Below are 230686 nucleotides of genomic sequence, written 5' to 3'. Positions count from 1 at the left end.
CGGCGAAGTACGGCGTCCAGGCCACCGCCATCTGCCACATGGAGGCGACGGCGGCGATCCCGGCCACCGGGACCCCGTCCGCCAGGGCGATCCGGAAGTGTTCGCCGAGCTTGGCGCCGCGCCAGCGCCAGCCGAGGACGGCTGCGTAGAAGTCCTGGGTGGTCTGGAGATCGCGGCTGGTCAGGCTCACCCAGCACGGTGCGCCGTAGACGGAGTGTGTGGAGACGACTTCTTTTCTGCGGGTCTCGCCGCCGGTGCGGGTGTCGTGGTTCATGGCAGTCGCGTCCTGCTCTCGGGGCCGGGCGGCCACCGGTCTGACACCAGTGTCCGACCGGAAGCGGGTGGGCTGCCTGTCGAGTACCCCGGGTGGCGGCGGTGCAGGCCCCTGCGCAGGATGGAGGGATGGGAGACATCGAGCCGGACCGGATCGCCGCGCTGCAGGCGGAGGTCGACCAGCTGAAGGAGGCCATGACCTCCCACGCGGTGATCGACCAGGCGATCGGGATGGTCGTGGCCCTCGGCCGGGTGACCCCGGACCAGGGGTGGCAGGTGCTGAAGGAGGTCTCCCAGCACACCAACATCAAGCTGCGCAACATCGCGGAGCTGATCCTGATCTGGGGGCGGCGCGGCGACATCCCGGCCCAGATCAGGGCCGCGCTGGAGGACGCGCTGGACCGGTACGGCCCCACCCAGGTGCCGGGGTCCGAGGGACAGTAGGCCCCCGGGGCCGGGGGAGGAGCCGCGGGGGGCGGGGGACCGGGGGATCAGCGGGCGCGGACCTCCGCCAGCAGTTCGTCGCGCAGCCGGTCGAAGCAGCCGCTGAGCAGCCGCGAGACGTGCATCTGCGAGATGCCCAGCTGCTGGGCGATCCGGCTCTGGGTCATACCGCCGAAGAACCGCAGGTAGAGGATGGTGCGTTCGCGTTCGGGCAGCGCCTCCAGACACGGCTTGACCGCGGCCCGGTCCACGACGAGGTCGAACCCCGGGTCAGGACCGCCCAGGGAGTCGCCCAGGGCGTAGCCGTCCGTGCCGGCCACCTCGGCGTCCAGGGACAGGGCGGAGAAGCACTCCAGCGCCTCCATCCCGGTGCGCACCTCGTCCTCGCCGAGCCGTGTGAACGCGGCGATCTCGGCGACGGTGGGGGCCCGGCCCGGTGTGGTCTGCGCCAGCTCCTTGGTGGCGGCGCGGACCCGGTTGCGCAGGTCCTGCACCCGGCGCGGCACGTGCAGGGTCCACATGTGGTCGCGGAAGTGGCGCTTGATCTCCCCGGTGATGGTCGGCACCGCGTACGCCTCGAAGGCCCGGCCGCGGTCGGGATCGTAGTGGTCGACGGCCTTGACCAGGCCCAGCGCGGCCACCTGGTACAGGTCCTCCAGGGCCTCGCCACGGCCGCGGAACCGCACGGCGATCCGCTCGGCCATGGGCAGCCACAACCGGACGAGCTCGTCCCGCAGCGCCTGGCGCTCGGGACCGTCGGGGAGGCCGGCGAGCCGCTCGAAAGCGCCGCCGGTGTCCGGGGCGTCGTCGTGCGGATGGGGTTTCGTGCTGCCAGTGACACGCATCGCGCGCACCTCTCTCAGCAGGTGCTGGATGACAGACACCGTGGGAGGTGCGCTCGGACCATGGATAGGACACCGGGGCGTGCGGCACAAGGCCGGCTCCCACGGACGTGCCTCCTGTCCGAAGCACTGCTCATCCCTTTCCCGCTGACGGGCATCTCAAAACAAACCCGTACATATCGGGGAAGTCGGGCGCGGTGTCTTGACCGGCCCTTGGGAGGCGATACCTCTGTAACAGAGGTAATCTCCGAAGCGTGAACGCCGACGCCTTCCCGGAGGAACTGGCCGACGCGCTGGTGCGCATCCAGCGGCTGATCCGGCGCCGGCTGCGCGGCGGGCTCACCGGGCCCCGGCTGCGCGGCGCCGAGGTCGAACTGCTGCGGCTGGTCGAGTCCCGGCCCGGCATCGGCGTCTCGGACGCGGCGCGACGGCTGCACCTGGCCGGCAACTCCGTGTCGACCCTGGTCAACCAGCTGGTCCGGGACGGCTACCTGGTCCGCGAGACCGACCCGGCCGACCGGCGTGCCGCCCGGCTGCTGCTGACCGGGGCCGCCGAGCAGCGGCTCGCGGACTGGCGGCGCCGCCGGGCCGAACTGGTCGGCCGGCACGTCTCCCGGCTCGGCGAGGCCGACCGCGAGGCCCTGCGCGGGGCCCTCCCGGCCCTGCGCAGACTGGCCGTCATGCTGCACGAGGAGGCCGAGGAAACATGACGAGCGACATGCCCGACGTATCCGGGACGGCGGGTGCCGGCGAGGCCGCGGCGGCCCCCGGTGACCCCGGTGCTCCCTCCGCGGCCACGGCCCGGGGCGGCGTCGAAGCCGTCTCCTGCACCGGGCTCGCCCACGCCTTCGGCGAGACCCGCGCCGTCGACGGGCTCGACCTGGCCGTCCGGGAGGGCGAGGTGTTCGGGCTGCTGGGGCCCAACGGGGCCGGCAAGACCACCGCCATCCGGTGCATCACCACCCTGCTGCCCGTCCCCGCCGGCATGGTCCGCGTCTTCGGGCACGACGCCGCCAAAGAGCCGATGGCGGTGCGCCGGCTGCTCGGGTACGTCCCGCAGCAATTGTCCGCCGACAGCGGACTCACCGGCCGGGAGAACACCGCCCTGTTCGCCCGGGTCTTCGACGTGCCGCGCCGCGAGCGCGCCGCGCGCGTCGACCAGGCCCTCGCCGCCGTCGGCCTCGCCGACGCCGCGGACCGGCTGGCCGGCACCTACTCCGGCGGCATGGTCCGCCGCCTGGAACTCGCCCAGGCCCTGGTCAGCGCGCCCCGGCTGCTCATCCTGGACGAGCCCACGATCGGCCTGGACCCGATCGCCCGTACCGGCGTCTGGGAGCACATCAACGCCGTACGCGCCGTCACCGGCATGACCGTCCTGGTCACCACCCACTACATGGACGAGGCGGACCAGTACTGCGACCGGGTCGGCCTCATGCACCGCGGCCGGGTCCGCGCCCTCGGCACCCCCGCGGCCCTGCGCCGCGGCCTCGCCGAGCGGCAGGGCGCCGACCGCCTGCCCACACTGGAGGACGTCTTCCGCGACGTCGCCGGCAGTGGCCTCGAAGACCACCCCGCAGGAGGTTTCCGCGATGTCCGAAGCACCCGCCGCACCGCGCACCGCGTCGGCTGACGGCACCGCCCTGCTGCTCACCCCGCCCGTGCCGCGCGCGGGCTGGCGCGTCCTGCCCGCGCGGGTGGCCGCCATGTGCGCCGTCGAGCTCCAGAAGCTGCGCCACGACCGGACCGAGCTGTACACCCGCGCGGTCCAGCCCGCCCTGTGGCTGCTGATCTTCGGCCAGACCTTCACCCGGATCCGGGCGATACCCACCGGCGGGGTCCCGTACATCGACTATCTGGCGCCCGGCATCATCGCCCAGTCGGCGATGTTCATCGCGATCTTCTACGGCATCCAGATCATCTGGGAGCGGGACGCGGGCATCCTGAACAAGCTGCTCGTCACCCCCACCCCGCGCTCGGCCCTGATCACCGGAAAGGCCTTCGCGGCCGGGGTGAAGTCCCTGGTCCAGGCGGTCGTCGTGATCGTGATCGCCGCACTGCTCGGCGTCGCCCTCACCTGGAACCCGCTCCGGCTGCTCGGCGTCGCCCTCGCGGTGGTCCTCGCCTCGGTGTTCTTCTCCTGCCTGTCGATGACCATCGCGGGGATCGTGCTCAGCCGCGACCGGCTGATGGGCTTCGGACAGGCGATCACCATGCCGCTGTTCTTCGGCTCCAACGCCCTGTATCCCGTGTCGGTGATGCCGGGCTGGCTCCAGGCCGTCAGCAAGGTCAACCCGCTGAGCTATCAAGTGGACGCCCTGCGGGGCCTGCTGCTCGGCACGCCCGCGCATCTCGCCGCCGACTTCGGGGTGCTGGCGGTGGCCGCGGCGGCGGGCATCACCGCGGCCTCCGCGCTGCTCGGCCGGCTGGCCCGCTGATCTTGCAGCGGACGTGATGTGCGGCACGCGCGCGTACCCGGCCGCGAGGGGCCGGACCCGGATTCTTCCTGCGCAGCGCTTGATCGCCGATCAAAGCGGGTGAATCCCCTGGCCACGCCGCATTCCGCATATTTGACAGTGCGCTGAGCGCACAGATAGACAGCAGCTCTCGAAGGTCGAGAGGGGCACTGTGTACGAGCCGAACGTGGTCGGGGACTGGCACGAGTACGACGAGCATGCCGGTCTGCGGGTCCGCGTCCACCGTCTGGAGCCGGCCGAGCCGCCGCGCGGACGGGATGACGCCGCCGCCGGGCTGACGTACTTCAGCGTCCGGGTGACCGTGGAGAACCGCGGCGCACGGCACTACGGCATCCATCTGGAGGACGGTCAGATCGACGTCCGCGTCGGCCCGGACGGCGAGGGTGCCTTCATCGACTGGCGCAACTCCCAGTTCATCGAGGGCTTCGACGTCTACCCGCTGCGCCGGGCCACCGCCGTCGTCTACGCCGCCGCACCCGAGGCCGCCCTCACCCACGTGGACGTACAGGTCCAGCTGCGGGTGGAGGACGAGTGGACCGAGCGCCGGCTGTGGGCGGGCGGCATCGGCATCGTGGAACCGGCCGCGCCCGCCGCGCCCGCCGGCACCGGCCAGGGCAGCCTGGCCCACCAGGTCAGCGCGTTCCTGAAGGACCAGAGCGAGCCCGGTTCCGCCTGACGGGCGCCCGCACGGGGTGCCGTACGACGCTCAGTGCGGAATGCCGTCGATGATCTCGCGCGCGCCCTGCCGCAGCAGCGCCACCGCGACCGAGGTGCCGAGCGTGGCCGGATCCAGCCGGCCCGCCCACTCGTGGGCGTTCAGCCGGGTCTTGCCGTCCGGCGTGAAGACACAGGCCCGCAGGGAGAGTTCGCCGCTGCGGTCCACTCGCGCGTAGCCGGCGATGGGGCTGTTGCAGTGTCCCTGCAGCACGTGCAGGAACATCCGCTCCGCCGTCGCCTCCCGGTGGGTGTCCGGGTCGCTGAGCCCGCTGACCGCGTCGATCAGCTCGGTGTCGTCCTCCCGGCACTGCAACGCGAGGATGCCCGCGCCGATCGGCGGCATCATCGCCTCCGGGGAGAGCACCTCGCTGATCACGTCCGTCCGGCCGATGCGCTCCAGGCCGGACACCGCCAGCAGCAGCGCGTCCGCCTCGCCGGCGGCCAGCTTCTCCAGCCTGCGGTTGGCGTTGCCCCGGAAGGGCACGCACTCCAGGTGCGGATGGGTGGCGGCCAGTTGGGCGATGCGGCGCACCGCGGAGGTGCCGATCCGGGTGCCGGCCGGAAGCTCGTCCAGGGTGAGGCCGTCCGGGTGCACCAGCGCGTCCCGGATGTCGTCCCGCTTCAGGAACGCGGCGAACACCGTCCCGGCCGGCAGCGGCCGGTCGGCGGGCACGTCCTTGACGCAGTGCACGGCGAGATCCGCCTCCCCGGCCAGCAGGGCGGCGTCCACCTCCTTGGTGAACGCGCCCTTGCCCTCGACCTGGGAGAGATCGCCGAGCCACTTGTCGCCGGTGGTCTTCACCGGTACGACCGTGGTGCGCACGCCCGGGTGCAGCGCCGCCAACCCGGCGCGGACCCGGTCGACTTGGGCCAGGGCCATGGGCGAGTCGCGGGAGACGATTCGGATCAGTTCGGGAACCGGCATGCGGGACACGATAGACCCACCGGCCTCAGCCGGGCTCCCCGGGCAGGTCCGCCGCCGACTCCTCCGGGGTGAGATCCGGGCGCAGCCGCAGCCAGGAGGGCTGGCGCAGCATCCCGTGCCGGGTGCGGTTGCTGTAGCTGACCTCGCCCACCAGCCGGGGCAGCACCCAGCGGGCGCCGGGGACACGCGGCACGGGGTCGAAGGGGCACCGGTCGCTCGCCGTGTCCCGCAGCAGGTCCGCCAGCCGGGCGCGCTCGGCCCCGCTCCAGCCGGTGCCCACCCCGCCGACGTACCGCAGCCGGCCCGCCGGGTCGCGCTGGCCGGCCAGCACCGCTCCGGGCAGTCCGGTCAGCCGGCCCTTTCCGGGCAGCCAGCCGCCGACGATCACGTCCTCGGCCCGCATGTTCCGGATCTTGATCCAGGCGCGGGAGCGCACACCGGGCTCGTACACCGAGTCCAGCCGCTTGCACACCAGGCCCTCCAGGCCGTGTTCCCGGGTCGCCGCCAGTGCCTCGGCGCCGTGCCCGGTCACCGCCCCGGGTGTCGACCAGTACGGCCCCGCGAGCCCCAGCTCCTCCAGCCGCGCCCGCCGCCGGCGGTACGGCAGCCGTACCAGGGGCTCCTCCAGATAGGGCACGTCGAACAGCACCAGGTGCACCGGGACCTGGGCGGCCCGGCGCGCCGCCCGCGCGGGGGCGTGCGCGAGGCCCATCCGGCTCTGCAGCAGCTGGAAGTCGGCGCGGCCCCGCTCGTCCAGGGCCAGCACCTCGCCGTCCAGCACGGCGGGGACGGTGCCCAGCGCCCCGCCGAGCGGCCGGAGCTCGGGGTAGGCGCCGGTGATGTCCTCGCCCGAGCGGGCGCGCAGCAGCACACTGCCGTCGCCGGGCAGGTACGCCATCACCCGCTGGCCGTCCTGCTTGGTCTCGTACGCCCACCGCGCGTCCTGCGCGGCGGGCGGCAGGCTGCCGGGCGTCGCGAGCATGGGCGGAATCAGCGGCAGGGTCACGGCGGTCACGGCAGAGATCTCGACCACCTCCGGTCCGGTCACGCACCTTTCCCGCCGGGTTCCCCTGAACGGTCCCGCGCCGTCACGAGGCGCGGTGGCCGGGTGGGGCCCGGTGCGGGGCGGGGGCGTGGCGGCCGGACGCGTTGTGCGGGGCCCGGTGCCGGCCGGGCGGGGGCGGTTACGGGGTGCCGGGCGGGCGTGGTGCCGGCTGCCGGTGCCGCCCGGCGCGTGGACGCCGGGCCGGTCCGCGGAGGGTCTGGCGGCGAGGGCGGGCCGGCTCGGCGAGGCGGGCCGGCGGGCCGTGCCGCTCGGCCGGGCGACCGGCGGCTGACCGGCGCCGCCGGGCCGTCAGGCGACCGGCCGCGGTCCGCCGCCCGCGGCCGGGTCGAGCCGGTGTGCCGTGCCGGGCCCGGATGACACGGGCCCGTGGGACGGGTGGGCCGGTACGGCACCGGGCCGGCCGACCCGCCGGGAGGAGCCGCCGGGGCCGTCCCGGACGGGGGCGACCGCACGGGACGACGAGCCCCGCCCAGCCGACCTGTTCCGGCGGCGGGGTTACTCCGGCCGGCTTCCGCCGACCCCCTCGCCGGTGCACGGCACCCGGCGCGCCCGACGGGCCCGCACGAGCGTGTCCGTTCAGGTCACCCGTTCGGTCGCCGGTTCCGGGACCGGGGTCGCACCCGGGGTGCCGGGGCGGTGGCGGGGGAGGAAGGAGGCGAGGACGAAGGCGAGGGCCGCCGCGCCCGCGCCGAGTGCCATGACCGCCTTGAAGCCGTTCTCGGACGGCAGCGCGTGGCCGCCGAGGCTGATCGTCAGCTGGGCGAGGATCACGCCCGCGACCGCGCTGGCCACCGACGTGCCGATGGACCGCATCAGCGTGTTGAGGCTGTTTGCGGCGGCGGTCTCCGACGGCGGTACCGCGCTCATGATCAGTGCGGGCATGGCGCCGTAGGCGAAGCCGACGCCCGCGCCGATGACGCAGGAGACCAGGACCAGGTGCCAGACCTCGCTCATCAGCACGATGTTCAGCGCGTACCCGGCGGCGACGATGACCGCTCCGGTCATGAGCGTGATCTTCGGGCCCCGGGACTTGGTGATCATGGCGGAGACCGGTGCCATGGCCATCATCACCAGGCCCTGCGGCGCCATCACCAGGCCGACGGTGAGCATCGACCTGCCGAGGCCGTACCCGGTCCGGGCCGGCAGCTGGAGGAGCTGTGGCAACACCAGGGACATCGCGAACATCGAGAAGCCGAACGCGATGGAGGCCAGATTGGTGAACAGCACCTGACGGCGGGCGGTGGTGCGCAGGTCCACCAGCGGCTGCGCGGTGCGCAGCTCGAACACGCCCCAGCCCAGCAGGACGACGACGGCGAGCGCGAACAGACCCAGGGTGGTGCCGCTGGTCCAGCCCCAGTCGGCGCCCTTGGAGACGGCCAGCAGCAGCGAGACCAGGCCGACGGCCATGCCCAGCGCGCCGGCCACGTCGAAGCGCCCGCCCGTGCGCACGCTGGACTCCGGCACCAGGCTCAGCACGCACACGAACGCGACGACGCCGAGGCTCCCGGAGGTCCAGAACAGCACGTGCCAGTCGAAGTGGTCGGCGATGAAGGCCGCGGCGGGCAGCCCGAGCGCGCCGCCGACACCCAGCGAGGCGCTCATCAGCGCGGTCGAGCCGGCCAGCTTCTCCGGCGGCAGCTCGTCGCGCATGATGCTGATGCCCAGCGGGACCACGGCGGCGGCGAGCCCCTGGAGCGTACGGCCGACGATCATCGGGACGAGCGCGTCGCTGAGCGCGCACACCACCGAGCCGGCCACCAGCAGCACGAGGCTGACCACCAGCAGGCGCCGCTTGCCGAACATGTCGCCGAGCCGGCCGGCCACCGGGGTGGCGACGGCGGCGGCCAGCAGCGTGGCCGTGACCGCCCAGGCGGCGTCGGACGCCGAGGCGTGCAGATAGCCGGGCAGCTCCGGGACGATCGGGATCACCAGGGTCTGCATCAGCGACACGGTGATGCCGGCCAGGGCCAGCACCGCGACCACGGCGCCCGGCCGGGCCGGAGCGGAGCGGCCGGCCTCGGCGGGCCGGGCGGGGGCGTCGGACATGGGAGAACCTTCCGGGACTGGGGAGGGCACGGGAGCCGGCGGGTGACCGGCGACTTTTAAGTCAACTGCTTGACTTACTGTAGCGGTACGGGACGGTGGCACGCGGGGGCCTGTCCCCGCCGGCGCGGGCGGGACCGTAGGCTGCCCTGGCTGGACCTCGCCGCCCCGGTTGAGGACCTGGGACGGAGCGCGGGACGGGCCGGCCCAGGGCGGTCGGCAGTCCCGGAGCGGTGGTGAGCATGGCGCGCAGGACGGCGCGGGCCGAGCAGGTGAGCGCGACCCGGGAGGCGATCCTGACCGCGGCGGAGCGGCTGTTCGCCGAGCACGGCGTGTACGCCGTCTCCAACCGCCAGGTCAGCGAGGCCGCGGGGCAGGGCAACAACGCCGCGGTCGGTTACCACTTCGGTACCAAGGCCGACCTGGTCCGCGCGGTCGCCCGGCGGCACGCCGAGCACATCGAGACCCTGCGGGAGCGGGCGCTGGCGGCGGCCGGTGACTCCACGGACGTACGCGACTGGGTCGACTGCCTGATCCGGCCGGTGACCGGGCACCTGGCGAGCCTCGGCAGCCCCACCTGGTATGCCCGCTTCTGCGCCCAGGCCATGACCGACCCGGCCCTGCACGAGATCATGGTCGAGGAGTCCCTGGCCTCACCGGCGCTGCGCGAGGCGGTCGAGGGCCTGAACCGCACCCTGCCGGAACTGCCGCCCGAGGTGCGCGCCGAACGCGGCCAGATGGTCCGGCTCCTGATCCTGCACACCTGCGCCGAGCGGGAGCGGGCCCTGGCGGAGGGCACCCCGACCCCGCGCGCCACCTGGGACGAGGTGGCCACGGGCCTCGCGGACGCGATCGTGGGCCTGTGGCTGGCCCCCGTGGGCACCGTCCGCCGGACCGCGAGCGGCTGAACCGGGCGGCGGGCCGGGGCCACCGCCCAGGTGTCAGGAGGACCGCGGCGGCCCGACCCAGCCCAGCGAGCGTTCGACGGCCCGCTGCCAGTTGTCGTACTCCGCCTCCCGCCGCCCGGGGTCCATGGCGGGCAGCCACTGGCCGGCCTTGTGCCAGTTGCGGCGCAGCACCTCGAGGTCGGACCAGTAACCGGCGGCGAGCCCGGCCGCGTAGGCGGCGCCGAGGGAGACCGTCTCGGCGACCATCGGCCGGACCACCGGCACGTCGAGCACGTCGGCCACGAACTGCATGAGCAGGTTGTCCGAGGTCATGCCCCCGTCCACCTTCAGCTGCCGCAGGGCGACCGAGGAGTCGGCGTTCATGGCGTCGACGACCTCCCGGGTCTGCCACCCGGTGGCCTCCAGGACGGCCCGCGCCAGATGCCCCTTGGTGATGTACGAGGTGAGCCCGACGATGACCCCGCGCGCGTCGCTGCGCCAGCGCGGCGCGAACAGGCCCGAGAAGGCGGGGACGATGTAGCAGCCGCCGTTGTCCTCGACCGTCCGGGCGAGGGTCTCGATCTCCGGCGCGCTGCTGATCAGCCCCAGGCGGTCACGGAACCACTGGACGAGCGCGCCGGTGACGGCGATCGACCCTTCCAGGGCGTAGGCCGGCTGCTGCTCCCCGATCTTGTAGGCGACCGTCGTGAGGAGCCCGTGCCGGGACCGCACCAGGTCGGTCCCGGTGTTGAGCAGCAGGAAGCTGCCCGTTCCGTAGGTGCACTTGGCCTCGCCCGGGGAGAAGCAGGTCTGGCCGAACAGGGCGGCCTGCTGGTCGCCGAGCGCGGCGGTGATGGAGACGCCCGGCAGCAGCGAGCGGGCCTCGCCGTACGGTTCCGCGGACGACCTGATCTCGGGGAGCATCGAGCGGGGCACCCCGAAGAAGGCCAGCAGTTCGTCGTCCCAGGCGAGCTTGCGGATGTTCATCAGCATCGTGCGGCTGGCGTTGGTGGCGTCCGTGATGTGCAGACCGCCGTCGGGTCCGCCGGTGAGGTTCCAGACCAGCCAGCTCTCCATCGTGCCGAACAGCACCTCGCCGTCCCGGGCGCGCTGTTCGACCCCCTTGACGTGGTCGAACAGCCACCGGATGCGCAGTGCGGAGAAGTAGGTCGACGGCGGCAGGCCGCACCGTTCGAGGAAGAACCCCTCCCCGGGGTCTTCCGCGAGGGCGTCGACGAGCGGCGCCGTGCGGGTGTCCTGCCAGACGATCGCCCGGCCGAGCGGCGCGCCGGTCCGCCGGTCCCAGAGCACCGTCGTCTCCCGCTGGTTGGCCAGGCCGATCGCCGCGATCTGCCCCTCGCCCACACCGGCGTCCGCCAGGGCCTCGGGCACCACGCGCCGCAGGTTCTGCCAGATCTCGACGGCGTCGTGCTCGACCCATCCGGGCTTCGGGAAGTGCTGCTGGTGCTCCTTCTGCGCGACCGAGACCAGCCGCCCACGGTGGTCGAACAGGATGCATCGGGTCGAGTTGGTGCCCTGATCGACGGACATCACGTACCGTTCAGCCATGATCGGGTCTGCCTTCCGACGGATCGAGGGGCGGCTGTCCTGGCCTACCAGCGGGCGGCTCCGAGGTCCCTGGAGACCGCCCGCGCGGCTTCCCGGAGCAGACTGACCAGATGCGGGCGGGGCCGGCCCTGGCCGTCACAGATCCGCTCGAGGGGCCCGGACAGCCCGATGGCGCCGACGACGAGCCCGCCGTGCCCCCGGATCGGCGCCGAGATCCCCGCCTCACCCATGCTCATCTCCTGGATCTCGGCGGCCCAACCGAGCTCCCTGACCTCGGCGAGCGCCCGGGCGAGCCGCTCGGGGTCGACCAGCGTGTGCCGGGTGTACGCCTCCAGCCCCGGCGGCCGGACCGGCTCGACGGTCGCCGTCCCGAAGGCCAGCAGGACCTTGCCGAGCGAGGAGGCGTGCAGGGGCAGCAGCGCGCCCACGTCCAGGGTCTGGAAGGTGTCGTCCGGCCGGAACACGTGGTGGACGATGAGGACGCTGCCCTCCAGCGGGGTCCCGAGGCGCACCGCCTCCCCGCTGCGGGCGGCCAGGGCGTCGGCCCAGTTCAGCGAGCGGGAGCGCAGTTCGTTGACGTCCAGGTAGCTGGTGCCGAGGTGCAGCAGGGCGGCTCCCAGCTGGTACTTCCCGGTGGTCGCGTCCTGCTCCACGAAGTCCACGTGCTGGAGCGTGCGCAGGATGCCGTGGGCGGTGCCCTTCGCCAGCCCGAGCGACGCGGCCACCTCGCCGAGACCGAGTCGGCGGGGGCCACCGGCGAGCAGGCGCAGGATCGCCGCCGCCCTTTCGATCGACTGGACTGGGCCGGCCATGAGGCGAGCCTATTACCGCTGCGGACGCTTCGCCGCGCGGACGAGACGCGGCGCCGGGGACCGCTCGTTCGGTAATGCCGACCGCCGTTCATTGACCAGTCCGGTTTGTCTCCTTAGGTTTCATTGAAGCCCGGAAAGGCGCCGACTCACGCGCCCGGCCGGCACACACCATCGGGAGAGAACATGGCGGCACAGCTCAACACGCTGCTACGGGCGGCGGCACGCGAACACGTGTGTCCGGTGCCGCCCGTCCCCGACGCCGTCTCGGCCGTGCGCCGGGGTGCGGCGGCGGCGCTCACCGACTGGGACGTGTCCGCGCAGATCGCCGAGGACGCGCTGCTCGTGGTGTCGGAGCTCGTCACCAACGCGATCCTCCACGCCCGGCCCCCGGCCGAGCTGCGGCTGACCTGGGAGGCGGGCGAGGGCGGCGGCACGCTGCGCGTGGAGGTCACCGACGCGGGACCCGTGCGTGCGGCGGGGCAGCCGATCGGCTGGCTCGATCCGGACGAACACGGCCGGGGCGAGGCGATCGTCCACGCCCTGGCGACACGTCACGGCATACGGGTCCGTCGTGGCGGGGTCACCCGCTGGGCGGAGCTAGTCTGAGGCGTCCGCGGCGCCGTCCGAGGTCCCGCCGGCGCGGAGTCCGGCTCCCGCGCGGCCGTCCTGCGCAGCAGCAGGAGGGCCGCGTCGTCGTGCAGCCGCCCGCCCACGTGCGCCAGCAGTTCGCCGTGCAGCCCGGTGAGCGTGCGGGCCGGCTCGTCGGACAGATGCCGGGCCACGCCCTCGGCCAGCGGATAGAACGCGCCCGCGTCGTCGCGGGCCTCGGTGACCCCGTCGGTGTAGAGCAGCAGCTGGTCGCCCGCGGTGAAGGGCAGCCGCTGGAGGCGGGGCTCCTCGCCCGAGAGGGCGCGCAGCCCCAGGGGTGGCGCGGGGTGGGCGGGCTCGACCGCCCCCGCGCCTGCGGCGGCCGGTATCAGCAGGGGAGGCGCGTGTCCGCAGTTCACGACCTCCAGGTGTCCCGCCGAGGGGCAGCCGACGACCACGGCGGTGACGAAGTCGTCCGGGCCGAGGTTGCGCGCCAGGCTCCGCTCGATCCGGCTCACGACGGCGAGCAGGTCGGGCTCGTCGTGGGCGGCCTCGCGGAACACCCCGAGCACCAGTGCGGCGGTTCCCACGGCGGGCAGCCCCTTGCCGCGCACGTCGCCGACGATCAGCCGGACACCGTGCGGGGTGGACACCACGGCGTAGAGGTCCCCGCCGATCCGGGCCTCCGCCGCGGCGGCGCTGTACCGGACGGCCACCTCGAACGGGCCCACGGTCCCGGGCACGGGCTGGAGCACCGCCCGCTGGGTGGCCTCGGCGACCGAGCGCACGTCCGCGAGGACCCTCTCCCGGTGGCCGCTGAGCGCACCGGTCAGGCCGCTCGCCGCGGTGACGGCCACCAGTGCGCACAGGACGGCCGCGAGCTCGTGTCCGGGAGTGCCGTGCGCCAGGGCCAGCGCCGTGCCCGTCGCCGCGGCGAGGAGACCGGCGCAGAGCACGCCGTGCAGGCCGCTGACGGTGGCGGCCAGGGCCGGTCCGGCGGCCAGCAGCGGCAGCCACGTCGTGCCGGTGCCCCCGGCGACGCCGACGAGCATGACGAGCGCGGCGACCAGGACCGGCAGCGCGTGCACGAGCACGGCCGGCAGTCCGCCGGCATGCCGGCGGACCCCTCTGCGGCCACCGGCCGTCCGGTTCTCGCACAGCCGGTATGGGACCTGGCGCATGTCTCGTCCGCAGTCCTCGCCTGTAGGGGGTGCACACCCGGAATGTCCGTTCCATCCAGCAAACGAGGTGGAAGGGGGCGGACGCAAGGAGCGGATTTTCAGATAGTGAGCGAGAGGCCTCTGGTCACCCGGACGGCGGTCGTGAGGAGCCGGGCCCGGATCTCCCGGAGCCGGTCCTGCCGCTCCACGGGCAGGGAGACGCCGAGTGAGCCGGGGGTGGCGCCGCGATAGACGGCCACGGCGACGCAGACGGTGCCGAGCGCGTACTCCTCCAGGTCCGTCGAGGCCGGTGCCATGGGGGGCGACTCGATCCTGCGGAGCAGCTCCGGGAGGCTCGTGACCGTGCGGGGCGTGAGGTCGGCGAGCTGGTGCCTGGACAGGTAGTCCCGGCGGGCCTCCGCGTCCAGCTCACGCAGCACGGACTTGCCCAGCGCCGTGGCGTGTCCGGCGTCCTCGAACCCCACCCAGAGGTCCACCCGGGGCGTACGGGGACCGTCGACGATGTCGGCCACCCTGATCTCGCCGTCCTCGTAGAACGTGAGGTAGGCGGGCGTGGACAGCTCGTCCCGCAGGGCCGCCAGCGCCGGGCGCACCCGGCTGAGCAGCGACTGGGCGCCGGCCGCCGCGTGCAGCGAGTCCAGCCGGTCGCCGAGGACGAAGCCGCCGTCGTCCAGTTTCCGCACGTATCCGTCGTGCAGCAGGGTGCGCAGCAGGTGGTAGGCGGTGGCCAGGGGCAGCCCCGTCTCGCGCGCCAGCTGTTTCGCCGGCGCACCGTTCTCGTGCGCGCTCACCGCCTCCAGCAGCCGGAAGGCCCGCTGTACGGAGCCGATCAGGGTGGGACCGTCCTGGGCGCCCATAGCTACCAGGCTGCCCCGGGCGCCTGATCCGGGCAAGGCCGGGATCAAGAGGGGTGGCCGCTCCTCCTGCGGGAGAAGTAGTCGAGTCCGCCCGCCGGGAACGGCCGCCCCGGGCGCCTACCGTCGAGTAATATCCGGCGGCAGGACACCGAAGGAGGTACCGTGCCCCGGTCCCCACGCTCACCCCTGCTGCTCGCCGGTCTGCTGGCGGCCGCCGGAGTGGCCCATTTCGCCGTTCCGCGGCAGTTCGACGCGACCGTGCCCCGTGCGCTGCCGGGCCCGCCCAGGGCCTGGACCTACGGGAGCGGGGTCGTCGAGCTGGCCCTCGCGGCCGGGGTCGCGGCGCCCCGCACCCGCACGCTCGCCGCGAAGGCGGCGGCCGCCTTCTTCGTCGGCGTGTTCCCGGCCAACGTCCAGATGGCCGTCGACTGGCGTGGCCGGCCCGCGCCGCTCAGGGTGGCGGCCCTCGCCCGGCTGCCCCTCCAGGTGCCGCTGGTGCTGTGGGCGCGCGGGGTCGCCCGGAACGGCAAGGGGCGCTCATGACCGGGCGCGTCGGGATCGGGGCCAAGGCCGAGGACTTCGCCCTGCCGGACGAGACCGGCACCACCCGCCGGCTCACCGAGCTGCTGGCGGCCGGACCGGTCGTCCTCTTCTTCTACCCCGCCGCCCTCACCCCCGCCTGCACCGCCGAGGCCTGCCACTTCCGCGACCTCGCCGCCGAGTTCGCCGCCGTCGGCGCCCGGCCCGTCGGGATCAGCGGGGACACCGTCGACAAGCAGCGGGAGTTCACCGGCCGGCACCGTCTCGGCATGCCGCTCCTCTCCGACGCCGACGGCACGGTCCGCGAGCGGTTCGGCGTCAGACGCGGCTTCTCCCTGGCGCCGACCAAACGGGTCACCTTCGTGATCGCCGAGGACCGTACCGTCCTCGAGATCGTCCGCAGCGAACTGCGCATGAACACCCACGCCGACCGGGCCCTCGCCGCCCTCCGGGCCCACCGGGGCTGAAGCGGACACCGAGGGCGGAGCGGACACCCCGCCGCTTGATGGACCGGGACAATCGGATCATCCTGGGGCGTATGACAGATGTCGCCGCCATGGCGGTCATCGACGCGCACGGCACGGTGACCGGGTGGACCGAGGGCGCGCGGCTGCTCACCGGCCATCCGGCCGACGAGGTCGTGGGCCGGCAGGCCACGGACCTGCTGGCCGAGGACCTCCCCGGCGTCATCCTCACCGCCCGCGCCGGCCCGGTCGCCGTGCGCCACCGCGACGGCCACCGCTTGGTGCTGCCCCTCACCGTCTGCCCGCTCGCCGGCGCCGCCGGCCGGCCCGCCGGCTACGTCGTCACGGCCCTGCCCCCCGGCGCCAGCCTGGCCGCGCAGGCCTTCGAGCAGGCGTCCATGTCGATGTCGGTCTTCGACCTCCGCCAGCGCTACCTGAGGGTCAACGCCGCCGCCTGCCACGCCATGGGTGTCCCCGAGGAAGCACTGCTCGGCCGGTCCTTCCCGGACACCGTCGCGGACACCGAGCACAGCCGCGGCTTCCTGGCCCGTCTGCGCGAGGTCGCCGAGACCGGCCGCCCGGTCCGCTACGAGAGCTACAGCGGCGCCCCCGCCCTCGACCAGGAACGGGCCTGGAGCATCGAGATGTGGCCGCTGCGCGACGCCTCCGGCGAACCGGCCGCGGTCGCGCTCGCCGCGTCCGACAGCAGCGAGCAGTACTGGGCCCGGCGCCGCCTGGCCCTGCTGAACGAGGCCGCGACCTGCGTCGGCACCACCCTGGACGTGATCGGCACCGCAGAGGAGATGGTCGCACTGCTGGTCCCGCAGTACGCGGACTTCGCCAGCGTCGACCTGCTCGACTGGGTGCTCGGCCCCGACGAACCGCCGACGCCGCCGGACGGCGGGGTCGTCCTGCGCCGCGTCGCCCACGGCTCCACCCGCCCCGGCAACCCCGCGGCGGCTCTGCACCTCGGGGAGACCGACGTCTACCAGCCGGCCTCCCCGCCCGCCCGCGCGCTGCTCCGGGGCCGCGCGGTGCTCAGCCAGGCGGGCGAGCCCGGGTTCGTCCACTGGCTGGCCGAACGCAACGCGCGCTCCCCCGGGGGCCGCCCGTTCCGGCAGGGCGCCCACTCCATGATCGCGGTCCCGCTGCGGGCCCGCGGCACCACCCTGGGCGTCGCGGTCTTCGTCCGCATGCGCCACCCCGACGACTACGGCCCCGACGACGCCGTCTTCGCCGAGGAGCTCGCCAGCCGCGCCGCCGTCTGCATCGACAACGCCCGCCGCTTCACCCGCGAACGCGCCACGGCCCTCACCCTCCAGCACAGCCTGCTCCCGCGCGGCCTGCCCGGACAGGCCGCGGTCGACGTCGCCCACCGCTACCTGCCGAGCGGATCCCTGGCCGGCATCGGCGGCGACTGGTTCGACGTCATCCCGCTCTCCGGCGGACGGGTCGGGCTGGTCGTGGGCGACGTGGTCGGCCACGGCATCCAGTCCTCCGCCACCATGGGCCGGCTCCGCACGGCCGTGCGGACACTCGCCGACGTAGACCTGCCGCCCGACGAACTCCTCACCCACCTCGACGACCTGGTCACCCACCTCGCCGCCGACGGCAGCGGGGAGGAGGTCGCCGAACTCGGCGCGACCTGCCTGTACGCCGTCTACGACCCGGTCTCCCGCTGTCTCTCCCTGGCCGCCGCCGGCCACCCCGCCCCGGCCGTCGTCCTGCCCGGCGGCACCGCGCAGTTCCTCCCCGTCGCCGCCGGGCCACCGCTCGGCGTCGGCGGACTGCCGTTCGAGGCGACGGAACGGGAACTGCCCGAGGGCTCGGTCGTCGCCCTCTACACCGACGGCCTGATCGAGGACCGCGACCGGGACCTGGACGGCGCCACCGAGGAACTGCGCCGCGCCCTCACCGCACCCGCCGCCTCCCTCGAAGCCCTCGCCGACGACGTCCTGAAAGCCGTCCTGCCCGATCAGCCCGGCGACGACGTCGCCCTGCTCCTCGTGCGCACCCGGGCCCTGGGCGCCGACCGGGTCGCCACCTGGGACGTGCCGCCCGACCCCGCCCAGGTCGCCGTCGTGCGGCAGGCCGCGACCGAGCAACTGACCGCCTGGGGACTCGCGGAGAGCGCCTTCGTCACCGAACTCGTCGTCAGCGAACTCGTCACCAACGCCATCCGCTACGGCGAACCGCCCATCCGTCTCCGCCTGATCCGTGACCGCGCCCTCATCTGCGAGGTCTCCGACGGCAGTTCCACCTCCCCGCACCTGCGCCGGGCGCACGCCTACGACGAGGGCGGCCGGGGACTGCTGCTCGTCGCCCAGCTCACCCAGCGCTGGGGCAGCCGGCAGACCGTCGCGGGCAAGACCATCTGGGCCGAACAGCCGCTGCCCGGGGACTGATCACTGGAACGCGCAGCCCGGGTTCGGCGCGTCCTCGGAGAACGGGGAGCCGTGCGGCAGCACGTACAGCACCTCCAGGACGAGCGGCGTGTCCCCCAGGTTGCGGCCGATGTGGACGTGGTCGCTCCCGGACGGCTCCCGGATCGTCGCGCCCGTCCGGTACACGCCGTCCGAGCCGCACGTGGCGTCGAAGTGGCTGAGCGTGCCCTGCTCGACGACGCCGTACAGCGGACCGTCGTGGTAGTGCCAGCCGGTGCTCTGGCCGGGCGGGACCGTGATCTCCCGCAGGGTGTAGTCGGTGCCGCCGACGGTGGTCTGCGCGAGGATCCGGGCCGTCACACCGGGACCGGCCGGGGTCGCCCCGGCGGGGCCGCAGAGGGTGAGGGCGGCGGCGGTCACCACGCCGACGACGGCGGTACGGAGTGCGGTGCGCATGCGGGGCCTCCAGGGGCGCGAGCGGACACCGCCCGAACATAGAGGCCGTGGAGGCGGGCTGGGGCCGGAACCCGGTGATCCGGATTCCGGCGCCCGCGAGCCGCACCGCCACCGTCACTCCGGACGGCGCGGCTCCGCCGGGGTCACTCCCGGCCGGCGGCTACCTGGGCCAGGGTGCGCCCGCTGCGCACCGAGCGGGCCCGCCGGGGATGGGGGGTGCCGTGCCCGTCCGGCCGCGCCGGCCCCTTGCGCACCAGCAGCCAGGCCTCCTCCCCGTCCGTGCCCCCGCGGAAGCGGGTGAGGGCGTACTCGCCGCGCAGCTTCGCGCCGTGCAGCCGGAAGGTGGCGTGCCCGCGCTCCAGGGACTCGGCGAAGTCCACCGGGCGCCCCCGCCGGTCGTGGCTGAGCGGCTCGTACGTCCCGCGGTCCCACACGATCACGGTGCCGCCGCCGTACTCGCCCTTCGGGATGACGCCCTCGAAGTCCTCGTACTCCAGCGGATGGTCCTCGGTCGGCACCGCCAGCCGCTTGTCCCCGGGGTCGGTGGACGGGCCCTTGGGCACGGACCAGGACCTCAGGATGCCGTCGACCTGGAGCCGGAAGTCGAAGTGCATCCGCCGCGCGTCGTGGATCTGCACCACGAACCGGGGCTCCTCGCCCCGCGTCCGCTCCGCCTGCCCCGACGGCTCGCGGGTCCGCCCGAAGTCACGCTTGCCGCGGTACGTCCGCAACCGGTCCTGTGCCGCCACCTCCGGCTCCTTCCCACGACGCCCGCCTCCGCCCCACGCGCCCCGGGTACCCCGCCCCCGCGCGGTCAGCCCGCGATGCCGTCCAGCTCGGCCATCGCGTCGTCCGGCAGCACCAGGCCCGCCGCGGCGATGTTCTCCCGCAGGTGATCGGGGGAGGAGGTGCCGGGGATGAGTGCGATGTTCGGCGAGCGGCGCAGCAGCCAGGCCAGCGCCACCTGCTGCGGCGACGCCTCCAGCCGGGCGGCCACCTTCGCGAGCGCGTCCGACTGCAGCGGGGTGAACCCGCCGAGCGGGAAGTACGGGACGAAGGCGATGTTCTCCGCCGCCGTGCGCTCCAGCAGCGCGTCGTCCTGCCGGTTGGCCAGGTTGTACAGGTTCTGCACGCTCACCACCGGCGCGATCGTCCGGGCCTCGTCCAGCTGGGCGAGCGACGCGGCGCTCAGCCCCAGGTGCCGGATCAGCCCGCGCTCGCGCAGTTCGGCCAGGGCGCCGAACTGGTCGGCGACCGGGTCCTCGTTCGGGGTGTCCATGTCGCCGAGCCGCAGATTGACCACGTCCAGCGAGTCCACGCCGAGGTTCCGCAGGTTGTCGTACACCTGCGCCTTCAGGTCCTCGGGGTGCCGGGACATGATCCAGCTGCCGTCGGCTCCCCGCCGGGCCCCGACCTTGGTGACGATGCGCAGACCGTCCGGGTAGGGGTACAGGGCCTCCCTGATGATCTGGTTGACGACGACGGGCCCGTAGAAGTCGGCCGTGTCGATGTGGGTGATGCCCGCCTCCACCACCGCGCGCAGTACCGCCACCGCCCGGTCACGGTCCCGCGGCGGGCCGAAGACGTGCGGTCCGGCCAGCTGCATGGCGCCGTACCCGACGCGGGTCAGGGTCAGGCCGTCGGCCGGGGTGACGGTGCCACCGAGCTGTGCAGTCATGTCATACCTCTCCAGGTGTGCCGGCCACCGGACGTTCCCGGCGGCCTCGCGATCCACCCTCCGCCCGATCCGCGCGGCACGGCAGTGTCCCCGCGATCCTGGGAGTGACAGGGACAGTCACCGCCGCCCGGACGGCCGTACGGTGGGGGCGTGGACGGATCGAACGCGCTCGGTGAGTTCCTGCGCGCCCGCCGGGCGCTGGTACGGCCCCAGGACGTTGGGCTGCCCGGTGGCGGCCTGCGCCGGGTGCCCGGGCTGCGCCGCGAGGAGGTCGCGATGCTGGCCGGCATCAGCTCCGACTACTACCTGCGGCTGGAGCAGGGCCGCGACCGCAACCCCTCCGTGCAGGTGCTGGAGGCCATCGCCCGGGTGCTGCGGCTGGACACGGACGCCACCGCCCACCTCGTCGGGCTCGCCCAGGAGCGGCCGGGGCCCGGCCCGCGCCCCGGGCGGCGGGCGCAGCAGGTCCCGGCGAGCCTGCTCCAGCTCATCGACGGCTGGCCGCGCAACCCCGCCTACCTCCAGAACCGCTACACCGACTGCCTGGCCGCCAACGCGCTGGCCACCGCGCTCACCCCGAACTACGCGCCCGGCGTCAACCTGCTGAGGGCCGTGTTCCTCGACCCCGCCGAGCGCGCCCTGCGCCGGGACTGGACGGACCTCACCGCCGAAGGCGTGGCCGCCCTGCGGTCCGAGGCCGGGACCGACCCCGACGACCCCCGGCTGCGCGACCTGGTCGGCGAGCTGTCCCTGCGCAGTGAACGCTTCCGCACCCTGTGGGCCCGCCACGAGGTCCGTCCCCGGCGCGGCCGGGTCAGCCACCTCAGCCATCCCCAGGTCGGCGACCTCGACCTGCACTCCCACAAGCTGTCCGTGGACGGCACCGACGGACTCACCCTGGTCGTCTTCCACGCCGAACCCGGCAGCCGCAGCGCCGAACTGCTGGACATCCTCGGCAGCCTCGCCGCCCCGGGGCGGCCGAGCGCGCCCGGGGCGGAACGCAGGGAGGAGCAGACCGAGGAGCCGTAACCCCGGACTCCCCGTGGGCTCAGAACTCCTCGTGCGTCTCCGGGTCCCCGCCGAGCCGGCGCCTGGAGCGGCGGGCGACGGCCGCCATCTGGTCCTCGTCCAGCTCGAAGCCGAACACGTCCAGGTTGGCGCGCTGCCGTGCCGGGTCCGCCGACTTCGGGACCGGCAGCGCGCCCAGCTGTACGTGCCAGCGCAGCAGCACCTGCGCGGGCGTGACCCCGTGCGCCCGCGCGACCCCGACGACCGCCGGATCGTCCAGCAGATCGCTGCCCCGGCCCAGCGGGCTCCAGCTCTCGGTGGCGATCCCCTTCTCCGCGTGGAAGGCGCGCAGCTCCTCCTGGGGGAACAGCGGGTGCAGCTCGATCTGGTTCACCGACGGCAGCACCCCCGTCTCCTTCTCCAGCCGGGTGATGTGCTCCGGCGTGAAGTTGGAGACGCCGATCGAGCGGACCAGCCCGTCCTCGCGCAGCCGGATCATCGCCCTCCACGCCTCGACGTACTTGTCCACCCGCGGGTTCGGCCAGTGGATGAGATACAGGTCCACGTACTCCAGGCCCAGCCGCCGCCGGGACTCCTCGAAGGACGCGAGGGTCTCCTCGTACCCGTGGTGCCGGCCCGGCAGCTTGGTCGTCACCACCAGCTCCTCGCGGGGCACCCCGCTGCCCGCCACGCCCCGGCCGACACCGGTCTCGTTGCGGTAGTTCGTCGCGGTGTCGACCAGCCGGTAGCCCCCCTCCAGCGCCGTGCGCACGGCCCGCTCTGCCTGCGCGTCGTCCAGGGGCCAGGTGCCGAGGCCGACGGCGGGGACCGTCGTACCGTCGTTGAGCGTGTACAGCGGAACACCGTTCACGATGAGACCTTCCCTCGATCGTCTGCTCTGTGTCTGTCCCCAGCCTCACGGATAGGGTGAGCGGTGATCAACCGGGCGGGCGGGAAGAGGGCGGCGGACGGCATGGGCGGCGGCGCGGACAGGAACGGCGTGGGCGGCGGGCGGCCCACCTCACGGGACGTCGCCCGGCTCGCCGGCGTCTCGCACACCGCCGTCTCCTTCGTCTTCAACGGCCGTGCCGAGGGCAACCTCTCACCCGCCACCCAGGAACGCATCCGGCAGGCCGCCGCCCGGCTCGGCTACCGGCCCGACCCGGTCGCCCGCGGTCTGCGCCGCCGCCGTACCGCCGTCATCGGACTGGTCACCGACGAGATCGCCACGTCCCCGTTCGCCGGGCGGCTGCTGCGCGGTGCCATGGAGACCGCCTGGGACAGCGACCACCTCGTCCTCACCGTGGACTCCGGCGGCGACCCCGCCAAGGAGGACGCGGCCGTCGCCGAACTCCTCGACCGGCGCGTGGACGGCATCATCTACGCCGCGATGTCCCTGCGCCGGGTCCGGGTCCCCGAGGGCCTGCACCGCACCCACTCCGTGCTCGCCAACTGCCTGCCCGAGGACGACTCGCTGCCCGCCGTCATCCCCGCCGAACGGGCCGGCGGCCGGACCGCCGCCCGTCTGCTGCTGGAGGCCGGTCACCGCAGGGTGGCCCTGGTCGGCGGGCAGGACGACATCGCCTCGGTGGAACGGCTGCGCGGCTTCCGGGACGCGCTGCGCGCCGAGGGCATCACCGTGCCCAGGGAGTGGGTCGTGCGCACCGGCGGCGAGATCACCAGCGGCCACGAGGGAGCCACCCGGCTGCTCGCGGACACCGCCGCGCACCACCGGCCCACCGGGATCTTCTGCTACAACGACCGGGTCGCGGCGGGCGTGCTGCACGCCGCGACCCGGCTCGGGATCGCCGTGCCCGGCGAGCTGTCGGTGGTCGGCTACGACGACCAGGAGCACATGGCCGCCTTCCTCACCCCGGCCCTCACCACCGTCGCACTGCCGCACCGGGCGATGGGCGAGGCGGCGGCCCGGCTGCTGCTCGACGCCATCGGCACCGGCCGGACCCCGCCCGCCACCGTGCGGCGGCTGGCCTGTCCCGTCGTCAGGCGTGCCTCGGTGGGACCTGCTCCCACGCGCTGACCACGGCGTCGCCCTCGACCAGCAGTTCGGCGGCGTCGCCCGGCCGGCGGTAGACCCGTTCGGTCACCGTCGCCCGGTCCGCCACGAACAGTTCGAGCAGCGAGCCGTCGGCGAGGACGCGCACGGAGAGGTCCGGCCCCGGCGGCACCGGCACCGTCACCGGTTCCGATCCCCCGACGCCCTCGCGGGGCCACCCGGAGCGGTCCAGGACGACGGTGCCCGCCTCCGGGTCCAGCCGGAGCGTCAGCGCCCGGTCCGCCGACCGCAGCAGGGTGACGGTGGTGACGGCGTGCGCCGTCACCGTCAGGTCGTACGCCGGCGGAAGCGGCACCGCCCGGCCCGGTCCGGTCGCGAACGGCGCGCCGGCGCGCAGGAGGTCCAGCTCCGGGGCCGGTGCGACCCGCAGGGTGCCGTCGGGACCGGCGTCGACGACCCGGGGCGCGGTGAGCGTGCCCGCCCAGCCGGCCGCCAGCACCGCCGCCTCCTCCCGCGCCTCCCAGGACCAGCCCCACATCAGGGCCCGGCCCGGCTCCTGGAGGACGGCCGGGGCGTAGAAGTCCCGTCCGTGGTCGAGCCGGCCGCCGGCGCGGGGCACGAACCGGGGCCGCGCGCCCGGTGCCAGCCGCCCCGTCAGATAGCCGGTGGTCCGAGGGTTGCCGTCCCACAGGGACACCACCAGGACGTGGTCGCCGCCGGACGTCCCGAACAGCTGCGGGCACTCCCAGCCGACCGCCTTGTCACCGAACGCGCCGGCCGTGACGGGGTCGTGGCCGTCCAGCAGGACACCCGCGAACCGCCATTCGGTCAGCTCGTCGCACGCGTACAGCAGCACCGACGGGGTGCCGTCGGCGTGGCCGGCTCCGACCAGGGCCCAGCGGTGGCCGGCGTGCCGGAAGACGAACGGGTCGCGGAACATCACCACGTCGAGCCCCGGGGGCGGCCCCGGGACCACCGGGACGGGCAGGGGCCGCCAGGCCAGCAGCCGGTCGTCGGCCGGGTCGGCCGCACGGGCCAGGCAGATGGTGCCGAGCCCGGTGTGGGCGTGGTCGACGCCGGTGTACACCGCCGTGGGCACACCGCCGTCGTCCACCACGCAGCCCGACCAGCAGCCGGCCTCGTCGGGGCCGCCCGGGGTCGGGGCGAGGGCGATCGGATGGTGTTCCCAGCGGACCAGGTCCGGACTGGAGACATGGCCCCAGTGGACGTCGGCGTGCACCGGGGCGGCCGGGTTGTGCTGGTAGAAGAGGTGGTGGCGGCCACGCCAGCGGAAGGGGCCGTTGGGGTCGTTGATCCAGTGGGCGGGCGGGCGGACCCGGAAGCGGGGGGCGTCCGGGTCCGGGGCGGCAGCGGCGGGGCTCAACGGTTGACTCCTGCGGAGGTGATGCCCTCGCGGAGAGGGCGCTGGCCGACGACGAACACGGCGACGGCGGGGAGCATGGAGAGGACGACACCCGCGAGGACCACCGAGACGGAACCAGTGCCGAGGTTGCCCTGGAGGGAGACCAGCCCCAGCGGCAGGGTGTAGTTCCGGCCGGAGGTCTCCAGGATCAGCGGGCGGAAGAACTCGTTCCAGTGGTAGTTGAAGGCGAGCACACCGACGATGGCGAGGCCCGGCCGGGCCAGCGGGGCGTACACGGACCGGAAGATCCGCCAGGGCCCGGCGCCGTCCAGCATGGCCGCCTCGCCCAGGTCCTTCGGCATGCCGAGGAAGTACTGGCGCATCAGGAAGGTGCCGAACGCGGTCGGGAACGCCGGGACGATCAGACCGAGCAGGGTGTCGGTCAGGCCCATGGACTTCAGCACCAGGAACACCGGGACGATCGTGACCTGCAGGGGGACCATCATGGTCGCCAGGACCAGAGCGAACAGCGGTTTCTTGAAGCGGAAGTCGAGCCGGGCGAACGCGTAACCGGCGAGGCCCGCGGTGACCATCTGGCCGGCCGCGATCAACGCCGTCACGAGGGTCGAGTTCAGCGCGAGCAGCCACACGTCGATCTGCTCGAACACACCGTGGTAGGCGGCGGTACCGGGATGCGTGGGAACGATCTGCGGCGGCAGGTCGAACGACTCCGCCGGAGTGCGCAGCGAGGTGGACACGGTCCAGGCGACCGGACCGAGGGTCAGCAGCGCGCACACCGTCAGCCCGGCGGTCCGCGCCCACGGTCCGAGCGCGTACCGGGCACGGCTGAGGGTCGGGGTTGCTTGGGTCATGGGACTCACCCGGCTCACTGGTAGTGGACGAAACGCCGGCTGAGCCGGAACTGGAGGGCGGTGACCGCCATGATCAGCACGAACAGCAGCACGCCCACCGCGGACGCCTCGCCGAACCGCAGCTGCTCGAAGGCCTTCTCGTAGATGACCATCACGACCGTGCGGGTGGAGTCGCCGGGGCCGCCGTCGGTGAGGACGTACGGCTGCTCGAAGACCTGGAGCGCGTTGATGATGCCGACCACCGAGGCCACCAGCAGGGTGGGGGAGAGCAGCGGCAGCGTGATGGCGAGGTGCTTGCGCGGACCGGTCGCGCCGTCGAGGGCGGCGGCCTCGTGGATCTCCTTGGGGATGTTGTTCAGCCCGCCCACGAACAGCAGGAACGAGAACCCGAACTGCTGCCACACGTAGACGATGACCACCGTGGCCATCGCGCCGTGCTCGGAGGTCAGCCAGGGCACGGGGGCGATGCCGAACAGGCCGATCAGCCAGTTGACCACGCCGAAGTCCTGGTTGAACAGGTACTTCATCACCACCGAGATGGACGCGGCGGACAGCACGAGCGGGAAGAAGAACGCCGACCGGAACACCGACCGCAGCCAGGCGGGCATCCGGCCGTTCAGCGTGAGGGCGAGCGCCAGGGCGATCAGGAGCTGCGCGGCGACCGCGAACACCATGAAGACCAGGGTGTTGCGGAAGGACACCAGGACGGTGGAATCGCCGAACGCCTCCCGGTAGTTGGCCGCACCGGCGAAACCGGGCGGATCGATCACGTTCCAGTGGAAGAGGCTGAGCACGACCGAACCCACGATCGGTACGACCGTGAAGACCACGATCCCGACCACGGTCGGCGCCAGGAACACCGCCGCCAGCAGCCGCGTCCCCCGCTCACGCGGTCCCGGGCGGACGGCGCGCGCGGCCGGGCTCGCGGTCCGTGGCCGCGCGGGGGAGATCCGGGTGTCCGTCATACGTCACGCTCCATGGCCTTCTCCAGGTCGTCCTGCATCCGGCGCAGCGCCGGTCCGACGGAACCCGGGCTCGACAGCGCCGTCCCGGTGTGCTTCAGCAGCACCTGGGTCACCTCGGCGACCTGCGGCGGGGCCGGGATGGGCCCGGTGTCGGGGAACCGGTCGAGGGTGTCGTAGAAGACCCGCCAGTGCGCGGGCCCGGTCTCCCGGTAGCGGTCCTCGGTCAGCATCGAACGGCGGGCCGGGGTCGTCTGGTTGGTGGTGAAGAGCTTGCTCAGGGTGTCGCGGCGGGCCGAGTACTTGATGAACTCCCAGGCCGCGTCCTGCTTCTTCGAGGTGCGCAGCAGCGCGTAGCCGGCCGCGCCGAACTGGTGGCGCTGGGTGTGCCGGCGCGGGAAGTACTGCACGTCGAAGCCGTCGGCGCGCATCCCGGCCAGGTGCAGACCGCCCGCCCAGAAGCCGCCGGCCGGGGTGACCCCGACCCGGCCGGTGGAGAACACCCCGATGAGGTTCTGGCCGTTGCCGCCCTCGGGCCGGGTGCACAGTCCGTCGCGGACCAAGGCGGCGAGGTAGTCGTACGCCTCCACCACCAGGTCGTCGGTGGCCTGCGGTGTCGTCCAGCGGAAGCCGCCCCCGCGGCCTTGCCGCCGGTCCGCCGGGTAGAAGGCGTCCCACAGCCAGGAGCCGCCCGGCGCCTTGGACTCGGCGAGCAGGTTGGTGCCGTTCGCGAACAGCCAGGGAACCACCCCGCCCCACAGCCGGTTGGTCCAGAAGTACGGCGTGAAGTGCGAGTCGCTCGCCTTCTTCATCCGGCGCAGCAGCGCGGTGAAGTCGTCCCGTGTCCAGTCCCCGGCCGGGAAATCGGCGCCCGCGCGCCGCAGCACCCGGGTGTTGAGGTACATGTCGGCGGCGTTGAACTCGATCGGGAGCTGGTACAGGCTGCCTTCGTACATCATCGACTCCACCAGTGAGGGGTGGACGTCGGCGAAGTACTCCCGCAGTTCGGCCGCGTCCCGCCGCACCCAGCGGTCCAGGGGCACCCCCAGGTGGCGGGCGAACAGCTGCACCCCCTCGGTGGCCACGTAGACCAGGTCGGGGGCGGTGCCCGCAGCGATCTGCGTGAGGATCTTGGCGAAGAAGTCCGACCAGTCCACGGCCTGCACCGCGTTGATCCGGACCTTGATGCCGGGGTGCAGCCGGCGGAAGCCGTCGACCAGGGCGCGGACCCCGGCCGGGGCGAACGCGGACCCCAGGGTGGCGACGACCAGCGAGCCGTCGTCGCGGCCCGGGATGTCGGCTCCGGTGAGCCGGTCCCAGCTCGCGGCGGTGCCGGCGAGCGCGGCGGCCCCCGCGCCGTAGGCGCCGTAGCGCAGCAGGGCGCGGCGGGAGTAGAGCGAGTCGGTCATCCAAACGTGCCTAACTCGTGTTAGTCGAGGGGTGATGCCCCCGATGATGAAAAGCGCGTCACATCGGTGTCAAGGCGTGGGAACACTTGACCTTTAACGAGTTAGGTCTACAGTCCCTTGAGCCGATGACCCGTCAGGAAGGGGACACCGAACGATGCGTGGTCTGAGCAGAAGGGCCCTGTTCGCCTCCACGGCCGCGGGAGCCGGCGCGGCGCTGCTGCCCGCGGCGCCCGCCGGGGCGAGGCCGCGGCCCGGGGCGGCGGCCGGATGCGCGAGGTACCGCGCCGACTACCACTTCACCGTGCCCGACCAGTGGAAGAACGACCCGCAGCGCCCGGTCTGGATCGACGGCGAGTACCACTGCTACTACCTCTACAACGCCGACTACCTGGACGGCCGCGAGGGCACCGCGTGGCGGCTGGCCATCAGCACCGACCTCGTCTCGTTCACCGACCGGGGCATCGCCGTCCCCAAGGACACGACCGTCAACGGCGACGTGTGGTCGGGATCGGCCGTGGTCGACACCACCGGCACGGCCGGTTTCGGCGCGGGCGCGGTCGTCGCCGTCGTCACCATGTCACCCGGCGGCGGCACCGACCACCAGGAGCAGTTCCTGTACTACTCGACGGACGGCGGCCGCACGTTCACCAACCACGGCACCGATCCCGTGCTCGCCAACCCGGGCGTCCCCGACTTCCGCGACCCCAAGGTGATCCGCGACGACGACCACGACCGCTGGGTGATGGCGCTCGCCGAACGGAACAAGGTCGGCTTCTACCACTCGGCGGACCTCAGGTCCTGGACGTACGCCGGCGGCTTCGTCAAGGACGGCCTCGGTGTCCTCGAATGCCCCGACCTGTTCCGCATCACCGCCGACGACGGCGCCGTGAAGTGGGTGCTGGGCGTGAGCGCGGACGGCACCGGCTCCGGACAGCCCGCCACCTACGCCTACTGGACCGGTACGTTCGACGGCACGGCGTTCACCGCCGACTCCGCCGGCCCGCAGTGGCTCGACCACGGCTGGGACTGGTACGCCGCCGTCACCTTCGAGAAGCGGAACCCGGACGGCACGGTCGACCCGGCCACCCGCCACGCCCTCGCCTGGCTGAACAACTGGGCCTACGCGCACACCACCCCCACCATCGACGGCGACGGCTTCAACGGCACCGACTCGATCGTCCGCGAGATCACCCTGAAGAGGAGCGCCTCCGGCGGCTACCACCTCGCCTCCCGCCCGGTCCCCGCGCTCGACGCCTACGTCTCCCGTACCGTGCGCCTCGGCGACCTGACGGTCGACGGCACCCGCACCCTCGACCACGCCGGCATCTCCTACGAGCTGAGCACCGAGATCACCTGGTCCGAACTGACGGGCGCGGGCGTGCAGTTGCGCCGTTCCCCGGACGGCGTACGGCACATCGACGCCGGGGTGTACGGCGACTATGCCTTCCTCAACCGGCGCGGCACGGTCAACCCCGACACCGGCGGCACCCGGCAGGAGAGCCGCACCCCGTTCGACCGGTCCGCCGGCCGGGTACGGCTGCGGATCCTCGTGGACCGCACGTCCGTCGAGATGTTCGTGGACGACGGCCGGTACGTGCACTCCGCCGAGGTGTTCCCCTATCTGGTCGACGACCGCCTGGCCCTGTTCAGCGCCGGCGGCACGGCCGTGTTCCGGAACACGGTGATACGGGAGTTCGCCGTGCCGGGGCAGAGGGTGTCACGATCTCCCCGGTAGCGGACACGGACGAGCACCGGAGGGCGCATGACGACGGACAGGGCGAGCGAGGACGGAACGGGGCACGTCACGGGCGTGCGGGTGCGGCCGGTCGCCGGGCACATCGGCGCCGAGATCACCGGAGTCGACCTCGCCGGGCCACTGGACGCCGCGGTGACCGCGCTCATCAGGGACGCGGTGCTGCGCTGGAAGGTGGTGTTCTTCCGCGGCCAGCGGCTGGACCACGCCGGCCACATCGCCTTCGCGCGACGCTTCGGCGAACCGGTGGTGCTCCCGCGCCGCGGACCGCACTCGCCGCCCGGCTTCCCCGAGATCGAGACCACCGCCGACCGGCTGGAACTGGGCGGACGGTACGGCATGGACCACGACGAGTGGCTGAGCCGACGCCGGCACACCCTGCTGCGCGGCTGGCACTGCGACCACGGGGCCCGCGTCGACCCGCCGGCCGCGACCATCCTGCGCGCCGAGACCGTCCCGCCCTACGGCGGGGACACCACGTGGGCCAACCTGGCAGCCGCCTACGCCGGACTGTCCGCGCCGGTCCGCGCCTTCGTCGACGGGCTGCGCGCCGAACACCGGCTCGGCGTCGGCTACCAGCCCCGGCCCGGCGACGACGCCTACCTCCGCCACCTGCTGGACCACCAGGTCGCCTCCGTGCACCCGCTGGTCCGGGTGCACCCGGAGACCGGGGAGCGGGTGCTGTTCGTGAACGGCTACTACGTCGAGCAGATCGTGGACGTCTCCCGGCCGGAGAGCGCGGCACTGCTTCAGATGCTGCTGGAACAGGCCGTGCGCCCCGAGTACACGGTCCGCTTCCGCTGGGAGCCCGGCAGTGTCGCCTTCTGGGACAACCGAGCGACGATGCACCTGGCGCCGAGCGATCACGCGCAGGTGGGTTCGCCGCGGGTGATGCACCGGGTGATGCTCCGCGGTGAGGTGCCGGTCGGGGTGGACGGGCGGTGTTCCGAGCCGGTGACGGGCACGGAGGCGGGCCGCTGGTGACTCGGTGGGCGGGGCGCCTGGCCAGCGGTCCGCCTCGGCTGGGTGCCCGGCAGTGTCGCTTCCTGGGACAACCGGGCGACGATGCACCTGGCGCCGAGCGATCACGCGCAGGTGGGTTCGCCGCGGGTGATGCACCGGGTGATGCTCCGCGGTGAGGTGCCGGTCGGGGTGGACGGGCGGTGTTCCGAGCCGGTGACGGGCACGGAGGCGGGCCGCTGGTGACTCGGTGGGCGGGGCGCCTGGCCAGCGGTCCGCCTCGGCTGGGTGCCCGGCAGTGTCGCTTCCTGGGACAACCGGGCGACGATGCACCTGGCGCCGAGCGATCACGCGCAGGTGGGTTCGCCGCGGGTGATGCACCGGGTGATGCTCCGCGGTGAGGTGCCGGTCGGCGTGGACGGGCGGCCCTCCGCACCGGTCACCGGCACCGAGGCGGGCCGCTGGTGACTCAGCCGCCGGGCCGCCACCCCAGCGCCGGGCCCAGCCGCGTCGCCATGTCGGTCAGGATCTGCACGTAGTCCTCGTGCTCGAACGTGAACGGCAGCGCGAACGCCACCTCGTCGACCTCGCGGAACGCGGCGTGCGCGTGCAGCCGTTCGGCGAGCTCCGCGGAGGTGCCGACCAGGTCCGGTGCGAACAGCAGCCGCGCCGGGCCCTGCGGAGAGGTCGTCCGGGGCAGGCGCCCGGCGGCGTAGGCCTCGTACTTGGCGCGCTGCTCCGGTGTCGCCGAGTCGGTGGGGACGACCACCAGCCCCTGGGAGACCCTCGCCGCCTCCCCGTCCGGGTGATGGGCGCGGAACGCGCGGATGTGGGACAGCTGGATCTCCGCGAAGTCCAGGGGCGCCCCGGGGTCCTCCGCCTTGACGACGCTGCTCGTCAGGAGGTTCATGCCGTGCTCGCCGGCCCAGCGCGCCGAGCCGAGGCTGCCGCCGCCGTACCACAGCCGCCGGCCGAGCCCGGGAGAGTGCGGCTGGACGACATCGCTGAAGACCTCGATGCCCTCCACTCCGCTGAAGTCGGTGGCGGGCTCGCCGCGCACCAGGTCCAGCAGCCGCCGCACGCGCTCGTAGGAGAAGTCCTCCACGTCGGCCGTGTCCGGGTAGAGGGCGTCCCTGACCTGGTCGTAGTGCAGGGGCGGGCCCACGCTGACGCCCGGGTTCAGCCGGCCGCCGGACAATACGTCCACCGTCGCCAGGTCCTCGGCGAGCCGCAGCGGGTTCTCCCAGCCGAGCGGTGTCACCGCGGTGCCCAGCTCGATCCGGCGGGTCCGCTGCGAGGCGGCGGCCAGCACGGCGACCGGGGACGATATGCCGTACTGGAGGTGCCGGTGGCGGACCCAGGCGCTGTCGAAGCCGAGCCGCTCGCCCAGCTCGATGATCTCCAGGGTGGACTCGTGACCCCGGCCCGGGTCCGCGGGGTCGAACAGGCCGATGGTGAGGAAGCCCAGCTTGCGCAGCGGGCGACGGGTGGACGGCACGGGCTCCTCCAGCGGTGGTACGTCGGCTCCGCACCGATTCTCGCAGGCGAGTGTGACAACCGTGTGATCAGTTCGGCCGGCCCCGCGATCACGCGGTCCCGGGCAGCGGGATGACGACCTCGTCCTCCACCGGCGGGTCGAGTTCCTGCGCGCGGTTGCCGGTCGCGGCGAAGCAGCGCAGCCGGACGGCGTCCGGACCGACGTCCAGCCGGAGGAAGCACTTGAAGAAGGGCGGGCTGTAGGTGGCGGAGGACGGTGAGAACAGCTGGGTGTAGAGCTTGCGGACGGGCAGCCGGAACCGGGCGGTCCGGCCTGGGCGGCGGCCGGCCCCGAGGAGGCCCGCGACCAGGCGGGCACGGCGGGTGACCCGGACGTCCGGGCCGGGCGCGCGGGCCGGCTCGATGCCGAGCCGTTCGGCGATCACGGCCGTCGCCTCCGCCTCGGTGAGGGTGAAGAGGCGGCGCAGCCGGAGCCTGCGGCCGTACAGGCGGCTGTAGAAGGCGAGCGAGTCGCCGCGCAGCGGGTAGCAGCGGAACGCGCCCTCGGTGACCCCGCCGACCGCGACCGGCGGGATGGTGTGCGTGGCGTGCATGAACGCCCCGCCGCCGCCCGCGACGACGTACTGGATCGTGCGGCCGTCCACGTCGACCGGGTAGCGCTGGTAGTTGTGGATGTCGCCGCCGATCGCGGCCACGTAGTGGTGCTCGGGAGCCCGGACGATCTCGTCCACCGTGCCGCCGCCCTCGATGGGGCAGGGGTGGTGCTCCCCGTCGACGTACAGCGGCGAGCCGGTGACGAGGATCTTCGGCCGGGGCCCTTTCGATATCTCCCGCAGCCAGGCGCCCTGTTCGGCGTCGACCGTGCCCAGCAGGCCGGTGTCGATGCCGACGATCCGCACCGGCCCCGCGTCGATCGCCCAGTACGGGCCCGGCTGTGCCGCCTGCTGGCCCGGCGCCGAACGCAACTCCCTTGCCGCGGAGAGCCGTTCCTCGTCGGCGGGGTGCGCCCGGTGCCACAGCAGGGAGCGCCACCAGGCGCGGGTGAGCGGGCGGGGCCGGGGCTCCGGAGCGGGCGGCGGGGGGTCGGCGCAGAAGACGCGCATGAAAGCGCCGAGGTCCTCGTACCAGTCGTGGTTGCCGGGGACCGCGTAGATCGGCGCGGGATAGTCCCGGTACGGCCTGAAGAACTTGTCGCCGTAGTCGTCGGCGCTGCCGACGGGATAGATCACGTCGCTGGCGATGACCGCGAAGTCGGTGTCCCGGCCCACCTTGAGGAACCCGGGCACGACCGCGTACTGGGAGGCGTCCCCCTCACCCGTGTCCCCGATGACCATGAAGGAGAACCGTTCCGGTACGTCCCGGCGGATCACCTTGTCCGCGGGCGCTCCCGCTGCCGCCCGGGACGCCACCCAGCGGCTGCGGGTACGGCCTGTCGGGTCGCCGAACCAGGACGCCAGCACGCCGTTGCGGGCGGCCCACAGGACGCGCGGGTTCAGCCACGACAGCTTCTCGACGTGGTCCGGCATCAGCCGGACGTAGGTGCCGGGTTCGGCCGCGCCCCAGCCGGCGCCCTGTGCGGTATCGCGTGAGGAGTCAGACACGCGGTGCACGGTAACAACGCGCCGGTCAGCGGCGGTACGCCGGGGCCCCGCCCAACGTCCCGACGCGCTGGGCGGGTTCGGGGGCACGCTACGCTCTGCGCGACGGCGCGCACCCTCCTTCCGAACGGGAACGGATCGCATGGAACTCTCCTTCGCCGGCCGGGTCGTCGAGTGGCGGGGACCGGCGCCGTACTACTTCGTCGCCGTGCCCGGCCAGGAGTCCGCGGACATCGGCGAGGTGGCCGCCCAGGCCACCTACGGCTGGGGCGCGGTCCCCGTCACGGCCCGGATCGGCAAAACCGGCTTCACCACGTCCCTCTTCCCGAAGGACGGCGCGTACCTGCTGCCGCTGAAGAAGGCGGTGCGCACGCCGGAAGGGCTGGCGGTGGGCGACACGGTGGCCGTGGAGCTGACCGTGCGGCTGTGAACGCGTCGATGCCGGGCGGTCACCGCTTGCGCGCGGGACCCCCGTGCTCCGCGACGTCCTTCGGGGCGGGTGGGCCGGGCTCCGGGCACCACCGGTGGGCCGGTAGGACGCCGGGGCCGACGAGGTGCGGGACGTCGAAGATGGAGGTGGTCTCCTCCACCGTGCGCGGGTTGTACGGGACGGCGCCGCTGTCGTCGTAGGCCTCCTGGGCCCGTTCGGAGACCGGATCGACGCCCCGCGCCCCGTCGTTGACGCACAGACGGCTGCCCGGCGCCAGGGCGGACATCAGCCGGCCCGCGATCGGGCCGTGGCGTCGGCGTCGGCGAGGCCGTCGCCCCCTCCGGGGGGGCCGGGCGTGTGCCAGGACGCCCGGACCGGTCAGGGGTCGTGCCCCTCTCCTCGGCCGAGGCGTGGTTCCGCCGCCGCAACCCACGCCCCGGGGCGCCCTTTTCGCCCCTCGGTCCACGCGTGCGGGGCGATAGGGAAAACCCTCGATTGACCCGCCGTGAGGTGACATGGCTCGGTCAATGCTGTCATCCTCCCTCAGCACGCTGATCCACCCCACCCGTTCACGGATCACGGCCCGCACAGCTCAGCTCACCCCGGGCAGCAGACCCGTCTGCCCGTCTGTCACCGGCCGCCGACCGGCGGCCGCAGCAGGAGGAGTACGAGTGAGACCCCACAGACCCCTTCCCCACAAGAGGGCCACGGTAGGAGCCGCCCTGCTCTCCACCGCGGCCTTCCTCGCCGTCGGCCTCCAGGCGGTCCCGGCCACCGCCGCACCGGCCGCCCCCCACCCCGGCCCGCTGCGCACCGGCGGCCTGGAGGCCAGGCTCAGCCCGGCCCAGCACCAGGCGCTGATCAAGAGCGCCCGGCAGCAGACCTCCACGACCGCCCGCACCCTCGGCCTCGGTGCCCAGGAGAAGCTGGTCGTCAAGGACGTCGTCAAGGACAACGACGGCACCCTGCACACGCGGTACGAGCGCACGTACGCCGGACTGCCCGTCCTCGGCGGCGACCTCGTCGTGCACACCCCGCCCGCCTCGCTGGCCAAGGGCACGGTGAGCGCCACCTTCAACAACAAGCGCACCATCAAGGTGCGTTCCACCACCGCGACCGTCAGCAAGGCCGCCGCCGCGACCACGGCCCTGAAGGCCGCCAAGACCCTGCGCGCCGAGAAGCCCACCACCGACAGCGCCCGCAAGGTGATCTGGGCCGGCGACGGCACCCCGAAGCTCGCGTGGGAGACGGTGGTCGGCGGCTTCCAGGACGACGGCACGCCCAGCCAGCTGCACGTCGTCACCGACGCCACCACCGGCAAGGAGCTGTACCGGTACCAGGCGGTCAAGACCGGCACCGGCAACACCCAGTACAGCGGCGCCGTAACCCTGAACACCACGCTGTCCGGTTCGACGTACCAGCTCAACGACACCACGCGCGGCGGCCACAAGACGTACAACCTCAACCGGGGCACCTCCGGCACCGGCACCCTGATGACCGACGCCGACGACGTCTGGGGCGACGGGACCGGCTCCAACACCCAGACCGCGGGCGCCGACGCCGCCTACGGCGCGCAGGAGACCTGGGACTTCTACAAGAACACCTTCGGGCGCAGCGGCATCCGCAACGACGGCGTCGCCGCCTACAGCCGCGTCCACTACAGCAGCGGCTACGTCAACGCGTTCTGGGACGACAGCTGCTTCTGCATGACCTACGGCGACGGCTCGGGCAACACCCACGCCCTGACCTCGCTGGACGTGGCCGGCCACGAGATGAGCCACGGCGTCACCTCCAACACCGCCGGCCTGGAGTACAGCGGTGAGTCGGGCGGCCTGAACGAGGCGACCTCCGACATCTTCGGCACCGGCGTGGAGTTCTACGCGAACAACTCCAAGGACGTCGGCGACTACCTCATCGGCGAGAAGATCGACATCAACGGCGACGGCTCGCCGCTGCGGTACATGGACAAGCCGAGCAAGGACGGCGGTTCGGCGGACAGCTGGTACTCCGGCGTCGGCAACCTGGACGTGCACTACTCCTCCGGCCCCGCCAACCACATGTTCTACCTGCTGTCCGAGGGCAGCGGCAGCAAGGTCATCAACGGCGTGACCTACAACAGCCCGACCTCCGACGGCGTCGCCGTCACCGGCATCGGCCGCGACGCCGCGCTGAAGATCTGGTACAAGGCGCTGACGACGTACATGACGTCCAGCACCAACTACGCCGGCGCCCGCACCGCCGCCCTCAACGCCGCCGCCGCGCTGTACGGCACCAACTCCACGCAGTACGCGGGGGTGGGCAACGCGTTCGCCGGCATCAACGTCGGCGGCCACATCAACCCGCCGAGCAGCGGGGTGACGGTCACCAACCCGGGCAGCCAGTCCGCCACCGTCGGCACCGCGGTGAGCCTGCAGATCCAGGCGAGCAGCACCAACGGCGGTGCCCTGACGTACAGCGCCTCCGGTCTGCCGGCCGGCCTGTCGATCAACAGCTCGACCGGTCTGATCTCGGGTACGCCCACCACGGCGGGCTCCTCCAGCACCACCGTCACGGTGAAGGACTCCACCGGCGCGACCGGCACGGCCACCTTCGGCTGGACGGTCAGCGCGACCGGCGGCGGCTGCACCTCCACCCAGCTGCTGAGCAACCCCGGATTCGAGTCGGGCAGCACCGGCTGGACCGCGAGCAGCGGCGTCATCACCACGGACAGCGGTGAGGCGGCCCACAGCGGCTCCTACAAGGCCTGGCTGGACGGGTACGGCTCCTCGCACACCGACAGCGTCTCCCAGTCGGTGACGATCCCGGCGGGCTGCAAGGCGACCCTGACCTTCTACCTGCACATCGACACCGCGGAGACCGGCAGCACCGCCTACGACAAGCTGACGGTGACCGCCGGTTCGAAGACCCTGGCGACGTACTCGAACGTCAACGCGGCCTCCGGCTACAGCCAGAAGTCCTTCGACCTGTCCTCGCTGGCGGGCTCGACGGTCACGCTGAAGTTCAACGGCGTGGAGGACTCCTCGCTGCAGACCAGCTTCGTCGTGGACGACACGGCCCTGACGACCGGCTGATCCGGCACCGACGACAGCGGTCCCGCACCCGGCCGTCCGGGTGCGGGACCGTTCGCGTGTCAGCTCAGCGGATCGAGCGTCAGATACGCCTGCTGCGGATTGCCGTCGTGCACCAGCGACTCCTGGTTGCCGACGTCGTCGAAGGCGAACGCGTACGCCTTCCCGTCGGCCGTCTGCGCGTGGATCGCGCGCGCGTAGTGGTTGGTCACCGCGTCCCGGTAGAAGTTCGCCGTCGTGGTGTCCGGCTGGCTGGGGTTCACCAGCAGCGTCGACCGGTTGAAACCGGCGCACAGCGTGCGCGAGATGGGCCCGCGGACGTTGTCGTTGGGCGCGTCCAGCAGCTTGTGGCAGCCGAAGACGCTGGCCGCGTCGGGCTTCTGGAAGCTGGTGACGACCGCGCCGGAGGAGTTGGTGAAGTTCATGACGTTCCCGGAGACACGGCCGTAGTACTTGGTGCCCGGCTGGTCCGCGAACGGCGTGACGGTCAGCGTCGAGGTCGTGTACTTCTGCCAGACCCGGCCGATGTAGTCGTCCATCACGTTCGCCGGCAGAGCACCGGTCTCCACCCCGTACAGCGGGGACAGCGCGCGCAGCACGGTGCCGTCGGGGCGGGTCTGGATCAGGCCCGCCCAGCCGCCCGGCTGCGCGCGGAGCGTGCTGAAGAAGCCGTTCCAGCCGCCGGACTTCAGGTGCCCGGTGGTGGCGACGCTGCCGTCGGCCCGCTGCACCCCGACCGCGTACGGCGCCGAGAACATGTCCACCTGGGTGCTGTTGAGCCACAGCCCGGAGTCGTTGAGCGTGTACTCCGACCAGTTGAAGAGGATGTTCCGGTTGGGGTCGGACGGGTTCTGGACGGCCGGCTGCACCAGTCCGCCGGTAGTGAGCCTGAAGTCGAGCTTCTGGCCGTACGAGAAGTAGATGCGGCCGGAGAACTTGGGGATGCGGATGGTCGTGGACTGCCCGGCGGCCGGGCCGGGTATCGCCGCGTCCGGTGCGGGGGTCGGCGGATTGCCGCCCGCCGGCCAGGCGTGGAAGGCGCCGCTCGCGTCGGCCCAGCCCTGCCGTCCCGAGGACAGCTGGGTGCCGAGGTCGTAGATGTACACCGGCTCGGAACGACCCGAGTTGTTCGTGATCTTCAGTGGGATGGTGTCGGGGACGGCGGCGTCGGCGCGCTGGGGTGCGCCGAGGCCGAGCAGTCCGCCGAGCAGCGCCGCGGCGGCGGCCAGGGGGAGCGCGCGCCGGGGAAGCGCGCGACGGGTGGGCCTGTGGAGCACTCTCCACCTCCGTGTGGGGTCGGGGTCGTACGGAACTGGTCCGTACCTGCTTGAGAGCGCTCTCACATTCATGCTGAGACGAGTGCATGTCAAGAACATGGACAAGATCCGCCCGGCGCCCGCCGTCGGGAGGGCGCCGGGCCCGGCGTCAGAAAGTGGTCGGAACGGGGTCAGAAGGTGCGCTTGAGCAGCCCGAGCAGCGCCGCCCAGTGCCGCTCGTCGGCCTCCCGGTCGTAGGCCGGGGTGTCCGCCTGGGTGTAGCCGTGGTGGGCACCGGTGTACACCTCGCAGGTGTGCCGCACCCCGGCGGCGGTCAACGCCTCCTCGAAGCGCGCCACCTGCTCCGGGGGCAGCGACGGGTCCTCGTCGGCGTGCCCGAAGTAGAGCTCGGCGGTGATGGCCGGAGCCTGCAGGTGCGGGCTGTCCGGGTCGTCGGCGGCGAGGCGCCCGCCGTGGAAGCCGGCTCCCGCAGCGATCCGGTCCGGGTGGGCGCCCGCTGTCCACAGCACGAGCCGGGCGCCCATGCAGTACCCGGTCAGCGCGACCGGGCCGTCGGCCGCGACCGGGCTGTCGGCCAGCCACCGCAGGTAGGCGTCCGCGTCCCGCCTGACCTGGTCCGGCGTCAGTCCGGCCACGATCGGGCCCAGCCGCTCCCAGAGGGTCGGGTCGGCGTCCGGGTCGATGAACTCGGGCAGCTGGAGGACCGGTGCCCGGCCCAGGCGGTAGAACACGTTCGGCACCAGCACCGTGTAGCCGGCGCCGGCGAGCCGGTCGGCCATCGACCGCAGGTACGGCCGCAGACCGTAGGCGTCCTGGTAGAAGAGGACGGCCGGACGGGGCCGGCCGTCGGCCGGATGGACGAGGTAGGCGTCGGCGACGCCGTCCTCGGTGGGGATGTCGACGGCGGTCGCCTGGACATCGGTCATGGTGAGAAGGCCCTCCCTCGGGAATGGGCGCGGGCGGCGGATGCCTGCCCGGCGCCGCGGCTACCGTCATGCTGCCACGCAAGATCCGCTCCGGCGCACCCGGTGCCCCGGCGCTCACGCGCGGGGCGGTGCGGCGCGGCCGGCATGGCGCCGGGGCCGGTGCGCGCGATGTCCGCAGGCATCGAGGGGGCGGGCGCACGCGGGGTCCGGCCGCCGGCGGCGGTGACCCTCGGACGGCCCGCCTGGTGCCGGTGGCGCTGCGTGCGCGGCCGGCCTCGTGAGGTCTCCCCGGAAGTTCGCGTCCAGCGGGCCGGGGCGTTCGCCTGGTGTCCCGGCGCCGGTCCACCGCGGCAGGGGCTCGCCCGGCGGGCCGGTCGCCCCGGGTGTTCACGTGCCACGTGCGGCCGCCGAGACGCCCGCCCGGTGGGAACCAGTGTCCCCGGCGCTCACTCGAAGCGGCTGGTGTCGCCGGCGCCCCGCCGGACGATCACCGCCTCGCCGCTGGAGAAGTCGACCACCGTCGTCGGTTCGGTGCCGCATTCGCCCGAGTCGACCACGGCGTCCACCACGTGGTCGAGCCGGTCCTTGATCTCCCAGCCCTGGGTCAGCGGCTCCTCCTCGTCCGGCAGCAGCAGCGTGCTGGACAGCAGCGGCTCGCCCAGCTCCGCCAGCAGCGCCTGGGTGACCACGTGGTCGGGGATGCGCACGCCCACGGTCTTCTTCTTCGGGTGCTGGAGCATGCGCGGCACCTCGCGGGTGGCCGGCAGGATGAACGTGTAGCTGCCCGGTGTCGACGCCTTCACGGCCCGGAACACGTCGTTGTCGACCCGGACGAACTGGCCGAGCTGCGCGAAGTCCCGGCACATCAGGGTGAAGTGGTGCCGGTGGTCCAGCCGGCGGATGGAGCGGATCCGGTCCGTCCCGTCCCGGCTGCCCAGCCGGCAGCCGAGCGCGTAACAGGAGTCGGTCGGGTATGCGATGAGCGCCCCCGAGCGGACCGCGTCGGCGACCTGGCCGATGCTGCGCGGCTGCGGGTTCTCGGGGTGCACGTCGAAGTACTTCGCCATCTGCCGAGCTTATGCCGTCCCGGGGCGCGCAACAGATACCTATGACTTCATACCTGTTTGACATGGGTATGAAGTCATACCTATCGTTGCGGTCGTGTCCTCCCTGCCCGGATCCAGCGCCCGTCAGCGGGACGTCGACAGCGTCGCCCCGGCGCTCGCCGACGCCCTGCCCGCGCTGCACCGGGCCCTGGACCGGCTGGTCGCCCGTGACTACGCCCTCCCCAAGCCGCCCGAGGGCCACCTCAACCTGCTCCGCCACGTCGCCGAGCACGAGGGCGCCACGGTCCGCGAGGCAGCCGACGCCCTGCTGATGAAGCCCAACAACGTCAGCGCGCTGGTCTCCCAGCTCACCGAGCAGGGACTGCTGGAGCGCCGGCAGGACAGCGCCGACAAGCGCGTCGTCCGTCTGCATCCGACGGCTGTGGCCCGGCGGCGCCTCGGCGAGGTGCGCGCCCTGCAGGTCTCGCACCTCACGGAGGCCCTGCTGACGCTCACCGAGGGCGAGATGGACGCCCTCGGCTCGGCCCTCGGCGCCCTGCAGTCGCTGACGCGCGGGCTCCGCTCCGCCGCCCGCTGAGCCCTCGGAGTCTTTCGTTCCGATCACGCCGGGCTGATCCAGCCTGATCCGGACGGAAGACCCCAGCCCCCTGTCCGGCCGGCGCCCGTGCGTGCCGTCGCCGGCCGGGAGCGCGGGCCGGCGCGGACGTTCCCGTCCGTCACACATCCCTTTCCGCATCCCCGTACCAGACGAGGCTCCTCCATGCCGTCCACCTCCGTGGATCACTCCGCCGTGCCCGCGTCGCCGGCGTCCTCCGGATCGCCCACGGCGCCGGTCACCGCCGCCGCCCGGCGGCGCGCCAACCCCTGGCTCACCCTCTGCGCGGTCGCGTTCGGCCTGTTCATGGTCCAGCTCGACGGATCCGTCGTCGCGATCGCCAACCCCGAGATCGGCCGCGAACTGCACGCGTCCACCGCCCAGTTGCAGTGGGTCACCAACGCCTACCTGCTCGCCCTCGCCGCCACCCTCATCCTCGGCGGCAAGCTCGGCGACCGTTTCGGCCGGCGCACCTTCTACCTCGCCGGCGTCGCCGGATTCGCGCTCTCCTCCGTCGCCATCGGCCTGTCCGGCTCCATCACCGGGGTCGTCGCCTTCCGCGCGCTCCAGGGAGTCTTCGGCGGTCTGCTCATGCCCAACACCCTCGGCCTGCTGCGCGCGGTGTTCCCGCCGCGCAGGTTCGGTATGGCGGTGGGCATCTGGGCGATGGTCTCGGCCGTCTCCACGGCGCTCGGCCCGATCGTGGGCGGCCTGCTGGTGGAGCACGTCAGCTGGGAGTCCGTGTTCTACATCAACCTGCCCATCGGCGTACTCGCCTGCGCCTTCAGCGCGTTCGTGCTGCCGCAGTCGAGGAACACGACCGGCCACCACCGCTTCGACGTCACCGGGGTCGTCCTGCTCGCGCTCGGCCTGCTGAGCGTCGTCTTCGGTGTCGTCAAGGGCGAGACCTGGGGCTGGGCGTCCGCGGGGACATGGGGCGCGATCCTCGCGGGCCTGCTCCTCCTCGTCCTCTTCGGCCGCCACGAGACCCGTGTCGAGCACCCGCTGCTGCCGATGCGGCTCTTCCGCAGCCGCGACCTGACCGTCGGTACGGTCATCACCGCCCTGAACTTCTTCGTCATGCTGGGCGTGATCTTCTTCGTCATGCTCTACCTGCAGAACGTGCGCGGCCTGACGCCGGTCCAGGCAGGGGTCCGCACCCTGCCGCTGAGCCTCGCCTCGCTTATCGCCTCCCCGCTCGGCGCCGCCCTGACCGAGCGCTTCGGAGCCCGCTTGTGCATGCCGCTCGGCATGCTGCTCCAGGCGGCGGCCTGCTTCACCATGCTGAGCTGGTCCGGCGACTCCCCGTACGCCACCATGTGGCCGCCGTTCGTCGCGCTCGGCCTCGGCGTCGGCATGGTGCTGTCCGCCTCCTCCGACGCGATCGTCGGCAACGCGCCCGTTCGGGACGGCGGTGTGGCCGGCGGACTCCAGGCCACCACCCTGCAGATCGGCGGTGCGCTCGGCACGTCCGTGCTGGTGTCCGTCATCAGCGCCCGCGTCGGCGCCACGCTGCGGACCGAGCTGGCCGGCGCGGGCGTGCCGCGGGCCCTGGCCGGGAGGCTGGCCGAGGCCAAGGACGCGGTGGCGATGGGAGTGGCCCCCGTCTCCGGCACCATGCCGAAGCCCCTCCGGGCGGCCGTGACCGAGGGCAGCGGACAGGCTTTCATGAACGGCCTGCACACCGCCGCGGCGCTCACCGGCACCCTCTGCGTCCTGGGCGCACTCCTGGGAGCGGCCGCGATGAGCCGCGGGAGGACCACCGTGGCGGAGTGAGGGACGGTACGGCGACGAAGGGGCCCGGACGCGACGGCCCGCGGCGCCCACCCGCCGCGCCCGCGGGACCGGCGGCCCCACCCCCGCCTTGTCCCACCGGCCTCACGGGCCCGCCGGCCTCACGGGCCCACCGGCCTCACGGGCCCGCCGGGCTCGACCGGGCCTGCCGAGTTTCAACGGCCTGACAGGCCTGACCGGTTTGCCCGACTCGACCGGCCTGCCCGGCCTGCCGAGTCCGACCGGCTCGACCAGCCTGTGCCGAGTCCCAACGGCCCCGTGCCCCCCGTTGCGGGTCCCCGGTGGGGAATGAGCCGGGACTCGCGCGCGTACTTCCCGGATTCCAGGGCATCCGACTGCTGAGTCGCCCAGGGCCTTCCCCCCGCCCGGGGCGCGGCGTCTCCGCCGGCGGCCACCCCCCCCAGGCCGCCGGCGGAGCCATGTCCGCGGGCGGCCTGCCCGCAGACCGTCACCCCTTCAGGCGCCTCGGGTCCGGATGCCCACGGTCACCCCCAGCACGTTCGCCTCGCGCGTGATCCGGCGCGTCTGGGCGGGGGAGAGGGCGCGGACGTCCGGCTCCGAGTCCGACGGGCTCGGTGGGCCGGGCCGGCCGGGCGGGGCGGTGACGGACGGGGCGGTGCAGCGGCCGGTGCGGGCCCTTCCGTGAGCGGCGCGCACAGCACTCCGGTACTCCCGACGGTGCGGCGACCACGGCTCCCCGGCGGCAGACGCACGGACGTGGGCGGCGGGGGCCGACTCCCGGCACGTGAGAGGCGACCGTGCGCGGGGCGGGCGTCGGAGCCCGGACCGGCCCAGCCGAGCAGCGACGACGCGCGCCGGGCGCGGCACGCTCCCCCCGGCCCCGGCCCCGGCCCCGGCCCCGGCCCGGGAAACTCCCGGCCGACGTAATGCTTGTCCGACGGGCGGAAGGCCTCGTTCGGGCGATGGAGTCACCCGACCCGGTGAGCGCGCGGCCCGGGGCGTACCGGTGGCGGGTCCCGGGCGTTGCCCCGGCATGAACCGCTTGGACTGGATGGACCGGATGGAGCGCATGGACCGGATCCGCCGGCTGCGCCAGATGGACCGTACGGGGGAGCCGATCTACGCCGGGCTCGTCGCGGAGTGGCGGGCGCAGGGGCGGACCGTCCCCGCCGAGCCGGACGCGCTGTGGGCCGCCCTCTCCGGCCGCACCCGCGGCGCCCGGCGCGAGGCCAGGCACCTGTGAACCGTCACCGGTGCGGCGCGCACAGCGGGGTGAGTACCGCCAGCGTGCCGTTGGCCTGTTGCAGCGCTTCCTCCAGGGCACCGGGCGCGTGCAGCGCTCCGGTGCCGTCGGGTGGCACGAGCCACTCCAGGGAGCGCGCGGGCCGGTAGGGCGGTGGCACGGTGACCCAGGAGCCCCTGGTCGCGTAGCGCAGTCCGGCGCCGATCCAGCCGTCGGACGGCTGCGGCGGCAGGAAGAACCCCACCCTGCCCGCCGCCGTGTCCACCAGCGTCGGCCCCGGCACCGGCAGGCCGGGCCGCCACAGCAGGTCCAGGGTGAGCAGTCCCAGCCGGTCGGGGACGCTCAGCACGTCCCAGAAGCGGCCGGCCTCCAGCAGTGCGACGCCCTCGCCGTGGTCCCATTCCCATTTGCAGGCGCGCGGGTCGGCCGACGCCGCCGCCAGCCACTCCACGCCCCGCATCCACATCGTGTTCGTCATGCACGCTCCGGATGTCCTCGCTCGCCTGCCCGGGCGCAGGGAACGGCTGTGTCCGGGCACTCCGTGCGTCCGCACGCCAGCCCGGCATATGCATCGTTGTAGATATTTCTATGTGGCGGAAGGGGTGGCGCGCCCTGGCGTTTGAGGTGGGATGTTCGGACTCCGCGCGCGGGTTCGTCAGCCGGGGTTACGGGGGTGTGCCACTCGTCCGAGGGAGGAAGTGCGCTCGATGCGCCCGATTCGAGCGTACGGACAATTGATTCGAGCGTCAGGCCTTGAGAAGCGCATTGTTTCCGTCGTACGCTCACGCCATTCCCTCTCCGTCTCTGTCGAGGTGTCCCATGGACCGCACGCGTCTGCCCGCCCTTCTGGCCCGCGAGAGCGCCGAGGCCGAACGCCGCAACCCGCGCTCCCGGGCGGCGTACGCGCGCGCCGACCACCTCTTCGGCCGGGTCCCGATGACCTGGATGAACAAGACCGCCGGTGCCTTCCCGCGCTACCTGGCCGGGGCGCGCGGCGCCCGGGTCACCGACGTCGACGGTCACGCGTACATCGACTTCTGCCTCGGTGACACCGGCGCGATGGCCGGCCACTCACCCGCTCCCGTCACCGAGGCGGTGCACCGCCGGTACGCCGAACTCGGCGGGGCCACCGCCATGCTGCCCACCGAGGACGCCGAGTGGGTCGGCGCCGAACTGACCCGCCGCTTCGGCCTGGCCCGCTGGAGCTTCTCGCTCACCGCCACCGACGCCAACCGCTGGGCGATCCGGCTCGCCCGTGCCGTGACCGGCCGGCCGAAGATCCTCGTCAACAGCTACTGCTACCACGGCAGCGTGGACGAGTCGCTGATCGTCACCGGCCCGGACGGCACCGGCACCGCCCGCCCCGGCAACGTCGGCGCGCCCTGCGACGTGACGCTGACCAGCCGGGTCGCCGAGTTCAACGACCTCGCCGGGCTGGAGCGGGAGCTGGCGCACGGCGACGTCGCCGCCGTCCTGATGGAGCCCGCCCTCACCAACATCGGCATCGTGCTGCCCGAACCCGGCTACCTCGCCGGCGTCCGCGAGCTGACCCGGCGGTACGGCGCCCTGCTCGTCAACGACGAGACGCACACCTTCTCCGCCGGGCCCGGCGGCTGCACGGCCGCCTGGGACCTGGAGCCCGACCTGCTCACCATCGGCAAGGCGATCGGCGGCGGCATCCCGGCCGGCGCCTACGGGCTCTCCGCCGAACTCGCCGACCGGCTGCTCGGCCGCACCGACCTCGACCTCGTCGACATGGGCGGCGTCGGCGGCACCCTCGCGGGCAACGCGCTGTCGGTCGCGGCCACCCGCGCCACCCTGGAGCACGTGCTGACCGACGAGGCGTTCGCCCGGATGGCGAGCCTCGCCGAGCGCTTCGAGGCGGGCGTCCGGGCGGGCATCGAGGCCCACCGGCTGCCCTGGTCGGTCAGCCGGCTCGGCGCCCGCACCGAGTACCGCTTCACCTCCCCGGCCCCGCGCACCGGCACCGAGTCCGCGGCGGCCTCCGACCCGGAGCTGGAGGACTACCTGCACCTCTACCTCGCCAACCGGGGCATCCTGCTGACCCCGTTCCACAACATGGCGCTGATGTGCCCGGACACCACCGAGCAGGACGTCGACACCCACACCGAGGTGTTCGCCGCCGCGCTCGCCGAACTGGCCGCCTGAGGAAGGGGAGCCGGACGGGATGAAGGACATGGACGAGATCGACCGGGCCATCCTGCGCGAGCTGCAGACCGACGGCCGTATCGCCTACGCCGACCTCGGCCCCAAGGTCGGGCTGTCCGCCTCGGCGGCCCGGCAGCGGCTCCAGCGGCTGCTGGACTCCAAGGCGGTCCAGGTGGTCGGCGTCACCGACCCGATGGCCATGGGCGGACAGGCCATGGCCCTGCTCGGCATCGGCGTCGACGGCGACCCCCGGACCGTCGCCGACACCCTCGCCGAGCGCCCCGAGGTCGTCTACTCGGTGCTCACCTCGGGCGGCTTCGACCTCTTCGCCGAGGTGGTCGCACCCGGCCCGAAGGCACTGCTCGACTTCGTCAACGACGTGGTGCGCCCGATCGAGGGCGTCCGCGAGGTCCGGTCCTTCCCGTACTTCGGCATCCACACCCACCGCTTCCTGTGGGACGTGGGCTGACCGGCGGGGACGACGGGGTCAGCCGGCGGACAGCGCGGGCATCAGCACCAGCATGGTGACGTCGTCGCGGATCGCGTAGCGCCGCCGGGCCATGTCCGCCCACACCGTGCCGGGCAGCTCGGCGGACGGGACGCCGGACAGGGCGGCCAGCCGCTCCGGCAGCGGGTAGAAGGCACCGGTGCCGTCCCGCGCCTCCCACACGCCGTCGGAGGCCAGGAAGAGCCGGTCGCCCGGTCCCAGCGCCACGGTGGCCCCCTTCGGCGGATCCACCCCCACCAGCCCGATGCCGAGCGGCGGACCGGGCGCGACGGCCACCTCCCGGGCCTGTCCCTCGCACAGCAGGACCGGCACCGGATGACCGCACGCCACCAGCCGGACCACGGCCGTGTCCGCCGCGAACTCCAGCAGCAGGGCGGTCGCGAACAGCTCCCCGTCCCGGACGCCCGCCGAGTCCACCGCGAGCCGGCGGTCCAGCCGGGCGGCCACCGACTCCAGGTCCGGCTGGTCCAGTGCGGCCTCCCGGAACGCCCCCAGCAGCGACACCACCGTCGCGACCGCCGCGAGCCCGTGCCCCCGCACGTCACCCATCACCGCGCGCACGCCGTACGGCCCCTCCCGCACGTCGAAGAAGTCGCCGCCCACCAGCGTCCCGTCCTGCGCGGCCCGGTAGAAGGACGCGCACCCCACCCGCCCGACCCGGTCCGGCAGGGGCGGCAGCACGGCCTGCTGCACCGCCTCGCCGATCGCCCGTTCGGTGTGGAGCTGGGCGTCCCGGTGGCTGCGCACATAGGACACGAACACGCTCAGCGCGGCCACGAACGCGATGGTGAGCACGTCCGTGCTGCCTGGGAGGTTCAGATGGGTGGCCGGCAGGTTCAGCACCACGATCGCGCCCACGCCGAGCAGACCGGTCAGCAGCGGGCCGTAGGACAGCACCGCCAGCGGCGGGATGGCACCCAGCAGGAAGCCGAGGTCGCGGGCGTGCGACGTGACCATCGTGGCCGAGCCGACGGCCGCGAGCAGCAGCACGGGCAGCGCGCGGATCCACCACGGCGGCGGCGCGCCCCGCAGCCACCCGCGATCGTCCCGGTCCCCGCGCGACGACCGGCCGCGCACCGATTCCACATCCCCAAGTTACGCCGCTCCCGGCGGTCCGCGCGGCGCGGCGGGACCGCCGGGAGCGGTGCGCGCACAGCCCCCGGAAAAACGGTGGACCCCCGTCGGCCGAACCCCTAGTGTGTGATCACCACGCCCGAGACGGACGGAACAAGGAGGCGAGTGTCATGTGGATCACCACCATCCAGCGCTCCCCCCTCCCCGTGCCGCGGGCGTGTCACGTCTGACCAGACCGGGAGCGCACACACCGTACGCATCCCGGAGGACTCCTTGACCGACGTGGTCATCCGCACGCTCGACGAGAGCAGTGCGCACCTTTTCCGCACCATGCCCGACCCGCTCGCGCTGAGCGACAAGCACCGCGCCACCCGCTACCGCCCCGACTGGCAGCGCATCGCCCTGCGTGACGGCCGCACCGTGGCGCGCGCCGCCTGGTGGGGCCGCCCCGAGGACCCCGAGCCGCTCGTGATCAACTGGTTCGACGTCGCCGAGGGCGAGGAGGAGGCGGGCGCCGAGCTGCTGCGGACGGCACCCTGGCAGACACCCGAACTCGAGCTCGACCTGCCCACCGGCTGGCGCGACGACCCGCTGCGCCGGGACGCGGTGGCCGTCCGGGAGAGTGCCGCCCGCCAGGCCGGCTACAGCCCCCTGGTGCAGCGCTTCCTCTACCGCTGGACCCCGGACCGGGGACTGCCCGAGCGGCCCGGACGACTGCTGTTCACCCCCGAACCGGACGACGACGTCTTCCTCGGCCTGCTGCGCCGCATCGCCTCCGGCACGCTCGACGCCCACGCCCGCCGGGCCATCGAGCGGGGAGGCGTGGACCAGGCGGCCCGGGAGGACCTGGAGATCCTGCGCTGGTTCCCGTCACCGCGCGAGTGGTGGCAGATCGCGCGCACGCCGCAGGGCGACCCGGTCGGCATCCACATCCCGGCGCGCAACCCCGGCGGGCCCTGTGTCGCCTTCGTCGGCGTGGTGCCGGAGCACCGGGGCCACGGCTACGCCTACGACCTGCTCGCCGAGTGCACCCACCTCCTGGCCGCACAGGGCGCCGAGTTCATCGCCGCCGCCACCGACCAGGGCAACGTCCCGATGGCCGCGCACTTCACCAAGGCCGGCTACCCCGTCGTACGGGAACGCGTCAACTACTGGAGCGACCACGAAGCCACGGCGGGGTGACGCGCTGAGGGCGCGGTGACCCGCCGCGCCGGGGAGCGGGACCGGTTTCCTCCCCGGCGCCGGGCCGTCACTCCCTGCCGTCCGTCAGCCGGGCCTCCGCCGCGGCCAGGATCTCGGTGACCCGGAGGCCGAACGCTGCGTCGCAGGCGTGCGGGCGGCCCGTGCGGGCCGCCCGCACCAGCGCGTCGGCTGCCCGGGCGAGCGCGGGGACCGCTCCCTCGGAACTGCCCGGCAGGACCGTCACACCCGCCTCCCCGCGCAGTTCGACGTCGGCCCCGGCCGCCGCCGACGGGGCGGTCAGGCTCAGCGTGAGGGTGCTCGACGCCCCGGTGGAGTGGTCGAGCACCAGGTGCACGGTGTCCGCCGGGCCGTGCGCCGCCGCCACGACCTGCCGTACGTCGCCGAGGACCGGCAGCAGCACCGACAGGGCGTGCGGGCCGACGTCCCACAGCGCACCCTTCTCCCGCCGCCACGGCGAGGCCGCGAACGGGCTGTCGCTGGTGAACACCGCCCCCAGCCACTGCGCCCGCGCCGTGAACCAGCCCGCCACGGCCGCCTGTTCCTCGATCCAGGCTTCCGGCTCCTTCTGGAAGCGCGCGGTGAAGAACACCACCGACGCCACCCCGGCCTTCTCCACCGCCTCCACGACGGCCCGCCCCTGCGCGGCCGTCACCGCCAGCGGCTTGTCCAGCAGCAGATGGCGGCCCGCCCGGGCCGCCCGCACCGCCAACTCGGCCTGCACGGACGGCGGCAGGGCCACCGCCACCGCGTCCACGTCGGCCAGCAGCGCGTCCACGTCGGCGTACGCGGCGACGCCGTACTGCCCGGCGAGCTCCGTGGCCGCCTCCGGCCGGCGCCCCCACACCCCGGCGAACTCGAGGCCGGTGTGCCCGGCGAGGGCGGGGGCGTACGCCGCCTTGGCCCACGGGCCCGTTCCCAGCAGTCCTATGCGCATGTCGCGTTCCTTTCTCCGAGCCGGTCCCGGCACCCTCACGATGCCGCGCTCCGGTCGCCGTCCGCACACCCGCGGCCGGCACCACCCTCTCCCGCCAGCCACCCGGCGATGGCCGCGGCGATCGGCTGGCCGGTGTCCATCTCCACGAAGCCGAACTGGCCGGACTGGTTGCATTCCAGGAACCACCAGATCCCGTCGGCGTCCTCCGCGAAGTCGAAGGCACCGTAGGCCAGTTCCGCGCCCGCCATGTAGCGCCGCACGCCCTCGGCGACGCGCGGCGGCACGTCCGCGGGCAGCCAGGGGGAGACCGACGGGGCGAAGCGGACGTCCACCTCGTCCGGGTGGGCGTCCGGGTCGGCGGGCTTGCGCGCGGCCAGCAGCGTGCCGCCGACGACGGTGAGCCGGATGTCGGCCCGCTTGGCGATCCGCCGTTGCAGCAGGGTCGGGCCGAAGGCGACCGCCGTGAAGTCGGCGTCCGGCGCGACCCTGCTGGTCGGCACCGCCCGGGGCGGCTCCTGCGGGTGCGCCCCGGAGACCGGCTTGACCACCAGGTCCGGGAAGCGGTCCGCGAACTCCCGCGCCGCCTGCGGGAACGTCGTGATGAGCGTGGCCGGCACCGCGAGGCCGCTGCGCTGCGCCAGATGCAGCTGCCAGGGCTTGTGCCGGGCCCGGCGCGCGGCGTCCGGGTGGTTCATCCAGCGGGCGTCGGTGCAGCGCAGCATGCCGTACAGCGCCTGCGAGGACTCCTCGGTCAGCCAGGCGGACGGCTGGGCGGCGCGGGCGGCCGGCTCACCCGGCCTGCGCACCCAGACGGAGCGCAGGCCGTTCATGCTCACCAGGCGCCCGCCGACGGACAGGTGTCCCCGGCAGGCGCCTCGCACGTACTCGCCCGACAGCGCCACCCCGTTGGTGAGATCGGCGGGGTCGAGCCGGACGACGGGCACGCCCGCCTCGCCCAGCCGGAGGACCACCATGTCCGCCGTCACGTCCTCTTCACTGGTCAGGATGAGCACGGTCATCTGTGGAAGCCCGCGGGTCAGTCGTCGAAGTGCGTCTTGGAACCGGCGGTCGAGGTCGTGGTCCCGAGGGCTCTGAGGGTCGCGTGGTCGGTGGCGGCGATCCGCCCGTCCGGGAGGACGTTCAACTGCAGTCCGGAGTCGTACGCATACGGAGCGGTGACGTCCAACTGCACTGCGGGCCGCGCGTAGTTGAGCGTGAACGGTTGCATGGTCTCTCCCTGATTCGGCTTTCACGTCCTTATACGAGTCGAACGGGTGATTGGTTTCCTCACGGTGCGTGAGCACGCTTCGGAGGGATTCCTTCCGGGTCACCGCGCGAGCGCGTCCCGTGCCGCCGCCAGCGCCTGTTCGGCGTACCCCCGCCCGAACAGCACCGCGTGCACCAGCAGCGGGAACAGCTGGTGCAGCCCCACCCGTTCCCGCCAGCCGTCCGCCAGGGGCGCCGCTTGCCGGTAGCCGTCGAGGACGCGGTCCAGATGGGGGCAGCCGAAGAGCAGGAGCATCGCGAGGTCGGTCTCCCGGTGTCCGCCGTGCGCGGCCGGATCGATCAGCCGGACCTCGCCGTCCGCGCCCCACAGCACGTTGCCGTTCCACAGGTCGCCGTGCAGCCGGGCGGGCGGCTCGGCGGGCCCCGCCAGCCCGGGCAGCCGCGCGCAGAGCTGTTCGAACACCGCCGCCTCGCCCGGCCGCAGCGTGCCCCGGTCGACCGCGCCGCGCACGTACGGCAGTACGCGGTGCTCGGCGTACCACTGGGGCCACTCGGTGCCCGCCGCGTTGCGCATGGGGGCGAGGCCGATGAAGGCGTCCTCGGGCCCGTCGGGGGGCGGCGCCCCGAAGTGGGGCGCGCCGGCCGTGTGCAGCGCGGCCAGGGCCCGGCCGAAACGCAGTGCGGCCCCGGGGTCCGGGGAGCCGGTGGGAACCCGCTCGGTCACCATCCAGTGCTCGTCGTGTCCGAGGACCGCCGGTACCCGGACCGCGTCCGCCGCCGCCAGCCAGCGCAGCCCCGCCACCTCGGCGCGCACCGCCCCGGGGCCGTCGCCACGCTTGACCATCACCGGTGTCCCGCCGTCCAGCAGCACTTCGGCGGGCGCGCCCGAAGACCTCCGGGCCCCGCTGACCGGGCGCCCGGTGAGCCGGGCCGCCACCTGTCCTGGATCCTCGTCTCGGTTGACCACGGCCCCAGCGTACGACCCGCGATCGAGGCCGCTCACCAGGCGTTTCACGCAGCGGTACGGCTGTTCTCGGCCAAGGCCGGCCGCTCGCTGCCCGCGCCGGCCGCGTACGGCCGCCGCGAGGGCGTTCCGTCGCCGCACCGGGACCCTGGGCGCCGTCGTCGTACCCACGCCCGCGTCGCCCCGCTGCCCGCCCGGCCGCCGTCCCACCGGGGCGCGTCCCCGGCCCGGGGGCGCCGGCGCCCCCGGGCGCCCTCAGCGGCCGACGGGGTACGTCACCCGGGTCAGCCCCACCGGGTTCCCGGGCGGCAGCAGGCCCGACTCGCCGACCGTGCGGGCCAGCGGCTCCAGCAGCGCGGCCAGCCGGGCCGTCCGCTCGGTGCCCAGCGCGGTCCACGGCTGCCCGGCCGCCGCGTCGGTGAGCGCCTCGGCCTCCGCGCGCAGGGCCGCGCCCGCCGGTGTCGGCCTGCCGTCCGCCGTGAGCCGGCCGTCCGCGCGCAGCCGGGCCACGGCCGCCGCCCACTCGTCCTGCGGCCACCTGCGGGTCTCGCGCAGGACGGCGCCGTCGGACTCGCCGGCCGCCGCCTTGAGCACCATCGCCTCCACCGGTCCGAGCCCCAGCCCCACCAGCACCGCCACATGGGAGTCGCCCCGCTGCTCGCGCAGGGTCGTCAGCGCCTGCCACAGGCGGGCGGCCGGCTTCCGCGGCCGTTCCAGCGCCTGATTGGCGGCGCCGAGCACCCGGCCCGCGGTGTCCGCGTCCGCGGCGGCCTCCCAGGCGAGGTCCGCGGCCTGCGTGAACGCGGCGGAGCCGACGGTGTCCGCCCCGAACAGGCGGGTCATCGCCGCGTCCATCGCCTCCAGCCGGGCCGTCAGCGCCTCCGCCGGGGTGACGTACGACCAGGCGTCCGGCAGCGCCCGTGTGACCCGGGCCGGGTGGAACACGTAGAAGCAGCTCGTCACCACGGCCGGGGGCACGGTGCCGAGCGGGGCGGCGCGCAGCGCGAAGTAGCCCATCCAGAACCCGCGCAGTCCCAGCCCGTCCGCGGCCCGGCGCGCCTCCGGTGCGAAGTACACGAGGCTGTGCACCGGCTCGTACCGCTCCCACAGGGCCCGCGCCATCCCGTCCGCCACCGCTTCCTCCCACCGCGCCGTCCTCGACCTGCTGCCGGCACCAGCCTGCGTTATGACAGCCGTCATAACAAGGGGGCGGCGCCCGGGAGAGGAGGTGTCACGAGGTCTCACCGGGCGGGGACGCGGATCCGGCCGACGGCGTTGCCGAGCAGTTCCGTGAACCACACGGTTCCGCCGGGTCCGGCCGCCAGCCGCAGCGGCACCTTCTCGCCGCCGTCCGGCACGGGGAAGGTGGTGACGGCGCCGGTCGCGGTGATCCGGCCGACGCGCCCGGCCTGGTCGGCGTACCAGATCCGGCCGTCGGGCCCGCGCGCGATGCCGCCGGGCAGGCTGTCCGCACCGGGCAGCGGGAACCGGGTGACGTGCCCGGTGTAGTCGACGCGGAGCACCGCGCGCCCGCCGGAGGCGGTGAGCCACATGCCGCCCGGTCCGGCGACGATGCCGCCGGGGAAGCCGGAGGCCCCGCCGGGCAGCGGGTACTCCGTGAGCCGCCCGGCGGGGGTGATCCGCCCGACCTTGCCGCCGCTCAGTTCGGTGAACCACAGCGCGCCGTCGCCGCCCGCCGCGATGGAGTGGGGAGAGGCGTCCGGGGTGGGCACCGGGTACTCGGTGATCCGGCCGCCGGTCGTGACGCGGCCGATCCGGTTCCCGGTCGCCTCGGTGAACCACAGCGCCCCGTCCGGGCCGGGCGCGATCCCCTCCGGGCCGCTGCCGGCCGCCGGCAGCGGGAACTCGGTGAGCGGCCCGGTGGGAGTGACCCGCCCGATCCGCCCGGCGGTCGTCTCGGTGAACCACAGGGCCCGGTCCGGACCCTGGACGATCTCCGACGGACCGGTGTCCGGGCCCGAGGTCGGGACGTCGGTGACCGTGCCGTCGGCCGCCATCCGACCGATCCGCCCGGCGCCGTGCTCCGCGAACCACAGCGCGCCGTCCGGACCGGCGGTGATGCCGACGGGTTCCGCACCGGCCACCGTGGTCACCGGATACTCCGTCACCGTGTCCGCCCCGGCGCGGGCGGGAGCGGCTCCGGCGGTGAGGGCGGTGACGGAGAGCAGGGCACCGGCCCACCCGGCGGCCGGCCGCCGGCCCCGTCGCCCGCGGCGGGTGTTCACGGACACGGGGTGCCTCCTTCGATCGTCGACCGCGTCGGCGGTTGAGCCGGACGAGGGGCCCCGGAGCCGACGCGCTGGGGCAGACGGGTGGCGTGGTGACACGGCTGGGCGGCTCGGATGGTGGGAGTCAGGGGCCTCACTGACGGTGGTTCATGTCGGGGCCGGGTCCATCCAGCTGATGAGGTATCCGCTGCCCGGTCACGGCGGAAGGACATCACTATGCGCTCTGCCCGCATGCTTGTGGCAACGGCGGCTGCCGCCGCCGCCCTATCCTTCGCCGCACCCGGCGCCGCGCTCGCCGTGACGGCCGGACACGACGGCGGCGGCCGGGACGGCTCCTCGTACAGCAAGGAGAACGACAACGAGTCCGACGAGGACGAAGGATCCGACAGCGGCCAGGACAAGGAGTACGGCAACAAACGCGGCGGCGGCGAGGAACACGACGGGCCGCGCGGCGGAATGCACACGGGTGGCGGAGCTCTCGCCACGGTGCGCGGCGAGGAGTGGGGTTCCGGCGGCGACAGCCGGTTCGACCCCGAGACCTACCGGGACAAGGACGAGGGCGGGGGCGAGAAGGGCGACAAGGGGGACCGCGGTGAGAAGGGCGACCGCGGTGAGAAGGGCGACCGGGGCGAGAAGGGTGACAAGGGCGACTGGGGTGACGACCACGACAAGCCGCGCGGTGGCATGCACACCGGTGGCGGCGCGCTCGCCGCGCCCGGTGTCACCGCGGGCGGTCTCGCCGTCCTGGCCGTAGGCGCCACCGGTGCCCTGGCGCTGCGCCGCAAGAAGGCCGCCCAGCCGGCGTCCTGAGGGACTGTACGTCCCAGGGGCTGCGGACGCCGCCGGCGCGCCTCCGCGCCGGCGGCCCGCGCCCCCTGCGCCCCGCCCAGGACGCCGCTCCCGGCGCCGTCTTCCCCGCCCTGATCCCCGTGCTGCCGTGCCCGAGTGAGGTGGTGTCCGATGGCAGCAGATCCCTCTTCCCCGACCCCGTCAGGACCGGCGGCGCACGAGCAGCGTGCCGGCTACGGCGGGCGGCTGACGCTGTGGGGTGTGGCGGCCGTCTTCCTCGCCGTCAGCATGTTCGGCGGTCACCGGCAGCCGGACGACAAGCCGGAGGCGCACCCGGCCTCGGGCACCGGCGCACCGCCCGCGGTCGACTCCCGGCAGCCCGACGAGGCGCTGCCGAGGTCCGCGCCGACCCGGCTGCGCATTCCCAAGATCTCCGTGGACGCACCCTTCACCACCCTGGAGCTCGCCGACTCGGGCCAGTTGCAGCCGCCGCCCGCCGCCGACACCAATCTCGTCGGCTGGTACGCCGACGGGGTCGCGCCCGGTGAGCGGGGCACCGCGATCATCGCCGGACACGTTGACACGGTGACCTCCCCGGCCGTCTTCGCCGACCTCGACCGGCTGGAGCCCGGCGACCGCTTCTCCGTGCAGCGGGCCGACGGGCGCACGGCGGAGTTCGTCGTGGACAGCACCGAGACCTTCGCCAAGGACGACTTCCCCAGCGAACGGGTGTACGCGGACGCGTCGCGCCCCGAGGCGCGGCTCATCACCTGCGCCGGGGACTACGACCGCACGGTGCGGGACTACACCGACAACCTGGTGGTCTTCGCGCACCTGGTGTGAGGGAGTGCCGGCGCGCGCGTCGCCGCCGGTCCCCTCCGGTCAGGCGGTGCGGTCCGCGAAGGGCCCGTCCCCGGCGAACGCCAGCGCCGCGAACCGCTCGCCGATGCGGCGGTGCCCGGCCGTGTCCGGGTGGAGGCCGTCGGGCAGCGGCAGCTCGGCGAAGTCGGCCTCCCCGTACAGCTCGCGGCCGTCCGCGTAGTACAGGGCCGGGTCCCCGGCCGCCCGCTCGCGCACGATCCGCGCCAGCTCCCGCCGGACGACCTCCAGGGTGAGCTTCCCGGCCGCCCGCTCCGCCGGATCGCCGGTGGCCCGGTACCGCAGGCGCCCCTCGCCGAGAGCGGACGGGTCCATGGCGGTGGGGCCGGGCGTGTTCTCGTGCATCGGGCACAGGACCGGCGAGACGACGAGCAGCGGCGTGTGGGGGTGCCCCTCGCGGACGGTGTCGAGGAAGCCGTGCACGGCGGGTCCGAAGGCACGCAGCCGCATCAGGTCGGTGTTGACCACGTTGATGCCCAGTTTGACGCTGATCAGGTCGGCGGGCGTGTCGCGCAGGGCCCGCGCGGTGAACGGGTCGAGCAGCGCGCTGCCGCCCAGCCCGAGGTTGACCAGCTCCACCCCGCCCAGGGACGCGGCGAGCGCCGGCCAGGTGGTGGTGGGGCTCGCCGCGTCCGAGCCGTGGCTGATCGAGCTGCCGTGGTGCAGCCACACCCGGCGGCCCCGGTCCGGTACGGGCTCGACGGGGGCGTCGGTGCGCAGCGCGACCAGCTCGGTCGTCTCGTTGTGCGGCAGCCAGATCTCCACGTCCTTGACGGTGTCCGGCAGGCCCGTGAAGCGCACGGTGCCCACCGGGCCCGGCCGGTGCTCGGCGGAGCCGGTGCCCAGGTCGATGGTGAGGGTGTCGCCCTCGGTGAGGGAGGCGCTGCCCGCCGGCCGGCCGTCGACGAGCAGGTCGTACACGCCGTCCGGGCGCGGTGGCGCGCCGGCGTACACCCGCTTGGTGGGCAGGGTGTCCAGTTCCACGGTGGTGGCGCGGGTGCGCAGCGCCAGCCGTACGCCGGAGGGCTGGGACTCCGCCAGGGCCAGCTGCGGGTCGGCGCACTGGGCGCGGGCCCGGGCGGGCAGCCGGTGCGGCAGCAGGCCGCGCGCGGTGCGCTCCAGTTCGAGGGCACCGCGTACCAGGTCGGCGGTGAGGGGGATGGTGAGCATCGTGTCTGCCTGCGTTTCGAGGGGGGATCGCCGTGGGGGAGCCGTGCGGTCAGGGCTTCGCGGGCCAGTCGCGCAGCAGGGAGTCGAGGGCGTCCAGGATCCGGGTCCAGGACTCCTGCGGGTCCGGCGCGCTGTGATCGAAGCCGCCGGCCGCCTCCAGGCTGACGTAGCCGTGGAAGACGCTGCCGAGGAGGCGGACCGCGTGGGTCTGGTCCGGCTCGGTCAGGTCGTAACCGCGCAGGATCGCCCGGGTGAGCTGCACGATCCGCACTCCCGCGCTGCCGGCCGCCGTCTCGGTGTCCAGCGGGTGCCGGGCCGCCGCGTAGCGGCCGGGGTGCGCGCGGGCGTAGTCGCGGTAGACGTTCGCGAAGGCGCCGAGGGCGTCCTTGCCGGACCGGCCGGCCAGGGCCTCGGCGGCCCGGTCGGCCAGCTCCTCGAGGGCGAGCAGCGCGATCCGCGTCTTGAGATCCTGCGAGTTCCTCAGGTGCGAGTACAAGCTCGCGACCTTGACGTCGAACCGCCGGGCCACCGCGGACACCGTCACCTGGTCGAAGCCGACTTCGTCGGCCAGCTCCGCGCCCGCCCGCACCAGGCGTTCGGTGGTCAGCCCCGCACGCGCCATCACTGTCTCTCCCGTCTGCCGGAAAGCCATTGTGCAGCTTCCTAAAGGTTTTAGGCAAGCGGGTGAGTTATTTAGGTTGGTTGGCCGTGCCCGAGGTTCCTCCGCCGGCGGGCGGGCCTACGGCCTGTTGCCGGGGAGGGCACAATGGAACGCCGTGGTCCGCCGGTCGTAGGTGCGGTCGGCGACAGCAGAGGGGGACCGGCGTGCTCGGCGACCGGGGCGCGGGCGCGCCGGGAACCGGCGGGGAGTGGAGCGATGGAGCTGGAGCTGCGGCACCTGCGGGTGCTGTGCGCGATCGCCGACGCGGGCAGCGTGGGCCGGGCCGCCGCGCAGCTGGGCTACTCGCAGCCGGCCGTCAGCACCCAGCTGCGGCGCATCGAGCGCCACCTCGGCGAACCGCTCTTCGAACGCGGGCCCGGCGGGGTCCGGCCGACCCGGTACGGCGCCGAGGTCGTCGAGCAGGCCCGGGACGTCCTCACGCGGGCCGCCGCGATCGGGCACCGTCCGCCCACCGACCGCCCCCGCCGCACCCTGCGCGTGGCCGCGACGAACTCGCCCATGCTGTCCGGCACGGTCTCCCGGGTCCGGACGCGACTGCCGGAGCTCTCCCTCTCGGTCACCAGCGTCTACGCGTCCTCGCGGATCGTCGAGCTGCTGGAGGAGGGCGCGGTGGACGCGGCCATCGCCGCCGACTACCCGGGCATGGAACTGCGGCACTCGGCCGCCGTCCGGCACCGCGGCATCGTCACCGAGCCCACCTTCGTCGCCCTGCCCGCCCGCCACCGGCTCCGGCAGAGCGCCCAGGTCCAGCTCGCCGACCTCGCCGAGGACGCCTGGTTCGTGACCCCGGACGACGGGGCCGGCTGGCCGGGGGTGTTCTACGACGCATGTGCCGCGGCCGGCTTCACCCCGGTGACCGTGCACGAGTGGCTCGGTGACCAGACCCAGTTGCAGAGCATGATCGCCGATGGTCTCGGGGTGTCCCTGGTGCAGCCGACGCTGCGGCCGATCCCGCACGTCACGGTCAAGCCGCTGGCGGGCTCCCCGCTGTGGTGCCGCTATGTGCTGGTCTGGCGGCCGGACACCGTCGCCGACGACGTCGTGGAGACGGTGTTCCGCTCCGCCACGGACGCTTACCGCGACCTCGTCGCCCAGGCCCCGCACCTGCGCACCTGGGCGTCGCGGACCTGGAGCGCCGCCGGGGCGTAGGGCCTCTCGTCTGGATCATGCCGGGCACGCGGGGTCCGGCCTGATCCGAACGAAAGACCCTAGCCGCGGGTCACGGGTGCGCCGCGATGTTATGAGCGCCCAGTGCCATGTGCTATGTCACACGCCATTGTTGGCGGGGCGGCGCGCTGAGACAGTCCCTCACACGCCTCGACACCCCACAGAGGCGCACCCCTTCGTGGAGGAATCCCGATGCGCTATCGCTTCGCGCTGCCCGGACGCGTGCCGAGGGGCACGGCCGGCCGCATCGCCGGCGCCGCCGCCGTCTGCGTCACCCTCGCCGGCCTGCTGTCCACGCCGGCACTCGCCGCGCCCCGCCCGCACACCGCCACGGCCACCGCACCCCGGGCGCACCTCTCCGTGCCGTCGCCCGCCGCCGCGTCCACCGTCGCGACCGAGCACCCCGCGACCCAGGCCCGGCGGCTCAGCCCGGACCAACTCCCGCCGCAGCCGCCCACGTTCACGAAGGCCGCGGGGCCGCACGCGGCGACGGCGGCCTCCTGCGCCCCGGCCGACTTCGGCAGCCGTACCGGCCCCGCCCTCGTCTCCTACGTCAGGACCGCGACCCCGGACTGCGTCGACACCCTCTTCTCCGTCACCGGCACGGACGCGCGCGCCGTCTTCCGCCAGGCCCAGATGCTGACCGTCGCCCAGGCGTTCACCCGCACCGCCGGGCAGTACCGGGGCGACAACTCCGGCGGCCTGCTGCAACTGGTCCTCTTCCTGCGCGCCGGCTACTACGCGCAGTTCAACCACCCCGGGGACGTGGGCCCTTACACCTCCCGCCTCACCGCCGCCGTCACGAGCGGCCTGGACACCTTCTTCGCCCGCCCCCACTCCCGTGACGTCACGGCGGCCAACGGAGACGTCCTCGGCGAGACCGTCATCCTGACCGACAGCGCCGACCAGCAAGGCCGTTACCTGGAGGTCTACCGGCGGCTGCTGAACGACTACGACGGCTCCTACGACTCGGTCGACAGCATGATCAGGGCCGTCAACGACGTCTACACCCCGCTGTGGCGCGGCAACTGGAACCCGGCGTACGTGCGTGCGGTCGAGAACGACCCGCGCGTCACCGGCACCCTGTACGACTTCGCGCTGGCCAACACCGACAAGCTCGGTACCGGCCTGGCCTTCCTGGACTCCAACGCCGGGATGAACCTGGCCCGTTACACCGAGCACCCCGGACTGCGGGACACCGTACGCCCGTTGGCCAGGGACCTGCTGGACCGGACGGCGATCACCGGGCCGACGGCCGCGCTCTGGGTGGCCGTGGCCACCCAGGCGGACCACTACGACGCGGCCGGATGCGGCTACTACGACGTCTGCGGCCTGCCGGAGAAGCTCGACAAGGCCGTGCTGCCCGTCACCCGGCACTGCGACGCCGACGTGACTCTGCGCGCCCAGGCGCTCACCGCCGCCGACCTCGACGCCGCCTGCGCCAGCGTGCTCCACCAGGACGCCTGGTTCCGCTCGGTCGTGGGGGCCGACGGCGCGATACCCGGCCAGTACGCCTCCACGGTCCGGCTCGTGGTGTTCGCCGGCCGCGCCGACTACCAGACGTACGCCGGCGCGATGTACGGCATCAGCACCGACAACGGCGGCATGACGCTGGGCGGCGACCCGGCGGACCCGGCCAACCAGCCGGTGTCGGTCATGTACCAGAAGGACTACGACGACGGCTTCCCGGCCCGGATCTGGAACCTCAACCACGAGTACACGCACTTCCTGGACGCCCGCGACGACATGCGGGGCGACTTCGCGCGGCAGATCTCCGTACCGGACGTGTGGTGGATCGAGGGCATCGCCGAGTACGTCTCCTATGGCTACCGCGGTCTCGCCGACGACCAGGCGGTCCAGGAGGCCGGCAGGCACACGTACCGGCTGAGCACCCTGTTCGACAGCACCTACGACAACAGCGACGTCACCCGCACCTACCCGTGGGGCTACCTCGCCGTGCGCTACATGATCGAGCGGCACCCCGACGACGTCCGGCGCGTGCTCACCCGCTTCCGCGCCGGTGACTACGCCGGCGGGTACGTCGTCTACCACGACGGCATCGGCACCCGCTACGACGCCGACTTCGACCAGTGGCTCACGGCGTGCGCCACGGGCGCGTGCGGCGGGCCCGTCCCGGCCTGAGCGCACCCGCCCGGCAGAACGGCCGCCGGCCGGAGACCCCGGCCGGCGGGCGTACGCGTACCGGGAGCCCGCTCAGACCGCCGGCGCCGGGTACGTCGGGTACTCCACGCCCGACACGTGCTGGACGACGCGGACGACCTGGCAGGAGTAGCCGAACTCGTTGTCGTACCAGAGGTAGAGGATCGCGTTGTCCCCGTCCACCTTCAGCGCGCCCGCGTCCACGATCGAGGCGTGGCGCGAGCCGATGAAGTCGCTGGAGACCGCGTCGGGCGCCGTGATGAAGTCGATCTGGCGCTTCAGCGGCGAGGTCAGCGACACCTCGCGCAGGTAGTCGTGGACCTCCTCGCGGGTGGTGGCGCGGGCCAGCTGGAGATTGAGGATGGCGATCGACACGTCCGGTACCGGGACGCGGATCGAGCTGCCGCTGATCTTCGCCTTGAGGTCGGGCAGCGCCTTGGCGACGGCGGAGGCGGCGCCGGTCTCGGTGATGACCATGTTGAGCGGCGCGGAGCGGCCCCGGCGCTCGGACTTGTGGTAGTTGTCCAGCAGGTTCTGGTCGTTGGTGAACGAGTGGACGGTCTCCACGTGGCCGCGCAGCACGCCGTACTCGTCGTCCATCGCCTTCAGCGGCGGGACGATGGCGTTGGTGGTGCAGGAGGCGCAGGACAGGATCTGCTCGTCGGGCTTGACGGTGTCGTGGTTGACGCCGTGCACGATGTTGGGGACGTCGCCCTTGCCCGGCGCGGTCAGCACGACCTTCTCGATGCCGGGGCGCAGGTGCTTGGACAGGCCCTCGCGGTCGCGCCACTTGCCGGTGTTGTCGATGAGGATGGCGTCCCGGATGCCGTACTCGGTGTAGTCCACGTCCGACGGGTCGTCGGCGTGGATCACCTTGATGGCGTTGCCGTTGGCGACGATCGTGCCGCTGGCCTCGTCCACGGTGATGGTGCCCTGGAACTGGCCGTGGATGGAGTCGCGGCGCAGCAGCGAGGCGCGCTTGACGAGGTCTTCGGCGGCATGGCCGCCGCCGCGCACGACGATGGCGCGCAGCCTCAGGCCGTTGCCCGAGCCGGCCTTCTCGATGAGCAGGCGCGCGACGAGCCGGCCGATGCGGCCGAAGCCGTACAGCACGACGTCGCGCGGCTCGCGGCGCTCGATCTTGTTCGCGCCGGTGGCTCCGGCGACGGCCTCGGCGGTGAACTCCGGCACGCTCAGGCCGCGCTCGTCGGCCTTGTAGGCGGTGGCCAGCATGCCGAGGTCGATCTGCGACGGACCGAGGTCCAGGGTGGTCAGGGCCTGGAGGAACGGCATGGTCTCGGTGACCGACAGCTCGGCGCCGGCGATCTGCCGGGCGAAGCGGTGCGTCTTCAGGATGCTGACCACCGACTTGTTCACCAGGGAGCGGCTGTGCAGCAGGACGGTCACGTCCCGCTCGCGGTGCAGCTTCCCGATGAGCGGGATCATCGACTCCGCGATCTCCTCGCGGATCTTCCAGTTGGTGAACGAGTCGTCGTTGACAGTCACAGATCCATCTTCCGAGCTAGGCAGCGCTCATATGATAACCACACCCCTTGAGGGGCCCTCATGACGGGGTGAGGGGGCCCGGAGACGCGGCCGGACGCGTGAAAACCGGGGGAGGGGCGGTGGAAACCCGGGTCGCGCGTTGCGCCTTCCCGCCGGTGTGCCCAAGGTCGACGCCGTGAGCACCTCCTCCGTCCCCCGGCCCGAACCGACGGCACCCTCCGGGCCCCTCGGACGCCTCCGGCCGCCCCGGCCGGCCGGCCCCGGACGGCCGCAGGGCGTCCTGCCGGCGCTCGCCCTGTTCGCGGCCGTCCGGCTCGCCGGGATCCTCGCGGTGATCCTCACGAACGCGCTCCGCGGACACCCCCTGGTCAGGAACCTGGCCCACTCCTGGGACTCCCGCTGGTACCTGCACATCGCCACCCACGGCTACGGCCGCCTCGTCTGGATCTCCCCGGAGGGCGCCGTCCAGACCGACTGGGCGTTCTTCCCTCTGTATCCCGCGCTCATCCGAGCGCTGACCGCCGTTCTGCCGCTCACCCCGGGCCGGTCCGCCCTGCTCATCGCCTGGACGGCCGCGGTCGTGGCCGCGTACGGCGTCTACCTCGTCGGCCACCACCTGTACGGCAGGGGCGTCGCCACCACGCTGGTCGCCCTGTGGGCCGCGCTGCCGCACGCCGTGGAACTCACCATCGCCTACACGGAGTCGCTGTTCGCCGCGCTCGCCGCGTGGGCGCTGTACTGCGTGCTCAGGGGACGCTGGCTGTGGGCCGGAGCCCTGGCCGCGCTGGCGGGCCTGGCGCGGCCCAGCGGATTCGCGGTGGCGGTGGCCGTCGTGCTGGCCGCCGGGCACCAGGTGCTGCGGCAGCGCGGCCGTGCCCCGGTGCGGCTGTGGGCCGGCGCGCTCCTGGCCCCCGTGGGCTGGACGGCCTTCGTGCTGTGGGTGGGGAACCGTACGGGAGACCTCCTCGGCGGCTACTTCACGGTCCAGCGCGCCTGGGACTCCCGCTTCGACTTCGGCGCCGACTCGGTGCGCTTCCTCAAGGCCCTGTTCCTGCACGGCGGGGGCGTCGTCTACCCGGCGGCCCTGCTGATCGTCGCCTCGGGCGTCCTGCTGTTCGTCCTGCTCTGCCTGGACCGCCCCCCGCCGGCCCTGGTCGCCTTCTCCGGCGTCCTGGTCCTGCTCGCGGTCGGCGGCTCCGGCTCCTTCTCCTCCAAGCCGCGGTTCCTGCTGCCGGCCTTCCCGCTGCTCGTGCCGGTGGCCCGCGCACTCGCCCGTACGTGGTGGCTGCGCCCGCCGGCGGCCATGGTCGTCTACGGCGCCCTCACCCTGGTCTCCCTGCTGTTCGGCGCCTATGTGACGGTGGTGGCGCACTCCCCGCTGTGAGCCGCCCGGCGCGGCCGTGCGAGCGGATCCCCGCCGCGACCTGTCTTCAGCACCGCGGGGTCTGGCGGCATCCGATCCCGTACGCGTGGCCCTGGGAGGACATGGTGCCCGGCGACGGTTCCGGTTTCGGCGAGGGGGCGGTGGCCGGGCCAGGGTGCCGCAGTTCCAGGCGGGGCGGGTCCGGCGGCGTGAACAGGTCCTGGGCCCCGAGGAGGCCGAGCAGCCTGTCGGTCACCGGACTGCCGACACGGATGACCACCGTCTTGCCCTGGCCGCCGGCCCGCTGCCGCAACTCCATCAGGACGCTCAGGCCGGAGCAGTCGCAGAAGTCGAGCCCGCCCAGGTCCAGGTCGAGGCCACGCTTCGACGCGTCGAGTGCTTCGTGCAGGCGGGGGCGGAGCCGGCTCGCGGAGTCGCGGTCCAGCTCACCCAGGACGCGGACGCGGATCCGGTCCCCGTTCGGCGTGCAGGAGGCGGTGGCCAGGCCGGTCGGGGGGATTCCGTCCGTCGCGCCGCGTGGGCAGGGCAGGTCGGTCCCGCCGGCGACCTCGGCCCGGTGGATGCGGTTGTACATGGCTTGCTCCCGCCTCTGTGCGCAGGGACTGGACCCAACGTTGCCCCCTCACCCTGATGTACGTCAACTAATACACGAATGGCAATACGTGTTTTTGCGTGCATGAAAGTTCAGTCGGTAGACTCGCGGCATGGATGGAGTGCCTGAGTCGCACAGCGGGTGGACCTTCCTCACGAACCATGCCCGCGTACTCGCGGCCATCGCGGACAACCCACACGCGCGCATACGGGACATCGCCGCGCGCTGTCGGCTCACCGAGCGCGCTGTGCAGAAGATCATCGCGGACCTGGAGCAGGACGGTTACCTGTCTCACACCCGAGAGGGACGCGGCAACACGTACCGGATCGATCCCAGCAAGACCCTGCGGCACCCGGCCGAGGCGGGAATCGGCCTGACGGTGGCGTCGCTCCTGTCCATGCTCGTCCAGGACGAGGCGGAGCGTTCGGGTCAGAGCGATGCGACCAGTGTGGTGACCGCCTGAGCGCGGCCGTCGCGCTTCCGCCGGGACCGGGCCGGCCGTAGCCGGGCCCGGCCGTGCGGCGCTCAGGCGTACCCTGGCGGGTTCGGCCGGGCAGCCGGGCACGGCCCCGGGCCGCCGGGCCGGCCGTCGTGCCGTCGGCCCCACGCGCCCGGGCGTATAGCGGCGGACGCCAGATCGCCCTCGGCCGGGGCGCGTGGCGAAGCCGCCGGGCCGTCCGACGGCCGCCGCCCGGATGCCCCCGCCTGACATCTCGGTACGTCAACGTGCCGACACGGGCGCGCGCCACCCGGATTTCCGCGTCGCGCGCGGGACGATGGACGCCGGCCGACCCCGGGTGCGCTGTGGATCCGGCGCCGGCCGTGATGAATGATCGGCCGGAGGACGACGGGGAGGCTGCGCCGGTGAGGCTGCACACGCACGAGTGGGGGACCGGCGACCGGATCGCCGTCCTCGTGCACGGAATCATGTCCGACCACCGCACCTGGCACCGGGTCGCACCGGTCCTCGCCGGCAAGGGATACCGGGTCGTCGGTGTGGACCTGCGCGGGCACGGCGCGAGCGGCCGGGGCGAGTACAGCCCCGAGGCCTGGGCGGGCGACCTCGTCGACACCCTCCCCGAGCGGCCGGAACTGGTGATCGGCCACTCGCTCGGGGCCATGGCCCTGGCCGGCGCCGTCGAACGGCTGGTGCCCGCCCGGGCCGTCTACTGCGACCCCGCCTGGGACATACGCCCCAGAGTGGTCGAGGCGTCCGCGTACTTCGCCGCCTTCAAGTCCGCGAACCGCGCGATGGTCAGGAGCCTCAACCCGCGCTGGGACGAAGCCGACGTGGACGTGGAACTGGCCACGCTCGCCGACTGGGACCCCGCCTCCGCCCGGGTCCTCCCGGGCATCTACGCGGTCAGCCGGACACCGGCACGCCCCGTGGTGCCCTCCCTCGTGATCCTGGCCGGCGCCGGCGAACTCCTGCGGCCCGGCCTGGACGAGGACCTGGTGCGGCGGGGCTTCGAGGTCCGGACGGTCGAGGGAGCGGGGCACTGCGTCTACCGTGACGACTTCGACGGCTTCATGGGCGCGCTCGACGGCTGGATCTGAGGGCCCGCGCCCCCTCGCGGGGTGTGCGCGACCGTCAGCGCGGGTTGAACACCACGCTGGCGAAGCGGGCGTTCGCGGGGGCCGACCGGCCGGGGGCGAGCCGCAGCGCCGTCCCCCGGCACCCCTTCTCCGGGTAGACGACGAGCGGCTTCCTCGTCCCGTTGTGGGCGCCGCGCGCCTCCTGGGCCATGTCGAGGCACCTGTGGTCCGGCGGGTTGTCGATGGCGTACGCCTTGCCGCGGGGCCCGACCCAGAGGAACGTGCCGTCGGCGGCGAGCGCGGAGCCCGGGGCGGACAGAGCGAGGGCGACACCGCCGAGTACGGCGGCGAGCTGACGGCACAGGCGCGGGGGCGCGGCCTTGCGTGACATGGGCGAGTCCTTCGTCGAGCGGGGCGGGCGAGAGGCGGACCGAGGGGCCGCAGCCGTAATCTCCCACCCCCGCCGCACCGGGCCCCCGAGCCGACACGGGCACGTCCACCGTCCGGGTGACGCCCGCGGACGCGCGCGCCGCCCCTGTGCGAAGTCCGCGAATCGGGGTAGACGGGCGTACGCCCGAGGAAAGGACCGTCTCATGACGACCTACGTGATCAGCGTCCCCGGCACCTTCACCACCGGGATCGAGGCCGACACCCGCACCCGGCTGGCCCAGGCGCTCCGGCCCGCCGATCCGCACGGCACGCACCTGGGCAGCGCCGAGGACCTGGACGCGCTCAGCGTCAACGACGACAACACCTTCACCCTGCGCCTGACCGTGGACGCGGACACCGGCCGGCACGCCGAGGAGGAGGCCCGCAGGCTCGCGGGCTCCGCGCTCCAGCAGGCGGGGCTCGACGAGCGGACGGCACCGCTCGGGCCCGCGGTGATCACCGGCATCGATTCCGAGGTCCGCTGACGGCGAGCCCGACCGGGGCACCGGGCGGGCCGGAGCCGGGGCCCGCCCGCCACCCCCGCGGCACGATCACCGCCCTCCTGCGCGGCATGCTCCCCCGGGACCTGCCGGCCGCGCCCGGCACGCACCTCGCGGTGCGGTACGCATCATCGGGGCGGCCCCGCGGTTCCAGCCGGCGGGCGGTGTGCTCTGCGCACTGCTGACGTCCGTGGTGGCGACCGTCGCCGCCGCGGACGGCGTCGGCGCGCTCGCCGCGCCGAGCCGGACCGGGGTCATGGCGAAGCTTGGACCCCCCGCGGACACCGTGAGTCTTCCGCAGGCCCCTCGTCACTGCCGCCCCTCAGCGTTCGGAGCGGTTCACCGGCCCCTCGTCGTCACTGCCCGGCTCCGCGGCCGGCGTCCCCGCCGACGTGGTGCGGTGCTCCGGGGACGGCGGGTGGGCGGCACCGGTGGCACCGGGCTGGCCGCCACCCGTCGTGCCGTAGCCGCCGGGAATCCCCGGCGGTGTGTCCGCGGCGGCCTGGGCCTCGCTGATGTGCCGCCGGGCCCGGACGTTCGCCCGGCGCTCCGGGTAGGGGTAGTCGAACGGCCGGGACGCGGCGCGCTCGCGGTCCGCCTCGCGCTCCCGGCGCGCGGCCCGCTCGGCCGCCGTCGCGTTCTCGTCCTGTCGCTTGTCCTCGTGGTCCTTCATGCCGCGCCGAGTACCCGGGTGACGGCCACCGCCAACGTCCGTTCCGGCGTGTCGGACGGCCCGCCGGGGGCACTGGGAGACGATGGGCCGAGTCCGTACGGGCACAGGGCCGGACCGGGAGGACAGGGGCGGCATGGAACAGCGGCCGGTACCAGGAGGGACAGCCGAGGACGGCGCGCGCGGCGCTCCCGTGACCACGGACCCGCCCCGGCAGCGGGAAGCGGCCGGCGACGCACGCCGCCGCATCCCGCGCACCGACACCCTCCTGCGCGACCCCCGGCTCGCCGAGGCGGTGGAACGGCTCGGCACGCACCGGGTGAAGGCCGCCGTGCGGCAGGCGCAGGAGCGGGCCCGCGCGGGCGGCATCCCACCGGAACAGGTCCCGCGGACGGCCCTGGACCTGCTGCCCGGCACCGCGAGCGGCCTGCGCCCGGTGCTCAACGCCACCGGCGTGCTGCTGCACACCAACCTCGGCCGGGCGCCGCTGTCCGCCGCGGCCCGGCGGGCCGTCCAGGAAGCGGCCGGTCCCACCGACGTCGAACTCGACCTGACGACCGGTGTCCGGGCCCGCAGAGGACGCTCCGCGCTCGCCGCCCTGCGCGACGCGGTGCCGGTTGCCGGCGCCGCCCACGTCGTCAACAACGGCGCCGCCGCCCTCGTGCTCGCCGCCACCGCCCTCGCGGCCGGCAAGGAGATCGTGGTCAGCCGGGGCGAGATGGTGGAGATCGGCGACGGCTTCCGCCTGCCCGACCTGCTCGTCTCCACCGGTGCCCGGCTCCGGGAGGTCGGTACGACCAACCGCACGGTCCCCGCCGACTACGCGGCCGCCGTCGGACCGGACACCGGGTTCGTGCTGAAGGTCCACCCGTCCAACTTCCGGATCACCGGCTTCACCCGGTCCGCCGAGGTCGCCGACCTCGCCGGCCTCGGCGTGCCGGTCGTCGTCGACATCGGCTCCGGGCTGCTCGCGCCCCACCCGGCCCTGCCCGAGGAGCCCGACGCCGACACCCAGCTGCGCGCCGGTGCCGCGCTCGTCACCGCGAGCGGCGACAAACTGCTCGGCGGACCCCAGTGCGGGCTGCTGCTCGGCCGGGAGGACCTGGTCCGCGCCCTGGCCCGGCACCCGCTGGCCCGCGCCCTGCGCGTCGACAAGCTGACCCTGGCCGCCCTGGAGGCCACCCTCACCGGCCCGCCCACCCCGACCGCGCTCGCCCTCACCGCCGACCCGGCCCTGCTGCGGGCCCGCGCCGACCGGCTGGCCGCGGGGCTGGCCGCCGACGGGATCGACGTCGTGGCCGTCGAGAGCGCCGCGACGGTCGGCGGCGGGGGCGCCCCCGGTGTCACCCTGCCGAGCGCCGCGCTCTCGCTGCCCGAACCGTACGCCGCCGCGCTGCGCACCGGCCGTGTCCCGGTCCTCGGCCGCCTGGAGACGGGGCGCTGCCTGCTGGACCTGAGGGCGGTGCCACCGCGGGACGACGACCGGCTGGCCGAGGCCGTGCGGGCGGCGCGGCCCGCCGTGGAAGGGCGCGGAAGGTGAGGCGGGGGACACCCTGCCGGGTCCGCGCGGAGGGGCGAGGGGAGCCGGGGGTCCCCGTGGAGGCGTGGACGGTGTGATGCTGGTCGTCGAGGGGCGCGGAAGGCGGGGCCGCCCGCTCCGGCGTCCGCGTGAGGGGAACGGCGCGGGGCCGGGCGTCCGGAGCGTGACGCCGGCCGCCCGCGACAGGGAGGTGTGATGCGCGTTCTCGCCACCGCCGGACACGTCGATCACGGTAAGTCCGCGCTGGTCCGCGCCCTCACCGGCATGGAGCCCGACCGGTACGAGGAGGAGCGGCGCCGCGGACTCACCCTGGACCTGGGCTTCGTGTGGACCCGGCTCGGCACGGACCACCTGGCGTTCGTCGACGTACCCGGTCACGAGCGGTTCGTGCCGACCATGCTCGCCGGTGTCGGCCCCGTACCCGCCGTGCTGTTCGTGGTCGCCGCCGACCAGGGCTGGCAGCCCCAGTCGCAGGAGCACCTCTCCCTCCTGGACGCGCTCGGCGTCCGGCACGCGGTCCTCGCGGTGACCCGCAGCGACCTCGCCGACCCCGAGCCGGTCCGCGCCGACGCCGTCGAGCGGCTGGCCGGCACCTCCCTCGGCAAGGTGCCTCAGGTCGCGGTCAGCGCGGTCACCGGCGCGGGACTCGACGAACTGCGTGCCGAACTGGCCCGGATGGCCGCCGGGTTGCCCGCGCCCGACACCGACGCCGACGTGCGCCTGTGGCTCGACCGGGCGTTCACCGTCCGGGGCCACGGCACCGTGGTGACCGGCACCCTCGGCGCGGGCACCCTGCGCGTCGGCGACCGGCTGGTCACCCCGGACGGATCGGCCGTGCGGGTGCGCGGCCTGCAGAGCCTGCACGAGGAGCGGACGGCCGTCGGCGCGGTGGCCCGCGTCGCCGTGAACGTCCACGGCCAGGGGGACACCGCCCTGGGCCGCGGCCAGGTGCTGCTCACCCCGGAGCGCTGGCTGAGCACCGAGGTGGCCGACGTACGGGTCACCGGGGAGCCGGTGGCCGACCTGCCCCGGAACGTCACCCTGCACATCGGGACGGCCGCCGTGCCGGTGACCGTCCGCCCGCTCGGCCCGGACACCGCCCGGCTCACCCTGCGCCGCGGTCTGCCCCTGCGGGTCGGCGACCGCGCGGTGCTGCGCGAACCCGGTGGCACCCGCCCGCCCCGCGGCGTCACCGTCCTCGACGTACGGCCGCCCCGGCTGACCCGGCGCGGCGCCGGCCGGGCCCGCGCGGCCGAGCTGGAGACGATGACCGGCCGTCCGGACGGCGCCGCCGAACTGCGCCGCCGCAGGCTCGTCCGCCGCGCGGACCTGCGGGCGATGGGCGTCCCGGCGCCCGCCGACCCCGTCGCCGGGGACTGGCTCGCCGACGCGGCGCACTGGAGCCTGCTGAAGGAGCGGCTGGCCGGCCACGTCCTGGAGCACGCCCGCGCCCACCCGCTGGACCCGGGCCTGCCCACCGAGGCGGCCCGCCGGCTGCTCGGCCTGCCCGACCGCGCCCTGGTCGACGCGCTGGCGGCGGCACAGCCCCGGCTGCGGGCGGAGCAGGGCCGCCTGCACCCCGCGGACAGCTCCGCACCGGCCCTGCCCGCGCCGGTCCGCGCCGCCGTGGACGCCCTGCGCCGGGATCTCGCCCGCGCCCCGTTCCGCGCCCCGGAGGCCGGGCGGCTCGCCGAACTGGGGCTCGACCGCCGGGCGTCGGCCGCCGCCGCCGCGGCGGGAGCCCTGCTCCGCATCGCCGACGGGATCGTGCTGCTGCCCGGCGCGGACGCCGACGCCGCCGCCGTCCTGCGCGCGCTGCCCCAGCCGTTCACGCTCAGCGAGGCCCGGCGCGCGCTCGACACCACCCGCCGGGTGGCCGTACCGCTGCTGGAGTTCCTGGACGCCCGCGGGTACACGGAACGCGTCGACGACCAGCGCCGGCGCTGCCGAACGGCGCCGGGGGAGGGGAACGGAGGCGGACGGGAATCGAACCCGCCTGCCCGAGATCCTCGGGCACCTCGGTTTTGAAGACCGGGAGGGCCACCAGGCACCCACACGCCTCCACCGCTCGTCAGGCTAATGCCCCAGGAGACCACCGGTATGACAACGACACCGGCCCGTCAGGCGCCCGTACGGCTCACGCAGTTCGCCCACGGCGGCGGCTGCGCCTGCAAGATCCCGCCCGGGGAGCTGGAGGAGGTGGTCGCCGGGCTGACCGCACCGCCGCTCGCCGGCGGCGACACCCCGCTGCTCGTCGGCCTCGCCACCGGTGACGACGCGGCCGTCGTCACGCACCGGGGGACCGCCCTCGTGTCCACGGCCGACTTCTTCACCCCGGTCGTGGACGACCCCTACGACTGGGGCCGGATCGCCGCCGCCAACGCCCTGTCCGACGTGTACGCGATGGGCGGCCGGCCGGTGCTGGCCGTCAACCTGCTCGCCTGGCCGCGCGACCGGCTCCCGTTCGCACTCGCCCGCGAGGTGCTGCGCGGCGGACTGGACATCGCCACCGAGGCGGGCTGCCACGTCGGCGGCGGGCACAGCGTCGACGACCCCGAGCCCAAGTACGGCATGGCCGTCACCGGCATCGCCGATCCGGCGCGGCTGCTGCGCAACGACGCCGGCCGGCCCGGGCTGCCGCTGTCGCTGACCAAGCCGCTCGGCATCGGCGTCCTGAACAACCGCCACAAGGCCACCGGCGAGCGGTTCGCGCACGCCGTCGCCACGATGGCGGCCCTCAACCGCGACGCGTCCGAGGCGGCGCTGGCCGCCGGCGCCGAGTGCGCCACCGACGTCACCGGGTTCGGCTTCCTCGGCCATCTGCACAAGCTGGCCCGGGCCTCGGGCGTCACGGCCGTGGTCGACACCGCCGCCGTGCCGTACCTGGAGGGCGCCCGGGAGGCCGTACGGGACGGGTACGTCAGCGGCGGCACCCGGCGGAACCTGGAGTGGGTCGCGCCGCACACCGACTTCGGGGACACCGACGCGGACACCCGGCTGCTGCTCGCCGACGCCCAGACCTCCGGCGGACTGCTCGTCGCCGGCGAGGTGCCCGGGGCGCCGGTGGTCGGGGAACTGGTACCGCGCGGGGCCCACACCGTCGTGCTCAGGTAGGACCCGCTCAGCCGCTCAGCCGCTCAGCCGCTCAGCCGCTCACCCGGCCGCACCGCGCATTCCGCTCACGGCTCCGTGCCCGTGTGCTCGTCGATGCCCGCCCGGATCCGGTAGGCCCGCACCAGTGCCAGGGACGCCGGACCCCGGGGCCGTCGGCCCGCGCGGATGTCGACGGCGAACGCCTTCGTCTCCTGGATGTGCGTGTTCGGGTCCAGGGACAGGTGCAGCAGCTCGTTGGCCGCGTCCCCGGTGCTGTAGCCGTTCGGACCCCAGTGGTACGGCAGCCCCACCTGGTGCAGCCGGCGGCCGTGCACCGTCAGCGGGGTCATCCGGTCGGTCACCAGCACCCGCGCCTCGATCACACCCCGCGCGCTGACGATCGTCGCCCATCCGGTGTGCGCCAGGCCCCGCTCGGCGGCCAGCTCCGGGGAGACCTCGCAGAAGAACTCCGGCTGGAGTTCGGCGAGGTACGGCTGCCAGCGGGACATCCCGCCCGCCGTGTGGTGCTCGGTGAGCCGGTAGGTGGTGGCCACGTACGGGAACACCCCGGAGCCGGGCTCGTCACCGCTCGGCTGGTAGCGGTTGTCCGGGTGCGGCGGCAGCAACTGCCGTACCGGATTGCGCTGCTGGTCGTAGAGCAGGTTCGGGAACGGGGAGTCCTGCGGCTCGTAGTGCGCCGGCAGCGGTCCGTCGGTGAGTCCGGACGGCACGTACAGCCACGCCTTGCCGTCGGCCTGCATGATGAACGGGTCCGTGCCGGACAGGGCCTCCGGACCGGACGCGTCCTCGGCCGGCTCGTGGTCCGGCGCCTTGTCCTTCTTGAAGTCGGGGACGTCGTGCCCGGTCCACTCGCCCTGCTCGCCCTTGTCCGGGTCCCACCACACCAGCGCCTTGCGCTCGCTCCACGGCCTGCCCCCGGGGTCGGCGGAAGCCCGGTTGTACAGGATGCGCCGGTTGGCCGGCCAGGCCCACGCCCACTCGGCCGCCACCCAGTCCTGCTCCCGGCCCGGCTTGCGGCGGGCCGCCTGGTTGACGCCGTCGGCGTACACACCGCAGTAGATCCAGCAGCCGCAGGCGGTGGAGCCGTCGGGCTTCAGCTGCTCGTACGACGACAGCGGGTTGCCCTCGGCGTCATGGCCGTTGACCTCGGCGAGGACGGCCTCCGCGTCCGGCTCGGCAAGCCGGCCCTTCGTCGGATAGTCCCAGGCGAGGTCGAGCACCGGCCGGTCCATCTCGTCGCCGGACCCGGCGAGCTTCTGCCGGATGATCCGCCCGAGGTGGTACGTGAACCACAGGTCGCTGCGCGCCTCGCCGGGCGGCTCGACCGCTTGGTGGTGCCACTGGAGCAGCCGCTGGGTGTTGGTGAAGCTGCCGTCCTTCTCGGTGTGCGCGGCGGCAGGCAGGAAGAACACCTCGGTGCCGATGTCCTCCGTGCGCAGCTCCCCGGTCTCGATCTCCGGGCCGTCCTTCCACCAGGTCGCCGACTCGATCAGGGAGAAGTCCCGCACGACCAGCCAGTCCAGGTTGGCCATGCCGAGCCGCATCAGCTTGGAGTTGGCGTTGCCCACGGCCGGGTTCTCGCCGATGAGGAAGTAGCCCTTGCAGACGCCCTCCAGCTGGGCCATCGTCGTCTCGTACGTCGAGTGCGAGCCGGTGAGCCGCGGCAGGTAGTCGAAGCAGAAGTCGTTCTCCGCCGTCGCCGCGTCACCCCAGTACGCCTTGAGCAGGCTCACCAGGTAGGAGCGCATGTTGCCCCAGTAGCCCTTGTGCGTGGCCTCGGCCTCGACGAAGGCCTCCAGGTCCTGGTTCTGGTGGGCGTGCGGCATCGGGATGTAGCCGGGCAGCAGGTTGAACAGCGTCGGGATGTCCGTGGATCCCTGGATGGAGGCGTGCCCGCGCAGCGCCAGGATGCCGCCGCCGGGCCGGCCGATGTTGCCGAGCAGGGTCTGCAGCACGGAGGCCGCCCGGATGTACTGCACGCCCACCGTGTGCTGGGTCCATCCGACCGCGTAGGCGAACGCGGTCGTGCGCTCGCGCCCGGAGTTCTCCGTGACCAGTTCGCACACCTGCCGGAACAGCTCCTGCGGCACCCCGCAGATCCGCTCCACCATCTCCGGCGTGTACCGGGCGTAGTGCCGTTTCAGCACCTGGAACACGCACCGCGGGTGGGTCAGGGTCTCGTCGCGCTCCGGCTCGCCCTCGCCGATCACCGCGCCACCGGCGCCGTGCGCCTCGCCGCGGGCCGCCTCGGTCACCGAACTGCCGCCGTCGCTGCGCTCCTCGTACTCCTGGTCGCGCTCGCCGGAGGCCGCCTGGACCTCGGACCCCTCGTACTGCCAGCTGTTGCTGTCGTACGAGTGGCTGTCGGTGTCCAGGCCGGAGAAGACGCCGGCCAGGTCCTCGGTGTCCCGGAAGTCCTCCCGCAGGATCATCGGGGCGTTGCTGTACGCCACGATGTAGTCACGGAAGTACTTCTCCTGCCGGAGCACGTAGTTGATGATGCCGCCGAGGAAGGCGATGTCCGTGCCCGCGCGCAGCGGCACGTGCAGGTCGGCGAGCGCGCTGGTGCGGGTGAAGCGCGGATCGACGTGGATCAGCTTCGCGCCCCGCGCCTTGGCCTCCATCACCCACTGGAACCCGACCGGATGGCACTCGGCCATGTTCGAGCCCTCGATGACGATGCAGTCCGCGTTCTGCAGGTCCTGCTGGAAGGTGGTCGCGCCGCCGCGTCCGAACGAGGTTCCCAGACTGGGAACGGTGGAGGAGTGTCAAACGCGCGCCTGGTTCTCGATCTGGATCGCTCCGAGCGCGGTGAACAACTTCTTGATCAGGTAGTTCTCTTCGTTGTCGAGCGTCGCCCCGCCCAGGCTCGCGATGCCCAGGGTGCGCCGGGTGCGGGTCCCGTCGGCCTCCCACTGCCAGCCGTCCCGGCGCGTGGCGATCACCCGGTCGGCGATCATGTCCATCGCCGTGTCCAGGTCCAGCCGCTCCCACTCGGTGCCGTGCGGGCGCCGGTAGAGGACCTGGTGTTCGCGGGCGTCCCCGGTGGTCAGCTGGAGGCTCGCCGCGCCCTTGGGGCACAGCCGGCCGCGCGAGATAGGGGAGTCGGGGTCGCCCTCGATCTGGGTGACCTTCTCGTCCTGCACGTACACGTTCTGGCCGCAGCCGACGGCGCAGTACGGGCAGACGGACTTCACCACCCGGTCGGCCGAGGCGACCCGGGGCGTGAGCCGCGCGCTGTGCCCGCTCTTCGCGGCGGCGCCGCGGCCGAGCGGATCCGTGCCGGTGAGCTGGCGGTAGACAGGCCAGGAGTCGATCCAGGTGCGCACGCCCACGACTCCTCCTCCCACTCGGTCCGTCGATTGTCCCGCACTCCCGCGGTCACGGCATCTCCGGCCGTGACCGGCGACGGGGTACCCCCGCCGGTCACGGGCAAACGGATCCGGCAGGCGGGAGTGACGCGTCCCGGGGGACTCCGCCGCTTGCGGTGTGTCGGCGGACGGACCGGAGGGGGTGCCCGTAATGTCCGGGTGGTCACGGTCCCGAACGAGTGACGGGAGCGATCGCGATGACGGTCAGGCGCAGCGGGGCGACGGCGGTCGCACGGTGAGGCAGCGGCACGTCTTCGGGACCGTGTTCACACTCGAAGCCGTCATCGCGGGCGGTGTGTTCCTCGTCGTCCTCGCCGTGCTGGCCTGGTCGCTGCTGCGCCGGCACGCCCGGACGACCGAGCGCTCCGAGCGGCCGCGCGTGGAGGCCTTCTACGTCGGCGCCCTCGCCGCCTTCGCCGTCTTCCTGGTCACCTGGACGGCCTGGCAGAACCACGAGGAACACCCCGCCGCTCCTCGCGAGCCCCTGCGCGTCGACGTCACCGGCTTCCAGTGGTGCTGGGACTTCCGCTACCCGCGGTCCGCGGACCACCGCCGGGTCACCGGGACCTGCAAGGGCAAGGACATGCCCACGCTCGTCGTCCCGACCGGCCGCACCGTACAGCTCCGGCTCACCTCACGGGACGTCATCCACTCCCTCTGGGTGCCCGGCCTGCGCTACAAGATGGACGCCTTCCCCGACCACGTGAACACCTTCACGCTCACCCTGGACCGGGCGGGCCGCTGGCGCGGCCGGTGCGCCGAGTTCTGCGGACAGCGGCACTGGACCATGGACTTCTGGATCAAGGCGGTATCCCCCCGGGAGTACGACCGCTGGGCGCACGGCGGGACGGCCGCGGCATGACGCTCGCCCCGGACACCGACGCCCAGCGCGGCGACGCCGGCCGGCCCGTCACGCCCGGCAGCTGGCTCGGCTGGGTCTCCACCACCGACCACAAGCGCATCGGCCTGCTCACCATCGGCACCTCCCTGGTGCTCCTGCTGGTCGACGGTGTCTTCGCGCTCCTCATGCGCGCCCAGCTCGCGCAGCCCGAGGAGACCTTCCTCGCCGCCCACCTGTACAACCAGCTGTTCACCATGCACGGCTCGGGCATGATCTACACGGTCATGACGCCGTTCGCCATCGGCCTGGGCGTCTACCTGGTGCCCCTGCAGATCGGCGCCCCCGGCATCGCGCTGCCCCGGCTGACCCTGCTCGGCTACTGGCTGTACGTGCTCGGCGCGCTCACCATGCTGGCCGGCTTCGCCACGCCCACCGGAGCGCACGCCGACGGCTGGTTCTCGTACCCGCCCATGGCCGACAGCGTGCACTCGCCGGGCACCGGCCCCGACCTGTGGATCGTGGGCGTCAGCCTCGCCGTGACCGGAAGCATCCTGATGGGCTGGGCGGTGCTGTGGACCGTCCTGCGCCGCCGCACCCGCGGCATGACCATGCTGCGCCTGCCCGTCTTCTGCTGGTCGATGATCGCCACCTGCCTGATGGTGATCGGTTCCTTCCCGGCGCTGCTGGCCGCGATGGTGCTGCTCGGGGTGGGCCGGGCCGACCCGGACGTCTTCGCTTCCAACGTCTGGAACATCGGCTACCAGCACATCTTCTGGTTCTACGGCCATCCGGTCGTGTACGTGATGTTCTTCCCGTACCTCGCGGCCGTCGCCGAGGTGCTGGCGGTGTTCTCCGGTCGCCGCTTCTTCGGCTACCGGGGCACGGCCCTGTCCCTGCTGGTGTTCGCCGCCCTGTCGATGAGCGTGTGGGGCCACCACATGTTCGCCACCGGGCAGGCCGCCAACGACTACTACTCCCTGACCTCCATCGCGCTGCTGGTGCCCGCGGGTGTGGAGTACTTCGGCATGCTGGGCACGATCCTGGGCGGCCGGCTGCGGCTGCGCGTCCCCATGCTGTTCGCGCTCGCCTTCGTCCCGCAGTTCCTGATCGGCGGGCTCACCGGCATCATGGTCGGCACCCCGGTGATCGACTACCACGTCACCGACAGCTACTTCGTCGTCGCCCACCTGCACTACGTGCTGTTCGCGGGCAGCGCCTTCGGCCTGTTCGCGGCCGTCCACTACTGGTTCCCGAAGGTCACCGGCACCCTGCTGGACGAACGCATGGGCCGTCTGCACTTCTGGCTGCTGGTCGTCGGCACCAACCTCACCTTCCTGCCGATGTTCGCCCTCGGCTACCTCGGCATGCCGCGCCGGGTCGTCACCTACGCCACGTTCGACGGCTTCGGCCTGCTGAACCTGCTCGCCAGTATCGGCGCGGCCTTCCTCGCCGCGGGCATGACGGTGTTCGTCGTCAACGTCCTGTGGACGCTGCGACGCCGTCACCTGGGCCGTGCCGAGCCGGCCGGGGACGACCCGTGGGAGGGCCACACCCTGGAGTGGGCCACCACCTCGCCGCCGCCGCGCCTCAACTTCCCCGCGGACCGCCCGCTGCCGCCCGTCACGAGTTTCGCCCCGCTGCTGGACCGCAGGACGGGAGGGGGCACCGCATGAGACGGCACCTGCCCGCCGTCCTGGTCGCCGGCTGGGGCGTGCTCAACGGCCTGCTCCTCGTGGTGTTGGCCATCTACCGCGAGAACACGATGACGTACTGGCTGTGGGGCGGCGTCGTCCTCGTCCTTCAGCTGTTCGCCCTCGCCGTCCTCGTCTCCTCCCGTGCGCGGCCCGACCAGCACGTCCGCTACCGGGTGCCCGACAGGGGCGCGGGCGGCGTGCTGCCCGGCGCGGTCGGCCTGCTGCTGGTCGGGCTCTGCCTCGTCTACGGCCGTTGGCTGCTCGTCGTGGCCGTGCCGCTGCTGATGCTGTCCGTCGCCCTCGTGGTGCGCGGCACGACGGCGCGGGAGAAGTGAGGCGCCGTGGAGCACTCGGCGCACGCGTCCGTGGCGGCGATGGCCTGGTCGGCCGTCCTCGTCGCCGCGGTGGTCCCGGCGGCCGTGCGGTGCCTGCGGCACTCCCCGCTCTGGGAGCGGATCAGCGTCCCGGCGGGCGTGGCCCTGCCCCTGCTGGTCCTCACGCACGCCTGGACCGTCCTCGGCGATGCCGTGGGCCTCGCACCGCCCGGCGGGGCGCGGGTCACCGAACCCGTCCTGCTCGCGGCCGCGGTGCTGTTCTGGCTGCCGGCCGCCGCCCGCACCCGGCACCGGCTGGACGACCCCGGCCGCTGCCTGTACCTGTTCCTCGCCGCGCCGCTGCTCGACCTCCCGGCGGTGGGCATGGTCGCCGCCGGCCACACCGTGGCCGGGCTCGCCATGATCGTCGGCATGCTGCCCGTCGGCATCGCGGCGGCGGCGGTAACGTGGTCCTGGGTGAACCGCGAGGAACGCGAGGCCCTGGCCGGCCCCGCCGGCCACCCGGGAGGAGGCGATCTTCTTGTCCGGTGACGGACGCCCCCGCGTCCTCGTGTTCGACGTCAACGAAACGCTCACCGACCTGTCGCCGCTCGCGCGGCTGATGGCGCGGGCCGGACTGCCGGAAGAGTCGCTCCCGGCCTGGTTCGCCGGGGTGCTGCGGGACGGGATCGCCCTGAGCCTGGCCGGGGGCCACGCGTCCTTCGGCGACGTGGCCCGTGACGGACTGCGGACGCTCGCGGCCTCGGCGCGGGGCGTGGCCGACCCCGAGGAGACGGCGGAGGACGTCCTCGCCGCGCTGCCCCGGCTGCCCCTTCAGCCGGACGTCCCCGACGGCGTCCGGGCCCTGCGCGCCGCCGGGTACCGCCTGGTCACCCTCACCAATGGCTCCGCCGGCACCACCCGCGCGGTCATCGAACGGGCAGGACTGACCGACTGTTTCGAGACACACCTCGACGTCGAGGCGGTGGGCCGCTGGAAGCCCGCCCGGGAGGCCTACGCCCACGCCGTGGCGGCCGTGGGCGTCCCGGCCGACGAGGTCGCGCTGGTGTCGATACACCCCTGGGACATCGACGGCGCGGCCCGCGCCGGCCTCGCCACCGCCTGGGTGCGGCGCACTCCCGAGCCTTACCCGGTCACCTGCCTCCCCGCCGCCATCGAGGCCACCAGCCTGCCCGACCTGGCTGAACGACTCGTCGCCCAGGGGCAGCTGATCGACGGGGAGGGTATCGGTTAGGGCTCGGCCCGGATGCCCAGGGGGCGGGAGCTGGGGGGAAGGGGGCGGCCGGGAAACGGCCGCCGCCCGGCATGCCGGCACGCCGTCGGTGGCTTCGCACCCCGCGCGCCGCCGGTGGCCGCGCCTGCGTCGTCAGCCGTTCGCCTCCCGGAGCCTCTCCCGCTGGGGGACGACCGTGTACCGGGGGTCCTCCGCGGAGGCCACCCCGGCGTGGAAGACGCCGAAGCGCAGCGCCGCCGAACCGGTCAGGAGGGCCGCTCCCGCCGCTACGGCCAGACGCCGGTCCCGTACCCGGGCCGAGAGCACGGCCAGGGCGGCTCCGCCCGCCGTCAGGGCCTCCGCCGCCCGCAGCAGCCGATGCGGCTTCCCCTGCTCGAAGGGCTCCGCGGACAGCCCCATCCGCTGCCGCATCACCTGGAAGGTGCCCAGTTCCAGCACGGCCCCCAGCGCCGCCATCCGCCGTGCCGGCCCGGCCTGTGCGGGGGGCGCCGCGACCAGGGCGAGACCGGCGGCCGCCGTGGCCGCCGAACCCGCGAACACGAACGGCAGCTGCCGGTAGCCCTCGTGCCAGGACGGCACCGCCGTGTCCGACAGCAGCACCGCGGTGTACGTCGCCACGGCGGGGCCGAGCACGGCGGCACCCGCCGTGGCGGCCGAGCCCACCAGCCGGTACCGGCCCGCCACCTCGGTCGCCGCGGCCGCCAGGGCCAGCGGCGCGTACCCGCTCAGGATCCAGGAGCCGACACTCATCGGAGAGGTGGGCTTGAACACCCGGAGCATGTTCAGGAACCGGGCCGGGCGCCCCAGGTCGTGCACGAGCGCCGCCAGCGACAGCGTGATGCCGCCGGCCGCGCCCAGCTTGGCCACCCTGCCGAGTGCCGGCCGCCCCGTGACCCCGGCTCCCGCCGCCAGCAGCGAGGAGGCCCCGGCCAGCCCGCCCAGGTACAGGTACCCGGCGATGTCCAGCGGCTTCCAGGTCGGCTTCCTGAGGACGGGCCTGCCGTAGTACGACGAGAACTCGGCGTCCGGCACCATCGGCTGCTCGCCCCGCCCGCGCCGGCGCCGCCGGCGCCCCGCGCGCACCCCCGTCGGCGCCTCCCGGTCGGGCCGCGCGTGCCGTACCCCGTCCCGTGTCACGTCGGACTCGCTCATCGCGGCCTCCGCAGGAAGCTCCCGGCGGCGAGCGCGACCAGCGAGACGGCGGCCAGCGCCGCGTGCCGCCACATGTCGGGCAGGTCCCGGGTGGTGACCACCGGGTCCGGGGGCAGTCCGTACACCTCCGGCTCGTCCAGCAGGAGGAAGAACGCGCCGTCGCCGCCGACCCCGTCGTCCGGGCTCTCGCCGTACAGACGGGCGTCGGTCACACCGGCCGCGTGCAGCTGGGCCACCCGCGCCTGCGCGCGCTCCCGCAACTCCTCCAGCGGGCCGAACTGGATGGAGTCCGTCGGGCAGGACTTCGCACAGGCCGGTTCCATGCCGACGCCGAGCCGGTCGTAGCACAGCGTGCACTTCCACACCCGGCCGTCGTCCTTGCGCTGGTCGATCACGCCGTACGGACACGCCGGCACGCAGTAGCCGCAGCCGTTGCAGATGTCCTCCTGGACGACGACCGTGCCGAACTCGGTGCGGAACAGCGAGCCGGTCGGGCACACGTCCAGGCAGGCGGCGTGCGTGCAGTGCTTGCACACGTCCGACGCCATCAGCCAGCGCAACTCCGTCCGCCCGTCGGGGGCAACGGGCGAGATCTCCCCGGCGGGCGCGCCGGCGGGAGCCCGCTCCGGCGGGGGAGTGGTGGCGCCCGGCCCCGGGGAGGCGGGGCCGGTGCCGAGCCGGGACGCGGCGGCGAAGACGTCGACGTCGTCGTGCGCGACCCCCGGTTCCTGTCCGGCGAGCGGCTTGCGCTGCTCGATGAAGGCCACGTGCCGCCAGGTGTCGGCGCCGAGGCCCTGGGTGTTGTCGTAGGACATGCCGGTCAGCAGGAGACCGTCCTCCGGAACGGCGTTCCACTCCTTGCACGCGACCTCGCAGGCCTTGCAGCCGATGCACACCGAGGTGTCGGTGAAGAAGCCCATCCGCGGCGGGGCGTCCGGATAACCGGACGCCCCGGCCACGTCCGGCTGCGGCCCGTACAGGAGGTTCCCGTGGCCCTCAGCGCCGTCGCTCATGCGGTGCCTCCTCGTTCACGACTCGTCGCCTTGCCCGGGCGCCTCGCCCGGAGCGGCCCGTACGACCTCGACCCGGCGCCTCTCCCAGGCGGTGGCCGGCATCTCCACGCTCTTGGCGAGGTACCAGCGGCTGAGGGCGTTGCGCAGCCGGTGCCGGTGGAACCAGCGCCAGGCCTCCGTGCCCTCGGCGCGCGGCCGGGGCGTGTCCCGCACGAGGATGCGGTAGGCCTCCTCGGGGGACAGCAGCGTGTGCGCCTCCTCGTAGCCGCCGCCCGCCGTGCGCCGCACCTCGCCGGTCGCCCCACCCTCCAGCATCCTGCGCCGGTCGGCGGCCTGCAGCCCGAGGCAGGCCCGCTTGGTGGTGTGGTAGGTGACGAAGGGCACCGCGAACAGCGCGGTCCGGAAGATCCGGGCCAGCGAGTCGACGTCCAGGGAGAACTTGTAGGCCAGCACGTCCTGCCCGCCCGCCAGCAGCAGCACGCCGTACGCCGAGACGGCGGCCGCGCCCAGGGCGGTGCGCGTGGGCTGGTTCCGCGGCCGGTCGCACAGGTGCTGCTCGGGCCGTGGGCCGGTGAGCCAGCGCTCGAAGAACGGATAGCCGTACAGGGCCGTGAACAGCGCCGAGGGCAGCACCACACCGGGCAGCAGCACGTCCCAGGCGACCGTGTGCCCGGCGAAGTCCGTCTCCCAGCCCGGCATCAGCCGCAGCGCGCCCTCCAGATACCCCACGTACCAGTCGGGCTGCGCGTCCAGCGAGACCTGGTCGGCGCGGTACGGGCCGAAGCTCCACACCGGGTTGATCTGGAACAGCGCCGCCATCGCCGCCAGCACACCCGACAGGATGAAGAACAGACCCACGGACTTCGCCGTGTACTGCGGGACCAGGGGCTTGCCGATCACGTTGCGGTTGGTGCGGCCGGGCTTCGCCCACTGGGTGTGCTTGTGGTGGACGACGAAGGTCAGGTGCGCGGCGACCAGCGCCAGCAGCAGTCCGGGCACCAGCAGGATGTGGGTGACGTAGAGCCGCGGGATGATCTCGTGCCCGGGGAACTGGCCGCCGAAGACGAAGAACGACAGGTACGTGCCGACGACGGGGATCGACAGCACGATGCCCTGCGAGGTGCGCAGACCGGTGCCGGACAGCAGGTCGTCGGGGAGCGAGTAGCCGCAGAACCCCTCCAGCAGGGCGAGCAGGAACAGCGTCACCCCGATGGTCCAGTTGACCTCCCGGGGCCGCCGGAACGCCCCGGTGAAGAAGATCCGCAGCAGGTGCACGCCGATCGCCGCGACGAACACCAGCGCCGCCCAGTGGTGCAGTTGGCGGACCAGCAGCCCGCCGCGCACGTCGAAGCTGATGTGCAGCACCGACGCGTACGCCTCGCTGGTGAGGGTGCCGCGCAACGGCAGGTAGGAGCCGGTGTACGGCAGTTCCGTCATGCCGGGGTGGAAGAAGAACGTCAGCCAGACACCCGTCAGCACCAGCAGCACCAGGCTGTACAGCGCCAACTCGCCCAGCAGGAACGACCAGTGGTCGGGGAACGCCTTGCGCAGGAACTCCTTGCCGGCGGACGCGACCGGCAGCCGGCGGTCCAGCGCGGTCACCAACCGCTCACCCCGCCCCGCCTGCCGCTCCTCGGACACCGCCACCGCGTGCTCGCCCTCCGCCCCGTGCTCGAACCCTCACTCTCGGTGCTCTGCTCCGAGCCTGGCACGGGTGCCCCCGCTCCGCGCGTCCGAAACGGTCCGGCCCGGCGCGCGGCCCCGTTTGCGGGGGCGGGCGCGCGGCTACCCGGTGGCCCGGACGAGTGGGCGCCGTGTCCCCAGGGAGGCCTTCGTGGTGAACGTGTCCGAGGTGGTCGCCGCCCGGCTGCGGGACATGGGTGTGGACCGGGTGTACGGCACACCGGGACTCGCGGTGGACCCGCTGGTCGGTGCGCTGCGCGGCGCGCCCACGGCGCCCGGGTTCGTGCAGGCGCGCGGCGAGGAGTCCGCCGCGCTCATGGCCTGCGCGACGGCGAAGCTGACCGGCGGCATCGGCTGCTGCCTCGCCCCGCCCGGCGCGGGATCGCTGCGGCTGCTGGGCGGGCTGTACGACGCGGCGGCCGACCGTGCCCCCGTGCTGGCCCTCGTCGGCGCCGGCCCCGCCGCGCGGCACACCGGCGGCCACCCGGTGCGCCACCTGGCGGAGGTCTCCGTGTACTGCGAGGAGGTGTCCGCGCCGGAGCTGATGGACGACGCCCTGTACCGGGCGGCGCGGGCCGCGCTCACCGACCGGGGAGTGGCGGCCCTCGTCGTGCCCCGCCATGTCCTCGCCGCCCCGGCGCCCGGGACACCGCCCGCCGCCCCGCCCGGTCCGCCGCCCCCGCGACCGCCCGCCGAGGAGGACCTGCGGCGCGCGGCCGAGGTGCTGGACGGCGCCGGGAAGACTGTCGTCGTCGTGGGGAACGCGGGCCGTCGGGCGTCCGGCCAGGTGGCCGAAGTGGTACGGCTGCTGGGCGCCGGCGCCGTCACGACGGCCCTGGCCCGGGACGCGCTGCCCGACGACCTGCCGTATCTGGCCGGTGTGGCCGGCCCGCTCGGCAGCGAGGCCGCCGCGACCCTGCTGCGGGAGTGCGACACGCTGCTGCTCGCCGGCGCCGAGGACCTGGACCCCGCCCTGCTGCCCGGCCCCGGCCGGTGCCGGACCGTCGCCGTGGACCCGGAGCCCGACGACTGCCCGCTGCCGGACGGGGCACCGGCCGTCCGGGTGACCGGCGACGTCACGGCCTGCCTGGAAGCACTCGTCCCGCGGCTGCGCCACACCGCCGACCGCGCCTGGCGCAGCCGGGTCGAGCGGGTCGTCGGCGCCTGGCGCGAGGAGGGGGCGGCCAGGTCCCGCCGCTACTTCGGCACGTCGGTCAACCCCCGCTCGGTCGTCGCCGAGCTGTCGGAGCGGCTGCCCGACCGGGCCGTCGTCGTCACCGACTCCGGCACCTCACTGGACTGGTGGACCCGCCACCTCCGGCTCCGGACCGGCATGCGCTCCCTGCTCTCGGCCCACCTCGGCCTGCCCGGCGCGGCCGTCCCCTACGCCGTGGCCGCCCGGTTCGCCGCCCCCGGCCGGCCGGTGATCGCCCTCGTCGGCGACGGCGCCCTCCAGGGCGGCGGCCTGAACGAACTGCTCACCGTGCGCCGCCACCTCGAGCAGCTGGCCGGGCTGCCCCCGCTGGTGTTCTGCGTCTTCAACAACGGCGACCTGAACCGGCTGACCTGGCAGCGCCGGGCCGCCGCCGGCGACCCGCTGATCCCGCTCTCCGCCGAGGTCCCCGCCCTGCCGTACGCGCAGTGGGCACGTCTGGCCGGACTGCCCGCCGTCCGCTGCGACCGGCCCCGGCACGTCGGCTCCGTCTGGGCCGACGTGCTCGCCGGGCGCGGGCCCCTGCTGCTGGAGTTCGTGGTGGACGGCGAGACGCCACCGGACTGGGCGTCCGCGGTGGCCCGCTCGGACGAACCCCGCCGGGCCCCGCTCGGCACGCCCCTGGCGAGGTTCCTGCGCGCGTCCGGCTGATCACGCCCTTGGGCAAACTCGTGCGTGTACCCGCTCGGTACGCCTTCACACCTGTGTGGAGGCGGTGAATTCCGCGGGTGCCGGGGGTTGGCCGGATGCTTTGTCCGAGGCCGCGATGGTGGGTTAGCCTGCGACGTATTTTTCTCATCATGCAAATCCGTGAACTGCGGAAATGCACACACCACCGGCCGGGCCGCGCTGTGCTCCCGGCCGCGGTTCCGAGCCCTCGCCGCGGGGGCTCTAGGGGAGCGGATCGAGGGTGCGCATGGCCGGCAAGGCGACCGGGACGACCGAGGCTGTCCCGGGTGACCACGAACTGAGAATGCTGCTCGCGGGACTGACCGCGGTGCGCGACGGGGACTTCGGCACCCGGCTGCCGGACGACTCCACCGGGCTCATGGGCGACATCGCCACCGTCTTCAACGGCATGGTCGACCAGCTGTCCGTGTTCACCTCCGAAGTCACCCGGGTGGCCCGTGAGGTGGGCACCGAGGGCACCCTCGGCGGACAGGCGCAGGTGCCGGGCGTCTCCGGCACCTGGGCCGACCTCACCGACTCCGTGAACGCGATGGCGGGCAACCTCACCACGCAGGTGCGCGACATCGCGCAGGTCGCCACGGCCGTGGCCAAGGGCGACCTGTCCCAGAAGATCGACGTGCCCGCACGCGGTGAGATCCTGCAGCTGAAGGAAACCGTCAACACGATGGTGGACCAGCTGTCCGCCTTCGCCGACGAGGTCACCCGGGTCGCCAAGGAGGTCGGCACCGAGGGCCGGCTGGGCGGCCAGGCCCAGGTCCCCGGCGTCGCCGGCGTGTGGCGGGACCTGACGGACTCGGTCAACTTCATGGCCGGCAACCTGACGGCGCAGGTGCGCAACGTGGCCCAGGTCACGACCGCGGTGGCGCAGGGTGATCTGTCGCAGAAGATCACGGTGGACGCGCGGGGCGAGATCCTGGAGCTGAAGAGCACCATCAACACGATGGTGGACCAGCTCTCCGCGTTCGCGGACGAGGTGACCCGCGTGGCCCGCGAGGTGGGCACCGAGGGCCGGCTCGGCGGCCAGGCGGACGTCAAGGGGGTCAAGGGCACCTGGCGGGACCTGACGGACTCGGTCAACTTCATGGCCGGGAACCTGACGGCGCAGGTGCGCAACGTGGCCCAGGTGGCCACCGCGGTGGCGCAGGGTGATCTGTCGCAGAAGATCACGGTGGACGCGCGGGGCGAGATCCTGGAGCTGAAGAACACCATCAACACGATGGTGGACCAGCTCTCCGCCTTCGCGGACGAGGTGACCCGCGTGGCCCGCGAGGTGGGCACCGAGGGCCGGCTCGGCGGTCAGGCGCAGGTGCGCGGGGTCGCCGGCACCTGGAAGGACCTCACCGACAACGTCAACGTGATGGCCTCCAACCTCACCGGCCAGGTCCGCTCCATCGCCCAGGTCGCCACCGCCGTCGCCAAGGGCGACCTCTCCCAGAAGATCACCGTGGAGGCCAAGGGCGAGGTCGCCGCCCTCGCCGATGTGATCAACACCATGGTCGACACCCTGTCGGCGTTCGCCGACGAGGTGACCCGCGTGGCCCGCGAGGTGGGCACCGAGGGCCGGCTCGGCGGCCAGGCGCACGTGCCCCACGTGGCCGGCACGTGGAAGGACCTCACCGACAACGTCAACTCCATGGCCAACAACCTCACCGGCCAGGTCCGCAACATCGCGCTGGTCACCACCGCCGTGGCCAAGGGCGACCTGTCGAAGAAGATCGACGTCGACGCCCGCGGCGAGATCCTCGAACTGAAGACCACCATCAACACGATGGTCGACCAGCTCTCCGCCTTCGCCGACGAGGTGACCCGGGTCGCCCGGGAGGTGGGCACCGAGGGCCGGCTCGGCGGCCAGGCCGAGGTCGAGGGCGTCTCCGGCACCTGGAAGCGCCTCACCGAGAACGTCAACGAACTCGCCGGCAACCTCACCCGTCAGGTTCGCGCCATCGCCGACGTCGCCAGCGCCGTCGCCGAGGGCGACCTGACCCGCTCCATCACCGTCGACGCCTCCGGTGAGGTCGCCGACCTCAAGGACAACATCAACTCCATGGTGGAGTCCCTGCGCGAGACCACCCGGGCCAACCAGGAACAGGACTGGCTCAAGACCAACCTCGCCCGCATCTCCGGCCTCATGCAGGGCCACCGCGACCTGCCGGTCGTCGCCGAGCTGATCATGGACGAGCTGGTGCCGCAGGTGTCCGCCCAGTACGGCGCCTTCTACCTCGCCGAGGAGCACGAGTCCGGGCCCGAACTGCGGCTCGTCGGCTCCTACGGCCGGCCCGAGGAGGACACCCGGCCCGTCCGCATCGCGTTCGGCCGCTCCCTGGTCGGCCAGGCCGCGCGCAGCCGCCGCACCATCGCCGTGAACGAGCTGCCGCCCGGATACGTCACCATCTCCTCCGGGCTCGGACAGGTCGAGCCGACCGCGCTGCTGCTGCTGCCGATCGTCTTCGAGGAGCAGGTCCTCGGCGTCATCGAGCTGGCCGCCGTCACCCCGTTCACCGCCGTCCAGCGGGACTTCCTCCAGCAGCTGGTGGACACCATCGGGATCAACGTCAACACCATCGTCGCCAACGCCCGCACCGACGAACTGCTCGAGGAGTCGCAGCGGCTGACCAGCGAACTGCAGTTCCGCTCGGAGGAGTTGCAGGCCCGGCAGGAGGAGCTGCAGCGCTCCAACGCCGAACTGGAGGAGAAGGCCTCGCTGCTGGCGGAGCAGAACCGGGACATCGAGGCCAAGAACCTCCAGATCGAACAGGCCCGGCAGGAACTGGAGGCACGCGCCCAGCAGCTGTCGCTCGCCTCCAAGTACAAGTCCGAGTTCCTCGCCAACATGAGCCACGAGCTGCGCACACCGCTCAACAGCCTGCTCATCCTGGCCCAGCTGCTCGCCCAGAACCCCTCCCGCAACCTCACCCCGAAGCAGGTCGAGTACGCGGGCATCATCCACTCGGCCGGCTCCGACCTGCTCCAGCTCATCAACGACATCCTGGACCTGTCCAAGGTCGAGGCCGGCAAGATGGACGTCAGCCCCGAACGGGTCCCGCTGCGGCAGCTGATCGACTACGTCGAGGCCACCTTCCGCCCGATGACCTCGCAGAAGAGCCTGGACTTCACCGTCACCACGGCCCCCGGCGCCCCCGCCGACCTGCTCACCGACGACTCCCGGCTCCGGCAGATCCTGCGCAACCTGCTGTCCAACGCGGTGAAGTTCACCGAGCAGGGGAGCGTCGAACTGCGCGTCGAACCCGCCGGCGGCGACGAGGTGCCCGACGGCGTCGTCCGCGGCGGAGCGGTCGTCGCCTTCCGGGTGAAGGACACCGGCATCGGCATCCCCGAACAGCAACTGGAGACCATCTTCGGCGCGTTCCAGCAGGCGGACGGCACCACGAGCCGCAAGTACGGCGGCACCGGGCTCGGTCTGTCCATCACCCGGGAGATCGCCCACCTGCTCGGCGGCGCCGTCACCGTGGACAGCACCCCCGGCCGGGGCAGCACCTTCACCCTCTTCCTCCCCGTGGCCCGGCCCGACTTCGACGAACTCCTGCGCAACGGACGCGCCATCCCCAAGACCGGGCACGGGGCCACGGACGCGCCGGACGGCGGTCCCGTCCAGCAGCGGCCGCCGGTCCTCGCGCGGCGGGAGCGGCCACGCCGGCTGCTCGTCGTCGAGGAGCGCCCGCGCGGACTGCTCACGCTCGTCGCCGAGAGCGTGGTCCGGGACCTGGAGACCGGCCGCACCGAAGGCGACGGCGCGCCCGTCGACATCATCACCGCGGTCGGCGCCCAGGAGGCGGCCGGTGCCCTCGCCGCCGAACCCTGCCACTGCGTCGTCGTGGAACTCGGCGTACCCGACGGGGAGTCGGCCCGGTTCCTGGAGGCGCTGCGCGCCGACTCGGCCCTGACGGGTGTCCCGGTGCTGGTGCACGGCTCGCACCGCACCGAGCCCCTCGTGGAGGACACCGCGGGCGGATCGCTGGAGTACCTGTTCAGCCTGGACGAGCTGCGCGAACGCATCGCGCTGCACCTGTCCGCCGAGGAACCCGGCGAGGTGCTCACCCTGGTCCGCGGGGACGACACCCAGCACACCGCACCCCAGCCGGTCGACGAGCACACCCGCGGCCGTACCGTCCTCGTCGTCGACGACGACGCCCGGAACCTGTTCGCGCTCAGCGGCATCCTCGAACTGCACGGCTTCCGCGTCCTGCACGCGGAGAACGGCCGCAAGGGCATCGAGACGCTGGTGCACAACCCGGACGTCGAACTCGTCCTGATGGACGTGATGATGCCCGAGATGGACGGTTACACCGCCACGGCCGAGATCCGCAAGATGCCGCAGTACGCCGACCTGCCGGTCATCGCCGTGACCGCCAAGGCCATGCAGGGCGACCGGGAGAAGAGCCTCGCCTCCGGCGCCAGCGACTACGTCACGAAACCGGTCGACACCCATGACCTCATCGCCTGTGTCCGGCGCTGGCTGCCCGCATGAACACGGCCATGAGCACGGCACAGCGCGCCCGCCCGACCGCAGGCCGAGGAGTACCGATCCGGTGAACGCCTACGAACCGGACACGCCGGCAGGCGTGCCCGCCCAGCTCCCCGCCGCCGACGCGGCGCCGTCCGACGTGCCCGCCACCACCCCGGTCGGCCGGCTCGCCGCCACCGTGGAGCGGCTGCGCCACGAGGTACGGACGGCGCAGGCCGAGGCGGAGGGCCGGGCGCTGATCGAACTGGCCAAGGGCATCCTGGTCGAACGCCTCGGCTGCGGCCCCGCCCAGGCCGCCCGCCAGCTCGCCGAACTCACCGAGCAGGCACAGGTGACGCCGCTGGAGTTCGCGGTGGACGTCATCAACCAGGCGGCCCGGGACCGCGTCGCGGAGGTCACCGAGGCGTTCCTGTCCGTCGCCGCGGACCCGTCCGGGCCCGTCGAGGAGTCCGCCGCCGTACGGCTGCGCGCCGCCGAGAGCGGTGTGCTGGCCGCGCACGACACCCAGGCGATGGCCGACTCCCTGCTCGACCACGCCCTGCGGCCGCTGGGCGCGGTCGCCGTCGCCATCTGGTCGGCCGGCTCCGACGGCTCGCTGACCCTCGCCGGCAGCGCCGGTTTCCCGCCGGGCGAGGCGGCCCGCTGGCACTACGTCCCGCCCGACGTGGCCACCGTGGCCCGGCGGGGCCTGACCGAGCCCGACGGGCAGTGGCTGCCGTCGCTCGCCGGGTCCGGGCTGCCCACGATCGGCCGCCGCGAGTACGCCGACGGCGCGCGGATCGCCGTACCCGCGGGGGCGGGCGGCCGGATCCACGGCGTCCTGGAGATCGCCTGGGACAAGCCGGAGGAGCCGCTGCCGCGCCCCGTCGTCCGGCAGGTGGAAGCCCTCGCCGAGCTGTGCGCGCACTCCCTGGAGAGCTTCGTGCCGCCGCCCGGCACCGGACCGGAACCCGGGCTGCTGCCCGACGTGGTCGAGCTGATGGACCTTGCCGACGGGCTGCACGACCCGGCCCTGGTGCTCGTGCCGCACCTCGACGACACCGGACAGCTGGTCGACTTCCGCATCCAGCACGTCAACAGCCGCTTCCTGGACCCGGCGGGCCGGCCCCGGGCGGTCGTGGGCGGTGCCCTGCTGCTGGAGGCCTATCCGATGGCCGCCGGTGACAGCGAGCTGTTCCAGCGGGTGGAACGGGTCTACGCCACCGGCGAGCCGTTCCGCGCCCGCCGGATGCGGCTGACCGCGCTGGTCGACCAGGTGCCGCTGTCCGCCGTCGCCGACATCAGCATCAGCCGGCACGGCACCAGCCTGCTGCTGATCTGGCGCATCGAGGACGAGACCGCGCGGCTCGCCAGCCTGCTCCAGCACGCCCAGCGGCTCGGCCGGATCGGCGGTTTCGAGGAGAACCTGCTCACCGGCGAGATCACCTGGAACGGCCAGCTGTTCAGCCTGTACGGCCGCCCGCCGACAAGCCCCCCGGTCGCGCTCCAGGACCTGCCGGCCCACGCCCACCCCGACGACGCCGTCGTCCTGCGCCGCTTCCTGCGGACCGTGGTGCACCACCGCAGGCCCGCCTCCGCCGCCTTCCGGCTGCTGCGCCCGGACGGCGTGACCCGGCACATCCGGGTGGTCGCCGAGCCCGTCCTCGACACCGCCGGCCAGCTCTTCGGCCTCCGCGGCGCCTACCAGGACATCTCCGCCCAGCACTGGACCGAGGTCGCCCTCGCCGCCACCCGCGACCAGCTCGCCCACACCGAGCAGCAGGCCCTGGAGCGCAACCGGCTCACCCTCCAGCTCCAGCACGCCATCATGCCCCCGGCCCAGGCCCCGCTGCAGGTGTCCGGCCTCCAGGTGGCGGTGCGCTACCGGCCCGCGGAGACCGAGCACCTGGTCGGCGGCGACTGGTACGACGCCGTGGTGCTGCCCTCCGGACTGGTCCTGCTGTGCGTCGGCGACGTCGCCGGGCACGGCATCGAGGCCGCGACCAGCATGGTCGTCCTGCGTAACGCGCTGCGCGGCCTCGCGGTGACCGGCGCCGGCCCGGCGCAGCTGCTGTCCTGGCTGAACATCGTCGCCCACCATCTGACGGGAGCCGTCACCGCGACTGCTGTGTGCGGCCTGTACGACGGCGAGCGGCGGACCCTGCGCTGGGCACGGGCGGGCCATCTGCCGCCGGTGCTGGTCCGGGAGGCGGACGCCACCGCGCTGCCCCCGGTCAAGGGGCTGCTGCTGGGTGCCGTCCCGGAGGCGCGCTACGAGGAGACCGAGCTCCAGCTGGCCGCCGGGGACACCCTGCTGATGTACACCGACGGCCTGATCGAGCGCCGGGACCGCTCGGTGGAGGAGTCGGTGTCGCATCTGCTGGAGACGGCGCGCGCGGCGCCCAGCACCCTGGACCAGCAACTGGACCGGCTGCTCACCTACAGCAGGTCGGACACCGACGACGACACGTGCATCGTCGGCATCAGGGTCGCCTGACGGGCCGGCGACCGCCGGCCGTCAGGCGGTCGCCGGGCCGAGCGACACGGTCGCGGTGACCCGCTTGCCGCGGGTCAGCCAGGTCACGTCCAGGCCGCGGGAGAGCATCCCCACGAGGTGCAGGCCGTGGCCGCCGACCCGCCGGGGATCGGGAGGACGCCGCCGCGGCGGTTCCCCGGAGGTGTCCGTCACGGAGATGCGCAGCGCGGTCGCGTCGGGCAGCAGCTCCAGACGCAGCGCGCACGGACCGGGCGCGTGCTTGGCCGCGTTGGTGACGAGTTCGCTGACGACGAGCTGGGCATCCTGCAGCGGGCGGCGCCCGGGCCTTGGCCGCGCCCGCGCCAGCAGGGCCGCGACGGCGTCTCTCGCCTCGGCGATGCTGGAGACGCCGGTGTCCCAGGTGCGGCTGTAGCGCAGGGGCCTTGCGCGGTCCTGCGTCGTCACGTGGGTCCTGAGCGGGATGTCCATACCTCGTTGCCCTTTTCCTCTGGGGTCAGGGGCCCTTCCTGTGCACAGGGGGGTCGTCGTGCCGTCCCTGCCCGGTTACCCACTGGGCCGCCGGTCAAGGGGAGGTCCCCTGGGAATCCTCCGGATGCTCACGAACGCCTGATGGGGGGGGCGGCGCGGGCGCGCAGCGCGACGGGCCCGGAGGCCCGCTCGCGCGGGACCTCCGGGCCCGTCGTGCCGCCGGGACCGCTCTTGCCGGTCCTTGTCAGTGCTTGAAGACGTCCTTGATCTTCTCCTTGGCCTGCCGGGCGTCGCCCTTGGCGCCCGTCGCACGGCCCTCGGCCTCGACGCTCTCGTTGCCGACGGCGCGGCCCGCGGCCTCCTTGGCCTTGCCCTTCGCCTGCTCCGCCTTGGCCTTCGCCTTCTGGTTGCCGGCCATCACGTGTCACATCCCCACATCGACGTGGTCTTCGGTCGCCATCCGAATTGCCGCTGTGCCGTCGTCCAAACCACTGTCCGGATCAGGTCTCGCGGCGCCGCCGTACGACGTGCCGCAGGACGAACGCCGCGAGCAGGACGGCGACGGCGAGGAGGACGTACAGCTGGTAGCGCCGGATCTCGTCGTAGATCGCGGTGATGTGGCTGCCCGCGAGGTAGGCCAGGGTCGTCCACAGACCGACCCACAGGGCCGCGCCGAGGGCGTTGGACGCGAGGAAGCGGCGCCAGTGCATGCCGGTCGTGCCGGCGATGACGCCGTTGGCCTGGCGCAGGCCCTCGACGAATCGGGCCACCGTCACGATCTTGCCGCCGTGCCGGGTGAAGAACGCCTCGGCGGCCTCGAACCGCTTGGGCGTCAGGAAGACGTACCTGCCCCAGCGGTGCACGAAGGCCCGCCCGCCGACCCGGCCGATCAGATAGCCGAGGTTGTCCCCGGCGACGGCCGCGACGAACGCGATGACCGCCACGGCCACCACGTTGAGCCGCCCGGTGCCCGCGTACACGCCGGCCGCGAGCAGGATGGTCTCACCCGGGGCGGGCACGCCGAAGTCCTCGACGAAGACCACTGCTCCCACGGCCCAGTAGCCGTAGTGGCCGAGCAGCGGCTCCAGGTGGGCCAGCGGACCCGGAAGCGGAGGCGACATCCCTCAACGGTACGTCGGTGCGGCCGTGTGGTGATCAGGGCCGGCTGACGGAGGCTTCCTGGTCGTGCTGGTCGTGGCGGTCCCGCGCGGCGGTGTCCGGGCCGGCTTCGGTCTCCGGTGCCGCGGGCCGGTGCCGGCGGCCGGTCAGGCGCCGGGCGAGCGGTTCGGTGTAGCGGGCGGTGAGGGGGCCGAGCACGACCAGGAGCAGCACGTAGGCGGTGGCCAGCGGGCCGAGGTCGGAGTCGATGCCGGAGGTGACGGCGAGTCCCGCGATGACGATGGAGAACTCGCCGCGGGCGACCAGGGTGCCGCCGGCCCGCCACCGGCCGCGGGCCGAGATGCCCGCGCGGCGGGCCGCCCAGTAACCGGTGGCGATCTTCGTGAGGGTGGTGACGATCGCCAGGGCGAGTGCGGGCAGCAGCACCGGCGGAATGCTCGCCGGATCGGTGTGCAGTCCGAAGAAGACGAAGAACACCGCCGCGAACAGGTCCCGCAGCGGGGCGAGGAGGTGGTGGGCGCCCTCGGCGACCTCCCCGGACAGGGCGATGCCCACGAGGAACGCGCCGACCGCCGCCGAGACCTGGAGCTGCTGGGCGACACCGGCCACCACCAGCGTCAGCCCGAGCACCACCAGGAGCAGCTTCTCGGGGTCGTCGGTGGAGACGAACCGGGAGATGTGCCGCCCGTAGCGGACCGCGACGAGCAGCACCAGGCCCGCGACGCCGAGCGCGATGGCCAGCGTGACGCTGCCGGCCGCGAAACCGGTCCCGGCCAGCAGGGCCGTCACGACGGGCAGGTAGACCGCCATGGACAGGTCCTCCAGCACCAGGATGCTGAGGATCACCGGTGTCTCCCGGTTGCCGATCCGGCCGAGGTCGCCGAGAACCTTGGCGATGACGCCGGAGGAGGAGATCCAGGTGATGCCGGCCAGGACGACGGCGGCGATCGGGCCCCAGCCCAGCAGCAGGGCCATGGCGGCGCCGGGCAGCGCGTTGAGGGTGGCGTCGACGATCCCGGCCGGGTACTGGGTCTTCAGGTTGGAGACCAGATCGCCGGCCGTGTATTCGAGGCCCAGCATGAGCAGCAGCAGGACCACGCCGATCTCGGCGCCGATCGCGACGAACTCCTCGCTGGTGCCGAGCGGCAGCAGACCGCCCTCGCCGAAGGCGAGTCCGGCCAGCAGGTACAGCGGGATGGGCGAGAACCGGAGGCGGGCGGCGAGCCGGCCCAGCAGCCCGAGGCCCAGGATGATGGCGCCGAACTCGATGAGGAAGACCGCGGAGGAGTGCATCCGGATCACTCCCGCCCGAGTATCGCGGCGGCGGCGTCGACACCCTCGCGGGTGCCGATGACGATCAGCGTGTCCCCGCCGGCCAGCCGGAAGCCGGGGCCGGGGGAGGGTATCGCCTCGGCGCGGCGCAGGACGGCCACGATCGACACGCCGGTGTCGGTGCGCATCCGGGTCTCGCCGAGCAGCCGGCCGTTCCAGTGCGAGGTCCCGGACAGCTCGATCCGCTCGGCCACCAGGCCCAGCTCGGTGGTGGACAGCAGCGTGGGGCTGTGGTGGGTCGGCTTCAGGGCGTCGACCAGCGCTTCCGCCTCCTGGCCCGTGAGGTGGACCGACAGGGCGCAGGCGTCCGGATCGTCACGCTGGTAGGCACTGAGGGTGCGCGAACCGTCCCGGTGGGCCACCACCGACACGTGCCGGTGTTCGCGTGTCGTCAGGTCGTACCGGACCCCTATACCCGGCAACGGTGTCCTGCTGGTGCGTGCGGCGCTCATGGTGCCCCCTGTCCGGCTTGAATGTTTCTTGGTGAAACTTTTAGCCGAACCCTACCCCGGAGCGTGATCGTCCGGGGGAGGGGCCCGAAGCGGGCGGGGGCGGAGCGTCAGGTTCCGGAGGCCGCCGTCCCCTGGTCGCCCAAGGGGTCGGGCTGGCACGAGTGGCACAGTTCGTGGTCCCCGTCGCGGGTGACGACGGTTCCCCACCCGAGGCACTGCTCGCAGTCGCGGGCGAGGGTCAGGTCGGGGTGCGGAGGCAGGGACGGGGTGCGGTGGGCTCCGTGCGCCATACGGGAGCGGCTCCTTGCGGTCGCGGGGCGTGGTGCGCGGGGGCGGTGGATTGGGAAGACGAGGTGCTGCGGGTAGCGACGTCCATTATGTCCTATTTATTCCTCCATGTCAGTGAAAAATGTCATGGAGTGCCACCGTGATGTCATCCAGTGCCCCCGCCCGATGTACGGGCGCGCCCGGGAGCCGCCCCGGGCGCCTCAGTCGAGGTTCCCCAGCCGGGCGTCGCGCCACAGGTCCACGCCGCCCTCGGTCGCGTACCGGTCGATCTCGGCCAGCTCCTCGTCGCTGAAGGAGAGGTTCTCCAGCGCGGCGACGTTCTGCTCCAGCTGTTCCACCCGCGAGGCGCCGATGACGAGCGAGGTCACCCGCTCGTCCCGCAGTGCCCAGGCCAGCGCCAGCTGGGCCAGGGTCTGCCCGCGCCGGGCCGCGATGTCGTTCAGGGCGCGCAGCCGGTCCCGCAGGTCGTCCGTCAGCCAGGAGGCGTCCAGAGACGTGCCCCGCGCGGCCCGGGAGTCCGCCGGAACGCCGTCCAGGTAGCGGCCGGTGAGCAGGCCCTGGGCGAGCGCCGTGAAACCGATGACCCCGAAGCCCTCCTCGCCGGCCGCGTCGAGCAGGCCGTCGGTCTCGATCCAGCGGTTGAGCATGCTGTACGACGGCTGGTGGATCAGCAGCGGGGTGCCGAGCTCGCGCAGGATCGCCGCCGCCTGCCGGGTGCGTTCGGCGTCGTAGGAGGAGATGCCTACGTACAGGGCCTTGCCCTGGCGGACGGCCGTGTCGAGCGCGCCCATGGTCTCCTCCAGCGGCGTGCTCGCGTCCAGCCGGTGGGAGTAGAAGATGTCGACGTAGTCCAGGCCCGTCCTGGACAGCGACTGGTCCAGCGAGGCCAGCAGGTACTTCCGGGAGCCGCCGCCCTGCCCGTAGGGGCCGGGCCACATGTCCCAGCCGGCCTTGGTGGAGATCACCAGCTCGTCCCGGTACGGCGCCAGGTCCGTGCGCAGCAGCCGTCCGAAGTTCAGCTCCGCCGCGCCGTACGGCGGGCCGTAGTTGTTGGCGAGGTCGTGGTGGGTGATCCCCAGGTCGAAGGCGCGCAGCGCGATCTCGCGCTGGGTCTCGAAGGGGCGGTCGTCGCCGAAGTTGTGCCAGTAGCCGAGGGACAGGACCGGCAGGTCCAGTCCGGAACGGCCGGTGCGCCGGTAGCGCATGGTGCCGTCATAGCGAGCGGGGTCCGCGACGTACGTCATCGGGTCTTCTCCGGGTGGTGCCGTAGGGGGTGCCCCGCATGGGCGCGCGGGCCCTCCACCCTGCTCCGTGGCGCCCGGCAAGTCCAACCGCCGTCCCGGATGGGATTGAGCGGTTCCGTTTCTGAATCGGCCACTGGGGCAGGCGGTGATCAACGGAGCGGGAGCAAGGAGGCGCTCATGAACGGTGCGCGGACCGGTGGGGAACCGGAGGTCCGGGACAGGCGTCGGGGGACCGGGGCGGTGGCGCGGCTGCCGCGCCAGGTACGCGAGGAGCTGACCCACAGGCTCCGCCGCAACCGGGGGGCCTTCCGCGCGGACGACGTCCAGGTCGTCGAGCGCCCGCTGCTCCGGCGTGCCGTCGGCGCCTCCGCGCTCGGCAACTGCATGGAGTGGTTCGACTTCGGTGTCTACAGCTACCTCGCCGCCACCATCGGCAAGGTGTTCTTCCCCGGCGCCTCCCCGGCCGCCCAGGTCATCTCCTCGTTCGCGACCTTCGCCGCCGCCTTCGTCGTACGGCCCCTCGGCGGGCTCGTCTTCGGGCCGCTCGGCGACCGGATCGGGCGGCAGAAGGTGCTCGCCACCACCATGATCATGATGGCGGCCGGCACCTTCGCCATCGGCCTGATCCCCGGCTACGCCACCATCGGCGTCGCCGCGCCCGCGCTGCTGCTGCTGGCCCGCATGGTCCAGGGCTTCTCGACCGGCGGCGAGTACGGCGGAGCCACCACCTTCGTCGCCGAGTACTCCCCGGACCGCCGGCGCGGCTTCCTCTCCAGCTGGCTGGACTTCGGCACCTTCACCGGCTACGCCCTCGGCTCGGCCCTGGTCACCCTGCTCAACCTGGCCCTGACGGACGAACAGATGCTCTCCTGGGGCTGGCGCGTGCCGTTCCTGATCGCCGGGCCGCTCGGCGTGATCGGCCTCTACATGCGGCTGAAGCTGGAGGAGTCCCCGGCCTTCCAGCAGCAACTGGACGAACACGAGAAGACGCTGGCGCAGGAGTCGGCGGGCAGCGAGTTCAAGGACATCATCGGCAACCACTGGCGGGCCCTGCTCGTCTGCGTGGGCCTGGTGCTGCTCTACAACGTCACGAACTACATGGTCACCGGCTATCTGCCCGCCTACCAGACCGAGACCCTGCACCGCTCCAGCGGTTCCGCGGACGTCCTGGTGCTCGTCGGGATGGTGTGGATCGTCGTGCTGATCACCTTCCTCGGGCGGCTCAGCGACCGGGTCGGCCGGCGCCCGCTCTACGCCGTCGCCGCGGCCGCGATGATCGTGCTCGCCGTCCCCGCCTTCCTGCTCATCAAGGCGCACGGCACCTGGCCGCCGGTCCTCGGGGTGCTGCTCCTGGCCACGCTGCTGGCCTGCTTCGCCGCCCCCAGCGCGGCCACCCTGCCCGCCCTGTTCCCGACCGCCGTCCGCTACGCGGCCATGGGCATCGGCTTCAACATCGCCGTCGCCGCGTTCGGCGGCACCACCCCGCTGGTCACCGCCGCGCTGGTCGACATCACCGGCGACGACCTCATGCCCGCCTACTACCTGATGCTGGCCGGGGCGATCGGCCTGCTCACCGTCCGGTTCCTGCCCGAGAGTGCCCAGGTTCCGCTCAAGGGCTCGCAGCCGATGGTCGGTTCACGGGAGGAGAGGCGCGAACTCATCGCCGCCTCCCGGGAGTTGTACGCCCTCACGCGGGAGCGGGGGAAGGCGCGGCACGGCTGAGCCGCGGGCCGCGCCCGGGTGCTTGTCCGATCCTACGAACTTCTCGTCTGCCGGGTTACCGGCCCGCACCGCGTTTGATAGGAAACTTTCCTACCAGTACCGGTACGGACCAACCTCCCACCCCCCACTCCCCCTTGGAGTCCCTGTGGTGTACGCAGACCGCGAAGCGGCAGCCCCCGCGAGCCCCGCCGGCCCCACCCGTCTCTCCCGCCGGACCGTCGTCGCCGCCCTCGGCGCCGTCGCCTCCGGCGCCCTGCTCGGAGTCTCCCGCGCCGGCACGGCCTCGGCCGCGGCGCCCGGGCTGGACGACCCGGCGAAGAAGGAGATCGCCATGAAGCTGGTGTCGAGCGCGGAGAACTCCTCGCTCGACTGGAAGGCCCAGTACAAGTACATCGAGGACATCGGCGACGGGCGCGGCTACACGGCCGGCATCATCGGCTTCTGTTCCGGGACCGGCGACATGCTCGACCTGGTCCAGCTCTACGCCGACCGCAAGCCCGGCAACGTCCTGGCCAAGTACCTGCCCGCCCTGCGGAAGGTCAACGGCACCGACTCGCACCAGGGCCTGGACCCCAATTACCCCGCGGACTGGCGCAAGGCCGCGCAGGACACCGCCTTCCAGCAGGCCCAGAACGACGAACGCGACCGCGTCTACTTCAACCCCGCCGTCGCCCAGGGCAAGACCGACGGGCTGCGCGCGCTCGGCCAGTTCATCTACTACGACGCCATCGTCATGCACGGCGACGGCGACGACCCGACCAGCTTCCGCAACATCCGCAAGCGCGCCCTGCGCAGCGCCAAGCCGCCGGCCCAGGGCGGCGACGAGACGGCGTACCTGAACGCCTTCCTGGACGCCCGGGTGTGGGCCATGAAGCAGGAGGAGGCCCACAGCGACACCAGCCGCGTGGACACCGCGCAGCGGGTCTTCCTGCGCAAGGGCAACCTCGACCTGAACACCCCGCTCGACTGGAAGGTCTACGGCGACAGCTACCACATCGGCTGATCTCCGTCAGGATCGCGGGCAGGCCGGCGGGCACGGGTTCCGGCGCGGGAGCGCGGTCCGGCGGCCTGCCGCGCCGTGCCGTACCGGCTGGGTGTGTCGCACCTGTCAGGGGCGCACTCGCATGGCACGCCCCTGGCAGGAAAGATGGGCGGTGAGCGAACGACCCCATCGAGGAGGAACCGACTCATGGCGCACGAGCGCGCCGGCCGGCCGGCCGGTCCCGAGGACCTTGTCGACGTGGCCCGGCTGGTCACGGCGTACTACACGCTGCACCCCGACCCGGCCGACCCGGGACAGCGGGTGGCGTTCGGCACCTCGGGCCACCGCGGCTCGTCCCTGGCGAGCGCCTTCAACGAGGACCACATCGCCGCCACCAGCCAGGCCATCTGCGAGTACCGGGCCGCCCAGGGCACCGACGGGCCGCTCTTCCTCGGCGCCGACACCCACGCCCTGTCCGAGCCGGCCAGGGCCACCGCGCTGGAGGTGTTCGCCGCCAACGACGTGACCGTCCTCATCGACAGCGCGGACGGCTACACGCCCACGCCCGCCGTCTCGCACGCGATCCTGACGTACAACCGGGGCCGCACGACGGGCCTGGCCGACGGAGTGGTCGTCACCCCGTCGCACAACCCGCCCGCCGACGGCGGCTTCAAGTACAACCCGCCGAGCGGCGGCCCGGCGGCCTCCGACGCCACCTCCTGGATCCAGGACCGCGCCAACCAGATCATCACGGGCGGCCTGAAGGACGTACGCCGCCTGCCGTACGCCCGCGCGCTCGCCGCGGACACCACCCAGCGGTACGACTTCCTCGGCACGTACGTCACCGACCTGCCCAGTGTCCTGGACCTGGACGCCGTCCGCGCCTCCGGCGTGCGGATCGGCGCCGACCCGCTCGGCGGGGCGTCCGTCGCCTACTGGGGGCGGATCGCGGAGCAGCACGGCATCGACCTGACGGTGGTCAACCCGCACACCGACCCCACCTGGCGGTTCATGACGCTGGACTGGGACGGCCAGATCCGCATGGACTGCTCCTCGCCGTACGCCATGGCCTCCCTCATCGAGCAGCGCGACCGCTTCCGCATCGCCACCGGCAATGACGCGGACGCCGACCGGCACGGCATCGTCACCCCGGACGCGGGCCTGATGAACCCCAACCACTACCTCGCCGTCGCCATCTCCTACCTCTACCGGCACCGCGACCAGTGGCCGGCCGCCGCGGGCATCGGCAAGACCCTCGTCTCCTCCACCATGATCGACCGGGTCGCCGGCGACCTCGGCCGCCGGCTCGTCGAGGTGCCCGTCGGCTTCAAGTGGTTCGTGGACGGACTGGCCGGCGGCGACCTCGGGTTCGGCGGCGAGGAGTCGGCCGGCGCCTCCTTCCTGCGCCGGGACGGCTCGGTGTGGACCACCGACAAGGACGGCATCATCCTCGCCCTGCTCGCCTCGGAGATCACAGCCGTCACCGACAGGACCCCCTCGGAGCACTACGCCGACCTCACGGCCCGTTTCGGCGCACCTGCCTACGCCCGCATCGACGCCCCCGCGACCCGCGAACAGAAGGCGCTGCTCGGCAAGTTGTCGCTGGCGCAGGTCACTGCGGACACGCTGGCCGGGGAGCCGGTCACCGCCGTCCTCACCGAGGCACCCGGCAACGGCGCCAGGATCGGCGGGATCAAGGTCAGCACGGAGAACGCCTGGTTCGCCGCCCGGCCCTCGGGCACCGAGGACGTCTACAAGGTGTACGCCGAGTCCTTCCTCGGTGCCGACCACCTCGCCCGGGTGCAGGAGGAGGCCCAGGCCGTGGTGGCGGGAGCGCTCGGCGGCTGAGCGGACGGCGGGGCGGCCCCCCGGGCCCGGAGGACCGCCCCACCGCCCCGGTACCGTCCGCCTCCCGTGCCCGGTGCTGTCCGCGTCCCCGGCTCAGTCCCGTCCGCGTCCCCGGTGCAGGCGGTCCAGCACGGCCTCGGCCATGGCGGCCTCGCCCTTGGCGTTGGGGTGTGCCGGAGCGGCGGGGGAGGCCGGCTGCAGGGGCTCGATCCAGCGGTCCGCCGGGGCCTTGCACATGTCGTGGCCGACCGTGGGTCCGTAGGTGTCCACGTACTCGGCCCGGTTCACGCCGGCCACCAGCCGCAGCATGAGGTTCAGCCGTTTCCCGGTGTCCCGCAGATAGGCGAAGTCCCCTTGCGCGAAGGGGACTTGCGGGAAGCAGCCGCTGCCGTCGTCGGGCAGGAGGTCCGGGTAGCCGACGACGAGCACCCGGGCGTGCGGCGCCCGGGCGCGCACGGCCCGCAGCACGCGGTCGACCTTCGGCGCGGTCCGCACGATGGTGAGCGCCAGCTCGTCGTGGCCGGAGGCCGTGTAGGAGCGCTCGCAGGGGTTGCCCGCCGGGTCCTGGGCGGCCAGGCGGGCGCAGGTGGCGATGATGGAGCCGAAGCCGACGTCGTTGCCGCCGATCTGCACCGTCACCAGGTCCGTGTGCCGGTCCAGGGCGTCGAGCTGGGGCGGGTTGGTGCCCTGCGCCTGCCACATCTCGGCGGTCGTCGCCCCGCCGCAGCTCACGTCCGTGAAGGCGGCCACCTGCCGCCGACCGGCCACGAGCGAGGGGTAGTTGTGGTCCGAGCGCGCGCAGCCGGCGTCCACCTGACGGGGGATGCCCGGGCCGGAGGTGTAGGAGTCGCCGAGCGCGACGTAGGCGGTCGCGCGGCCGGGTCCGCCCGGGTGTGCCGCGGCCGGTGCCGTGCCGGCGGCCACGAGGGCGCAGCCGCCCAGTACCGCTCCGAGCACGGCGCTGCGCCGCCGGCCTCCCCCGCCCGCCGGACGCATCCCGTTCGCCATGAGTCCTCCCCCTGAGCCCGGTGCGGCGCGCGGCGGCACCACCGAAAGAGCGGCCCGCGCGCGTTCGACCGGGCCTGTATACCGTCCGGTAGGTCCCGCCGACCAGAAGCGGGACGCGACGAGTTCAGGGGGAGGGGCGGCGACGTGCCCCGGGGAGGGGCCGGCTCAGACCGCGGACACCTGTTCCGCGGGGGCGGACGCCGGGAGCACGGACGACGGCTCAGGCGTACTCGACGTCTGGAGCGCGGACGCCGGCTCGGAGGGGAGCGACGTCTGGAGCGCGGACGCCGGCTCGGACGGGAGCGACGTCTGGAGCAGCGAGTCGTCCTCCGGGCGGGCGCCGGAGAGGCGGTGGCGGGCGGCGATGAGGGCCATGTCGACGTCCCGGGTGCCCGTGGCCACGCACAGCGTGTAGGAGATGTCCGCGAGCCGCTGCCGCGCCTCTGGTGTGCTCTCCTCGGCGCCGAGCAGTGTGAGGGCCTCGTACTGGGCGATGAGGTCCTGCAGTACTGCGGGGTGGGCCATGAGCATGCGATCCGCCTCCCTGAATGGGTCGCCGATGTACGAAGTCGGAGCGCGAATACCCCCGCATCCGCCACGCATTCCCCGCGGCCCCGGGCGAGCGGCTCGTCCGGCGCGGTCCCTTTCGCCGGCATCACCGGCACGCCACGTCGTCGCCCTCCACGAGGGCACCGTCACCTGCGGCCCGGACGGGTGCTCCGGCATCCCGCACGGCTGGAACGGCGTCCGGTCCACCCGCGCCGGGATCACGCCGGCGGCTGCGGCACCGTCCAGTACGGCCGGCGGACCGGCGCCCGGCGCCCGCCGCCCGCCGGGTCGGCGCTCGGCCCGGCCGGCGGCGCCCGGCTGCCCGGGGAAGCCGGCTTCGTGCCCGCGGCGGACGGCACCGCCGAGGACGACGGCGACCTGCCTCGCCGTCGTCTCCGCCTCGCCGGCCTGCCCCGCCGGGTGCCGGCCGGCGGATGCCCGGCGGTGTGCCGGTGCGTCACCCGGTCGGGTGCTCTCCGCCCGGGATGTGCCGGATCAGGGCGTGTCGCCGTGATCTTTCCGTGATCATGCGTCCTGTGAGTCCGCAACGTCGAAGTGCCCTGGGCCGGCGGGTCGTTCCGGCCGTACTCGGCACCCTCAGTGTCCTGTCCCTGCTGTCCGCCCTGCCGGCCGCGGCCCAGCCGGCGCGGCGGGACCACCGGCCCGCCGCACCGCCGCCCCGGCAGGTCACCGCCGCGGAGGCGCGCACGGACGCCCGTCTCCGCTCCCTCCACGACCGGCCCGCGGCCCTGCGGGAGTTCTTCCGGCAGCTCCCCAAGGGCGGAGACCTGCACAACCACCTCTCCGGCGCGGTGTCCACGGAGTACCTGATCGAGCTGGCCGCCGAGGACGGGCTGTGCGTCGACACCGCGACGCTGACCGCGGTCACCCCGCCCTGTGGCGCCGGAACCCGGCCCGCCGCCGACGCGCGCACCGACCGCGCCTTCCACCAGGCGCTGGTACGCGCCTGGTCCATGGAGGACTTCCCGCCCGGCGAGAGCGGGCACGACCACTTCTTCGACACCTTCGGCAGGTTCGGCGAGGTCACCTGGCGGCACCGGGGCAAGCTGCTCGCGCAGGTCGCCGACACCGTCGTCCGCGAGAACCAGTCGTACCTGGAGACGATGGTCACCCCGGCCTCCGACGGCGCGAAGAAGCTCGCCGCCGAGGTCGGCTGGGACGACGACCTCGCGGCCCTGCACCGCAGGCTGGTCGCGGGCGGCAGGCTGGACAAGCTGGTCGCCCAGGCCCGCGAGGAGGCCGACGACGGCGACGCCGAGTTCCGCGCCACCGAGCGGTGCGGCACCTCGCGGGCGCGGCCCGGGTGCGGCCTCACCGTCCGCTGGATCTCCCAGGCCTCCCGGGGCAGTGCGCCGGAGCGGGTCTTCACCCAGCTCGCCCTCGGCCTGCGGCTGGCCGAGGCCGACCCGCGGTTCGTCGCCGTCAACCTCGTCCAGCCCGAGGACTCGGCCACCTCCCTGCGCGACTACGGCCTGCACATGCGCATGGTCGGCTACCTGCGCACCCGGTACCCGAAGGCGCACGTCACCCTGCACGCGGGCGAGCTGTGGCCCGGGCTGGTCAAGCCGGCGGACCTGAAGTCCCACATCCGTCAGGCCGTGGACGTCGCCCGCACCGAACGGGTCGGGCACGGCGTCGACCTGGTCCACGAGGACGACTGGCGGCGCACCGCCCGCACCATGGCGGACCGTCAGGTGGCCGTGGAGGTCCCCTTCTCCAGCAACGCCCAGATCCTCGGCGTCAAGGGAGCCGACCACCCCTTCGCCACCTACCGCCGCTACGGCGTCCCGGTCGTCCTCGCCACCGACGACCCCGGGGTGTCCCGGATCGACGTCAGCCACGAGTACCAGTACGCCGCCGCCACCTACGGCCTGCGCTACCCCGAGCTGAAGGACCTCGCCCGCGCCTCCCTGGAGTACGCCTTCCTGCCGGGCGCCGGCCTGTGGCAGGGCAACCCCACCGCCGAGGGCTACCGGCCGGTCCCGGCGTGCCGGGCCGAGCGCCCCGGCCTGCCCGTGCGCGGCGCGGCGTGCCGGCACCTGCTCGCCGACAGCGCCAAGGCCCGCCTCGAATGGCGGCAGGAGGCCGCCTTCGCCGCCTTCGAAAGGACGCACGGGCGCTGACCCCGCCCGCCCGGCACCCTCAAGGGGCCCCCGGGGGTGGCGTTCGGACGCGTGGCGCACCGCCATGCGCGCCTCACCCCGGGAACCGCCCGGTTCCCGGGCCCGGTTGGGTCCGGCGGTGTCCGGCGGGGAGGGTGTGGAAGGCTGGGCGGGTCCGCGTCCGCGCAACGGGAGGCAACCACCCGCATGGCCGTCATCCACCGCACGACCCTCGAGCCCGGCAAAACCGAACTGCTCGCCGACTGGCTGCCCGGCCGCCCCTGGTACCGCGGCGGCCCGGACGCCCCCGTGCTGGAGAAGTCCGGCGGCTTCCGGCTGGACGATCCCGAGGGCGAGGTCGGCATCGAGTTCATGGTGGTCACCGACACGTCGACCCCGGAGCGCACGGCCTACCTGGCACCGCTCACCTACCGGGGGGCGCCGCTGGAGGGCGCCGAGCACGCGCTGATCGGCACCGCGGAGCATGGGGTGCTGGGCACGCGCTGGGTGTACGACGGCTGCCACGACCCGGTGCTGGTCACCGAAGCGCTGGCGCTGATCGAGGGCAGGGCGCGGGCGATGGCCCAGAGTGTCACGGACACCCCCGACGACGAGGTGACCCGCTCCTACGACGGCGCGGCCCTCGCCGCGGACGCCTTCACGCCCGAACCGTCCGACGGCGAGGACGGCACCCGCCTCCCGGTGCCCGGTGGCCTGACGCTGCACGTCCACCGCGTCCTCACTCCCGGCGGCGGCACCCCGCCGCTGCCGCCGCAGGGCGCCCTCGGGCATGTGGCGTCCGGCTGGCCGGGCCCGGACGGCACCCGTCTGCGGGCCGTCTTCATGACGCTGCGCGCCCGCTGATCCCGGCAGGCGCCGCCGGCGGACCGGCGGGCGGCGCCCACAACGGCCCGCCCGGGGCCACCGCCGCCGCTCTGGCATGACCCGGTCAAATCTGTCACTCTTTCGGCAGCCCGCGCCCCGACCCACAGGGGCGCGCGCCGCACCTGTGCACAGCGATCGCGCAAGCCCCACCCGGACCGCCCCGGCGCACCCCAGCCGGCCGGGCGGTCCTTCGAGCAGGCCGGACCCCGGCCGCCGCAAAGGAGTAGCGTGTGAGACCGACCCCCCACAGGGCCCTCGGCGTCGGCGCGGTCACCGCCGCCGCGCTGGCCGCCCTCATCCTCCCCGGCACCCCCGCCGCCGCCCGGCCCGCCACGACCCCCGTGGCCGCCGCCTGCGCCCCGGCGCAGGTGGTCGCCAACGGCGGCTTCGAAAGCGGCACTTCACCGTGGACACAGTCCGCTTCCACCGTGATCACGAGCCGCTCCGGGCAGAGCCCCCACAGCGGCGGTTCCTACGCCTGGCTGGACGGCGTCGGCGGCACCCGCACCGACACCCTGAGCCAGAGCGTGACCGTCCCCTCCGGATGCGGCGCCGCCACCCTCACCTTCTGGCTGCACATCGACACCGCCGAGACGACCTCCTCCACCGCCTACGACAAACTCACGGCCAAGCTCGGCGGCACCACGCTGGCCACCTACTCGAACCTGGACGAGAACACCGGCTACGTGAAGAAGTCGATCGACGTGTCCGCGTTCGCCGGCCAGACCGTGAACCTGTCCTTCACCGGCACCGAGGACTCCAGCCTCCAGACGAGCTTCGTCCTGGACGACATCGCCCTCGACACCTCGGACGGCACCACACCACCGCCGGCCGACTCCGCACGGACCCCTGCGGCCCCGTCGTACACCGTGAACCTGAGCAGCGACAACAGTGGCACCGTCTGGACCGGGCGCGAGAGCGTGACCTTCACCAACGCCTCCGCCACCGCGCTCGGCGAGGTCTACCTCAGGCTGTGGGACAACTACCACGGCAGCTGCGACGCGATGCCCGTCAAGGTCGGCAACGTCACCGGCGGCACCGCCGGCGCCCTCTCCGTCGCCTGCACCGCCCTGAAGATCGACCTGCCGAGCCCGCTCGCCCAGGGGCAGAGCGCCACCATCGGCTTCGACCTCAACATCACCGTGCCCAGCGGCGCCGACCGCTTCGGCCACGACGGCGCGTTCAGCTTCGTCGGCAACGCCCTGCCCGTCCTCGCCGTCCGCGACGGCGCCGGCTGGCACCTGGACCCGTACACGGACAACGGCGAGTCCTTCTACTCCCTGGCCGCCGACTTCAAGGTCACCCTGGACCACCCCAGCACCCTGCTGGTCCCGGCCACCGGCACCTCCACGGACACGCCCGGCTCCAGCGGCCGTACCGTCACCACGGCCACCGCCGCCAAGGTCCGTGACTTCGCCTGGGCGGCGGGCCCCTTCACCAAGATCTCCGGCACCTCGGCCGCCGGCGTCCCGGTGAACGTCTACTCCGTCTCGGGGATCAGCTCCACCAGCGCCCAGTCGATGCTCAGCACCGCCAAGAGCGCGGTCGACGCCCACGCCTCCCGGTTCGGCGCCTACCCGTACGGCGAGCTGGACGCCGTCATCGACAACAACTACTGGTTCGGCGGCATGGAGTACCCCGGCTTCGTCCTCGACGTGGTCAGCACCACCGCGCTCACCCACGAGATCGCCCACCAGTGGTGGTACGGCATCGTCGGCGACGACGAGTACACGAGCCCCTGGCTGGACGAGTCGTTCACCGACTACGCCACCGACCTCGCCCAGGGCAAGACCGGGACCAACTGCTGGAGCGGCGTCTCCTGGGCCTCCAGCGCCGAGAAGATCACCAACTCGATGGCGTACTGGGACGCGCACTCCTCCCGCTACTCCACCGTCGTCTACGGCTACGGCAAGTGCGCCCTGCACGACCTGCGCCGCGTCCTCGGGGACACCGCCATGGCCAAGCTGCTGAAGGACTACGCGAGCGCGCACTGGTACGGCGTGTCCACCACGGCCGAGTTCAAGGCGGCGGCCCAGGCGGCCACGAGCACGGACCTGACCTCCTTCTGGACGCAGCACCGCATCGAGGGGTGACGGGCACCCACACGGGTTGAAACCGGCCGCGGACGGCCTCGTTGGGCGCAGTCCGACGTGCGCGTGGACCCGGCCACGGATCGGATGGATCCCGTGCGAATCCCAATATTCCGCTTCCGTGGCCGGTCCCGCCCGTTCCTCACCGGGGCCCTGACCTGCCTGCTGCTGTTCCTGTCCGGCCCCCCGGCCGCGTCCGACACGACCGGGGGCGCGCCCGTGCGCGGCAGCGCCTACATGGGCATCGGCGTCCTCGCCCACGACGGCGAGTCCGGCGAACCGCCCCCGGACCCCCGCGCCTCCCAGACCGAGGGCGTGGACGTCTCCAGCCACCAACGCGACGTCGACTGGCCGTCGCTGTGGAAGAGCGGCACCAAGTGGGCGTACACCAAGGCCACCGAGGGCACGTCCTACACCAACCCCTACTTCGCCCAGCAGTACGACGGCTCGTTCGACGTCGGCATGGTGCGCGGCGCCTACCACTTCGCCACACCGGACACGGCCGGCGGCGCCGCCCAGGCCGACTGGTTCGTGCAGCACGGCGGCGGCTGGTCGAACGACGCCCGGACGCTCCCCGGCGCCCTCGACATGGAGTGGAACCCGTACGGCGACTCCTGCTACGGCAAGTCCAAGAGCGGCATGGTCAGCTGGATCAGGGACTTCCTGGAGCGCTACAGGTCCCGCACCGGCCGGAACGCGGTCATCTACACCGCGACCAACTGGTGGATCGAGTGCACCGGCGACTACGCCGGCTTCGGCGCGACCAACCCGCTGTGGATCGCGCGCTACGCCTCGACGGCAGGGACGCTGCCGGCCGGGTGGACGTCGTACACGATGTGGCAGTACACCTCCAGCGGCCCGACGGTCGGCGACCACGACCGCTTCAACGGCTCCCAGGACGGGCTGCGGAAGTTCGCCACCGGTGACGCACCGGACGCGAAGGCGCTGCGGACACCCGGCTCCGGAACGGCGTCACGGTCCTGACTCCCGGTGACGGCCGGGCGCGGGGGACCGGGCACGGGCCGGCGCTGGTTAGGCTCGGAGCGTGCCGCATGTCGAGATACTCCAGCTGCTGGTGTCCCCGGTGCACCGCCTCGCGGGCCGGCCGGGCGACGGCCCGCCCGAGCTGCCGCCCGGCGAACTCGTGCCGAGCGCCGAGGTCCGCGCGGGCCTCGGCATCGTCGGGGACCGGTACTTCAACCACCCCGCCCACCGCAACGCGTCGATCACCCTCATGGCCGCCGAGCGGCTGCCGCAGCCGGGACCGTACCCGGCCGACCTGCTGCGGACCCGGCGCAACGTCCTGCTGCGCGGCGTCGACATCGACGCCTTCATCGGCAGGACCGTCTTCCTGGACTCCGGTTCCGGACCGGTCGAACTCCAGGTGCGCAGCGCCGCCCGGCCCTGCGCCTGGATGGACGCCACCCTCGGCCCGGGTGCCCAGCGCGCCCTGCGCGGCGGCGGGGGAGTGCGCTGCCGGCCGCTGACCGACGGCGTCCTCACCGTGGGCCGCGCCGTGTTCGGCATCCGCGAACCGGGTGACCCGGCGCCCGGCGCGTGAGCGGCCGCGCTCACCCGGCCGAGGCGGCCAACTGGTCGGCCAGCCGGTGGGCCTGGGCCAGCAACGCGCCGTAGGTGGCGACCTCGTCGGGGTCGTCCGTCGTGGAGCGGACCAGGTCCCGGCGCAGCTCGCCGAGGATGTCCCGCAGCCGCGACACCGCCTCGGACAGCTCGTCCTCGCACGCGTCGCCGAACCGGCTGTGGCTGTAGAGCCGCAGCGCGCGGGCGGTCTCGCACAGGAACTCCGCGTACCGCTTGGCGAGTCCCGGGTGCGGCCGGGGCGCCGAGCGGTCCTCGGCGGCGGCCTCCAGCACCGTGCGGGTCACCCCCGCGGTGTGCACGGCCGCGTAGTCCAGCACCACCAGCGCGTCGTCGTACCCCTTCTCGGGCAGCGGCAGGGCCGGCTTGCGGTGCCCGCGCAGGTTGACGCGCAGACTCTCCCGGCTCCATTCGACCGCCGAGCGGGCCTCCTCCACGAGCCCGTGCAGCCGCAGCGCGCGCTGGTGCCAGGCGTCGGCCTCCTCCGCGTCCCAGCGGCTCGCCGCCAGTCCGTCGGCCACGTCCCGCAGGATGTCGTGGGCCTCCTCGGTCGCGTCCCGCAGGACGGCACGGGTGTCGCGCAGATACAGCGGCGGCCGGACCAGCGCGTTCACGGCGATGCCGACCACCGCCCCGAACAGGGCCTCGCCGAGCCGGGCCGCGGAGGTGGCGACGGCGACCGACCCGTTGGTCAGGACGAACAGGGCGCCCGTGGCCGCGTAGATGCCCTGACTGCCCAGGCGGCGCCACTGGCCCAGCAGCATCACCAGGGGAAGCACCACCGCCATCGCGGCCACCGTGCTGTGCATCAGCAGTCCGACCGCGGTCGCCGCGACCGTGCCGGCCGCGATCGCCGCGAGCTGTTGCAGGCCGTGCGCGATCGAGCGGTACACGGTCGACTCCACCAGGACGACCGCCACCCACGGCGCGACGAACGCGACCGGCGCCCGCAGCCACCAGCCCGCCACGGCCCACGCCACCCACGCGGCCAGCGCCGCCTTCGCCGCCTGGACGGCCAGGTCCCGTTCCCGGCACGGTCCCGCCCAGGCCCGCCGCACCGCACCCACGGCGCCCGCCACGTCACTCCGTACCCCTTGCCAGGTCAGTCGTATCCCACGCACGGCGCCCCGGGTGCCACCGTTGGCACCGCCTCATGCCACCGGGATGCCGCCGGTGCGGCGGGTCCGGACGGAGTGTGTCGTGCGGGCGGCCCTCGGCGCGGGCGCCGGCGCCGGGTCAGGCGGGGGCCGTGTCCGTCCGTGCCGCCCTCCTCCAGGCCCTCTCGCGCAGCAGGCGCAGACCGTTCAGGCCGACGAGGACCGTCGAACCCTCGTGGCCGAGGACGCCCAGCGGCAGCGGCAGCGTGCCCGCGAGGTCCCAGACGACCAGGCCGGAGATGAACGCCGCCGCGATGACGAGGTTCTGCACGACCAGACGGCGGGCGCGGCGGGAGAGGGCGACGACAGCGGGCACCGCCGCCAGCTCGTCCCGCACGATCACGGCGTCGGCGGTCTCCAGCGCGAGATCGGAACCGGCGCGGCCCATCGCGACACCGGTGTGCGCGGCGGCCAGCGCGGGCGCGTCGTTGACGCCGTCCCCGACGACCAGCACCCGGCGGCCGGCGTCCTGCCGCTCCCGCACCGCGGCCACCTTGTCCTCGGGCAGCAACCCGGCCCGGACGTCCTGGATGCCGGCCTCGCCGGCCAGCCGGGCGGCGGCGCGCGCGTTGTCACCGGTCAGCAGCGTCGGACGGGTCCCGGTCAGCGCGGCGAGCGCGGCGACGGTGACGGCGGCGTCCGGCCGCAGCCGGTCCGCGATCCCGAGCACCCCGGCCGGGACGCCGTCCACCACCACCGGCACGGCCGTACGGCCACCGGCCTCGAGCCGTGCGACGAGGGAGGCGGCGGCGCGGCCGGCCGCCTCCCGGGTGGTGACCGGGGAAGCGGCGACGGAGGCGCCGTGCCGGTCCGTGCGCGCCGGCCCGGCCGGCGCCCCGCTCGTCCCGTTCAGCAGGCGGGCCGGCGTGCCCACCGCGACCACGTGCTCCCCGACCGTGGCGGTGACGCCGACCCCCGGTGTGGAGCGGAAGCCGCGGGCGGTCGGAACGGCCAGGTCACGGGCGCGCGCGGCCTCCACCACGGCCCGGGCGAGCGGGTGCTCGCTCGGATGCTCGGCCGCCGCCGCGAGCGTGAGCAGCTCACGCTCGCCGAGACCGGTTCCGGGCAGCGGCACGACGTCCGTCACCCGGGGCGTGCCCTCGGTCAGGGTGCCCGTCTTGTCCAGCGCCACCGCGTCCACCTGCCCGAGGCGCTCCATCACCACCGCCGACTTGACCAGCACCCCGTGCCGGCCGGCGTTGGCGATCGCCGACAGCAGCGGCGGCATGGTCGCGAGCACCACCGCGCACGGCGAGGCGACGATCATGAAGGTCATGGCCCGCAGCAGCGACCCGGTCAGCGCGGCGCCGAAGGCGAGCGGCACCGCGAACACGGCGAGCGTCGCGGCGACCATGCCCAGCGAGTAACGCTGTTCGACCTTCTCGATGAACAGCTGGGTCGGGGCCTTGGTCCCGGACGCCTCCCGCACCATGCGCACGATCCGGGCGATCACCGAGTCGGCGGCGTCCCGGCCGACCCGCACCCGCAGCGCGCCGGTGCCGTTGAGGGTGCCGGCGAAGACCTCGTCGCCGGGCTCCTTGGCGACGGGCAGCGGTTCACCGGAGATGGTGGCCTGGTCGACCTCGCTCGTCCCGTCCAGCACCCGGCCGTCGGCGCCGATCCGCTCGCCGGGCCGCACCAGGACGGTGTCGCCGACGGTGAGGTCCGCCGGCGTGACCGTCTCCTCGGTGCCGTCCGCGCGCAGCCGGGTGGCGGTGACGGGGGCGAGGTCGAGCAGGCCCCGCACCGAGTCGGCGGTCCGGGCGGTGGCGAGCGCCTCCAGCGCCCCGGAGGTGGCGAAGATGACGATCAGCAGGGCGCCGTCCATCACCTGGCCCACGGCCGCAGCGCCCAGCGCCGCCACGATCATCAGCAGGTCCACGTCCAGGGTCCGGCCGGCCAGCGCGCGCAGCCCCGCCCACGCGGGCTCCCAGCCGCCGGCCGCGTAGGCGAGCGCGTACGCCGCGCCCCAGGCCCAGCCGGGCGCGCCGGTGAGCTGGAGGGGGAGGGCGAGCAGGAACAGTACCGTGGCCGCCGCCGCCCAGCGGGCCTCGGGCAGCGCGAGGACCCGGGTGCGGCGCCGGGGCGCGGCGGGTTCGGCGCGGGCCGCCCCGGTGGGGAGGGGGCGGCGGTCGGTGAGGACGGAGGGCATGGCGGGGGACCCTTCGGCGGGGTGGACGACAGGGCGGCGTGGCCCACCATACAGGTACATATGAAGAACCGTTCAAGTGTCGTCTGTATGATGGCCGGTATGGGCCATGGAGCAACTCCCGCGCGGACGGCGGTTCCCCGCACGCGCCTGGACGCCGACAGCGCCACGCGCGTGGCGACCACGCTGCAGGCCCTCGCCACTCCGTCCCGGCTCCTGATCCTGTCCCGGCTGCGGGAGGGGCCGTGCGCGGCCACCGAACTCGCCGCCGAGGTCGGCATGGAGCAGTCCGCGTGCTCGCACCAGTTGCGGCTGCTGCGCAACCTCGGCCTGGTCGTCGGCCGCCGCCAGGGCCGCTCGGTGATCTACGCCCTGTACGACGGCCATGTCGCCGAACTCCTCGACCAGGCCGTCTATCACATCGAGCACCTGCGCCTGGGTCTGAGCGACGGCGCGGACGCCGGTCTGCCGGAGGAGGCGCCGTCCGGCGCCGCGCCTTAGGGGTTCACCGGGAAGTACTTCGCGGGAGGGGGTTTCGGGCGATGGGCCGGGGGACACGGAGGGCCGAAGCGGACGAGGAGGCCCTGCGCAGGGCGGAACGGGCCGCCGCCGCCCACGGGTTGGGCGAGCGCACGCACACACAGCGCATCGGGAGCCGGATCACCGGCCTGGGCTGCGCGTCGCTGATGCCGGCGCTGCTCTGTCTGATCTTCGGCGCCGGCATGGTGTCCGGCCCCTACGATTCCGGGGTGAAGGCCGTCGCCGTCGGCCTCCTCGTCCTGGCGGTCGTCCTGCCCGTGGCCGGCTTCGTCGTCGAGGGCCGGCTCACCCACCGGGACACCCGCCTGTACGTGTTCGCCGGGGGCGTCGTCGTGACCGTGGGCGTGACCCGCACCCTCGCCCTCTCCTGGCCCGAACTGTCCGTCACCGAACGGACGGAGACCACCTCCTACGGCCAGAACAGCCACGGTCCCACCATCCACTGGCTGTACCTGGCCGACCCGGACGGCACCCCGCTGGCCCGGATCAGCACCCGGTACCCCGCCGGCGCGGCCGTCGCCCGCGCGAAGGCCGAGCGGACCGGGACCTGATCGGCCGCACCGGCGAGGGGCGGCCATGCGGGGGCCGCCGGCTGTCCGGCTCGGGAGGGCGCGGCTGTCCGGCTCGGGAGGACGCGGCTGTCCGTCACCCCAGGTTCGGCGGCGTCCAGTCGGCGTGGCGCAGGATCGCCCGTATCGTCACGCGGGACGGGGCCAGGCGCAGCCCGGTGTCGCGCAGGGCGACGGTCAGCGGCCGGGACAGTTGCTGGCCGAGCCGGCCCGCCCGCCGGGCCGCGCGGGCGACCGCCTGGGCGCGGGGGCGGCGCTCGGCGTCGTAGCGGGCCAGCGCCGCGCCGACCGAGGCCTCCCCGGCCAGCGCGGCGGCCAGGGTGACCGCGTCCTCCAGGGCCTGGCAGGCGCCCTGGCCGAGGTGCGGCGTCATGGCGTGCGCGGCGTCGCCCAGCAGCGCCACCCGTCCCGCCGTGAACGACGGCAACGGCGTGGCCAGTTCGTGGATGTCGTGGTGCAGCACGGCCTCGGGCCGGGTGGCGGCCAGCAGCGCCGGGACCGGATCGTGCCAGTCGCGGAAGCGGCGGCGGAGCATGCCGAGCGGGTCGGCGTGGCGGACGCCGGGCGGCGCGTTGAGCACCGCGTGCCACTCGGCGCGGCCGTCGGTGAACGCGATGTGCCCGAACTCGGCCCCTGCCCCCCAGGTCAGCTCGAAGTCGGTGGCCACCTCCAGCGGGCCTTCGGTCAGGGCCCGCAGCACCGTGGAACCGGCGTACACCGGGCCGGGATGGTCCGGGAACAGCTGCCCGCGCAGCCGGCTGTGCACACCGTCCGCCGCGACGACCAGGTCGGCCTCCAGGACGCCGTCCCCGGCCGGCACGCCCACCCGGCCGGGGGCCGAGAGGTCGAGCGTGTCCACGGTCGCGCCGACGAGCAGGCACTCCTCGGGCAGTGCCGCGCGCAGCAGACGGTGCAGGACCGAGCGCGGGACGCCGACGATGGGGGAGCCCAGCTCCCGCTCCAGCAGCGTCCCGTCCATGCGGGACAGCCACCGGCCCGCCGGGGTGCGCGTACCCCCGGTGTACTGCGGGCGCGCCGCCGCCCGGACCGCCGCGCCGACGCCCACCGCGTCCAGCGCGCGCAGCCCGTTGGCGTGCAGCGAGATGCCCGCGCCCGCGTCGGCGAGGACGGCGGCGCGTTCCACCACCCGCACCTCCCAGCCGATCCGGCGCAGGCCCAGTGCCGCGGCGAGCCCGCCGATGCCGCCCCCGACCACCACCGCCGTGCCGCCCATGCCGGTCCCCTCCCGTGGGTTTCTCCAGTGGTCTCCCAGTGGCTTCTACATCTGTAGAAGCCGTAGGAGCACCCTAGCGTGCGTTCTACAGACGTAGAAGACGGGTGTAGAAAGAGGGATGGCCACAGACCGACGTACTCTCCTCGCCGACACGGCGATCACCGTGCTCGCCGACAGCGGCATGCGCGGTCTGACGCACCGCGCCGTGGACCGCGCGGCCCGGCTGCCGCCCGGCACCACCTCCGCGTACTACCGCACCCGCCAGGCGCTCCTCACCGCACTGGTCCGGCGACTGGTGGCGCTGGACCAGGCCGAGCTGGAGGAGAGGGGCGCCGCCACGCCCGTGCCGCGGACCGCCGGCGAACTGACGGCCGGCATCGCCGCGCTGGTCGAAGCGCGGCTCACCGGAGAGGGGCGCCGGCGGTCCCTCGCCCGCTACGCCTGCGCCGTCGAGAGCGCGCACCATCCCGAACTGCGCGAGATCCTCGTGCCGCGCGAGAACCAGGGGCGGCGGGTCGTCCGCGCGTTCCTCGCCGAGCGGGGCGTCGCGGACCCGGAGGAGCGCACGGTGACCCTGCTGACGTGCGTGGACGGGCTGGTCTTCGACCGCCTGCTGAACGGCGGCAGCGTCCGGGAGGAGGAGATCAGCGGCCTCGTCACGGCAGCGCTCCGCTGAGCCGGGGTGCCAGGGGGCCGCGGCACCTCTTTCGGGGGTGCCAATCTGGCGCTCCGGCTCCGATCCGGTTCCGGCCGGCCATCGCCGCCTGAGCCCACGGACGGCCCTCCCGCCGCACAGAAGACCGCCCCGCGCACTCGGACCCCGGGGTGGTCCTCTGTGTCCAGCGAGAGCGACGGTGACCCCCACGACGGCCCTACGCTGCCACCGGGGGCTGATCGTCACGTGCGGGCGGTGCCGCGCCGGGCTGCTCCTCGGGGGCGTCGTCCTGCCTCGGGCGAGGCCGACAGTGTGTTGGGTCAGCGGTCGGCTGGCCGGCTCGGGACGGGGAAGCCGCTGCCCCGGCAGCGGCAGCACTGGCAGGGCGGCCACCGCGTGTCGATGAGCGTTCAGGGTCGGCATGGTGTCGACCGACCACTCCCGCGCGCCGACCTCCTCGGCGCTCCCGGTCTCGCCGTCGATCCGGGACACCCGAACGCTCAACCCGGTCATCTGGCCCGCGCGCTCAGGGGGCCAATCTGCCCGAGCCCATAGCAAGTTGATGCGCATGACAGCGCGGCTGCGCGTCGCTCTCGCCGGCCTCGCGCCGGCGGGTGCGGCGGGACGCCCCGGGCGGGTACGAGAGGCCGGGGCGATAGATGGTCGCGCCCGCTACCCAGCGCGGGGCCGCGTCGTACACTCCTACGACTTGTCTCGGCCAGCGCTTACAGGGGGTGCGGGCCAAGCTTCAGCATGAGGGGTGGGGACGTGAAGCGGTCTGTCCCGGCGGTGTGGGCTTTCGTCTTCATCGCATGTGCCGGTGTGTCTTCGTGTAGCGCGTCCGACGATGACGGATCGTCCGCCGCGCAAGAGGAGACCGAGGAGCCTTACGTCGATGACGCCGAAAGCACTCTCGGGATCAACGACAAGAGCGACCGCGAGGAGACCTACCTGTTCGACATTGTTCAGACGTTCGACATGTGGGGCAGCAAGCGCACCGACGAGACAGAAGAGCGTCTGATCAAGGTCGGCTGGAAAGCTTGCCGGATGATCGTCGACGACGGCATGACCGAGGACGAGGTAGCCGCCGAACCGGACATCATCAACGAGGTGAAGGCCATTCGGGATTCCACCTCCTACTACGAGGTTTCGCCCACTCCACAGGGAGTCGACAGCTCGAACGCATCGCAGGTGGCTACTAGGGCACACGAGCGCCTGTGCAGGGACGACTTCGACCCGCAACTCCTCTGACCGGCGCGTCTCCGGCCGGGTTGAGGTCCCCGTGACTCGCCGGCTGCAACCTCCCGTGCTCGGCGATCACCTCTCGCGCACTGGTAACACCGCAGGATGCGGCATCCGTGCTGTACTGGTGCCCTAGCGGGACGCACGGTTCCCCGATTGCGAGGTCGCGACTTCGAGAGCGTGACAGAACTGGGGGCGTTGGGGTGGACCCCCACGCAGAGCCCGGCCCGGTGGTGGTCAATGCGCCGAACTTGAAACAGCCGGGTCCCGTCATGGCGGCACCGCCCGCAGTGCCCGCAGCACCGCCCAGACCACGGAGACCAGGGGGACCGCGACGACGGCGCCGATGACTCCGGCGACGATGCTGCCCGCGATCACCGACACGGCCACGACGAGCGGGTGCAGCCGCACCGCCCAGCTCATCACCAGCGGATGCAGCACGTGCCCCTCCAGCTGGCCGATCACCACGATCAGCACCAGCACGCCGACCGCCGTCAGCGGACCCCGGCCGGCGAGAGCGACGATCGTGGCCACCCCGAGCGCCACCGGTGAGCCCACCAGCGGCACGAACGCCGCGAAGAACTCCAGCAGGGTCAGCGGCAGCGCCAGCGGTACCCGCAGCACCAGCAGGACCACTCCCACCAGGACGGCGTTGGTGGCGGCCACGATGATGATGCCGCGCGTGTACCCCGCGAACGTCCGCCAGGCCGCCCGCCCCGCCCGGTCCCACACCGGGCGGGCACCGCTCGGCAGCAGCTGGTCCCGCGCCCAGCTCCACAGGCGCTCTCCCGAGTGCAGGAAGAACACCGAGGCGAACAGCGCGAGCGCGGCTCCGGCGATCAGCTCCACCAGCCGGCCCAGCTCGTTGACCGCGCTGCTCAGCAGAGCGGCCCGGTGCGTGGAGACGTAGTGCGTCACCTGGCGCTGCAACCCGGCGAGCGCGTCGGAACCGAGCCGGAACGGCGGCCGGCGCAGCCACTGCTCGATACGGTGGACCCCGCCCCTGAACTCGTCCGCCAGCCGCGCGGACTCACCCGCCACCGCGCTGCCCACCAGCGCGAACAGGCCCAGCAGCAGCACCAGACTGCCCACCAGCGCGATCGCCACGCTCAGCGGCCTCGGCAGGAACCGGCTCAGCAGATCGGTCAGCGGATGCAGTACGGATGTCACGACGAGCGCCAGGAACAGCGCGACGGCGATGAGCTGGAAGCTGCCGAGGATGCTGAAGACGCCGTAGACGACGATGCCGACGAGGATCAGCCGCCAGGCGTAGGCCGCGGCGACCCGCAGCCACTTCACCGTGCGCTCGGCCGGCGCCGCCGGCTGCTCCGGGCGGGTCACGGACGGCAGCCGCACCGAGTGCGCCGGCCGGCTGCCCAGCACCGTCCGCCCGGCCCGGCGTCCGCCGTTCCGCCCGGCCGCCCGTCGGTGCGCGTCGTCCACCACCGCTCCCGCCTCCTCTCCGCACCGGGAGGCGTCCCCGCCGGCAGCCGGTCACCTCCACAGCACCGTACGCACACGACGCGGAACGGGGCGCGCGGAACGCACCCGGGGTCGGGTCGGCGGTGGGACGGCGTGCCGTCGGGGCACGGTCGCCGGGGCGATCAGGGCAGGACGCGCGGCCCCCCGGTTCTTGGCGAACGGGGGGGCCATCCGCGGGGTCGTCGGCAGGGGCGGGGCGCCCCTAGTGGGCGCCCCTGTCGCCGTCGGCCGACGCGTGCAGGCCCTCGTCGAGCACCGCGGGCTCCTCGCCGCGGCGGTAGCGGACGATCGCCTTCGCGAGTTCGGTCCGTTCCGGGTCGGGAAGTGTGCTCCCCTGGGCGTAGGCCAGGATGTGCTCGGCGACCGTGCGCAGCTTGACGTTCGTGCGCTGGGAGACGTCCCGCAGCGCACGCCACGCCTCCTCCGGGGCCATCCGCCCGAGGACGACGACGGCACCGATCGCCTGGTCGATCACGGCGTGCGAGGTCACGGCGCGTTGCAGTTGCCGGTTCTCTTCCTGCAAGCGGTGATACTCCGACGCCAGCTCGGTGGCCGAGAGCAGGACCAGCGGCTCATGCCGGGAGAGGGCGAAGAAGGCCATGGAGCACCTTTTCGGGGTGGGGGACGTCACTGCTACGCCTGCCCCCGGCGGGCGCTTGCACACGAATTGAACCAGTGTCGCCCACCCCGGTCCCGGTGCGCGGCCCCGCGGTGCGGCGCACCCCGCCGGAACGCCCTTCTCCCGGCGCTGTCCGGCGGAGAGCCGGGCATCGGCGTCAGTCCGGCCGCCCCGTGTCCTGGACGGCGCGCTCCACCGGCAGCAGTTCGCGGATGTCGGCCGGCAGCGCCCCGTCCATCCGCTCGGTCAGCTCCGGGGCGAGGGCGGCGTCCAGCACCTCCATCACGGCGGCGGCCTCGCGCAGCGCCGTCTCCTCGTCGGTGCCGGCGCGGACGGCGATGCGTCCGGCGAACGCCGTCAGCCCGAACGGCTCGGCCGCCGTGCCGGAGTCGGGGCCGGCGGACGCGTCGGCCGCCTCCCGCATGGCCGCCGCCATGTCCGGCGGCAGCTGGGCGGCCACATGCCGGGCCAGCCCGGCCGGCAGCCGTTCCGCCAGGGTGCTGACGACCGCGTGCGCGGCCCGCTCGGCCGACCCGCGGTCGGGCAGCTGGGCCAGTGCCTGCACCTTTCCGATCATCTCGTCGTGCCGCATGAGACCGGTCCCTTCCGCACGAAGTGCCGACGGTACGCCCGCCCGTCCCCCGGCGTAGCGGCACCTGGCGAGTACCCCGCACCCGCCTGACTACGAACGGCGGCACCGCCGGCCGGCCTCAGCTCTCCGCCGCCCGCTGGGTCCACGTCCACGCGTACTGCAGCCAGTCCGCCACGGTCAGCGCGCCGAAGCCCCCGCACACCAGCCGGGTGAAGCGGGGTGCCGCCGCGTAGGAGCAGACCAGGGCGCCGGTGGTCCAGGCGGCGACGCAGAACGGGCAGGACACCAGGTCGCCGACCGCGCGCCGGAGCCCGTCGCCACGGGGCTCGTCCATGACCTCGCTCGCCTCGCCCTCTTCCGCGCGACGGGTGAACGGCGCCCGCAGGAAGCTGGTGATCTTGTCCTTGGCCAGGACCCGCGACGTCTTGTACGCGGCGGCGCCCAGCAGCGCGACGTCCCAGGGCGGCACCTGCTGCGGCAGGCGGACACCCCGGCGCCGGGCCAGCAGCGCGAAGGCGCCGGTGCCCGCCAGGAACACGGAGGCGAGGACGGCGTAGCCTCCCAGCGGTACCTCGCCCTGGTCGTCGTAGCGTGCGGCGTCCGTGGCCATGCGACCTCCCGGCCTCCCCGTGCGTCTCCAGTCTGCTCAAGGCGCGCAACGGGTTCCCCCGTCCACCGCGGCGACACGTGACGTTCCGGCCCGCGGGGGAGTACCCTATTCACCAAATGATGAATTAATGAGCCGCTCACTGTTCTCGTACTGCTCTCGAGTCTCGTCCGCTCTCGAGAAGAAGGGCAGGACCGCCATGGAGAAGACCACCTGCTGTGTCGTCGGCGGCGGCCCCGCGGGCATGGTGCTCGCCCTGCTGCTGGCCCGTGCCGGGATCGCGGTGACCGTCCTGGAGAAGCACGCCGACTTCCTGCGCGACTTCCGCGGCGACACCGTCCACCCGTCGACCCTGGGGCTGCTGGACGACCTCGGCCTGGCCGGGGAGTTCGCCCGGCTTCCGCAGCGCCGGGTCCGCACCCTGCAGTTCCCGCTGGGCGCCGGCCGCTCGCCGGTCACCGTGGCGGACCTCTCCGCACTGCCCGGGCCCCACAACTACGTGGCGATGGTGCCCCAGTGGGACCTGCTCGACCTCCTCGCCGACCAGGCCCGCCGCGAGCCGTCCTTCGAACTGAGGACGAACACGGAGGCCACCTCCCTCGTCGTCGAGTCCGGACGGGTCACCGGGGTGCGCTACCGCGGCCGCGACGGCCGCACCGGCGAACTGCGCGCCCTCCTCACCGTCGCCTGCGACGGCCGCGGATCACTGGCCCGCGCGCTCCCCGAACTGGGCCTGCGCCGCTTCGCCTGCCCGATGGACGCCTGGTGGTTCCGCCTGCCGCGGCGCGAGGACGACCCGAGCGGGCTCGTCGGCGGCGCCGGCGAGGGCTTCCTCACCGCGATGATCGACCGCGGTGACTACTGGCAGTGCGCCGCGCTCATCCCCAAGGGCACCGACGCCGAGCGCCGCGCCGCCGGCCTGGACCGTTTCCTGGCCGCCTACGCCGACGCCGTCCCCTGGATCGCCGGCCGGACGCACGCCCTGCGCTCCTGGGACGACGTCAAGCTCCTCGACGTCCACCTGGACCGGCTGCGCCGCTGGCACCGCCCCGGTCTGCTGTGCATCGGCGACGCCGCGCACGCCATGTCCCCGGTCTTCGGCATCGGGATCAACCTCGCTGTACAGGACGCCGTGGCCACCGCGCGCCACCTGGTCGGGCCCCTGCGCCGCGGCACCGTGGGGCTGCGCGACGTCCGCGCCGTGCAGCGCCGTCGCCGTCCCGCCACGGTCGTCACCCAGGCACTGCAGCGGGCGGCCCACGCCCGCGTCATCGCTCCGGTCCTGAACGGCCGGCCGCCCCTGGGAGGCGCGGAGCGCGCCCGGCGCCTCGCGGCCCTGCTCGGCGGCGCGCCGTGGCTGCGCCGCGTCCCCGCCTACTTCATCGCCTACGGCGCCCTCCGGGAACGCCCGCCGAAGGAGGCGACACGCCCGCACACGGCGTGCGCACCGGGTCGCGGGCCCTCCCGGTGAAGCCGCGCACCGGAGTGCGGACGCTTCGGCTGAGGGGTGGGGCGGGGTGCACCCGGCGGGTGCGCCCGGCGCGTGGGTGAGGCGCGGCATGGGCCCTCCCGGTGAGCGGGCGCACCGGCGCGCCGGTTCTCCCGGTGCGTGCGTGAGGCGCGGACGGCTGTTCCCGGCGATTGCGCGGGGCGGGGTGCCCACCGGTCGGCGCGTGGGTGCGGGTGGGTGTTCCCGGCGCGTGGGTGAGGCGAGGGGCGGCCCACCCGGGGCGGGGGCGCGCCGGCGCGCGGTGTCGCCGGTGAGGGCGCGAGGCGCGAGTGGGTGCTCCCTGTGCAGGGGCGAGAGGCCTGCCGGCGGCCGGTGCGTGAGGGTGCTCCGTGTGAGTGGGTCAGGTCACATATGACCTGGTACGCACCCCCTCCCGGCCGTGACCGGCGCCGGGCTACCGTTGCGAGGAGCCCTGTACCCCTTCGCACCTCGGACGGCCCGGCTGTGCTCACTGATCTGTCCCCCCTGATAGCCGCGACCGCACGCTGGCTGACGGTCGCCTACCCGCCGTGCGGCGGCGCGCTGGCCTCCGCGCTGTGCGAGGCGCAGGCCCGGCAGGCGGTGACGGTCGCCGCCTGGCTGCGCTACCCCACGGCGATCGACGCCGGCCTGGTCGCCATGGCGGGCCCCGGGGGCGCGGCCCGCCTCGACTGGATCGCCGGCGCCGAGCGGACCGGCGAGCACCCGGCCGAGGACTGGGCCTGGCGCACCTGGGTGGACGAGGTCGTGGCCAGCTGGGCCGCAGCCCTGCTGACCGACCCCGCGCTGGCCGTCCTGGCCGTCGCCGCACTCGCCGGGAGCGAGCACGCGGTGACGCCGGTCGAGTTCCGCCGGCTGCTCGCCCCCGACGACGGCGACCGCAGCGCGGCGGCCCTGCTCCGCCACCCCGACCTGGTGTGGCCGGTGGCCGAGCTGCACCACGACCAGCTCGTGGACCGCCTGGCGCCCGGGGAGAGCCTCGCGGCCTGAGACGGCGGGCCCGGCCCGTGGCACGGCACGGCACCCGGCCGGGCCCCGGTGTCGTATGCCCCCACGGCACGGCACCCGGCCGGGCCCCGGTGTCGTACGCCCCCACAGGGGTACCGCGGAGCTGACGCGTCAGCCGCCCTGCGCGGGAAAGGCTCGGCCATGACGTTCAAGAACCCCGTCCACCGCGGCGGCCCGCGCCGCGGCCGGTTCGAGCAGCTCGCCGAGTACGCCTCGAACTTCACCAGTTCACCACTGTTCTTCCTGCTCTGTCTCAGCCTCGTCAGCTTCTTCGTCGCCTCCCACGTCGCCCACCTGCCGCCTGAGGTGCTGCTCCTCGCGGGCGATTCCATGACGGCCGTCACCCTGCTGCTGCTGGCCCTGCTGAAGAACTCCGAGATGCGCGCCGAACACGCGATCCAGCGCAAGCTCGACGCGATCGCCGCCGCGCTGCTGGAGGCCCACCAGGACAACCGCAGCCAGGCCTTCGAGGATCTGCGCAACGCGATCCGGATGGAGGAAGAGACCTGAGCCGGGCCGGTGAAACGCCGCAGCGGTACTTCCCGGCGCCCGCGCGAGCGGCGACCATGCCGTGACATGGACATCCTGCTCGTCGCCAGCGCGTTCAACAGCCTCTCCCAGCGCCTGTACGCCGAACTGTCGGACCTCGGGCACCAGCTGGACGTCGTGCTCGCCGCGCACGGCCCCGACCCGGTCCGGGCCGCCGTGCGCGAGCTGCGCCCCGACCTGATCATCGCGCCGATGCTCCGGACCGCCCTGCCGGAGGACGTGTGGCGGGAGCGGACCTGCCTGATCGTGCACCCCGGCCCGCCGGGCGACCGGGGCCCGTCCTCGCTGGACTGGGCCGTCGCCGAAGGGGCCGGGCAGTGGGGCGTGACCGTGCTCCAGGCCGAGGCGGCGATGGACGCGGGCCCGGTCTGGGCGGCCGAGCCGTTCCCCGTGCCCCCCGTCGGCAAGAGCGACCTGTACCGCAACGAGGCCTCCGACGCCGCCGTCACCGCCGTCCTGACGGCCGTACGGCGCTACGCCGACGGCGGGTACAAGCCGCAGCCGCAGACCGACGAGTCGGTCACCGTCGTCTGGCGGGACACCTTCCGGCAGGAGCGGCGGCGGATCGACTGGGAGCGCGACGACACCGGCACGGTCCTGCGCAAGCTGCGCGGCGCCGACTCCCAGCCCGGTGTCCTGGACGAACTCCTCGGCCGCGAGGTGTTCCTGCACGGCGGGCACCCCGAGGACGAACTGCGCGGCCGCCCCGGCACCCTGCTGGCCCAGCGCGCGGGCGCCGTCTGCCGGGCCACCCGCGACGGCGCGGTCTGGATCCCGGAACTGCGCCCCCGCAAGAGCTCCGGCGACCCGGCGCCCTTCCGCCGCCCGGCCGCCTCCGTCCTCGCCGGGTACCGGTCCGGCCCCGCCCTCCCGGAGGTCCCCGCACCGCTGGAGCTGCCGCCCGGCCGGCGCACCTGGACCGACATCCGCTACCGGCAGCGCGGCGACACCGGCTTCCTCGCCTTCTCCTTCCCGGGCGGCGCGATGAGCACCGACCAGTGCCGCAGACTGCTCGCCGCGTACACCGAGGCGCTCACCCGCCCCACCCGCGTCCTCGTCCTCGGCGGCACCCGCGACTTCTTCTCCAACGGCATCCACCTGAACGTCATCGAGGCGGCCCCCGACCCGGCCCAGGAATCCTGGACCAACCTCAACGCCATGGACGACCTCGTGGAGGCCGTGCTGCGCACCACCGACCGCCTGGTGGTCGCCGCCCTCGGCGGCAACGCGGCGGCCGGCGGCGCCATGCTGGCCCTCGCCGCCGACGAGGTGTGGTGCCGCACCGGCGTCGTCCTCAACCCGCACTACCGGCGCATGGGCCTGTACGGCTCCGAGTTCTGGACGTACACCCTGCCGCGCCGGGTCGGCCCGGAGCAGGCCGAGCGGCTGACGATGCGGGCCCTGCCGGTCAGCGCCCCCACCGCCGCACGGCTCGGCCTCGTGGACCGGCTGGTGCCGGCCGCGCCGCGGGACTTCGCCGGCGAGGTGGAGCGACTGGCGACGGGGCTCGCCGCCGCCGGGGACCTGGACCGGCGGATCGCCACCAAGGCCGCGGCCCGCGCCGCCGACGAGCGGGACCGGCCCCTGGCCCGGTACCGGGAGGCGGAACTGGCCCGTATGCACGCCCTCTTCTTCGACCCCGGGGCCCCTTACCACGCCCTGCGCTCGGCCTTCGTCCGCAAGACGCCGGGCGGCTCCGCCCGGCCCCTCGCCCCGGCCGCCGCGGGCACCCGGTGACGGCGCGCCTGCTGGTGGCCGGCGTCGGCAACATCTTCCTCGGCGACGACGCCTTCGGCCCCGAGGTGATCCGGGCACTGGACCAGCGCCCGCTGCCCGCCGGGGCACGGGTCCACGACTACGGCATCCGCGGCCTGGACCTCGCCTACGACCTGCTGTCCGGCTGCGCCACCGCCCTCCTCGTCGACGCGGCCCCCCGCGGACACCGCCCCGGCACCCTCTCCCTCATCGAGGCCGAACCCCCCGACGGGACCGTCGCGCCCGAAGCCCACGGCATGGACCCGGCGAAGGTGCTGGCCCTGGCCGCCCACCTGGGTGACGAACCCCTGCCCCGGGTCCTCGTCCTCGCCTGCGAACCCGGCGCCCTGCCGGACGACGACGACCTCCTGCCCGGTCTCAGCGCGCCGGTGCGGGAGGCCGTCGACCGGGCCGTCGACGCGCTGCACGCGCTCGTCCCCGCCCTCCTCACCGACCCCGCCGGACCCCTGCCCCCGTTGGGCTGCCCGGTGGAATCCGACACCCCGCACTCGGCTGCGCTGCCCGGCACGGCGCCCGGCGCGGCCCAAGATCGGTGACACCCCCGGGCCGCACCGCACGCGGCCCGGGCACCACCGCACCCGAGGAGCACCGCCCATGTGCCGGTCCGACGTCAAACAGGCCGTGCTGGCGAAGAACGACGGCCTGGCCGCGAGCCTGCGCGACGACCTCGCCCGGCAGGGCGTCACCCTCGTCAACCTGCTGTCCAGCCCGGGCAGCGGCAAGACCGAACTCCTCGCCCGGGTCCTGGCCCGCGCCGGGGAGCGGGGCGTCCCGGTGGCCGCGCTCACCGCGGACCTCGCCACCGAGAACGACGCCGTCCGGCTCGCCCGGTCCGGCGCGCCCGTCCAGCAGCTGCTCACCGACGGCCTGTGCCACCTGGAGGCCCGCCAGGTCGGCGCCCGGCTCAGCGGCTGGCTGCCGCCGGACACCTCCGTGCTCTTCGTGGAGAACGTCGGCAACCTGGTCTGCCCGGCCGCCTACGACCTCGGGGAGACCCTGCGGATCGTGCTGATGGCGGTCACCGAGGGCGAGGACAAGCCGCTGAAGTACCCGACCGCGTTCGGCTCCGCGCACCTCGTCGTGATCACCAAGACCGACCTGGCCGGACCGGCCGGCTTCGACGAGAGCCTCTTCCACGAGAACGTGCACCAGGTCAATCCGGGCGTGGAGATCATCCGGTCCTGCGCCCGCACCGGCACCGGCGTCGGCGCCCTCCTCGACCGCGCCCTCGCCGCCCGCGACGGCGCCGTGCCGCACCGCCCGCCGCTCGCCCCGCACCCGCACCACCACCCGGCCTCCGCCCCCGCCTCGTGACCGCGCCCGTCACCCGCCCGGTCCGCCGCCGGATCACGGTGCGCGGCACGGTCCAGGGCGTCGGCTTCCGGCCGTACGTGCACCGGCTGGCCGCCGGGCTCGCGCTGACCGGGTTCGTGAGCAACACCGCGGACGGCGTCCTCATCGAGGTCGAGGGTCCGCCGGACGACGTGGACCGGTTCGCCGTCCGGCTGACCGAGCAGCCGCCCCCGCTCGCGACCGTGACCGGCGTCGGCAGCGAGGACGTCCCCGCCACCGGCGCCACCGGCCCCTTCACCATCCGCCCCACCGCACACTCCCCGGGCCGCACCCAGCTCCCGCCCGACACCGCGACCTGCGCCGACTGCCTGCGCGAACTCGCCGCCCCGGACGACCGGCGGCACCGCCACCCCTTCGTCACCTGCACCCACTGCGGCCCCCGCTTCACCATCGCCACCGGGATGCCGTACGACCGGCCCGTCACCACCATGGCCGGCTTCCCGATGTGCCCCGCCTGCGCCCGCGAGTACGGCGACCCGGCCGACCGGCGCTTCCACGCCCAGCCCGTCGCCTGCCCCGACTGCGGCCCGCGCCTCTCCCTCGTCCCCGTCGCGGGCCTCGGCGTCCGCCCGGCCCGGGACGCGGAGGCCCTCGCGACGGCCCGGGCACTGCTCGCCGCCGGGCGCGTCGTCGCCGTCAAGGGCGTCGGCGGCTACCACCTGGCCTGCGACGCGACCGACGCGCGGGCCGTCGCCACCCTGCGCCGCCGCAAGGAGCGCGGCGAGAAGGCGTTCGCCGTGATGTGCGCCGACCTGGAGACGGCGGAACGCCTCGCGGTGCTCTGCGCCGCCGAACGGGCCGCGCTCACCAGCGCCCGCCGCCCCATCGTCCTGCTGCGCCGCCGCACATCCCCGGACGGTCTCCGCCTCGCCGACCAGGTCTGCCCGGGCAGCCCGCACGTGGGCCTGCTGCTGCCCTACACCCCCGTGCACACCCTCCTCCTCGGCCTGCCCGGCGACCCGCCCGGCCCCCGGGCCCTGGTCATGACCAGCGGCAACCGCTCCGGCGAGCCCATCGTCACCGACGACGCCGAGGCGCTGACCCGGCTGGCCGGACTCGCCGACGCCTGGCTCACCCACGACCGGCCCATCGCCTCGCCCTGCGACGACTCCCTGCTGCGCGTCCGCCCCGACGGCACCGAACAGGTCCTGCGGCGCTCCCGCGGCTACGTCCCCCGCCCGCTGCGCCTCCCGCTCCCGGTCCGCCCCACGCTCGCCACCGGCGGCGACCTGAAGAACGCGCTGTGCCTGGGGGAGGGCGACCAGGCCTGGTTCGGGCCGCACATCGGCGACCTCGCCGACCTGGCCGGCCTCGCCGCCGCGGAACGCGCCGAACGGCACCTCACCGCCCTCACCGGAGTCACCCCCCGGCTGGCGGCCGCCGACCGCCACCCCGGCTACCACTCGACCCGCCGGGCCGCCCGCCTCGGCCTCGGCGAACCGGTGCTGGTCCAGCACCACCACGCCCACATCGCCTCGGCGATGGCCGAACACGGTCTCGACGGCCGCACACCCGTGATCGGCGTCGCCTTCGACGGCACCGGGTACGGCGACGACGGCACGGTGTGGGGCGGCGAGATCCTGCTCGCCGACTACACCGGCTACCGCCGCCTCGCCCGTCTCACCCCCGCCCCGCTGCCCGGCGGCGACACCGGCGTCGCCAACCCCTGCCGGCTGGCGCTGGCCCGGCTGTGGGCGGCGGGACTGCCCTGGGACCCCGCGCTGCCGAGTGTCCAGGCGTGCACGGCGACCGAACTCACCGTACTGCGCCGGCAGTTGGCGCGCGGACTGGCCTGTGTGCCGACCTCCGGCATGGGACGGCTCTTCGACGCCGTGTCGTCCCTCGTGGGGCTGTGCCACCGCGCCGGTTACGAGGCGCAGGCGGCGCTGGAACTGGAGGCGGCGGCGCTGCGGGCCTGGGACACGGACACCGGCGCCTACCCGTTCGACCTCACCTCCCTCCCCGGCGGCGGGACCGGCACCCCGTGGCGCCGGCCGCCCGGCCCGCGACCGGCGGCCCCCGCCTGGGAGATGAACCCGGCCCCCGCCCTGCGCGCCCTGCTGCACGACCGGGCCCGCCACACGCCCGTACCCGTCCTGGCCGCCCGCTTCCACCGGGGCGTCGCCCGGGCGGTGGCGCGGCTCTGCCGCCGAACCCGGGCGGAGACCGGTCTCACCACCGTCGCCCTGACCGGCGGTGTCTTCGCCAACGCCCTGCTGGAGGAGGAGACCGCCGCGCTGCTCACCACGGCCGGCCTCACCGTCCTGCGGCACGGCGAAGTCCCCCCGAACGACGGCGGTCTGGCACTCGGCCAGCTGATGGTCGCGGGAACAGCAGTCCACCACGAGACGGAGTGACCCATGTGTCTGGCAGTGCCCGGCAAGGTCGTGTCCATCGACCACCGTGCCGACCCGCTCACCGGCCTGATCGACTTCGGCGGCGTACAGAAACAGGCCTGCCTGGAGTACCTGCCCGACATCCGGGTGGGGGAGTACGTCATCGTCCACGTCGGCTTCGCGCTCCAGCGCCTCGACGAGGAGTCGGCCCGCGCGTCCCTGGAGCTGTTCGGCCAGCTGGGACTGCTGGAGGAGGAGTTCGGCGACGCCTGGGAGCAGGCGGCACGGCAGGAGAGCGGGACGGAGGCACGGTGAAGTACATCGACGAGTTCAACGACCCCGCTCTGGCGCGGCGGCTGCTGGACGAGATCCACGCCACGGTCACCCGGCCCTGGGCCCTGATGGAGGTCTGTGGCGGCCAGACCCACTCCATCATCCGCCACGGAATCGACCAACTCCTGCCCGAGCAGGTGGAGTTGATCCACGGCCCGGGCTGCCCGGTGTGCGTGACGCCCCTCGACGTCATCGACAAGGCCCTGGAGATCGCCGCGCGCCCCGACGTCGTCTTCTGCTCCTTCGGGGACATGCTGCGCGTGCCCGGCACCGGCCGGGACCTGTTCCGGGTCAAGGGCGAGGGGGGTGACGTACGGGTCGTCTACTCACCGCTGGACGCCGTGGAGCTGGCCCGCAGGCTCCCCGACCGGCAGGTCGTGTTCTTCGCCATCGGCTTCGAGACGACCGCTCCCGCCAACGCCATGGCCGTCCACCAGGCCCGCCGCCTGGGCCTGGCCAACTTCAGCCTGCTGGTGTCCCACGTCCGGGTCCCCCCGGCGATCGAGGCCATCATGGCCGCCCCCGCCTGCCGGGTGCAGGGCTTCCTCGCCGCCGGGCACGTGTGCAGCGTGATGGGCACCGCCGAGTACCCGGACCTCGCCGAGCGGCACCGCGTCTCGATCGTCGTCACCGGCTTCGAACCACTCGACATCCTCGAAGGCGTCCGGCGCGCCGTCCACCAGCTGGAGCGCGGCGAGCACCGGGTGGAGAACGCCTACCCCCGCGCCGTGCGCGACCAGGGCAACCCGGCGGCCGTCCGCATGATCGAGGAGGTCTTCGAGGTCACCGACCGCAACTGGCGTGGCATCGGCCGCATCCCGGCCAGCGGCTGGCGGCTGTCCGACGCCTTCCGCGCCTACGACGCCGAACACCGCTTCGACGTCACCGGCATCCGCACCGAGGAACCCGCCGTGTGCCGGGCCGGCGACGTCCTGCAAGGGCTCATCAAGCCCACCGAGTGCGCCGCGTTCGGCACGGCCTGCACCCCACGCACCCCGCTCGGCGCCACCATGGTCTCCAACGAGGGCGCCTGCGCGGCCTACTACCTGTACCGCAGGATGACCGACAGCCCGGCACCACAGGGAGCCCGCATCCCGCGCGAGGAGGTGAACCCCGTTGGCTGACCTCGCCACCCCGGACACCGCGCCCGTCGACCCCGCGAACTGGACCTGCCCCGCACCCCTGCGCGACCAGCCGGTCGTCGTCATGGGCCACGGCGGAGGCGGCGCCCTGTCGGCGGAACTGATCGAGCAGGTCTTCGCCCCCGCCTACGGCAATCCCACGCTCGCGGCGCTCACCGACTCGGCCGTCCTCGGCCTCGGCGGCGCCCGCCTGGCCTTCTCCACCGACTCCTACGTCGTACGCCCGCTGTTCTTCCCCGGCGGCTGCCTCGGCGACCTCGCCGTCAACGGCACGGTCAACGACCTGGCGATGAGCGGCGCCCGGCCTACCCACCTGTCCGCGGCCTTCATCCTGGAGGAGGGCGTGGAACTGGCCGTGGTCGAGCGCGTAGCCCGCGCCATGGGCGACGCGGCCCGGGCCGCCGGCGTCACCATCGCCACCGGCGACACCAAGGTGGTCGAGTCAGGGCACGGCGACGGCGTCTACGTCACCACCGCCGGCGTCGGCCTCGTCCCCGAGGGAGTCGACATCCGCCCGCAGCGCGCCCGGCCGGGCGACGCCGTCCTCGTCAGCGGGCCGATCGGCCTGCACGGGGTGGCCGTCCTGAGCGTCCGCGAGGGCCTGGAGTTCGGCGTCGAGATCACCTCCGACACCGCACCGCTCGCGGACCTGGTGGCGGCCATGCTGGCGGTCACCCCGGACCTCCACGTGCTGCGCGACCCCACCCGGGGCGGGCTCGGCGCGTCCCTCAACGAGATCGCCCGCGCCTCCGGCACCGGCGTACGGCTGCGCGAGCGGGCCGTGCCGGTCCCGGACGAGGTCGCGAACGCGTGCGGCTTCCTGGGCCTCGACCCGCTGTACGTCGCCAACGAGGGCCGGCTCGTCGCCTTCGTGCCGGCCGAGCACGCCGAGGCCGTCCTGGCGGCCATGCGCGCCCACCCGCGGGGCACCGGCGCCGCCCACATCGGCGAGTGCGTCGCGGACCACCCCGGCATGGTCGTCGTCGCCACAGCTCTGGGCGGCACCCGCGTGCTGGACCTGCCGCTGGGCGAGCAGCTGCCCCGGATCTGCTGAGAGAGCCCCCGGCCCCGCCGTCAGGCCGGGGCCGGGACCGCCTCCACGTCCGTGATCTCCAGCTCCCGTCCGCCGCGCAGCTCCTGCGAGGGCCGGTCGCAGCGCGGGCACCAGAAGAACGGCGGCATGCCGAGCGCGAACTCCTCGGCACACCCGCCGCACCAGGCCCGCGCCGTCACCCGCTCCACGACCAGCCGGGCCCCGGAGAGCGCCGTGCCGTCGCGGGCCACCTCGAAGGCGAAGTGCAGCGCGTCCGGCACGACACCGGCCAGCTCCCCGACCCGGACGGTCACCGAGGCCACACCGGTCGCGCCGTCCGCGCGGGCGATCTCCGCCGCCTGTTCCACGATCGCGGTCGCGATCGACAACTCGTGCACGGCCGGCTCAGCGCGGACGACGGGCGCCGGACCGCAGGTTGACCATGCGCCAGATGCGCACCTCGCGGACGATGCCGGGGAGTTCGAGGACGAGCAGCCCGAGCGTGAGGGCGCCGAGCGCGGCACCCTGTGCGATCAGCACGCGTCGCGCCGTCGTTCCCGTTCGCACCGGCCCGGCCGCCGTGTCCCGCGGCCGCCTCCTCGTCGCGATGCCCTTGTGCAGTCTCATCCTGTCCTCATCCCGGTGAGATGTTCGGCATGATCTTCATGATGGCGTCGTGCCGCTTCCAGTGGATCCCGGTGGAACGGCGCGCGTCGGACGTGCCGTCCTCGTGGTGTCCGGTCTGACGCTTGTTCGGGCCCCTGTTGCCCTGGTGCAGCCCGCGCACATGGACCGGTGTGTCGGGCTTCGCCTGGGGGCGGCCCACTCGGATGGCGTTCATCGGTGTTCTCCTTCCCTGCCGGGCCCTCACGGCCGCTCGGTGAGCTCCGCGAAGAACCGCTCCACGGCCGGCCAGACCCGGCCGCCTCCGGCGAGGCCGCGCCACTCGCGGCGGACCAGCGCGACCATCCGGAAGCAGTCGTCCACCGGCACGATCCAGTGGTGGTCCATGCCCCGCACGGTGTTCACCAACAGAGCCTCCACCTCGGGTGCCATGGTCGCCAGCGCAGGACACGCGGCGCACATCCGCGTCCAGCGGTCCGCCTCCACCTCCCAGCGCATCGCCCCGGCCGGGCTCGGCCCCTGCGCGGTGACCGTGCCGTCCGCGCGCGGCACGAAGAACACCAGCCCGACCGGCACCCCGAGCGGCCCGGTGTCCACCGGGGCCAGCCGGACCCGGCGGCCCGGCACCAGCAGGTACCGGCCGCCGCCCGCACCGTCGCCCGCGAACAGCACCGCACAGGCCCCGCAGGCGCACAGCAGCTCCTCGCGGTCGGCGGCGTACAGATGGCGGTGCTCCTCCGGCACGGCCTGTGCGCACAGGTCGCACCGCTCCGGGCCGTCCCGCTCGCCGGCCGAGCGGATGACCCGGGCCAGCGCACCATCCGCCCTCACCGCGCCTCCCGCACCAGCAGCGACTCCAGCGGTACGAAGGCGGGCGCGGACGGCGCGGTCAGCTGCTCGACCGCCGTCAGCTCGGGGGCGGCCGCGAGCACGGCCTCCCGCACGGCGTCGGCGACCGTCGGCCCGCCGCCGCAGCCGGACCCGCAGCCACCCGCCTCGGTGACCCGCACCCGGGCCACCTGCCCGTCGACGCCGACCAGTTCGACGTCGCCGCCGCGCTCGCGCACCGCCGGCCGCAGCCGGTCCACGGCGCGCTCGGCCCGCCGCGCGGGCGGCTCGGGGTGCAGTCCGTGCAGCACCAGCAGATGACCCAGCAGCTCGTCGTCGGCCAGCCGCCCGGCGGGCTGTCCACCGGTCACGTCGAGCACCCGGGCCAGGGCCTCGCCGTACACCTCGGTCAGCAGGCGCACGGCCTCGACGGCGTTGCCCGCCGCGGGGCCGGGCGCGGACTCCAGCCCGGCCAGCAGCTCGTCCAGCCGGGCCAGCCGCGCCTCGACCGCCGCGTCCGCGAGCCGGCCGGCGTCAGCCATGGTTCGCCCCGTACGTCGGCGAGTGCACGGTGGTGAGCGTCCTGCCCTTGCCCATGTACATGTGCACTCCGCACGGCAGACAGGGGTCGAAGCTGCGCACGGTGCGCATGATGTCGACGCCCTTGAAGTCGTCGGGACCGTTCTCCTCGAAGATCGGCTGGCCCTGGACGGCGTCCTCGTACGGGCCCGGGGTGCCGTAGATGTCGCGCGGGCTGGCGTTCCACGGGGTCGGCGGGTACGGGTGGTAGTTGGCGATCTTCTGGTCCCTGATCACCAGGTGGTGCGAGAGGACACCGCGCACCGCCTCGTGGAAGCCGCAGCCGATCGCCTCGTCCGGCACCTCGTAGTTCTCGAAGATCTTCGTCTCGCCGGCCCGCAGCAGCTCCATCGACTCCTCCAGGAACTGCAGGGCCATGGCGGCGGCGTAGGCGACGAAGTAGGGCCGGGCGCGGTCCCGTTCGATGGTGTTGCTCCACTTGGGGATGCGCCACTCCAGGGTGGTCTCCGGCAGTTCCTCCCCCCGGGGCAGGGAGATGCGCACGCTGTCGCCGGTGGCCTTGACGTACGGCGTGTCGACCAGGGCGCTCAGCGCGGTCGACCACAGCCGGGCGAGCGGGCCGCCGCCGGTGTCCAGCGCCAGGTGCTGACCGGTCTCGGGGTGGTACCAGCGCGGGCTCATCACCCAGCTGTAGTTGCCGGCGAAGTCCCGTTTCTGCGGCACCGGGACGGTGGTCTGGTTCCAGGGGTGCCGCATGTCGACGGGGTTGCCGAGCGGGTCGTGGGTGACGAACGGCCGCTCGTTGACCCAGTCGTCGTAGAAGGAGCTGCCCAGCAGGACGCGCAGGCCGAGGTTGATGTCGATCAGGTTGTTGGTGACGAGCTTGCCGTCCACGATGATGCCGGGGGTGACGTACATCGCCTTGCCCCAGCGGTTCATGTTCTCGTACCGGTAGTCGACCACGTCCGGGTTCTGCCAGGCGCCCCAGCAGCCCAGCATGACGCGGCGCCTGCCGACCTCCTCGTAGCCCGGCAGGGCCTCGTAGAAGAAGTCGAAGACGTCGTCGTTCATCGCCACCGCCTTCTTCACGAAGTCGATGACGCGCATCAGCCGGGCGAGGTAGTCGGTGAAGGTGTTCGGCTGCGGCATCGTGCCGACGCCGCCCGGGTACAGCGTGGAGGGGTGGACGTGCCGCCCCTCCATCAGGCAGAACATCTCCCGGGTCACCCGGCTGACCTTCAGCGCCTCCTTGTAGACCTCGCCCTCGAAGGGATTGAAGGCCCGCATGATGTCGGCGATCGTCCGGTAGCCGTGGATGTCGCCGCGGGGCGCGTCGGTGCGCTCGGCGCGGGCCAGCACACCGGGGTTGGTCGCCTTGACCATCGCCTCGCAGAAGTCCACGAAGACCAGGTTGTCCTGGAAGAGCGTGTGGTCGAACATGTACTCGGCCGCTTCGCCCAGGTTGGTGATCTGCTCGGCCATCCGCGGCGGCTTGACGCCGTAGGCCATCTGCTGGGCGTAGTTGGAGCACGTGGTGTGGTTGTCGCCGCAGATGCCGCAGATCCGGGAGGTGATGAACCCGGCGTCGCGCGGGTCCTTGCCCTTCATGAACACCGAGTAGCCCCGGAAGAGCGACGAGGTGCTGTGGCACTCCACGACTTCCTGGTTGGCGAAGTCGATCTTCGTGTAGATGCCGAGGTTCCCGATGATCCGGGTGATCGGGTCCCAGGACATGTCCACGATCTGCGCGGGCTTGCGCCCCGTGACCCGGGTCGGGTCCTCGGTGGTCGTCATGTCGCTTCCTGCCCCTCGTTCGTCGTAGGCGTGGGTGGGCGCCGGCGCTCAGGCACGCCAGTGCGGGTCGTAACCGGTGGTCAGTTCCGGTCCGTTGTGGTGCCACTTGGGTTCGCGGTTCACCGCCATGCTGGTCAGGCCGCGCAGCCGGCGGATGACGGCGCCGTACGGCTTGAGCAGCGCGGACGACAGGGCGCCGCCGGTCGGCTCGTCCATGAACGGCATGAACGCGTCCGGGAAGCTCGGCATCGTGCAGCCGATGCAGATGCCGCCGACGTTCGGGCAGCCGCCGATGCCGGCCATCCAGCCGCGCTTGGGCACGTTGCAGTTCACGACCGGACCCCAACAGCCGGTCTTCACCAGGCACTTGGGGGAGTTGTAGTCCTTGGCGAAGTCCGCCTGCTCGTAGTAGGCGGCCCGGTCGCAGCCCTCGTGCACCGTTTTGCCGAACAGCCACTGCGGACGCAGCATGTGGTCCAGCGGGGGCGGCGGGGCGGCACCGGCCGCGTGGTAGAGCACCCAGATGAGGGTCTCCATGAAGTTCTCCGGCTGGATCGGGCAGCCCGGTACGTTCACCACCGGCAGCGCGCCCTGGGACCTGAAGTCCCAGCCCAGGTAGTCCGCTAGACCCATGCAGCCGGTGGGGTTGCCCGCCATGGCGTGGATGCCGCCGTACGTGGCGCAGGTACCGGCGGCCACCACGGCCCAGGCCTTGGGCGCCAGCTGGTCGATCCACCAGTTGAGGGTCTGCGGCTCGCCCGTGTCCGGGTCGTTGCCGAACGACGTCCAGTAGCCGTCGCCCTCGATGATGTTCTGGTTCGGGACCGACCCCTCGATGACCAGGATGAACGGGGCCAGCTCCCCGCGTGCCGCCGCCCGGTAGGGAGCGAGGAAGTCCTCGCCGCCCAGGCTGGGGGAGAGGACCTTGTTGACCAGGTTGACCTTCGGCAGGCCCGGGATGAGCCCGGCGACCAGGTCCTCGATGCCGGGCTGTCCGGCGGCCGTCATGGACACCGTGTCGCCGTCGCAGCTCATGCCCTCGGAGATCCAGAGGATGTAGATCTCGTCGAACCCGTTCCCGCGCGCCTCGGACCGGCCGGGTTCGCGCGTCACTTCGGTGGTGCCGCTCTGCGTGGTCATGTCGTCGGCCTCCGCTGCAGTCGGTCTCGGAGTCGGTCGTAGGCCGCGGCCAGGGGGGCCGCGAGGGTCAGGGCGGGCGGCTGGTCGGGGGCGAGCGGGTGCGGGCGGGTCGGCGCGCCGGCCTTGGCCTGCCCGACCAGCTCGCCCAGCCGGTCCAGCTCCTGCTGGGAGACGGCCTCCCGCAGCCGGGGCATGAGGGTGCCCTCCTCCTCCCGGATGTGCTCCGCCAGGTCTCGGCGCAGCCGGGCCACCAGCTCGCCGGTCCGCTGGTCGCCCTCGCCGAGCCGGTCGAGCGCGAGGAGGGTCTGCTTCACCCCCATGTGCTCGCTCAAGTGCTCGTCGATCTCCCGGTCGCCGTCCGGCAGCACCTTCCTGGCCAGCGGATACAGGAGCATCTCCTCCACAGCCGCGTGCTTGGACAGCTCGCGCACCAACAGCTCCACGACACCGCGCCGCTGCCGGTCGGAGGCCGCGGCCTCGTAGTCGCGGAACAACTGCTCGACCATCCGGTGGTCGTGCATGAGGACGTCAAGGGCGTCCATCGAACCGTCCCTCCTCCGGCCCGCCGGCCGGACGCTCGGGTGGCCGCGGGGACTGCGGCCGGGTCGGCCGGCCCGGACCCGGTGGGGCGTCGGGGCCGAGCACCTCGACCTCGTCGGGCCGGAAGTAGTGGAAGCGGCCGTACCAGCCGTGGAGTTCGGCGGCCGGATCGTCGTCGACCGTGACCGCCAGGTGCGTGCTGCCGTCCACGTCGTGGAAGACGGCGGCCACGTGCGCGGTGCGCCCGGCCAGGAACATGTCCTGGGCGTCGGCACCCCGGCCGCGCGGACACAGCCGCACCCGGCTGCCGCCGCCCACGGGCACGCCGCCCACCAGCACGGTGTCCGTCGCCGGGGACAGCCCGTCGTCGCCGCCCTCCTGCCACCAGACGGGCCGTCCGGCCGAGGGCGCCGGGGGCCGTCCGGCCGCGGGGGTGCGCGGGGTCAGGGAACGGATGGCGCCGTGCAGCCGGGAGAAGACCTCCCGGGGCATGGTGTCCACCCGGTCGAGGATGCGCGCGGCCCGCGGGTCGGTCGCCCGGGCCTCCGCCTTCTCCTCGTCGGTCAGCAGCATCGTGCGCAGCGTCAGGATCTCGTCGATCTCCGCCGCGTCGTGCAGGTCGCCCGGACTCTCCGGCGCCACCTGGGGATGGTCGGGGAGGATGATCGGCGCGGAGAGCAGCAGCGGGCCCGTCGCCCCGTCCCCGCTCGTGCCCTGGGGCGCAGCCCCGCCCAGCACCGGGAAGGTGAACGCGTTGCGGCAGCCGCGGACCTGCTCCGCGTAAGCGGCCGGCGGGTCGATCAGCGACACGAACTCCACGCCGTCGCCGGTGAGGAGGGTGTGCGTGGCGAGCAGCGCCTGCCCCAGCACCGCGTCCCGGGAGGCCCGCGGGTCCGGCGCGTCACCGGTGTTCTCGGTGCGCACCCGCAGCCGGTACAGCCCGGGGCCGAGCGGCTCGGCCGTGACCGTGGTCGCCGCCCGCACCTCCCGGCGCCGGCGCACCGTCCGCCCCGCCCCCGCCGGCAGCGGCTCGAACTCCGCCCCGGCCGGCGCCCCCACGGCGACGGTCCGGCCGTCCGGCGGCAGCTCCTCCAGCGGCACCACCAGTTCCGTCTCGCGGGGTACCGCCTCCTCGAACGACAGGTGGGCGGTCCCGTCGGCCGTCCGCAACGACTCGACCGGGCGGTGCGCCCCGTCCCCGTCGGCCGCCTCCACCTGCTTGTACTGCAGTTGCAGGTACCGCACCCGCACCCGGACGACCGCGCCGGCGCGCCGCACCCGGATCAGGCACTCCGTCCGCTGGTACCAGGAGTCGGCGGAGCCGGAGACCCCGGGCGTGACCGGCCCCTCCCGCTCCACCCAGTTGCGGGGCAGCAGCACCCCGAACTGCCAGCGGACCCGGTTCTTCGCCGAGGACCGGCGATAGGGGTAGAGCAGATACCCCTCGTACAGCACGGCGTCCGCGACGGCGCTCAGCTGCGCACAGGCCCCGCCGGTTCCGTTCGCCATGCCCTCTCCTCGTACTGGTGCGTCCGTGCACTCCACCCCCCACGGTCACACCGGTCACGCCCGCCCGCCCCTCCGGCGCACCGTCATTGCGCCGGACAGGGGAGAACACACGTCCGTCACGGGGTGCGGGCCAGGTCCAGGCAGCAGCGCACGAAGTCCCGGACGACCGGATTGCGGTCGTCGGCCGGTGCCCAGGCCACGGCGACCCGGGTCGGGCCCACCCCGGTGACCGGGCGGTAGACCACACCGGGGCGGGCGTAGAACCGGGCGGCGGACGCGGGCGCGAGGGCGACGCCGTACCCGCTGGCGATGGCGCTCAGCCAGTCGTCGGGCTGCTCGGTGACCGCCCCGATCCTGACCGGACGGCCCTCGCGCTCACCGGCGGCCAGCCAGTGGTCGCGCCAGGCGCCGGTCTCCGGCGGGGCGGCCACGAACGGCTCGTCCCACAGCTCCCGGAAGGCGATCTCCGCGCGTTCCGCGAGCCGGTGCGTGCTCGGCAGCGCCACCCAGCGCTCCTCGCTGAACAGCACCTCGCACCGCAGCGCGTCCTGTCCCGGGAACGGCAACCGCAGCAGCGCCGCGTCCACCTCGCCGTCGGCCAGGCCCGCGCTCGGGTCCGTCCAGGCCGCCTGCCGCAGCTCGGCACGCCATCCGGGCCATCGCCGGGCGAACTCGGCGACGATCCCCGGCGTCGCCTCGTTGGCCGCGCTGGCGACGAAGCCCACGCGCAGCACCCGCGCCGCGCGCCGGCCGGCGGCCCGCGCGGCGCGCAGGGCGTCGTCCCAGGCCGCGAGGACGTCCGGGGCCCGGCGCGCGAGTTCCCGGCCCGCGTCCGTCAGCGCCATGCCGGTGCGCGAACGGTCGAACAGCCGCACCCCGAGCCGGCTCTCCAGCTGCCGGATCTGCTTGGTCAGCGCCGGCTGGGACACGTACACCCGCTCGGCGGCGCGGACGAGGCTGCCCTCCTCGGCGACGGCCAGGAAGGAGCGCAGCAGACGCGAGTCGACGTCCATTCCAGAAGGTTATGGACGCCGGTATTGGACGTCGCGGCGACCCTCCGACGAACGTGGACGGCATGAACCTCGCCTGTCTCACCGTCACCTGTGCGACCGTCCTGGCCAACGCGGGCATCGCGGCGGGCGACCTCGCGAAGGCGCCGTTCGTCCTCGCCAACTCGGCCCGGGTCGGCGTGCCGCCGCGCGGGCTGCCCGCACTGGCGCTGCTGAAAGCCGCGGGAGCGGCCGGGCTGCTCCTCGGGCTGCTGGGCGTACGCCCCCTGGGCGTCGCCGCCGGCACCGGCCTGGTGCTGTTCTACGTCGGAGCGGTGGCCGCCCATGTACGGGCCCGTGCGTTTCGCACCATCGCCTTCCCGGTCCTGTTCCTGGCCCTGGCGGCCGGATCCCTGGCCCTGGCGGCGGCCCGCTGAGCGAGCGGCCCGGGGTAGCGGCGCGCGGCCGGGGGGCGGGGGAGAGCCTGGTCGGGGGCGGCGGGGCCACGCGGCCGGCGCGGACCGGCCACGGCCGCCCGCCGGGGCCGGCCCGCGCACGGCCGACGGGAGCCATCGGGGCGAGCGGGGCCATGAGACTTACGAGGATCGTGCGGGAAAGGGCGGGCGTTCGACCCTCTGTCCGGTATGCGCTCGCGCCCGTACACTGCGAATCCACAGGCATGCGGGCGGAGTTGACCGGGGGGAGCCATCATGTCCGGAGGTCCGTACGGTCCGGGTCAGGGTGTCGGCGGGCCGCCGCTGCCGCCCATGCCGCCTGGTCCGCCACCCGTACCGGCGGGTCCGCCGCCCGCGCCGCCGGACGCCTGGCGTGCCCTCGCGGTCGCGCTGCTCAACCTGAGCGGGCTCGGCCTCGGCTACGCGCTCCTGCGCCGCTGGGTGGCGACGGCCGCCTGCTGGGTCGCGACCGGCCTGCTCCTGCTCTTCGCGCTGCCCGCCGACGCCGACGGCCTGCCCGGAGCCGTGCTCGCCTGCTACGCCGCGGTGCTGCTGGCGGCGGCCGTCCACGGCGCGATCGCCGGACTGCGCACCCCGCTCGCCAGGCCGCGCAGGGCGCCGCTGGCGCTGCTGCTGGGCGTGGTGCTGCTCGCCGTGCCGGCCGGCGGCGCCCTGTGGTACGAGGACGCCCACGACGAGGCCGTGGAGCAGGAGCTCCTCGGCCGTGTGAAGCGCGCCGACGACCTGGTGGCCGAGAGCGGCCGCCAGTCCTTCGGCGCCGCCCGGCCCGGCTACGGGACGGCCCTCGGGGTCTACCGCGACATCGCCGTGCACCACGCCGGTTCCCGCGCGGCGCGGCAGGTCCCCGACCGGCTGCGGGCGTACTACGCGACGGTCGGCGCGGCCTACGGCCACCGCCGGTACTGCGACGCCGTGGAGCCGCTGAAGTACCTCCGCACCGTGCCGGACACGATGCCGGAGGAACAGCTCGGCCCGCTGGCGCGATGGCCCGACGACCGGCTCGCCAACGCCCTGTACGAGTGCGGTGCGCGGCACCTGGCAAGCGGCGAGGCGGACTGGGTGAACCGCTTCGGCGACCTGCTCGGCACCTTCCCGCGGTCCGGGGCGGCGGCCAAGGTGGTGCCCGCCGTGGACGCGGCGGTGACGACGGCGCGGAAGGCCGTCGACGGGGACGAACCCTGCGCGGCCGTCGAGAGGCTGCGCGACCTCGACACCCGGATCGCCGGCCTGTCCAGGTCGGCCGGTGACGCGGACGGCCGGCTGGCGAAGGCCGCGGGCCGGGCCGGCCGCGCCGGCGACGCCGGCGCGTACGCCTGCGGTGTCGACCAGTACCGGGACGGGGACTTCGACGCGGCGCGCAAGACCATGGAGCAGTTCGCCGCCGGCCACAAGCACGACCGGAACCGCGCCCGCGCCCAGAAGATAGCCATCGCCGCCGAGGTCGCCCAGACCCTCCCGGCGGCCGGCAAGAAGCTGCCCACCCTGGCCTCCGGCGGCAGCATCTCCGTCACGGTCAAGAACGACAGCCCGGACGACATCACCGTCCTCTACACCGGCCCGGTCACCGGCAGCTTCACCCTCAAGGGCTGCGGCGGCTGCAAGGCGTACTCGCTCGTCGACACGGCGTTCTCCACCTTCAAGCCCTGCAACGACAGCGGCAGGAACTACCCGCAGCGCACCATCAGCCTGCCCGTCGGCACCACGTACTTCGTGCACAAGCCGCACGGCGACAGCACCGCGACCCCGGCCTCGGACACCGCCAGGCTCCGGTCGGGCTACATCTACACGGAGTGCGCGTACTCGACCCAGCGGCTGGGCTCCGGCTACTGACCGGCGGGCCGCTCGGACGGCAGGCCCTGCAACCCCTCACCGAGGGCGGCGATCACGGCCGGTCCGTGGCCGGCGGCCGCCAGCGGCGCCCGGATGTCGACTTCGAGGTCGGGGACGTAGCCGAACAGGACGTCGGCGGGCCCGCTCACCCGCACCTGCCCGAGCGCGGCGGGCAGCAGCAGGGTCCTGGCCCGGCCGAGCCGGCCGGTCCAGCCGCCGCAGGTGACGGTCACCGGGGCGCCCGCGTTGCTGAGGACCTGCGCGGTGGCGAACGTACGGACGAGGGGGGCGGTGCCGCCGGCCGTCCAGCGTTCCAGCGCGAAATACGGTCCCGCGCACAGCACCGTGCGCTCCACCGAGTCGTCCACCGGCACGCTGAGCCCCGGCTGGAACCGCGGCCGGGGCTCCGGACGCCACTCGGCCAGCAGCCGCCCGATGTTCGCCTCCCGCTCCTCCTCGGCGAGCGGCGCGCCGTCCTCCATCCGCCAGGGCATGGCGTGCTGCTGGATGTCGGAGGTCTGCTCGATCTCGTACACCAGGGTGCCCGGTCCGAAACTGTGCAGGGTCCCGCCCGGTACGTACACGGTCTGCCCGGCGCGCACCGGCAGGCGGCGCATCACCGCGTCGAAGTCCTGCGCGAGCAGCGCCCGGCGCAGCCGCTCCCGGTCCACCCCGGGCCGCACGCCGACCAGGGCGGTCGCGCCGGGTACGGCGTCCAGCACGTGCCACGCCTCGGTCTTGCCGTTCGGCTCGCCCTCCAGGCGGCGGGCGGTGGCGTCGTCGGCGTGCAGGTGCACGGGCAGCGCGCCGGTGCCGTCGATGAACTTGGTGAGCAGGGGGAAGCGCGGACCGTGGGGGCGGTCGCCCAGCAGCGCGCCGGGGTACCGCTCCGTCAGCTCCCGCAGCGACCGCCCGGCCAGCGGCCCCTCGGTCACCGTGGCGCCCTCCCCGTCGACGTCGCTGACCTCCCAGGTCTCGGCGACCGGGCCGTCCGGCAGATCCGTCCGGCCCAGCCGGTCGGTGAGGGCCCGGCCGCCGAAGACATGCTGTTTGACGGGCGTGCTCAGGCGCAGCGGGTACCAGCTGACCGGGTGCGCCATGTCAGCCGGCCGTGTTGTCGACCCGCATCCGCACCTGTTCCTCCAGCCGGCGCAGGCTGCCGTCCAGGGCGTCGCAGACCGCCCGCTCGCCCGGGTCGTGGCCCTCCTCGAAGAAGGACAGGTGCACGGTCACCTCGCTGGCCCCGCTGCCGATGCCGGCCACCTGGAGCCAGCCGGCGTAGCTGCCCTGCTCGCGGGTGCCCCATTCCAGCCGCATCTGGTCCGGTTCGGACCTCAGCAGGGCGGGCGTGTCCTCGCCGGAGCGGTCCTCGTGGACGGTCACGGCGGGCGGATCCTGTACGTCCACGTGGAGCTCGCCCGGGAGCCAGGCGTCGAGCTGGGCGGTGTTGGCCGCCTGGTCGAAGACCTGCTCGGGCTGTGCGGGCATCGTGCGGGAACGTTCGTACTCGGCCATCGTGGTCTCGCCCCTCAGGTCGGAAGTCGTACCCCGACCGCGTGCCCCTTCCACGGCGGCCGAAAAGCCCGGGCGGCAGCTTGCTCCCCGGACGCCCGGCCGATCACGGGGGTGTGGGCGAGGGCCGCGAGGCGACCGCTCACCCCACGGCCGCGCGCGCCGTCCGCTCCACCAGGGACACGCCGTCGCTCATGGAGGCGCTGCCGTCCGACAGGACCGCGACGAGGTACCGATGACCCTTCACGGTGATCTGACCGACGCTGTTGACGTCCCACAGGCCCGTCGTGTCGCGCTGGAGCCAGCCGTTCTTCAGGGCCTTGCCGGAGCCGTCGGCGCCGGCCGCCGGGACGCCCCAGGTCTGCTCGGGCACGACCCGGCTCATCAGGGTGCGGATGTAGGCGCGGGAGTCCGCGTCCAGGCCGCCGGAGCCCGCGTGGACCGCTCCGCCGGTGTCGAACACGGCCCGCAGCAGCCGTATCTGGTCGCCTGCGGTCGTGCGGGTCAGGCCCCACTTGGCGCCGGGCCCGCCCGTCGTCGAGGTCAGGCCCAGGCGCTTGTTGGCCGCCGCCAGCCCGGGGGCCCGTCCGATCTGCCGCCACAGGGCGTTGGCCGCCGCGTTGTCGCTGCGCCGGATCATCGGCTCGGCGCGCTTGCGTTCGCTCGCGGTGAGGTCCCGTCCCGCGTCCTGCGCCTGGAGCAGCAGGGCCGCGAGGATGTCGACCTTGACGATGCTGGCGGTGTCGTACGCCCGGTCCTCGCCGTGGATCACGGGCGTGCGGCCGGTGCCGTCCAGGTCGAGCACGGCGGCCGTGGCCTGTGCCGAGGCGGCCGCGGCCGGGGTGGGGTGCAGGAGCCCGGTGGCGAGGAGGGCGGTCGCCGAGGCCGCGAGGGCGCAGGCCTTGGCGCGTGCTGTGCGGGAGAGGGGGGACGACATGGGTCACGAACGTAGACAACTACGGCGTCCGGCGACGTGGCGCCCGTCACCTCAAGGCCCCGTTCGGCCCGGATTGTGAGAAGAGCCACCGATGGGGCGCATTGTCCCGGCCGGTTCGCGGGGGCGGCGGCGTGTACGCGCGGCCCGGCCGTGCTCCTCGCTTATCGTCGGCCAGACGCCGACATCCGGAGTGAAAATGGACAAATCGGATGAGCTGGTTGGTGTGACGGAGGGCGTGGCGGCCGTGCCCCACCCCGGCCCGCCCGCGCGCCGCGTCCGGCCGTGGCCACCGGGCGCCGGCCCCAGACCCTCGCCGCCCGGCACCGTCCGCAGACCGTGGCCCCGCGGTGCCGCCCTCACGCTCGCCGCCGCGCTCCTGCTGGCCGGCACGCCGTGGCTGGGCCATCCCGCCGTCCAGGCCTGGCGCACCGTCTGCCTGGCCATCACCGTCCAGGCGCTCCCCTTCCTGCTCCTCGGCACCGCCCTGTCCGGCGCCATCAACGCCTTCGTGCCGGCCGACCTGTTCACCCGGGTGCTGCCGAAACGGCCGGCCCTCGCCGTCCCGGTCGCCGGCGTGGCCGGCGCGGTCCTGCCCGGCTGCGAGTGCGCCTCCGTGCCCGTCGCGAGCAGCCTGATCCGCCGGGGCGTCACCCCGGCCGCCGCCTTCGCCTTCCTGCTCTCCGCCCCCGCGATCAACCCCGTCGTCCTCACGGCCACCGCCGTCGCCTTCCCCGGCGACCCCGCGATGGTCGCCGCACGGCTGCTCGCCTCCCTGGCCACGGCGGCCGTCATGGGCTGGCTGTGGCTCTGGCTCGGCAAGGAGGAGTGGCTGCGCCCGCTCCTGCGCCACCGGCACACCGGCCACCGGCACGGCCACAGCCGCTGGACCGAGTTCCGGCTCGGCTTCCAGCACGACTTCCTGCACGCCGGCGGCTTCCTCGTCCTCGGCGCCATGGCCGCCGCCACCTTCGACGTGACCGTGCCGGGCTCCGTCCTCGACGCCTTCTCCGGCACGCCCTGGCTCTCGGTGCTCTTTCTGGCCGTCCTCGCCGTGCTGCTGGCCGTCTGCTCGGAGGCCGACGCGTTCGTCGCCGCCTCGCTCACCGGCTTCCCGCCGACCGCCCGGCTCGCGTTCCTGGTGGTCGGCCCGATGGTCGACCTGAAGCTGATCGCCCTCCAGGCGGGCACCTTCGGCCGCGCCTTCGCCTGGCGGTTCTCCACGGCGACCACCGTCGTGGCCGTCACCGCGAGCGTCCTGACCGCAGGCGCGCTGCTGTGAAGCGCCCCCTCCAGACCCTGCTCCTGACCCTGACCGGCACCGGCCTGCTGCACACGGCCCTCCTCACCGACACCTACCTGCGCTACGTCAAGGCCGGACTGCGCCCGGCGCTGATCGTCTCCGGCGCCGTCCTGCTGCTGCTCGGTCTGGCCGGAGCGCTCACCCGGGACGGGCAGCCCACGGCCGGCACCGGACACGGCCACGACCACACCGGCATGCCGCGCGTCGCCTGGCTGCTGTTCCTGCCCGCGCTCAGCCTGCTCCTCCTGCCCCCGCCCGCGCTCGGCGCGTACACGGCGGCCCGCGCCGACACCAAGCCCGTCGCCGTGCAAAAGGGGTTCGGGCCGCTGCCCGCCACCTCGCCGCTGCCGCTGACCCTCACCGACTTCACCAAGCGGGTCCAGCAGGACCGCGGCCGGGCCATCGAACACCGCACCGTCCGGCTGACCGGCTTCGTCACCCCCGCCGGCCGGGACGCCGGCTGGTACCTGACCCGGATCGTCTTCTCCTGCTGCGCCGCGGACTCCCAGACGGTCAAGGTGCGCGTCTACGGCGGCGAGGCACCGCCCGCCGACACCTGGGTGGAGGTGACCGGCACCTGGCACCCGCGCGGCACCCTCGGTACGAGGACGGCGGAGGCGGCGCTCGACGCCAGGGGTGTGCGCCCCGTCGCCCAGCCCGTGAACGCCTACACCGACGACCTGCCGCTCACGCCCTCCTAGGGCCTCGCGTTTGGATCAGGCCGGATCAGGGAGCGGGGTCTGATCCAAACGAAAGACCCCAGCTAGTCCGGGTCGTCCGACCCCCACCGTCCGCCCGGAGCGCGGGCCGCGCGGCGCGTCCGCCCGCCGTTCGCGGGGACCCGCGGGCCGGTTTCCCCGCACCTCCCCGGGCCGGCCGGGCGGCGTGGCCGGGCGCGCCGCGTCCGCTCGGCGGGACAGGCCCCGCCCCCGGCGGACGACCGGCCCGGAGAGGTGCAGGATGGTGTCATGACCCGCACCCGGGCGACCGGGTCCGGGAGACCGCGGGGGCCACCACGGTCCCGGCCGCCGGTGGGCGAGAGGAGGCGGTGACGATGACCCGGACACCTCCCACGACGGTCACCCGGGTACGGCTGTGGCGGTGGCGGCGCAACCCGCTGCGGCGGCACAGCGACGTCGTCGAGGCCTGGATCGTCCTCGCCGGCTGGGTGCTGGCCCTTGCGGTCGGGGTCTTCGCGGGCCTGTGGTCGGCCCAGGCCTCCCAGTCCGCGTTCGCGGCACGGCTGGCCCACGTGCACCCCGTGTCCGCGGTGCTCAGCGACGACGCGGCGCGGACCCCCGCCGCGGGCAGCGGCTACGACGACGGACGGGTCTGGGCCGCCGTGCGCTGGACGGACCCGGACGGCTCGGCGCACACCGACCGGACGAAGGTCTTCCCCGGCGCCCCCGCCGGTACCCGGGTGACGGTGTGGACGAACCAGGCGGACCGGATCGTGCCCGCCCCCCTCGCCGGGACGACGGCCGACCTTCAGTCGGCGCTCACCGGCGTCCTCGTCGCCCCGGCGGCCGGCGCGCTGGTCTGGGGCGCGGGCCGGCTGGTCCGGGGCCGGCTCATCCGGCGGCGCCTGGCCGAGTGGGACGCGGAGTGGCGGCAGATCGGGCCCCGCTGGGGGAACCTCAGCGGCGGGCGGGGCTGACGGGCGCGCGCCCGGCGCGCGCGCCCCGTGTGCCTACCGCGCAGGTTGTACACCGGTCCGGCCCTACCGCGGCCGTTGGAGCCGGGCGTCAACTTCCGGGTTGGCGACGCGCGCACCCCCGGCACGTAGCTTGTGTGCCGTGCCGAGAGGCACTCGTCAACCAGGGGGAAACACATGCGGACGAACATCTTCACCCGGACCCTCCTCGCCACCGCGACCACGGTGGCGCTGGCCGCGGGCAGCCTCGCCGCCGCGGGCACCAGCTTCGCGGCACCCGCGGCCCACCCGGCGGCGGCCACCGAGGCGGTCACCCCGCAGGCGGTGAACAACCTCGGCCTGAGCGCCACCCAGGCGAAGAAGGTCCAGCGCTGGCTGAGGACGTACTGGAACTACCGGAACTCCATCGACGGCAAGCTCGGCACCAACAGCTGGAAGGCCTTCCAGCGCTGCCTGAAGAAGTACTGGGGCTACACCGGCCCGATCGACGGGATCGTCGGCAAGGGCACGATCAAGGCGCTCCAGCGGCTCCTGAAGGACAGCTACGGCTACCGCGGCCCCATCGACGGTATCGCCGGCTCCGGCACCAAGGCCGCCTTCAAGCGGTTCGCCGACGCCCACTGAGCCCCGGCACGACGGCCCGGCCGCACGCCCTCCGTCCCGCCGCCGGGGCGGAGGGCACCGGGCGAGGGGGCCCGGGCGACGGGACCGACGCTGCAGGCGTGAGCGCGCCCCGTGGGGTTACCCGACGGACATGGCGAAGCTGCACGTACCACGGCCGCACCACAGGCAGGCCGCAGACGAGAACCCGGCGCCGCGCGTCCCCGCGCCGGACGAGGCGGGACCCGGCGAGGACGTTGAGCGACGGGCACCGGACACCCCCGTGAAGCTGCCCCGGCACGCATGGCCGGCGGTGTTCAAGGGCTCCCTGCGCGAGTTCCGCGACGACGAGCTCACCGACCGGGCCGCGGCGCTCACGTACTACGCCGTCCTGTCCCTGTTCCCGGCCCTGCTGGTACTGGTCTCCCTGCTGGCCGTCGCCGGCCGGTCGGTCACGGACAAGGTCCTGGCCAACCTGCGCAACCTCGCCCCCGGCCCCGCCCGCGACATCATCACCCGGGCGGTGCAGCAGCTCCAGCACGGCGCCGGAACCGGCTCCCTCGTGGCCATCCTCGGCCTCGTGCTGGCCGTGTGGTCGGCCTCCGGCTACGTGGCCGCGTTCATCCGCGCCGCCAACGCCGTCTACGACATGCCCGAGGGCCGCCCGGTCTGGAAACTGCTGCCGGTGCGCGTCGGCGTCACCGTCGTCCTGATGGTCCTCGCCGTGGCCAGCGCGCTCATCGTGGTGTTCACCGGCGGTCTCGCCCGCCGGGCCGGGGACGCGCTCGGGCTCGGCGACACGGCGCTGACCGCGTGGTCCATCGCCAAGTGGCCCGTGCTGGTCCTGCTCGTCACCGTGATGGTCGCCATCCTGTACTGGGCGTCCCCCAACGCCAAGGTCAAAGGGTTCAGGTGGATCACCCCCGGCAGCGTCCTCGCCCTGCTGATCTGGATGGCCGCCTCCGCCGGATTCGCGTTCTACGTCGCCAACTTCGCCTCCTACAACAAGACCTACGGCACCATGGCCGGCGTCATCGTCTTCCTGGTGTGGCTGTGGATCACCAACCTGGCCATCCTGCTGGGGCTGGAGTTCGACGCGGAGACCGTGCGGCAGCGGGCCATCGCCGGCGGACACCCGCCGCAGGCCGAGCCGTACACCCAGCCCCGCGACACCAGGAAGTGGGACGAGGAGGACGTACGCCGCCTGGACGAGACCTGACGCGCCCGCCCTCCCCGCCGCGTCAGGCCGCGTACCCGCCGTCCACCGAGAACTCCGCACCCGTCACGTACGCCGCCCCCGGCCCCGCCAGGAACGCCACCATGGACGCGACCTCCTCGGCCGTACCGAAGCGGCCGAGGGCGGTCGCGGCCGCCTGACCGGAGGCGTACGGGCCGTCCGCGGGGTTCATGTCCGTGTCCGTCGGCCCCGGGTGCACGACGTTCGCCGTGATCCCGCGCCCGGCCAGCTCCCGCGCCAGAGCCTTCGTCAGCCCCACCACGGCGGCCTTGCTCATCGCGTACAGCGTGGCCCCCGGCCCCGGCACCCGCGCGGTGACACAACTGCCGACCGTGATGATCCGCCCGCCGTCGCCCATGACCGCGGCGGCGGACCGGGCGGCCAGGAACAGCCCGCGCACGTTCACCGCGAGGAGCCGGTCGACGTCGGCGGGGGAGAGGCTCTCCAGCGGTCCCGTCAGACCGACGGCCGCGTTGCCCACCAGCACGTCCAGCCCGCCCAGTTCCTCCGCCGCGCGCCGCACCGCGTCCGCCGCCTGCGCCGCGTCCCCCGAGTCCGCGCGCAGGGCCACCGCCCGCCGCCCCAGCGCCTCGACGTCCCGCACGACCTCCTCGGCCGCCTCCTCGCTCCGCACGTAGGTCACGGCCACGTCCGCGCCCTCCCGCGCCAGTCGCCGTGCCGTCGCCGCGCCGATGCCCCGGCTGCCGCCGGTCACCAGTGCCGTCCTGCCCCGCAGTTCCGTTCCAGAAGTCATGCGCCCATCCCAGCCGATGGCCCCCACGGGCACCGGCGGTGAACGGACATCGACCTCGGCGTGCGGCCGTCCCGGCCGGGCACACCGGCCGGGACGGCCGTAAGCCGATGGCGCGTCCGGGTGTCTTTCGGCAGGCTGACGGCATGACACAGCCACAGCCACAGCTGCTGCCCCCTGCCCCGGCGCAGTCCGCCGAGCAGCTCCCGTACCACCGTCTGGCCCGCCTCTCACCGCGCTACCGGTGGTGGCGTCCCCTCCTCGGGACCCTGGTCGCGGCCGTGGCGTACATGATCACCGTGGTCGTCCTCATGGTCGTCCTCGCGGCCCTGGGCTCGAGCCTGGGCTACCCCCAGGACGACGACGGCTGGCCGGAGTTCGGCCCCGTCCCCGGCACCGCCGTGGACCTGCTCTGCATCGCGGTGGGCATACCCGTCCTGCTGCCGGTCGTGCGCTGGATCGGACGGCGACCGGCCGGCACGGTGTCGTCCGTGACGGGCCGGCTGAGATGGCGCTGGCTGCTGCGGTGCGCGCTGACCGCCGTGCCCATCCTGGGCCTCGCGATGGCCTGCGTGTCCCTGTTCCCCGCGGACGGCGAGCCGGAGGGCCAGTGGGCGGGCTGGCCGGCCTTCGGACGGGCCCTGGTCATGCTCGTGCTGCTGGTGCCGGTGCAGGCCGCCGCCGAGGAGTACGTGTTCCGCGGCTGGCTGACCCAGACCGCCGGCGCGTTCCTGCGCTCGCCGTGGGCCGCGCTGCTGCCCCAGGCGGTCCTGTTCGCCGCCGCCCACGGCTGGGGCACGCCCTGGGGTTTCGCCGACCTCGTGGTGTTCGGCGTGGCCGCGGGCTGGCTCACCTGGCGCACCGGCGGACTGGAGGCGTCCATCGCCCTGCACACCGTCAACAACCTGCTGGCCTTCGGCGTCTCGGCCGCCGTCGTGGACGGGCTCAGCAGCGACGACACCGCGGCGGACGCGGGTTGGCAGCTCGTCGTGTTCGACGTGCTGAGCATCGGGCTGTACACGGCGGCCGTGGCGTGGTGGCTGCGCCGCCGCCGACTGGACCGCACGGCTTCGGCCCCCCAGCCGCCGGTTCCCCTGCCGTGGCCCCCGTACGGCACGGGTGTTCCGGTGCCGCGGCAGTGGGCGGGGCAGCCGGGCGCGGGTGCGGGGGGCGCCGGGCCGTGGGGCGGGGAGCCTGGACGGGGCCCGGGGACGGCGGCGCCGCCGCCCTGGGCGGGGCAGCCGGGACCCGGTGCGGCCGGTGCCGGGCCGTGGGGCGGTCAGGCCGGTGGGGGGACGGGCGTTCCCCTGACGGCACCCGACGGGGCCGCTCCGCCACCGCCACCGCCCTCGGCCGGTCAGCCGGAGGCCGGTACGGCCCGTCCGCCCGCCTCTCGGGGCACCGGTGGGGACGGTACGGACCGTCCGTAGGCCGTGGCCGGCTCGGGCGCCCGGCGTCCCCGCCGCCGGTGGCTCAGACGGTGTGCGGGTCCGTGCGACGTGCGGGCGGGCGTGGTGAGGCGACCCCGGCGGCGCGCCCGGCGGGCAGGCCGCTCACGGCGTCACCAAGCCGCTCGTCGGCGTACGTCTCGCCCTCGCACGGCCTTCGGTGGGGGCGGGGTGGGCCGGCGCGTGTTCGGCCCCGGCCCCTTCACGGCCCCGCGTCTTCGGTGAGGTCGGCGGCCAGGGCGGCCAGGGGGAAATCCCTGCGGGTCGCCGCGCGCGGCGACGAGGGCCAGGGCGGAGGGCAGCCGGCCGCACCGGCGAAGGATCGTCGTCACGAAGTCGCTCGTCGGCGTGCGCCTCGCCCTCGCGCGGCCTTCGGTGGGGGCGGGGCGGGCCGGCGCGTGTTCGGCCCTGCCCCTTCATGGCCCCGCGTCTTCGGTGAGGTCGGCGGCCAGGGCGGCCAGGGGGAAATCCCGGCGGGTCGCCGCGCGCGCGGCGACGAGGGCCAGGGCGGAGGGCAGCCGGCCGCACCGGCGAAGGATCGCCGTCACGGCCTCCGGCTCGGCGGCCAGCCGCGCCGCGCCGATCCGCCGGGCGAGCAGCTCACGGGCATCTTCTTCGCCGGGCAGCCCCAGACGGAGCGTGGGGAGGCCTTCGGCGCCCCGCTCCAGAGGCGCGGTCGGCCCGAGGCTGCCTGCGGGCCCGGCAGGGGCGCTCACGGCGGTCGCGGCGGGCACGACGGCCACGGCGGGTGCGGTCGGTCCGGTGGCCCCCGTGACTTCTTCCGACCCGTTCCGCCCAGTGGCCCCGTCGGCTTCGGCCACCGCGCTCGGTCCGGTCGGGCCGCCCCGGCACGTGACCACCGTCAGACAGCCCGGCACCTCCGGCAGCAGCGGACGGATCTGTCCGAGGCAGGCGGCGTCGTCCAGCAGGACCAGCAGGCGGCGCCCCGCCAGCACACCGCGGTACTGCGCGGCGAGGGCGGTCACGCCCGCGTGCATGCTCCGCGCGGGCACACCGAGGGCCGCGAGCAGCAGGCGCAGTGCCTCGGCCGGCTCCGACGCGGCCTGGCCGGGGGCCGATCCGCCCAGCTCCAGGTGGAGCCGGCCGTCCGGAAAACGGGCGGCGACCCGGTGCGCCCAGTGGACCGCCAGCGCGGTCTTGCCGACACCGGCCGGACCGGTGATCAGCACGGCCGACACAGGGTGGGCACCGGTCGACGGGGCCGGCGCGGCCGGAGCGCCCGGCGCCCCGGGCACCGCGTCCGCGCCGGGCACCGCGCCCGCGCCGGGCAGGGTGTCCGGTCTTTCCCGCGTGGCCGTCCCGTCGACCCGGGGCCCCGGCGGCGCGCCCACGGGCTTTCCGCCCAGCAGAGTGTCCAGCAGGGCCAGTTCTCGCTTGCGGCCGGTGAAGACGGCGAGGTCCGGCGGGAGTTGGGCCGGGGGGACGAAGGGCCGGGCGGGGGACGGCGGGCCGGCGGGGAGCCGGTGCGGGGCGGGGCGTATCTGCTGGCGCAGGACCCGGGCGTGCGCCGCGGCCAGTTCGGCGCCGGGCGCGACACCCAGCTGTGCGGCGAGGCCGCGGCGCGCGTCCTCGTAGGCGGCGAGCGCGTCCGCCTGCAGGCCGCACGCCGCCAGCGACAGGATCAGGCGGGCCAGCAGCGGCTCGTCGAGCGGGTTCAGGGCGGCGGCCCGGCGCAGGCTCGGCAGCACCTGGTCCGCGCGCCCGCACAGCAGCGCCGCGTCCGCCGCCATCCGCGCCGTGCGGAGGACCTCCCGGTCCACGGCCGCGAAGTGCGGATGCCCGCGCACCGGCCCCGGCAGGTCGGCCGCCACCGGGCCGCGCCACAGCCGCAGGGCCGAGGTGAAGTGCCGTACCGCCTGCTCGGGGCGCGCGGTGGCGGCGGCCCGCATGCCCCGCCGGGCGAAGGCGCGGAAGCGCAGCAGGTCCGCCTCGTCGGCCGCCGCCTCCAGCAGGTAGCCGCCGGTACGGCCCAGCAGGCGCCGCCCGGGTGAACGCGGCGGCAGCCCGGGCTCCAGCAGCCTGCGGAGCGTGCCGACGTGGCGCCGTACCGCGTTGCGCGCGCTGACGGGCGGCCGGCCCGGCCAGAGCACGTCGACGATCGTGCCGATCCGCACGGGCCGGCCCGGCCACACCATGAGCACGCCGAGCAGGGTCCGTGCCTGCGGATACCCGAGGTCCAGCTCGCCTCCCGCGCGCAGCACCCGCAGCGGGCCGAGCACCTCGAACCGCAGCGTCCCGGACCGTGTCTCGTCACCGGGCCCGTCGGGCAGGCGCACCATCCCGCCGCCGGTCAGCGGACGCGGGCCGCGATGGTCCGCGCGCACGTCAGGGACTCGGTGCGGGTGGTGTCCACCTCGAGGTCGTACGACACCCCGTCGTGGACGACGTCGGCCTGGGCCGCCGCCATGCCACGGGGCCTGTCTCCCCGGGCGATCTCCCGGGCCGCGGCGACCTCGGCGTCGCACCGCACCCCCACCCACAGCACGTCCAGTCCGGCGAGGGCCGCGCGCCACCGCTGCTGGGAGGCCGCTCCGCCGAGGAAGACGTCGTCCACGACGACCCTGGCGCCGGCGCGTGCCGTCGCCGCGACACCCTCCATCCAGGCCGCCTCCAGCGCCCGGAAACCCGCACCGACCCGCACCCCGCCGTCCTCGGCGAACTCGATGCCCGCGTCGTCCCCCTGGAGCCCCGGGGGCAGCGCGTCGACCAGCGAGTCGATGCCGAACACCAGCCAGGGGTCGGGCAGGACGGCCTGCAGGCACCGCCCGATCCCGGACTTCCCCGCGCTGGAACCACCGTTGAGAAGGATCACCTGAGTCGTCACCGTGCCACCCTACGGAGCGGTCCGGCCGGTCGGCCAACCCGTTCCGCGCCCCGGACCCCGGGCGGCGTCATCCCGCACCGGACCGCTCCTGCCGCCCCGCGAGCCGTGCCCGGACCCGTTCCGCGTCCGCATGACCGAGCCGGGTGAGCAGGGCGAGGGCCTGCTCCCAGGCGGCCCGCGCACCCTCCCGGTCGCCGGTGGCCAGGTGGGTGTCGCCCATGCGGATCAGCGTGTCGGCCTCCGGGTACGGCGCCCCGAGCGCCCGGTACAGCGTGAGCGCGTTGCGGTAGCCGAGCAGGGCGTGCGGGTGCCGGCCGAGGCAGTGGTAGGCGTAGGCGATGCTGTCCCAGGTCGCCGCCTGGCCGTACCGGTCGCCCAGGTCCTGGAGCAGGGCCAGGGCCTCGAAGCAGCGCGCGAGGGCCGGCCGGTACTCGCCGCGCAGCGCGTGGTACCAGCCCACGGAGTTGAGGACGCTGGCCTGCGCGGGCCGGGACCCGGCGGTACGGTACAGCTCCAGCGCGAGCTGGTTGTGCCGCAGGGCCCCCGCCAGGTCGCCGTCCTGCTCGCACGCCCAGCCCAGACTGCGGTGGGTGCCCGCCCGGCCGACGGTGTCCGCGGCGAGGGTGAACAGCGTGAGCGCCCGCCGGAGATGGGCCCGGCTCCCGTCGGACAGACCCAGCCTGCCCTCCGCCCGGCCGAGCCCGCGCAGCGCGCGCGCCTCCAGGACGGGGTCGGCGAGCCGCAGCGCGGCGTCGAGCGCGGTGCGCTGGGCGGCCAGTCCTTCGTGCCAGTGGCCGCGCCGCTCGAAGTACGGCTCCAGGGCCCAGGCCAGCAGGCACGCGTACCGGTCGTGGCCGGTGGTGGCCGCCGCCCGGACGACGGCCGGCAGCGCCGGGTGCTCGGCGGTGAGCCAGGCCAGGGCCGCGCTGTCGTCGGCGAACGGCACGGCCCCCGCCTCCGGCGGCGCGGCCGGCGGCGCCGGGGCGTCCCCGCTGGGGTCGAGCAACGCGCCGGCGGCGTGGGCCCGCTCCGCGTAGTGCCGGAACAGCCGGTCGCGGGCCTCCTCCCGCTCGGCCTCGCTGTGGTGCTCGGCGAGGAGGTCGCCGGCGTGGGCGCGGAGCAGGTCGTGCAGGCCGTAGCGCCCGGGCGCCGGTTCGGTGACGAGGTGGACGGCCGCGAGTTCGCCGAGCAGCGAACGCGCCCGGGACCGCGGCAGTGCGGCGAGCGCGGCGGCGGCGGGGGCCGACACGTCCGGGCCGGGGTGCAGGGCGAGCAGCCGGAACAGCCGGGCGGCGGCGGACGACACGGCCCGCAGGGACCAGGAGAAGACGGTGGCGACGTCCACCGGGGTGCCGGGCCGGGTGAACCCGTCGAGGGTGCCCGTGGCGTCGCGCAGTTCGGCGGCCACGGCCCTCAGCGGGAAGTCCGGGCGCAGGGCGGCCCGGGCGGCCACGCAGGCCAGGGCGAGGGGCAGCCCGGCACACCGGGCGATGATCGCGTCCACCGCCCGCGGCTCGGCGGCGATCCGGCCGGCGCCCAGCCGTCCGGCCAGGAAGTCCCGCGCCTGGCCGGCGTCGAACGGCCGCAGGGTCAGCGAGCGGGCGCCGTGCGCCGCCACCAGCCCGGTCAGGTCGTCCCGGCTGGTGACGATGGCGAGGCAGCCGGGCGTGCCGGGCAGCAGCGGCCGTACCTGCTCGGCGTCCCGGGCGTTGTCCAGCAGCACGAGCACCCGGCGCCCCGCCAGCACACTGCGGTACAGCGCGGCCTGCGCGGGCAGACCCTGCGGGACGTGCTCGGGCGGCACCCCGAGCGCGTGCAGGAAGCCGCGGACGGCCTCACCGGGGTCGGTGGGCGTGCCCGAGGGGGCGAAGCCGCGCAGGTCGACGTAGAGCTGCCCGTCCGGGTAGCGGTCGGCGACGCGGTGGGCCCAGTGGACCGCCAGCGTGGTCTTGCCCACCCCGGCCATCCCGCCGAGCGCCGAGATCAGCACCGTCCCGACGGCCTCCCCGGCGGCGAACGGGTCCAGCAGCTCGGCCAGTTCGGCGTGCCGGCCGGTGAACGCGGCCAGGTCGTGCGGCAGTTGGGCGGGTACGACGGGACGCGCGGCGACGGCTGCCGCGGGCGGCGGCTCCGCCGGGTCCCCGTCCCCCGCCGCGCCCAGCGCCGTCCGGTGGGCCTCCTGCAGTTCGGGCCCGGGGTCGATGCCCAGCTCCTCGGCGAGACGGCGGCGGGCGTCCCGGGAGGCAGCGAGCGCCTCGGCCCGCCGGCCGGTGGCCGCGAGGGCCAGGACCAGCCGGGCCAGCAGGGACTCGTCCAGCGGGTGCGCGGCGGTGGCCTCCCGCAGCCGGGCCAGTACCGCACCGGGCACGCCCGCGTGCGAGGCCGCGTCGGCCGCCTCCCGCAGTACGGCGAGCCGCTCGCGCTCCGGTCCCTCCGCCCCCAGCCGTTCGCGCACGTCCGGGGCGACTCCGGAGGCGACGGGACCGGCCCACAGCGACAGCGCCCGTTCGAGCAGTTCCACGGCCCGGCCGGCCGCGCCTTCGGCGACGGCCCGCCGGGCCTCCTGCCGCAGCCCCCGGAACCGTACGAGGTCCACGTCGTCCCCGTCGGTGAGCAGCCGGTAGCCGCCCGCGCCGCGCACCAGCCGGTTCCCCGGCGTCCGCGGAGGCAGTCCCGGTTCCAGCAGCCGCCGCAGCGAGCCGACGTGCCGGCGCACCACGTTGACGGCGGTGGGCGGCGGGCCCGGTCCCCACAGCACGTCGACGATCTCGGGCACGGGGACGGGCTGACCGGCCCGGAGCAGCAGCAGGGCCAGCAGCGCCCGCGCCTGCGGCCCGCCGGCGTCCAGCTCCTCGGCCCCCCGCCAGACCCGCACCGGCCCCAGCACCGCGAACCGCACCGGCACCCCCTGTGGCATCCCGCCCCCTCCGCTCACTCCTCGGGCCCTCGACTGTACGTGTCCGGGGAAAACCGGCCAGGAACGGCGGCCCTCGGGACAGTGGCGCGCCGGCGGTCCCGTGCGGCACGCCGCGGGGTCTTTCGGACCCGGCCCGCACCGCGGTCGTTCTTTGCTCCGGGGCGCGGGACGAGGAACACGGGTTCCAGCGGGGCTCCTTCGGTCCGTGGAGCAGGGCGAGCCGGCGGTCCCGGGGTTGGCTGCGGGTCGCGCGGGAGCTGCCCGGGCCGTTGCCGCGGGACAGGACGGACCGGCCGGCGGCGACGGCACCGGGCCGGTGGGCGGACGGGGTGGGTGCCCCACCGCACGGCAGCCGCGGGCACCGGCCGGACACGTGCCGGGCCGGCTGCCCTGGACCGGCCGGCAGGACGGCACGCCGGGGGAGCGCCTCGGCGTGCCGCGCGCCTGGCTGGTGGAAGATCTCCCTTGCGGCCGGGGTCCGTATCCTCACCCGGAGACGCGGACCGGCCGGACCGCCGCCGAACCGGCCCGGCAGACGCCGACCCCGGTGCCTGACGGCCGCCGGGCGTGGCCGGACGGGCCGGTCCGCGCCGCCGAAGCCGCACATCCACCTGGGAGTCGACGTCATGACCGACAAGCTCACCGTGAGTGTCCTGGGCACCGGCATCATGGGTGCCGCGATGGCCCGCAACCTCGTGCGGGCCGGACACACCGTCCAAGCCTGGAACCGTACCCGCGCCAAAGCCGAACCGCTCGCCGCCGACGGCGTGCACGTCGCCGGCACGCCCGCCGAGGCCGTCGAGGGCGCCGACGTCGTCCTGACCATGCTCTACGACGGCCCGGCCACCCTCGACGTCATGCGCGAGGCGGCCCCCGCGCTGCGTTCCGGCACCGCGTGGGTGCAGTCCACCACCGCCGGTGTCGCGGCCGTACGCGACCTGGCCGCCTTCGCCCGCGAACACGGCCTCGTCTTCTTCGACGCGCCGGTGCTGGGCACCCGCCAGCCCGCGGAGGCCGGCCAGCTCCTCGTCCTCGCCGCGGGGCCGGGCGAGCACCGCGCGACGGTGGCCCCGGTGTTCGACGCGGTCGGGTCCCGCACCGTGTGGACCGGCGAGGACGGCGCGGCCGGTACGGCGAGCCGTCTGAAACTCGTCGCCAACAGCTGGGTCCTCGCGATCACCGCGGCGGCCGGTGAGGTACTGGCCCTGGCCCGGGGGCTCGACGTGGACCCGCGGAACTTCTTCGACGCGATCGAGGGCGGCCCGCTGGACATGGGGTACCTGCGCGCCAAGTCGGAACTCATCCTCGAAGACCGGCTGACCCCGGCCCAGTTCGCGGTGGCGACCGCGGCCAAGGACGCCCGGCTCATCGTCCAGGCGGGCGAGGAGAGCGGGGTGCGCCTAGACGTGGCCGCCGCGAGCGCCGAGCGCATGGAGCGTGCCGCCCGGCAGGGCCACGCCGACGAGGACATGGTCGCGGCCTACTTCGCCAGCTTCGACTCCGCCGACCGGTGACGGCCTCCCCGGGTGCCGGTGGCGCACCGGTGTCCCCGGCGAGGTCGAGCGCCGGCGTGGCGGGCGCCCGCTGAAGGGCGGCGACCGGGGTCTGCGTCCGGCAACCGGCGGTCCCGGCCGTGGAGGCCGGCCGAGGCGCGGATCTCCGCGTGGACTCCCTCGGCCGTCGCCGGGCACACGGCGTGCCGGGCGGTCACGCGCCCGTCTCGGCGCCCTCCGTCGTCTCCCGCGCCGCTTCGCCCGGCACGACGTAGAAGACGGACGTGCCCTGCTTGGTGCGCTGCGCGCCGTTCCTCGCCACGAGGTTCTCCAGCGTGGTGCGCACGACCTTCGCCTGGATCCCCCGGCCGGGGTACGCCTTGCCCAGGGCCTCGCTGATCTCCGCGGCGGAACGGGGCTCCGTCTGCTCCGACAGGTGCCGGCGGACGAGTTCGACCAGGGTGGGCTGAGCTTGCTCGGAGGGGGCCGTGTTCGTGGCCGCGGGCTTCCCGGCGGACGCCTTCTTCACCGCCGCCTTCCTCGGCGCCGTCTTCTTGGCCACTGTCTTCCTGGCCGCCGTCTTCGTGGCCGTCGTCTTCGTGGTCGTCGTCTTCGTGGCCGCCGCTTTCCTCGCCGCGGGCTTCTTGTCGTCGGCGGGGCGCGTGCCGCCGCTCTTCTCGCGCGGGGCGGGTACGACCGCCCGCCCGCCAGGCGCGGCGAGGCCGAGTGCCTGCCGCATGTTCAGCAGGATGGCGTGGTCGTGCTGAAGGGTGGTCAACTGCTCCTGGAGCACGGCGATTTCAGCCGTGATACGTTCCTGCTCCTTGAGGTTGTGTTCGAGGTCGTTGGTCACCTGACTGACGTACTGTGAGGTCAATTCGGTGACGGGCCCGGCGCTTTCCGGCATCAGTTCCTCCGCTCCTGACGGTGCGACACCTGGATGATACGGGTGGGTCGACCCGTTTTCACCGTGGGTGACGGCGGCAGCGGCCGACCGGCAACCCCGCTCCCGGCCGCTACCGGGCGCGCCAGCATACTCGCCCGCGAGCGGTGTCGTGGCCGGTGGAACAGGTGTCCGGACCGGTGCCCTTCGGTGCCGACGGTCCCGGGCGGCCCGTCCGGACCCGCGCCCCGGGTCCCGGCCGGTCGCTCAGGGCCGGCACCCATGGATCTGGCTCCCCGCGCTCCCGTGCACACGGCACTCGACGCCCATGTGCTCGTGGACGGGCGGAGGGTGCTCGGCTGCGGCGAGGTCTGGCGGGACGCCGAGGAGGACGAGGCCGAACTGGCGCGGATCATCGTGGCGCCCGGGGCCCCCGGGACGAGGCTGGGCTGGCCGCGTGCTCGTCCAGGGCCTGCCCGCCCGCGCCGTCCGGGCCGGGTTCACGGATGTCCACATGCGGGTGCACCCCCGGCACCGACCGCGCGCTCCGGTGCTACCTGGGCGCCGGGTTCCGTCCGGTCGCCCCCGGACCGGCCGCGAACCGGAACACAGCCCAGCCGGTCGACTACGTCTGGCTCCGGCACCACTGCGACGCCCCGCACCACTGACCGCGTCCCGCGCACCACCGACTCCGTTCCCTGTTCACACTTCCTGTTCACACTGATGAACTGCGCACACATAGGTGTACACCGTCGAGTCCGGTGTGCAAGGCTCGGTCAACTTCTTGCGTGCACAGTGGAGTTGGAGGGCGAGCATGAGCGTTTCCCGGCGTGCGTTGCTGGCCACGGCGGCCGGCGCGGCGGCCGCAGGGGCCTCCGCGGTACCGGCCGCGGCGGCGCCGGACCGGCAGCCGTCAGGAGCGGTTCCGCGGACACTCGGCGCGGCGGCGGACTACGCCGTGCGGAAGCTGCGTACCGTCGCCCCCGGGGTGACGGGCTTCCCGGTCGGGACCAGGTTCGAGAAGTGGACGTACTCGCGCGACGGGGACTGGGTCGGCGGCTTCTGGCCCGGAACACTGTGGATGGCCTGGCTGTACAGCGAGGACGACGCCTTCCGCGCATGGGCGGTGGAGTCGGCGCGCGGCCTCGCCCCCCGCCAGTACGACACGGGCACCCACGACCTGGGGTTCCTCTTCTACCCGTCCTGGGTCACCGCCTGGCGCCTGACCGGCGACGACGAGTGGCGGACGGGCGCGGTCCGGGCGGCCGGCTCCCTGATCCGGCGGTACAACCCGCGCGGGAAGTTCATCCGGGCCTGGGGCGCGCTGACGGACCCCGCCAACGCGGGCCGCGTCATCATGGACACGATGATGAACCTCGATCTGCTGGCGTTCGCGAGCCGGCAGACCGGCGACGACACCTACCTGGACATCGCCGTCGAGCACGCGAGGACCGCGCAGCGCGTCTTCCCCCGGCCCGACGGATCCACCCCGCACGTGTTCGACTTCGACCCGGACACCGGCGCCCCCCTCGGCCCGAACACGGTCCAGGGCTACAGCCCCGCCTCCTGCTGGTCGCGCGGACAGGCCTGGGGCATCTACGGTTTCACCACGATGTACCGGCGGACCGGGCACACGGAGTTCCGGGACACCGCGCGCCGGCTCGCCGACTTCGCCATCGCGGCGCTGACCCCGGACCATGTGCCGGTGTGGGACTACCGCGCGCCGCAGCAGCCGCACGACGTCAAGGACGCCTCCGCCGGCGCCATCATGGCGTGCGGCCTGCTCGACCTGCACGCGGCCACCGGCAGGCACACCTACCGGGAGGTGGCGCTGCGGCTGCTCACCGCGCTCGCCGACACCTGCCTGACGAGGAACTCGGCCCGCGCCGACGCGGTCGTGGCCCGCTGCACCCGCAACCGGCCGGCCGAGGACGGCATCGAGGTCTCCCTTCCCTACGCGGACTACTACTTCCTCGAAGGCATCCTGCGCGTGCTGCGGCCCGACGCCGTCGACCGGGCGATCGACCTGTCGCAACCGGCGTGAGCCGGCGACGCTGCGACCTGTGAACCGCCCTGCCGGGGGATCTCCGGGACGCCGCCGGCACCCCCGCCGGCGGCGGCTCGGCAGCCGCCCCGGTGCCCCCGGCCACGGATGTCCATATCCGTGGGTTGCCTGTCCCCATGGACATGGTGCCGCCCGGCCCCGCCGGACGACACTGAGGTCACGGCGCCCTGGGCGCGAACGACTGGCAAACACGAGGTGCAAAGATGGCTGACGAGTCCGTGGCCGGCGGAGTCACCGTGCCCGACACCAAGCTCGCCCGGGAGGCGACCCAGCTGGTGCGGGACGAGACGAGCGACCTGATCTACCACCACTCGCGCCGCGTCTACCTGTTCGGCGCCCTGCAGGGCCGCCGGCGTGACATCGGCTTCGACCCGGAACTGCTGTACATCGGCGCCATGTTCCACGATCTCGGCCTCGGCACGCGCTTCCACGGCAGCGGCCGGCGCTTCGAGGTCGACGGGGCGGACGAGGCCCGCCGGTTCCTGCGGGACCACGACGTGCCCGAGGACAGCATCCGCCGCGTGTGGACGGCGATCGCCCTGCACACCACACCCGGCGTCCCCGAGTTCATGGAGCCCGAGGTGGCGCTGGTGACCGCCGGTGTGGAGTACGACGTGCTGGGCATCGGATACGACGACATCGCCCCCGCCGACCGCGCGGCCGTCGTCGCACTGCACCCCCGCCCCGACTTCAAGCGGCGGATCCTCGACGCGTTCACCGAGGGCATCCGTGACAAGCCCGAGACCACGTTCGGCAACGTCAAGGCCGACGTCCTGGAGCACTACGTGCCGGGGTTCGAGCGGGGGGACTTCGTGCGGACGATCCTCGAGTCGCCGTGGCCGGAGTGAGCGCCGCACACCCGCGGCACGTCGTGGCCGTGCTGGCCTTCCCCGGTGTCCAGCTGCTGGACGTGGCGGGACCCGCGGAGGTCTTCACGACCGCGAACGTCTACGGAGCCCGGTACGACGTGCGGATCGTGTCCGCCGCCGCCGGGCCCGTGACCACCTCCGCCCGGGTACGCCTGGACACCGGCGGCGGCTGGGAGGAGCTGCCGGCGCGGCTGGGAACGCTCGTGGTGCCGGGCCGGAGGGACTGGCGCGCGGCCGTCGCCGACCCGGCGCTGGTGGCCGGGACGGCGGCACTGGCCGGGCGGGCGCGGCGCGTGGCCTCGGTGTGCGCGGGCGCCTTCATGCTCGCCGAGGCCGGGTTGCTCGAGGGGCGGCGGGCCGCCACGCACTGGCGACTGGCCCGGGAACTGGCGCTCGCCTATCCCGGGGTCACCGTGGAGACGGACGCCCTGTTCGTCCGGGACGGCGACGTCGTCACCTCGGCCGGGGTGACCGCGGGCATCGACCTCGCCCTGGCCCTGGTCGAGGAGGACCACGGCCCCGGAGTGGCCCGCGAGGTCGCGCGAGAGCTGGTCGTGTTCATGGCGCGCCCGGGCGGTCAGTCCCAGTTCAGCGCGCGCCTGACCCTGCGCGAGTCCACGCACCCCGCCGTCCGGCGGGTCATGGACGCCGTCGGCGCGGACCCGGGCGCGGACCGGGACCTGACCGCCCTGGCACGCCGGGCGGGCGTCAGCGTACGGCACCTGAGCCGGCTCTTCCGGGCCCACACCGGGATGACGGTCGGGCGCTACGCCGAGTCGGTCCGGCTCGAAGCGGCCCAGGCCCTCCTGGAGGCGGGCGACGAGCCCGTCGACACCGTCGCGGCACGGGCCGGCTTCGGCTCGGCGGAGGCCATGCGGCGGGCCTTCCAGAACACGCTGGGCATCTCACCGACGGTCTACCGGGCCCGCTTCCGCACGACCGCGCCCGGCGGGAGCCGTGCCCGTACGACCGTCCCCGGATGAGCCGTGGAACCCTGACGGGACACCGGTGCCGGTGGGCGTCCCGCCGGCGCCGGGCCGCCCGGACGGCGCCTGCCGCCTCGAACGCCGGCCGGGGCGGGGCGCGTTGTCATCATCCCCCGGATCGCGGGTACGGCCGTCGTATGGCCTTGCGCACCGACGTCCCGCCACCCCGGGAACCCCTGCCGCCGTCGCCGGTGGGGGGCGCCCGTGGGTGAGGCGCTCGCGCTGGCCTCCGCGCTCTGCTTCGGTGTCACCCACTTCGTGAACGGCCTGGTCGCGCGCCGGAGCGACGGCATCACCGTGGCCCTCCACGCACAGCTCGCCGGGACCGCGGTCGCGGTGGCGGCGGCGTTCGCGTCCTCCTCCGGCGGCGGGGCGGCCGGCGACTACTGGTTCGGGGCCCTGTCGGGCATCGGCACGGGCGTCGGGACCGCGTTCCTGTACCGGGCGATGGGGCAGGGACAGATGAGCGTCGTCGTCCCGGTCAGCGACGTGGGGGCCGTCGCCCTTCCCGTCCTGGCGGGCGTGGCCCTCCTCGGGGAACGGCCGGCCGCCGTCGCCTGGGCCGGGATCGCCGTCGCCGTACCGGCGCTGTGGCTCGTCGCCCAGGCCGGGGGACCGGGCACGGGCCGGCACGGCGCCGGGCCCGCCGGGCCGGTGACCGCCGGCGTGCCTGCCGCGCTGGCCGCGAGTGCCGGCTTCGGGGTGCAGTTCGTGGCGATGGCACAGGTGGGGGCCGACGGCGGCCTGTGGCCCGTCGTCGTCAGCCGGGTCGCGTCCGTGGCGGTGATCGCCGCGGTGCTCGCCCTGTACCGGTCCCCGGTGACGCTGCCCGGCAGGCTCACGGCGGTGGCCGGCGCGGGCGGTGCGGTCGGGACCATGGCCATCCTCCTCTACCTCGCCGCGACGCGGCACCAGCTGATGGCCGTGGCCACCGTGCTGTCCGCGCTCTACCCGGCCGTCCCGGTGCTGCTGGCACTGGCCTTCCTGCACGAGCGGCTCACCCGCCGGCAGACCGTCGGACTGGTGTGCGCGACCGCCGCCGTCTCGCTCATCGCCCTGCGCTGAGCACCGGGGCGGACAGCCCCGCCACGGGGGACCGGCCCGGCGGACCCGCCGGTCGCCGGGCCGCGCGTCCCGCGGGACCCCTTAGTCGCCGTGGGGGGCCCTGGGGGCCGTAGGGGTGTCCCGCGTCATCGGCGCCTGCCTAGCCTCCGACAGCGGAGGGGAAGCGGACCGGAAACCGTCCGGAGGCGATCCGCACGGCCGAGGCCCTCACTTCGATCTCGATCGGATGGCGCGCTGGTGAACAACGAAGAGCAACTGCTCGACTACCTCAGGCGGACGACCGCGGATCTGCGCGAGGCGCGGCGACGGCTGCGCGAGAACGAGCAACGCGCACACGGCCCCGTCGCCGTCGTCGGCATCGGCTGCCGCTACCCGGGCGGCGTCACCACCCCCGAGGAGCTGTGGGAACTGGTCGCCGCGGGCACCGACGCGGTGTCGGACTTCCCCGCCGACCGCGGCTGGGACGTGGACGCCCTGTACGACCCCGACCCGGCGCGGCCCGGCAGGACCTACGCCCGCACCGGCGGATTCCTCTACGACGCCGCCGACTTCGACCCCGACTTCTTCGGCGTCAGCCCCCGCGAGGCCCTCGCCATGGACCCGCAGCAGCGGCTGCTGCTGGAGACCTCCTACGAGGCCTTCGAGCGGGCCGGCATCGTCCCGGCCTCCCTGCGCGGCAGCCGCACCGGCGTGTTCGCCGGCGTGATGTACAACGACTACGCCACCCGCCTCACCTCCGTACCCGACGACCTCGACGGCTACCTCGCCAACGGAAGCGCCGCCAGCATCGCCTCCGGACGCGTCGCCTACACCTTCGGCCTCGAAGGCCCGGTGGTCACCGTCGACACCGCCTGCTCCTCCTCCCTGGTCGCCCTGCACTGGGCGGTGCGGGCGCTGCAGTCGGGGGAGTGCTCGCTCGCCCTGGCCGGCGGTGTCACCGTGATGTCCACACCGGAGACGTTCATCGACTTCAGCCGGCAGCGCGGACTCGCCCCGGACGGCCGCTGCAAGGCGTTCGCGGCCTCCGCCGACGGCACCGGCTGGGGCGAGGGCGCCGGCATGCTGTTGCTGGAACGGCTCGCCGACGCCCGGCGCAACGGGCATCCGGTGCTCGCCGTGATCCGGGGCAGCGCGGTCAACTCCGACGGCGCCAGCAGCCGGCTGACCGCACCGAACGGCCCGTCCCAGCAGCGGGTCATCCGGCAGGCGCTGGCCGGTGCGGGGCTCACCGCCGCCGACGTCGACGTGGTCGAGGCACACGGCACCGGCACCTCGCTCGGCGACCCCATCGAGGCGCAGGCGCTGCTCGCGACGTACGGCCGCGAACACCCCGCCGACCGGCCGCTGCTGCTCGGCTCGGTGAAGTCCAACCTCGGGCACACCCAGGCCGCGGCCGGTGTCGCGGGCGTCATCAAGATGGTGCTGGCCATGCGGCACGGCGAGGTGCCGCCCACCCTGCACGTCGACGCCCCCACGGACCAGGTCGACTGGGACGCGGGCGCCGTCGAACTGGCCCTGGAGCGGCGCCCGTGGCCCGCCACCGGACGGCCCCGCCGCGCCGCCGTCTCCTCCTTCGGCATCAGCGGCACCAACGCGCACGTGGTGCTGGAGGAGGCACCCGCCGACGCGCCTTCCGGCGACGTGGTGTCCGCCGACCCGGCTTCCGCCGACCCGGCTTCCGCCGACCCGGCTTCCGCCGACCCGGCTTCCGCCGACGCGACCGCCGCCGAGGACGGTGTCGACTCCCCCGCACGAGAGGGCGGTCACGTCCCCTGGATCGTCACCGGCCGCACCCGGCAGGCCCTCGCCGCCCAGCTCACGCGCCTGCGCGACCACGTCGACGCGCGCCCCGGCCTGCGCCCGGCCGACCTCGGGCTGTCGCTGGCCACCACCCGCGCCCACTTCGAGCACCGCGCCGTCGCGGTCGGCCGGGACACCGGCGAACTGCTCACCGCGCTCGCCGCCGCGGCCCCGCTCACCCCCGTCGGCGGCAAGACGGCGTTCCTGTTCACCGGCCAGGGAGCGCAACGCCCCGGCATGGGCCGGGCCCTGTACCGGGCCTTCCCGGTGTACGCCGAGGCCTTCGACGCGGTGTGCGCGCTCGCCGACCGGGGCCTCGCCCGGCCACTCGCCGAAGTGATCGACGCCGACGCCGCGTCGCTGACCCGTACCGACTACGCGCAGACCGCCCTGTTCGCCACCGAAGTGGCCCTGTACCGCCTCCTGGAGTCCTGGGGCGTCACCCCGGATTACGTCGCCGGGCACTCCGTCGGCGAACTCGCCGCCGCCCATGTCGCCGGGGTGCTGTCCCTGCCGGACGCCGTCCGGCTCGTGCTCGCCCGCGGCACCCTGATGGCCGCCCTGCCCCCGGGCGGCGCCATGGCCGTGCTGCGCGCCGGTGAGGACGAGGTCGCCCCCCACCTGGACGACCGGGTCGGCCTCGCCGCCGTCAACGGCCCCCGGTCGGTGGTCGTCTCGGGCACCGAGGAGGCCGTCGACGCCCTCGTCGCCCGCTTCGGGAAGGGCAAGCGGCTGACGGTGTCGCACGCGTTCCACTCGCCGCTGATGGAGCCGATGCTCGCCGACTTCGCCGAGGCCGCCGCCGCGTGCTCCTACTCGGAGCCCCGCATCCCGGTCGTCTCCACGCTCACCGGCGCCCTCGCCGGACCCGGCCTGCTGACCACCCCGGACCACTGGGTGGACCACGTCCGCGGCACCGTCCGCTTCGCCCCCGCCCTGACCGCCCTGCACGAGCTGGGCGCGCGCAGGTTCCTCGAAGTCGGCCCCGACGCGGCCCTCACCGCCCTGGCCGCGGACTGCCTGCCCGAGGACAGCGTGACCGTCGCCGGGCTGCGCCGCGACGGCGACGAGGAACGCGACCTGGTCACGGCCGTGGCCCGGCTGCACGCGGCCGGCACCGCCGTCGACTGGGCGGCGTTCTTCGCCCCGCACGGAGCCCGCCGCACCGAGCTGCCCACCTACGCCTTCCAGCGCGAACGCCTCTGGCTTGAGGCCGCCCCGGCCGGCAGCGGCGACGCCGACGGCCTCGGCCAGAGCGCCACCGGGCACCCGCTGCTGAGCGCCGCGACCGACCTGCCCGACACCGGGGGAGCGGTCCTCACCGGCCGGCTCTCCCTCGCCTCCCACCCGTGGCTGGCCGACCACGCCGTCCACGGAACCGTGCTGCTGCCCGGCACCGGCTTCGTGGAGATGGCCCTCCAGGCCGCGGAACGCACCGGCTGCGCCACCGTCGAGGAACTCACCCTGCACGCCCCGCTGATCCTGCCCGAGCAGGGCGCGCTCGCCGTACAGGCCGCCGTCGGGCCCGAGCGGGACGGACGGCGGGAGCTGACCGTGTGGTCCCGCCGCGCCGACGGCCCCGACACCCCGTGGACCCGCAACGCCGCCGGCGTCCTCAGCACCGCGCCCGCCGACGCGGCGGCCCCGGCCGGCCTGCCCGAATGGCCGCCCCGGGACGCCGAACCCGTCGACCTGGACGGCCTCTACCCGGGGCTGGCGCGCACCGGTTACGGCTACGGCGAGGTCTTCCAGGGCCTGCGCGCCATGTGGCGCCGCGGCGACGAACTGTTCGCCGAGGCGGCGCTGCCCGAGGGCGCCCGCGCCACCGCCGCCGCGTTCGCCGTCCACCCGGCGCTGCTGGACGCCGTCCTGCACGTCAACCTGCTGGACCTGCCCGGCGGCCAGGCGGTGCTGCCGTTCGCCTGGGGCGGTGTCACCCTGCACGCCGCGGGCACCGACACCCTGCGCCTGCACCTCGCCCCGTCCGGTCCCGAGGCCGTCACCCTCACCCTCGCCGACGCCGCCGGGGCGCCCGTCGCCACCGTGCGCAGCCTCGTGGCCCGCCCCGTCTCCGCCGAACAGCTCGCCGGGGACGGCGACGACCCGCTGTACCGCGTCGACCTCGTCCCGGCACCGGTCCCGGCGGCCACCGAGGTCCCGGCGCTGGCGGTGTGCGGCTTCGCCGGCACCGGCTCGGGCGACGGCGAGGCGGCCGGCCCGGGCCTCGGCGCCAGCGGCACGGGTGAGGTGGCCGGCGGCGCCCACGACGCCGTCCCCGACGCCCCCCGCCACCCCGACCTGGCCGCCCTCACCGCCGCCGGTCCCGTGCCCGGCCTGGTCGTCCTGCCCGTACCGGCCGCCCCCGCCCCCGTGCCGGACCTCCCCGTCCTCGTCCGCGACCGCGTGAACGCCATGCTGGACACCCTCCGGGCCTGGCTCGCCGACGACCGCTGCGCCGGCAGCCGGCTCGCCGTGCTGCTGCGGACCGGCGACCTCACCCACGCCCCGCTGTACGGACTCGTACGCGCCGCCCAGGCCGAGAACCCCGGCCGGTTCCTGCTGGTCGACAGTGACGGCAGCGCCGCCCCGGGCCCCGCCCTCGCCGCCGCGCTCGCCGCCGGTGAGCCGGAGGTCGCGGTGCGGGACGGCGAGGTGCGGGTGCCCCGGCTGGCCCGCGCCAAGGCCGGCGAACCGCTCGTCTGGGACCCGGACGGCACCGTCCTGATCACCGGCGGCACCGGCGGCCTCGGCGCGCTGATCGCCCGTCACCTGGTCAGCGAGCACGGCGTACGGCACCTGGTGCTGGCCGGCCGGCGCGGCGCGGACGCCCCCGGCGCCGCCGAACTGCGGGACGCGCTCGCCCAGTCGGGGGCCGAGGTGACCCTCGCCCGGTGCGACGCCGCCGACCGGGACGACCTGGCCGCGCTGCTCGCCGCGCATGAGGTGCGGGCGGTGGTGCACGCCGCCGGTGTCGTCGACAACGGTGTGCTGGCCACCCTGGACGCGGACAAGGTTGACCGGGTACTGCGGCCCAAGGTGGACGCCGCGTGGAACCTGCACGAACTGACCCGCGACACCGGCCTGTCGGCCTTCGTCCTGCTGTCGTCCACCGCCGGTCTGCTGGTCGGCGGCGGCCAGGCCAACTACGCCGCCGCCAACACCTTCCTCGACGGCCTCGCCGCCCACCGCCGTTCGCTCGGCCTGCCCGCCGTCTCCCTCGCCTACGGACTGTGGTCCGGCTCCGGCGGCATGAGCGCCGGCATCGACGCCGCCGACCTGGAACGGCTGCGCCGGCTCGGCCTGCCGCCGCTCACCCCGGCCCAGGGACTGCGCACCTTCGACGCCGGCCTCGGCGCCGAGGACGCGGTCCTGGTGCCCGTACGCCTGGACGCCGCCGCGGTGCGCGCCCGGCCGGACGGCGTACCCGCCCTGCTGCGCGGCCTGGTCCGGCCGGCCCGGCGGCGCGGCACCGAACCCGCCGCGGGCACCCCCGCCGGCTCCTGGCGGGAGCGGCTCGCACCGCTGCCCGACGCCGACCGGGACCGCGCCCTGCTGGAGCTGGTCCGCACACACGTCGCCGGCGTCCTCGGGCACCCCTCGCCGGAGTCGGTCGACCCCTCACGCGCCTTCCAGGAGATGGGCTTCGACTCGCTCGCCGCCGTCGAACTGCGCAACCTCCTCGCCGGCGCCACCGGCCTCACCCTCCCGGCGACGCTGGTGTTCGACCAGCCCACCCCCCACGCCCTCGCCGCCCACCTCAAGACCGCGCTCGTGCCCGGGCCGGCCGACCAGGCCCGCTCCGCGCTGGCCGAGCTGGACCGTCTCGAAGCCGCCCTGCACGCCCTGCCCGACCAGGACGGCAGCCACGGCCGCGTCACCGCGCGCCTCGAAGCGCTGCTGCGCGGCTGGCAGGACAGCCACGCGCGCCAGACCGAGCCCCGGTCGCCGGCCGACGTCCGCGACGCCAGCGACGAAGAACTCTTCGCCAGGATCGACAACGAACTGGGAGCCCTGTGATGGAAGACTCGGCCACGGCCGGCAAGCTCCGCGACTACCTCAAGCGGGCCACGACCGAGCTGGAGCGCAGCCGCCGCCGCGTACGGGAGCTGGAGGAGCAGGACCACGAGCCCGTCGCCATCATCGGCATGGGCTGCCGCTACCCCGGCGGCGTGCGCACCCCCGAGGACCTGTGGCGCGTCGTCGACGAGGGCATCGACGTCGTCACCGAGTTCCCGGCCGACCGCGGCTGGGACGTCGAGGCGATCTACGACCCCGAGCCCGGCGCCCCCGGCAAGACCTACGTCCGCCACGGCGGCTTCCTGCACGACGCCGCCGAGTGCGACCCGGCCTTCTTCGGCATCAGCCCCAAGGACGCCTCCGGCACCGACCCCCAGCAGCGGCTGCTGCTGGAGGTCACCTGGGAGGCCTTCGAACGGGCCGGCATCGACCCCACCACGGTGAAGGGCACCCCGACCGGCGTCTTCGTCGGCCTGATGCACCACGACTACATCGGCGGCACCATCTCCGGCAGCATCGTCTCCGGCCGCATCGCCTACACCCTCGGCCTGGAGGGTCCCGCGGTCACCATGGACACCGCCTGCTCCTCCTCCCTGGTCGCGCTGCACTCGGCGATCCAGTCGCTGCGCAAGGGGGAGTGCTCCCTGGCCCTGGCCGGCGGCGCCGCCGTCATGGCCAGCCCCGAGATGTTCATCGAGTTCAGCGAGCGCCGCGCGCTGTCCCCCGACGGCCGCTGCCACTCCTTCTCCGACGACGCCGGCGGCGCCGCCTGGGCCGAGGGCGCCGGCATGCTGCTGGTGGAACGCCTGTCGGACGCCCTGCGCAACGGCCACGAGGTGCTGGCCGTCGTCCGCGGCTCCGCCGTCAACCAGGACGGAGCCTCCAACGGACTGACCGCGCCGAGCGGTCCGGCCCAGATCCGCGTCATCCGACAGGCCCTCGCCGACGCGCAGCTCGCCCCGCACCACATCGACGCGGTCGAGGCGCACGGCACCGGCACCACGCTCGGCGACCCCATCGAGGCGCAGGCCGTCATCGCCGCCTACGGACAGGAACGGCCGGAGGGCCGGCCCCTCTGGCTCGGCTCCATCAAGTCGAACATGGGCCACCCGCAGGCCGCCGCCGGCGTCGGCGCCGTCATCAAGATGGTCATGGCGATGCGCCACGGCACCCTGCCCCGCACCCTGCACGTGGAGAAGCCGTCCACCGCCGTCGACTGGAACGCGGGCGACGTCCGCCTGCTCACCGAGCCCCGCCCCTGGGAGACCCCCGACGGCCGCCCGCGCCGCGCCGGCGTCTCCTCCTTCGGCATCTCCGGCACCAACGCCCACACCATCCTGGAGGAGGCGCCGCCCGCCGCGACGGACGGGACGCCGCAGGAGCGGGCCGCGCTGCCCGTCGTGCCGTGGGTGCTGTCCGGCAAGGGCGCCGACGCCGTCCAGCGGCAGGCGGAGCGGCTGCTCGCCGCCGCCGGTGACCTCGACCCGTACGACGTCGGGTACTCGCTGGCCACCACGCGCACCGTGTTCACCCACCGGGCCGCCGTCACCGGCCGCGACCGGGACGAGCTGCTGGCCGCTCTGCGCGCCGTCGCCGACGGCAGCCAGGCCGCCGTCGTCGCCCCCGAACCCGGCCGGCTCGGCGTGCTGTTCTCCGGGCAGGGCTCCCAGCGGCCCGGCATGGGCCGCACCCTGCACGCCGCGTTCCCGGTGTTCGCCGCCGCCTTCGACGAGATCTGCGCCGCCTTCGACGCCCACCTGGACCGCCCGCTGCGCGAGGTGATGCACGACGAGGACACCGACCCCGCCCCGCTGCACCAGACCGTCTACACCCAGGCCGCGCTGTTCACCTTCGAGACCGCCCTGTACCGGCTGCTGGAGCACTGGGGCGTCCGCCCGGACCTGCTCGCCGGGCACTCCGTCGGCGAGGTCGTCGCCGCGCACGTCGCCGGTGTCCTGGACCTGCCCGACGCGGTCGCCCTGGTCGCCGCCCGCGGCCGGCTGATGCAGGAACTCCCGGCGGGTGGCGCGATGGTGTCCCTGCTGGCGACCGAGGCCGAGGTCACGCCGCTGCTCACCGACGGCGTCGACATCGCGGCCGTCAACGGCCCGCGCGCGGTGGTCGTCTCCGGTGACGAGGAGGCCGTGGCCGCCGTGGCCGCCCGCTTCGACAAGACCAGGCGGCTGACGGTGTCGCACGCCTTCCACTCCCACCGCATGGACCCCATGCTCGACGCGTTCCGCGAGGTGCTGGCGGGCCTCACCTTCCACGAGCCCCGCCTGCCGGTCGTCTCCAACGTCACCGGCCGCCTCGCCGACGAGCTGACCTCGCCGGACTACTGGGTGCGGCACGTCCGCGAGGCCGTCCGCTTCCACGACGGCGTCACCGCGCTGGCCGCCGAGGGCGCCACCCGCTTCCTGGAGGTCGGCCCCGACGCGGTGCTCTCCACCATGGCGCAGGACGTCGTACCGCACGTCATCGCCACCCAGCGCCGCGACCGCGCCGAGGACGCCGCCCTCGTCGACGCCCTGTGCCGGCTGCACCTGACCGGCACCGGCCCCGACTTCAGGGCCGTGTTCACCGGGGGCCGCAAGGTCGACCTGCCCACCTACCCGTTCCGCCGTGACCGGCACTGGGAGGACGCCCCCATCCTCCAGGCCGAGCGCGCCGCGGCGGCCCGCGCGGCCACGGACGCCGCCGACCCGTTCTGGGAGCTGGTCCGGGAGCAGGACGTCAGCGCCGTCGCCGCCACGCTCGGCGTCACCGACGAACCCTCCGTCGCCGCCGTCGTACCCGCCCTGGCCGCCTGGCACGAGCAGCGGCAGGCCAACGCCGCCGCCGACGGCTGGCGTTACCGCGTCGCCTGGGAACCGCTGGCCCCCGCCGCCACCCCCGCGCTCGGCGGCCACTGGCTGGCCGTCGTCCCGGAGTCCGACGACCCGTGGACCACGGCCGTCCTGACCGGGCTCGCCGATCAGGGGCTGCGCGTCGACACCCTCACCGCACCCGAGACGGCCGGCCGGGCGGAGCTGGCCGCGCTGCTCGCCGGCCGGGGCGGCGTCGACGGCGTGCTGTCCCTGCTCGCACCGGCCGGCCCGCTCACCGCGACGGCCACCCTCGTACAGGCCCTCGGCGACGCCGGGATCACCGCCCCGCTGTGGTGCGCCACCCGCGACGCCGTCGCCCACGGAACGACCGCCACCGTCAGCGGCTTCGCCCAGGCCCCGGTGTGGGGCCTCGGCCGGGTCGCCGCCCTGGAACACCCCGACCGCTGGGGCGGGCTCGTCGACCTGCCCGCCGAGATCGGCCCGCGGACCGCGGCCCGGCTGGCCGCGCTGCTCGCCGACGCCGGCGGCGAGGACCAGGTCGTCGTCCGCGAGTCCGGAGCCTACGGCCGCCGGCTGGAGCACGCCCCGGCCCGCGCCGGCGCCCCCTGGAAGCCGTCCGGTACGGTGCTCGTCACCGGGGCCACCGGCGCCGTCGGCGCGGCCGTCGCCCGGTGGCTCGCCGCCGAGGGCGCCGACCACCTGCTGCTGACCTCCCGCCGCGGCCCCGACGCCCCCGGCGCCGCCGACCTCGTCCGCGAACTCACCGACGCCGGCACCCCGGTGACCCTCACCGCCTGCGACGTCGCCGACCGCACGGCACTGGCCGCACTGCTGGACTCCGCACCGCGGCAGCACCCCCTCACCGCCGTCGTGCACCTGGCCGGCGTCCTCGACGACGGTGTCCTGGACGCGCTCACCCCGGACCGGTTCGCCGGCGTCCTCGCCCCCAAGGCCGACGCCGCCCGCCACCTGCACGAACTCACCGCGGACCGGGACCTGTCGGCGTTCGTGCTGTTCTCCTCGCTGACCGCCACCGTCGGCGGCGCCGGGCAGGCCAACTACGCCGCCGCCAACGCCTTCCTCGACGCCCTCGCCGAACACCGGCGCGCCGCCGGACTGCCCGCCACCTCGATCGCCTGGGGACCGTGGGGCGGCGACGGCATGGCCGCCCACGGCACCGTCCGCTCGGCCGCCCGCGCGATGGGCATGTCCCTCCTCGACCCCGGCCGCGCGCTGACCGCGCTGCGCCGCGCCCTGGACGGCGGCGACACCACCGTCACCGTCGCCGACGTCGACTGGTCCGCGTTCGCGCCCGCGTTCACCGCGACCCGGCCCAGCGCCCTGCTGTCCGCGCTGCCCGAGGCGCGGCGCGGCACGGCCGGGCCCGCCGAGCCGGGCGCGGCCGACGGCTTCGCCGAGAAGCTGGCCGGCCTCACCGGCGGCGAACGCGAGCGCGCGCTCCAGGAGCTGGTGTGCGGCCAGGCCGCCGCGGTCCTCGGCTACGGCGGCGCCGACGCGGTCGAGCCCACCACCGCCTTCCGCGACCTCGGCTTCGACTCGCTCACCTCCGTCGACCTGCGCAACCGGATCAGCGGTGCCGCCGGGGTGCCGCTGCCGGCCACGCTCATCTTCGACTACGCCACCCCCGCCGCCCTCGCCAAGTACCTGGGCACCGAACTCGCGGGCGCCGACACCTCCGTCGACTCCGTCCTCGCCGACCTCGAACGGGTCGCGGCCCGGCTCGGCGACCTCACCGCCGAGGACCTCGAGCAGGGGCGGATCACCGCCCGTCTCCAGGCGCTGCTGGGCGACCTGAACAAGACCCTCGGCCAGGACGCCGCCGACCTCGCCGGGCGGCTGGAGGAGGCCTCCGCCGACGACGTCTTCGCCTTCATCGACAACGAGCTCGGCTCGGCGTGACCCCACCCTCCCACGACACCCCGGCCCCACCGCAGTCCACCTCTTCGCACAGGAGTGGCGACACCCGATGACCAACGACGAAAAGCTGCTCTCCTACCTCAAGCGGGTCTCCGCCGACCTGGCCCAGACCCGGCAGCGGCTGCGCGAGGTGGAGACCCAGGACCGGGAACCCATCGCCATCGTCGGGATGAGCTGCCGCTTCCCCGGCGGCGTGACCACCCCGGAGGAGTTCTGGCGGCTCGTCCACGACGGCACCGACGCCATCGGTGACTTCCCCGACGACCGGGGCTGGGACGTCGACGCGCTGTACGACCCGGACCCGGACGCCACCGGCAAGAGCTACGTCACGCGCGGTGGGTTCCTGTCCGACGCGGCCGGGTTCGAACCGGACTTCTTCGGCATCAGCCCCCGTGAGGCGGTCGCGATGGACCCCCAGCAGCGGCTGCTGCTGGAGGTGTCGTGGGAGGCCCTGGAACGCGCCCGCATCGCCCCCGACTCGGCGCACGGCGCCCGGATCGGGGTGTTCGCAGGCACCAACGGCCAGGACTACAAGGACCTGCTGGCGAGGATGCCGGAGGACAGCGAGGCGGCGCTCGGCACCGGCGTGCTGGCCGCCGTGATCTCCGGCCGCATCTCCTACACCCTGGGCCTGGAGGGCCCGGCCGTCACCATCGACACCGCCTGCTCCTCGGCGCTCGTCGCCGTGCACCTGGCCGTGCAGGCGCTGCGCAACAAGGAGTGCACCCTCGCCCTCGCGGGCGGCGCCACCGTGATGGCCACACCGGGCAACTTCATCGCCTTCAGCCGGCAGCGCGGCCTCGCCGCCGACGGCCGCTGCAAGTCCTTCGCGGACGCCGCGGACGGCACCGGCTGGAGCGAGGGAGCCGGCATGCTGGTGCTGGAACGCCTCTCCGACGCCCGCCGCAACGGCCACGAGGTGCTGGCCGTCGTCCGCGGCTCCGCCGTCAACCAGGACGGCGCCTCCAACGGCCTGACCGCCCCCAACGGGCCCTCCCAGCAGCGCGTCATCCGCGCCGCGCTCGCCGGGGCACAGCTCACCGCCGCCGACGTGGACCTGCTGGAGGCCCACGGCACCGGCACCACCCTCGGCGACCCGATCGAGGCCCAGGCGCTGCTCGCCACCTACGGCCAGGACCGGCCCGCCGACAGCCCGCTGTGGCTCGGGTCGGTGAAGTCCAACATCGGGCACACCCAGGCCGCGGCCGGTGTCGCCGGCATCATCAAGGCCGTCATGGCGATGCGGCACCGTGTCCTGCCGAAGACACTGCACGCCGACGAGCCCTCCACCAAGGTGGACTGGGACCAGGGCCGGGTACGGCTGCTGACGGAGAACCGGCCCTGGCCCGACCCCGGCCGCCCGCGCCGCGCCGCCGTCTCCTCCTTCGGCGCCAGCGGCACCAACGCGCACACCATCCTCGAGGAAGCCCCCGCCGGGGAACCGGCCGACAGCGGGCCGCGCACGGCACCGCCGCTGGTGCCGTGGGTGGTCTCCGGCCGTACCGAGCGCGCCCTGCGCGAACAGGCCGCCCGCCTGGTGGCCGCCGCCGGTGAGCTGGACCCGGTGGACGTGGCGCACTCCCTGGCCGCCACCCGCACCGCCCACCCCTACCGGACCGTCGTCCTCGGCGCCGACCGGGACGCGCTCCTGGCCGGCCTGGCCCGGGTCGCCGACGGCGGCCCGGGCGCCGCCTCGGGCCGGGTCCGCAAGGGACAGACCGCCTTCCTGTTCACCGGCCAGGGCGCCCAGCGCGCCGGCATGGGCCGGCAACTGCACGCGCACTTCCCCGTCTTCGCCCGCGCCTTCGACGAGATCTGCGCGCTCTTCGGCGACGACGACCTGCGCGACCTCGTCCTCGGCGACGACCCCGCACCGCTCCACCGCACCGCCCGCACCCAGACGGCGCTGTTCGCCTTCGAGGTGGCGCTGTACCGGCTGGTGGAGTCCTGGGGGCTCACACCCGACTACCTGGCCGGGCACTCCATCGGCGAGATCGCCGCAGCCCACGTCGCCGGCGTGCTGGACCTCAAGGACGCCACCACCCTGGTGGCCGCGCGCGGCCGGCTCATGCAGGCGCTGCCCGAGGGCGGCGCGATGATCGCCGTACGCGCCACCGAGGAGGAGGTCCGCCCGCTGCTCACCGAGCGGGTCGGCATCGCCGCCGTCAACGGCCCCGAGTCCGTGGTGATCTCCGGGGACGCCGCCGAGGCCGAGACGGTGGCCGCCCGCTTCGCCAAGAGCCGCCGGCTGACGGTCTCGCACGCCTTCCACTCGCCGCTCATGGAACCCATGCTGGACGAGTTCCGGGCGGTCGCCGAGTCCCTGACCTACCGCCGCGCCACCGTCCCCGTCGTCTCCAACGTCACCGGAGCCCTCGCCACCCAGGACATCGCCGGCCCCGAGTACTGGGTACGGCACGTGCGCGAGGCGGTCCGCTTCCACGACGGGATACGCGCCCTCGCCGCCGAAGGCGTCACCCGCTTCCTCGAACTCGGCCCGGACGCCGTGCTGACGGCCATGGCCCGCGAGTGCCTGGCCACCGACGACACCGACGCCGTGCTCGCCGCCGCCACCCGCCGCGAACGCGACGAGACCGAGACCCTGCTCACCGCCGTGGCCCAGCTGTACACCGGCGGCGCCGCCGTGGACTGGACCGCGCTGTTCACCGGCGCCCGCACCGTCGACCTGCCCACCACCGCATTCCAGCGCGAGCGGTTCTGGCCCGAGACGACGGCACCGGTCGGCGACGTCGGCTCCGCCGGCCTGGACCCCGCCGACCACCCGCTGCTCGGCGCGGCCACCGTGCTCGCCGACTCCGACGGCGCCGTGCTCACGGGCCGGCTGTCGGTGCGCACCCACGCCTGGCTCGCCGACCACGTCGTCGGCGGCAACGTCGTCGTCCCCGGCACCGCCATGGTCGAACTCGCCGTCCGCGCCGGCGACCAGGTCGGCTGCGGACGCCTGGAGGAACTCACCCTCGAGGTACCGCTGGTGCTGCCCCCGGACGACGGCGTGCGCGTCCAGGTCGCCGTCGGTGCGCCCGACCCGTCCGGCGCCCGCACGGTCCAGGTGTACGCCCGCGCCGAGAGCCTGCCCGCCGACGCGCCGTGGACCCCGCACGCCTCCGGCCTCCTCACCGCGGACGCCGGCACCCCCGGCAGCCGCCTGGACGTGTGGCCCCCCGAGGACGCCGAACCCCTCGACACCGACGGCCTGTACGAGCGGCACGCCGCCGCCGGACTGGCGTACGGGCCCGCCTTCCAGGCCCTGACCGCCGCCTGGCGGCGCGGCGAGGAACTGTACGCCGAGGTGCGGCTGCCCGAGCGGCCCGCCGCCGACGCGCCCCGCTTCGGCCTGCACCCGGCCGCCTTCGACGCAGCCCTGCACGCCCTGGCCCTGCTCGGCGACGGATCGGCCGACGACACCGCCCGGCTGCCGTTCCTGTTCGCCGGCGTCACCCTGCACGCCGTCGGCGCCTCCGTGCTGCGGGCCCGGCTGGTGCCCACCGGGAACCACGCCTTCGCCGTCGACCTCGCCGACGCCACCGGCGCCCCCGTCGCCACGGTCACCTCGCTCGCCTCCCGCCCGCTCACCAACCTGCGCGCCGCCCGCGACACGACCGCGGACGCCCTGTTCGCCCTCGACTGGCAGCCGCTGCCCCTGGACGCCGACGCCCCCGACGCCGCCCACCGGGTGCTGCACAGCACCCCCGGCACCGACGCCACCGCCGTACGCGAGGCGCTGCACACCGCGCTCGCCGCCCTCCAGGACGACGACCCCCGCCCGCTGGCCGTCGTCACCCGCGGCGCGGTCGGCGTCGCGGAGGAGGACGTGACCGACCTGGCCGGCGCGGCCGTCTGGGGCCTGGTGCGGTCCGCGCAGTCGGAGAACCCGGACCGGTTCGTCCTGCTCGACCTCGAACCCGGCGCGGACGCCGACGCCGTCCTGCCCGCCGTCCTCGCCTCCGGCGAACCGCAGATCGCCGTGCGGGCGGGCACCGCCCACGCCGCCCGGCTGGTGCGCGCCGAAGCACCTCCGGAAGCGGCCGGGCCGGACCTCGGTCCCGAGGGCACCGTCCTGATCACCGGCGCCACCGGCGGCCTCGGCCCGGTGATCGCCCGCCACCTGGTCACCGCCCACGGCGTCCGGCACCTCGCCCTGCTCAGCCGGTCGGGGCGCGCCGACGACCTGGTCGCCGAACTCGCCGCCCTCGGCGCCACCGCGACCGCCCACGCCTGCGACGTCGCCGACCGCGACGGCCTCGCCGCCGTCCTCGCCGGCATCCCGGCCGAGCACCCGCTCACCGCGGTCGTCCACGCCGCCGGCGTCCTGGACGACGGTGTCGTCTCCTCGCTCACCCCCGAGCGGATCGACACCGTCCTCGCGCCGAAGGCGCTCGGCGCCCTCCACCTCCACGAACTCACCCGCGGCCTCGCGGCGTTCGTGCTGTTCTCGTCCGTCGCCGGCACCGTCGGCGCCCCCGGCCAGGGCAACTACGCCGCCGCCAATGCCCTCCTGGACGCCCTCGCCGCGCACCGCCACGCCCGGGGCCTGCCCGCGCTGTCCCTGGCGTGGGGGCCGTGGGCCCCGTCGGGCGGCATGACCAGCTCCCTGGACGAGGCGGACCGCGCCCGGATGGCGCGCGGCGGCATGACCGCCCTGTCGGCCGAAGAGGGCACCGCCCTGTTCGACCGGTCGCTGCGGGCCGGCCGCGCCGCCCTGGCGCCTGTGCGGCTCGCCCTGCCCGCGCTGCGCGCCCAGGGCAGCGGCCTCGCCCCCGTCTTCCGCGCCCTGGCGGGCCGACCGGTCCGCCGGGAAGCCGTCGCCCAGGGCAGCGACGCCGGCTTCGCCGAGCGCCTGGCCGGCCTCGGGGACGAGGAGCGCGCCGAGGCGCTGCTGCACACGGTCCGCACCCATGTCGCCGCCGTGCTCGGGCACGCGAACCCGCAGAGCGTGGAGACCGACCGGGCGTTCAAGGACCTCGGCTTCGACTCGCTCGCCGCGATCGAACTGCGCAACTCCCTCTCCGCCGAGCTGGGCCGGCGGCTCGCCGCCACCCTCGTCTTCGACCACCCCTCGCCCGAAGCGCTCGCCGCCCACCTCGGCACCCTGGTCGACGGCGGCGCCCGGACCGGGGCCCGCCGTGGCCGCCGTACCGTCAGCGCCCGCGCGGACGAGCCGCTGGCGATCGTGGGAATGGCGTGCCGCTACCCGGGGGACGTCCGCACCCCGGAGGACCTGTGGCGGCTGGTCGCCGACGGCACCGACGCCATCAGCGCGTTCCCCGGCAACCGGGGCTGGGACGTGGACCGCGTCGTCGACCCCGCCCGGCGGCGCCCCGACACCTCCTACGTCGGCGAGGGCGGCTTCCTGCACGACGCCGGCGCGTTCGACGCCGCGTTCTTCGGCATCAGCCCCAAGGAAGCCCTCGTCATGGACCCGCAGCAGCGGCTGCTGCTGGAGGCGTCCTGGGAGGCGCTGGAGAACGCGGGCATCGACCCGCACAGCCTCAAGGGCAGCCGCACCGGCGTGTTCGCCGGTGTCCAGTACCACGACTACTTCGGCAGCTTCGGCTCCGGCAGCATCATCTCCGGCCGCGTCGCCTACACCCTCGGCCTGGAGGGCCCCTCGCTGTCCGTCGACACCGCCTGCTCCTCCTCGCTGGTGGCACTGCACCTGGCCGCCCAGTCGCTGCGGCAGGGCGAGTCCGGCCTCGCCCTGGTCGGCGGCGTCGCCGTCATGGCCACCCCCGAGACCTTCATCGAGTTCAGCCGGCAGGGCGCGCTCGCCCCCGACGCCCGCACCCGCGCCTTCGCCGACGCGGCGGCCGGAACCGTGTGGGGCGAGGGCGTCGGCGTCCTCGTCGTGGAACGCCTCTCCGACGCCCGCCGCAACGGCCACGAGGTGCTGGCCGTCGTCCGCGGCACCGCCGTCAACCAGGACGGCGCCTCCAACGGCCTGACCGCCCCCAACGGCCCCTCCCAGGAACGCGTCATCCTGGAGGCCCTGGAGAACGCCCGCCTCACCACCGCCGACGTCGACGTGGTGGAGGCGCACGGTACGGGTACGACGCTGGGCGACCCGATCGAGGCGCAGGCGCTGCTGGCCACCTACGGCCAGGACCGCGCCGAACCGCTCTGGCTCGGCTCGGTCAAGTCCAACATCGGGCACACGCAGGCCGCCGCCGGTGTCGCCGGCGTCATCAAGATGGTCATGGCGATGCGCAACGGCGTCCTGCCCAGGACCCTGCACGTGGACCAGCCGTCCACGAAGGTCGACTGGGACGCCGGACAGGTGCGGCTGCTCACCGAGCAGCGGGACTGGCCGCGGCACGGCCGGCCGCGCCGGGCCGGTGTGTCGTCCTTCGGGATCAGCGGCACCAACGCCCACGTCATCCTCGAACAGGCCCCGCCCGCCCCCGCCGAGCCGGAGCGCACCGGACCGCAGGGCCTCGCCGTGCCGTGGCTGCTCACCGCCAAGACGCCCGCCGCCCTCGCCGGCCAGGCCGCGGCCCTCCTCGGCCACCTCGACACCCACCCCGGGCTCGACCCGTCCGACATCGGCTGGACCCTCGCCACCACCCGCGCCCGCTTCCCGTACCGGGCCTCGATCACCGGCACCGACACGGCCGAACTGCGCGGCGCCCTCGCCGCGCTGGCCGACGGCGGAACCGCCCGCACCCTCGCCGAGGGCACGGCGCCCGGCCGCGCCCGGCCCGTGTTCGTCTTCCCCGGCCAGGGCTCCCAGTGGTCCGGCATGGCCACCGAACTCCTCGGACAGTCCCCGGTGTTCGCCGCCCGCATGGCCGAGTGCGCCGCCGCCCTCGCGCCGTACACCGACTGGGACTTCGCCACCGAGCTGCGCGGCGGCCTGGACCGCGTGGACGTCGTCCAGCCCCTGCTGTGGGCCGTGATGGTGTCCCTCGCCCACACCTGGAGCGCGTACGGCGTCACCCCCGCCGCCGTCATCGGCCACTCCCAGGGCGAGATCGCCGCCGCCTGCGCGGTCGGCGCGCTGTCCCTGGAGGACGGCGCCCGCGTCGTCGCGCTGCGCTCCCGGGCCATCGCCGAACTGCTGTCCGGCTCGGGCGGCATGATGTCCGTCGGCGAGGGCGCCGACGCCGTCCGCGCCCGGCTCACCGCGTGGGACGGCCGGCTGTCCGTCGCCGCCGTCAACGGCACCGCCTCCACGGTGGTGTCCGGCGACGCCGACGCCCTCGACGAACTCCTCGCGCGGCTCAGGGAGGAGAAGGTCCGCGCCAAGCGCCTTCCCGTGGACTACGCCTCCCACAGCGCCCACGTCGAGACCCTGCGCGAGCGCCTCGCCGAGGACCTCGACGGCATCGAGCCGCGCGCCACCCAGGTCCCGTTCTACTCGACGGTCACCGGCGGCCCGCTCGACACCACCGAACTCGGCGCCGGGTACTGGTACACCAACCTGCGCGGCACCGTGCTGTTCGAACAGGCCGTGCGTGCCGCCGTCGCCGACGGGCACCAGCTGTTCATCGAGTCCAGCCCGCACCCGGTGCTCACCGTCGGCATCCAGGAGACCGACGACGCCGTGGCCGCCGTGGGCTCCCTGCGCCGCGACGAGGGCGGCCGGGCCCGGCTGCTGACCGCCCTGGGCGAGGCGTTCACCCACGGCGCCGGCGTGGACTGGACCGCCGTCGCCGAGGGCCGCCGGCCGCGCCGCGTCCCGCTGCCCGGCTACGCCTTCCAGCGCGAGTGGTACTGGCTGGACTCCACAGCGAGCGGCGCCGACGTCACCTCCGCCGGTCTCGCCCCCACCGACCACGCCCTGCTCGGCGCCGCGATGGTGCGGGCCGACAGCGAGGGCGTCGTCCTCACCGGGCGGCTCTCCCCGGGCACCCAGCCCTGGCTGGAGGACCACCGGGTCGGCGGCCGGCTGCTCTTCCCCGGCACCGGGCACCTGGAACTCGCGCTGCGCGCCGGCGACCAGGTCGGCTGCGGCGACATCGCCGAACTCACCCTGCACGCACCGCTGGTCCTGCCCGACCACGGAGCCGTCCAGCTCCAGGTCACCGTCGGCGCGCCCGAGGGGGAGACCCGCCCGGTCGCCATCTGGTCGCGGCCGGAGAACCCCGACGAGGACCTGCCCTGGACCCGGCACGCCGACGGCCTGCTCGCCCCCACCGGCACCCTGCCCGCCGCTGGCGCCCCGCTCACCGCCTGGCCCCCGCGGGGCGCCGCACCGGTACCGCTCGACGGCCTGTACGACGAACTCGCCGCCCTCGGTCTCGGCTACGGCCCCCTCTTCCAGGGCCTGCGCGCCGCCTGGCGCACCGAGGACGGCCTGTACGCCGAGGTCGCGACCGACGCGGCCCCCGACGGCTTCGCCCTGCACCCCGCCCTGTCGGACGCCGCCCTGCACACCGTCGGACTCACCGACGCCGCCGGCGACGAGGCCCTGCTGCCGTTCGCCTGGTCCGGGGTACGGCTGTACGCCACCGGCGCGACCGCGCTGCGCGTCCACGTCCGGTCCGCCGGCGAGGGCACCGTCTCCCTCACGCTCGCCGACCCCACCGGCGCCCCCGTCGCCACCGTCGACGCGCTCACCCTGCGGCCCCTGCGGACCGAGGCCCTGGCCACCGCGGCGCGTCCGGCCCGCGCGGGCGCGCTGTACCGGGTCACCTGGGTGCCGGCCCCGCCGGCCCCCGCGGCCGCGCCCGCCGGCCCGGCACCGGACGTGGTGCGCGCCCCGGCCGGCACCAGCGCCGCCGAGGCGCGGGCGGCCGTCGACACGGTCCTCGACCGGCTGCGCACCGCCCTCGCCGCGGCCGACGGCACCCTCGTCGTGGTCACCGGCACCGACCCGGCGGGAGCCGCGGCCGGCGGTCTGGTCCGCTCCGCCCAGTCGGAGAACCCCGGCCGGATCGTGCTCGTCGAGGCGGAGGCCGGGGAGGATCCGGACGCCGGACGCCTCGCCGAGGCCGTCGCGACCGGCGAACCGCACCTGGCCTACCGCGACGGCACCTGGCAGGTCCCCCGGCTGGCCCGCGTCCCCGACGGGGCCGCCGACGACGAGCGGAGCGAGGACGGTTCCGGCCTCGGCGGCGGCACCGTCCTGCTCACCGGGGCCTCCGGCGCCCTCGGGCGGATCCTCGCCCGGCACCTGGTCGCCGAACGGGGCGTGCGGCACCTGCTGCTGGTGAGCCGCGGCGGTGCCCCCGACGACCTCGTCTCCGAACTGGCCGCGCTGGGCGCCGAGGTGACGAGTGCCGCGTGCGACGTCGCCGACCGGGCCGCGCTCGCCGCCGTGCTGGACGCCGTACCGGCCGCCCGGCCGCTGACCGCCGTGATCCACGCGGCGGGCGTCCTCGCCGACGGCGTGCTCACCTCCCTGACGCCGGAGCGGATCGACACGGTGTTCCGGCCCAAGGCCGACGCCGCCTGGAACCTGCACGAACTCACCGCCGGCCTGGACCTCGCGGCGTTCGTGCTGTTCTCCTCGTCCGCCGCCACGCTGGGCTCGCCCGGCCAGGCGAACTACGCCGCCGCCAACGCCTACCTCGACGCCCTCGCCATACACCGCCGCAGCCTCGGGCTGCCCGCGCACTCCCTGGCCTGGGGCCTGTGGGCGCAGGCCGGCGGCATGACCGGCACCCTCGACGAGACGGACCTCACCCGCATCGCCCGGGGCGGTGTCGCCCCGCTGGAGACCGAGGAGGGCGTCGCCCTGTTCGACGCCGCCCTGCGCGGCGCCGACCCCGCCGTGCTGCCGGTGAAACTGGACATGGCCTCCCTGCGCGCCCAGGGTGAGGGCCTGGCCCCGCTGTTCCGCACCCTGGTGCCCGTACGGCGGGCCGGCGCGGCCACCGGGCCGGGCGCCGCAGGCGGCGCCGACGGCCTGCGCGAGCGGCTCGCCGGGCTGCTGGAGGCGGAGCGCGAACCGTTCCTCACCGAACTCGTGCAGAGCCATGTCGCGACCATCCTCGGCTACCGCTCCGCCCAGGACGTCGGCCGCACCCTGGCCTTCCGCGAACTCGGCTTCGACTCGCTGGCCGCCGTCGAACTGCGCAACCGGCTCTCCGCGGCCACCGGCCTGAGGCTGCCCGCCACCCTGGTGTTCGACCACCCCACCCCCGCCGGACTCGCCCGCCACCTGCTCGGCGAGCTCACCGGCACCCTCGCTGCGACCACCGCCGCCGCCGTCCGGGACGCCGCCGCCGACGAACCGATCGCCGTCGTCGGCATGGCCTGCCGCTTCCCCGGCGGCATCGCCTCCCCGGAGGACCTGTGGCGGCTGGTCGCCGAAGGCCGCGACGCCGTCGGCGAGTTCCCGGCCGACCGCGGCTGGGACGTCGAGAACCTCTACGACCCGACCCTGGACCGGCCCGGCACCAGCTACACCCGGCACGGCGCCTTCCTGTACGACGTCGCCGACTTCGACCCGGCGTTCTTCGCCATGGACGACGAGGAGGCCCTGGTCACCGACCCCCAGCAGCGGCTGCTGCTGGAGACCTCCTGGGAGGCCCTGGAGCGGGCCTCCATCGACCCCGCCACCCTGCGCGGCTCCGACACCGGCGTGTTCGCGGGCGTCATGTACCACGACTACTTCGGCAGCTTCGGCTCCGGCAGCGTGGTCTCCGGCCGCGTCGCCTACACCCTCGGCCTGGAGGGCCCGACCCTGTCCGTCGACACGGCCTGCTCCTCCTCGCTGGTGGCACTGCACCTGGCCGCACAGGCACTGCGGCAGGGCGACTGCTCCCTGGCGCTGGCCGGGGGCGTGACCGTGATGGCCACCCCGGGCACCTTCGTGGAGTTCAGCCGGCACCGGGGCCTGTCCCGGGACGGCCGGTGCAAGCCCTTCGCGGACGCCGCCGACGGCACCGGCTTCGGCGAGGGCGCCGGCGTGCTGCTGCTGGAACGCCTCTCCGACGCCCGCCGCAACGGCCGGAAGATCCTCGCCGTGCTGCGCGGCACCGCCGTCAACCAGGACGGCGCCTCCAACGGCATCAGCGCCCCCAACGGCCCCGCCCAGCAGCGCGTCATCCGCCGCGCCCTCCAGGCGGCCGGCGTCCCGGCGGCCGAGGTCGACGTGGTCGAGGCGCACGGCACCGGCACCACCCTCGGCGACCCCATCGAGGCCCAGGCACTGATCGCCACCTACGGCGCCGAGCACACCGAGGACCGCCCGCTGTGGCTCGGCTCGGTCAAGTCCAACCTGGGGCACACCCAGGCCGCCGCCGGTGTCGCCGGTGTCATCAAGATGATCGAGGCGCTGCGCGCCGAGACCCTGCCGGCCAGCCTCGGCGTCGACCGGCCCTCCCGGCACGTGGAGTGGGAGGGCGGCAACGTCCGTCTGCTCACCGAGAACCGCCCCTGGCCCGACCCGGGCCGCCCGCGCCGCGCCGGCGTCTCCTCCTTCGGCATCTCCGGCACCAACGCCCACGTGATCATCGAGGCCGCGCCGCCCGCCGCACAGCCGGCCGAGGTGGCCCCGGAGCCGCCGGCCGAGACCGTGCCGTGGCTGCTGTCCGGCCACACCCCCGAGGCCCTGCGCGCCCAGGCCGCACGGCTGCTGGACCACCTGGCCGCCACCCCGGACGCCGACCCGCACCGCCTCGCCGGCGCGCTCGCCCACGCCCGCACCCGGCTCGGCCACCGGGCCGCCGTCCTCGGCCGCACCCGCGACGAACTGACCGCGGGCGTGCGGGCCCTGGCCGAGGGCCGCACCCCGCAGACCGGCGTCCTCGGCACCGCCACCGACGGCCGGCTCGCCTTCCTCTTCTCCGGCCAGGGCTCCCAGCTGCCGGGCATGGGCACCCGCCTCGCGGCGGCCTTCCCCGCCTTCGCCGCCGCCTTCGAGGAGGTCGCGGAACGACTCGCACCGCTGCTGGACCGGCCGCTCGCCGACGTCCTCGGCTCCGCCGAACTGCTGGCGCGCACCGAGTACACCCAGCCCGCGCTGTTCGCCGTGGAAGTCGCCCTGTACCGGCTGCTGGAGTCGTTCGGCGTCAGGCCCGACCTGCTCGCCGGGCACTCCGTCGGCGAGTTCGCCGCCGCCCACGTCGCGGGCGTGCTCACCCTGGAGGACGCCTGCACCCTCGTCGCCGCCCGGGGACGCCTCATGCAGGCCCTGCCCGAGGGCGGCGCGATGATCGCCGTACGCGCCACCGAGGACGAGATCACGCCGCTGCTCGGCGACGGCGTGGGCATCGCGGCCGTCAACGGGCCCGCGTCCGTCGTCGTCTCCGGACCCGCCGGCCCCGCCCGCGCCCTGGCCGCCCGCTTCGAGCGCACCCGGGAACTGGCCGTCAGCCACGCCTTCCACTCCGGGCTGATGGAGCCGATGCTCGACGAGTTCCGCGAGGTCGCCGCGTCCCTGTCCTTCGGCACGCCCCGCATCCCGCTGGTGTCCACCCTCACCGGCGCCCCGGCCGCACCGCAGGAGCTGTGCACACCCGAGTATTGGGTACGGCACGCCCGAGAGGCCGTCCGGTTCGCCGACGCCGTCACCGCCCTGCACGCGGCCGGCGCACGGCACTTCGCGGAGGTCGGCCCGGGCAGCGCCCTGACCGCCGCGGCCGGCGAGTGCCTGCCCGACGGGACGCCCGTGGTACCGCTGCTGCGCAAGGACCGAGAGGAGACCGAGGCCCTGCTCACCGGGCTCGCCGCCCTGCACGTGCACGGCCGCGCCGTCGACTGGGCGCCGCTGCTGCCCCACCGGGACGGCTCGGACCTGCCCACCTACGCCTTCCAGCGCGGCCGCTACTGGATGACCGGTGACACCGGCCCGACCCGCCCGGCGGCCGACCACCCGCTGCTCGGCACCGCCGTCGAACTCGCCGGCGCCGACGGCACCCTCCACACCGGCCTGCTCTCCCTCGCCGACCACCCCTGGCTCGCCGACCACAGCGTCGGCGGGGTGCCGCTGCTGCCGGGCACCGCCTTCGTCGAGATGGCCCTCGCCGCCGGTGCCCGCGTCGGCTGCGGCACGGTGGAGGACCTGACGGTCACCGAGCCGCTGCCGCTGCCCGAGGACGGCGCCGTCCGCCTCCAGTGCACGGTCGGCGAACCCGACGCGACGGGTGCCCGCGCCTTCCGCGTGTACGCCGCCGCGGCCGACGGCGACCCGTGGACCACCCACGCCACCGGCACGCTCCGCCCCGCCGGGGACAGGCCCGGCCACGACCTGGCCGCCTGGCCGCCGCCCGGCGCCGAACCGGTCGAACTGGACGGCGTCTACGACCGGCTGGCCGAACTGGGCGCCGAGTACGGGCCCCGCTTCCAGGGCCTGCGCGCGGCCTGGCGGCACGGCGACGAGGCGTACGCCGAGGTCGCCGTCCCCACCGACGGCGCCGCGTTCGGACTGCACCCGGCGCTGTTCGACGCCGCCCTGCACACCATCGGGCTGCGCGCCGGGGCCGAGGAACGCATGACGCTGCCCTTCGCCTGGTCCGGCGTGGAGCTGTACGCGCCGGGCGCGACCGCCCTGCGGGTGCGGATCGCCCCGGCCGGCCCCGGCGCGGTGCGCATCGAGGCCGCCGACGACACCGGCCGGCCGGTGGTAAGCGTGGCCTCCCTGTCGCTGCGGGAGGTCGACCCGGAGCGGATCGCCGCGGCGGCGAGCGGGGGACACGACGACCTGTTCGCCCTCGACTGGGTGCCCGTCTCCGTGCCGGCGGCCCCGCAGGCCGGGCGGTGGACCGTCCTCGGCCCCGGCCGCCGGGAACTGGCCGGCGCCCTGGCGGGCGAGGTCGCCGAGGTCGCCGTCGCCGACGACCTGGCCGAGGCCGCCGGACAGGCCCCCGACACCCTGGTCGTCGTCCACACCGGCGGCGACGGGCCGGACGCGGCCCGGGCCGGCGCCCGGCGGCTGCTCACCCTGGTGCAGGACTGGCTGGCCGACGCACGGTTCGCCGACACCACCCTGGTGGTGGCGACGCGCGGCGCGACCGGCCCCGGGGACGTCACCGATCCCGGCGCCGCCACCGCGTGGGGCCTGATCCGCTCCGCCCAGACCGAGCACCCCGACCGGATGGTCCTCGCCGACCTGGACGACACGGACGCCTCCCGCGGCCTGCTGCCCTCCGCCGTGGCCTCCGGCGAACCCCAACTGGTCCTGCGCGACGGGGCGCTCAGCGTCCCCCGGCTGGTGCGCGCGCCCCGCCTGGCCGAGCCCGCCGCGGCCGGCTTCTCCGGCGGTGTCCTGGTCACCGGCGGCACCGGCGCCCTGGGCCGGCTGGTCGCCCGGCACCTGGTCACCGCGCACGGCGCCGAGCGGCTGGTGCTGCTCAGCCGCGGCGGACCCGACGCCCCCGGCGCGGCCGGCCTGCGCGACGAACTCACCGCGCTCGGCGCGCGGGTGACCGTGGTCGCCTGCGACGCCGCCGACCGGGCCGCCCTCGCCCGCGTCCTGGACGAGCACCCGGTCTCCGCCGTCGTGCACACCGCGGGCGTCCTCGCCGACGCCGTCCTCACCTCGCTCACCCCCGAGCGCCTGGACGCGGTCCTGCGGCCCAAGCTGGACGCCGCCTGGCACCTGCACGAACTGACCCGCGAACGGCCCCTCACCGCGTTCGTGCTGTTCTCCTCCGCGGCGGGCCTGCTCGGCAGCCCCGGCCAGGCCGGTTACGCCGCCGGCAACACCTTCCTCGACGCGCTCGCCGCCCACCGCCGATCGCTCGGCCTGCCCGCGGTCTCACTGGCCTGGGGCGCCTGGGCGGGCAGCGGCGGCATGGCCGACCGGCTCGGCGACACCGACGCCCGCCGCATGGCCTCCGGCGGGGTGCTCCCCCTCGACGCCGAGAGCGGGCTCGCCCTGTTCGACACGGGCGCGGGCCGCGCCGAACCGGTGCTGCTGCCGGCCCGCCTGGACCTCGCCCCGCGCGAGGCCGCCCGGGTCGCCCCGCTGCTGCGCTCCCTGGTGCGGGCGCCGCGCCGGACCGGCCCCGGAACGTCGGCCGCCGGGTCGGCGCTGCGCCGCGAACTGGCCGCGCTCGCGCCCGAGGAGCGCGCCGAACGGCTGCTGCGGCTGGTCCGGGACGAGGCCCGGGCGGTGCTCGGCGTCGAGGAGTTCGAGGCCGGCCTGCCCTTCAAGGACCTCGGCTTCGACTCGCTGACCGCCGTCGAGTTCCGCAACCGGCTCAACGACGCCACCGGCCTCAGGCTGACCGCCACCCTCGTCTTCGACCACCCCACGCCGGCCGCGCTCACCGACCACCTGGCCGGCGAGCTGGCCCCGCGCACCGGCGACGGCCCGCGCACCGAGGAGGACACCGTGCGGGCCGCGCTCGCCACCATCCCGGTGGGACGCCTGCGCGAGGCCGGCCTGCTGGACAGCCTGCTCGAACTCGCCGGGGCGCGGCCCGCGCCGGAGCAGGCGGAGGACGGCGGAACCGGCCGCGCGCCGATCGACGCGATGGACGCCGAGAGCCTGATCAGCATGGCGCTCGACGACCTCGTCGGCGACGACGACGCGCTGTGACGACGAACGGTGGGACCGCGCCGGGACGGCGCGCTGTGACGACGCCCGCGACAAGGAAGAGGACCATGGCCGAGTCCGAGAAGCCGGACACCAGGATGGTCGAGGCGCTGCGCGCCTCGCTGAAGGAGATCGAGCGGCTGCGGGAACGCAACCGCGCGCTGACCGCGGCGGCCCGGGAACCGATCGCGATCGTCGGCATGGCCTGCCGCTACCCGGGCGGAGTGCGGTCCCCGGAGGACCTGTGGCGGCTGGTCGCGGACGGCGCGGAGGGCATCACCGCGTTCCCCGGCGACCGCGGCTGGGACCCGGACCTGTACGACCCGACACCGGGCGTGCCGGGCCGCTCCTACACCCGGGAGGGCGGCTTCCTGCACGACGCGGGGGACTTCGACGCCGCGTTCTTCGGCATCGGTCCCCACGAGGCCCTCGTCATGGACCCGCAGCAGCGGCTGCTGCTCGAAGGCTCCTGGGAGGCCCTGGAGAACGCCGGCATCGACCCCGCCGCGCTCCGCGGCAGCCGCACCGGCGTGTTCGCCGGCGTCATGTACCACGACTACTTCGGCAGCTTCGGCTCGGGCAGCATCGTCTCCGGCCGCGTCGCCTACACCCTCGGCCTGGAGGGCCCGACGCTCAGCGTGGACACCGCCTGCTCCTCGTCGCTCGTCACGCTGCACCTGGCCGCGCAGGCGCTGCGCCAGGGCGAGTGCACCCTGGCGCTGGCCGGGGGAGTGACGGTGATGGCCTCCCCGGGCACCTACGTGGAGTTCAGCCGGCAGGGGGCCCTCTCCCCGGACGGGCGCTGCCGCTCCTTCGCCGACGACGCGGCCGGTACCGGCTTCTCCGAGGGACTGGGCGTCCTGGTGCTGGAGCGGTTGTCGGACGCGCGGCGCAACGGGCATCCGGTGCTGGCCGTCGTCCGGGGTTCGGCGGTGAACCAGGACGGGGCGTCCAACGGTCTGACCGCGCCGAACGGTCCGTCGCAGCAGCGGGTGATCCGGCAGGCGCTGGCGTCCGCGCGGCTGTCGGCGGCGGACGTGGACGCGGTGGAGGCGCACGGTACGGGTACGACGCTGGGCGACCCGATCGAGGCGCAGGCGCTGCTGGCCACCTACGGCCAGGAGCGCACCGAACCGCTGTGGCTGGGCTCGGTGAAGTCCAACATCGGGCACACGCAGGCCGCCGCCGGTGTCGCCGGTGTCATCAAGATGGTGATGGCGATGCGCAACGGCGTCCTGCCCAGGACCCTGCACGTGGACCGGCCGTCCACGAAGGTCGACTGGGACGCCGGACGGGTGCGGCTGCTGACGGAGGAACAGCCCTGGCCCCGCGCCGGGCGTCCGCGCCGGGCCGGTGTCTCCTCCTTCGGGATCAGCGGCACCAACGCCCACGCCATCATCGAGGAGGCCCCCGAGGAGGAGCCGGCGGACGCCGAACCGGACGCCCCGGCGGTCGTCTGGCCCCTGTCCGCCCGCTCGGCACCGGCCCTGCCCGCGCAGGCCGCACGCCTGCACGCCTTCCTGGCGGACCGGCCCGGACTGCACCCGGCGGCCGTCGCCAGGGCCCTCGGCACCCGGCGCACCGCTTTCGGCCACCGCGCGGCCGTCACCGGCACCGACCGGGACCAGCTGCTCGCCGGACTGCGCGCCCTCGCCGAGGGCGCCCCCGCCCCCACGGCCGTCACCGGCAGGGCCCGGACCGGCACCCGTACGGCGTTCCTGTTCACCGGCCAGGGGGCCCAGCGCCTCGGCATGGGCCTCGAACTGCGCGCCCGCTACCCGGTGTTCGCCGAAACCTTCGACGCGATCGACGCCCGGACCGGCCTGGACCTCGCCGGGGTCCTGGCCGGCGACGACGCCGGCGCCGTCCACCGCACGTGGTACGCGCAGACGGCGCTGTTCGCCTACGAGGTGGCCCTGTTCCGGCTGCTGGAGTCCTTCGGTGTACGGTCCGACGTGCTGGCCGGGCACTCGGTCGGCGAGATCGCCGCCGCCCACGTCGCCGGCGTCCTCGACCTGGACGACGCCTGCGCCCTGGTCGCCGCCCGGGGCCGGCTCATGCAGGCGCTGCCCGAGGGCGGCGCGATGGTCGCCGTACAGGCCGGCGAGGAGCGGGTACGGCCGCTGCTGGACGACCGCGTCGGACTCGCCGCGGTCAACGGCCCCACTTCCGTGGTGCTTTCCGGGGAGGAGGCGGCGGTGCTCGCCGCCGCCGAGGGCTTCGCGAAGACCAAGCGGCTCGCCGTCTCGCACGCCTTCCACTCGCCGCTGATGGACGGCATGCTCGACGAGTTCCGCGCGGTGGCCGAGAAGCTGACGTACCATCAGCCGCGCGTCCCGCTGGTGTCCACCCTCACCGGGCGTCCCGCCGACGCGGAGCAGCTGTGCGACCCCGGCCACTGGGTGCGGCACGTGCGGGAGACGGTCCGGTTCGCCGACGCCGTCGCGGCCCTCACCGCCTCGGGCGTCGGCCGCTTCGTGGAAGTCGGCCCGGACGCCGTGCTGACCGGCCTCGTCCGCGAGTGCCCGGACACCGACGACGCCGTCCTAGTCGCCCTCGGCCGGCGCCACGGCAGCGAACCCGCGGCCCTCCTCGCGGGGCTGGCCCGTCTGTACACCGACGGCCTCGCCCCCGACTGGGCGGCGCTCTTCCCCGGCACGGCCCGCGCCGACCTGCCCACCTACGCGTTCCGGCACGAGCGGTACTGGCTGAACGCGGACGTCGCCCTCACCGCCCTCCCGGCGGCCGCGCCGCCGCCCGCCGCCGGGTCCGTGGCCGCCGAGCCGCTCGGGCAGCGGCTCGCCGGCGCCCCGCCGGCCGAGCAGGAGGCGCTGCTGACCGAGGTGATCCGGGCCCAGACCGCCGCCATCCTCGGGCACCCGGGACCGGAGGCCGTCGAACCCGACGCCGTCTTCCTGGAGATCGGCATGGACTCCGTCTCCGCGGCCGAACTCCGCGCGGCTCTCGGCACCGCCCTGGGCAGCACCCTGCCGGCCGGTGCCGTCTTCGACCACCGCACCCCGGCCGCCCTCGCCGCCGCCCTGCGCGGGCACCTGGCGGGCGGCGCTCCCGGTCCGGCGGACCCCGGCGACCTCGAATCGGTCAGCGGGCTGGTGCGGCGCGCGGCGGCCGACGGGCGGATGGACCGGGCCATCGACCTGCTGCGCACCGTGGCCGACATCCTCCCCGGCTTCTCCACTCTGGACGAACTCGGCGCCGTCACGGACCCGGTGCGGCTGGCCACCGGCGACGCCGCCCCACGGCTCGTCTGCCTGCCGTCACCGATGGCGCTCGGCGGCGCCCACCAGTACGCCCGCTTCGCCCGGTACTTCGACGGCCGCCGTGACGTCGTGGTGCCCGCGGTACCCGGCTTCGGGCCCGGCGAGGCGCTGCCGCGCTCGGTGGACGCGGTGGTCGAGGTGGTCGTCGAGGGCATCCGCCGGGCCTGCGCGGACGAGCGGCCCTACGTCCTCGTCGGCTACTCCTCCGGCGGCCAGTTCGCCCACGCGGCGGCCGAGATCATGGAGAAGGCCGGACAGCCGGCCGCCGGCGTGGTCCTGCTGGACACCTACCTGCCCGGGGACGACGGCCAGGACGACCTGTGGCGGCAGATGTTCGACGGCATGCTGGACCGGGAGTCCTCGCTCGGGGGCTTCGGCACCGCCCGCCTCGCCGCCATGAGCCGCTACAGCGACCTGATCCAGCACTGCCTGCCCGGCGCCCTCACGGCGCCCGTGCTGTTCGTGCGGCCGACGGAGTCCTTCGCCGCCGGCACCGACGACTGGCGGGCGAGCTGGCCGGCGGAGCACGAGCCGGCCGATGTGCCCGGCACGCACTTCACGATGCTGGAGGACCGCGCACAGGCCACCGCCGAGGCGGTCGAGACCTGGCTCACGGCGGCGCGGTCCGCCGGCGCGTCCTGAAATCGCGGGCGGTCGAAAGGGAAAGGGGCGTGGGTGGCCGAAAGGCCGCCCGCGCCCCCCTTTTCCTTCAGTCGCCGGCCTCGCGGAAATGCGCCAACCACGCGTGGATATCGCATTGGACACTGGCCGGATCGATACCTAATTGCACGGCGATTTCATCGGCGGCCGATTCCGGCTGCCAGCCGCTGCGCTGGAGCGCCAGCCACATCGTCGTGCCACGCGGGCCGCATCGGTGTCGCTTGCCGGTACGCCGGGAGAAGAGCTCCAGATATCCGTCGGGCCGGACCTGTGCGGTCAGTTCGGGGTCAGGCCTCGTGGCCATGGGACTTCCCATCTTCCGTGGATTTCTGCGGACGGTTTCGACGTTACCCGTGCGCAAGCCTCGGGACACGGGTGGCAACCGGCCCTTTCGAAGGGGAGTCAAATATGCGGACAAGGGTGATGGCATCGCTGCACAAAGGTGGTGTACACCCGTCGGAACCTGCCGCTTCGAGGTAGAGAAACCTCTACCTCGAACTGGCCGGACAATGCCAATGTGCCGCGGGGCCGGCGTTCCTAATCTGGTCCGCAGACACCGCGTGAGAAGCGACATCTCGTAGGGGAGCCCCGTGCACACTTCACACGACCTCCGCCGGACGGAGGCGGTACGGCTGGACGCCGTGTCGAAGACCTATGGCCGAGGAGACAGCCAGGTGGCCGCGCTCCGCGGGCTCACCATGAGCTTCGCCGACGGCACCTTCACCGCCGTCATGGGGCCGTCCGGATCGGGCAAGAGCACCTTCCTGCACTGCGCCGCGGGACTGGTCCAGCCCACCTCCGGCACGGTCACCGTCGGCGGCACCGACCTCGCCGGCCTGGACGACACCCGGCTGACCAAGCTGCGCCGCGACCGGATCGGCTTCATCTTCCAGTCCTTCAACCTGCTGCCCGCGCTCACCGTCATGCAGAACATCACCCTGCCGCTGCAACTGGCCGGACAGCGGCCCGACAGGAACCTGATCCGCACCGTCGTGCAGCGCGTGGGCCTGGCCGAGCGGCTCGGCCACCTGCCCTCCCAGCTCTCCGGCGGGCAGCAGCAGCGCGTCGCCATCGCCCGCGCCCTGGTGACCCGCCCCGCCGTGGTCTTCGCCGACGAGCCCACCGGCGCCCTGGACACCCGCACCGCCGCCTCCGTGCTCGGCCTGCTGCGCGAGTCCGTCGACACCGCCCGCCAGACGCTGGTCATGGTCACCCACGACCCGGTGGCCGCCTCCTACGCCGACCGCGTGGTCTTCCTCGCCGACGGCGCCTTCGCCGGTGAACTGCTCCGGCCGACGGCCGACGCCGTCGCCGCCCGGATGACCCGGCTCGGCGCCTGGGAGGACGACACCCACCGGCAGGGCACCGCGCAGCCCTCGGGAGGTCGGTACTGATGTGGCGCCTGGCACTGCGCACCCTGAAGTTCCGCCGGACGAGCTTCATCGCGACCTTCCTCGCCATGTTCCTCGGCGCCGCCATCGTCATCGGCTGCGGCGGCCTGATGGAGACGGGCGTCCGCATGGCCGCCGAACCCCAGCGCCTGGACGGCGCACCGGTCGTCGTCACCGGAGAACAGACCTACGACGCCACCGCCCTGACCGAACGTCACCGCATCGACCCCCGCCTCGTCGGCGAGGTCGCCCGGGTCCAGGGCGTCCGCACCGCCGTCGGCGACGTGTCCGTCCCGGCCACCGTCCTCAAGGACGGCAAGCCGGTGACCGGCAAGTCCGCCTCGTACGGCCACGGCTGGGCCTCCGCCCGGCTCACCCCCTATACCCTCGCCGCCGGTAAAACCCCCGTCGCCGGCGGCGAGGTCGTCCTCGACGCGGACCTCGCCCGGCGCGCCGGCGCGCGCCCGGGGTCCGCCGTCGACATCGTCGTCCAGGGCACGGCCCGGCGGTTCCTGGTCAGCGGCATCGCCGAGCAGCACGGCGACCGCAACCCCGACGCCGCCGTGTTCTTCACGGACGACGAGGCCCGCACCCTCGCCGGCGGCCGGATCGACTCCGTCGGCGTGCTGCCCGACCCCGGCACGCGGGTCACCGCGGTCGCGGACGCGGTGCGCGCCGAGGTCGGCGACCGCGCCGAGGTGCTGACCGGCGAACGCCGGGGACTGGCCGAACTGCCCGGCACCCTGGCCAGCCAGCGCACCGTCGTCATCCTCGCGGCCGTCTTCGGCTCCTCCGTCGTCCTGATCGTCATGTTCGGCGTCGCGTCCACCCTCGGCCTCTCCCTCCAGCAGCGCGCCCGCGAGATGGCCCTGCTGCGCGCCGTCGGCTCCACCCCGCACCAGCTGCGCCGCATGATCCTCGCCGAGACGGCCGTGCTGTCGGTGGGCTCCGTGCTGCTCGCCCTGCTGCCCGGCTACGCCATCGGACGGCTGCTGTTCGGGGTGCTGACATCCAGCGGCGTGGTGTCGTCGGCGATCGTCTACCACGCCGGATGGATGCCGATGGCCGTCGGAGCCGTCGTCACCGTGCTCGCCGCGGCCGGCGCCACCCGGTTCGCCGGACGGCGCGCCGCCCGCACCGAACCCGTCGCCGCGCTGGCCGAATCCACCGCCGGCACCCGCTGGTTCAGCGTGCCGCGGCTGCTGCTCGCGCTGTTCTTCCTCGCCAACGGCATCGGCCTGGCCGTCGCCACCGCCACCGTCATGGACGACGGCCCCACCCTCGCCAGCACCGCCGGGCCCGCCTCCGTGCTGTTCTGCATCGGCCTCGCCCTGCTCGCCCCCGGCATCACCAAGGTCATGGTCGCGCTGCTCCGCCTGCCGGTACGGGCGTTCTCCGGGCTCTCCGGCCGGCTGGCGCTGCGCAACGCCGCCACCGCCAACGTCCGCATGGCGGGCGCGGTCGCGCCCATCGTCCTGCTCATCGGCATCGCCACCGGCACCCTGTACATGCAGTCCACCGAGGACCACGTCTCCCGGACCTCCTACGACCGCAACATCCTCGCCGACTACGTCCTCGACTCCACGACCGGCGGATTCGCGCCCGGCGTCGTCGACCGGGTGCGCGACACGCCCGGGGTGGCCGCTGCCTCCGAGTTCGTCACCAGCCGCGGCTTCGTGGACCGCGCCGGCGGCCCGGACCAGGTCGACCTGCGCGGCGTCTCCGCCGACGGCGTGCGGCAGAGCCTGGACCTGCCCGTCGTCGCCGGCTCCCTCACCGGCCTGCGCGGCGACACCGTGGCCCTGTCCGACAAGAAGGCCCGGGAGTACGGGGTGAAGGTCGGCGAGCGGCTGCCGATGCACCTCGGGGACGGCACCGCCGTACGCCCCACCGTCGTGGCCCTCTACCGCGACAACCCCAAGCAGGAGTACCTGACGCTGCCCGCGGCCACCCTCGCGCCGCACACCGGTGACGGGCTGCCGCACCAGATCCTCGTCCGCACCGCGCGCGGCGCCGGCGCCGGCGTCCACGAACGCCTCGCCGCGCTGGCCGCCGCCGTGCCGGGCACCGAACTGGACGACAGCTCCTCGCTGGCCGGCCGGAACAACCAGATCCAGCAGATCCTGGTCTCCGCCAACTACACCATCGTCGCCATGATCGTCGGGTACGCCGCGATCACCGTCGTCAACACCCTGGTGTCCGTCACCCGGAAACGGCGCGCGGAGTTCGGCCTCCAGCGGCTCACCGGCGCCACCCGCGCCCAGGTGCTCGGCATGCTGACCGTCGAGGGCTTGCTGACCGGCGTCGTCGCCACCGTCCTCGGCACCGTCGCCTCCGCGACCACCATCGTCCCCTACAGCCTCGTCAAGAGCGACTCCTACCTGCCCTCCGGATCCATCGGCATCTACCTCGCCATCGTCGGCGGATCGCTGCTGCTGGTCTTCGGCGCCACGCTGCTGCCGTCCTGGCGCGGCATGCGCAGCCCCGCCGTCGAGACGGTGAAGGCCGCGTGAGTCACTCCCTGGCCGGGCCGTCCCCGCTTCCCCCGGGCGGGGGCGGCCCCTCCGTGACCGGCGGCCGGGAATGGGAGCATGAGGACATGAAGACTGTGCCGGTCACGTGGCGCGGCCGGCTCGGCCGCGCCACCGTGGACACCCTGGTCGGCGTGGCCATCGCCTCCGGAGCGCTGCTGTCGGTCGTCCTGTTCGTCACCACCACCTACTTCATCGTCCTGTGCCTCATCGGGATCGGCTTCCTCGCGCTGCCCTACCTCACCCGGGCCGTGCGATGGCTGTGCGACCTCAATCGGCGGGCCGCTGCCCGTTCCGGCGTCCCGGTGGAGCGGCCCTACCGGCCCGAGCCGGAGGAGATCGAGAAGGACATCGTCGGCTGGACGCGGCGCTGCAAGTGGATCCTCGCCGACCCCGCGACCTGGCGGGACCTGCTGTGGCTGCTCCTCAACTGCCTCGTCGGGCTGGCCGGGTTCGTCCCGGCCGCGCTGCTGTACTACGCGGGGGAGGGGCTGTTCCTCGCCTGCGGCCTGTGGCGGCCCCTCGCTGAGGACGGACATGGCCGCTGGTACTCCTTCGTCACCGTCGACAGCTGGCCGGCCGCGCTCGCCGCGGCCCTGCTCGCTCTCGTCGTGCTCACCGGCTGGGTGTTCCTCGGCCCGCTCGTCCTCAAGGGGTACGCCCACTTCGTCCGCCTGCTGCTCGGCCCCACCCGCCAGTCCCAACTGGCCTCCCGTGTCCAGCACCTGTCCGAGACACGCTCCGGCGCGCTGGACATCCAGGCCGCCGAACTGCGCCGCATCGAACGCGACCTGCACGACGGAGCCCAGGCCCGGCTCGTCAGCCTCGGCCTCCAACTCGGCGCCGTGGACCGCAAGATGAACCAGGACCCGGAGGAGGCCCGGCGGCTGCTGCGGCAGGCCCGCACCTCGTCGGTGCAGGCGCTGCGCGAACTGCGCGACCTGGTCCACGGCATCCACCCGCCGGTCCTCGCCGAACGGGGCCTGCCCGACGCCCTGCGCGCCCTGGGCCTGGCCAGCCCGCTGCACGTCACCGTGGTGGTGGACCTGCCCGGCCGACTGCCCGACCCGGTCGAGTCCGCCGTGTACTTCGCGGTGTCCGAGCTGCTCGCCAACGCACTCAAGCACGCCGACGCCCGGCGCGTTGAGGTCGTCGCCTGGCGCGAGGAGGACGTGCTGCACGCCCGGGTCACCGACGACGGCCGCGGCGGCGCCGACGCGTCGGCCGGGAGCGGGCTCGCGGGCATCCGACGGCGGCTGGCATCCTTTGACGGGGTCCTGGAGATCGACAGTCCACCGGGCGGTCCGACCGTGATGAAGATGGAGTTGCCGTGCGCGTTGTCCTCGCCGAAGACCTCTTCCTCCTGAGGCAGGGGATCATCCAGCTGCTGGAGGCGTACGACGTCGAGGTGGTCGCCGCCGTCGACAACGGCACCGACCTCGCCGCCGCGATCACCGAGCACCGGCCCGACATCGCCATCGTCGACGTACGGCTGCCGCCCACCTTCACCACCGAGGGCCTCCAGGCCGCCCTGCGCGCCCGCCGGGAGCAGCCCGGCCTGCCGATCCTCGTCCTCTCCCAGCACGTCGAGCAGATGTACGCCCGGGAACTGCTGGCCGACGGCACCGGCGGCATCGGCTACCTGCTCAAGGACAGCGTGCTGGACGACGAGCAGTTCATCGACGCCGTGCGCCGCGTCGCGGCCGGCGGTACCGCCATGGACACCGCCGTCGTCGCCCAGCTGATGACCAGTCACTCCCGGGACGAGCCCCTCGCCGCGCTCACCGCCCGCGAGCGCGAGGTGCTGGAGCTGATGGCGGAGGGCTGCTCCAACACGGCGATCGCCCAGCGGCTCACCATCACCGAGGGAGCGGCGGCGAAGCACATCTCCAACATCTTCACCAAGCTGATGCTGCCGCCGTCGAGCGACAGCAACCGCCGGGTGCTCGCCGTGCTGGCCTACCTCAACGCCTGAGCGGGCCGGTTGGGGCGGGTAGGGGTGGTCCGCCCCCACCCCGGGCGTGAGACTGCTGGGGCACCGCCCCGCGCCGAGCGCCGCAGCCCAGGAAGGGAACGCCCGCCCCCATGACCACGCTCACCGAGCAGGACAGCCTCTGGATCCGCCGCTACCATCCCCGCCCGGACGCGGCGGCCAGGCTGGTGTGCCTGCCCCACGCGGGCGGCTCGGCGACCTTCTACCACCCGGTCTCGGCGAAGATGCCGGCCTCCGTGGACGTGCTCGCCGTGCAGTACCCGGGACGCCAGGACCGCCGTGGCGAGCCGTGTGCCACGAGCATCGGCGAACTCGCCGACCAGGTCACCGCCGTCCTGCTGCCCTGGGCGGACCGCCCCCTGGTCCTCTTCGGCCACAGCATGGGCGCCACCCTCGGCTTCGAGGTCGCCCGCCGGCTGGAACGCGACCACGGCATCGTCCCGCGCGCGCTGTTCGCCTCCGCCCGGCGGGCCCCCTCCTGCCCGCGCCACGAGACGGTCCACCTGCGCGACGACGACGGACTCATCGAGGAGATGCGCGCGCTGAGCGGCACGGACGCGTCGATCCTCGACGACGAGGAACTGATCCGCATGGCCCTGCCCGCGATCCGCGCCGACTACCGAGCGGCCGAGACCTACACCTACGAACCGGGCCCCAACCTCGCCTGCCCCATCGTCAGCCTGGTCGGCGACGACGACCCCAAGGTCACCGTGGACGAGGCCCGCGCCTGGTCCCGCCACACGGACACGGCGTCCGAGTTCCACGTGTTCGCGGGCGGGCACTTCTACCTGACGGCGCACGCCGAGGACGTCCTCGGGCTGCTGGCGAAGTGGGCGGTGCGCTCGTGACGTCGGTGCTGATCACCGGGTGCAGCAGCGGCATCGGCCTGGAGACGGCGCTGGCGTTCGCACGGCGCGGTGACCGCGTCCACGCCTGCGTCCGAAACCCCGCCGGCGCCGAGGAACTCCTGCGGCGCGCCCGCGCCGAGGACCTCACCCTCGACGTCCCCCGGCTGGACGTCACCGACGACGCGTCCGTCACCGCCGCCGTCACCGCGGTGCAGGACCGGCACGGACCCGTCGACGTGCTGGTCAACAACGCGGGCGTCGACCGGACCGGCCCCGTCGAGACGATGCCGCTCGACCGGGCGCGGGAGCTGATGGAGACCAACCTCTGGGGCCCGCTGCGCGTGTCCCGCGCCGTGCTGCCCGGCATGCGGGCCCGGGGCAGCGGGGTCATCGTGAACGTCTCGTCCCTCGCCGGGCGGACGTTCGCCGTGCCGCACGGCGGGTTCTACGCGGCGAGCAAGGCCGCCCTCGGAGCGCTCAGCGAGGCCCTGTACGCGGAGGTCCGGCCCTTCGGCATCCGGGTGGTGTGCCTGGAGCCCGGCAGCTTCGCCTCCCGGATCCAGGGCAGGTCCGTCGCCGGCGCCACCGGCGCGGAGCCGTCCGGGGACGACCCGTACCGCGCGGACCACGCCTGGCTGGCCCGGTTCCTCACCCGCGTCGCCGAAGGCGCCGCCGACTGCGCGGAGGCGGCCGAGGCCGTCGTCGCCGCCGCCGACGACCCCGCCACGCCGCTGCACACGGTGGTCGGCAAGGACGCGGAGGCGGCCCTGGGGTTCCTGGCGGGCGTCTCCTACGAGGAGTGGCTGCCCCGCTTCCTCGGCCGGGCCGAGTCCCTTGCCGGGCCCCGGCCCACCCCGTGAACGAGCGGCCGCCGGTACGACGCGGGCCTCGGAGGTGACCGTCACCTCCGAGGCCCGCGTCGTACCGGCGGCCGGCGGACGTTCAGTCGTCCACGCGGATCGACTGCGCCGGGCACAGGTCCGCGGCCTGGTGGACCTCCTCGGCCAGGTCCGCGGCCGGCACCTCCCGCAGCACCAGCACGAGGCCGTCGTCGTCCTGGTCGAACACCTCGGGGCTGAGCATCGCGCACTGGCCCGAGCCCACGCACCGGTCCCGGTCGGCGGTGACACGCATGAGGGGGACTCCGTTCGGGTCGGCCGTCACCAGGTGACGGGGAGTTCGTAGACGCCGTAGACCATGGCGTCGTCCTTGAAGCGCAGCTCCTCCGGCTCGGCCGCCAGCCGCAGTCCCGGGACGCGGCGCAGCAGCGTGCCGTAGACCGTCTCCAGCTCCACCCGGGCGAGGTTGGCGCCGATGCACTGGTGGATGCCGTAACCGAAGGCCAGGTGGCTGCGGGCCTCCTTGCGGCGGATGTCGAGGGTGCCCGGGTCGGGGAAGACGGACTCGTCGTGGTTGGCGGCGTTGTTCAGGGCGAGGATGCCCTCGCCGGCGCGGATGGTGACGCCGCCGACCTCGATGTCCGCCACCGCCACCCGTGCCGTGCCGGAGTCCGAGATGGAGAACACCCGCAGCAGCTCCTCGATGGCGTTCGGCAGGAGCGCGGGGTCGTCCCGCAGCGCCGCCATCTGCTCGGGGTGCTGGAGCAGGGCCAGCACCCCCAGGGCGATCATGTTCGCCGTCGTCTCGTGTCCGCCGACCAGCATCAGCCGGGCCATCGTGACGACGTCGACGTGGTCGGCGACCTGCTCGGTGCGGTTCTTCTCCAGGAACCGGCTGATCAGGTCGTCGCCCGGCTCGTTCTCCTTGAGGGTGACGAGCTTGTCGAGGTACGTGTCCAGGGCCTGCACCGCCGCCCCGTACTCCGCCGGGCTCAGGTCGTGGTTCATCATCGCCGCCGACCACTCCTCGAACTGCGCGTGGTCCTCGTAGGGCACACCGAGCAGTTCGCAGATGACCAGGGACGGCACCGGCAGCGCGAGCGCGGTGACCAGGTCCACCGGCCCGCCCTTCGCCAGCATCGCGTCGACGTGCTCGTCCACGATCTGCTGGATGCGCGGGCGCAGCTCCTTCACCCGCCGCGCCGTGAACTCGGGGATCAGCATGCGCCGTTGGGCGGTGTGCTCCGGCGGGTCCATGTTGAGCATCATCAGCCGGACCTGCGCCAGCATCTCCTCGGGGATGTGGAACTGGTGCGGGTAACCCGGCAGTTTCAGGTTGGAGCTCACCCGGCTGTCGCCCAGCACCTGCCGGACGTCCTCGTGCCGGGTGACCAGCCAGGCCGGCTTGCCGTTCACCTTCAACGCGGCACGCGAGACGGGCTCGTTCGCGCGCATCCCGGCGTACTCGCGCGGCTCGCTGAACGGACAGGTGCGCCGCATCGGGAACCGTGGGAGCGGTGCGTCCTGCTCGGGCAGGGCGTCGGCGGACTGGGTCATGGCTGCCTTTCGGAACGTGTCGGTGACGGAAGCGGGGTACGGGGGCGGGGTCGCGGCGTCACCAGGTGACGGGCAGCTCGTACAGGCCGTAGACGATCGCGTCGTCCTTGAACCGCAGTTCCTCCACCGGGGCGGCCAGGCGCAGCGTCGGCACGCGCCGCAGCAGCGTCGAGTACACGACGTCCAGCTCCATGCGCGCCAGGTTCTGCCCGATGCACTGGTGGACGCCGTAGCCGAACGCCAGGTGGCTGCGGGCCTCGCGCCGCACGTCGAGGCGGTCGGGGTCGGGGAACACGCGCTCGTCGTGGTTGGCCGCGTTGTTCAGCGGCAGGATGCCCTCGCCGGCCCGGATGGTCACCCCGCCGAGTTCGATGTCCTCCAGGGCGACCCGGGCGGTGCCCGCGTCGGAGATGGAGAAGAAGCGCAGCAGCTCCTCCACCGCCTTCGGCATCAGCTCGGGCTCCTCGCGCAGGGCCGCGAGCTGGTCGGGGTGCTCCAGCAGCGCCAGCATCCCCAGGGCGATCATGTTGGCGGTGGTCTCGTGCCCGGTGACCAGCATCAGCTTGGACATGCTGACGATGTCGGAGTGCTCCACCGCCGGCGTCTGCCGGTTGAACTCGATCAGCCGGCTGATCATGTCGTCGCCGGGCTCGTTCTCCTTGGCGGTCACCAGCCCGTCCACGTACCGGTCCAGCTCGTAGTGCGCCAGGCCCCGGTCCTCGTCGCTGATGTCGTGGTTCATGATGGCCCACGCCCACTCCTCGAACCGGCCGTGGTCCTCGTAGGGCACGCCGAGCAGTTCGCAGATGACGAGGGACGGCACCGGCAGCGCCAGCGCCGTGACCAGGTCGACCGGACCGTCCGCGCCCTTGGCGAGCATCTGGTCGATCTGCTGGTCCACGATCTGCTGCACCCGGCCGCGCAGCTCGCGCATCCTGCGGACGCTGAACTCCGGGGCCAGCATGCGGCGTTGCACGGTGTGGTCCGGCGGGTCCATGGAGAGGAAGGTCAGCGGCACCGACTGGAGCGTCTCCTCCGGGACCGGCACCTGGAGGGGATATCCGGGCAGCTTCAGATTGGCGCTGACCCGGGAGTCGCCCAGGATCTTCTTGTACAGGTCGTGGCGGGTGACGAGCCAGGCGGGCTTGCCGTTCACCTTCAGCCGCGCCCGGGAGACCGGCTCGGTCTCGCGCAGCCCGGCGTAGGCGGCCGGCGGGCTGAAGGGGCAGGCCCGCCGCATCGGGAACTCCGGCAGCGCGGCCCCGTCGGCCGGTTCGGCAGGTGCAGTCATCATGTCCTCATCGCACGGAGGGAGCGGGACACGCCGGTATCGGAGCGGGTCCGGGCCCGGCGCCGGTGCGGCGCTGTCAGCCGCCCCTCGCACGCTAAGCAGCCACGACCGGGGCCCCAACCCCTAGGCGCCCCTAGGCACCGCTGCCCGCGGCACGCCGGTGCGCGCGACGGCGCCCGGGGCCGGGGGAGGCCGCGGCTGCGGGAGACCGGGAACCGCAGGGGCACCCCGCGAGGGCGGCGGCCATGCCGCTGGGCGGTGTGCCGGTCGCGGGGGAGGCGGACGTGCTCGGTGGGGGTGGGCGCGCCGCCGTGGGCGAGGCGGACGCCCTCGGCGTGGCGTGGGCGAGGCGGACGCCCTCGGCGTGGCGTGGTCGCCGGCGTGGGGAAGGCGGGTGTGCTCCGTGCGGGCGAGTTGCTGCCGTGGGCGGGGGCCCCCCTTCGCGTGGGCGCCGCGGGCGAGGTGGACGCCTTCCGTGTGGGTGGGGTTGCCGCTGCGGCGGGGGCACATGCGGCCCGTGTGCGTGAGCCTGCCGCCGGTGGGGTACCGGCCGTGGGCAGGGTGGGCCCCCCGACGGGCGGCGTCCCGGCCGGGGCGCACGTCCCCGCGCTCACCTCGCCGCTCGTCCGGCCGCGCGGAGCCGCGAGCACGCCGCGGCTCGCGGCCGGGCCGCGGCCCCGCCGCCCGCCGACCCCCTAGACGCCGCCCTCCCGGACGGCCCCCGCCTAGGGGCGGCTAGGGGTCCGGCGGCGGCGCGGCGGCGGTTAGCGTCGGCTGCGGAACACGGGCAGAGGCACGGCGGAGCGGACAGGGTACGGACCCCGCCGCCCCGGCTCTCCCGGTCCCGGCCGGCACCCGTCCCCGGCCGCCGCCGACGTCCCGCAGCCGAGCAGAGGTGATCAGCGTGTCCCCGGATCCCAGCGCGAAGGGCACCGTCCCCTTCCGGGAGTACCGGACCTGGTACCGGGTGACCGGTGAACTCGGCGCGGGACGCCCGGCGGTCGTCGCCGTGCACGGCGGCCCCGGCAGCACCCACGACTACCTGCTGCCGCTGGCCCGGCTCGCCGAGGACGGCTGGCCCGTCGTCCACTACGACCAGCTCGGCAACGGCGGGTCCACCCATCTGCCCGACAGGGGCGCCGAGTTCTGGACCGTCGAGCTGTTCGAGGAAGAACTGGCCAACCTGATCGCGCAGTTGGGGATCGGCGACGACTACGTGCTGTTCGGCCAGTCCTGGGGCGGCCCCCTGTGCGCCCGGCACGCCATGACCGCCCCGGCCGGTCTGCGCGGACTGGTCATCGCCAACGCGCCCGCCTCGTACCCCGTCTGGCTCCAGGAGATGGCCCGCCTGCGCGCCCAGCTGCCGCCGGACGTGCAGGAGGCGCTGCTGCGGCACGAGGCCGCCGGCACCTACGACAGCGAGGAGTACCTGGCCGCGATGCGCGTCTTCTACGACCGCCACGTGTGCCGTGTGACGCCCTGGCCCCGGGACTTCCTGTCCTCCTTCATGGAGATCTACAACGACCCGACCGTCTACTACGCCATGAACGGACCCAACGAGTTCCACGTCATCGGTTCGCTCAAGGACTGGTCGATCGTCGAGGACCTGCACCGCGTCCGCACGCCGACCCTGCTGATCAGCGGTCGCCACGACGAGGCCACGCCGGCCGTCGTCCAGCCGTACCACGACGGTATCCCCGGAGCGCGCTGGGAGATCTTCGAGGAGTCCAGCCACCTCCCGCACCTGGAGGAACCGGAGCGGTTCCTCGCGGTGATGACCGACTTCCTCAAGAGCCTCTGACATCCACGACTCCGTGAAAGGGGGCGGAGAACCCGCCATGGCACACGACACCGCGCTCGTCTTCCCCGGCATGGGCCCCGTCCCGTTCGCCGAGGTCGGCAGGTTCATGGTGGCCAACCCCTTCGCCCGGGACCTGGTCGCCGTCGCCGACGAGGCGCTCGGCTACTCGCTCGTGGACGCCTTCCGGACCTCCCCGGGCGACTACTCCGAGGCCGCCCAGGTCGCCTTCCTCGTCAACTGCCTGGCCTGCGCCCACTGGGCCCGGGACCACCTCGGCGTGGAACCCGGCATCGTCGCCGGGCCCAGCTTCGGCGAGAAGGCCGCCCTCGCCTGGTCCGGCGCCCTGGAGCTGCCCGACGCGATCCGGCTGACCGCCGAGATCGCCCGCTGCCTGGAGGAGTACTTCGCCGAGGAGCACCAGGACAAGGTCACCCTGTCCTTCGTGCGCGCCCCGCGCGACGGACTCGACGCGATCCTCGCCGACCTCGACGCGGCGGGGGAGTGGCACGAGATCTCCTGCCACGTCGACGACGGCTTCTACATGCTCTCCCTGTCCGAGCACCGCGTGGAGTGGATGCAGGAGCGGCTGCGCGCCATCGGCAGCCTCCCGCTGTACACCATGCGGCCCCCCATGCACGCCTCGGCCTTCCGCTCACTGCGCGACAAGGCCGCGCGCGAGGTGGTGTCCCGCTACACCTTCGCCGACCCCGAGCTGCCCGTCGTCGCCGACCAGGACGGCCGGGTGCTGCACACCGGCGAGGAACTGCGCACCATGCTGCTCGACGGCTTCGACCACGCGATGAACTGGCCGAGCGTCACCACCGCCCTCAAGGACGCGGGCGTCCGCCGCCTGTGCGTCGCCGGGCCCGACAGCCTCTTCGGCCGGGTTCCGAGCACGATCCGCCAGTTCGACGTCGTCGCCGCGCAGCCGCGGCTGGCGATGACCCCCCGGCGCCGCTCGCGCGCCGCCTGACCCCCCCCGACACGTTGGAGGCACCCATGTGGGACGACCGGTTCGAACAGATACTCCGCCCCTTCCTGCCGTTCCTTCCGCCGCAGGAGGAGCTGACCCCGGAGTCCGACCTGAAGGACCTCGGCCTGGACTCGCTCGGCACCGTCCAGCTCCTCGGCACGCTGGAGGAGGACTACCAGGTCCGCTTCCGCGACAGCGCGCTGACCATGGACACCTTCCGCACCGCCGGCGTGCTGTGGGACACCCTGCGCGGCATGCTCCAGAGCACCGCGAGCTGACGGGACGGCCACCGTGCACCCCACCATGGACGGCACGCTGTCCGGCCGGTTCGCGCGCGGCCTGGCCCTCGCCCCGGACCGGCCCGCGCTGCGCGCCGACGGCGTCGAGCTCACCTACCGCGAACTGCACGAACGCGCCCTGCTGCTGGCCGGCTCGCTGCTGGCCGGGCTCCCCGGACGGCAGCCGGCCGTGGGAGTGCTCGCCGGCAAGGGACCCACGGCCTACGCGGCCCTGCTGGCCGGCCTGTACAGCGGCGTCACCGTCGTACCGCTCCAGCCGGCCTTCCCCGCCGCCCGCACCCGGCAGATGATCGAGGCCGCCGGGGTCGGCGCGCTGCTCGCCGACGACGACGCCCTGCCGGCCCTCACCGCGCTGCACGAGGCCGGTGTCACCCTGCCGACCCTGTTCGCGCCCGGCGGGCACCCCATGCCGGCGCTCGCCGTCGACCCGGACAGCGCCCTGAAGGCGCCCCTGCCGGCCCGGCCCTCCGACATCGCCTACGTGCTGTTCACCTCCGGCTCCACCGGCCGTCCGAAGGGCGTCCCGGTCACCCACGCCAACACCGCGCACTACTTCCGCCTGCTCGACGAGCGCTACGACTTCGGGCCGCACGACGTCTTCTCGCAGACCTTCGACCTCAACTTCGACTGCGCCATGTTCGACCTGTTCTGCGCCTGGGGCGCCGGCGCCGCCGTCGTACCGGTACCGGCACGGGCGTACGCGCGCCTGCCGGAGTTCGTGGCCGAGCAGCGGATGACCGTGTGGTTCTCCACGCCCAGCGCGATCACCCTCGTGCGCCGCACCGGCGGACTCGGGCCGGGCGCGCTGCCGTCGCTGCGGTGGAGCTTCTTCGCGGGGGAGGCGCTCAGCTGCAAGGACGCCGGGGACTGGGCCGCCGCCGCACCGGGCGCCACCCTGGAGAACCTGTACGGCCCCACCGAGCTCACCATCACCGTCACCGCGCACCGCTGGACACCGGGCCGGTACCTGAACGACATGGTGCCCATCGGCGCCGTCCACCCCGGCCACGCGACGCTGCTGCTGGACCCCTCCGGCGCGCCCACCGCCGGGGACGAGGGCGAACTGTGCGTCGCCGGACCCCAGCTGACCCCCGGCTACCTCGACCCCGCCGACGACACCGGACGGTTCCTGCAACACGACGGCCACCGCTTCTACCGCACCGGCGACCGCGTCCGGCGCGCCGGTGACGGCGGCTGGCTGTACCTGGGCCGCCAGGACGCCCAGGTCCAGGTGCACGGGGTGCGGGTGGAACTCGCCGAGGTGGACGCCGCCGTGCGCACCTGCCCGGGCGTCGAGGACGCCGTGAGCGTGGCGGTGCCCGTGGACGGCACGGTGGAGCTGGCCGTCTTCCACACCGGGGAGCCCGTGCCACCGGCCCGGCTCGCCCGGCACCTGCGGGAGCTGCTGCCCGCCGGGGTCGTCCCGCGCGCCTTCCACCACCTGGACGCGCTCCCGCTCAACTCCAACCGCAAGACCGACCGCAGGAAGCTCGCCTCCCAGGCCACGGCCATGCGGCAGGCCGCCGGGGCGGGACGCACACACGAAAGGCGGCAGGAGTCGCAGTGAACGGTCAACCCACAGCCCAGGCCCGTACCGACGCCCGGGTCCACGACCTGCTCGACGAGGCCACCGCCGAGCGCCCCGACGCCCCGGCGGTCACCGACGGCACGGGCCGCTGGACCTACCGGGAACTCGCCGCCCACAGCCACGCCGTCGACGCCTGGCTGGAGGAGCGCGGCATCGGCCACGGCGACCGGGTCCTCGTCCAGCTGCCCAGCACCCGCGAACTGGTCGCGCTGCTGTACGGCACCGCGCGCCGGGGCGCCGTCCTGGTCCCCGTCAACACCGGCATGAAGGACTACCACCTGCGGTCGGTCGCCGAGAACGCCGACCCCGCGCTGGTCGTCGTCACCGACCCCGCCGTCGACCGGATCACCGCCCTCGCCGGCGGCGTCCCGGTCCTCGGCCTCGGCGAGGCGTGGCGGGAGATCACCGCCCTGCGGGTGCGGGGCGCCCGCTCCGGCGGAGCGGACGTCGGCCCCGAGGACATCGCCGTCCTCGTCTACACCTCCGGCTCCACCGCCGCCCCGAAGGCGGTCATCTGCCCGCACGGCCGGATGGTCTTCGCCACCGAGGCCATCAACCTGGAGCTCGGCTACCGCCCCGACGACGTGGTGTTCTGCCGCTTCCCCATCTCCTGGGACTACGGCCTGTACAAGGTGCTGCTCACCGCGGCCGGCCGCTGCGAGATCGTGCTCGCCGACGGCGAGTCCGACCTGGTGCTGCTGCGCCGCATCCGCGAGACAGGCGCCACCATCGTCCCCATCGTGCCGTCCCTGGCCACCATGATCTGCGCCCTCGCCGAACGCGAACCCGGCCGGGAGTCCCGGGTGCGCATGTTCACCAACACCGGTGCCGCGCTGCCGAAGTCCACCGCCGACGGACTGCGCACCGCGTTCCCGGGCGCCGAGGTGATCATCCAGTTCGGGCAGACCGAGTGCAAGCGCGTCTCCGTGCTGCCGCCCGCCCACCAGGACGCCAAACCGGACTCGGTCGGCCGCCCGCTGCCCGGCACCCGCGCCTTCGTCGTGGACGACGAGGGCAACGCGCTGCCGCCCTGGCAGACCGGCGAGATCGTGGTCGAGGGCCCGCACGTCATGCCCGGCTACTGGCGCGCGCCCGAACAGACCGCACACGCCTTCCGTCCCGCGCCCGGCGGCGGACTGCGGCTGCACACCGGCGACTTCGGCCATGTGGACGAGGACGGCTTCCTGTACTACGAGGGCCGCCGCGACGACATGTTCAAGCACAAGGGCGTGCGCATGAGCACCACCGAGATCGAGAGCGCGGCCACCGACGTCCCCGGCGTCCGCGCCGCCGCCGTCCTGCCGCCCGCCCCGGGCCGCGACCTCGCGGTGTTCGCCGAGGGCGACATCGACCCGCACACCCTGCTGAAGGAGCTGTCCCTGCGGCTGGAGCCCGCCAAGGTGCCCGGCGTGAGCCGCGTCGTGGCCGAGCTGCCGCTGACCCCGCACGGCAAGCACGACCGCAAGCAGCTCGCCCGCCTCCTGGAAGGAACCACCCCGTGACCGGCCCCACCGAGCTGGCCGAACGCTTCGGCACCCCGTCCTACGTGTACGACCTGGACCGGGTGGCGGCGGCCCGCGACGACCTGTTCGCCGCGCTGCCCGACGAGGTCGAGGTGTTCTACGCCGCCAAGGCCAACCCGCACCCCGAACTGCTGCGCGAGCTGCGCTCCGGCGGCACCCGCGGCTGCCGCGCCGAGATCAGCTCCGTCGGCGAACTCGACGCGGCCCTGAGGGCCGGCTTCCCCGGCGACCGGATCCTCTACACCGGCCCCGGCAAGACCAGCGGGGAACTGACCGAGGCGCTGACGCGCGGCGTCCGCCTGTTCTCCACCGAGTCCTACGGCGACCTGTGCCGCGTCGGCGAGAGCGCGCTCGCACTCGGCCTCACCGCCGACTGCCTGATCCGGGTCAACAACGCCACCGGCGCCGCCGCCACCAGCATCCGCATGACCGGCGTCCCCTCGCAGTTCGGCTTCGACAGCGAGACCCTGCCCGGCCTCGCCGCCGCACTGCGCGAGGTACCCGGCACCCGCATCGCCGGACTGCACTTCTTCCCGCTGAGCAACGCCAAGGACGAGGCCAGCCTCGTCGCCGAGTTCCGCCACACCATCGCCACCGCCGCCGCCCTCCAGGACGCCCTCGGCGTGACCTTCCGCTTCCTCGACATCGGCGGCGGGTTCGCCGCGCCCTACGCGGTGCAGGGCGAGCGGCCCGTCTACGGCGGGCTCCGCGACGCCCTGGCCGAGGCGCTGGACGAGCACTTCCCCGGCTGGCGCGACGGCGCCCCGCGCATCGCCTGCGAGTCCGGCCGCTACCTGGTCGCCGACAGCGGCACCCTGCTGACCTCCGTCGTCAACGTCAAGGACAGCCGCGACACCCGCTACCTCGTCCTCGACGCCGGCATCAACACCTTCGGCGGCATGTCCGGACTCGGCCGCATCCTGCCCGTGTCCGTCGAACCGCACGAGTCCGTCGGCGCGGACGGCACCCCGGCGAGCCTCGCCGGGCCCCTGTGCACCCCGGGCGACCTGCTCGGCCGGAACGTCCCGCTGCCCGAGCTCGCACCGGGCGACCTGCTCACCGTGCCCAACGCCGGCGCCTACGGCCCCACGGCCAGCCTGCTGATGTTCCTCGGCCGGCCCGCCCCCGCCGAGATCGTCGTCCGCGGCGACACCCTCGTCTCCGTCTCCCGCATCCAGCACACCCGCACCTACGACCACGGACAGGCCCTGTGATGAGCCCCTTCCCGACCGCCCCCGCCCCCGGCGACCAGCCCGTGCTCGTGGCCGGCGGCATCTCCGACTCCCACACCTGGAACCTCGTCTACCTCCAGCTCCTGCTGGAGGAGCACGGGCACCGCGTGGTCAACCTCGGCCCCTGCGTCCCCGAGGACCTGCTCATCTCCGAGGCCCTCGCCCACCGCCCGGCCCTCATCGTGGTCAGCAGCGTCAACGGCCACGGCTACCACGACGGCATGCGCACCGTCACCCGGCTGCGCGAACACCCGGAGCTGGCCGGTGTGCCCGCCGTCATCGGCGGCAAGCTCGGCATCGCCGGCCCCTGCGGCGACGACGAGGTGGCCGCGCTGCGCGCCGCCGGCTACGACGCGGTCTTCGACGACAGCGCCGAGGGCGTCGCCGCCTTCCGGCGGATGCTGGACACGCTGCCGCAGCGGGCCCTGGTGTGACCGGCGTCGGGTTCGGCGCGTTCGTGCGCCGGGCTCACGACGCCGGCCACCTGGTGGTCCAGCCCCGGATGGGGATGAGCAGCCCGGCACGGATGCGGGCCGGGCTGCTCGCCACCCGGAGCGCCGCGGCGACCACCGTCGGCACGATCACCCTGGACAGCTACACCCGGGTCGGCGACCTGGAGTCGGCCGAGCTGGCCGTCCTGGAGGGCGTCGCCCTCAACGGCTACCCGATCGTGAGCCACGAGACGACCACGACCCTGAAGGTCCTCGAAGGAATCCACGGACCCGACTTCCCGGTCCAGGTCCGGCACGGTTCGGCCGCGCCGCAGGACATCTTCCGGGCGCTGACGGCCGTAGGACTCGACGCCTCCGAGGGCGGACCGGTCTCCTACTGCCTGCCCTACGGCAGGGTCCCGCTGCGCGAGTCCGTCGCCCACTGGGCCGTCTCCTGCGAACTGCTCGCCGCCCAGCGGGAGTCGGGCGGCGAACCGCACCTGGAGACCTTCGGCGGCTGCGTCCTCGGCCAGCTCTGCCCGCCATCCCTGCTCGTCGCGGTCAGCGTGCTGGAGGCCCTGTTCTTCCGCCGGCACGGCATCCGCAGCATTTCCGTGAGTTACGCCCAGCAGACCGACCCGGGCCAGGACGCCGAAGCCGTGGCCGCATTGCGCAGCCTGTGCGCGCGACTGCTGCCGGACACCGAATGGCACGTCGTCGTCTACGCCTACATGGGGCTGTTCCCGGAAACCGAGCAAGGCGCCTACCGACTGCTCGGGAAAGCGGCCGAACTCGCCGTCGCCAGCGGCTCCGAACGGCTCATCGTGAAAACCGTCGCGGAATCCCGCCGCATTCCGTCGGTCGCGGAGAACGTCGCCGCCCTCGAATACGCCGCGGCCGTCGCCGCGCACACGTCCCGCGCCCCGCTCGACGGCACCGCCACCCAGACCTACGCCGAGGCGTCGGCGCTGGTGAACGCCGTGCTGGAGCTGGACGACGACCTCGGCGCCGCGCTGCTCACGGCGTTCGCCAGGGGATATCTCGACGTTCCCTACTGTCTGCATCCGGACAATGCCGGATTCAGCCGGAGTTACATCGCCGCGGACGGCCGGCTGTGCTGGGCCGACATCGGCAGGATGCCGCTGAACGGTGTCGCCGACGTCCGCCCGGCCCGGGCCATCACCTCCGCGGACCTGCTCGACTCGCTGTCCTATGTGCGCCGTTCGTTCGACCGGCACCACCCCGGGGACAGATGGCCGGTCGAGTTGCCGGCCCCTAGGGGTGCTTAAGGGTGTGGCCTTTCAAGGGCCGTCACTACGGTGTGGAAAAAGGAGAGGAAAACCGGTGTCGGCCGAAAGCGGAGATGCGTGGATGAACGGGCCCGGAACCGACTCAGCTCTGGCACGGCGGCTCGCCACGGCCATACCGTCCCAGCACCGCAGGCTGGTGACCGAACTGGTGCGCACCGCCGTGACCGAGGCCATCGAAGCGGCCCGGCCGGGCACGGTGGACACCCTCGACCCGGCAACCCCGTTCGCCGCGCAGGGACTCGACTCCCTCGCCGCCGTCGACCTGCACCGGAGGCTGACCGAGCGGACCGGGCTCGACCTGCCGGTCGGTGTCGCCTACGACTGCCCGACCGTGCACGACCTCGCGGCCCGCCTGCTCGCCGAGGTCCACGGCACGACGGACGTCCCCGACGAGCCCGCCGCCGACGGCGGCGCCGACGAACCCGTCGCGGTCGTCGGCATCGGCTGCCGCTTCCCCGGCGGCATCTCCACGCCCGCCGACCTGTGGCGGCTGCTCACCGAGGGCGGCGAGGTGCTGTCCGGCTTCCCGCAGGACCGCGGCTGGGACCTGGACGCCCTCTTCGACGAGGACCCCGAGGTGCCCGGCAGCGCCTACGTCCGCAGCGGCGGATTCCTCGACACCGCCACCGAGTTCGACGCCGACTTCTTCGGCATCAGCCCGCGCGAGGCGCTCGGCATGGACCCCCAGCAGCGGCTCGTCCTGGAGACCTCCTGGCAGGCCCTGGAGGACGCCGGCATCGACCCCACGGGACTGCGCGGCACCCCGGCCGGCATGTTCTTCGGCGCCGAGGTGCAGGAGTACGGGCCGCGCCTGCACGACGCCCCCGACGGACTCGACGCCTACCTGCTCGCCGGGAACGCGGGCAGTGTCATCTCCGGCCGCGTCGCCTACGTGCTGGGCGCCGAGGGACCGGCCGTCACCGTCGACACCGCGTGCTCCGCCTCCCTGGTCGCCGTCCACCTGGCGTGCCGCTCGCTGCGGCAGGGCGAGTCCTCGCTGGCGCTCGCGGGCGGTGTCGCCGTCATGGGCGGTCCCGGTGTCTTCACCGCCTTCAGCCGGCAGCGGGGCCTCGCGCCCGACGGCCGCTGCAAGGCGTTCGCCGCCGCCGCGGACGGCACCGGATTCGCCGAGGGCGTCGGCGTGCTCGTCCTGGAACGGCTGAGCGACGCGCGCCGCAACGGGCACCGCGTCCTGGCCCTCGTACGCGGGTCGGCCGTCAACCAGGACGGCGCCTCCAACGGCCTCACCGCGCCCAACGGCACCTCCCAGCAGCGGCTGATCCGCCGGGCACTCGCCGACGCCGGCCTCACCGCCGCCGACGTCGACGTGGTCGAGGCGCACGGCACCGGTACCCGGCTCGGCGACCCCATCGAGGCGACCGCGCTCCTGGCCACCTACGGCCAGGGCCGGCCCGCCGACGCCCCGCTGCTGCTCGGCTCGGTCAAGTCCAACCTCGGCCACACCCAGGCCGCCGCCGGCGCCGCCGGCATGATCAAGACGATCCTCGCCATGCGGCACGGCCGGGTACCGGCGACCCTGCACGTCGACGCACCCACCCCGAACGTCAACTGGGCCTCCGGCGCCGTCGAACTCGTCACCGAGGAACGCGCCTGGCCCCGAACCGGCCGGGCTCGGCGGGCGGGCGTGTCCTCGTTCGGCGTCAGCGGAACCAACGCCCACGTCATCCTGGAGGAGCCGGACCCCGCGGACGCCGGTCTCCCGGCACGGCCGCGGGACGCGGACGGCGACGCGGACGCCGGTTCGCCGCGGCGGCCGCAGCCCGGGGCGGAGAACGCCGGTACCGGCACCCCCCTGCCCTTCGCCCTGTCCGCCCGCGGCGAAGCCGCCCTGCGCGCCCGTGCCGCCGATCTGCTGCCCCTCGTGGACGAGACCGACCCGCTGGACCTCGCCCACGCGCTGGCCACCACCCGGGCCGCCCTCGACGACCGGGCCGTCCTCGTCGCCGCCGACCGCGACGAACTGCGCACCGCGCTGGAGGACCTCGCCTCGGGAGCCACCGCGCCCACCGGGCGCGTCGACGGCGAGCTGGCCTTCCTGTTCACCGGGCAGGGCAGCCAGCGGATCGGCATGGGCCGCGAACTGGCCGCCGCCTACCCCGTGTTCGCCGACGCCCTCGACGAGGTCTGCGCCCACTTCGACCTCCAGCTCGACCGGCCCCTGGCGGACGTCCTGTTCGCCGCGCCCGGCACCCCGGAGGCCGGGCTGCTGCACCGTACCGAGTACGCGCAGCCGGCCCTGTTCGCCGTGGAGGTCGCCCTCCACCGGCTCCTGGAGAGCTGGGGCCTCGTCCCGGACCAGCTCGCCGGGCACTCCGTCGGCGAGATAGCCGCCGCGCACGTGGCCGGCGTGCTCACCCTCCAGGACGCCACGATCCTGGTCGCCGCCCGTGGCCGGCTCATGCAGGCGCTGCCCGAGGGCGGCGCCATGGTCGCCGTACGCGCCGCCGAGGACGAGGTCGCGCCGCTGCTCACCCCGCGCACCGGCATCGCCGCCGTCAACGGGCCCGCCTCCGTCGTGGTCTCCGGCGACGCGGACGACGTCGAGCGCATCGACGCCGAACTCGCCGCGCGCGGCCACGACACCAAGCGGCTGCGGGTCAGCCACGCCTTCCACTCGCCGCTGATGGAACCGATGCTGGACGCGTTCCGGCGCGTGGTGCACGTCCTCGACTTCGCCGAGCCGCGACTGCCGGTGGTCTCCACCGTCACCGGCGGGCCCGTCACCACCGAGCTGTGCGACCCCGAGTACTGGGTGGAGCACGTACGCGCCCGGGTCCGCTTCCACGACGCCGTCCGCGTCCTCGCCGACACCGGCGTGCGCACCTTCCTGGAGGTCGGCCCCGACGCCGTGCTGACCGCGATGGGCCCCGACTGCACCGACGTTCCCGACGCCGCCTTCCTGCCGGTGCTGCGGCGCGAGCGGCCCGAGGCCCGCGAGGCCGTCGGCGCGCTCGCCGCCGCCCACGCCCGGGGCGTCCCCGTCGACTGGCGGCGGCACTTCACCGGCCTCGGCGGCCGCCGGATCGACCTGCCGCCCTACCCGTTCCAGCGGCGCCGCTTCTGGCTGGAGCAGCGCGCCGCCACCGACGCCGCGGGCCTCGGCCAGCTCCCCGCCGGCCACCCGCTGCTGGGTGCCGTGGTGGCAGTCGGCGCCGAGGGCGTCGTACTGACCGGGCGGCTGTCCACCCGGACCCAGCCCTGGCTCGCCGACCACGTCATCGCCGGGCGGGTGCTGTTCCCGGGCACCGCCTTCGTCGAACTCGCCCTGCGCGCCGGCGAACACGCCGGCGCGCACACCCTGGAGGAACTGACCCTCGGCGCCCCGCTCGTGCTGCGCGCCGACGAGGACGTCGCCGTCCAGGTCGCCGTCGGCGAACCCGACGAGGCCGGCCGCCGCCCCGTCACGGTGCACACCCGCGCCGACGAAGCCGCCCCCTGGACCCAGCACGCCGCCGGCGTCCTCACCACCGCCGCCCCCGCCGCCACGGCCGGCCTGACCGAGTGGCCACCGCCAGGCGCCCGGCCGCTCGACACCGCCCGCGTCTACGCCGACCTCGCCGACCAGGGCTACGGGTACGGCCCCGCCTTCCAGGGCCTGCGCGCCGCCTGGCGGCACGGCGACGACGTCTACGCCGAGGTCGCGCTGCCCGGGGAAGCCGCCACGGACGCCGCGCAGTTCGGCCTGCACCCGGCTCTGCTCGACGCGGCCCTGCACGCCGCCGATCTCGACGCCCCGCCGCGCCCCGAGGTCCTGGTGCCGTTCGCCTGGAGCGGCGTCACCCTGCACGCCACCGGCGCCCCCGCCCTCCGCGTGAAGATCACCCGGGCCGGCAGCGACACCATCGCCCTGCGCCTCGCCGACGCCACCGGCGCCCCGGTCGCCGACATCGAGGCCCTGACCTCCCGTCCCGTACCCGCGGGCGACGTCCTGTACGCGGTGCGCTGGTCGCCCCACCCCCGACCGGCGACCAGCGCACCACCCCTGCGCACCGCCGTCCTCACGGACTCCGTGGACGCCCTGCTCGACGGCCCGGCCCCGGACGCCGTCGTGCACCGCGTGCCCGGCCCGGCGGACGCCGACGCCACCACGGCGCGCGCCCACGTCCACCATGTCCTGCGGCTGCTGCGCACCTGGCAGGAGGACGAGCGCCTGGCCGGCACCCGGCTCGTCGTCGTCACCCCGCCCGGCAGCCCCGCCCACGCCGCCGTCCGCGGCCTGGTCCGGTCCGCCCAGGCGGAGAACCCCGGCCGCTACGTCCTCGTCGAGCACGAGCAGCTGCCCGGTGAGGCCGACCTGCGCCAGGCCCTCGCCACCGGCGAACCCGAACTGTCCCTCGCCGACGGCGCGTTCAGCGTGCCCCGGCTGACGGCCCAGCCCGCCGGGGACCACGCCGCGCCCGACTGGGGCACCGTCCTCGTCACCGGCGGCACCGGCGGCCTCGGCGCGCTGCTCGCCCTGCACCTGGTCCGCGCCCACGGCGTGCGCCGCCTGGTGCTCGCCGGCCGCCGCGGCACGGCCCCCGGACTGCACGCCGAACTCACCGCGCTCGGCGCCGAGGTGACCGTCGCCGCCTGCGACGTGGGCGACCGCGAGGCGCTGCGCCGGCTGCTCGCCGAGCACCCCGTCGACTCCGTCGTGCACGCGGCGGGCACCGTGCGCGACGGCGTCGTGGACACCCTCACCGACGCCATGGTGGACGAGGTCTTCCACGCCAAGGCGCTGGGCGCCTGGCACCTGCACGAGCTGACCCGGGACCGCGACCTCGCCCACTTCGTGCTGTTCTCCTCCCTCGCCGCCGTCCTCGACGGCCCCGGCCAGGGCAACTACGCCGCCGCCAACGCCTACCTCGACGCCCTCGCCGCGCACCGCGCCGCCCTCGGCCTGCCCGCCACCGCGCTCGCCTGGGGCCTGTGGGACACCGACAGCGGCATGGGCGCCGCACTGGACGAGGCCGCCCGCGAGCGCATCGCGGCCTACGGCGTCCCCGGCCTGTCCGCCGCCCGCTCCCTGGAGCTGTTCGACGCCGCCGTCCGCTCCCGCGCACCCCACCTCGTCCCCGTCGAGATCGACGCCGCCGCCGTACGCCGCCGCCCCGACGGCATACCGCCGCTGCTGACCGGCCTCGTCCGCCCGGTCACCCGCCGCGCCGCCGCCGGCCCCGCACCCGCCACGGCCGCGGACGGACAGCTCGCGGCACTTCCCGCCGCCGACCGCGACCGCGCCCTGCTCGACCTGGTGCGCACCGAAGTCGCGGCCGTCCTGAGGCACGACGGACCCTCCGCCATCGACCCCGGCCGGGCCTTCACCGACCTCGGCTTCGACTCCCTGGCGGCCGTGGAGCTGCGCAACCGGCTGGGCACCGCGACCGGGCTGCGGCTGCCCGCCACCCTCGTCTTCGACCACCCCACCTCCCGCGCCCTCGCCGGGCACATCCGCGACACCCTCTTCGGCACCGGCCCGCAGCACACCCCCGCCGTCGCCACCCGCACCGCGCCGGACGACGACCCGATCGCCATCGTCGGCATGAGCTGCCGCTACCCCGGCCAGGTCCGCTCCCCGGAGGACCTGTGGCGGCTCGTCGCCGACGGCGTCGACGCGGTCGGCGGCTTCCCGGCCGACCGCGGCTGGGACACCGAGGCGCTGTACGACCCGGAGCCGGGCACCCCCGGCCGCACCTACACCCGCGAGGGCGCCTTCCTGTACGACGCGGCCGAGTTCGACGCCGGCTTCTTCGGCATCAGCCCCCGCGAGGCCACCGCCATGGACCCGCAGCAGCGGCTGCTCCTGGAGGTGTCCTGGGAGGCACTGGAACGCTCCGCCATCGACCCGCACCGGCTGCGCGGCTCGCGTACCGGCGTGTTCGCGGGCGTCATGTACCACGACTACGGCACCTGGCTCGCCGAGGTGCCCGAGGACCTCGCCGCCTACCTCGGCAACGGCAGCCTCGGCAGCGTCGTCTCCGGCCGGGTCGCCTACGCCCTCGGCCTGGAAGGACCGGCCGTCACCGTCGACACCGCCTGCTCCTCCTCCCTGGTCACCCTGCACCTGGCGGCGCAGGCGCTGCGGCAGGGCGAGTGCGACCTCGCCCTGGTCGGCGGCGTGACCGTCATGTCGACACCGGACACCTTCGTCGACTTCGCCCGGCAGCGCGGACTGGCCGCCGACGGCCGCTGCAAGTCCTTCGCCGCCGCGGCCGACGGCACCGGCTGGGGCGAGGGCGCCGGCGTGCTCGTCGTGGAACGCCTCTCCGACGCGCGCCGCAACGGCCACCGCGTGCTCGCGCTGGTCCGCGGCTCCGCCGTCAACTCCGACGGCGCCTCCAACGGCCTGACCGCGCCCAACGGCCCCTCCCAGCAGCGCGTCATCCGCGCCGCGCTGGCCGCCGCCGGGCTCGGCCCCGCCGACGTCGACGCCGTCGAGGCGCACGGCACCGGCACCACCCTCGGCGACCCGATCGAGGCCCAGGCCCTGCTGGCCACCTACGGCCAGGACCGCGCCGAACCGCTCTGGCTCGGCTCGGTCAAGTCCAACATGGGACACACCCAGGCCGCCGCCGGTGTCGCCGGCGTCATCAAGATGGTCATGGCGATGCGCAACGGGGTCCTGCCCAAGACCCTGCACGTCGACGCGCCGTCCCCCCAGGTCGACTGGGACGCCGGACAGGTGCGGCTGCTCACCGAGCCGCGCCCGTGGGCCGCCCCGGACCGGCCGCGCCGCGCCGGTGTGTCCTCCTTCGGGATCAGCGGCACCAACGCCCACGTGATCCTGGAGGAGTTCCCCGAGCCCGAGCCCGAGCCCGCCGAGCCGGACCCCGCCACCGCCCCGCCGCTGCTCGCCCTGCCCGTCTCCGCCCGCTCGCCCGAGGCCCTGCGCGGCCAGGCCCGGCGCCTGCGCGAGCTGACCGGCACCACCGCGGCCGACCTCGGCCTGGCCCTGGCCACCACCCGCGGCACCCACCCGCACCGCGCCGTGCTCCTCGCCGGCGGCGACGACGAGGCCGCCGCCGCGCTGGACGCCCTCGCCCACGGCACCGAGGCACCCGGGCTGCTCGTCACCGGCTCCGCCACCGACGGCACCCTGGCCTACCTGTTCTCCGGTCAGGGCGCCCAGCGCCCCGGCATGGGCCGCGACTGGTACGACGCCTTCCCCGTCTACGCCGAGCACTTCGACCGCGCCGCCGCCCTCTTCGACAAGCACCTCGAACGGCCCCTGGCCGAGGTCGTGTTCGGCGACGACCCCGACACCCTGGAGCAGACCGCCTACACCCAGGCCGCGCTGTTCACCACCCAGGTCGCGCTCTACCGGCTGCTGGAGTCCTTCGGGCTGCGCCCCGACTGGCTGGCCGGCCACTCCGTCGGCGAGTTCGCCGCCGCGCACGTCGCGGGCGTGTGGTCGCTGCCGGACGCCGTCACCGCGGTCGCCGCCCGGGGCCGGCTCATGCAGGAGCTGCCCGAGGGCGGCGCGATGACCGCCATACAGGCCACCGAGGAGGAGGTGGCGGCGCTGCTGGACGGGCGCTGCGGGATCGCCGCCGTCAACGGCCCCCGCGCCGTGGTCGTCTCCGGCGACGAGGACGCCGTCGCCGAGGTCGCCGCGCACTTCCCGACGGCCCGCCGGCTGCGCGTCTCGCACGCCTTCCACTCGCCCCGCATGGAGCCCATGCTGGCCGCGTTCCGGGAGGTCATGACCGGCATCGAGGCCGCCGAACCGACCGTGCCCCTCGTCTCCACCCTCACCGGCGCCCCGGCCGGTGCCGCCGAACTCGGCTCCGCCGACTACTGGGTGCGGCACGTGCGGGAGACCGTGCGCTTCGCCGACGCCGTCACCACGCTGGCCGCGAAGGGCGCCGGCACCTTCCTCGAACTCGGCGCCGCACCCGTGCTCACCGCCCTCGGCCCCGACTGCCTGCCGGACGCCGCGGACACCGCGTTCGTCCCGGCCGGCCGCAAGGACACCGACCCGCTGCGCGGCCTGCTGGCCGCCCTGGCCGCCGTGCACACCCGCGGCTTCGACGTCGACTGGGCGGCGCTCTACGCGTCGTACCAGGGCCGCCGGGCCGAGCTGCCCACCTACGCCTTCGAGCACCGCCGCTACTGGCTGCCCACGCCCGCCGTCGCGGTCGGCGACGCCGCCGGACACGGGCTCGCCGCGGCCGGCCACCCGCTGGTCAGCGCCCGCCTGGACCTGCCCGGGGACGCCGGGGTGCTGCTCACCGGCCGGATCTCCACCGCCACCCACCCGGTCCTCGCCGAGCACGCCGTGCTGGGCACGGTCCTGGTGCCCGGCGCCGCGCTGGTCGACCTCGCCCTGCACGCCGGGCGTCTCACCGGGCGCCCCGTCGTGGAGGAGCTGACCCTCCAGGCCCCGCTGGTGCTGGATGCGGACACCGCCGTCCACCTCCAGGTCGCCACCGGACCCGACGGCACCGTCGAGATCCACTCACGCCCCGAGAACGCCCCCGCGGACGAGGGCTGGACCCGGCACGCCACCGGCACCCTCACCGGCTCCGCCGCCGCGCCCCCGCCCGCGCCCGGCGCCTGGCCGCCGCCCGGCGCCACCCCGCTCGACGTCACCGGCCTCTACCCGCGCCTGCACGCCGAGGGGTACGACTACGGCCCCGTCTTCCGCGGCGTCAAGGCCGCCTGGCGGCACGGCGACGCGCTCCTCGCCGAACTCGAACTCCCCGACTCCGCACGGCAGGACGCCGCCCGGCACACCCTGCACCCGGCCCTGCTGGACTCCGCGCTGCACGTCACCTCCCTCGCCGACGGCGAACCGGGCGAGACGTCCGACGGCATCGCCCTGCCCTTCGCCTGGACCGGCGTCGCCGCGCACTCCCAGGGCGGGCTCACCGCCCGCGTCCGCGTCACCCCCGGCCCCGACGGCACCCGCATCGACCTCGCGGACGGCGAGGGCAGTCCCCTCGCCACCGTCGAGTCCTACGTCACCCGCCCGGTCACCGCCGACCGGCTCACCCAGCGGCGGCGCCACCTCTACGCCGTCGGCGACGAACCGCTGCCGGAGGCCGCCGGACGCCCCGACCGCCGCACCTGGGCGGTCCTCGGCGACGACGACCTCGGCCTCGGCGTCCCCGTGCACGCCGGCCTGGAGGCGCTCGGCACTCCCGTGCCCGACGTGGTGATCCTGCCCGTCACCGCGCCGCCCGCCGACGGCGAGCGGCTGCCGGGCGCCGTGCGCGCCGTGCTCGACCGCACCCTCACGGTCCTGCGGGCCTGGACGGCCGACGACCGGTACACCGGGTCCGTGCTGGTGGTCCTCACCGGTGGCGGCCTCGCCGACGCCGCCGTGCACGGCCTGGTGCGGGCCGCGCAGGCCGAGGACCCGGGCCGCGTCCTGCTCGTCGCACGGACCGGCCCCGACGGCCCCGTACCGGACCGGGCGGCGCTCGCCGCCCTCCTCGACTCCGGGGAGCCGGAGGTCCGCTGGCGCGACGGCCGCGCACACGCCCCGCGCCTGGAGCGCGCCGACGACTCCCCGGCACCGGACCGCCCGTGGGGCACCGTCCTCGTCACCGGCGGCACCGGCGGACTCGGCGCCCTCGTCGCCCGCCACCTGGCCGGCCGGCACGGTGTCACCCGCCTGGTGCTCACCAGCCGTCGCGGCCCCGGCGCGCCCGGCGCCGCCGACCTGCGCGCGGACCTGGCGGAACTGGGCGCCGAGGCGGAGATCGTCGCCTGCGACGTGTCCGACCGCGCCGCGCTCGCCGCCCTGCTCACCGCGCACCCCGTGGACAGCGTCGTCCACACCGCCGGCGTCCTGGACGACGCCCTGGTGGCCTCCCTGACCCCGGAGCGGCTGGACACCGTGCTGCGGCCCAAGGCGGACGCCGCCTGGCACCTGCACGACCTCACCCGGGACCGGGAGCTGTCCCGCTTCGTGCTGTTCTCCTCGGCCGCCGGCACCCTCGACGCCTCCGGCCAGGGCAACTACGCCGCCGCCAACGTCTTCCTCGACGCGCTGGCCGCCCACCGCGCCGCACTCGGCCTGCCCGCCACCTCCCTCGCCTGGGGACTGTGGTCCGGCGGCGGCATGGGCGCCACCCTCGACGAGAGCGGGGTCCAGCGCATCGAACGCTCCGGCATCGGCGCGCTCGACCCGGACGAGGGACTTCAGCTGTTCGACGCCGCCGTGGCCACCGGCAGCCCCGCCCTGGTACCGGTACGGCTGGACACCGCGGCCCTGCGCCGGCGCGGCGACGACGTCCCGGCCGTGCTGCGCACCCTGGCCGGCGTCACCGCCCGCACGGCCGGCGACGACCCGGCCCGCACCCTGGGCGAGCGGCTGGCCGCGCTGCCCGCCGCCGACCACGAGCACACCGTCCTGGAGGCGGTCCGCACCGAGGTCGCCGCCGTCCTCGGCCACGCCGGACCGGCCGCCGTCGAACCGCGCCGCGCCTTCACCGAGCTCGGCTTCGACTCGCTCGCCGCCGTCGAACTGCGCAACCGGCTGAACGCGGTCTGCGGACTGCGCCTGCCCTCCACGCTGATCTTCGACTACGCCACCCCGGCGGCCCTCGCCGGCCACCTCCTCGAACGGCTCCTCCCGGACACCGCGGACCCCGAGCCCCCGGCCGCCGCGCACGGCGACGACGAACTGCGCGCCCTGATCTCCCGCATCCCCGTCGCCCGCATCCGGGAAGCCGGCCTGCTCGACAGCCTGCTGAAGCTGTCCGAGCGCACCCCGGCCCCCGCCCCCGCCGACCGCGCCCTGGACATCAAGTCCATGGCCGTCGCCGACCTGGTGCGCGCCGCGCTCGACCGCAGCGCCACCCAGTGACCCCGCCCCGGTGCCGGACGACGCGCCGCGTCCGGCACCGGGCCACCCGTACCGGCGCACCCTCCACCGCGTCACCAGCGCCGCCGAACCAGCAGGGAGCGACACCGACCGTGGACACATCCGTCGAGCAGATCGTCGAGGCGCTGCGCGAGTCATTGCTCGAGAACGAGCGGCTGCGCCAGCAGAACGCCCAGCTCACCGAGGCGGCGCAGGAGCCCGTCGCGATCGTCGCCATGAGCTGCCGCTACCCCGGCGGCGTCACCACCCCCGAACAGCTGTGGGAGCTGGTCGACACCGCCACGGACGCCGTCGGCGACTTCCCCGCGGACCGCGGCTGGGACGTCGAGGGCATCTACGACCCCGACCCCGACGCCCCCGGCAAGACCCACGTCCGCGAGGGCGGGTTCCTGTACGACGCGCCGCGATTCGACCCCGGCTTCTTCGGCATCAGCCCCCGCGAGGCCATCGCCATGGACCCGCAGCAGCGGCTGCTGCTGGAGACGTCCTGGGAGGCCTTCGAACGCGCCGGCATCGACCCGCACACCCTCAAGGGCAGCCGCACCGGCATCTACGCCGGCGTCATGTACCACGACTACGGCAGCTGGCTCACCGAGGTGCCGGAGGGCGTCGAGGGCTATCTCGGCAACGGCAACCTAGGCAGCGTCGCCTCCGGCCGCGTCTCCTACACCCTCGGCCTGGAAGGCCCCGCCGTCACCGTCGACACCGCCTGCTCCTCCTCGCTCGTCGCCCTGCACCTCGCGGTGCAGGCACTGCGCACCGGCGAGTGCGACCTCGCCCTCGCGGGCGGCGTCACGGTCATGTCCACCCCGGACACCTTCATCGACTTCTCCCGCCAGCGCGGGCTCGCGCTGGACGGCCGCTGCAAGTCCTTCGCGGAGGGAGCGGACGGCACCGGCTGGGGCGAGGGCGCCGGCCTGCTCCTGCTGGAACGGCTCGGCGACGCCCGGCGCCACGGCCACCGCGTCCTGGCCGTGGTGCGCGGCTCGGCCGTCAACCAGGACGGCGCCTCCAACGGCCTGACCGCCCCCAACGGCCCCTCCCAGCAGCGGGTCATCCGCGCCGCCCTCGCCGACGCCCGCCTGGAACCCCGCCAGGTGCACGCCGTCGAGGCCCACGGCACCGGCACCCCGCTCGGCGACCCGATCGAGGCCCAGGCCCTGCTCGCCACCTACGGCCAGGACCGCGCTGAACCGCTGTGGCTGGGCTCCGTGAAGTCCAACATCGGGCACACCCAGGCCGCCGCCGGCGTCGCCGGCGTCATCAAGATGGTGATGGCCATGCGGCACGGCCGGCTGCCCAGGACTCTGCACGCCGGACAGCCGACCTCCCAGGTCGACTGGGCGGAGGGCGCCGTCGAACTGCTGACGGACGCCCGCGACTGGCCCGCCGACGGCGAGCCCCGCCGCGCCGCCGTCTCCTCCTTCGGCATCAGCGGCACCAACGCCCACGTCATCATCGAGGCCGCCCCGGAGCCCGAGCCCCGCGCGGAGGAGCCCTCCTGGAACGGACCGCTGCCGCTGGTGCTGTCCGGCCACGGCGAACAAGGCCTCGCCGCCCAGGCCCGCACCCTCCTGGACCACCTCGCCACCGGCACCGACCCCGTCCCCGACGTCGCCCACACCCTCGCCACCGGACGCGCCGCGCTCACCGAACGGGCCGTCGTCACCGGCGCCGGCCTGCCCGCCCTCACCGCGGGCCTGACCGCCCTCGCCGAAGGCGGCACCGCGCCCAACGTGGTGCGCGGCAGGCCCGCGGCCGAGTCCCGGATCGCCTTCGTCTTCCCCGGCCAGGGCTCCCAGTGGGCCGGGATGGCCGCCGACCTGCTCGACACCTCACCCGAGTTCGCCGCGCGCATGAGCGACTGCGCCGCCGCCCTCGCCCCCGTCACCGACTGGGACCTCATCGAGACCGTGCGGGCACGGCAGCCGCTGGAGCGGGTGGACGTCGTCCAGCCCGTGCTGTGGGCGATCATGGTCTCGCTCGCCGAGGTGTGGCGCGCCCACGGGGTCCGGCCCGCCGCCGTCATCGGCCACTCCCAGGGCGAGATCGCCGCCGCCTGCGTGGCCGGCGCGCTCTCCCTCGCCGACGGCGCCCGCGTCGTCGCCCTGCGCAGCCAGGCCATCGCCCGCGAACTGTCCGGCCGCGGCGGCATGATGTCGGTGGCGCTGCCCGAGGCCCGGGTGCGCGACCTCGTCGCCCGCTACGACGGACGGGTCTCGGTGGCCGCCGTCAACGGCGCCTCCTCCGTGGTGCTGTCCGGCGACGCCGACGCCCTCGACGAACTCCGGGAGACGATCGTGGCCGGCGGCGACCGCGCCAAGCGGCTCCCCGTGGACTACGCCTCGCACTGCGCGCACGTCGAGTCGATCCGGGAGCGGCTGCTCGCCGACCTGGCGGGCATCCAGGCCCGGCCCGCCGAGGTGCCGTTCTACTCCACCGTCACCGGCGCCCGGCTCGACACCACCCGCCTCGACGCCGGTTACTGGTACACCAACCTGCGCCAGAGCGTGCTGTTCGAGCCCACCACCCGCACCCTGCTCGACGCCGGGTACGGGGTGTTCGTGGAATGCAGCCCGCACCCCGTGCTGCTGCACAGCATCGAGGAGACCGCCGACGCCGCGGGCGCCGACGTCACCGGCCTCGGCTCGCTGCGCCGTGACGACGGCGGCCCCGAACGCGTCCTGACCGCCCTGGGCGAGGCCTTCGTCGCGGGCGTCCCGGTCGACTGGTCGGCCGTGTTCGACGGCATGCCGGTCCGCACCGCCGACCTGCCCACCTACGCCTTCCAGCGCGAGCGGTACTGGCTCGGCCGGTCCGCCGCCACCGGTGACGTCACCGCCGCCGGCCTGGACACCACAGGCCACCCGCTGCTGGGCGCCGCCGTCCCGGTCGCCGAGGGCGGCACCCTGTTCACCGGCCGCCTCTCCACCGCCACCGCCCCCTGGCTGGCCGACCACGCCGTGTCCGGCACCGCCCTGCTGCCCGGCACCGCCCTGGTCGAGCTGGCGCTCGGCGCGGGCCACCACCTCGGCTGCGGACACCTCGCCGAACTGACCCTCCAGGCACCGCTGCCGCTGCCCGAGCGGGGTGCGGTCCAGCTCCAGCTGCGCGTGGCCGCCGCCGACGACGGCGGACACCGCGCGCTGACCGTCCACTCCCGCCCCGAGGGCGCCGACGACACGGCCTGGACCCTGCACGCCACCGGCCTGCTCGCCCCCGGGGCCGCCCCGCCGTCCTTCGACCTGACGGCCTGGCCGCCCCGGGACGCGCGGCCCGTACCGGTCGAGGACGCCTACGAGCGCCTCACCGGCCTCGGCTACGACTACGGGCCCGCCTTCCAGGGGCTGCGCGCGGTCTGGCGGCGCGGCGACGAGACCTTCGCCGAGGTCGAACTGCCGGTCGAGCGCGAGGGCTTCGCCCTGCACCCGGCCCTGTTCGACGCCGCCCTGCACGCCGACGGCCTCACCGCGGACGGTTCCCCCGCCGACGGCCAGGCCACCGCCCGGCTGCCCTTCGCCTGGACCGGCGTCTCGCTGTACGCGGCCGGGGCCACCGCCCTGCGGGTCCGGCTGCACGGCGGTGAGACGCTCTCCCTCCAGCTGGCCGACCCCACGGGCGCCCCGGTCGCCGAGGTGGAGGCCCTCGTCTCCCGGCCCGTCGACCCGGCCGCCCTCACCGCGGCCGCCCGCCCGGACGACCTGTACCGCCTGGACTGGCCGGCCCTGCCGGTGCCCGAGGCACCCGCGCCCGACTTCGCGGTCCTGGACGAGCACGGCCCGGCCGCGCTGGACACCGTGCCCGCCTGGGTGGTGCTGCCGGCCGGCGACTCCGACCCGGTGACCGGCGTCCGCCGGGCGACCGAGCGGGTGCTGGCCGCCGTACAGGACTGGCTGGCCGACGAACGCACCGCCTCCGCACGGCTGCTGGTGCTCACGCGGGGCGCCGTCGCGGTGGGGGAGGAGGACGTCACCGATCTGGCGGGGGCCGCCGTGTGGGGCCTGGTCCGGGCCGCGCAGGGCGAGCACCCGGAGCGGTTCGTGCTCGTGGACGGCGCCGACGCCGACGCCGCCGTGGCCGTCGCGGCGGCCACCGGGGAACCCCAGCTCGCCCTGCGCGACGGCACCGTGCACGTGCCCCGGCTCGCCCGCGCCACGCCGGCCGGACAGGCGCCCGCCCTCGACCCCGACGGCACCGTGCTGATCACCGGCGGCACCGGCGTGCTCGGCGCCCTGGTCGCCCGTCACCTGGTCGCCGCGCACGGCGTGCGCCGCCTGGTGCTGGCCGGACGCAGCGGCACCGCCGCCGACGACTTCGCCGACCTGGACGCGGACATCGTCGTGGCCCGCTGCGACGCCGCCGACCGCGGCCAACTCGCCCGGCTCCTCGCCGGCGTACCGGCCGCGCACCCGCTGACCGCCGTCGTCCACCTCGCCGGAGTCCTCGACGACGGACTGGTGACCGACCAGACGCCCGAGCGCCTGGACGCCGTACTGCGCCCCAAGGCCGACGCCGCCTGGCACCTGCACGAGCTGACCCGCGACCTGGACCTCGCCGCGTTCGTACTGTTCTCCTCCGCCGCCGGCACGGTCGACGGCGCCGGACAGTCCGGCTACGCCGCCGCCAACGCCTTCCTCGACGCGCTCGCCGCCCACCGCAGGCACCAGGGCCTGCCCGCGCACTCGCTGGCCTGGGGCTTCTGGGAGCAGCGCACCGGACTGACCGCCCACCTCACCGACGCCGACGTGGCCCGCATGGCCCGCGCGGGCGTCCGGCCCCTGTCCACCGAGGAGGGCCTGCGGCTGCTCGACACCGCCCTGGGCACCGCCGAGCCGCTGCTGCTCCCGGTCGGCCTGGACCTGGCCGTCCTGCGCCGCGCCGGCGACGTCCCGGCCGTGCTGCGCGGCCTGGTGCCCGTGCGTGCCCGCCGAACCGCGGCCTCCCGCGCGGAGACCGGGTCGCTCGCCGACCGGCTGGCCGCCCTCGGCCCCGCCGAACGCGACGCGGCCCTCACGGAACTGGTGCGCACCCACGTCGCCGCCGTCCTCGGCCACGGCGGCGACATGACGCTCGATCCGCGCCGCTCCTTCCGCGAGCTGGGCTTCGACTCGCTCACCGCAGTGGAACTGCGCAACCGCCTCGGCAACGCGGCCGGCCTGCGCCTGCCCGCCACCCTCGTCTTCGACTACCCCGACGCGGGCGCCCTCGTGGGCTTCCTGCGCGGCGAACTCCTCGG

174 protein-coding genes, 1 tRNA gene and 3 pseudogenes (2 of these 178 only partly in view) are annotated in these 230686 nt (G+C 74.6%); 98 read left to right on the top strand and 80 right to left on the bottom strand.

All coding sequences use genetic code 11. The annotated features are described in order from the left end of the window. Positions 1-274, bottom strand: the start of a protein-coding gene (locus tag LG395_RS20870) for a VOC family protein (RefSeq protein ID WP_171159026.1). 536 nt of this gene lie to the left of the window's left edge; 274 of the gene's 810 nt are visible here — the first part of the coding sequence; the start codon lies at positions 272-274; its stop codon lies beyond the left edge, outside the window. 128 nt (positions 275-402) lie between these two features. On the opposite strand from LG395_RS20870, the gene LG395_RS20865 reads away from it, so the two are divergent. After that, on the top strand, positions 403-717 hold the full coding sequence (locus tag LG395_RS20865; RefSeq protein ID WP_171159027.1) for an ANTAR domain-containing protein: 315 nt from the start codon (positions 403-405) through the stop codon (positions 715-717). 47 nt (positions 718-764) lie between these two features. Here LG395_RS20865 and LG395_RS20860 read toward each other — a convergent pair whose 3' ends face one another. Next, positions 765-1562: an RNA polymerase sigma factor SigF gene (locus LG395_RS20860; protein ID WP_225810803.1), complete on the bottom strand. Its 798-nt coding sequence runs from the start codon at positions 1560-1562 to the stop codon at positions 765-767. A gap of 251 nt (positions 1563-1813) precedes the next feature. Here LG395_RS20860 and LG395_RS20855 point away from each other — a divergent pair, with 251 nt between their 5' ends. From LG395_RS20855 to LG395_RS20840, 4 genes are all read left to right on the top strand, one after another. Next, complete coding sequence (locus tag LG395_RS20855; protein ID WP_171159029.1) at positions 1814-2269, top strand: MarR family winged helix-turn-helix transcriptional regulator; 456 nt, start codon at positions 1814-1816, stop codon at positions 2267-2269. After that, a complete protein-coding gene (locus LG395_RS20850) occupies positions 2266-3189 on the top strand; it encodes an ABC transporter ATP-binding protein (protein ID WP_225810802.1) in 924 nt (307 codons plus the stop codon). The genes LG395_RS20855 and LG395_RS20850 overlap by 4 nt, the downstream gene beginning before the upstream one ends. Continuing rightward, entirely contained in the window at positions 3149-3994 is an 846-nt protein-coding gene (locus LG395_RS20845; RefSeq protein ID WP_171159031.1) for an ABC transporter permease, read from the top strand. Before LG395_RS20850 ends, LG395_RS20845 begins: the two co-directional genes overlap by 41 nt. Positions 3995-4184: 190 nt before the next feature. Beyond that, entirely contained in the window at positions 4185-4709 is a 525-nt protein-coding gene (locus tag LG395_RS20840; protein ID WP_225810801.1) for a hypothetical protein, read from the top strand. Positions 4710-4739: 30 nt separating this feature from the next. Here LG395_RS20840 and hemC read toward each other — a convergent pair whose 3' ends face one another. From hemC to LG395_RS20825, 3 genes are all read right to left on the bottom strand, one after another. Next, positions 4740-5675: a hydroxymethylbilane synthase gene (gene hemC, locus LG395_RS20835; RefSeq protein WP_171159033.1), complete on the bottom strand. Its 936-nt coding sequence runs from the start codon at positions 5673-5675 to the stop codon at positions 4740-4742. A 25-nt stretch (positions 5676-5700) separates the two neighbouring features. Then, a complete protein-coding gene (locus LG395_RS20830; RefSeq protein ID WP_225810824.1) occupies positions 5701-6681 on the bottom strand; it encodes an ATP-dependent DNA ligase in 981 nt (326 codons plus the stop codon). Positions 6682-7317: 636 nt separating this feature from the next. Beyond that, on the bottom strand, positions 7318-8787 hold the full coding sequence (locus LG395_RS20825) for an MFS transporter (protein WP_225810800.1): 1470 nt from the start codon (positions 8785-8787) through the stop codon (positions 7318-7320). Between the two features lie 239 nt (positions 8788-9026). On the opposite strand from LG395_RS20825, the gene LG395_RS20820 reads away from it, so the two are divergent. Next, a complete protein-coding gene (locus tag LG395_RS20820; protein WP_171159035.1) occupies positions 9027-9692 on the top strand; it encodes a TetR/AcrR family transcriptional regulator in 666 nt (221 codons plus the stop codon). A gap of 33 nt (positions 9693-9725) precedes the next feature. Here the strand turns inward: LG395_RS20820 and glpK are convergent, their stop codons facing one another. Together glpK and LG395_RS20810 are read right to left on the bottom strand one after the other, a co-directional pair. After that, positions 9726-11240 (bottom strand): glycerol kinase GlpK, encoded by a 1515-nt coding sequence (glpK, locus tag LG395_RS20815; RefSeq protein WP_171159036.1) that lies wholly within the window; start codon positions 11238-11240, stop codon positions 9726-9728. A 44-nt stretch (positions 11241-11284) separates the two neighbouring features. Then, positions 11285-12052 carry an IclR family transcriptional regulator gene (locus LG395_RS20810; protein WP_225810799.1) on the bottom strand — a complete coding sequence of 256 codons (768 nt, stop codon included), beginning with the start codon at positions 12050-12052 and terminating at the stop codon, positions 11285-11287. Between the two features lie 183 nt (positions 12053-12235). On the opposite strand from LG395_RS20810, the gene LG395_RS20805 reads away from it, so the two are divergent. After that, positions 12236-12658, top strand: coding sequence for an ATP-binding protein (locus LG395_RS20805; RefSeq protein ID WP_171159038.1), 423 nt, complete (start codon positions 12236-12238; stop codon positions 12656-12658). Here the strand turns inward: LG395_RS20805 and LG395_RS20800 are convergent. Then, complete coding sequence (locus LG395_RS20800) at positions 12604-13821, bottom strand: PP2C family protein-serine/threonine phosphatase (RefSeq protein WP_372463447.1); 1218 nt, start codon at positions 13819-13821, stop codon at positions 12604-12606. The genes LG395_RS20805 and LG395_RS20800 overlap by 55 nt on opposite strands. A gap of 98 nt (positions 13822-13919) precedes the next feature. Beyond that, complete coding sequence (locus LG395_RS20795) at positions 13920-14678, bottom strand: IclR family transcriptional regulator (RefSeq protein WP_171159040.1); 759 nt, start codon at positions 14676-14678, stop codon at positions 13920-13922. Positions 14679-14840: 162 nt separating this feature from the next. Between LG395_RS20795 and LG395_RS20790 the strand changes: the two genes are divergently transcribed. The 3 genes from LG395_RS20790 (at position 14841) to LG395_RS20780 (ending at position 18087) form a co-directional block, all read left to right on the top strand. Beyond that, the gene (locus LG395_RS20790) at positions 14841-15221 is read left to right on the top strand and encodes a DoxX family protein (protein ID WP_225810798.1); all 381 of its coding nucleotides are present in this window, start codon (positions 14841-14843) and stop codon (positions 15219-15221) included. Further along, on the top strand, positions 15218-15685 hold the full coding sequence (locus LG395_RS20785) for a peroxiredoxin (protein ID WP_171159042.1): 468 nt from the start codon (positions 15218-15220) through the stop codon (positions 15683-15685). The genes LG395_RS20790 and LG395_RS20785 overlap by 4 nt, the downstream gene beginning before the upstream one ends. A gap of 71 nt (positions 15686-15756) precedes the next feature. Next, positions 15757-18087, top strand: coding sequence for a SpoIIE family protein phosphatase (locus LG395_RS20780; protein ID WP_225810797.1), 2331 nt, complete (start codon positions 15757-15759; stop codon positions 18085-18087). Here LG395_RS20780 and LG395_RS20775 read toward each other — a convergent pair whose 3' ends face one another. The 3 genes from LG395_RS20775 to LG395_RS20765 form a co-directional block, all read right to left on the bottom strand. After that, entirely contained in the window at positions 18088-18522 is a 435-nt protein-coding gene (locus LG395_RS20775) for a cupin domain-containing protein (RefSeq protein WP_225810796.1), read from the bottom strand. 143 nt (positions 18523-18665) lie between these two features. Further along, positions 18666-19271, bottom strand: a complete 606-nt coding sequence (locus tag LG395_RS20770) for a DNA polymerase ligase N-terminal domain-containing protein (protein WP_225810795.1) — start codon at positions 19269-19271, stop codon at positions 18666-18668. Between the two features lie 65 nt (positions 19272-19336). Continuing rightward, the gene (locus LG395_RS20765) at positions 19337-20200 is read right to left on the bottom strand and encodes an oxidoreductase (RefSeq protein ID WP_225810794.1); all 864 of its coding nucleotides are present in this window, start codon (positions 20198-20200) and stop codon (positions 19337-19339) included. A 150-nt stretch (positions 20201-20350) separates the two neighbouring features. Here LG395_RS20765 and LG395_RS20760 point away from each other — a divergent pair, with 150 nt between their 5' ends. Then, positions 20351-21229, top strand: coding sequence for a helix-turn-helix domain-containing protein (locus tag LG395_RS20760; RefSeq protein WP_171159047.1), 879 nt, complete (start codon positions 20351-20353; stop codon positions 21227-21229). Positions 21230-21248: 19 nt separating this feature from the next. On the opposite strand, the gene LG395_RS20755 is transcribed toward LG395_RS20760, so the two are convergent. Then, positions 21249-22079, bottom strand: a complete 831-nt coding sequence (locus tag LG395_RS20755) for an aldo/keto reductase (RefSeq protein WP_225810793.1) — start codon at positions 22077-22079, stop codon at positions 21249-21251. Between the two features lie 102 nt (positions 22080-22181). Between LG395_RS20755 and LG395_RS20750 the strand changes: the two genes are divergently transcribed. Next, positions 22182-23246, top strand: coding sequence for a LacI family DNA-binding transcriptional regulator (locus tag LG395_RS20750; RefSeq protein WP_225810822.1), 1065 nt, complete (start codon positions 22182-22184; stop codon positions 23244-23246). Here LG395_RS20750 and LG395_RS20745 read toward each other — a convergent pair. From LG395_RS20745 to LG395_RS20730, 4 genes are read right to left on the bottom strand one after another with little or no spacing between them, the layout of a single operon-like run. After that, positions 23209-24606, bottom strand: a complete 1398-nt coding sequence (locus tag LG395_RS20745; RefSeq protein WP_225810792.1) for a glycoside hydrolase family 32 protein — start codon at positions 24604-24606, stop codon at positions 23209-23211. The genes LG395_RS20750 and LG395_RS20745 overlap by 38 nt on opposite strands. Further along, entirely contained in the window at positions 24603-25457 is an 855-nt protein-coding gene (locus tag LG395_RS20740) for a carbohydrate ABC transporter permease (protein WP_171159050.1), read from the bottom strand. The genes LG395_RS20745 and LG395_RS20740 overlap by 4 nt, the downstream gene beginning before the upstream one ends. A gap of 14 nt (positions 25458-25471) precedes the next feature. Further along, positions 25472-26422 carry a carbohydrate ABC transporter permease gene (locus tag LG395_RS20735; protein ID WP_225810791.1) on the bottom strand — a complete coding sequence of 317 codons (951 nt, stop codon included), beginning with the start codon at positions 26420-26422 and terminating at the stop codon, positions 25472-25474. Next, positions 26419-27828, bottom strand: coding sequence for an ABC transporter substrate-binding protein (locus LG395_RS20730; protein WP_225810790.1), 1410 nt, complete (start codon positions 27826-27828; stop codon positions 26419-26421). The genes LG395_RS20735 and LG395_RS20730 overlap by 4 nt, the downstream gene beginning before the upstream one ends. A 154-nt stretch (positions 27829-27982) precedes the next feature. Between LG395_RS20730 and LG395_RS20725 the strand changes: the two genes are divergently transcribed. The 4 genes and pseudogenes from LG395_RS20725 to LG395_RS20710 all read left to right on the top strand — a co-directional run. After that, positions 27983-29563, top strand: a complete 1581-nt coding sequence (locus LG395_RS20725) for a glycoside hydrolase family 32 protein (protein ID WP_225810789.1) — start codon at positions 27983-27985, stop codon at positions 29561-29563. Between the two features lie 27 nt (positions 29564-29590). Beyond that, on the top strand, positions 29591-30565 hold the full coding sequence (locus LG395_RS20720) for a TauD/TfdA dioxygenase family protein (protein ID WP_225810788.1): 975 nt from the start codon (positions 29591-29593) through the stop codon (positions 30563-30565). A gap of 27 nt (positions 30566-30592) precedes the next feature. Beyond that, positions 30593-30787 (top strand): annotated as a pseudogene (locus tag LG395_RS20715) (TauD/TfdA family dioxygenase); the annotation flags it as partial. A gap of 27 nt (positions 30788-30814) precedes the next feature. After that, positions 30815-31009, top strand: a pseudogene (locus LG395_RS20710) (TauD/TfdA family dioxygenase); the annotation flags it as partial. 1 nt (position 31010) lies between these two features. On the opposite strand, the gene LG395_RS20705 reads toward LG395_RS20710, so the two are convergent. Both LG395_RS20705 and LG395_RS20700 read right to left on the bottom strand, forming a co-directional pair. Further along, a complete protein-coding gene (locus LG395_RS20705; RefSeq protein WP_225810787.1) occupies positions 31011-32039 on the bottom strand; it encodes an LLM class flavin-dependent oxidoreductase in 1029 nt (342 codons plus the stop codon). Positions 32040-32127: 88 nt separating this feature from the next. Beyond that, positions 32128-33639, bottom strand: coding sequence for a metallophosphoesterase family protein (locus LG395_RS20700; RefSeq protein ID WP_225810786.1), 1512 nt, complete (start codon positions 33637-33639; stop codon positions 32128-32130). Positions 33640-33778: 139 nt separating this feature from the next. Between LG395_RS20700 and LG395_RS20695 the strand changes: the two genes are divergently transcribed. Continuing rightward, positions 33779-34066, top strand: coding sequence for a DUF1905 domain-containing protein (locus tag LG395_RS20695; RefSeq protein WP_225810785.1), 288 nt, complete (start codon positions 33779-33781; stop codon positions 34064-34066). 19 nt (positions 34067-34085) lie between these two features. On the opposite strand, the gene LG395_RS20690 is transcribed toward LG395_RS20695, so the two are convergent. Further along, on the bottom strand, positions 34086-34583 hold the full coding sequence (locus LG395_RS20690) for an SAM-dependent methyltransferase (protein WP_225810821.1): 498 nt from the start codon (positions 34581-34583) through the stop codon (positions 34086-34088). Between the two features lie 154 nt (positions 34584-34737). On the opposite strand from LG395_RS20690, the gene LG395_RS20685 reads away from it, so the two are divergent. Then, entirely contained in the window at positions 34738-37137 is a 2400-nt protein-coding gene (locus LG395_RS20685; protein WP_171159058.1) for a M4 family metallopeptidase, read from the top strand. A gap of 59 nt (positions 37138-37196) precedes the next feature. Here the strand turns inward: LG395_RS20685 and LG395_RS20680 are convergent, their stop codons facing one another. The 3 genes from LG395_RS20680 to LG395_RS20670 form a co-directional block, all read right to left on the bottom strand. Next, complete coding sequence (locus LG395_RS20680; RefSeq protein WP_171159059.1) at positions 37197-38411, bottom strand: glycoside hydrolase family 64 protein; 1215 nt, start codon at positions 38409-38411, stop codon at positions 37197-37199. 170 nt (positions 38412-38581) lie between these two features. Further along, a complete protein-coding gene (locus LG395_RS20675; protein ID WP_171159060.1) occupies positions 38582-39337 on the bottom strand; it encodes a dienelactone hydrolase family protein in 756 nt (251 codons plus the stop codon). A 446-nt stretch (positions 39338-39783) separates the two neighbouring features. Beyond that, a complete protein-coding gene (locus LG395_RS20670) occupies positions 39784-40404 on the bottom strand; it encodes an L-threonylcarbamoyladenylate synthase (protein ID WP_225810784.1) in 621 nt (206 codons plus the stop codon). A 103-nt stretch (positions 40405-40507) separates the two neighbouring features. Here LG395_RS20670 and LG395_RS20665 point away from each other — a divergent pair, with 103 nt between their 5' ends. The 3 genes from LG395_RS20665 (at position 40508) to LG395_RS20655 (ending at position 43997) form a co-directional block, all read left to right on the top strand. After that, positions 40508-40981: a MarR family winged helix-turn-helix transcriptional regulator gene (locus tag LG395_RS20665; protein WP_171160268.1), complete on the top strand. Its 474-nt coding sequence runs from the start codon at positions 40508-40510 to the stop codon at positions 40979-40981. Between the two features lie 183 nt (positions 40982-41164). Continuing rightward, positions 41165-42775, top strand: a complete 1611-nt coding sequence (locus tag LG395_RS20660; protein ID WP_225810783.1) for an MFS transporter — start codon at positions 41165-41167, stop codon at positions 42773-42775. Positions 42776-43787: 1012 nt separating this feature from the next. Next, positions 43788-43997, top strand: a complete 210-nt coding sequence (locus LG395_RS20655; RefSeq protein WP_225810782.1) for a hypothetical protein — start codon at positions 43788-43790, stop codon at positions 43995-43997. A 4-nt stretch (positions 43998-44001) separates the two neighbouring features. On the opposite strand, the gene LG395_RS20650 is transcribed toward LG395_RS20655, so the two are convergent. Then, complete coding sequence (locus LG395_RS20650) at positions 44002-44475, bottom strand: hypothetical protein (RefSeq protein ID WP_171159063.1); 474 nt, start codon at positions 44473-44475, stop codon at positions 44002-44004. A gap of 341 nt (positions 44476-44816) precedes the next feature. Between LG395_RS20650 and LG395_RS20645 the strand changes: the two genes are divergently transcribed. Together LG395_RS20645 and LG395_RS20640 are read left to right on the top strand one after the other, a co-directional pair. Further along, positions 44817-46166 (top strand): transaminase, encoded by a 1350-nt coding sequence (locus tag LG395_RS20645; protein WP_171159064.1) that lies wholly within the window; start codon positions 44817-44819, stop codon positions 46164-46166. Positions 46167-46194: 28 nt separating this feature from the next. Continuing rightward, positions 46195-46635 carry an Lrp/AsnC family transcriptional regulator gene (locus tag LG395_RS20640; protein ID WP_171160272.1) on the top strand — a complete coding sequence of 147 codons (441 nt, stop codon included), beginning with the start codon at positions 46195-46197 and terminating at the stop codon, positions 46633-46635. An 18-nt stretch (positions 46636-46653) separates the two neighbouring features. Here the strand turns inward: LG395_RS20640 and LG395_RS20635 are convergent, their stop codons facing one another. Further along, on the bottom strand, positions 46654-47760 hold the full coding sequence (locus tag LG395_RS20635; protein ID WP_225810781.1) for a PP2C family protein-serine/threonine phosphatase: 1107 nt from the start codon (positions 47758-47760) through the stop codon (positions 46654-46656). Positions 47761-48021: 261 nt separating this feature from the next. Here LG395_RS20635 and LG395_RS20630 point away from each other — a divergent pair, with 261 nt between their 5' ends. Beyond that, positions 48022-48930 carry a GNAT family N-acetyltransferase gene (locus LG395_RS20630; protein ID WP_225810780.1) on the top strand — a complete coding sequence of 303 codons (909 nt, stop codon included), beginning with the start codon at positions 48022-48024 and terminating at the stop codon, positions 48928-48930. Positions 48931-48997: 67 nt separating this feature from the next. On the opposite strand, the gene LG395_RS20625 is transcribed toward LG395_RS20630, so the two are convergent. The 6 genes from LG395_RS20625 to LG395_RS20600 all read right to left on the bottom strand — a co-directional run bounded on the left by LG395_RS20625 (position 48998) and on the right by LG395_RS20600 (position 54328). Next, positions 48998-49885 (bottom strand): Gfo/Idh/MocA family protein, encoded by an 888-nt coding sequence (locus LG395_RS20625; RefSeq protein WP_225810779.1) that lies wholly within the window; start codon positions 49883-49885, stop codon positions 48998-49000. A 35-nt stretch (positions 49886-49920) separates the two neighbouring features. After that, entirely contained in the window at positions 49921-50904 is a 984-nt protein-coding gene (gene tgmB / locus LG395_RS20620; protein WP_225810778.1) for an ATP-grasp ribosomal peptide maturase, read from the bottom strand. A gap of 17 nt (positions 50905-50921) precedes the next feature. Next, positions 50922-51113 (bottom strand): putative ATP-grasp-modified RiPP, encoded by a 192-nt coding sequence (tgmA, locus tag LG395_RS20615; RefSeq protein ID WP_014670659.1) that lies wholly within the window; start codon positions 51111-51113, stop codon positions 50922-50924. Between the two features lie 99 nt (positions 51114-51212). After that, a complete protein-coding gene (locus tag LG395_RS20610; RefSeq protein ID WP_372463449.1) occupies positions 51213-52049 on the bottom strand; it encodes a fructosamine kinase family protein in 837 nt (278 codons plus the stop codon). A 282-nt stretch (positions 52050-52331) separates the two neighbouring features. Then, positions 52332-53210, bottom strand: coding sequence for an SCO6745 family protein (locus tag LG395_RS20605; RefSeq protein WP_225810776.1), 879 nt, complete (start codon positions 53208-53210; stop codon positions 52332-52334). Positions 53211-53317: 107 nt separating this feature from the next. Further along, positions 53318-54328, bottom strand: coding sequence for a Vgb family protein (locus tag LG395_RS20600; RefSeq protein ID WP_225810775.1), 1011 nt, complete (start codon positions 54326-54328; stop codon positions 53318-53320). Between the two features lie 213 nt (positions 54329-54541). On the opposite strand from LG395_RS20600, the gene LG395_RS20595 reads away from it, so the two are divergent. Together LG395_RS20595 and LG395_RS20590 are read left to right on the top strand one after the other, a co-directional pair. Further along, positions 54542-55135, top strand: coding sequence for a hypothetical protein (locus LG395_RS20595; protein ID WP_171159069.1), 594 nt, complete (start codon positions 54542-54544; stop codon positions 55133-55135). Positions 55136-55285: 150 nt separating this feature from the next. Then, entirely contained in the window at positions 55286-55957 is a 672-nt protein-coding gene (locus LG395_RS20590; protein ID WP_225810774.1) for a class F sortase, read from the top strand. 39 nt (positions 55958-55996) lie between these two features. On the opposite strand, the gene LG395_RS20585 is transcribed toward LG395_RS20590, so the two are convergent. Continuing rightward, positions 55997-57163: a GDSL-type esterase/lipase family protein gene (locus tag LG395_RS20585; protein WP_225810773.1), complete on the bottom strand. Its 1167-nt coding sequence runs from the start codon at positions 57161-57163 to the stop codon at positions 55997-55999. A 49-nt stretch (positions 57164-57212) separates the two neighbouring features. Further along, on the bottom strand, positions 57213-57785 hold the full coding sequence (locus LG395_RS20580; RefSeq protein WP_225810820.1) for a TetR/AcrR family transcriptional regulator: 573 nt from the start codon (positions 57783-57785) through the stop codon (positions 57213-57215). A 255-nt stretch (positions 57786-58040) separates the two neighbouring features. On the opposite strand from LG395_RS20580, the gene LG395_RS20575 reads away from it, so the two are divergent. Both LG395_RS20575 and LG395_RS20570 read left to right on the top strand, forming a co-directional pair. Further along, a complete protein-coding gene (locus LG395_RS20575; RefSeq protein ID WP_171159073.1) occupies positions 58041-58994 on the top strand; it encodes a LysR family transcriptional regulator in 954 nt (317 codons plus the stop codon). A gap of 210 nt (positions 58995-59204) precedes the next feature. Further along, on the top strand, positions 59205-61154 hold the full coding sequence (locus LG395_RS20570; RefSeq protein ID WP_225810772.1) for a collagenase: 1950 nt from the start codon (positions 59205-59207) through the stop codon (positions 61152-61154). Between the two features lie 72 nt (positions 61155-61226). Here LG395_RS20570 and LG395_RS20565 read toward each other — a convergent pair whose 3' ends face one another. Next, on the bottom strand, positions 61227-62678 hold the full coding sequence (locus tag LG395_RS20565; RefSeq protein ID WP_171159075.1) for a glyceraldehyde-3-phosphate dehydrogenase: 1452 nt from the start codon (positions 62676-62678) through the stop codon (positions 61227-61229). Positions 62679-62853: 175 nt separating this feature from the next. Between LG395_RS20565 and LG395_RS20560 the strand changes: the two genes are divergently transcribed. Then, positions 62854-64062: a putative hexosyltransferase gene (locus tag LG395_RS20560; RefSeq protein ID WP_225810771.1), complete on the top strand. Its 1209-nt coding sequence runs from the start codon at positions 62854-62856 to the stop codon at positions 64060-64062. A gap of 46 nt (positions 64063-64108) precedes the next feature. On the opposite strand, the gene LG395_RS20555 is transcribed toward LG395_RS20560, so the two are convergent. Further along, complete coding sequence (locus LG395_RS20555; protein ID WP_225810770.1) at positions 64109-64636, bottom strand: STAS domain-containing protein; 528 nt, start codon at positions 64634-64636, stop codon at positions 64109-64111. Between the two features lie 130 nt (positions 64637-64766). Between LG395_RS20555 and LG395_RS20550 the strand changes: the two genes are divergently transcribed. Continuing rightward, positions 64767-65117, top strand: coding sequence for a helix-turn-helix transcriptional regulator (locus tag LG395_RS20550; protein WP_171159077.1), 351 nt, complete (start codon positions 64767-64769; stop codon positions 65115-65117). Positions 65118-65518: 401 nt separating this feature from the next. Then, positions 65519-66211 (top strand): alpha/beta fold hydrolase, encoded by a 693-nt coding sequence (locus LG395_RS20545; protein ID WP_171159078.1) that lies wholly within the window; start codon positions 65519-65521, stop codon positions 66209-66211. A gap of 34 nt (positions 66212-66245) precedes the next feature. Here LG395_RS20545 and LG395_RS20540 read toward each other — a convergent pair whose 3' ends face one another. Beyond that, complete coding sequence (locus LG395_RS20540; RefSeq protein WP_225810769.1) at positions 66246-66581, bottom strand: hypothetical protein; 336 nt, start codon at positions 66579-66581, stop codon at positions 66246-66248. A 202-nt stretch (positions 66582-66783) separates the two neighbouring features. Here LG395_RS20540 and LG395_RS20535 point away from each other — a divergent pair, with 202 nt between their 5' ends. Beyond that, the gene (locus tag LG395_RS20535; protein WP_171159080.1) at positions 66784-67104 is read left to right on the top strand and encodes a hypothetical protein; all 321 of its coding nucleotides are present in this window, start codon (positions 66784-66786) and stop codon (positions 67102-67104) included. A 337-nt stretch (positions 67105-67441) separates the two neighbouring features. Here LG395_RS20535 and LG395_RS20530 read toward each other — a convergent pair whose 3' ends face one another. After that, a complete protein-coding gene (locus LG395_RS20530) occupies positions 67442-67792 on the bottom strand; it encodes a hypothetical protein (protein WP_225810768.1) in 351 nt (116 codons plus the stop codon). Positions 67793-67925: 133 nt separating this feature from the next. Between LG395_RS20530 and selA the strand changes: the two genes are divergently transcribed. Then, positions 67926-69329 carry an L-seryl-tRNA(Sec) selenium transferase gene (selA, locus tag LG395_RS20525; protein WP_225810767.1) on the top strand — a complete coding sequence of 468 codons (1404 nt, stop codon included), beginning with the start codon at positions 67926-67928 and terminating at the stop codon, positions 69327-69329. Between the two features lie 195 nt (positions 69330-69524). Then, positions 69525-71279, top strand: a pseudogene (locus tag LG395_RS20520) (SelB domain-containing protein); the annotation flags it as partial. A gap of 20 nt (positions 71280-71299) precedes the next feature. On the opposite strand, the gene LG395_RS20515 reads toward LG395_RS20520, so the two are convergent. Beyond that, positions 71300-71392 (bottom strand) — tRNA-Sec (locus LG395_RS20515). Between the two features lie 37 nt (positions 71393-71429). On the opposite strand from LG395_RS20515, the gene selD reads away from it, so the two are divergent. After that, on the top strand, positions 71430-72443 hold the full coding sequence (selD, locus tag LG395_RS20510) for a selenide, water dikinase SelD (protein ID WP_171159083.1): 1014 nt from the start codon (positions 71430-71432) through the stop codon (positions 72441-72443). 65 nt (positions 72444-72508) lie between these two features. Here selD and fdh read toward each other — a convergent pair whose 3' ends face one another. Beyond that, positions 72509-75778, bottom strand: coding sequence for a formate dehydrogenase (fdh, locus tag LG395_RS20505; RefSeq protein WP_225810766.1), 3270 nt, complete (start codon positions 75776-75778; stop codon positions 72509-72511). A 298-nt stretch (positions 75779-76076) separates the two neighbouring features. Between fdh and LG395_RS20500 the strand changes: the two genes are divergently transcribed. Genes LG395_RS20500 through LG395_RS20480 form a run of 5 tightly spaced genes read left to right on the top strand, consistent with a single transcriptional unit; the run spans position 76077 to position 79918 of the window. Then, positions 76077-76676: a cytochrome c oxidase subunit II gene (locus LG395_RS20500; protein ID WP_225810765.1), complete on the top strand. Its 600-nt coding sequence runs from the start codon at positions 76077-76079 to the stop codon at positions 76674-76676. Continuing rightward, on the top strand, positions 76673-78328 hold the full coding sequence (locus LG395_RS20495; RefSeq protein WP_225810764.1) for a cytochrome c oxidase subunit I: 1656 nt from the start codon (positions 76673-76675) through the stop codon (positions 78326-78328). The genes LG395_RS20500 and LG395_RS20495 overlap by 4 nt, the downstream gene beginning before the upstream one ends. Continuing rightward, the gene (locus LG395_RS20490) at positions 78325-78684 is read left to right on the top strand and encodes a hypothetical protein (RefSeq protein ID WP_171159086.1); all 360 of its coding nucleotides are present in this window, start codon (positions 78325-78327) and stop codon (positions 78682-78684) included. Before LG395_RS20495 ends, LG395_RS20490 begins: the two co-directional genes overlap by 4 nt. A gap of 6 nt (positions 78685-78690) precedes the next feature. After that, positions 78691-79215 carry a hypothetical protein gene (locus LG395_RS20485; RefSeq protein WP_225810763.1) on the top strand — a complete coding sequence of 175 codons (525 nt, stop codon included), beginning with the start codon at positions 78691-78693 and terminating at the stop codon, positions 79213-79215. Further along, positions 79205-79918 (top strand): haloacid dehalogenase type II, encoded by a 714-nt coding sequence (locus LG395_RS20480; protein ID WP_225810762.1) that lies wholly within the window; start codon positions 79205-79207, stop codon positions 79916-79918. Before LG395_RS20485 ends, LG395_RS20480 begins: the two co-directional genes overlap by 11 nt. Positions 79919-80050: 132 nt before the next feature. On the opposite strand, the gene nrfD is transcribed toward LG395_RS20480, so the two are convergent. From nrfD to qcrB, 3 genes are read right to left on the bottom strand one after another with little or no spacing between them, the layout of a single operon-like run. Continuing rightward, positions 80051-81070 carry an NrfD/PsrC family molybdoenzyme membrane anchor subunit gene (nrfD, locus tag LG395_RS20475; RefSeq protein WP_171159088.1) on the bottom strand — a complete coding sequence of 340 codons (1020 nt, stop codon included), beginning with the start codon at positions 81068-81070 and terminating at the stop codon, positions 80051-80053. Further along, positions 81067-82083, bottom strand: coding sequence for a 4Fe-4S dicluster domain-containing protein (locus LG395_RS20470; protein ID WP_171159089.1), 1017 nt, complete (start codon positions 82081-82083; stop codon positions 81067-81069). Before LG395_RS20470 ends, nrfD begins: the two co-directional genes overlap by 4 nt. 15 nt (positions 82084-82098) lie before the next feature. Continuing rightward, positions 82099-83688 carry a cytochrome bc1 complex cytochrome b subunit gene (gene qcrB / locus LG395_RS20465; RefSeq protein ID WP_225810819.1) on the bottom strand — a complete coding sequence of 530 codons (1590 nt, stop codon included), beginning with the start codon at positions 83686-83688 and terminating at the stop codon, positions 82099-82101. A 229-nt stretch (positions 83689-83917) separates the two neighbouring features. Between qcrB and LG395_RS20460 the strand changes: the two genes are divergently transcribed. From LG395_RS20460 to LG395_RS20450, 3 genes are all read left to right on the top strand, one after another. Beyond that, entirely contained in the window at positions 83918-85630 is a 1713-nt protein-coding gene (locus tag LG395_RS20460; protein ID WP_225810761.1) for a thiamine pyrophosphate-binding protein, read from the top strand. Positions 85631-85895: 265 nt separating this feature from the next. Further along, complete coding sequence (locus LG395_RS20455) at positions 85896-90155, top strand: HAMP domain-containing protein (protein ID WP_171159090.1); 4260 nt, start codon at positions 85896-85898, stop codon at positions 90153-90155. A gap of 61 nt (positions 90156-90216) precedes the next feature. Beyond that, positions 90217-92628, top strand: a complete 2412-nt coding sequence (locus LG395_RS20450; protein WP_372463445.1) for a SpoIIE family protein phosphatase — start codon at positions 90217-90219, stop codon at positions 92626-92628. Positions 92629-92649: 21 nt separating this feature from the next. Here the strand turns inward: LG395_RS20450 and LG395_RS20445 are convergent, their stop codons facing one another. The 7 genes from LG395_RS20445 to mgrA all read right to left on the bottom strand — a co-directional run bounded on the left by LG395_RS20445 (position 92650) and on the right by mgrA (position 97531). Then, a complete protein-coding gene (locus LG395_RS20445; protein ID WP_225810760.1) occupies positions 92650-93096 on the bottom strand; it encodes an ATP-binding protein in 447 nt (148 codons plus the stop codon). 244 nt (positions 93097-93340) lie between these two features. Next, complete coding sequence (locus tag LG395_RS20440; RefSeq protein ID WP_171159093.1) at positions 93341-93514, bottom strand: CsbD family protein; 174 nt, start codon at positions 93512-93514, stop codon at positions 93341-93343. A gap of 82 nt (positions 93515-93596) precedes the next feature. Beyond that, positions 93597-94217, bottom strand: a complete 621-nt coding sequence (locus LG395_RS20435) for a DedA family protein (protein ID WP_225810759.1) — start codon at positions 94215-94217, stop codon at positions 93597-93599. A gap of 34 nt (positions 94218-94251) precedes the next feature. Next, on the bottom strand, positions 94252-95508 hold the full coding sequence (locus LG395_RS20430; protein WP_171159095.1) for a cation:proton antiporter: 1257 nt from the start codon (positions 95506-95508) through the stop codon (positions 94252-94254). 5 nt (positions 95509-95513) lie between these two features. Further along, complete coding sequence (locus LG395_RS20425) at positions 95514-95999, bottom strand: cation:proton antiporter regulatory subunit (protein WP_171159096.1); 486 nt, start codon at positions 95997-95999, stop codon at positions 95514-95516. A gap of 107 nt (positions 96000-96106) precedes the next feature. Then, positions 96107-96289 carry a hypothetical protein gene (locus LG395_RS20420; protein WP_225810758.1) on the bottom strand — a complete coding sequence of 61 codons (183 nt, stop codon included), beginning with the start codon at positions 96287-96289 and terminating at the stop codon, positions 96107-96109. Positions 96290-96487: 198 nt separating this feature from the next. Next, a complete protein-coding gene (mgrA, locus tag LG395_RS20415; RefSeq protein WP_171159098.1) occupies positions 96488-97531 on the bottom strand; it encodes an L-glyceraldehyde 3-phosphate reductase in 1044 nt (347 codons plus the stop codon). Between the two features lie 177 nt (positions 97532-97708). On the opposite strand from mgrA, the gene LG395_RS20410 reads away from it, so the two are divergent. The 3 genes from LG395_RS20410 (at position 97709) to pgm (ending at position 102083) form a co-directional block, all read left to right on the top strand. Further along, a complete protein-coding gene (locus tag LG395_RS20410) occupies positions 97709-99253 on the top strand; it encodes an MFS transporter (protein WP_225810757.1) in 1545 nt (514 codons plus the stop codon). Positions 99254-99398: 145 nt separating this feature from the next. Further along, positions 99399-100256 (top strand): chitosanase, encoded by an 858-nt coding sequence (locus tag LG395_RS20405; RefSeq protein ID WP_225810756.1) that lies wholly within the window; start codon positions 99399-99401, stop codon positions 100254-100256. Positions 100257-100442: 186 nt separating this feature from the next. Then, a complete protein-coding gene (pgm, locus tag LG395_RS20400; protein WP_225810755.1) occupies positions 100443-102083 on the top strand; it encodes a phosphoglucomutase (alpha-D-glucose-1,6-bisphosphate-dependent) in 1641 nt (546 codons plus the stop codon). A 93-nt stretch (positions 102084-102176) separates the two neighbouring features. Here the strand turns inward: pgm and LG395_RS20395 are convergent, their stop codons facing one another. Then, positions 102177-103091, bottom strand: coding sequence for an SGNH/GDSL hydrolase family protein (locus tag LG395_RS20395; RefSeq protein ID WP_225810754.1), 915 nt, complete (start codon positions 103089-103091; stop codon positions 102177-102179). A 165-nt stretch (positions 103092-103256) separates the two neighbouring features. After that, positions 103257-103622, bottom strand: coding sequence for a DUF5133 domain-containing protein (locus LG395_RS20390; protein ID WP_225810753.1), 366 nt, complete (start codon positions 103620-103622; stop codon positions 103257-103259). A 545-nt stretch (positions 103623-104167) separates the two neighbouring features. Between LG395_RS20390 and LG395_RS20385 the strand changes: the two genes are divergently transcribed. From LG395_RS20385 to LG395_RS20365, 5 genes are all read left to right on the top strand, one after another. After that, on the top strand, positions 104168-105784 hold the full coding sequence (locus LG395_RS20385) for an adenosine deaminase family protein (RefSeq protein ID WP_225810752.1): 1617 nt from the start codon (positions 104168-104170) through the stop codon (positions 105782-105784). Positions 105785-105970: 186 nt separating this feature from the next. Beyond that, positions 105971-106627, top strand: a complete 657-nt coding sequence (locus tag LG395_RS20380) for a maltokinase N-terminal cap-like domain-containing protein (RefSeq protein ID WP_225810751.1) — start codon at positions 105971-105973, stop codon at positions 106625-106627. Positions 106628-106878: 251 nt separating this feature from the next. Further along, positions 106879-108741, top strand: coding sequence for a M1 family aminopeptidase (locus LG395_RS20375; protein WP_225810750.1), 1863 nt, complete (start codon positions 106879-106881; stop codon positions 108739-108741). An 84-nt stretch (positions 108742-108825) separates the two neighbouring features. Beyond that, positions 108826-109722, top strand: a complete 897-nt coding sequence (locus LG395_RS20370; protein ID WP_225810749.1) for a lysozyme — start codon at positions 108826-108828, stop codon at positions 109720-109722. Between the two features lie 61 nt (positions 109723-109783). Continuing rightward, the gene (locus LG395_RS20365; RefSeq protein WP_171159106.1) at positions 109784-110299 is read left to right on the top strand and encodes a molybdenum cofactor biosysynthesis protein; all 516 of its coding nucleotides are present in this window, start codon (positions 109784-109786) and stop codon (positions 110297-110299) included. 10 nt (positions 110300-110309) lie between these two features. On the opposite strand, the gene LG395_RS20360 is transcribed toward LG395_RS20365, so the two are convergent. Together LG395_RS20360 and LG395_RS20355 are read right to left on the bottom strand one after the other, a co-directional pair. Continuing rightward, the gene (locus LG395_RS20360) at positions 110310-111416 is read right to left on the bottom strand and encodes an FUSC family protein (RefSeq protein WP_225810748.1); all 1107 of its coding nucleotides are present in this window, start codon (positions 111414-111416) and stop codon (positions 110310-110312) included. Between the two features lie 157 nt (positions 111417-111573). Then, positions 111574-113646 (bottom strand): heavy metal translocating P-type ATPase, encoded by a 2073-nt coding sequence (locus tag LG395_RS20355; RefSeq protein ID WP_225810747.1) that lies wholly within the window; start codon positions 113644-113646, stop codon positions 111574-111576. 99 nt (positions 113647-113745) lie between these two features. Here LG395_RS20355 and LG395_RS20350 point away from each other — a divergent pair, with 99 nt between their 5' ends. Together LG395_RS20350 and LG395_RS20345 are read left to right on the top strand one after the other, a co-directional pair. Continuing rightward, entirely contained in the window at positions 113746-114144 is a 399-nt protein-coding gene (locus tag LG395_RS20350; RefSeq protein WP_171159109.1) for an ArsR/SmtB family transcription factor, read from the top strand. Positions 114145-114185: 41 nt separating this feature from the next. After that, positions 114186-114734: a hypothetical protein gene (locus LG395_RS20345; protein WP_225810746.1), complete on the top strand. Its 549-nt coding sequence runs from the start codon at positions 114186-114188 to the stop codon at positions 114732-114734. A gap of 94 nt (positions 114735-114828) precedes the next feature. On the opposite strand, the gene LG395_RS20340 is transcribed toward LG395_RS20345, so the two are convergent. Beyond that, positions 114829-115986: an FAD-dependent monooxygenase gene (locus LG395_RS20340; protein ID WP_171159111.1), complete on the bottom strand. Its 1158-nt coding sequence runs from the start codon at positions 115984-115986 to the stop codon at positions 114829-114831. Positions 115987-116104: 118 nt separating this feature from the next. Here LG395_RS20340 and LG395_RS20335 point away from each other — a divergent pair, with 118 nt between their 5' ends. Beyond that, a complete protein-coding gene (locus LG395_RS20335) occupies positions 116105-116662 on the top strand; it encodes a TetR/AcrR family transcriptional regulator (protein WP_171159112.1) in 558 nt (185 codons plus the stop codon). A gap of 747 nt (positions 116663-117409) precedes the next feature. Next, positions 117410-117892 (top strand): hypothetical protein, encoded by a 483-nt coding sequence (locus LG395_RS20330; RefSeq protein WP_171159113.1) that lies wholly within the window; start codon positions 117410-117412, stop codon positions 117890-117892. A gap of 261 nt (positions 117893-118153) precedes the next feature. Here LG395_RS20330 and LG395_RS20325 read toward each other — a convergent pair whose 3' ends face one another. The 4 genes from LG395_RS20325 to LG395_RS20310 all read right to left on the bottom strand — a co-directional run bounded on the left by LG395_RS20325 (position 118154) and on the right by LG395_RS20310 (position 121186). Continuing rightward, positions 118154-119326: an AI-2E family transporter gene (locus LG395_RS20325; RefSeq protein ID WP_372463448.1), complete on the bottom strand. Its 1173-nt coding sequence runs from the start codon at positions 119324-119326 to the stop codon at positions 118154-118156. A gap of 241 nt (positions 119327-119567) precedes the next feature. Further along, entirely contained in the window at positions 119568-119966 is a 399-nt protein-coding gene (locus LG395_RS20320; RefSeq protein ID WP_225810744.1) for an ANTAR domain-containing protein, read from the bottom strand. Between the two features lie 175 nt (positions 119967-120141). After that, positions 120142-120576 (bottom strand): DUF2267 domain-containing protein, encoded by a 435-nt coding sequence (locus LG395_RS20315; protein ID WP_171159117.1) that lies wholly within the window; start codon positions 120574-120576, stop codon positions 120142-120144. Between the two features lie 118 nt (positions 120577-120694). Continuing rightward, positions 120695-121186, bottom strand: a complete 492-nt coding sequence (locus LG395_RS20310; RefSeq protein WP_225810743.1) for a DUF1360 domain-containing protein — start codon at positions 121184-121186, stop codon at positions 120695-120697. A gap of 196 nt (positions 121187-121382) precedes the next feature. Between LG395_RS20310 and LG395_RS20305 the strand changes: the two genes are divergently transcribed. From LG395_RS20305 to hypE, 10 genes are all read left to right on the top strand, one after another. Next, on the top strand, positions 121383-122654 hold the full coding sequence (locus LG395_RS20305) for an FAD-dependent oxidoreductase (RefSeq protein WP_225810817.1): 1272 nt from the start codon (positions 121383-121385) through the stop codon (positions 122652-122654). Positions 122655-123137: 483 nt separating this feature from the next. Beyond that, complete coding sequence (locus tag LG395_RS20300; protein ID WP_171159119.1) at positions 123138-123662, top strand: hypothetical protein; 525 nt, start codon at positions 123138-123140, stop codon at positions 123660-123662. A 159-nt stretch (positions 123663-123821) separates the two neighbouring features. Further along, positions 123822-124190 (top strand): hypothetical protein, encoded by a 369-nt coding sequence (locus tag LG395_RS20295; protein WP_225810742.1) that lies wholly within the window; start codon positions 123822-123824, stop codon positions 124188-124190. 66 nt (positions 124191-124256) lie between these two features. After that, positions 124257-125966 (top strand): hydrogenase maturation protein, encoded by a 1710-nt coding sequence (locus LG395_RS20290; protein WP_225810741.1) that lies wholly within the window; start codon positions 124257-124259, stop codon positions 125964-125966. Beyond that, complete coding sequence (locus LG395_RS20285; protein ID WP_171159122.1) at positions 125963-126541, top strand: hydrogenase maturation protease; 579 nt, start codon at positions 125963-125965, stop codon at positions 126539-126541. The genes LG395_RS20290 and LG395_RS20285 overlap by 4 nt, the downstream gene beginning before the upstream one ends. A 58-nt stretch (positions 126542-126599) precedes the next feature. Continuing rightward, the gene (gene hypB / locus LG395_RS20280; protein WP_171159123.1) at positions 126600-127319 is read left to right on the top strand and encodes a hydrogenase nickel incorporation protein HypB; all 720 of its coding nucleotides are present in this window, start codon (positions 126600-126602) and stop codon (positions 127317-127319) included. Next, entirely contained in the window at positions 127316-129715 is a 2400-nt protein-coding gene (gene hypF / locus LG395_RS20275; RefSeq protein WP_225810740.1) for a carbamoyltransferase HypF, read from the top strand. The genes hypB and hypF overlap by 4 nt, the downstream gene beginning before the upstream one ends. Before the next feature lie 3 nt (positions 129716-129718). Further along, entirely contained in the window at positions 129719-130009 is a 291-nt protein-coding gene (locus tag LG395_RS20270) for a HypC/HybG/HupF family hydrogenase formation chaperone (RefSeq protein ID WP_171159125.1), read from the top strand. Next, entirely contained in the window at positions 130006-131151 is a 1146-nt protein-coding gene (hypD, locus tag LG395_RS20265; protein WP_225810739.1) for a hydrogenase formation protein HypD, read from the top strand. Before LG395_RS20270 ends, hypD begins: the two co-directional genes overlap by 4 nt. Then, positions 131144-132223, top strand: coding sequence for a hydrogenase expression/formation protein HypE (hypE, locus tag LG395_RS20260; RefSeq protein WP_308071280.1), 1080 nt, complete (start codon positions 131144-131146; stop codon positions 132221-132223). The genes hypD and hypE overlap by 8 nt, the downstream gene beginning before the upstream one ends. A gap of 20 nt (positions 132224-132243) precedes the next feature. Here the strand turns inward: hypE and hypA are convergent, their stop codons facing one another. The 10 genes from hypA to LG395_RS20210 form a co-directional block, all read right to left on the bottom strand. Further along, entirely contained in the window at positions 132244-132600 is a 357-nt protein-coding gene (gene hypA / locus LG395_RS20255) for a hydrogenase maturation nickel metallochaperone HypA (protein ID WP_171159127.1), read from the bottom strand. A 7-nt stretch (positions 132601-132607) separates the two neighbouring features. Beyond that, positions 132608-132829, bottom strand: a complete 222-nt coding sequence (locus LG395_RS20250) for a hypothetical protein (protein ID WP_171159128.1) — start codon at positions 132827-132829, stop codon at positions 132608-132610. A 7-nt stretch (positions 132830-132836) separates the two neighbouring features. Then, complete coding sequence (locus LG395_RS20245; protein WP_171159129.1) at positions 132837-133043, bottom strand: hypothetical protein; 207 nt, start codon at positions 133041-133043, stop codon at positions 132837-132839. Positions 133044-133069: 26 nt separating this feature from the next. Further along, positions 133070-133657: a DUF5947 family protein gene (locus LG395_RS20240; RefSeq protein WP_225810738.1), complete on the bottom strand. Its 588-nt coding sequence runs from the start codon at positions 133655-133657 to the stop codon at positions 133070-133072. After that, positions 133654-134196, bottom strand: coding sequence for a NifU-related iron-sulfur-binding protein (locus LG395_RS20235; RefSeq protein WP_225810737.1), 543 nt, complete (start codon positions 134194-134196; stop codon positions 133654-133656). Before LG395_RS20235 ends, LG395_RS20240 begins: the two co-directional genes overlap by 4 nt. Further along, a complete protein-coding gene (locus LG395_RS20230) occupies positions 134189-135988 on the bottom strand; it encodes a nickel-dependent hydrogenase large subunit (RefSeq protein WP_171159132.1) in 1800 nt (599 codons plus the stop codon). Before LG395_RS20230 ends, LG395_RS20235 begins: the two co-directional genes overlap by 8 nt. A 48-nt stretch (positions 135989-136036) precedes the next feature. Further along, complete coding sequence (locus LG395_RS20225) at positions 136037-137128, bottom strand: NADH-quinone oxidoreductase subunit B family protein (RefSeq protein ID WP_171159133.1); 1092 nt, start codon at positions 137126-137128, stop codon at positions 136037-136039. Next, positions 137125-137670: a hemerythrin domain-containing protein gene (locus tag LG395_RS20220; protein ID WP_171159134.1), complete on the bottom strand. Its 546-nt coding sequence runs from the start codon at positions 137668-137670 to the stop codon at positions 137125-137127. Before LG395_RS20220 ends, LG395_RS20225 begins: the two co-directional genes overlap by 4 nt. Then, complete coding sequence (locus LG395_RS20215) at positions 137657-139177, bottom strand: hypothetical protein (protein ID WP_225810736.1); 1521 nt, start codon at positions 139175-139177, stop codon at positions 137657-137659. Before LG395_RS20215 ends, LG395_RS20220 begins: the two co-directional genes overlap by 14 nt. Positions 139178-139293: 116 nt before the next feature. Continuing rightward, positions 139294-140190, bottom strand: a complete 897-nt coding sequence (locus LG395_RS20210; protein ID WP_225810735.1) for a LysR family transcriptional regulator — start codon at positions 140188-140190, stop codon at positions 139294-139296. Positions 140191-140252: 62 nt separating this feature from the next. On the opposite strand from LG395_RS20210, the gene LG395_RS20205 reads away from it, so the two are divergent. Together LG395_RS20205 and LG395_RS20200 are read left to right on the top strand one after the other, a co-directional pair. Beyond that, a complete protein-coding gene (locus tag LG395_RS20205; protein WP_171159137.1) occupies positions 140253-140603 on the top strand; it encodes a DoxX family protein in 351 nt (116 codons plus the stop codon). Positions 140604-140933: 330 nt separating this feature from the next. Further along, positions 140934-142472 (top strand): hypothetical protein, encoded by a 1539-nt coding sequence (locus LG395_RS20200; protein ID WP_225810815.1) that lies wholly within the window; start codon positions 140934-140936, stop codon positions 142470-142472. Here LG395_RS20200 and LG395_RS20195 read toward each other — a convergent pair. From LG395_RS20195 to LG395_RS20185, 3 genes are all read right to left on the bottom strand, one after another. Beyond that, positions 142466-143572 carry a class I mannose-6-phosphate isomerase gene (locus LG395_RS20195; RefSeq protein ID WP_225810734.1) on the bottom strand — a complete coding sequence of 369 codons (1107 nt, stop codon included), beginning with the start codon at positions 143570-143572 and terminating at the stop codon, positions 142466-142468. The two genes, LG395_RS20200 and LG395_RS20195, sit on opposite strands and share 7 nt — an antisense overlap. Before the next feature lies 1 nt (position 143573). After that, complete coding sequence (locus LG395_RS20190; protein WP_171159139.1) at positions 143574-143987, bottom strand: SRPBCC family protein; 414 nt, start codon at positions 143985-143987, stop codon at positions 143574-143576. A 139-nt stretch (positions 143988-144126) separates the two neighbouring features. Continuing rightward, entirely contained in the window at positions 144127-144921 is a 795-nt protein-coding gene (locus LG395_RS20185) for a serine hydrolase (protein ID WP_225810733.1), read from the bottom strand. Positions 144922-145117: 196 nt separating this feature from the next. On the opposite strand from LG395_RS20185, the gene LG395_RS20180 reads away from it, so the two are divergent. From LG395_RS20180 to LG395_RS20160, 5 genes are all read left to right on the top strand, one after another. Then, the gene (locus tag LG395_RS20180; RefSeq protein ID WP_225810732.1) at positions 145118-146200 is read left to right on the top strand and encodes a permease; all 1083 of its coding nucleotides are present in this window, start codon (positions 145118-145120) and stop codon (positions 146198-146200) included. Further along, positions 146197-146922, top strand: coding sequence for a TIGR03943 family putative permease subunit (locus LG395_RS20175; protein WP_225810731.1), 726 nt, complete (start codon positions 146197-146199; stop codon positions 146920-146922). The genes LG395_RS20180 and LG395_RS20175 overlap by 4 nt, the downstream gene beginning before the upstream one ends. Positions 146923-147275: 353 nt before the next feature. Next, a complete protein-coding gene (locus LG395_RS20170; protein ID WP_171159143.1) occupies positions 147276-147878 on the top strand; it encodes an Rv1733c family protein in 603 nt (200 codons plus the stop codon). 174 nt (positions 147879-148052) lie between these two features. After that, a complete protein-coding gene (locus tag LG395_RS20165; protein ID WP_171159144.1) occupies positions 148053-148499 on the top strand; it encodes a peptidoglycan-binding domain-containing protein in 447 nt (148 codons plus the stop codon). 130 nt (positions 148500-148629) lie between these two features. Next, a complete protein-coding gene (locus tag LG395_RS20160; protein WP_171159145.1) occupies positions 148630-149694 on the top strand; it encodes a YihY/virulence factor BrkB family protein in 1065 nt (354 codons plus the stop codon). Between the two features lie 22 nt (positions 149695-149716). Here the strand turns inward: LG395_RS20160 and LG395_RS20155 are convergent, their stop codons facing one another. Beyond that, a complete protein-coding gene (locus tag LG395_RS20155) occupies positions 149717-150466 on the bottom strand; it encodes a 3-oxoacyl-ACP reductase family protein (RefSeq protein WP_171159146.1) in 750 nt (249 codons plus the stop codon). 143 nt (positions 150467-150609) lie between these two features. Between LG395_RS20155 and LG395_RS20150 the strand changes: the two genes are divergently transcribed. Beyond that, the gene (locus LG395_RS20150) at positions 150610-151893 is read left to right on the top strand and encodes a CPBP family intramembrane glutamic endopeptidase (RefSeq protein ID WP_225810730.1); all 1284 of its coding nucleotides are present in this window, start codon (positions 150610-150612) and stop codon (positions 151891-151893) included. A 434-nt stretch (positions 151894-152327) separates the two neighbouring features. On the opposite strand, the gene LG395_RS20145 is transcribed toward LG395_RS20150, so the two are convergent. The 3 genes from LG395_RS20145 to LG395_RS20135 form a co-directional block, all read right to left on the bottom strand. Further along, the gene (locus LG395_RS20145; protein WP_263982805.1) at positions 152328-154211 is read right to left on the bottom strand and encodes an AfsR/SARP family transcriptional regulator; all 1884 of its coding nucleotides are present in this window, start codon (positions 154209-154211) and stop codon (positions 152328-152330) included. A gap of 11 nt (positions 154212-154222) precedes the next feature. Next, positions 154223-154756, bottom strand: a complete 534-nt coding sequence (gene cpt / locus LG395_RS20140; protein ID WP_225810728.1) for a chloramphenicol phosphotransferase CPT — start codon at positions 154754-154756, stop codon at positions 154223-154225. A 67-nt stretch (positions 154757-154823) separates the two neighbouring features. After that, on the bottom strand, positions 154824-157673 hold the full coding sequence (locus LG395_RS20135) for an AfsR/SARP family transcriptional regulator (protein ID WP_225810727.1): 2850 nt from the start codon (positions 157671-157673) through the stop codon (positions 154824-154826). A 626-nt stretch (positions 157674-158299) separates the two neighbouring features. Here LG395_RS20135 and LG395_RS20130 point away from each other — a divergent pair. After that, positions 158300-159187 carry an NAD(P)-dependent oxidoreductase gene (locus LG395_RS20130; RefSeq protein ID WP_171159149.1) on the top strand — a complete coding sequence of 296 codons (888 nt, stop codon included), beginning with the start codon at positions 158300-158302 and terminating at the stop codon, positions 159185-159187. A gap of 193 nt (positions 159188-159380) precedes the next feature. On the opposite strand, the gene LG395_RS20125 is transcribed toward LG395_RS20130, so the two are convergent. Further along, complete coding sequence (locus LG395_RS20125) at positions 159381-160019, bottom strand: hypothetical protein (RefSeq protein WP_308071279.1); 639 nt, start codon at positions 160017-160019, stop codon at positions 159381-159383. An 844-nt stretch (positions 160020-160863) separates the two neighbouring features. Between LG395_RS20125 and LG395_RS20120 the strand changes: the two genes are divergently transcribed. The 8 genes from LG395_RS20120 to LG395_RS20085 all read left to right on the top strand — a co-directional run bounded on the left by LG395_RS20120 (position 160864) and on the right by LG395_RS20085 (position 194988). Next, entirely contained in the window at positions 160864-162093 is a 1230-nt protein-coding gene (locus LG395_RS20120; RefSeq protein WP_225810725.1) for a glycoside hydrolase family 88 protein, read from the top strand. 224 nt (positions 162094-162317) lie between these two features. Continuing rightward, positions 162318-162962 (top strand): HD domain-containing protein, encoded by a 645-nt coding sequence (locus tag LG395_RS20115; RefSeq protein WP_171159151.1) that lies wholly within the window; start codon positions 162318-162320, stop codon positions 162960-162962. A gap of 23 nt (positions 162963-162985) precedes the next feature. Continuing rightward, complete coding sequence (locus LG395_RS20110; protein ID WP_225810814.1) at positions 162986-163966, top strand: GlxA family transcriptional regulator; 981 nt, start codon at positions 162986-162988, stop codon at positions 163964-163966. Positions 163967-164173: 207 nt separating this feature from the next. Beyond that, entirely contained in the window at positions 164174-165034 is an 861-nt protein-coding gene (locus LG395_RS20105; RefSeq protein WP_225810724.1) for an EamA family transporter, read from the top strand. A gap of 237 nt (positions 165035-165271) precedes the next feature. Next, complete coding sequence (locus LG395_RS20100; RefSeq protein WP_225810723.1) at positions 165272-170851, top strand: type I polyketide synthase; 5580 nt, start codon at positions 165272-165274, stop codon at positions 170849-170851. Then, positions 170851-175599, top strand: a complete 4749-nt coding sequence (locus tag LG395_RS20095; RefSeq protein WP_225810722.1) for a type I polyketide synthase — start codon at positions 170851-170853, stop codon at positions 175597-175599. The genes LG395_RS20100 and LG395_RS20095 overlap by 1 nt, the downstream gene beginning before the upstream one ends. 67 nt (positions 175600-175666) lie before the next feature. Further along, entirely contained in the window at positions 175667-191068 is a 15402-nt protein-coding gene (locus tag LG395_RS20090; RefSeq protein ID WP_225810721.1) for a type I polyketide synthase, read from the top strand. Between the two features lie 65 nt (positions 191069-191133). Next, entirely contained in the window at positions 191134-194988 is a 3855-nt protein-coding gene (locus tag LG395_RS20085; RefSeq protein ID WP_225810720.1) for a type I polyketide synthase, read from the top strand. Between the two features lie 67 nt (positions 194989-195055). Here the strand turns inward: LG395_RS20085 and LG395_RS20080 are convergent, their stop codons facing one another. After that, a complete protein-coding gene (locus LG395_RS20080) occupies positions 195056-195310 on the bottom strand; it encodes a hypothetical protein (protein ID WP_225810719.1) in 255 nt (84 codons plus the stop codon). Positions 195311-195596: 286 nt separating this feature from the next. On the opposite strand from LG395_RS20080, the gene LG395_RS20075 reads away from it, so the two are divergent. From LG395_RS20075 to LG395_RS20045, 6 genes are all read left to right on the top strand, one after another. Then, the gene (locus LG395_RS20075; RefSeq protein ID WP_225810718.1) at positions 195597-196400 is read left to right on the top strand and encodes an ABC transporter ATP-binding protein; all 804 of its coding nucleotides are present in this window, start codon (positions 195597-195599) and stop codon (positions 196398-196400) included. Further along, positions 196400-198910, top strand: coding sequence for an FtsX-like permease family protein (locus LG395_RS41220; protein WP_263982779.1), 2511 nt, complete (start codon positions 196400-196402; stop codon positions 198908-198910). The genes LG395_RS20075 and LG395_RS41220 overlap by 1 nt, the downstream gene beginning before the upstream one ends. An 86-nt stretch (positions 198911-198996) precedes the next feature. Continuing rightward, entirely contained in the window at positions 198997-200295 is a 1299-nt protein-coding gene (locus tag LG395_RS20060) for a sensor histidine kinase (RefSeq protein ID WP_171159160.1), read from the top strand. After that, complete coding sequence (locus LG395_RS20055; protein ID WP_171159161.1) at positions 200259-200903, top strand: response regulator; 645 nt, start codon at positions 200259-200261, stop codon at positions 200901-200903. The genes LG395_RS20060 and LG395_RS20055 overlap by 37 nt, the downstream gene beginning before the upstream one ends. 110 nt (positions 200904-201013) lie before the next feature. Continuing rightward, positions 201014-201769, top strand: a complete 756-nt coding sequence (locus tag LG395_RS20050) for a thioesterase II family protein (protein WP_225810717.1) — start codon at positions 201014-201016, stop codon at positions 201767-201769. Next, on the top strand, positions 201766-202629 hold the full coding sequence (locus LG395_RS20045; RefSeq protein ID WP_171159163.1) for an SDR family oxidoreductase: 864 nt from the start codon (positions 201766-201768) through the stop codon (positions 202627-202629). The genes LG395_RS20050 and LG395_RS20045 overlap by 4 nt, the downstream gene beginning before the upstream one ends. An 82-nt stretch (positions 202630-202711) precedes the next feature. On the opposite strand, the gene LG395_RS20040 is transcribed toward LG395_RS20045, so the two are convergent. From LG395_RS20040 to LG395_RS20030, 3 genes are read right to left on the bottom strand one after another with little or no spacing between them, the layout of a single operon-like run. Then, the gene (locus LG395_RS20040; protein ID WP_171159164.1) at positions 202712-202903 is read right to left on the bottom strand and encodes a ferredoxin; all 192 of its coding nucleotides are present in this window, start codon (positions 202901-202903) and stop codon (positions 202712-202714) included. 26 nt (positions 202904-202929) lie between these two features. Next, positions 202930-204165: a cytochrome P450 gene (locus tag LG395_RS20035; protein ID WP_171159165.1), complete on the bottom strand. Its 1236-nt coding sequence runs from the start codon at positions 204163-204165 to the stop codon at positions 202930-202932. 58 nt (positions 204166-204223) lie between these two features. Continuing rightward, a complete protein-coding gene (locus LG395_RS20030) occupies positions 204224-205456 on the bottom strand; it encodes a cytochrome P450 (protein ID WP_171160303.1) in 1233 nt (410 codons plus the stop codon). A 904-nt stretch (positions 205457-206360) separates the two neighbouring features. On the opposite strand from LG395_RS20030, the gene LG395_RS20025 reads away from it, so the two are divergent. The 10 genes from LG395_RS20025 to LG395_RS19975 all read left to right on the top strand — a co-directional run. After that, positions 206361-207257 (top strand): proline iminopeptidase-family hydrolase, encoded by an 897-nt coding sequence (locus LG395_RS20025; protein ID WP_225810716.1) that lies wholly within the window; start codon positions 206361-206363, stop codon positions 207255-207257. 37 nt (positions 207258-207294) lie between these two features. Next, on the top strand, positions 207295-208230 hold the full coding sequence (locus LG395_RS20020; protein ID WP_171159167.1) for an ACP S-malonyltransferase: 936 nt from the start codon (positions 207295-207297) through the stop codon (positions 208228-208230). Between the two features lie 26 nt (positions 208231-208256). Then, positions 208257-208508 (top strand): phosphopantetheine-binding protein, encoded by a 252-nt coding sequence (locus LG395_RS20015; RefSeq protein ID WP_171159168.1) that lies wholly within the window; start codon positions 208257-208259, stop codon positions 208506-208508. A gap of 25 nt (positions 208509-208533) precedes the next feature. Then, positions 208534-210096, top strand: a complete 1563-nt coding sequence (locus tag LG395_RS20010; RefSeq protein WP_225810812.1) for an amino acid adenylation domain-containing protein — start codon at positions 208534-208536, stop codon at positions 210094-210096. Then, on the top strand, positions 210093-211619 hold the full coding sequence (locus tag LG395_RS20005) for an AMP-binding protein (RefSeq protein ID WP_225810715.1): 1527 nt from the start codon (positions 210093-210095) through the stop codon (positions 211617-211619). The genes LG395_RS20010 and LG395_RS20005 overlap by 4 nt, the downstream gene beginning before the upstream one ends. Further along, positions 211616-212854 (top strand): type III PLP-dependent enzyme domain-containing protein, encoded by a 1239-nt coding sequence (locus tag LG395_RS20000; protein ID WP_171159170.1) that lies wholly within the window; start codon positions 211616-211618, stop codon positions 212852-212854. The genes LG395_RS20005 and LG395_RS20000 overlap by 4 nt, the downstream gene beginning before the upstream one ends. Further along, on the top strand, positions 212854-213306 hold the full coding sequence (locus tag LG395_RS19995) for a cobalamin B12-binding domain-containing protein (protein ID WP_171159171.1): 453 nt from the start codon (positions 212854-212856) through the stop codon (positions 213304-213306). The genes LG395_RS20000 and LG395_RS19995 overlap by 1 nt, the downstream gene beginning before the upstream one ends. Continuing rightward, positions 213303-214592 (top strand): methylaspartate mutase, encoded by a 1290-nt coding sequence (locus tag LG395_RS19990; protein ID WP_225810714.1) that lies wholly within the window; start codon positions 213303-213305, stop codon positions 214590-214592. The genes LG395_RS19995 and LG395_RS19990 overlap by 4 nt, the downstream gene beginning before the upstream one ends. Positions 214593-214674: 82 nt before the next feature. Then, positions 214675-225432 (top strand): type I polyketide synthase, encoded by a 10758-nt coding sequence (locus LG395_RS41215; RefSeq protein ID WP_263982778.1) that lies wholly within the window; start codon positions 214675-214677, stop codon positions 225430-225432. 110 nt (positions 225433-225542) lie between these two features. Further along, positions 225543-230686: the beginning of a type I polyketide synthase gene (locus LG395_RS19975; RefSeq protein WP_225810713.1), read on the top strand. The gene runs 5389 nt beyond the window's last position; only the first 5144 of its 10533 coding nucleotides appear in the window; its start codon is at positions 225543-225545; its stop codon lies beyond the right edge, outside the window.

Origin of the sequence: Streptomyces spinosus, assembly GCF_020400655.1 — a bacterium.
Classification (GTDB): Bacteria; Actinomycetota; Actinomycetes; order Streptomycetales; family Streptomycetaceae; genus Streptomyces; species Streptomyces argyrophylli.
The sequence above is the reverse complement of the archived record's forward strand: the minus strand, read 5'-3'. Positions and strand labels throughout refer to the sequence as shown.

Bases quoted from the DNA above. Each gene is read 5' to 3' on its own strand.
- LG395_RS20865 (WP_171159027.1), top strand. From the start codon at position 403: ATGGGAGACATCGAGCCGGACCGGATCGCCGCGCTGCAGGCGGAGGTC.
- LG395_RS20860 (WP_225810803.1), bottom strand. From the start codon at position 1,562: ATGCGTGTCACTGGCAGCACGAAACCCCATCCGCACGACGACGCCCCG.
- LG395_RS20850 (WP_225810802.1), top strand. From the start codon at position 2,266: ATGACGAGCGACATGCCCGACGTATCCGGGACGGCGGGTGCCGGCGAG.
- LG395_RS20845 (WP_171159031.1), top strand. From the start codon at position 3,149: ATGTCCGAAGCACCCGCCGCACCGCGCACCGCGTCGGCTGACGGCACC.
- hemC (WP_171159033.1), bottom strand. From the start codon at position 5,675: ATGCCGGTTCCCGAACTGATCCGAATCGTCTCCCGCGACTCGCCCATG.
- LG395_RS20825 (WP_225810800.1), bottom strand. From the start codon at position 8,787: ATGTCCGACGCCCCCGCCCGGCCCGCCGAGGCCGGCCGCTCCGCTCCG.
- LG395_RS20820 (WP_171159035.1), top strand. From the start codon at position 9,027: ATGGCGCGCAGGACGGCGCGGGCCGAGCAGGTGAGCGCGACCCGGGAG.
- glpK (WP_171159036.1), bottom strand. From the start codon at position 11,240: ATGGCTGAACGGTACGTGATGTCCGTCGATCAGGGCACCAACTCGACC.
- LG395_RS20810 (WP_225810799.1), bottom strand. From the start codon at position 12,052: ATGGCCGGCCCAGTCCAGTCGATCGAAAGGGCGGCGGCGATCCTGCGC.
- LG395_RS20805 (WP_171159038.1), top strand. From the start codon at position 12,236: ATGGCGGCACAGCTCAACACGCTGCTACGGGCGGCGGCACGCGAACAC.
- LG395_RS20800 (WP_372463447.1), bottom strand. From the start codon at position 13,821: ATGCGCCAGGTCCCATACCGGCTGTGCGAGAACCGGACGGCCGGTGGC.
- LG395_RS20795 (WP_171159040.1), bottom strand. From the start codon at position 14,678: ATGGGCGCCCAGGACGGTCCCACCCTGATCGGCTCCGTACAGCGGGCC.
- LG395_RS20785 (WP_171159042.1), top strand. From the start codon at position 15,218: ATGACCGGGCGCGTCGGGATCGGGGCCAAGGCCGAGGACTTCGCCCTG.
- LG395_RS20780 (WP_225810797.1), top strand. From the start codon at position 15,757: ATGACAGATGTCGCCGCCATGGCGGTCATCGACGCGCACGGCACGGTG.
- LG395_RS20775 (WP_225810796.1), bottom strand. From the start codon at position 18,522: ATGCGCACCGCACTCCGTACCGCCGTCGTCGGCGTGGTGACCGCCGCC.
- LG395_RS20765 (WP_225810794.1), bottom strand. From the start codon at position 20,200: ATGACTGCACAGCTCGGTGGCACCGTCACCCCGGCCGACGGCCTGACC.
- LG395_RS20750 (WP_225810822.1), top strand. From the start codon at position 22,182: ATGGGCGGCGGCGCGGACAGGAACGGCGTGGGCGGCGGGCGGCCCACC.
- LG395_RS20740 (WP_171159050.1), bottom strand. From the start codon at position 25,457: ATGACCCAAGCAACCCCGACCCTCAGCCGTGCCCGGTACGCGCTCGGA.
- LG395_RS20735 (WP_225810791.1), bottom strand. From the start codon at position 26,422: ATGACGGACACCCGGATCTCCCCCGCGCGGCCACGGACCGCGAGCCCG.
- LG395_RS20730 (WP_225810790.1), bottom strand. From the start codon at position 27,828: ATGACCGACTCGCTCTACTCCCGCCGCGCCCTGCTGCGCTACGGCGCC.
- LG395_RS20725 (WP_225810789.1), top strand. From the start codon at position 27,983: ATGCGTGGTCTGAGCAGAAGGGCCCTGTTCGCCTCCACGGCCGCGGGA.
- LG395_RS20720 (WP_225810788.1), top strand. From the start codon at position 29,591: ATGACGACGGACAGGGCGAGCGAGGACGGAACGGGGCACGTCACGGGC.
- LG395_RS20695 (WP_225810785.1), top strand. From the start codon at position 33,779: ATGGAACTCTCCTTCGCCGGCCGGGTCGTCGAGTGGCGGGGACCGGCG.
- LG395_RS20690 (WP_225810821.1), bottom strand. From the start codon at position 34,583: ATGTCACCTCACGGCGGGTCAATCGAGGGTTTTCCCTATCGCCCCGCA.
- LG395_RS20675 (WP_171159060.1), bottom strand. From the start codon at position 39,337: ATGACCGATGTCCAGGCGACCGCCGTCGACATCCCCACCGAGGACGGC.
- LG395_RS20670 (WP_225810784.1), bottom strand. From the start codon at position 40,404: ATGGCGAAGTACTTCGACGTGCACCCCGAGAACCCGCAGCCGCGCAGC.
- LG395_RS20660 (WP_225810783.1), top strand. From the start codon at position 41,165: ATGCCGTCCACCTCCGTGGATCACTCCGCCGTGCCCGCGTCGCCGGCG.
- LG395_RS20655 (WP_225810782.1), top strand. From the start codon at position 43,788: ATGAACCGCTTGGACTGGATGGACCGGATGGAGCGCATGGACCGGATC.
- LG395_RS20650 (WP_171159063.1), bottom strand. From the start codon at position 44,475: ATGACGAACACGATGTGGATGCGGGGCGTGGAGTGGCTGGCGGCGGCG.
- LG395_RS20645 (WP_171159064.1), top strand. From the start codon at position 44,817: ATGGACCGCACGCGTCTGCCCGCCCTTCTGGCCCGCGAGAGCGCCGAG.
- LG395_RS20640 (WP_171160272.1), top strand. From the start codon at position 46,195: ATGGACGAGATCGACCGGGCCATCCTGCGCGAGCTGCAGACCGACGGC.
- LG395_RS20625 (WP_225810779.1), bottom strand. From the start codon at position 49,885: ATGCGCATAGGACTGCTGGGAACGGGCCCGTGGGCCAAGGCGGCGTAC.
- tgmB (WP_225810778.1), bottom strand. From the start codon at position 50,904: ATGACCGTGCTCATCCTGACCAGTGAAGAGGACGTGACGGCGGACATG.
- tgmA (WP_014670659.1), bottom strand. From the start codon at position 51,113: ATGCAACCGTTCACGCTCAACTACGCGCGGCCCGCAGTGCAGTTGGAC.
- LG395_RS20595 (WP_171159069.1), top strand. From the start codon at position 54,542: ATGCGCTCTGCCCGCATGCTTGTGGCAACGGCGGCTGCCGCCGCCGCC.
- LG395_RS20590 (WP_225810774.1), top strand. From the start codon at position 55,286: ATGGCAGCAGATCCCTCTTCCCCGACCCCGTCAGGACCGGCGGCGCAC.
- LG395_RS20585 (WP_225810773.1), bottom strand. From the start codon at position 57,163: ATGCTCACCATCCCCCTCACCGCCGACCTGGTACGCGGTGCCCTCGAA.
- LG395_RS20580 (WP_225810820.1), bottom strand. From the start codon at position 57,785: ATGGCGCGTGCGGGGCTGACCACCGAACGCCTGGTGCGGGCGGGCGCG.
- LG395_RS20575 (WP_171159073.1), top strand. From the start codon at position 58,041: ATGGAGCTGGAGCTGCGGCACCTGCGGGTGCTGTGCGCGATCGCCGAC.
- LG395_RS20570 (WP_225810772.1), top strand. From the start codon at position 59,205: ATGCGCTATCGCTTCGCGCTGCCCGGACGCGTGCCGAGGGGCACGGCC.
- LG395_RS20555 (WP_225810770.1), bottom strand. From the start codon at position 64,636: ATGTACAACCGCATCCACCGGGCCGAGGTCGCCGGCGGGACCGACCTG.
- LG395_RS20550 (WP_171159077.1), top strand. From the start codon at position 64,767: ATGGATGGAGTGCCTGAGTCGCACAGCGGGTGGACCTTCCTCACGAAC.
- LG395_RS20540 (WP_225810769.1), bottom strand. From the start codon at position 66,581: ATGTCACGCAAGGCCGCGCCCCCGCGCCTGTGCCGTCAGCTCGCCGCC.
- LG395_RS20535 (WP_171159080.1), top strand. From the start codon at position 66,784: ATGACGACCTACGTGATCAGCGTCCCCGGCACCTTCACCACCGGGATC.
- LG395_RS20530 (WP_225810768.1), bottom strand. From the start codon at position 67,792: ATGAAGGACCACGAGGACAAGCGACAGGACGAGAACGCGACGGCGGCC.
- selA (WP_225810767.1), top strand. From the start codon at position 67,926: ATGGAACAGCGGCCGGTACCAGGAGGGACAGCCGAGGACGGCGCGCGC.
- selD (WP_171159083.1), top strand. From the start codon at position 71,430: ATGACAACGACACCGGCCCGTCAGGCGCCCGTACGGCTCACGCAGTTC.
- LG395_RS20495 (WP_225810764.1), top strand. From the start codon at position 76,673: ATGACGCTCGCCCCGGACACCGACGCCCAGCGCGGCGACGCCGGCCGG.
- LG395_RS20490 (WP_171159086.1), top strand. From the start codon at position 78,325: ATGAGACGGCACCTGCCCGCCGTCCTGGTCGCCGGCTGGGGCGTGCTC.
- nrfD (WP_171159088.1), bottom strand. From the start codon at position 81,070: ATGAGCGAGTCCGACGTGACACGGGACGGGGTACGGCACGCGCGGCCC.
- LG395_RS20470 (WP_171159089.1), bottom strand. From the start codon at position 82,083: ATGAGCGACGGCGCTGAGGGCCACGGGAACCTCCTGTACGGGCCGCAG.
- LG395_RS20455 (WP_171159090.1), top strand. From the start codon at position 85,896: ATGGCCGGCAAGGCGACCGGGACGACCGAGGCTGTCCCGGGTGACCAC.
- LG395_RS20445 (WP_225810760.1), bottom strand. From the start codon at position 93,096: ATGGACATCCCGCTCAGGACCCACGTGACGACGCAGGACCGCGCAAGG.
- LG395_RS20440 (WP_171159093.1), bottom strand. From the start codon at position 93,514: ATGGCCGGCAACCAGAAGGCGAAGGCCAAGGCGGAGCAGGCGAAGGGC.
- LG395_RS20435 (WP_225810759.1), bottom strand. From the start codon at position 94,217: ATGTCGCCTCCGCTTCCGGGTCCGCTGGCCCACCTGGAGCCGCTGCTC.
- LG395_RS20430 (WP_171159095.1), bottom strand. From the start codon at position 95,508: ATGCACTCCTCCGCGGTCTTCCTCATCGAGTTCGGCGCCATCATCCTG.
- LG395_RS20425 (WP_171159096.1), bottom strand. From the start codon at position 95,999: ATGAGCGCCGCACGCACCAGCAGGACACCGTTGCCGGGTATAGGGGTC.
- LG395_RS20420 (WP_225810758.1), bottom strand. From the start codon at position 96,289: ATGGCGCACGGAGCCCACCGCACCCCGTCCCTGCCTCCGCACCCCGAC.
- mgrA (WP_171159098.1), bottom strand. From the start codon at position 97,531: ATGACGTACGTCGCGGACCCCGCTCGCTATGACGGCACCATGCGCTAC.
- LG395_RS20410 (WP_225810757.1), top strand. From the start codon at position 97,709: ATGAACGGTGCGCGGACCGGTGGGGAACCGGAGGTCCGGGACAGGCGT.
- pgm (WP_225810755.1), top strand. From the start codon at position 100,443: ATGGCGCACGAGCGCGCCGGCCGGCCGGCCGGTCCCGAGGACCTTGTC.
- LG395_RS20395 (WP_225810754.1), bottom strand. From the start codon at position 103,091: ATGGCGAACGGGATGCGTCCGGCGGGCGGGGGAGGCCGGCGGCGCAGC.
- LG395_RS20390 (WP_225810753.1), bottom strand. From the start codon at position 103,622: ATGCTCATGGCCCACCCCGCAGTACTGCAGGACCTCATCGCCCAGTAC.
- LG395_RS20385 (WP_225810752.1), top strand. From the start codon at position 104,168: ATGCGTCCTGTGAGTCCGCAACGTCGAAGTGCCCTGGGCCGGCGGGTC.
- LG395_RS20380 (WP_225810751.1), top strand. From the start codon at position 105,971: ATGGCCGTCATCCACCGCACGACCCTCGAGCCCGGCAAAACCGAACTG.
- LG395_RS20370 (WP_225810749.1), top strand. From the start codon at position 108,826: ATGGATCCCGTGCGAATCCCAATATTCCGCTTCCGTGGCCGGTCCCGC.
- LG395_RS20355 (WP_225810747.1), bottom strand. From the start codon at position 113,646: ATGCCCTCCGTCCTCACCGACCGCCGCCCCCTCCCCACCGGGGCGGCC.
- LG395_RS20350 (WP_171159109.1), top strand. From the start codon at position 113,746: ATGGGCCATGGAGCAACTCCCGCGCGGACGGCGGTTCCCCGCACGCGC.
- LG395_RS20345 (WP_225810746.1), top strand. From the start codon at position 114,186: ATGGGCCGGGGGACACGGAGGGCCGAAGCGGACGAGGAGGCCCTGCGC.
- LG395_RS20340 (WP_171159111.1), bottom strand. From the start codon at position 115,986: ATGGGCGGCACGGCGGTGGTGGTCGGGGGCGGCATCGGCGGGCTCGCC.
- LG395_RS20335 (WP_171159112.1), top strand. From the start codon at position 116,105: ATGGCCACAGACCGACGTACTCTCCTCGCCGACACGGCGATCACCGTG.
- LG395_RS20320 (WP_225810744.1), bottom strand. From the start codon at position 119,966: ATGGCCTTCTTCGCCCTCTCCCGGCATGAGCCGCTGGTCCTGCTCTCG.
- LG395_RS20315 (WP_171159117.1), bottom strand. From the start codon at position 120,576: ATGCGGCACGACGAGATGATCGGAAAGGTGCAGGCACTGGCCCAGCTG.
- LG395_RS20310 (WP_225810743.1), bottom strand. From the start codon at position 121,186: ATGGCCACGGACGCCGCACGCTACGACGACCAGGGCGAGGTACCGCTG.
- LG395_RS20305 (WP_225810817.1), top strand. From the start codon at position 121,383: ATGGAGAAGACCACCTGCTGTGTCGTCGGCGGCGGCCCCGCGGGCATG.
- LG395_RS20295 (WP_225810742.1), top strand. From the start codon at position 123,822: ATGACGTTCAAGAACCCCGTCCACCGCGGCGGCCCGCGCCGCGGCCGG.
- LG395_RS20290 (WP_225810741.1), top strand. From the start codon at position 124,257: ATGGACATCCTGCTCGTCGCCAGCGCGTTCAACAGCCTCTCCCAGCGC.
- hypB (WP_171159123.1), top strand. From the start codon at position 126,600: ATGTGCCGGTCCGACGTCAAACAGGCCGTGCTGGCGAAGAACGACGGC.
- LG395_RS20270 (WP_171159125.1), top strand. From the start codon at position 129,719: ATGTGTCTGGCAGTGCCCGGCAAGGTCGTGTCCATCGACCACCGTGCC.
- LG395_RS20250 (WP_171159128.1), bottom strand. From the start codon at position 132,829: ATGAGACTGCACAAGGGCATCGCGACGAGGAGGCGGCCGCGGGACACG.
- LG395_RS20245 (WP_171159129.1), bottom strand. From the start codon at position 133,043: ATGAACGCCATCCGAGTGGGCCGCCCCCAGGCGAAGCCCGACACACCG.
- LG395_RS20235 (WP_225810737.1), bottom strand. From the start codon at position 134,196: ATGGCTGACGCCGGCCGGCTCGCGGACGCGGCGGTCGAGGCGCGGCTG.
- LG395_RS20230 (WP_171159132.1), bottom strand. From the start codon at position 135,988: ATGACGACCACCGAGGACCCGACCCGGGTCACGGGGCGCAAGCCCGCG.
- LG395_RS20225 (WP_171159133.1), bottom strand. From the start codon at position 137,128: ATGACCACGCAGAGCGGCACCACCGAAGTGACGCGCGAACCCGGCCGG.
- LG395_RS20220 (WP_171159134.1), bottom strand. From the start codon at position 137,670: ATGGACGCCCTTGACGTCCTCATGCACGACCACCGGATGGTCGAGCAG.
- LG395_RS20215 (WP_225810736.1), bottom strand. From the start codon at position 139,177: ATGGCGAACGGAACCGGCGGGGCCTGTGCGCAGCTGAGCGCCGTCGCG.
- LG395_RS20210 (WP_225810735.1), bottom strand. From the start codon at position 140,190: ATGGACGTCGACTCGCGTCTGCTGCGCTCCTTCCTGGCCGTCGCCGAG.
- LG395_RS20205 (WP_171159137.1), top strand. From the start codon at position 140,253: ATGAACCTCGCCTGTCTCACCGTCACCTGTGCGACCGTCCTGGCCAAC.
- LG395_RS20200 (WP_225810815.1), top strand. From the start codon at position 140,934: ATGCCGCCTGGTCCGCCACCCGTACCGGCGGGTCCGCCGCCCGCGCCG.
- LG395_RS20195 (WP_225810734.1), bottom strand. From the start codon at position 143,572: ATGGCGCACCCGGTCAGCTGGTACCCGCTGCGCCTGAGCACGCCCGTC.
- LG395_RS20190 (WP_171159139.1), bottom strand. From the start codon at position 143,987: ATGGCCGAGTACGAACGTTCCCGCACGATGCCCGCACAGCCCGAGCAG.
- LG395_RS20185 (WP_225810733.1), bottom strand. From the start codon at position 144,921: ATGTCGTCCCCCCTCTCCCGCACAGCACGCGCCAAGGCCTGCGCCCTC.
- LG395_RS20180 (WP_225810732.1), top strand. From the start codon at position 145,118: ATGGACAAATCGGATGAGCTGGTTGGTGTGACGGAGGGCGTGGCGGCC.
- LG395_RS20170 (WP_171159143.1), top strand. From the start codon at position 147,276: ATGACCCGGACACCTCCCACGACGGTCACCCGGGTACGGCTGTGGCGG.
- LG395_RS20165 (WP_171159144.1), top strand. From the start codon at position 148,053: ATGCGGACGAACATCTTCACCCGGACCCTCCTCGCCACCGCGACCACG.
- LG395_RS20160 (WP_171159145.1), top strand. From the start codon at position 148,630: ATGGCGAAGCTGCACGTACCACGGCCGCACCACAGGCAGGCCGCAGAC.
- LG395_RS20155 (WP_171159146.1), bottom strand. From the start codon at position 150,466: ATGACTTCTGGAACGGAACTGCGGGGCAGGACGGCACTGGTGACCGGC.
- LG395_RS20150 (WP_225810730.1), top strand. From the start codon at position 150,610: ATGACACAGCCACAGCCACAGCTGCTGCCCCCTGCCCCGGCGCAGTCC.
- LG395_RS20145 (WP_263982805.1), bottom strand. From the start codon at position 154,211: ATGGTGCGCCTGCCCGACGGGCCCGGTGACGAGACACGGTCCGGGACG.
- LG395_RS20135 (WP_225810727.1), bottom strand. From the start codon at position 157,673: ATGCCACAGGGGGTGCCGGTGCGGTTCGCGGTGCTGGGGCCGGTGCGG.
- LG395_RS20130 (WP_171159149.1), top strand. From the start codon at position 158,300: ATGACCGACAAGCTCACCGTGAGTGTCCTGGGCACCGGCATCATGGGT.
- LG395_RS20120 (WP_225810725.1), top strand. From the start codon at position 160,864: ATGAGCGTTTCCCGGCGTGCGTTGCTGGCCACGGCGGCCGGCGCGGCG.
- LG395_RS20115 (WP_171159151.1), top strand. From the start codon at position 162,318: ATGGCTGACGAGTCCGTGGCCGGCGGAGTCACCGTGCCCGACACCAAG.
- LG395_RS20095 (WP_225810722.1), top strand. From the start codon at position 170,851: ATGGAAGACTCGGCCACGGCCGGCAAGCTCCGCGACTACCTCAAGCGG.
- LG395_RS20090 (WP_225810721.1), top strand. From the start codon at position 175,667: ATGACCAACGACGAAAAGCTGCTCTCCTACCTCAAGCGGGTCTCCGCC.
- LG395_RS20085 (WP_225810720.1), top strand. From the start codon at position 191,134: ATGGCCGAGTCCGAGAAGCCGGACACCAGGATGGTCGAGGCGCTGCGC.
- LG395_RS20080 (WP_225810719.1), bottom strand. From the start codon at position 195,310: ATGGCCACGAGGCCTGACCCCGAACTGACCGCACAGGTCCGGCCCGAC.
- LG395_RS41220 (WP_263982779.1), top strand. From the start codon at position 196,400: ATGTGGCGCCTGGCACTGCGCACCCTGAAGTTCCGCCGGACGAGCTTC.
- LG395_RS20060 (WP_171159160.1), top strand. From the start codon at position 198,997: ATGAAGACTGTGCCGGTCACGTGGCGCGGCCGGCTCGGCCGCGCCACC.
- LG395_RS20050 (WP_225810717.1), top strand. From the start codon at position 201,014: ATGACCACGCTCACCGAGCAGGACAGCCTCTGGATCCGCCGCTACCAT.
- LG395_RS20040 (WP_171159164.1), bottom strand. From the start codon at position 202,903: ATGCGTGTCACCGCCGACCGGGACCGGTGCGTGGGCTCGGGCCAGTGC.
- LG395_RS20035 (WP_171159165.1), bottom strand. From the start codon at position 204,165: ATGACCCAGTCCGCCGACGCCCTGCCCGAGCAGGACGCACCGCTCCCA.
- LG395_RS20030 (WP_171160303.1), bottom strand. From the start codon at position 205,456: ATGACTGCACCTGCCGAACCGGCCGACGGGGCCGCGCTGCCGGAGTTC.
- LG395_RS20020 (WP_171159167.1), top strand. From the start codon at position 207,295: ATGGCACACGACACCGCGCTCGTCTTCCCCGGCATGGGCCCCGTCCCG.
- LG395_RS20015 (WP_171159168.1), top strand. From the start codon at position 208,257: ATGTGGGACGACCGGTTCGAACAGATACTCCGCCCCTTCCTGCCGTTC.
- LG395_RS20010 (WP_225810812.1), top strand. From the start codon at position 208,534: ATGGACGGCACGCTGTCCGGCCGGTTCGCGCGCGGCCTGGCCCTCGCC.
- LG395_RS19995 (WP_171159171.1), top strand. From the start codon at position 212,854: ATGAGCCCCTTCCCGACCGCCCCCGCCCCCGGCGACCAGCCCGTGCTC.
- LG395_RS41215 (WP_263982778.1), top strand. From the start codon at position 214,675: ATGAACGGGCCCGGAACCGACTCAGCTCTGGCACGGCGGCTCGCCACG.